General features: G+C 72.6%; 214 protein-coding genes, 1 tRNA gene, 12 pseudogenes and 2 riboswitches (2 of these 229 only partly in view). Of the genes and pseudogenes, 81 read left to right on the top strand and 146 right to left on the bottom strand.

Translation table 11 applies throughout. The annotated features are described in order from the left end of the window. Positions 1 to 801, top strand: partial view of a YlbE family protein gene (locus KRR39_RS11235; RefSeq protein ID WP_216942086.1) — the 3' portion only. It extends 588 nt beyond the left edge of the window; the window shows 801 of its 1389 coding nt (coding positions 589-1389); its start codon lies beyond the left edge, outside the window; it ends in the stop codon at positions 799 to 801. A gap of 51 nt (positions 802 to 852) precedes the next feature. Here KRR39_RS11235 and KRR39_RS11240 read toward each other — a convergent pair whose 3' ends face one another. The 15 genes from KRR39_RS11240 to KRR39_RS11310 form a co-directional block, all read right to left on the bottom strand. Continuing rightward, positions 853 to 1335 carry a DUF4188 domain-containing protein gene (locus tag KRR39_RS11240; RefSeq protein ID WP_216942087.1) on the bottom strand — a complete coding sequence of 161 codons (483 nt, stop codon included), beginning with the start codon at positions 1333 to 1335 and terminating at the stop codon, positions 853 to 855. 150 nt (positions 1336 to 1485) lie between these two features. Then, a complete protein-coding gene (locus KRR39_RS11245; RefSeq protein ID WP_216942088.1) occupies positions 1486 to 1935 on the bottom strand; it encodes a PH domain-containing protein in 450 nt (149 codons plus the stop codon). Further along, positions 1919 to 2776: an ATP phosphoribosyltransferase gene (gene hisG / locus KRR39_RS11250; RefSeq protein WP_216942089.1), complete on the bottom strand. Its 858-nt coding sequence runs from the start codon at positions 2774 to 2776 to the stop codon at positions 1919 to 1921. The genes KRR39_RS11245 and hisG overlap by 17 nt, the downstream gene beginning before the upstream one ends. 58 nt (positions 2777 to 2834) lie before the next feature. Next, on the bottom strand, positions 2835 to 3098 hold the full coding sequence (locus KRR39_RS11255) for a phosphoribosyl-ATP diphosphatase (RefSeq protein ID WP_436972047.1): 264 nt from the start codon (positions 3096 to 3098) through the stop codon (positions 2835 to 2837). Positions 3099 to 3183: 85 nt separating this feature from the next. Continuing rightward, positions 3184 to 3681 (bottom strand): 6,7-dimethyl-8-ribityllumazine synthase, encoded by a 498-nt coding sequence (gene ribH, locus KRR39_RS11260; protein WP_216942091.1) that lies wholly within the window; start codon positions 3679 to 3681, stop codon positions 3184 to 3186. Then, complete coding sequence (locus KRR39_RS11265; protein ID WP_216942092.1) at positions 3678 to 4928, bottom strand: bifunctional 3,4-dihydroxy-2-butanone-4-phosphate synthase/GTP cyclohydrolase II; 1251 nt, start codon at positions 4926 to 4928, stop codon at positions 3678 to 3680. Before KRR39_RS11265 ends, ribH begins: the two co-directional genes overlap by 4 nt. Then, positions 4925 to 5626: a nicotinamide mononucleotide transporter family protein gene (locus tag KRR39_RS11270; protein ID WP_216942093.1), complete on the bottom strand. Its 702-nt coding sequence runs from the start codon at positions 5624 to 5626 to the stop codon at positions 4925 to 4927. Before KRR39_RS11270 ends, KRR39_RS11265 begins: the two co-directional genes overlap by 4 nt. Beyond that, positions 5623 to 6225, bottom strand: coding sequence for a riboflavin synthase (locus KRR39_RS11275; protein WP_216942094.1), 603 nt, complete (start codon positions 6223 to 6225; stop codon positions 5623 to 5625). The genes KRR39_RS11270 and KRR39_RS11275 overlap by 4 nt, the downstream gene beginning before the upstream one ends. Then, entirely contained in the window at positions 6225 to 7241 is a 1017-nt protein-coding gene (gene ribD, locus KRR39_RS11280; RefSeq protein ID WP_216942095.1) for a bifunctional diaminohydroxyphosphoribosylaminopyrimidine deaminase/5-amino-6-(5-phosphoribosylamino)uracil reductase RibD, read from the bottom strand. Before ribD ends, KRR39_RS11275 begins: the two co-directional genes overlap by 1 nt. A gap of 107 nt (positions 7242 to 7348) precedes the next feature. Beyond that, positions 7349 to 7478: riboswitch (FMN riboswitch) on the bottom strand. An 80-nt stretch (positions 7479 to 7558) separates the two neighbouring features. After that, positions 7559 to 8218 (bottom strand): ribulose-phosphate 3-epimerase, encoded by a 660-nt coding sequence (rpe, locus tag KRR39_RS11285; protein ID WP_216942096.1) that lies wholly within the window; start codon positions 8216 to 8218, stop codon positions 7559 to 7561. Between the two features lie 13 nt (positions 8219 to 8231). After that, the gene (locus KRR39_RS11290; protein WP_216942097.1) at positions 8232 to 8396 is read right to left on the bottom strand and encodes an SUI1 family translation initiation factor; all 165 of its coding nucleotides are present in this window, start codon (positions 8394 to 8396) and stop codon (positions 8232 to 8234) included. 67 nt (positions 8397 to 8463) lie between these two features. Further along, complete coding sequence (locus KRR39_RS11295; RefSeq protein ID WP_216942098.1) at positions 8464 to 9864, bottom strand: RsmB/NOP family class I SAM-dependent RNA methyltransferase; 1401 nt, start codon at positions 9862 to 9864, stop codon at positions 8464 to 8466. Beyond that, positions 9861 to 10784 (bottom strand): methionyl-tRNA formyltransferase, encoded by a 924-nt coding sequence (gene fmt, locus KRR39_RS11300; protein ID WP_216942099.1) that lies wholly within the window; start codon positions 10782 to 10784, stop codon positions 9861 to 9863. Before fmt ends, KRR39_RS11295 begins: the two co-directional genes overlap by 4 nt. Then, positions 10784 to 11326 carry a peptide deformylase gene (def, locus tag KRR39_RS11305; RefSeq protein ID WP_216942100.1) on the bottom strand — a complete coding sequence of 181 codons (543 nt, stop codon included), beginning with the start codon at positions 11324 to 11326 and terminating at the stop codon, positions 10784 to 10786. Before def ends, fmt begins: the two co-directional genes overlap by 1 nt. Positions 11327 to 11387: 61 nt before the next feature. Continuing rightward, entirely contained in the window at positions 11388 to 13481 is a 2094-nt protein-coding gene (locus tag KRR39_RS11310; RefSeq protein WP_367303724.1) for a primosomal protein N', read from the bottom strand. Positions 13482 to 13558: 77 nt separating this feature from the next. Between KRR39_RS11310 and KRR39_RS11315 the strand changes: the two genes are divergently transcribed. Then, on the top strand, positions 13559 to 14269 hold the full coding sequence (locus KRR39_RS11315; RefSeq protein ID WP_216942101.1) for a tyrosine-protein phosphatase: 711 nt from the start codon (positions 13559 to 13561) through the stop codon (positions 14267 to 14269). 53 nt (positions 14270 to 14322) lie between these two features. Here the strand turns inward: KRR39_RS11315 and metK are convergent, their stop codons facing one another. The 7 genes from metK to KRR39_RS11350 form a co-directional block, all read right to left on the bottom strand. Beyond that, positions 14323 to 15516, bottom strand: a complete 1194-nt coding sequence (gene metK / locus KRR39_RS11320; RefSeq protein WP_216942102.1) for a methionine adenosyltransferase — start codon at positions 15514 to 15516, stop codon at positions 14323 to 14325. Between the two features lie 67 nt (positions 15517 to 15583). After that, complete coding sequence (gene coaBC, locus KRR39_RS11325) at positions 15584 to 16855, bottom strand: bifunctional phosphopantothenoylcysteine decarboxylase/phosphopantothenate--cysteine ligase CoaBC (protein WP_216942103.1); 1272 nt, start codon at positions 16853 to 16855, stop codon at positions 15584 to 15586. An 11-nt stretch (positions 16856 to 16866) separates the two neighbouring features. Continuing rightward, the gene (rpoZ, locus tag KRR39_RS11330) at positions 16867 to 17160 is read right to left on the bottom strand and encodes a DNA-directed RNA polymerase subunit omega (protein WP_216942550.1); all 294 of its coding nucleotides are present in this window, start codon (positions 17158 to 17160) and stop codon (positions 16867 to 16869) included. Between the two features lie 73 nt (positions 17161 to 17233). Further along, positions 17234 to 17797, bottom strand: a complete 564-nt coding sequence (gene gmk / locus KRR39_RS11335) for a guanylate kinase (protein ID WP_216942104.1) — start codon at positions 17795 to 17797, stop codon at positions 17234 to 17236. Positions 17798 to 17800: 3 nt separating this feature from the next. Beyond that, positions 17801 to 18121, bottom strand: coding sequence for an integration host factor, actinobacterial type (gene mihF / locus KRR39_RS11340; RefSeq protein WP_216942105.1), 321 nt, complete (start codon positions 18119 to 18121; stop codon positions 17801 to 17803). 112 nt (positions 18122 to 18233) lie between these two features. Then, positions 18234 to 20939, bottom strand: coding sequence for a DNA polymerase I (polA, locus tag KRR39_RS11345; protein ID WP_216942106.1), 2706 nt, complete (start codon positions 20937 to 20939; stop codon positions 18234 to 18236). 50 nt (positions 20940 to 20989) lie between these two features. After that, positions 20990 to 21583 (bottom strand): GNAT family N-acetyltransferase, encoded by a 594-nt coding sequence (locus KRR39_RS11350; protein WP_216942107.1) that lies wholly within the window; start codon positions 21581 to 21583, stop codon positions 20990 to 20992. A gap of 176 nt (positions 21584 to 21759) precedes the next feature. Here KRR39_RS11350 and KRR39_RS11355 point away from each other — a divergent pair, with 176 nt between their 5' ends. The 6 genes and pseudogenes from KRR39_RS11355 (at position 21760) to KRR39_RS11375 (ending at position 26896) form a co-directional block, all read left to right on the top strand. Beyond that, positions 21760 to 22512 (top strand): DUF554 domain-containing protein, encoded by a 753-nt coding sequence (locus KRR39_RS11355; protein WP_216942108.1) that lies wholly within the window; start codon positions 21760 to 21762, stop codon positions 22510 to 22512. 201 nt (positions 22513 to 22713) lie between these two features. Further along, the gene (locus tag KRR39_RS11360) at positions 22714 to 24096 is read left to right on the top strand and encodes a branched-chain amino acid ABC transporter permease (protein ID WP_216942109.1); all 1383 of its coding nucleotides are present in this window, start codon (positions 22714 to 22716) and stop codon (positions 24094 to 24096) included. Between the two features lie 40 nt (positions 24097 to 24136). Next, a complete protein-coding gene (locus KRR39_RS11365) occupies positions 24137 to 25105 on the top strand; it encodes a branched-chain amino acid ABC transporter permease (protein ID WP_254185673.1) in 969 nt (322 codons plus the stop codon). Continuing rightward, positions 25095 to 25715, top strand: a pseudogene (locus KRR39_RS24725) (ABC transporter ATP-binding protein); the annotation flags it as partial. The gene KRR39_RS11365 and the pseudogene KRR39_RS24725, both read left to right, overlap by 11 nt. A gap of 235 nt (positions 25716 to 25950) precedes the next feature. Continuing rightward, a complete protein-coding gene (locus tag KRR39_RS24730) occupies positions 25951 to 26124 on the top strand; it encodes a hypothetical protein (RefSeq protein WP_367303738.1) in 174 nt (57 codons plus the stop codon). Then, a complete protein-coding gene (locus KRR39_RS11375) occupies positions 26117 to 26896 on the top strand; it encodes an ABC transporter ATP-binding protein (RefSeq protein WP_216942111.1) in 780 nt (259 codons plus the stop codon). Before KRR39_RS24730 ends, KRR39_RS11375 begins: the two co-directional genes overlap by 8 nt. A gap of 84 nt (positions 26897 to 26980) precedes the next feature. Here the strand turns inward: KRR39_RS11375 and KRR39_RS11380 are convergent, their stop codons facing one another. The 3 genes from KRR39_RS11380 to KRR39_RS11390 all read right to left on the bottom strand — a co-directional run bounded on the left by KRR39_RS11380 (position 26981) and on the right by KRR39_RS11390 (position 29341). Next, positions 26981 to 28276 carry an ABC transporter substrate-binding protein gene (locus KRR39_RS11380; protein ID WP_216942112.1) on the bottom strand — a complete coding sequence of 432 codons (1296 nt, stop codon included), beginning with the start codon at positions 28274 to 28276 and terminating at the stop codon, positions 26981 to 26983. Between the two features lie 224 nt (positions 28277 to 28500). Beyond that, positions 28501 to 29118, bottom strand: a complete 618-nt coding sequence (locus KRR39_RS11385; RefSeq protein WP_216942113.1) for an ANTAR domain-containing response regulator — start codon at positions 29116 to 29118, stop codon at positions 28501 to 28503. Positions 29119 to 29176: 58 nt separating this feature from the next. Next, complete coding sequence (locus KRR39_RS11390) at positions 29177 to 29341, bottom strand: hypothetical protein (RefSeq protein ID WP_216942114.1); 165 nt, start codon at positions 29339 to 29341, stop codon at positions 29177 to 29179. 108 nt (positions 29342 to 29449) lie between these two features. Here KRR39_RS11390 and KRR39_RS11395 point away from each other — a divergent pair. Together KRR39_RS11395 and KRR39_RS11400 are read left to right on the top strand one after the other, a co-directional pair. Beyond that, positions 29450 to 29522, top strand: a tRNA-Leu gene (locus KRR39_RS11395). A 39-nt stretch (positions 29523 to 29561) separates the two neighbouring features. After that, positions 29562 to 30359, top strand: a complete 798-nt coding sequence (locus KRR39_RS11400; RefSeq protein ID WP_254185674.1) for a helix-turn-helix domain-containing protein — start codon at positions 29562 to 29564, stop codon at positions 30357 to 30359. On the opposite strand, the gene pyk is transcribed toward KRR39_RS11400, so the two are convergent. The 10 genes and pseudogenes from pyk to trpC all read right to left on the bottom strand — a co-directional run bounded on the left by pyk (position 30322) and on the right by trpC (position 43419). Next, on the bottom strand, positions 30322 to 31770 hold the full coding sequence (gene pyk / locus KRR39_RS11405; protein WP_216942115.1) for a pyruvate kinase: 1449 nt from the start codon (positions 31768 to 31770) through the stop codon (positions 30322 to 30324). The genes KRR39_RS11400 and pyk overlap by 38 nt on opposite strands. 80 nt (positions 31771 to 31850) lie before the next feature. After that, positions 31851 to 33329 carry a glutamate synthase subunit beta gene (locus KRR39_RS11410; RefSeq protein ID WP_216942116.1) on the bottom strand — a complete coding sequence of 493 codons (1479 nt, stop codon included), beginning with the start codon at positions 33327 to 33329 and terminating at the stop codon, positions 31851 to 31853. Further along, on the bottom strand, positions 33322 to 37845 hold the full coding sequence (gene gltB, locus KRR39_RS11415; protein WP_216942117.1) for a glutamate synthase large subunit: 4524 nt from the start codon (positions 37843 to 37845) through the stop codon (positions 33322 to 33324). The genes KRR39_RS11410 and gltB overlap by 8 nt, the downstream gene beginning before the upstream one ends. 190 nt (positions 37846 to 38035) lie before the next feature. Next, complete coding sequence (locus tag KRR39_RS11420; protein WP_216942118.1) at positions 38036 to 38770, bottom strand: VIT1/CCC1 transporter family protein; 735 nt, start codon at positions 38768 to 38770, stop codon at positions 38036 to 38038. Positions 38771 to 38818: 48 nt separating this feature from the next. Then, entirely contained in the window at positions 38819 to 39517 is a 699-nt protein-coding gene (locus KRR39_RS24735; RefSeq protein ID WP_367303739.1) for a prolipoprotein diacylglyceryl transferase family protein, read from the bottom strand. Positions 39518 to 39578: 61 nt separating this feature from the next. Beyond that, a pseudogene (locus tag KRR39_RS24740) lies at positions 39579 to 39827 on the bottom strand (prolipoprotein diacylglyceryl transferase family protein); the annotation flags it as partial. After that, on the bottom strand, positions 39824 to 40477 hold the full coding sequence (locus KRR39_RS11430) for an SCO family protein (protein ID WP_216942119.1): 654 nt from the start codon (positions 40475 to 40477) through the stop codon (positions 39824 to 39826). The pseudogene KRR39_RS24740 and the gene KRR39_RS11430, both read right to left, overlap by 4 nt. Beyond that, positions 40470 to 41267 (bottom strand): tryptophan synthase subunit alpha, encoded by a 798-nt coding sequence (gene trpA, locus KRR39_RS11435; RefSeq protein WP_216942120.1) that lies wholly within the window; start codon positions 41265 to 41267, stop codon positions 40470 to 40472. Before trpA ends, KRR39_RS11430 begins: the two co-directional genes overlap by 8 nt. Next, a complete protein-coding gene (trpB, locus tag KRR39_RS11440) occupies positions 41264 to 42577 on the bottom strand; it encodes a tryptophan synthase subunit beta (RefSeq protein WP_216942121.1) in 1314 nt (437 codons plus the stop codon). The genes trpA and trpB overlap by 4 nt, the downstream gene beginning before the upstream one ends. A 35-nt stretch (positions 42578 to 42612) precedes the next feature. Further along, the gene (gene trpC, locus KRR39_RS11445) at positions 42613 to 43419 is read right to left on the bottom strand and encodes an indole-3-glycerol phosphate synthase TrpC (protein ID WP_216942122.1); all 807 of its coding nucleotides are present in this window, start codon (positions 43417 to 43419) and stop codon (positions 42613 to 42615) included. Between the two features lie 141 nt (positions 43420 to 43560). Here trpC and KRR39_RS11450 point away from each other — a divergent pair, with 141 nt between their 5' ends. Further along, entirely contained in the window at positions 43561 to 44088 is a 528-nt protein-coding gene (locus KRR39_RS11450; RefSeq protein ID WP_216942123.1) for a DUF4190 domain-containing protein, read from the top strand. A gap of 90 nt (positions 44089 to 44178) precedes the next feature. Further along, positions 44179 to 44523, top strand: coding sequence for a DUF4190 domain-containing protein (locus KRR39_RS11455; RefSeq protein WP_216942124.1), 345 nt, complete (start codon positions 44179 to 44181; stop codon positions 44521 to 44523). Positions 44524 to 44527: 4 nt separating this feature from the next. On the opposite strand, the gene KRR39_RS11460 is transcribed toward KRR39_RS11455, so the two are convergent. Genes KRR39_RS11460 through KRR39_RS11485 form a run of 6 tightly spaced genes read right to left on the bottom strand, consistent with a single transcriptional unit; the run spans position 44528 to position 49797 of the window. Further along, complete coding sequence (locus tag KRR39_RS11460) at positions 44528 to 44962, bottom strand: DUF2752 domain-containing protein (RefSeq protein WP_216942125.1); 435 nt, start codon at positions 44960 to 44962, stop codon at positions 44528 to 44530. A gap of 1 nt (position 44963) precedes the next feature. Continuing rightward, entirely contained in the window at positions 44964 to 45170 is a 207-nt protein-coding gene (locus KRR39_RS11465; protein ID WP_216942126.1) for an HGxxPAAW family protein, read from the bottom strand. A gap of 55 nt (positions 45171 to 45225) precedes the next feature. Continuing rightward, positions 45226 to 45810, bottom strand: coding sequence for a Trp biosynthesis-associated membrane protein (locus KRR39_RS11470; RefSeq protein ID WP_216942127.1), 585 nt, complete (start codon positions 45808 to 45810; stop codon positions 45226 to 45228). Continuing rightward, on the bottom strand, positions 45803 to 46153 hold the full coding sequence (gene hisI / locus KRR39_RS11475) for a phosphoribosyl-AMP cyclohydrolase (protein WP_216942128.1): 351 nt from the start codon (positions 46151 to 46153) through the stop codon (positions 45803 to 45805). The genes KRR39_RS11470 and hisI overlap by 8 nt, the downstream gene beginning before the upstream one ends. A 33-nt stretch (positions 46154 to 46186) precedes the next feature. After that, positions 46187 to 48010, bottom strand: a complete 1824-nt coding sequence (locus KRR39_RS11480) for an ABC transporter ATP-binding protein (protein ID WP_367303725.1) — start codon at positions 48008 to 48010, stop codon at positions 46187 to 46189. Continuing rightward, entirely contained in the window at positions 48007 to 49797 is a 1791-nt protein-coding gene (locus KRR39_RS11485) for an ABC transporter ATP-binding protein (RefSeq protein WP_254185675.1), read from the bottom strand. Before KRR39_RS11485 ends, KRR39_RS11480 begins: the two co-directional genes overlap by 4 nt. Before the next feature lie 24 nt (positions 49798 to 49821). Between KRR39_RS11485 and KRR39_RS24745 the strand changes: the two genes are divergently transcribed. From KRR39_RS24745 to hisF, 4 genes and pseudogenes are all read left to right on the top strand, one after another. After that, positions 49822 to 50124 (top strand): maleylpyruvate isomerase mycothiol-dependent enzyme family protein, encoded by a 303-nt coding sequence (locus tag KRR39_RS24745; RefSeq protein WP_254185823.1) that lies wholly within the window; start codon positions 49822 to 49824, stop codon positions 50122 to 50124. Next, positions 50016 to 50462 carry a maleylpyruvate isomerase family mycothiol-dependent enzyme gene (locus KRR39_RS11490; protein WP_254185676.1) on the top strand — a complete coding sequence of 149 codons (447 nt, stop codon included), beginning with the start codon at positions 50016 to 50018 and terminating at the stop codon, positions 50460 to 50462. Before KRR39_RS24745 ends, KRR39_RS11490 begins: the two co-directional genes overlap by 109 nt. Positions 50463 to 50490: 28 nt before the next feature. Beyond that, complete coding sequence (gene priA / locus KRR39_RS11495; protein WP_216942130.1) at positions 50491 to 51237, top strand: bifunctional 1-(5-phosphoribosyl)-5-((5-phosphoribosylamino)methylideneamino)imidazole-4-carboxamide isomerase/phosphoribosylanthranilate isomerase PriA; 747 nt, start codon at positions 50491 to 50493, stop codon at positions 51235 to 51237. Next, positions 51234 to 51996, top strand: a pseudogene (gene hisF / locus KRR39_RS11500) (imidazole glycerol phosphate synthase subunit HisF). The gene priA and the pseudogene hisF overlap by 4 nt, the downstream one beginning before the upstream one ends. Here hisF and KRR39_RS11505 read toward each other — a convergent pair. From KRR39_RS11505 to hisD, 6 genes are all read right to left on the bottom strand, one after another. Continuing rightward, positions 51993 to 54275: a diguanylate cyclase domain-containing protein gene (locus KRR39_RS11505; RefSeq protein ID WP_216942131.1), complete on the bottom strand. Its 2283-nt coding sequence runs from the start codon at positions 54273 to 54275 to the stop codon at positions 51993 to 51995. The pseudogene hisF and the gene KRR39_RS11505 overlap by 4 nt on opposite strands. 115 nt (positions 54276 to 54390) lie before the next feature. Then, the gene (locus tag KRR39_RS11510) at positions 54391 to 54741 is read right to left on the bottom strand and encodes a hypothetical protein (protein ID WP_216942132.1); all 351 of its coding nucleotides are present in this window, start codon (positions 54739 to 54741) and stop codon (positions 54391 to 54393) included. 29 nt (positions 54742 to 54770) lie between these two features. Then, entirely contained in the window at positions 54771 to 55406 is a 636-nt protein-coding gene (hisH, locus tag KRR39_RS11515) for an imidazole glycerol phosphate synthase subunit HisH (RefSeq protein ID WP_216942133.1), read from the bottom strand. A 7-nt stretch (positions 55407 to 55413) separates the two neighbouring features. Next, the gene (hisB, locus tag KRR39_RS11520) at positions 55414 to 56013 is read right to left on the bottom strand and encodes an imidazoleglycerol-phosphate dehydratase HisB (RefSeq protein ID WP_216942134.1); all 600 of its coding nucleotides are present in this window, start codon (positions 56011 to 56013) and stop codon (positions 55414 to 55416) included. Continuing rightward, on the bottom strand, positions 56010 to 57101 hold the full coding sequence (locus KRR39_RS11525; RefSeq protein WP_216942135.1) for a histidinol-phosphate transaminase: 1092 nt from the start codon (positions 57099 to 57101) through the stop codon (positions 56010 to 56012). Before KRR39_RS11525 ends, hisB begins: the two co-directional genes overlap by 4 nt. Before the next feature lie 7 nt (positions 57102 to 57108). Beyond that, positions 57109 to 58407 carry a histidinol dehydrogenase gene (gene hisD, locus KRR39_RS11530; protein ID WP_216942136.1) on the bottom strand — a complete coding sequence of 433 codons (1299 nt, stop codon included), beginning with the start codon at positions 58405 to 58407 and terminating at the stop codon, positions 57109 to 57111. 85 nt (positions 58408 to 58492) lie between these two features. On the opposite strand from hisD, the gene KRR39_RS11535 reads away from it, so the two are divergent. Next, positions 58493 to 59167, top strand: coding sequence for an LON peptidase substrate-binding domain-containing protein (locus KRR39_RS11535; protein ID WP_216942137.1), 675 nt, complete (start codon positions 58493 to 58495; stop codon positions 59165 to 59167). 64 nt (positions 59168 to 59231) lie between these two features. Continuing rightward, positions 59232 to 59732 carry a Cys-tRNA(Pro) deacylase gene (gene ybaK / locus KRR39_RS11540; RefSeq protein WP_216942138.1) on the top strand — a complete coding sequence of 167 codons (501 nt, stop codon included), beginning with the start codon at positions 59232 to 59234 and terminating at the stop codon, positions 59730 to 59732. Positions 59733 to 59783: 51 nt separating this feature from the next. Here the strand turns inward: ybaK and KRR39_RS11545 are convergent, their stop codons facing one another. Further along, a complete protein-coding gene (locus KRR39_RS11545) occupies positions 59784 to 60836 on the bottom strand; it encodes an aldo/keto reductase (RefSeq protein ID WP_216942139.1) in 1053 nt (350 codons plus the stop codon). Positions 60837 to 60947: 111 nt separating this feature from the next. On the opposite strand from KRR39_RS11545, the gene KRR39_RS11550 reads away from it, so the two are divergent. After that, a complete protein-coding gene (locus KRR39_RS11550; protein ID WP_216942140.1) occupies positions 60948 to 61853 on the top strand; it encodes an HAD family hydrolase in 906 nt (301 codons plus the stop codon). Positions 61854 to 61869: 16 nt separating this feature from the next. On the opposite strand, the gene gad is transcribed toward KRR39_RS11550, so the two are convergent. Continuing rightward, on the bottom strand, positions 61870 to 64479 hold the full coding sequence (gad, locus tag KRR39_RS24750) for a glutamate decarboxylase (protein ID WP_254185677.1): 2610 nt from the start codon (positions 64477 to 64479) through the stop codon (positions 61870 to 61872). Between the two features lie 246 nt (positions 64480 to 64725). On the opposite strand from gad, the gene KRR39_RS11565 reads away from it, so the two are divergent. Continuing rightward, positions 64726 to 65568, top strand: coding sequence for a hypothetical protein (locus KRR39_RS11565; protein ID WP_216942142.1), 843 nt, complete (start codon positions 64726 to 64728; stop codon positions 65566 to 65568). Between the two features lie 28 nt (positions 65569 to 65596). Here the strand turns inward: KRR39_RS11565 and KRR39_RS11570 are convergent, their stop codons facing one another. From KRR39_RS11570 to KRR39_RS25625, 3 genes are all read right to left on the bottom strand, one after another. Beyond that, positions 65597 to 66259 carry a ribonuclease FAU-1 family protein gene (locus KRR39_RS11570; RefSeq protein WP_216942143.1) on the bottom strand — a complete coding sequence of 221 codons (663 nt, stop codon included), beginning with the start codon at positions 66257 to 66259 and terminating at the stop codon, positions 65597 to 65599. A gap of 96 nt (positions 66260 to 66355) precedes the next feature. After that, positions 66356 to 66535 (bottom strand): hypothetical protein, encoded by a 180-nt coding sequence (locus KRR39_RS11575; protein WP_216942144.1) that lies wholly within the window; start codon positions 66533 to 66535, stop codon positions 66356 to 66358. Between the two features lie 228 nt (positions 66536 to 66763). After that, positions 66764 to 68308: an HNH endonuclease gene (locus KRR39_RS25625; protein ID WP_216942145.1), complete on the bottom strand. Its 1545-nt coding sequence runs from the start codon at positions 68306 to 68308 to the stop codon at positions 66764 to 66766. Between the two features lie 366 nt (positions 68309 to 68674). Here KRR39_RS25625 and KRR39_RS11585 point away from each other — a divergent pair, with 366 nt between their 5' ends. Both KRR39_RS11585 and KRR39_RS11590 read left to right on the top strand, forming a co-directional pair. Continuing rightward, on the top strand, positions 68675 to 69055 hold the full coding sequence (locus tag KRR39_RS11585) for a VOC family protein (RefSeq protein WP_216942146.1): 381 nt from the start codon (positions 68675 to 68677) through the stop codon (positions 69053 to 69055). A 138-nt stretch (positions 69056 to 69193) separates the two neighbouring features. After that, on the top strand, positions 69194 to 69349 hold the full coding sequence (locus KRR39_RS11590; protein ID WP_216942147.1) for a hypothetical protein: 156 nt from the start codon (positions 69194 to 69196) through the stop codon (positions 69347 to 69349). Between the two features lie 33 nt (positions 69350 to 69382). Here KRR39_RS11590 and KRR39_RS11595 read toward each other — a convergent pair whose 3' ends face one another. The 11 genes and pseudogenes from KRR39_RS11595 to KRR39_RS11640 form a co-directional block, all read right to left on the bottom strand. Continuing rightward, complete coding sequence (locus tag KRR39_RS11595) at positions 69383 to 69715, bottom strand: hypothetical protein (RefSeq protein WP_216942148.1); 333 nt, start codon at positions 69713 to 69715, stop codon at positions 69383 to 69385. Positions 69716 to 69789: 74 nt separating this feature from the next. Then, positions 69790 to 70767, bottom strand: coding sequence for an electron transfer flavoprotein subunit alpha/FixB family protein (locus KRR39_RS11600; protein WP_216942150.1), 978 nt, complete (start codon positions 70765 to 70767; stop codon positions 69790 to 69792). Beyond that, positions 70764 to 71537: an electron transfer flavoprotein subunit beta/FixA family protein gene (locus KRR39_RS11605; protein WP_216942152.1), complete on the bottom strand. Its 774-nt coding sequence runs from the start codon at positions 71535 to 71537 to the stop codon at positions 70764 to 70766. The genes KRR39_RS11600 and KRR39_RS11605 overlap by 4 nt, the downstream gene beginning before the upstream one ends. Then, a complete protein-coding gene (locus tag KRR39_RS11610) occupies positions 71534 to 74047 on the bottom strand; it encodes a GcvT family protein (RefSeq protein WP_216942154.1) in 2514 nt (837 codons plus the stop codon). Before KRR39_RS11610 ends, KRR39_RS11605 begins: the two co-directional genes overlap by 4 nt. Positions 74048 to 74192: 145 nt before the next feature. Continuing rightward, positions 74193 to 75122: an ABC transporter substrate-binding protein gene (locus tag KRR39_RS11615; protein ID WP_254185678.1), complete on the bottom strand. Its 930-nt coding sequence runs from the start codon at positions 75120 to 75122 to the stop codon at positions 74193 to 74195. Positions 75123 to 75208: 86 nt separating this feature from the next. Next, a complete protein-coding gene (locus KRR39_RS11620) occupies positions 75209 to 77206 on the bottom strand; it encodes an ABC transporter permease (RefSeq protein ID WP_216942157.1) in 1998 nt (665 codons plus the stop codon). Then, positions 77203 to 78276 (bottom strand): quaternary amine ABC transporter ATP-binding protein, encoded by a 1074-nt coding sequence (locus tag KRR39_RS11625; RefSeq protein ID WP_216942159.1) that lies wholly within the window; start codon positions 78274 to 78276, stop codon positions 77203 to 77205. The genes KRR39_RS11620 and KRR39_RS11625 overlap by 4 nt, the downstream gene beginning before the upstream one ends. Then, positions 78273 to 79514, bottom strand: coding sequence for a GMC oxidoreductase (locus KRR39_RS11630; RefSeq protein WP_367303740.1), 1242 nt, complete (start codon positions 79512 to 79514; stop codon positions 78273 to 78275). Before KRR39_RS11630 ends, KRR39_RS11625 begins: the two co-directional genes overlap by 4 nt. Positions 79515 to 79611: 97 nt before the next feature. Further along, positions 79612 to 79950, bottom strand: a pseudogene (locus tag KRR39_RS26095) (GMC family oxidoreductase N-terminal domain-containing protein); the annotation flags it as partial. Positions 79951 to 79963: 13 nt separating this feature from the next. After that, positions 79964 to 81451: an aldehyde dehydrogenase family protein gene (locus KRR39_RS11635; protein WP_216942161.1), complete on the bottom strand. Its 1488-nt coding sequence runs from the start codon at positions 81449 to 81451 to the stop codon at positions 79964 to 79966. Between the two features lie 98 nt (positions 81452 to 81549). After that, positions 81550 to 82320, bottom strand: a complete 771-nt coding sequence (locus tag KRR39_RS11640) for an IclR family transcriptional regulator (RefSeq protein ID WP_216942163.1) — start codon at positions 82318 to 82320, stop codon at positions 81550 to 81552. Positions 82321 to 82416: 96 nt separating this feature from the next. Here KRR39_RS11640 and purU point away from each other — a divergent pair, with 96 nt between their 5' ends. Continuing rightward, positions 82417 to 83271: a formyltetrahydrofolate deformylase gene (purU, locus tag KRR39_RS11645; protein WP_216942165.1), complete on the top strand. Its 855-nt coding sequence runs from the start codon at positions 82417 to 82419 to the stop codon at positions 83269 to 83271. Between the two features lie 57 nt (positions 83272 to 83328). Here purU and KRR39_RS11650 read toward each other — a convergent pair whose 3' ends face one another. Then, on the bottom strand, positions 83329 to 84837 hold the full coding sequence (locus KRR39_RS11650; protein WP_367303726.1) for a trimethylamine methyltransferase family protein: 1509 nt from the start codon (positions 84835 to 84837) through the stop codon (positions 83329 to 83331). A 49-nt stretch (positions 84838 to 84886) separates the two neighbouring features. Here KRR39_RS11650 and KRR39_RS11655 point away from each other — a divergent pair, with 49 nt between their 5' ends. From KRR39_RS11655 to KRR39_RS11680, 6 genes are read left to right on the top strand one after another with little or no spacing between them, the layout of a single operon-like run. Further along, on the top strand, positions 84887 to 85675 hold the full coding sequence (locus KRR39_RS11655) for an IclR family transcriptional regulator (protein WP_216942169.1): 789 nt from the start codon (positions 84887 to 84889) through the stop codon (positions 85673 to 85675). Further along, positions 85672 to 86340: a corrinoid protein gene (locus KRR39_RS11660; protein WP_216942171.1), complete on the top strand. Its 669-nt coding sequence runs from the start codon at positions 85672 to 85674 to the stop codon at positions 86338 to 86340. The genes KRR39_RS11655 and KRR39_RS11660 overlap by 4 nt, the downstream gene beginning before the upstream one ends. Beyond that, positions 86337 to 87212 (top strand): dihydropteroate synthase, encoded by an 876-nt coding sequence (locus tag KRR39_RS11665; protein ID WP_216942173.1) that lies wholly within the window; start codon positions 86337 to 86339, stop codon positions 87210 to 87212. The genes KRR39_RS11660 and KRR39_RS11665 overlap by 4 nt, the downstream gene beginning before the upstream one ends. Next, entirely contained in the window at positions 87209 to 89149 is a 1941-nt protein-coding gene (locus KRR39_RS11670; RefSeq protein ID WP_216942175.1) for an ASKHA domain-containing protein, read from the top strand. The genes KRR39_RS11665 and KRR39_RS11670 overlap by 4 nt, the downstream gene beginning before the upstream one ends. Positions 89150 to 89159: 10 nt before the next feature. Beyond that, entirely contained in the window at positions 89160 to 89738 is a 579-nt protein-coding gene (locus KRR39_RS11675; RefSeq protein ID WP_216942177.1) for a DUF1638 domain-containing protein, read from the top strand. A 9-nt stretch (positions 89739 to 89747) separates the two neighbouring features. Further along, a complete protein-coding gene (locus KRR39_RS11680) occupies positions 89748 to 90476 on the top strand; it encodes an MBL fold metallo-hydrolase (RefSeq protein ID WP_216942178.1) in 729 nt (242 codons plus the stop codon). Positions 90477 to 90486: 10 nt separating this feature from the next. On the opposite strand, the gene KRR39_RS11685 is transcribed toward KRR39_RS11680, so the two are convergent. The 10 genes and pseudogenes from KRR39_RS11685 to KRR39_RS11730 all read right to left on the bottom strand — a co-directional run bounded on the left by KRR39_RS11685 (position 90487) and on the right by KRR39_RS11730 (position 101384). After that, the gene (locus KRR39_RS11685) at positions 90487 to 91344 is read right to left on the bottom strand and encodes a methylenetetrahydrofolate reductase (protein WP_216942180.1); all 858 of its coding nucleotides are present in this window, start codon (positions 91342 to 91344) and stop codon (positions 90487 to 90489) included. Between the two features lie 105 nt (positions 91345 to 91449). Continuing rightward, entirely contained in the window at positions 91450 to 93063 is a 1614-nt protein-coding gene (locus tag KRR39_RS11690) for a DUF3352 domain-containing protein (RefSeq protein ID WP_216942182.1), read from the bottom strand. Between the two features lie 60 nt (positions 93064 to 93123). Further along, positions 93124 to 93726: a hypothetical protein gene (locus KRR39_RS11695; RefSeq protein ID WP_216942183.1), complete on the bottom strand. Its 603-nt coding sequence runs from the start codon at positions 93724 to 93726 to the stop codon at positions 93124 to 93126. Beyond that, positions 93726 to 97281 (bottom strand): annotated as a pseudogene (gene dnaE, locus KRR39_RS11700) (DNA polymerase III subunit alpha). Before dnaE ends, KRR39_RS11695 begins: the two are co-directional and overlap by 1 nt. Before the next feature lie 170 nt (positions 97282 to 97451). After that, positions 97452 to 97862: a TIGR03618 family F420-dependent PPOX class oxidoreductase gene (locus KRR39_RS11705; RefSeq protein ID WP_216942185.1), complete on the bottom strand. Its 411-nt coding sequence runs from the start codon at positions 97860 to 97862 to the stop codon at positions 97452 to 97454. Positions 97863 to 98052: 190 nt separating this feature from the next. Further along, positions 98053 to 98619: pseudogene (locus KRR39_RS11710) on the bottom strand (DsbA family oxidoreductase); the annotation flags it as partial. A 30-nt stretch (positions 98620 to 98649) separates the two neighbouring features. Then, entirely contained in the window at positions 98650 to 99402 is a 753-nt protein-coding gene (locus tag KRR39_RS11715) for a GNAT family N-acetyltransferase (protein WP_216942187.1), read from the bottom strand. Beyond that, entirely contained in the window at positions 99392 to 100303 is a 912-nt protein-coding gene (locus KRR39_RS11720; protein WP_216942189.1) for an RluA family pseudouridine synthase, read from the bottom strand. Before KRR39_RS11720 ends, KRR39_RS11715 begins: the two co-directional genes overlap by 11 nt. Positions 100304 to 100338: 35 nt before the next feature. Next, positions 100339 to 100926 carry a signal peptidase II gene (gene lspA / locus KRR39_RS11725; RefSeq protein ID WP_216942191.1) on the bottom strand — a complete coding sequence of 196 codons (588 nt, stop codon included), beginning with the start codon at positions 100924 to 100926 and terminating at the stop codon, positions 100339 to 100341. Next, positions 100899 to 101384: a TraR/DksA family transcriptional regulator gene (locus KRR39_RS11730; RefSeq protein WP_216942193.1), complete on the bottom strand. Its 486-nt coding sequence runs from the start codon at positions 101382 to 101384 to the stop codon at positions 100899 to 100901. The genes lspA and KRR39_RS11730 overlap by 28 nt, the downstream gene beginning before the upstream one ends. On the opposite strand from KRR39_RS11730, the gene KRR39_RS11735 reads away from it, so the two are divergent. Both KRR39_RS11735 and ileS read left to right on the top strand, forming a co-directional pair. Further along, entirely contained in the window at positions 101353 to 101889 is a 537-nt protein-coding gene (locus KRR39_RS11735) for a hypothetical protein (protein WP_216942195.1), read from the top strand. The genes KRR39_RS11730 and KRR39_RS11735 overlap by 32 nt on opposite strands. Positions 101890 to 102372: 483 nt before the next feature. Then, a complete protein-coding gene (ileS, locus tag KRR39_RS11740) occupies positions 102373 to 105561 on the top strand; it encodes an isoleucine--tRNA ligase (RefSeq protein WP_216942196.1) in 3189 nt (1062 codons plus the stop codon). A 93-nt stretch (positions 105562 to 105654) separates the two neighbouring features. Here ileS and KRR39_RS11745 read toward each other — a convergent pair whose 3' ends face one another. The 19 genes from KRR39_RS11745 to mraZ form a co-directional block, all read right to left on the bottom strand. After that, complete coding sequence (locus tag KRR39_RS11745) at positions 105655 to 106404, bottom strand: DivIVA domain-containing protein (RefSeq protein ID WP_216942197.1); 750 nt, start codon at positions 106402 to 106404, stop codon at positions 105655 to 105657. A 191-nt stretch (positions 106405 to 106595) separates the two neighbouring features. After that, complete coding sequence (locus KRR39_RS11750; protein ID WP_216942198.1) at positions 106596 to 106886, bottom strand: YggT family protein; 291 nt, start codon at positions 106884 to 106886, stop codon at positions 106596 to 106598. Positions 106887 to 106945: 59 nt separating this feature from the next. Continuing rightward, complete coding sequence (locus KRR39_RS11755) at positions 106946 to 107440, bottom strand: cell division protein SepF (RefSeq protein WP_216942199.1); 495 nt, start codon at positions 107438 to 107440, stop codon at positions 106946 to 106948. Between the two features lie 61 nt (positions 107441 to 107501). Next, on the bottom strand, positions 107502 to 108206 hold the full coding sequence (locus KRR39_RS11760; RefSeq protein ID WP_216942200.1) for a YggS family pyridoxal phosphate-dependent enzyme: 705 nt from the start codon (positions 108204 to 108206) through the stop codon (positions 107502 to 107504). After that, on the bottom strand, positions 108203 to 109024 hold the full coding sequence (locus tag KRR39_RS11765; protein ID WP_216942201.1) for a purine nucleoside phosphorylase YfiH/LACC1 family protein: 822 nt from the start codon (positions 109022 to 109024) through the stop codon (positions 108203 to 108205). The genes KRR39_RS11760 and KRR39_RS11765 overlap by 4 nt, the downstream gene beginning before the upstream one ends. 21 nt (positions 109025 to 109045) lie before the next feature. Next, complete coding sequence (gene ftsZ, locus KRR39_RS11770) at positions 109046 to 110350, bottom strand: cell division protein FtsZ (protein WP_216942202.1); 1305 nt, start codon at positions 110348 to 110350, stop codon at positions 109046 to 109048. A gap of 278 nt (positions 110351 to 110628) precedes the next feature. Beyond that, positions 110629 to 111405, bottom strand: a complete 777-nt coding sequence (locus KRR39_RS11775; RefSeq protein WP_216942203.1) for a cell division protein FtsQ/DivIB — start codon at positions 111403 to 111405, stop codon at positions 110629 to 110631. Then, a complete protein-coding gene (gene murC, locus KRR39_RS11780; protein ID WP_216942204.1) occupies positions 111402 to 112820 on the bottom strand; it encodes a UDP-N-acetylmuramate--L-alanine ligase in 1419 nt (472 codons plus the stop codon). The genes KRR39_RS11775 and murC overlap by 4 nt, the downstream gene beginning before the upstream one ends. Then, on the bottom strand, positions 112817 to 113908 hold the full coding sequence (gene murG, locus KRR39_RS11785) for an undecaprenyldiphospho-muramoylpentapeptide beta-N-acetylglucosaminyltransferase (RefSeq protein ID WP_216942205.1): 1092 nt from the start codon (positions 113906 to 113908) through the stop codon (positions 112817 to 112819). Before murG ends, murC begins: the two co-directional genes overlap by 4 nt. Beyond that, entirely contained in the window at positions 113905 to 115173 is a 1269-nt protein-coding gene (gene ftsW / locus KRR39_RS11790; protein ID WP_254185680.1) for a putative lipid II flippase FtsW, read from the bottom strand. The genes murG and ftsW overlap by 4 nt, the downstream gene beginning before the upstream one ends. 49 nt (positions 115174 to 115222) lie before the next feature. After that, entirely contained in the window at positions 115223 to 116671 is a 1449-nt protein-coding gene (gene murD, locus KRR39_RS11795; RefSeq protein ID WP_216942209.1) for a UDP-N-acetylmuramoyl-L-alanine--D-glutamate ligase, read from the bottom strand. Beyond that, complete coding sequence (mraY, locus tag KRR39_RS11800) at positions 116668 to 117732, bottom strand: phospho-N-acetylmuramoyl-pentapeptide-transferase (RefSeq protein WP_216942211.1); 1065 nt, start codon at positions 117730 to 117732, stop codon at positions 116668 to 116670. The genes murD and mraY overlap by 4 nt, the downstream gene beginning before the upstream one ends. Beyond that, positions 117729 to 119171: a UDP-N-acetylmuramoyl-tripeptide--D-alanyl-D-alanine ligase gene (locus tag KRR39_RS11805; protein WP_216942213.1), complete on the bottom strand. Its 1443-nt coding sequence runs from the start codon at positions 119169 to 119171 to the stop codon at positions 117729 to 117731. Before KRR39_RS11805 ends, mraY begins: the two co-directional genes overlap by 4 nt. Before the next feature lie 7 nt (positions 119172 to 119178). Continuing rightward, positions 119179 to 120714 carry a UDP-N-acetylmuramoyl-L-alanyl-D-glutamate--2,6-diaminopimelate ligase gene (locus KRR39_RS11810; RefSeq protein ID WP_254185681.1) on the bottom strand — a complete coding sequence of 512 codons (1536 nt, stop codon included), beginning with the start codon at positions 120712 to 120714 and terminating at the stop codon, positions 119179 to 119181. A 23-nt stretch (positions 120715 to 120737) separates the two neighbouring features. Continuing rightward, on the bottom strand, positions 120738 to 122576 hold the full coding sequence (locus KRR39_RS11815; RefSeq protein ID WP_254185682.1) for a peptidoglycan D,D-transpeptidase FtsI family protein: 1839 nt from the start codon (positions 122574 to 122576) through the stop codon (positions 120738 to 120740). Further along, on the bottom strand, positions 122573 to 123172 hold the full coding sequence (gene ftsL, locus KRR39_RS11820; RefSeq protein ID WP_216942215.1) for a cell division protein FtsL: 600 nt from the start codon (positions 123170 to 123172) through the stop codon (positions 122573 to 122575). The genes KRR39_RS11815 and ftsL overlap by 4 nt, the downstream gene beginning before the upstream one ends. A 37-nt stretch (positions 123173 to 123209) precedes the next feature. Further along, positions 123210 to 124184, bottom strand: a complete 975-nt coding sequence (gene rsmH, locus KRR39_RS11825) for a 16S rRNA (cytosine(1402)-N(4))-methyltransferase RsmH (RefSeq protein WP_216942217.1) — start codon at positions 124182 to 124184, stop codon at positions 123210 to 123212. Between the two features lie 11 nt (positions 124185 to 124195). Then, positions 124196 to 124336: a hypothetical protein gene (locus KRR39_RS11830; protein ID WP_216942219.1), complete on the bottom strand. Its 141-nt coding sequence runs from the start codon at positions 124334 to 124336 to the stop codon at positions 124196 to 124198. A gap of 178 nt (positions 124337 to 124514) precedes the next feature. After that, positions 124515 to 124973: a division/cell wall cluster transcriptional repressor MraZ gene (mraZ, locus tag KRR39_RS11835; RefSeq protein ID WP_216942220.1), complete on the bottom strand. Its 459-nt coding sequence runs from the start codon at positions 124971 to 124973 to the stop codon at positions 124515 to 124517. A gap of 449 nt (positions 124974 to 125422) precedes the next feature. Between mraZ and KRR39_RS11840 the strand changes: the two genes are divergently transcribed. From KRR39_RS11840 to KRR39_RS11850, 3 genes are read left to right on the top strand one after another with little or no spacing between them, the layout of a single operon-like run. Then, on the top strand, positions 125423 to 126415 hold the full coding sequence (locus tag KRR39_RS11840; protein WP_216942558.1) for an AAA family ATPase: 993 nt from the start codon (positions 125423 to 125425) through the stop codon (positions 126413 to 126415). Positions 126416 to 126444: 29 nt separating this feature from the next. Continuing rightward, complete coding sequence (locus tag KRR39_RS11845) at positions 126445 to 127752, top strand: DUF58 domain-containing protein (RefSeq protein ID WP_216942222.1); 1308 nt, start codon at positions 126445 to 126447, stop codon at positions 127750 to 127752. A gap of 33 nt (positions 127753 to 127785) precedes the next feature. Continuing rightward, complete coding sequence (locus KRR39_RS11850; RefSeq protein ID WP_216942224.1) at positions 127786 to 130161, top strand: transglutaminase TgpA family protein; 2376 nt, start codon at positions 127786 to 127788, stop codon at positions 130159 to 130161. Positions 130162 to 130593: 432 nt separating this feature from the next. Here KRR39_RS11850 and KRR39_RS11855 read toward each other — a convergent pair whose 3' ends face one another. The 9 genes and pseudogenes from KRR39_RS11855 to KRR39_RS11890 form a co-directional block, all read right to left on the bottom strand. Beyond that, positions 130594 to 131040 (bottom strand): SCO2097 family morphological protein, encoded by a 447-nt coding sequence (locus KRR39_RS11855; protein ID WP_216942226.1) that lies wholly within the window; start codon positions 131038 to 131040, stop codon positions 130594 to 130596. Positions 131041 to 131140: 100 nt separating this feature from the next. Continuing rightward, the gene (locus KRR39_RS11860) at positions 131141 to 131866 is read right to left on the bottom strand and encodes a FliA/WhiG family RNA polymerase sigma factor (protein ID WP_216942228.1); all 726 of its coding nucleotides are present in this window, start codon (positions 131864 to 131866) and stop codon (positions 131141 to 131143) included. Next, on the bottom strand, positions 131863 to 132411 hold the full coding sequence (locus KRR39_RS11865) for an RsiG family protein (RefSeq protein WP_254185683.1): 549 nt from the start codon (positions 132409 to 132411) through the stop codon (positions 131863 to 131865). Before KRR39_RS11865 ends, KRR39_RS11860 begins: the two co-directional genes overlap by 4 nt. 426 nt (positions 132412 to 132837) lie before the next feature. After that, on the bottom strand, positions 132838 to 134040 hold the full coding sequence (dinB, locus tag KRR39_RS11870; RefSeq protein ID WP_254185078.1) for a DNA polymerase IV: 1203 nt from the start codon (positions 134038 to 134040) through the stop codon (positions 132838 to 132840). 25 nt (positions 134041 to 134065) lie between these two features. Beyond that, positions 134066 to 134518, bottom strand: a complete 453-nt coding sequence (locus KRR39_RS24760) for a class I SAM-dependent methyltransferase (RefSeq protein ID WP_254185079.1) — start codon at positions 134516 to 134518, stop codon at positions 134066 to 134068. Between the two features lie 118 nt (positions 134519 to 134636). Further along, positions 134637 to 134846, bottom strand: a pseudogene (locus KRR39_RS24765) (hypothetical protein); the annotation flags it as partial. Between the two features lie 10 nt (positions 134847 to 134856). Beyond that, positions 134857 to 138936: a DNA polymerase III subunit alpha gene (locus tag KRR39_RS11880; protein ID WP_216937161.1), complete on the bottom strand. Its 4080-nt coding sequence runs from the start codon at positions 138934 to 138936 to the stop codon at positions 134857 to 134859. Next, positions 138929 to 139459 carry an SAV_6107 family HEPN domain-containing protein gene (locus tag KRR39_RS11885; protein WP_216937163.1) on the bottom strand — a complete coding sequence of 177 codons (531 nt, stop codon included), beginning with the start codon at positions 139457 to 139459 and terminating at the stop codon, positions 138929 to 138931. The genes KRR39_RS11880 and KRR39_RS11885 overlap by 8 nt, the downstream gene beginning before the upstream one ends. Before the next feature lie 11 nt (positions 139460 to 139470). Next, positions 139471 to 139839, bottom strand: a complete 369-nt coding sequence (locus tag KRR39_RS11890; protein ID WP_216937166.1) for a DUF6504 family protein — start codon at positions 139837 to 139839, stop codon at positions 139471 to 139473. Positions 139840 to 140106: 267 nt separating this feature from the next. Between KRR39_RS11890 and KRR39_RS11895 the strand changes: the two genes are divergently transcribed. Beyond that, positions 140107 to 140580 (top strand): YbaK/EbsC family protein, encoded by a 474-nt coding sequence (locus KRR39_RS11895; RefSeq protein ID WP_216937167.1) that lies wholly within the window; start codon positions 140107 to 140109, stop codon positions 140578 to 140580. 160 nt (positions 140581 to 140740) lie between these two features. Here the strand turns inward: KRR39_RS11895 and KRR39_RS11900 are convergent, their stop codons facing one another. Next, entirely contained in the window at positions 140741 to 142600 is a 1860-nt protein-coding gene (locus KRR39_RS11900) for an N-acetylmuramoyl-L-alanine amidase (RefSeq protein WP_216937169.1), read from the bottom strand. 420 nt (positions 142601 to 143020) lie between these two features. Here KRR39_RS11900 and KRR39_RS11905 point away from each other — a divergent pair, with 420 nt between their 5' ends. Next, positions 143021 to 144421, top strand: coding sequence for an ATP-grasp domain-containing protein (locus tag KRR39_RS11905; protein ID WP_216937171.1), 1401 nt, complete (start codon positions 143021 to 143023; stop codon positions 144419 to 144421). Positions 144422 to 144477: 56 nt separating this feature from the next. Beyond that, entirely contained in the window at positions 144478 to 144813 is a 336-nt protein-coding gene (locus KRR39_RS11910) for a DUF1905 domain-containing protein (RefSeq protein ID WP_254185080.1), read from the top strand. Here the strand turns inward: KRR39_RS11910 and KRR39_RS11915 are convergent. After that, positions 144762 to 145383, bottom strand: a pseudogene (locus tag KRR39_RS11915) (L-threonylcarbamoyladenylate synthase). The gene KRR39_RS11910 and the pseudogene KRR39_RS11915 overlap by 52 nt on opposite strands. A gap of 37 nt (positions 145384 to 145420) precedes the next feature. Between KRR39_RS11915 and KRR39_RS11920 the strand changes: the two are divergent. Beyond that, positions 145421 to 146722, top strand: a complete 1302-nt coding sequence (locus KRR39_RS11920) for a phytoene desaturase family protein (protein ID WP_216937175.1) — start codon at positions 145421 to 145423, stop codon at positions 146720 to 146722. Here the strand turns inward: KRR39_RS11920 and metF are convergent. Next, on the bottom strand, positions 146719 to 147639 hold the full coding sequence (gene metF, locus KRR39_RS11925) for a methylenetetrahydrofolate reductase [NAD(P)H] (protein ID WP_216937177.1): 921 nt from the start codon (positions 147637 to 147639) through the stop codon (positions 146719 to 146721). The genes KRR39_RS11920 and metF overlap by 4 nt on opposite strands. 77 nt (positions 147640 to 147716) lie before the next feature. On the opposite strand from metF, the gene KRR39_RS11930 reads away from it, so the two are divergent. After that, complete coding sequence (locus tag KRR39_RS11930) at positions 147717 to 148793, top strand: polyprenyl synthetase family protein (protein WP_216937179.1); 1077 nt, start codon at positions 147717 to 147719, stop codon at positions 148791 to 148793. A gap of 70 nt (positions 148794 to 148863) precedes the next feature. Here the strand turns inward: KRR39_RS11930 and KRR39_RS11935 are convergent, their stop codons facing one another. Then, positions 148864 to 149304 carry a barstar family protein gene (locus KRR39_RS11935; RefSeq protein WP_216937181.1) on the bottom strand — a complete coding sequence of 147 codons (441 nt, stop codon included), beginning with the start codon at positions 149302 to 149304 and terminating at the stop codon, positions 148864 to 148866. A 121-nt stretch (positions 149305 to 149425) separates the two neighbouring features. Here KRR39_RS11935 and KRR39_RS11940 point away from each other — a divergent pair, with 121 nt between their 5' ends. After that, positions 149426 to 149587, top strand: coding sequence for a hypothetical protein (locus KRR39_RS11940; RefSeq protein ID WP_216937183.1), 162 nt, complete (start codon positions 149426 to 149428; stop codon positions 149585 to 149587). Positions 149588 to 149602: 15 nt separating this feature from the next. Here KRR39_RS11940 and KRR39_RS11945 read toward each other — a convergent pair whose 3' ends face one another. Next, the gene (locus tag KRR39_RS11945) at positions 149603 to 149980 is read right to left on the bottom strand and encodes an Rv2175c family DNA-binding protein (protein WP_254185081.1); all 378 of its coding nucleotides are present in this window, start codon (positions 149978 to 149980) and stop codon (positions 149603 to 149605) included. A 73-nt stretch (positions 149981 to 150053) separates the two neighbouring features. Between KRR39_RS11945 and KRR39_RS11950 the strand changes: the two genes are divergently transcribed. The 8 genes from KRR39_RS11950 (at position 150054) to aroF (ending at position 159151) form a co-directional block, all read left to right on the top strand. After that, a complete protein-coding gene (locus tag KRR39_RS11950) occupies positions 150054 to 151976 on the top strand; it encodes a sulfatase family protein (protein WP_216937186.1) in 1923 nt (640 codons plus the stop codon). Beyond that, the gene (locus KRR39_RS11955) at positions 151973 to 152620 is read left to right on the top strand and encodes a LysM peptidoglycan-binding domain-containing protein (RefSeq protein ID WP_216937188.1); all 648 of its coding nucleotides are present in this window, start codon (positions 151973 to 151975) and stop codon (positions 152618 to 152620) included. Before KRR39_RS11950 ends, KRR39_RS11955 begins: the two co-directional genes overlap by 4 nt. Then, a complete protein-coding gene (locus KRR39_RS11960) occupies positions 152506 to 152886 on the top strand; it encodes a lytic transglycosylase domain-containing protein (protein ID WP_216937190.1) in 381 nt (126 codons plus the stop codon). The genes KRR39_RS11955 and KRR39_RS11960 overlap by 115 nt, the downstream gene beginning before the upstream one ends. 134 nt (positions 152887 to 153020) lie before the next feature. Next, positions 153021 to 155036 carry a Stk1 family PASTA domain-containing Ser/Thr kinase gene (gene pknB, locus KRR39_RS11965; protein ID WP_254185082.1) on the top strand — a complete coding sequence of 672 codons (2016 nt, stop codon included), beginning with the start codon at positions 153021 to 153023 and terminating at the stop codon, positions 155034 to 155036. 43 nt (positions 155037 to 155079) lie between these two features. Next, positions 155080 to 155958 (top strand): deoxyribonuclease IV, encoded by an 879-nt coding sequence (locus KRR39_RS11970; RefSeq protein WP_254185083.1) that lies wholly within the window; start codon positions 155080 to 155082, stop codon positions 155956 to 155958. Then, a complete protein-coding gene (locus tag KRR39_RS11975) occupies positions 155955 to 156854 on the top strand; it encodes a DMT family transporter (RefSeq protein ID WP_254185084.1) in 900 nt (299 codons plus the stop codon). The genes KRR39_RS11970 and KRR39_RS11975 overlap by 4 nt, the downstream gene beginning before the upstream one ends. A gap of 44 nt (positions 156855 to 156898) precedes the next feature. Further along, complete coding sequence (locus KRR39_RS11980; protein ID WP_216937192.1) at positions 156899 to 157867, top strand: GNAT family N-acetyltransferase; 969 nt, start codon at positions 156899 to 156901, stop codon at positions 157865 to 157867. Positions 157868 to 158101: 234 nt separating this feature from the next. Further along, the gene (gene aroF / locus KRR39_RS11985) at positions 158102 to 159151 is read left to right on the top strand and encodes a 3-deoxy-7-phosphoheptulonate synthase (RefSeq protein ID WP_216937194.1); all 1050 of its coding nucleotides are present in this window, start codon (positions 158102 to 158104) and stop codon (positions 159149 to 159151) included. Between the two features lie 4 nt (positions 159152 to 159155). Here aroF and KRR39_RS11990 read toward each other — a convergent pair whose 3' ends face one another. From KRR39_RS11990 to KRR39_RS12000, 3 genes and pseudogenes are all read right to left on the bottom strand, one after another. Beyond that, positions 159156 to 159608, bottom strand: coding sequence for a hypothetical protein (locus KRR39_RS11990; RefSeq protein WP_216937196.1), 453 nt, complete (start codon positions 159606 to 159608; stop codon positions 159156 to 159158). After that, positions 159605 to 160609, bottom strand: a complete 1005-nt coding sequence (locus tag KRR39_RS11995) for a threonine aldolase family protein (RefSeq protein WP_367303663.1) — start codon at positions 160607 to 160609, stop codon at positions 159605 to 159607. Before KRR39_RS11995 ends, KRR39_RS11990 begins: the two co-directional genes overlap by 4 nt. After that, positions 160606 to 161974, bottom strand: a pseudogene (locus KRR39_RS12000) (class II 3-deoxy-7-phosphoheptulonate synthase). The gene KRR39_RS11995 and the pseudogene KRR39_RS12000 overlap by 4 nt, the downstream one beginning before the upstream one ends. A 35-nt stretch (positions 161975 to 162009) precedes the next feature. Here KRR39_RS12000 and KRR39_RS12005 point away from each other — a divergent pair. Beyond that, positions 162010 to 162918: a GNAT family N-acetyltransferase gene (locus KRR39_RS12005; protein WP_216937198.1), complete on the top strand. Its 909-nt coding sequence runs from the start codon at positions 162010 to 162012 to the stop codon at positions 162916 to 162918. A 54-nt stretch (positions 162919 to 162972) separates the two neighbouring features. Here KRR39_RS12005 and KRR39_RS12010 read toward each other — a convergent pair whose 3' ends face one another. The 3 genes from KRR39_RS12010 to KRR39_RS12020 all read right to left on the bottom strand — a co-directional run bounded on the left by KRR39_RS12010 (position 162973) and on the right by KRR39_RS12020 (position 166757). Further along, complete coding sequence (locus tag KRR39_RS12010) at positions 162973 to 165084, bottom strand: RecQ family ATP-dependent DNA helicase (RefSeq protein ID WP_216937200.1); 2112 nt, start codon at positions 165082 to 165084, stop codon at positions 162973 to 162975. A 172-nt stretch (positions 165085 to 165256) separates the two neighbouring features. After that, positions 165257 to 165661, bottom strand: coding sequence for a nuclear transport factor 2 family protein (locus KRR39_RS12015; RefSeq protein ID WP_216937202.1), 405 nt, complete (start codon positions 165659 to 165661; stop codon positions 165257 to 165259). A gap of 67 nt (positions 165662 to 165728) precedes the next feature. Then, the gene (locus KRR39_RS12020) at positions 165729 to 166757 is read right to left on the bottom strand and encodes a 6-phosphofructokinase (RefSeq protein WP_216937204.1); all 1029 of its coding nucleotides are present in this window, start codon (positions 166755 to 166757) and stop codon (positions 165729 to 165731) included. A gap of 178 nt (positions 166758 to 166935) precedes the next feature. Here KRR39_RS12020 and glpK point away from each other — a divergent pair, with 178 nt between their 5' ends. After that, a complete protein-coding gene (glpK, locus tag KRR39_RS12025; RefSeq protein WP_216937207.1) occupies positions 166936 to 168411 on the top strand; it encodes a glycerol kinase GlpK in 1476 nt (491 codons plus the stop codon). 10 nt (positions 168412 to 168421) lie between these two features. Here the strand turns inward: glpK and KRR39_RS12030 are convergent, their stop codons facing one another. The 3 genes from KRR39_RS12030 to KRR39_RS12040 all read right to left on the bottom strand — a co-directional run bounded on the left by KRR39_RS12030 (position 168422) and on the right by KRR39_RS12040 (position 170594). Next, the gene (locus KRR39_RS12030; protein WP_254185085.1) at positions 168422 to 169339 is read right to left on the bottom strand and encodes a coiled-coil domain-containing protein; all 918 of its coding nucleotides are present in this window, start codon (positions 169337 to 169339) and stop codon (positions 168422 to 168424) included. A 15-nt stretch (positions 169340 to 169354) separates the two neighbouring features. Then, a complete protein-coding gene (locus KRR39_RS12035; RefSeq protein WP_216942574.1) occupies positions 169355 to 169996 on the bottom strand; it encodes a response regulator in 642 nt (213 codons plus the stop codon). Positions 169997 to 170078: 82 nt separating this feature from the next. Continuing rightward, positions 170079 to 170594: a flavin reductase family protein gene (locus KRR39_RS12040; protein ID WP_254185086.1), complete on the bottom strand. Its 516-nt coding sequence runs from the start codon at positions 170592 to 170594 to the stop codon at positions 170079 to 170081. Between the two features lie 213 nt (positions 170595 to 170807). Here KRR39_RS12040 and KRR39_RS12045 point away from each other — a divergent pair, with 213 nt between their 5' ends. After that, entirely contained in the window at positions 170808 to 171332 is a 525-nt protein-coding gene (locus tag KRR39_RS12045; RefSeq protein ID WP_216937211.1) for a GNAT family N-acetyltransferase, read from the top strand. Here the strand turns inward: KRR39_RS12045 and KRR39_RS24770 are convergent, their stop codons facing one another. Genes KRR39_RS24770 through KRR39_RS12055 form a run of 3 tightly spaced genes read right to left on the bottom strand, consistent with a single transcriptional unit; the run spans position 171333 to position 173235 of the window. Beyond that, on the bottom strand, positions 171333 to 171755 hold the full coding sequence (locus KRR39_RS24770; RefSeq protein WP_254185087.1) for an ATP-binding protein: 423 nt from the start codon (positions 171753 to 171755) through the stop codon (positions 171333 to 171335). Beyond that, positions 171692 to 172480: a DUF5931 domain-containing protein gene (locus KRR39_RS12050; RefSeq protein WP_254185088.1), complete on the bottom strand. Its 789-nt coding sequence runs from the start codon at positions 172478 to 172480 to the stop codon at positions 171692 to 171694. Before KRR39_RS12050 ends, KRR39_RS24770 begins: the two co-directional genes overlap by 64 nt. A gap of 2 nt (positions 172481 to 172482) precedes the next feature. Continuing rightward, positions 172483 to 173235 (bottom strand): lysophospholipid acyltransferase family protein, encoded by a 753-nt coding sequence (locus KRR39_RS12055; RefSeq protein WP_216937212.1) that lies wholly within the window; start codon positions 173233 to 173235, stop codon positions 172483 to 172485. 190 nt (positions 173236 to 173425) lie between these two features. On the opposite strand from KRR39_RS12055, the gene KRR39_RS12060 reads away from it, so the two are divergent. From KRR39_RS12060 to KRR39_RS24785, 4 genes and pseudogenes are all read left to right on the top strand, one after another. Then, positions 173426 to 174196, top strand: coding sequence for an alpha/beta hydrolase (locus tag KRR39_RS12060; protein ID WP_254185089.1), 771 nt, complete (start codon positions 173426 to 173428; stop codon positions 174194 to 174196). Between the two features lie 291 nt (positions 174197 to 174487). Beyond that, on the top strand, positions 174488 to 174703 hold the full coding sequence (locus KRR39_RS12065) for a hypothetical protein (RefSeq protein WP_216937214.1): 216 nt from the start codon (positions 174488 to 174490) through the stop codon (positions 174701 to 174703). Positions 174704 to 174880: 177 nt separating this feature from the next. After that, positions 174881 to 175321, top strand: a pseudogene (locus tag KRR39_RS26105) (TIGR00300 family protein); the annotation flags it as partial. Between the two features lie 160 nt (positions 175322 to 175481). Then, entirely contained in the window at positions 175482 to 176063 is a 582-nt protein-coding gene (locus tag KRR39_RS24785; RefSeq protein ID WP_254185091.1) for an ornithine cyclodeaminase family domain, read from the top strand. Between the two features lie 7 nt (positions 176064 to 176070). Here KRR39_RS24785 and KRR39_RS12075 read toward each other — a convergent pair whose 3' ends face one another. The 8 genes from KRR39_RS12075 to KRR39_RS12110 form a co-directional block, all read right to left on the bottom strand. Next, complete coding sequence (locus KRR39_RS12075; protein ID WP_216937216.1) at positions 176071 to 177753, bottom strand: pilus assembly protein TadG-related protein; 1683 nt, start codon at positions 177751 to 177753, stop codon at positions 176071 to 176073. Continuing rightward, the gene (locus KRR39_RS12080) at positions 177750 to 178427 is read right to left on the bottom strand and encodes a TadE family protein (RefSeq protein ID WP_216937218.1); all 678 of its coding nucleotides are present in this window, start codon (positions 178425 to 178427) and stop codon (positions 177750 to 177752) included. Before KRR39_RS12080 ends, KRR39_RS12075 begins: the two co-directional genes overlap by 4 nt. 118 nt (positions 178428 to 178545) lie before the next feature. Further along, positions 178546 to 179208, bottom strand: coding sequence for an endonuclease/exonuclease/phosphatase family protein (locus KRR39_RS12085; protein ID WP_216937220.1), 663 nt, complete (start codon positions 179206 to 179208; stop codon positions 178546 to 178548). Between the two features lie 17 nt (positions 179209 to 179225). Next, a complete protein-coding gene (locus KRR39_RS12090) occupies positions 179226 to 180692 on the bottom strand; it encodes a hypothetical protein (protein WP_216937222.1) in 1467 nt (488 codons plus the stop codon). Between the two features lie 179 nt (positions 180693 to 180871). Further along, positions 180872 to 181816, bottom strand: coding sequence for an ROK family glucokinase (locus KRR39_RS12095; RefSeq protein WP_216937224.1), 945 nt, complete (start codon positions 181814 to 181816; stop codon positions 180872 to 180874). Further along, entirely contained in the window at positions 181816 to 182208 is a 393-nt protein-coding gene (locus tag KRR39_RS12100) for a hypothetical protein (protein WP_216937226.1), read from the bottom strand. Before KRR39_RS12100 ends, KRR39_RS12095 begins: the two co-directional genes overlap by 1 nt. After that, positions 182205 to 183383 carry an ArsA family ATPase gene (locus KRR39_RS12105; RefSeq protein ID WP_216937228.1) on the bottom strand — a complete coding sequence of 393 codons (1179 nt, stop codon included), beginning with the start codon at positions 183381 to 183383 and terminating at the stop codon, positions 182205 to 182207. The genes KRR39_RS12100 and KRR39_RS12105 overlap by 4 nt, the downstream gene beginning before the upstream one ends. A gap of 11 nt (positions 183384 to 183394) precedes the next feature. After that, the gene (locus KRR39_RS12110) at positions 183395 to 183832 is read right to left on the bottom strand and encodes an SRPBCC family protein (protein WP_216937230.1); all 438 of its coding nucleotides are present in this window, start codon (positions 183830 to 183832) and stop codon (positions 183395 to 183397) included. Between the two features lie 127 nt (positions 183833 to 183959). On the opposite strand from KRR39_RS12110, the gene KRR39_RS12115 reads away from it, so the two are divergent. The 11 genes and pseudogenes from KRR39_RS12115 (at position 183960) to KRR39_RS12160 (ending at position 195325) form a co-directional block, all read left to right on the top strand. Continuing rightward, on the top strand, positions 183960 to 185735 hold the full coding sequence (locus KRR39_RS12115; protein ID WP_216937232.1) for an AMP-dependent synthetase/ligase: 1776 nt from the start codon (positions 183960 to 183962) through the stop codon (positions 185733 to 185735). A 211-nt stretch (positions 185736 to 185946) separates the two neighbouring features. Then, the gene (cpaB, locus tag KRR39_RS12120; protein WP_216937234.1) at positions 185947 to 186684 is read left to right on the top strand and encodes a Flp pilus assembly protein CpaB; all 738 of its coding nucleotides are present in this window, start codon (positions 185947 to 185949) and stop codon (positions 186682 to 186684) included. 6 nt (positions 186685 to 186690) lie between these two features. Further along, positions 186691 to 189279: an ATPase, T2SS/T4P/T4SS family gene (locus KRR39_RS12125; RefSeq protein ID WP_216937235.1), complete on the top strand. Its 2589-nt coding sequence runs from the start codon at positions 186691 to 186693 to the stop codon at positions 189277 to 189279. A gap of 4 nt (positions 189280 to 189283) precedes the next feature. After that, a complete protein-coding gene (locus tag KRR39_RS12130) occupies positions 189284 to 190882 on the top strand; it encodes a vWA domain-containing protein (RefSeq protein WP_216937236.1) in 1599 nt (532 codons plus the stop codon). Beyond that, entirely contained in the window at positions 190779 to 191225 is a 447-nt protein-coding gene (locus tag KRR39_RS12135) for a type II secretion system F family protein (protein WP_254185092.1), read from the top strand. Before KRR39_RS12130 ends, KRR39_RS12135 begins: the two co-directional genes overlap by 104 nt. Before the next feature lie 17 nt (positions 191226 to 191242). Further along, on the top strand, positions 191243 to 192172 hold the full coding sequence (locus KRR39_RS12140; protein ID WP_254185728.1) for a type II secretion system F family protein: 930 nt from the start codon (positions 191243 to 191245) through the stop codon (positions 192170 to 192172). A 14-nt stretch (positions 192173 to 192186) separates the two neighbouring features. Continuing rightward, complete coding sequence (locus KRR39_RS12145) at positions 192187 to 193767, top strand: sensor histidine kinase (RefSeq protein WP_216937238.1); 1581 nt, start codon at positions 192187 to 192189, stop codon at positions 193765 to 193767. Further along, positions 193760 to 194026, top strand: a pseudogene (locus KRR39_RS24790) (response regulator); the annotation flags it as partial. The gene KRR39_RS12145 and the pseudogene KRR39_RS24790, both read left to right, overlap by 8 nt. A gap of 154 nt (positions 194027 to 194180) precedes the next feature. Next, on the top strand, positions 194181 to 194405 hold the full coding sequence (locus KRR39_RS24795) for a response regulator transcription factor (protein WP_254185093.1): 225 nt from the start codon (positions 194181 to 194183) through the stop codon (positions 194403 to 194405). A 318-nt stretch (positions 194406 to 194723) separates the two neighbouring features. Further along, complete coding sequence (locus tag KRR39_RS12155; RefSeq protein ID WP_216937239.1) at positions 194724 to 194900, top strand: Flp family type IVb pilin; 177 nt, start codon at positions 194724 to 194726, stop codon at positions 194898 to 194900. A 233-nt stretch (positions 194901 to 195133) separates the two neighbouring features. Then, positions 195134 to 195325, top strand: a complete 192-nt coding sequence (locus KRR39_RS12160; RefSeq protein WP_216937240.1) for a Flp family type IVb pilin — start codon at positions 195134 to 195136, stop codon at positions 195323 to 195325. On the opposite strand, the gene KRR39_RS12165 is transcribed toward KRR39_RS12160, so the two are convergent. The 7 genes from KRR39_RS12165 to KRR39_RS12195 all read right to left on the bottom strand — a co-directional run bounded on the left by KRR39_RS12165 (position 195312) and on the right by KRR39_RS12195 (position 202298). Beyond that, positions 195312 to 196472 (bottom strand): glycosyltransferase family 4 protein, encoded by a 1161-nt coding sequence (locus KRR39_RS12165; protein WP_254185094.1) that lies wholly within the window; start codon positions 196470 to 196472, stop codon positions 195312 to 195314. The genes KRR39_RS12160 and KRR39_RS12165 overlap by 14 nt on opposite strands. Further along, on the bottom strand, positions 196469 to 197740 hold the full coding sequence (locus KRR39_RS12170; RefSeq protein WP_216937242.1) for a M48 family metalloprotease: 1272 nt from the start codon (positions 197738 to 197740) through the stop codon (positions 196469 to 196471). Before KRR39_RS12170 ends, KRR39_RS12165 begins: the two co-directional genes overlap by 4 nt. A gap of 19 nt (positions 197741 to 197759) precedes the next feature. Next, a complete protein-coding gene (locus tag KRR39_RS12175) occupies positions 197760 to 199013 on the bottom strand; it encodes a gluzincin family metallopeptidase (RefSeq protein ID WP_216937244.1) in 1254 nt (417 codons plus the stop codon). A 46-nt stretch (positions 199014 to 199059) separates the two neighbouring features. After that, complete coding sequence (locus KRR39_RS12180) at positions 199060 to 200061, bottom strand: C40 family peptidase (RefSeq protein WP_254185095.1); 1002 nt, start codon at positions 200059 to 200061, stop codon at positions 199060 to 199062. Between the two features lie 11 nt (positions 200062 to 200072). Beyond that, positions 200073 to 200221, bottom strand: a riboswitch (cyclic di-AMP (ydaO/yuaA leader). A gap of 205 nt (positions 200222 to 200426) precedes the next feature. Continuing rightward, positions 200427 to 200633 carry a hypothetical protein gene (locus KRR39_RS12185; RefSeq protein WP_216937246.1) on the bottom strand — a complete coding sequence of 69 codons (207 nt, stop codon included), beginning with the start codon at positions 200631 to 200633 and terminating at the stop codon, positions 200427 to 200429. Positions 200634 to 200706: 73 nt separating this feature from the next. Next, positions 200707 to 202053 (bottom strand): NYN domain-containing protein, encoded by a 1347-nt coding sequence (locus tag KRR39_RS12190; RefSeq protein WP_254185096.1) that lies wholly within the window; start codon positions 202051 to 202053, stop codon positions 200707 to 200709. Beyond that, entirely contained in the window at positions 202050 to 202298 is a 249-nt protein-coding gene (locus KRR39_RS12195; RefSeq protein WP_216937248.1) for a hypothetical protein, read from the bottom strand. Before KRR39_RS12195 ends, KRR39_RS12190 begins: the two co-directional genes overlap by 4 nt. A gap of 104 nt (positions 202299 to 202402) precedes the next feature. On the opposite strand from KRR39_RS12195, the gene KRR39_RS12200 reads away from it, so the two are divergent. From KRR39_RS12200 to KRR39_RS12215, 4 genes and pseudogenes are all read left to right on the top strand, one after another. Beyond that, positions 202403 to 204190 carry a DEDD exonuclease domain-containing protein gene (locus KRR39_RS12200; protein WP_216937250.1) on the top strand — a complete coding sequence of 596 codons (1788 nt, stop codon included), beginning with the start codon at positions 202403 to 202405 and terminating at the stop codon, positions 204188 to 204190. Between the two features lie 9 nt (positions 204191 to 204199). Beyond that, on the top strand, positions 204200 to 204478 hold the full coding sequence (locus KRR39_RS12205; RefSeq protein ID WP_216937252.1) for an Lrp/AsnC family transcriptional regulator: 279 nt from the start codon (positions 204200 to 204202) through the stop codon (positions 204476 to 204478). Positions 204479 to 204565: 87 nt separating this feature from the next. Next, positions 204566 to 205375 (top strand): annotated as a pseudogene (locus KRR39_RS26110) (DUF2142 domain-containing protein); the annotation flags it as partial. 31 nt (positions 205376 to 205406) lie between these two features. Then, positions 205407 to 206042, top strand: a complete 636-nt coding sequence (locus KRR39_RS12215) for a hypothetical protein (protein WP_216937254.1) — start codon at positions 205407 to 205409, stop codon at positions 206040 to 206042. Here KRR39_RS12215 and trpD read toward each other — a convergent pair. From trpD to KRR39_RS12230, 3 genes are read right to left on the bottom strand one after another with little or no spacing between them, the layout of a single operon-like run. Beyond that, the gene (gene trpD / locus KRR39_RS12220) at positions 206026 to 207063 is read right to left on the bottom strand and encodes an anthranilate phosphoribosyltransferase (protein WP_216937255.1); all 1038 of its coding nucleotides are present in this window, start codon (positions 207061 to 207063) and stop codon (positions 206026 to 206028) included. The genes KRR39_RS12215 and trpD overlap by 17 nt on opposite strands. A gap of 60 nt (positions 207064 to 207123) precedes the next feature. Continuing rightward, complete coding sequence (locus KRR39_RS12225) at positions 207124 to 207540, bottom strand: Rv3143 family two-component system response regulator (RefSeq protein ID WP_216937257.1); 417 nt, start codon at positions 207538 to 207540, stop codon at positions 207124 to 207126. 10 nt (positions 207541 to 207550) lie between these two features. Further along, positions 207551 to 208468: a cytochrome c oxidase assembly protein gene (locus KRR39_RS12230; RefSeq protein ID WP_254185097.1), complete on the bottom strand. Its 918-nt coding sequence runs from the start codon at positions 208466 to 208468 to the stop codon at positions 207551 to 207553. An 88-nt stretch (positions 208469 to 208556) separates the two neighbouring features. Here KRR39_RS12230 and ctaE point away from each other — a divergent pair, with 88 nt between their 5' ends. The 4 genes from ctaE to qcrB are packed head-to-tail and all read left to right on the top strand — an operon-like array spanning position 208557 to position 212960. After that, positions 208557 to 209198 carry an aa3-type cytochrome oxidase subunit III gene (gene ctaE, locus KRR39_RS12235; RefSeq protein WP_216937259.1) on the top strand — a complete coding sequence of 214 codons (642 nt, stop codon included), beginning with the start codon at positions 208557 to 208559 and terminating at the stop codon, positions 209196 to 209198. 47 nt (positions 209199 to 209245) lie between these two features. Beyond that, positions 209246 to 210091 carry a cytochrome bc1 complex diheme cytochrome c subunit gene (gene qcrC, locus KRR39_RS12240; protein WP_254185098.1) on the top strand — a complete coding sequence of 282 codons (846 nt, stop codon included), beginning with the start codon at positions 209246 to 209248 and terminating at the stop codon, positions 210089 to 210091. Continuing rightward, positions 210088 to 211176, top strand: coding sequence for a cytochrome bc1 complex Rieske iron-sulfur subunit (qcrA, locus tag KRR39_RS12245; RefSeq protein ID WP_367303664.1), 1089 nt, complete (start codon positions 210088 to 210090; stop codon positions 211174 to 211176). The genes qcrC and qcrA overlap by 4 nt, the downstream gene beginning before the upstream one ends. Before the next feature lie 5 nt (positions 211177 to 211181). Beyond that, positions 211182 to 212960, top strand: coding sequence for a cytochrome bc1 complex cytochrome b subunit (gene qcrB, locus KRR39_RS12250; protein ID WP_216937261.1), 1779 nt, complete (start codon positions 211182 to 211184; stop codon positions 212958 to 212960). Here the strand turns inward: qcrB and KRR39_RS12255 are convergent. The 5 genes from KRR39_RS12255 to ctaC form a co-directional block, all read right to left on the bottom strand. Continuing rightward, the gene (locus tag KRR39_RS12255; protein WP_216937263.1) at positions 212906 to 214255 is read right to left on the bottom strand and encodes a glycosyltransferase 87 family protein; all 1350 of its coding nucleotides are present in this window, start codon (positions 214253 to 214255) and stop codon (positions 212906 to 212908) included. The genes qcrB and KRR39_RS12255 overlap by 55 nt on opposite strands. Before the next feature lie 127 nt (positions 214256 to 214382). Next, positions 214383 to 215630 (bottom strand): L,D-transpeptidase, encoded by a 1248-nt coding sequence (locus KRR39_RS12260; RefSeq protein WP_216937264.1) that lies wholly within the window; start codon positions 215628 to 215630, stop codon positions 214383 to 214385. A gap of 171 nt (positions 215631 to 215801) precedes the next feature. Continuing rightward, positions 215802 to 216200, bottom strand: a complete 399-nt coding sequence (locus tag KRR39_RS12265; protein WP_216937266.1) for a cytochrome c oxidase subunit 4 — start codon at positions 216198 to 216200, stop codon at positions 215802 to 215804. After that, positions 216197 to 217972, bottom strand: coding sequence for an aa3-type cytochrome oxidase subunit I (ctaD, locus tag KRR39_RS12270; protein WP_216937268.1), 1776 nt, complete (start codon positions 217970 to 217972; stop codon positions 216197 to 216199). The genes KRR39_RS12265 and ctaD overlap by 4 nt, the downstream gene beginning before the upstream one ends. Next, complete coding sequence (gene ctaC, locus KRR39_RS12275) at positions 217969 to 218859, bottom strand: aa3-type cytochrome oxidase subunit II (RefSeq protein WP_216937269.1); 891 nt, start codon at positions 218857 to 218859, stop codon at positions 217969 to 217971. Before ctaC ends, ctaD begins: the two co-directional genes overlap by 4 nt. A gap of 173 nt (positions 218860 to 219032) precedes the next feature. Here ctaC and KRR39_RS12280 point away from each other — a divergent pair, with 173 nt between their 5' ends. The 3 genes from KRR39_RS12280 to KRR39_RS12290 are packed head-to-tail and all read left to right on the top strand — an operon-like array spanning position 219033 to position 221482. Then, complete coding sequence (locus tag KRR39_RS12280) at positions 219033 to 220130, top strand: cysteine desulfurase family protein (protein ID WP_254185099.1); 1098 nt, start codon at positions 219033 to 219035, stop codon at positions 220128 to 220130. Between the two features lie 12 nt (positions 220131 to 220142). Then, on the top strand, positions 220143 to 220376 hold the full coding sequence (locus KRR39_RS12285) for a sulfurtransferase TusA family protein (protein ID WP_216937273.1): 234 nt from the start codon (positions 220143 to 220145) through the stop codon (positions 220374 to 220376). After that, a complete protein-coding gene (locus KRR39_RS12290; RefSeq protein WP_216937275.1) occupies positions 220373 to 221482 on the top strand; it encodes a CDP-glycerol glycerophosphotransferase family protein in 1110 nt (369 codons plus the stop codon). The genes KRR39_RS12285 and KRR39_RS12290 overlap by 4 nt, the downstream gene beginning before the upstream one ends. On the opposite strand, the gene KRR39_RS12295 is transcribed toward KRR39_RS12290, so the two are convergent. Then, a complete protein-coding gene (locus KRR39_RS12295) occupies positions 221463 to 222449 on the bottom strand; it encodes a carbohydrate kinase family protein (RefSeq protein WP_216937277.1) in 987 nt (328 codons plus the stop codon). The two genes, KRR39_RS12290 and KRR39_RS12295, sit on opposite strands and share 20 nt — an antisense overlap. A gap of 100 nt (positions 222450 to 222549) precedes the next feature. Between KRR39_RS12295 and KRR39_RS12300 the strand changes: the two genes are divergently transcribed. Both KRR39_RS12300 and KRR39_RS12305 read left to right on the top strand, forming a co-directional pair. Continuing rightward, a complete protein-coding gene (locus tag KRR39_RS12300; RefSeq protein WP_216937279.1) occupies positions 222550 to 222762 on the top strand; it encodes a hypothetical protein in 213 nt (70 codons plus the stop codon). A gap of 63 nt (positions 222763 to 222825) precedes the next feature. After that, the gene (locus KRR39_RS12305; RefSeq protein WP_216937281.1) at positions 222826 to 223332 is read left to right on the top strand and encodes a hypothetical protein; all 507 of its coding nucleotides are present in this window, start codon (positions 222826 to 222828) and stop codon (positions 223330 to 223332) included. Positions 223333 to 223406: 74 nt separating this feature from the next. On the opposite strand, the gene KRR39_RS12310 is transcribed toward KRR39_RS12305, so the two are convergent. Both KRR39_RS12310 and KRR39_RS12315 read right to left on the bottom strand, forming a co-directional pair. Next, positions 223407 to 223775 (bottom strand): HesB/IscA family protein, encoded by a 369-nt coding sequence (locus KRR39_RS12310; protein WP_216937283.1) that lies wholly within the window; start codon positions 223773 to 223775, stop codon positions 223407 to 223409. Between the two features lie 92 nt (positions 223776 to 223867). After that, on the bottom strand, positions 223868 to 224965 hold the full coding sequence (locus tag KRR39_RS12315) for a glycerate kinase family protein (RefSeq protein ID WP_216937285.1): 1098 nt from the start codon (positions 224963 to 224965) through the stop codon (positions 223868 to 223870). Between KRR39_RS12315 and KRR39_RS25630 the strand changes: the two genes are divergently transcribed. Further along, positions 224964 to 225887 carry a GNAT family N-acetyltransferase gene (locus tag KRR39_RS25630; protein ID WP_302053499.1) on the top strand — a complete coding sequence of 308 codons (924 nt, stop codon included), beginning with the start codon at positions 224964 to 224966 and terminating at the stop codon, positions 225885 to 225887. The two genes, KRR39_RS12315 and KRR39_RS25630, sit on opposite strands and share 2 nt — an antisense overlap. A 33-nt stretch (positions 225888 to 225920) precedes the next feature. Further along, positions 225921 to 227096, top strand: coding sequence for a quinolinate synthase NadA (gene nadA / locus KRR39_RS12325; RefSeq protein ID WP_216937287.1), 1176 nt, complete (start codon positions 225921 to 225923; stop codon positions 227094 to 227096). Positions 227097 to 227108: 12 nt separating this feature from the next. On the opposite strand, the gene pspAB is transcribed toward nadA, so the two are convergent. After that, positions 227109 to 227245, bottom strand: partial view of a PspA-associated protein PspAB gene (pspAB, locus tag KRR39_RS12330; RefSeq protein ID WP_216937290.1) — the 3' portion only. Its footprint extends 433 nt past the window's final position; 137 of the gene's 570 nt are visible here — the last part of the coding sequence; its start codon lies off the right edge, out of view — the gene reads right to left on this strand; it ends in the stop codon at positions 227109 to 227111.

The raw sequence follows: 227245 nt of genomic DNA on the forward strand, positions 1-227245 counted from the left end.
ATGACCGCCGTGCTCGGGCCGATGCTGCAGCACGCCGTGCGTGCCGGGGACCCGGTCGACGTGAAGGCGATCGTCGCCCAGATGATCCAGATGGGCGACGAGGGGCACAACCGCAACCGGGCCGGGACGCTGATGTTCCTGCGCGAGGTGCTGCCGGCGATGATCGACTCGGACTTCGCCCAGGCCGACGTCGCCGCCGCGGTGCGGTTCGTCTCCGGCAACGACCACTTCTTCCTGAACCTCGTGATGCCCGCCTGCAAGCTCCAGGCCCGGGCCGCCGCGGAGATCCCCGGCTCCACGGTGGTGACCGTGATGGCGCGCAACGGCACCGACTTCGGCATCCAGACCGCCGGCACCGGCGACACCTGGTTCACCGCTCCCGCGAACACCCCGGAGGGGCTGTTCCTGGGGTCCTACGGCCCCGACGACGCCAACCCCGACATCGGCGACTCCGCGATCACCGAGACGGCCGGCATCGGCGGTCTGGCGATGGCGACGGCCCCCGCGATCGTCCGGTTCGTGGGCGGCTCGGTGCCCGACGCCCTGGCCACCACCCAGCGGATGTACGACATCACCGTCGGCGAGAACCCCGCCTACGGCATCCCGATCCTGGAGTTCCGGGGAACGCCCACCGGCATCGACGTGACCGCCGTCGTGCGCAGCGGCGTGCTCCCGCAGATCAACACCGGGATGGCCGGCCGGGTCGCCGGCACCGGCCAGGTCGGCGCCGGCCTCGTCACACCCCCGATGCCCTGCTTCACCCAGGCCCTGGAGGCCCTGGCGGCCCGGTCCGCCCGGTGACCCGGCCTCGGTCGAGGCCGATCCGGGCCTCGGTCGAGGCCGACCCGGGCCTCAGCCCGTCGTACGACGCTTGAGCCGGCCACGCGCCGAGAGACCCTCGGCCATCGTCACCAGGGAGGACGCCTTGCCGAGCCCGAAGGGCGGCATGTTGCCGTAGATCGCCTCGTACTCCCCCGCCCGGACGAGGTAGGTCTCGTGCCAGATGCCCGTGCGGGTGTCGCTGCCGACCCGCCGCCAGTAGTTGCGCCAGGCCGCGACGTGCGGGTCGGCGACGTCGTTGGCGAACCGCTCGAGGTGCTCGAACGAGCGCCAGTACTGCACGATGATGCCGCCGAACATGGACATCTCGTAGCCCAGCAGGCCCTTCTCCGGGTGCGCCGACAGGTGCTGCAGCATGTGCAGCATCCCGCGGCGACCACCCAGGTCGCGCAACGACCGGATCAGCCTGCGCTTGTCGGGCCGTGCACCGATCAGGAACACCACGAAGTCGCCGTCGATGTCGGCCATCCACCGGCCGGCCTTCACCTCGGACATGCAGCCACCCTTCTCCTCGTCCCCAAAGTCGTACGACCGGCCCCGGCCCGCAATAGCCCGAAGGCGCCAGACCCGGCTCGACATGATCCATGCCCCGGGTCGACATGAACTTGGGCCCGGGTCGGGCTTGCGCCAGGCCCGGGTCGGCGGTCAGACGGAGTGCTGGGCGATCAGGGCGCGGAGGCGGCGGACCTGCGCGGTGGCACGGGGACCGTCGGAGCCCTGGATACCCATCGCCGCGACGGTCGTGCCGTCGGCGACGTCGAGCACGGCCCACGGGCTGCCGGGGCGCAGCGTCACCTCGACCACCTCGGCCCAGGCGAAGCGCCGGCTCCGGTAGCCGTTGACGACCGTCAGCCCGTCCTCGCGCGCGACCAGCCGGCTGCGGGCCAGCGCGAACCCGCCGGCGTAGAACATCAGCCCGAGCCCGATCACGGTGCCCCGCTGGAAGTAGGTGAACTGGTCGCGGATCTCCTGCGGGAACGCGAACCAGGTGACCCCGACGACCAGCACCAGCAACCCGCCGGCGACGTAGATCGCCATCCGCACCCCGAGCGGCCGGAACGTCTGCGGCAGCGTCAGGTCAGAGTCGGCAGGCATGGATGTCCGTCGACAGGATGCCGCGCGCGCCGAGGTCCCACAGCTCGTCCATCACTCGCTGGGCGGTGTCGCGCGGCACCATCGAGCGCACGGCGACCCACCCCTCGCGATGCAGCGGGGAGACGGTCGGGCTCTCGATCCCGGGGGTGAGGGCGACTGCCTCCTCGACCCGCTCGGTGCGGATGTCGTAGTCCATCATCACGTAGGACCGGGCGACCAGGACGCCCTCGACCCGGCGCCGGAACACCTCGAACCCGGCCGGCGGCTGAGCGCCGGCGCGGGTGATCAGCACCGCCTCGGACTCCAGGATCGGGTCGCCGAAGACCTCGAGCCCCGCGTTGCGCAGGGTGCTGCCGGTCTCCACCACGTCGGCGATCACGTCCGCGACGCCGAGCTGCACGCTGCTCTCCACGGCACCGTCGAGCCGGGTGACCGTGGCCTCGACGCCGTGGTCCTCGAGGTGCCGCTGGACCACGCCGGCGTACGACGTGGCGATCCGCTTGCCGGCCAGGTCGCCGACCGAGGACGCCGTGCCGGGCGGGGCCGCGAAGTGGAACCGGGACCGGCCGAAGCCGAGCGTCAGCACCTCCTCGGCCTTCGCGCCGGAGTCGAGCAGCAGGTCGCGCCCGGTGATCCCGACGTCCAGGGTGCCCTCGCCGACGTACAGCGCGATGTCGCGCGGGCGCAGGTAGAAGAACTCCACGCCGTTCTCGCCGTCGGTGAGCGTGAGCCGCTTGGCGTCGGTGCGCTGCTTGTAGCCGGCCTCGCGCAGGATGTCGGTCGCGGACTGGGACAGCGAGCCCTTGTTGGGGACCGCCAGCCGCAGGAGCTTGTCGGGCACGGGCTGCCTCTCGGATGTGTCTGAAGGGTGTGTCAGGAGGGGGTGGCTGCGGGAAGGGTCAGAGGTGCGCGTAGACGTCGTCGAGGGTCAGCCCGCTCGCGATCATCAGCACCTGCGCGTGGTACAGCAGCTGGCTGAGCTCCTCGGCGGTCCGCTCCGGCCCCTCGTGCTCGGCCGCCATCCAGGACTCGGCGGCCTCCTCGACCAGCTTCTTGCCGATCGTGTGCACGCCCGCGTCGAGCTCACGGACCGTGCCGGAGCCCTCCGGTCGGGTCTGTGCCTTCTCGTTGAGCTCGGTCCAGAGCTCCTCGAACGTCTTCATCACGTGCTTCCTGGTCAGGGGCGGGGCGGTCCCAGGGTACGGCGTACGACGGGCCCGCCGGCCCGCGGTGCGGGCGCCGGACGGCTCAGGAGCCGTCCGTCTCGTACCCACGGCGGATCCGGCGCAGCGTGCGGGCCGTGACCAGGGCCGCCGCCGTCGCTTCGTACCCCTTGTCCTCGCTGGACCCCTCGAGCCCCGCGCGGTCCAGGGCCTGCTCCTCGGTGTCGCAGGTGAGCAGCCCGAAGCCGACCGCCGCGCCGGTGCTCACCGCGATCTGGGAGAGGCCGTTGGTGGCCGCCGAGCAGACGTACTCGAAGTGCGGGGTGCCGCCACGGATCACCACGCCGAGGGCGACGACCGCCTCGTAGCCGTGCTCGGCCAGCGCCCCGGCGACCACCGGCAGCTCGAAGGAGCCGGGCACCCGCACGATGCTCGGCGCCTCGACCCGGTAGTCGACGAGCGCACGCCGGGCGCCGGCGAGCAGGCCGTCCATGACCTGCTCGTGCCAGCTGGCGGCGACCACCGCGACCCGCAGGTCGTGGCAGTCGACGGGCTTCTCGTCGGGCGATCCTGCTCCACTCATGAGGAGGCTCCTTCCGGGACGGTGCCGGACAGGCCGGGCAGCTGGTGCCCCATCCGGTCACGCTTGGTCATCAGGTACTGCAGGTTGTGGTCGTTGGGGCGGGTGGTCAGCGGCACCCGCTCGGCGACCGGGACGCCGTAGTCCGCGAGGCTGCTGACCTTGTCGGGGTTGTTGGTCAGCAGCCGGACGGAGCCGACCTCGAGGTCGCGCAGGATCTGGGTCGCGGTGCCGTAGTGCCGGGCGTCGGCCGGCAGGCCCAGGTCGATGTTCGCGTCGACGGTGTCCCGCCCGCCGTCCTGGAGCTGGTAGGCCTGCAGCTTGGCGACCAGCCCGATCCCCCGGCCCTCGTGGCCGCGCAGGTAGACGACCACGCCACGGCCCTCGGCGGCGATCTGCTGCAGCGCCTCCTCGAGCTGCGGCCCGCAGTCGCAGCGCTTGGAGCCGAACACGTCACCGGTCAGGCACTCGGAGTGCACCCGGGTGAGCACCGGCTCGTCGCCGGAGAGGTCACCGCGGACCAGGGCCACGTGCTCGGACCCGTCGATGGTGATCCGGTAGCCGTAGGCGGTGAAGTCGCCGTGCGCGGTGGGCAGCCGGGTCTCGGCGACCCGCACGACGTGCGTCTCGTGGCGCCGGCGGTGGTGGATCAGCTGCTCGATCGAGATCATCGACAGGCCGTGCTCGTCGGCGAAGTCACGCAGCTGCTGGCCGCGCTTCATCGTGCCGTCGTCGTTGACGATCTCGGAGATCACCCCGGCCGGCTCGAGACCGGCGAGCCGGGCCAGGTCGACCGCGGCCTCGGTGTGCCCGGGACGCACCAGCACGCCACCCTCGTTGTAGCGCAGCGGGAACACGTGCCCGGGCTGGACGAGCTCGAAGGCCTCGGTGGCCGAGTCGATCAGGGTGCGCACGGTGTGCGAGCGGTCGGCGGCGGAGATGCCGGTGCTGATCCCGTCGCGGGCGTCCACCGAGACGGTGTACGCCGTGCGCATCCGCTCCCGGTTGTGCGGCGTCATGAGCGGGATCCCGAGCCGGTCCAGCGTCGGCGCCGTCACCGGCACGCAGATCACCCCGGAGGAGTACCGGATCGTGAACGCCATCAGCTCCGGCGTCGACTTGGCGGCCGCGAAGATCAGGTCGCCCTCGTTCTCGCGGTCCTCGTCGTCGACGACCACCACCGCCTTGCCGGCGGCGATGTCGCCCACGGCCCGCTCGATGCTGTCCAGCCGGACCTGCGGGGCGCTCACACGCCCACCTGCTCGCGCTCGGGCTCGGGCTCGACCTTCGACGCCTTCAGCCACACGAAGAAGCCCCAGACCACCAGGGCGCCGTACACCACGAAGAGGATCGCGGTCGGGTAGTACTGCGAGTGCCACAGCAGCGGGACGCCGACCAGGTCGACGGCGATCCAGGCCAGCCAGAAGTCGTTCCACCCCCGGGCCATGGCGTACGTCGCCACCATCGAGCCCACGAAGATCCACGCGTCGCACCAGTAGTACCAGCGCGGCGCGGGCCAGCCGGCGCCGATCTCGCTGAACACCCACTGGAGCACCAGCACCCCGGCCGCCGCGGCGACCAGGTAGGCCACACGTTCCCGCCCGGTGGCCCAGCGCGGCGTGATCGCCGGCTGGTCGCCCGACCCGCCGCGCGCCTTGCGCACCTCGTGCCAGCGGTACCACCCGTAGATGCTGGTGAGGATGAAGAACACCTGCCGGCCGGCCTGGCCGAACAGCGGCACCTGCGCGTCGGCCTCGAAGGTCGCGGCGATGAAGACGGTGAACAGCAGCACGTTGCCGACGATGCCGACCGGCCAGGCCCAGACCCGGCGACGCAGGCCGCCGACGGCCGAGGCGAAGCCGAACCCGTTGCCGAGGATCTCCCGCCAGGTGATCGGGTGGCCGGCGATGGTCAGGTGGGCGTCGTAGAGCTGGGTGGCGAGGCTCATGCGGGGTCCTTGTCGTGAGTGAGCAGGCGTTCGACGTACTTCGCGATGACGTCGACCTCGAGGTTGACGGGGTCGCCGGGCTGCTTGAAGCCGAGCGTGGTGCGGGCCAGGGTCTCCGGGATCAGCGAGACCGTGAAGCTCTCCCGGCCGACGCTCACCACCGTCAGCGAGATGCCGTCGACGGTGATCGAGCCCTTGTCCACGAGGTAGCGCGAGAGCCCGTCCGGCAGGGAGACCTCGACGAGCTCCCAGTGCTCCGAGGGCTCGCGCCGTACGACGGTCCCGGTGCCGTCGACGTGCCCCTGGACGATGTGCCCGCCCAGCCGGCTGGACGCCGTGACGGCGCGCTCGAGGTTCACCCGGGTGCCCGGCTCGAGCGCGCCGAGGGAGGTCTTGTCGAGGGTCTCGCGCATCACGTCGGCGGTGAACGTCTCGCCGTCGCGCTCGGCGACCGTGAGGCAGCACCCGTTGACGGAGATCGAGTCCCCGAGCCGGGCGTCGGCGATGACGTGCGGGGCACGCAGGGTGAGCCGCACGGCGTCGCCCTGGTCCTCGAGCGTCTCGACGGTGCCGAGCTCCTCGACGATGCCGGTGAACATCAGACGGTCTCCTTCAACGGGGTCAGGGTGAGCCGGACGTTGGTGTCCGCGCCGGCGCCGAGGGTGGTCACCTCGACCACGTCGAGGTGCAGCGCGTCGGTGAGGGTGGCCGCGCCCAGGTCGCCCACGGCGCTCAGCCCGGCCCCGAGCAGCATCGGCGCGACGTAGCAGACGACCTCGTCGACGAGGCCGGCCGCCAGGAAGGCCGCCGCGAGGGTCGGTCCGCCCTCCAGGAACACGTGCTGCCGGTCGCGGGCGCGCAGCGCGGCGAGCGCCTCGTGCGGGTCGCGGGTGCGCAGCAGCACGGTCTCGGCGGCGTCGTCGAGCACCCGCCGGGTGGGCGGCACGTCGCGCACTCCCATCACCGCGCGCAGCGGCTGACGGTCCCGCGGCAGCGGCCGGTCGTCCTCGTCGCGGACCGTGAGCTGCGGGTCGTCGACCAGCACGGTGCCGGTGCCGACCAGGATGGTGTCGCACAGTCCCCGGAGCCGGTGGGTGTCGCGGCGGGCGGGCGGTGAGCTGACCCAGCGGGAGGTGCCGTCGGCGGCGGCGCTGCGGCCGTCGAGGGTGGTGGCGAGCTTCCAGGTCACGAACGGCCGGCCGTGCTCGACCGCGAAGGTCCACACCCGGTTGACGGCGCGGGCCGCGTCGGCCAGCAGCCCGGCCTCGACGTCGACGCCCGCGGCGCGCAGCGTCCCGGCGCCCCCGGTCGCGACCGGGTTGCTGTCGGACTGGGCGAACACCACCCGGGCCACCCCGGCGGCGACCAGCGCCTGCGCGCACGGCCCGGTGCGGCCGGTGTGGTTGCAGGGCTCGAGGGTGACCACGGCGGTGGCCCCGCGGGCCCGGTCCCCGGCGCGGGCCAGGGCGTCGGCCTCCGCGTGCGGCGAGCCGGCGCCGCGGTGGAACCCCTCGGCGACCGTCGTACCGTCCGGGGCGAGCAGCACGCAGCCCACCCGTGGGTTCGGGCCCAGCGGGACGCCCGGCGACGCGGCGAGCTCGAGGGCGCGCGTCATCGCCGTACGCTCGGCGGGGTGGCCGGTCATCGCGGGGAGCCCTCTCGTCCGTGCTCACGGACTCCGGGCGTCGAGAATGCCAGGTGCGCCGGCACGTGCCGGTCCACCTGCGTGCGCTTCCCATCCGGACTTTCACCGTCGGTCCAGGAGTTTCACCTGGTCAACCGGCTGCTGGCTGCAGCCGGGTCGCGGACTTTCACCGCCGGCTCGGAATTACACCGACCCCAGAGCACGCGAGCTGTTCACTCGTTGCCCCAAGCCTGCCACACCGGGGGCAACCCGAACGTGTGAGCCCGGCCACCGGACGCCGGGTGGGGTCAGCGCGCCGCCTCGGCGGCCTTGCGCAGCGACTCGATCATCCTGTTCGGGTCGTCGGCCCCGAACACCGCGGAGCCGGCGACGAAGACGTCCGCGCCGGCCTCCGCGCAGCGCTCGACCGTCTCCAGGGACACGCCCCCGTCGACCTGCAGCCACACGTCCAGGCCGTGCTTGGCGACCAGCGCCCGGGTGCGCCGGATCTTCGGCAGGCACAGGTCGAGGAACGCCTGGCCGCCGAACCCGGGCTCGACGGTCATCACCAGCACCATGTCCAGCTCGGGCAGCAGGTCCTCGTAGGGCTCGATCGGGGTGCCCGGCTTGAGGCCCATCCCGGCCCGGGCACCCGCGGCCCGCAGCTCGCGGGCCAGCCGCACCGGGGCCGCCGCGGCCTCCACGTGGAACGTCACCGACCCGGCGCCGGCCTCGACGTACGCCGGCGCCCAGCGGTCCGGGTCCTCGATCATCAGGTGGCAGTCCATCGGCGTGGCCGACGCCTTGCCGAGCGCCTCCACCACCGGCAGCCCGAGCGTCAGGTTCGGCACGAAGTGGTTGTCCATCACGTCGACGTGCAGCCAGTCGGCGTCGGAGATCCGGGCGGCCTCGGAGGCCAGGTTGGCGAAGTCGGACGCGAGCATGCTCGGCGAGATCTGGATACCCATGGTGGCGCCGATCCTAGGTCAACCGGCGGACCGCGACGCGCACCCCTGGGACCGGCGGCGGCTCGCAGGCACAGCTGTCCGAGCAGGCCAGGAAGGTGTGCACCGGGTGCCGGCAGCGCGGGCAGGACCGGTCGTGCGGCAGGTGCGCGCCGTGCCGGGTCTCCGCGGTGTCCCACATGGTCCGCTCCCCTCTCCGAGCCTGGAGGGAGGAGCCGCCGGGAGCAGCCGGTGATACCGGGCGGGGCTCAGGAACGCCGCAGCAGCGCCAGGAACATCGCGTCGGTGCCGTGCCGGTGCGGCCACAGCTGCACGGTGCCGGGCAGCGGACCGGCGCAGTCCGGGACGCCGGGGAGCAGCCCGGCCGCCTCCTCGAGATGTACGTCGTCCCGGCCGGCGAGCACCGCCTCCACGACGCCGGAGGTCTCGGCGAGCACCGGGGAGCAGGTCACATAGGCCACCACGCCGCCGGGGCGCACCGCGTCGAGCGCGGAGGAGAGCAGCGCGCGCTGCAGCGGCACCAGGTCGTCGACGTCGGCCTGGGTGCGCCGCCAGCGGGACTCGGGCCGGCGGCGCAGCGCGCCCAGGCCGGAGCACGGCGCGTCGACGAGAACCCGGTCGAACGACCCGTCCCGCCAGGCCGGGCGGGTGCCGTCGGCGGCCACCACGCCCAGCAGCCCGGTGCCGGCCGTCGCGGTGGCGCCGGCGACCAACCCGGCCCGGTGCACCTGCCGCTCCGAGGCGAGCAGCCGGGCGCCCGCGGAGCCGGCCAGCGCGGCGAGCAGCGCGGACTTGCCGCCGGGCCCGGCGCAGACGTCCAGCCAGCGCTCGTCGCGGCCCTCGACCGCGGCCCGGGACAGCGCCACGGCGACCAGCTGGGAGCCCTCGTCCTGGACCCCGGCGCGGCCCTCCGCGACGGCGGCCACCCCGCCCGGGTCGCCGGAGTCCAGCGTCACGGCGTAGGGCGAGAGGCTCGACGCGGCGCCACCGGCGGCGACCAGCTCCTCGACGGTGGACAGCCCCGGGCGCGCGACCAGGGTGACCTTGGGGGGCGCGTTGTCGGCGCCGAGCAGGTCGTCGAGCTCGTCGGCGCGGTCGCCGAGCGCGGTGGTGAAGGCGGAGACGACCCACCGCGGGTGCGAGTGCGCGACGGACGCGAAGCCGACCGGGTCGGAGGCGGGGTCCGGAGCCACCCGGCGCACCCAGCCGGACAGGTCGTGGGCGGAGATCTTGCGCAGCACGGCGTTCACGAAGCCGGACGGCCCCGGGCCGACCTTGGCGCGCACCAGGTCCACGCTGGTGCCGACCGCGGCGTGCGAGGGCACCCGCATCGCGAGGAGCTGGTGGGTGCCCAGCCGCAGCGCGTCCAGGACGGCGGCGTCGACCTTGGCCAAGGGCCGGTCCAGGTTGGCGGCGATCACCGCGTCGTAGGTGCCCTGTCGGCGCACCGTCCCCGAGACCAGCTCGGTGGCGAACGCGGCGTCCCGGCCGGTCAGGCCGCGCGAGCGCAGCAGCGGCGGCAGCACGAGGTTGGTGTAGGCGTCCTTCTCCCGGATCGCGGCGAGCACGTCGAACGCCGCGGCCCGGGCCTGGTCGGCCGGGGTGCTGCGCGGACGCCTCCGCTGCGGCTTGGCGCGCGGGTCGCTCATCCGAGCCGCCCGCCGGAGACGAGCCGGGCGCCGCGGGCCCAGTCGGCGGCCGGCATCTGCTTCTTCCCGAACGGCTGTACGGCGCCGAGGAGCACCGCGCAGGTGCCGGTCCCGACGTGCACGGCGTTCTTGGACACCTCGAGCACCCCGGGCTCCAGGCTCCGCTCGGGGTCCGGGCGCACGGGGCCGAGCTTGAGCCGCTCCCCGTCGTACGTCGACCAGGCACCCGGCGCGGGCGTGCAGGCCCGGACCTGCCGGTCGAGGGCGACCGCCGGCCGGGACCAGTCGACCTCGGCGTCGGCCACCTCGACCTTGGGGGCCAGGCTGACCCCCTCGGAGGGCTGCTCGCGCGCCTCGATGTCGCCGTCCTCGATGCCGTCGAGCGTGCGCACCAGCAGCTCGGCACCGCCCTCGGCCAGCCGCTCGAGCAGGTCCCCGGAGGTGTCGGTGGGGCGGATCCGCTCGGTCATCACCCCGAACGTCGGTCCGGCGTCGAGGGCCCGCACGATCCGGAAGGTCGTGGCCCCGGTGACCTCGTCCCCGGCCCACAGCGCGTGCTGCACCGGCGCCGCGCCCCGCCACGCCGGCAGCAGCGAGAAGTGCAGGTTGACCCAGCCGTGCGGCGGGATGTCCAGCGCGCTCTGCGGGAGCATCGCGCCGTAGGCCACCACCGGGCAGCAGTCCGGGGCGAGCGCGCGCAGCTCGGCCTGGAAGTCCGGGTCGCGGGGGTGCTCCGGCTTGAGCACCGGCACCCCGAGCTCCGCGGCCCGCCGGGCCACGGGTGAGGCGACCAGCCGGCGGCCCCGGCCGGCGGGGGCGTCGGGGCGGGTGACCACGCCGACGAGCTCGTGCCGGCTGGCGGCCACCGCCTCCAGGGCGGGCAGGGCCGGCTCGGGGGTGCCGGCGAAGACCAGCCGCATCAGAGCCCGAAGCCGTTGGTCGGGTGCGGGGACACCTTGACGGTGGTGCCGGCGCCGAACCAGTCCGCCTCGCGGATCGCCTTCATCGCGGTCCGGCGGGTCTCCCGGTCGAGCCGGTCGATGAACAGCACCCCGTCGAGGTGGTCGGTCTCGTGCTGGATGGCGCGGGCCAGCAGCTCGTGGCCCTCGATGCTGACCGGCTCGCCGTGCATGTCGAAGCCCGTGGCCACGACCCGCATCGCCCGGACGCAGTCGAACGTCAGGTCCGGCAGGGACAGGCAGCCCTCGGCGCCGTCCTGCTTCTCCTCCGACAGGTCCAGGGTCGGGTTCACCAGGTGACCGAGCTCCCCGTCGACGTACCAGGTGAAGACCCGCAGGCCGACGCCGATCTGCGGGGCGGCCAGCCCGGCACCGGGAGCCTCCAGCATGGTGTCGGTCAGGTCGGAGACCAGCCGGCGCAGCTCCTTGTCGAAGGTCGTCACCGGGACGGCCGGGGTGCGCAGCACGGGGTCCCCGAAGAGACGGATCGGCTGGACGGGCACGGGGCAGCTCCTGGGACGGACCGGGGGAAGGACGACGACCCAGTCTACGGAGTCGCCGGGCTCACTCGAGGCCGACGGGGTCGACCTGCACCCGGACCGGGGGCAGCTTGCGGGCCGAGCGCACGCCCTGCATCTCCACCAGCGTCCGCGACAGGGCCGCGCCGGCGGCCCGGGGCACCCGGATCACCACCCGCAGCTGGGCCGGCGCCTCGGCGTCCGCGACCGGCCCGGTCACCACGACCGGCACCGGCCCGAGCACCTCGGCCCCCGGCGGCAGCGCCAGCACCTCGACCGCCGAGGCGAGGTCGGCCTCGGGGCCGGTCAGGGTGGCCAGCCGGGAGGCGGGCGGCAGGTGCGCGGACTGCCGGTCCTCGAGCTCGCGGCCGGCGAACCCGGTCGGGTCCCAGCGCACCAGCGCCTGCAGACCGGGCTCGGACGGCTCGCCGACCGCGACCACCCGGCCGCCCTCCCCCGCCGGTCGGGCCAGTGCGGCGGCCGCGAACCAGCGGCGCAGCGCCTCCTCGACGGTGCGCAGGTCGGTGCGGCCCAGCATCAGCCAGGTGTCCAGCAGCACGACGCAGGCGTAGCCGGCCTCGGCGACCGGCTCGGCGCCCGGGGTCGCCACCACCAGCGACGGCCGGTCCTCGACGGTGGCCAGCACCCGGTCGCCGGCCGAGGTGCGCACCGGCACCGACGGGAACGCCCGGCCGATCTCCTCGGCGGTCCGCTGGTCGCCCAGCACCGGCGCCCGCAGGCCGCGCCCACCGCAGACCGCGCACGCCCAGGCGTGGTCCTCCGCCCCGCACCAGCGGCACGACGGCGGCTGGTGCGCGGCGGTCTGCCGCAGCGGGCCGGTGCAGACCGCGCAGCGGGCCGGGGTCCGGCAGGTGTCGCAGGCCAGGGAGGTGGCATAGCCCTGCCGCGGGGTCTGCAGCAGCACCGGTCCCCGGGTCAGCCCGTCGCGGATCGCGTCGTAAGCGGTGCGGGGCAGCCGGGCGGTGCGGGCGTGCGGGTCGCGCTCGAGCTCCTTGTCGGTCGCGCCGGTGATCGACACCTGCGGGGCCGCGGCCCGCAGCGCCGATCGCTCGGGCTGCAGCGTCTCGGCCCAGCCGGTGCGGACGAGGTACTCCGCCTCGACCGTGCGGGCGAACCCGCCCAGCAGGACCCCGGTCGACTCCTCGTGGGCGCGGGTCAGCAGCACCTCGCGGGTGTGCGGGTAGGGGGCGCGGGGCTCGGCGTAGAGGTCGTCACCGTCGTCCCACAGCGCCACCAGGCCGAGGTCGTGGACCGGGGCGAACGCCGCCGCGCGGGTGCCGACCACGATGCGCACGGCCCCCCGGGACACCGCCAGGAACGAGCGGTAGCGCTGCGCCGGCCCGCTGTCGGCGGTCAGCACCACGTGCCGCCCGGCGCCGAGCACCTCGGTGAGCGCGGCGTCCAGGCGCGCGACGTCCTTGTGGTCGGGGACGCAGATCAGGCTGCCCCGCCCCGAGGCGTACGTCGCGGCCGCCGCGTGCGCGATGAGGGCGGGCCAGGAGTGCCCCGGCGTCGCGGACCAGACCGCCCGCGGGGAGCCCCCGTCGGCGAGCCGGCGCGCGAAGGCTGCTCCCCCGTCGTACCCGGACCAGGCGGCCTCCGCGGCGCCGGTGTCCGGGTCCGCCGCGGGGGCGGGCACCGAGGCCTGCTTCTCGGTGGTCGCGTGCCGGCTGGGGACCGCCAGCCGGAGCACGTCGGACCGGGTGCCGGCGTAGCGCGCCGCGACCAGCTCGGAGAGCCGGGCCACCGCCGGAGAGAGCACCGGCTCGGCGCTGACCGCGCGGCGCAACGGCATCAGCCGGCCCTCGTGCGCGCTGCTCGCCACCCGCTCGACCACGAAGCCGTCGACGTCCTGCCCGGCGAACCGGACCTTCACCCGGGTGCCGGCCGCGACGCTCGCGTGCAGCTTGGCCGGGACGAGGTAGTCGAAGGGCCGGTCCAGGTGTGCGAGCGGCACGTCGACCAGCACCCGTGCGACCGGCAGCTCGGGGGCCGGGTCGACCGGGAGCGGTGCCGTGGCCTTGCGCGCCGCCTGCTGCTTCGCGGCGCGGGCCCGGGCGCGGGCGAGCTCGGGCATCAGCGCCAGCTGGCCCGACTCCTCCTGCTCCTCGTCGCTCACCGGACCAGTCTCCCAGCCGCCACCCTCCGGCCCGCAGCCCCTCTCGCCGGCCTGTGGACGGTGCTTGGATGGGTGCCATGACGGTGCTGACCTGGAGCGGCTGCCGCAACGTGCGCGACCTCGGCGGCCTGCCCACGACCGACGGCGCCCGCACCCGTGACCGGGCCCTCGTGCGGGCGGACTCGCTGACCCGGCTGGACCGGGCCGGCCAGGAGGCCCTCGCGGCGTACGGCGTGAGCCGGATCGTCGACCTGCGGGCCGAGCACGAGACGGCCGATCCCCCGCACCCGTTCGCCGGGCAGGAGCTCTACCGGTCGGTCCCCTGGGTCGACGTGGACCGCGAGCCGGCGCGCGACCCGTCGGCGGAGCGCGGGCTGGCCGACATCTACCGCGACAGCCTGGACCGCAACGTGCGCCAGGTCGCCGCCGGCGTGCGCGCCTTCGTCGAGGCACCCCCCGGTCCGGTGGTCGTGCACTGCGCGGGCGGCAAGGACCGGACCGGGATGCTCGTCGGGGTGCTGCTCGAGGCCGTGGGCGTGCCCCGGGCGGTGGTCGTCGAGGACTACGCGTCCAGCGCCGGGCACCTGGGCATCGCCGAGATCGTGGCGACGCTGGGGGACGCGGAGCGGGCCCGGGTGGAGACCTACGCCTGGTCGCACCCGGAGACGCTGACCTCCGCGCTCGAGCACCTGGACGCGACGTACGGCGGGGCGGGGTCCTACCTGCGCGAGGCCTGCGGGCTGGCCGGCGCCGAGGTCGAGGCGGTGCGCCGCCGGCTGGTGGGCTGACCGGGAACGACGGAGCGCCCCGCACGAGGCGGGGCGCTCCGGTGGGGCTGGGGTCAGACGCCCGCGGCGGCCTTCAGCGCGTCGACGCGGTCGGTGCGCTCCCACGTGAAGTCCGGCAGCTCGCGGCCGAAGTGGCCGTAGGCGGCGGTCTGCGCGTAGATCGGCCGCAGCAGGTCGAGGTCGGCGATGATCGCGGCGGGGCGCAGGTCGAAGACCTCCTGGACCGCCTTCTGGATCGTCGCGACCGGGACCGACTCGGTGCCGAAGCAGTCGACGTAGAAGCCGACCGGCTGCGCCTTGCCGATCGCGTAGGCGATCTGCACCTCGCAGCGGCGGGCCAGGCCCGCGGCGACGATGTTCTTGGCCACCCAGCGCATGGCGTACGCCGCGGAGCGGTCGACCTTGGACGGGTCCTTGCCGGAGAACGCGCCGCCGCCGTGCCGGGCCATGCCGCCGTAGGTGTCGACGATGATCTTGCGGCCGGTCAGGCCCGCGTCGCCCATCGGGCCGCCGACCTCGAAGCGACCGGTCGGGTTGACCAGCAGCCGGTAGCCGTCCGAGGGGATGTCGAACTGGGCCAGGACGTGGTCCACGACGTGCTTCTTCACGTCGGGGGTCAGCATCGTGTCGAGGCTGATGTCCTTGGCGTGCTGGGAGGAGACCACGACGGTGTCGATGCGGACGGGGCGGTCCTCGTCGTCGTACTCGATGGTGACCTGGGTCTTGCCGTCGGGGCGCAGGTAGGACATCGTCCCGTCCTTGCGGACCTCGGAGAGCCGCTCGGCGAGCCGGTGCGCGATGGTGATCGGCAGCGGCATCAGCTCGGGGGTGTCGTCGCAGGCGTAGCCGAACATCAGGCCCTGGTCGCCGGCGCCCTGCTTGTCCATCGGGTCGACCGAGCTCTCCCGGGACTCCAGGCCGGTGTCGACGCCCTGGGCGATGTCGCCGGACTGGCCGCCGATCGCCACCATCACGCCGCACGAGTGCCCGTCGAAGCCCTTGGCCGACGAGTCGTAGCCGATCGACAGGATGCGCTCGCGGACCAGCTCCTTGACGTCGACGTAGCCGGTGGTGGTGACCTCGCCGGCGACGACCACGAGCCCCGTGGTGAGCAGGGTCTCGACGGCCACCCGGCTGTGCGCGTCCTGCTTGAGCATCGCGTCCAGGACCGTGTCACTGATCTGGTCGGCGATCTTGTCCGGGTGACCCTCGGTCACGGACTCGGAGGTGAAAAGGCGTCCAGCCACGTCGTCGTACCCCTTGGTGAGTGATGTGCTGCGGTCTGAAAAGTTTAGCCGCCGGGGAGACTATGCCTCAGGCGGTCTCGAACCGGGCCACGACCCGGTCCCACACCGCGTGCGCCAGCGCCGACTTGGAGCCGCGCGGGACGTGCTGCGGCTCCCCCGTCGCGTCGAGCAGCACCGCCTCGTTCTCGGTGCTGCCGAACACCTGCCCGCCGCTGACGTCGTTGACCACGAGCAGGTCGCAGCCCTTGCGGGCGAGCTTGGCGGTGGCCATCTCCAGCACGGAGGTCTCCGCGTCGCCGGTCTCCGCGGCGAAGCCGACCACGACCGAGCCGGGACGGGCCCGGTGCCGGGAGATCTCGGCCAGGATGTCCGGGTTCTGCTCCAGCGCGAGCGACGGCGCGGAGCCGTCGTCGGCCTTCTTGATCTTGGTGTCGCTGACCGCGCTCGGCCGGTAGTCGGCGGGAGCGGCGGCCATCACCACCGCGTCGGCGGTCGTGGTGCCGGCCAGCACGGCGTCGCGCAGCTGGGCGGTGGTCTCGACGTGCACGACCTTGACCCCGGCCGGGTCCGGCAGCGTCACGTTCGCGGCGACCAGCGTGACCTCGGCACCGCGGGCCGCGGCGGCCCGGGCGAGCGCGTAGCCCTGCAGCCCCGAGGAGCGGTTGCCCAGGAACCGGACCGGGTCGAGGTACTCCCGGGTCCCGCCGGCGCTGACCAGCACGTGCCGGCCGGCCAGGTCGAGCAGGTTGGCGGCCCCGGCCCGGCCCATCACCTCGCGGGCGACCTCGAAGACCTCCGCGGGGTCCGGGAACCGGCCCTTGCCGGTGTCCGCGCCGGTCAGCCGGCCCTCGGCGGGCTCGATCACCAGCGCGCCCCGGCGGCGCAGCGTGGCGACGTTCTCGGCGGTGGCCGGGTGCTCCCACATCTCGGTGTGCATCGCCGGGGCGAACACCACCGGGCACCGGGCGGTGAGCAGGGTGTTGGTGAGCAGGTCGTCGGCGAGCCCGTGCGCGGCCCGGGCCAGCAGGTCCGCGGTGGCCGGGGCCACCACGACGAGGTCGGCGGTCTGCCCGATCCGGACGTGCGGCACCTCGTGCACGTCGGTCCAGACCTCGGCGGAGACCGGCTTGCCCGAGAGCGCCGCCCAGGTCGGGGCGCCGACGAACTCCAGCGCCGCCGCGGTCGGTACGACGGTCACGTCGTGGCCGGACTCGGTGAACCGGCGGAGCAGCTCGCACGCCTTGTACGCAGCGATGCCGCCGCTCACACCGAGGACCACGCGGGGCTTGCGTCCCGGGGGGTCGGCGTGAGGGCGGCTGTCGGCTGCGTCGCTCGCCATGGTGAGGCGGCTCAGCCCTCGGTCGGGGTGTCGCCCTCGGCGTCGGGGTCGATGTCCTTGCAGGTGAGCAGGTCGGAGTTGATCTCGCGCAGCGCGATCGACAGCGGCTTCTCCTGCACGTGGGTGTCCACGAGCGGGCCGACGTACTCCAGCAGGCCCTCGCCGAGCTGGGAGTAGTAGGCGTTGATCTGGCGGGCGCGCTTGGCGCTGTAGAGGACCAGCTTGTACTTCGAGTCCGTCTTGGTCAGCAGCTCGTCGATGGGCGGGTTGGTGATGCCCTCGGCGACAGGCAGGGTTCGAGACACAGACGACACAGGTGCAGCCTCACAGATTCAGGGGTAGACAGCCCACGAGCAGGGCCACGGCTATCAGAGGCTCTCAGGAGCCCTTCATCAAGGTTACCAACTCTTCCGCAGCGAGGTGAACTTCGGTGTTCACGACCGTCACGTCGAACTCCGACTCGGCGGCCAGCTCGCCCCGGGCGGTCTCCAGGCGGCGCTCCCGCTCCTCCTCGGTCTCGGTGCCGCGACCGACCAGGCGCCGGACCAGCTCCTCCCAGGACGGTGGCTTGAGGAACACGAACAGCGCCTCCGGCATGGTCGCCCGGACCTGCCGGGCGCCCTGGAGGTCGATCTCCAGGAGCGCGGGCCGACCGGCGGCGAGCGCCTCCTCGACCGGCTTGCGCGGGGTGCCGTAGCGGGCGCGCTTGTGCACGACGGCCCACTCGAGCAGGTCGCCGTGCGCGACCAGCCGGTCGAACTCCTCGTCGGAGACGAACCAGTAGTGCCGCCCGTGCACCTCGCCGGGACGGGGAGGACGGGTGGTGGCGGACACGGAGATCCACACCTCGGGGTGGTGGCTGCGGACGTACGCCGCCACGGTGCCCTTGCCGACCGCGGTCGGCCCCGCCAGGACCGCCAGCCGGCCCTGTCGATCGGTCACAGGTCAGCCACGCGAACCGAACTCGCGCTCGAGGGCCGCGATCTGGTTGGCGCCCAGGCCGCGCACCCGGCGGCTCTCGGAGATGCTCAGCCGCTCCATCATCTGCCGGGCCCGGACCTTGCCGAGACCGGGCATCGACTGCAGCAGGTCGACGACCCGCATCTTGCCGATGACCTCGTTCTCCTGACCCTGCTGGAGCACGTCCACGATCGAGGCGCCCGAGTGCTTGAGCCGGTTCTTGATCGCGGCCCGCTCGCGTCGGGAGGCCGCCGCCTTCTCGAGGTTCGCCTGACGCTGTTCCGGCGTGAGTCGCGGCAGAGCCACTGTGGGACCTCGTCCTGTGCGTGGGGGCGGATGGTGATGCGAAATCTAGTCATGGTGGCCGGGTGGTCGCAATGTCCGGGTGTGTCGTGGCGGTGTCGGCCTCGTCACCCGGTCAGTGCGCCGCCTCGTGCCAGCTCGCCCCGGTGCCGACCGACACGTCGAGCGGGACCGTCAGCTCGGCCGCGGCCCCCATCTGCTCGCGCACCAGCGCCTCGAGCGCGGCCGCCTCGCCGGGGGCCACCTCGAACACCAGCTCGTCGTGCACCTGGAGCAGCATCCGCGACTGCAGCGACGACGCGGTCAGCGCCCGGTCCACGTTGAGCATCGCGACCTTGATGATGTCGGCCGCCGACCCCTGGATCGGGGCGTTCAGGGCCATCCGCTCGGCCATCTCGCGCCGCTGCCGGTTGTCGCTGGTGAGGTCGGGCAGGTAGCGCCGCCGGCCCATGATCGTCTCGGTGAAGCCGGTCCGGCGGGCCTCGTCGACGATCCCCGCGAGGTAGTCGCGCACCCCGCCGAACGTCTCGAAGTACTCCTCCATCAGCCCGCGCGCCTCGGCCGGGTCGATGCCCAGCTGGTTGCCGAGGCCGTAGGCGGACAGGCCGTAGGCCAGCCCGTAGTTCATCGCCTTGATCTTGGCGCGCATCGCGGACGTCACGTCGCCGGCGTCCACCCCGAAGACCCGGGCCGCGGTCACCGAGTGGAAGTCCCGACCGGAGCGGAACGCCTCGATCAGGAGCTTGTCCTCGGAGAGGTGCGCCATGATCCGCATCTCGATCTGGCTGTAGTCGGCGGTCATCAGCGACTCGTAGCCGGGCCCCACGACGAACGCCTCGCGGATCCGGCGGCCCTCCTCGGTGCGGACCGGGATGTTCTGCAGGTTGGGGTCGGTCGAGGACAGCCGTCCGGTCGCCGCGATCAGCTGGTTGAACGTGGTGTGGATCCGGCCGTCGGACGCGACCGTCTTGAGCAGCCCCTCGACGGTCTGCCGCAGCCGGGCCACGTCGCGGTGCCGCAGCAGCGCGTCGAGGAACGGGTGCGGGGACTTCACCGACAGCGCCGTCAGGGCGTCGGCGTCGGTGGTGTAGCCCGTCTTGGTGCGCTTGGTCTTCGGCATCTTCAGGTCCTCGAACAGCACCACCTGGAGCTGCTTGGGCGAGCCGAGGTTGATCTCCTTGCCGATCGCGGCGTACGCCGCGTCCGCGGCCAGCTTCACCTCGCCGGCGAAGTGCGACTCGAGCGCCTCGAGGTTCTCGACATCGACGGCGACGCCGGTCCGCTCCATCGCCGCGAGCAGGTGCACCAGCGGCAGCTCCACCCCGGTCAGCAGCGCGGTGCCGCCGCGCTCCTCCAGCTCGACGTCGAGCGCCTCGGCGAGGTCCAGGACCGCCCGGGCCTGGAGCATCGCGGCGTCGCCGGCGGAGTCCTCCCCCACCGTGTCGAGGGTGAGCTGGCCGTCGTCGGCGGGCGCGCCCGCCTTGAGCTCGCGCTTGAGGTAGCGCAGGGTCAGGTCGGCCAGGTCGTAGGAGCGCTGGTCGGGGCGGGCGAGGTAGGCCGACAGGGCGGTGTCCCGCTCCAGGCCGGCCAGCTCCCAGCCGCGTCCGGACAGCGCCAGCATCGGGCCCTTGGCGTCGTGCAGCACCTTGGCGACCGACGGGTCCGCCAGCCACTTGGCGAGCACCTCGTCGTCCTCGGGGGAGATCTGCTCGACGTCGAGCCAGGCCGCGGCCCCGTCACCGCTGGCCAGGGCGATCGCGAACACGTCGCCGGTCCCGGCCCGCCAGGTGCCCTGCACCTGGACCCCGACCCGGTCCTGCCCGGACGCGTGCGCCGCCAGCCAGCCGGCGAGCGCACCGGCCTCCAGGCGGGTGCCGTCGAGCTCGAAGCCGCTGTCGTCGATCTCCTCCTCGGACTCCAGGGTCGCGAACAGCCGGTCGCGCAGCACCCGGAACTCCAGGCTGTCGAAGAGCGTGTGCACCTCCTGGCGGTCCCACGGCTGGACGGCCAGGTCGTCGGGCGTCGCGCTCAGGTCGAGGTCGCAGACCAGGGCGTTGAGCCGGCGGTTGCGGATCACGTCGCCGAGGTGCTCCCGGAACGAGTCGCCGGCCTTGCCCTTGATCTCGTCCGCGTGGGCGATCACGTTGTCGAGGCCGTCGTAGGTGGTGATCCACTTCGCGGCGGTCTTGGGGCCGACCCCCGGGACGCCGGGCAGGTTGTCCGAGGTCTCCCCGACCAGCGCCGCGAGCTCGGGGTAGCGGTGCGGCGGGAGGCCGTACTTCTCCTCGACGGCGGCGGGGGTCATCCGGGCCATCTCGGAGACGCCCCGGCTCGGGTAGAGCACCGTGGAGGTCTCGCCGACGAGCTGGAAGGCGTCCCGGTCGCCGGTGCAGATCAGCACCTCGAAGCCCTGCGCGACGGCCTGGGTGGTGAGCGTGCCGATCACGTCGTCGGCCTCGAAGCCGTCCTTCTCGATCGTCACGATGCGCAGCGCCGCGAGCACCTCCTTGACCAGGGAGACCTGGCCGGAGAACTCGTCGGGCGACTTGGAGCGGTTGGCCTTGTACTCGACGTACTCCTCGGTCCGGAAGGTCTGCCGGGAGACGTCGAACGCGACGCCGACGTGGGTGGGCTTCTCGTCGCGCAGCACGTTGATGAGCATCGAGGTGAAGCCGTAGACCGCGTTGGTGTGCTGGCCCGTGGTGGTCGAGAAGTTCTCCACCGGCAGCGCGAAGAACGCACGGTAGGCCAGCGAGTGGCCGTCGAGGAGGAGCAGGCGCGGACGGGCGGACGAGGCGTCGGAGGCAGGCTGGTCGGGCACCCGCCCACCCTAGTAGGCGGCGCCCCCAGCGGGACCCCGGACCGGACGGGCTAGGAGGGCCGGGCCTGGGAGCGGCGCAGCGAGCGGCGCTGGGCGAGCACGGCGCCGACGTTGCGGTGGCTGCGGGTGCCCACCCGGGCGGCGGCCGGCGGCTCCACCGGCAGCTTGGCGCGCAGCGCCGGGACGGTCGCGCCGCGGACGACCGCGATCTGGGAGAGGCCGAGCCGGGCCATGTAGCGGTTGGCGTCGCGGGACGCCACCGAGGCCGCCGCGATGACGTGCTCGGTGTCCTTCTCCTCGGCCCAGGTGACGGTGGCCTCCAGGAGCGCGCGGCCCACGCCGTGCCGGCGGAAGGACTCGATGACATGGAGGTGCATGACGTAGATCGCGGTGTCGCTGTGCACCGGCGAGAGCGGTGCGCGCATCAGGTGCACGGCGCCCGCGACGGCGTCGTCGATGCGGGCCACGACCAGCCGCTGGTCCGGGTCGGCGGCGATCCGGGCGATCGCGGCGGCCGCCTCCTGGGTGGCGTGCGCGGTGGCCTGGTCCTGGTGGGGGCGCTCGGCGAGGGCGCCCCAGACCTCCACGAGGGCGGCGGCATCGCCGGGGGCAGCGTCGCTGAGGGAGACCGCGCAGCGGAACATGGGGACACCTTTCCCAGCCGGCGACCGGCGACGAGGAGTGCGACAGGATGCGTTGGACGGCCGGCTCGTCGGTGCCCCGCAACCTCGTGAACCTGACCGAGGTGAGAGATTACGCCTAGTACGACCCCGTTGGGTAGCCGGGATCTCCGGCCCCGTGCACACCGCGAGGAGACGTGATGTTCCCGGGCATCGGCACCGTCGTGAACATGGCCACGGTCCTGCTGGGCACCGCCATCGGCGTGCTCGTCGGGCACCGGCTCCGCCAGCGCACCCGCGACGTGGTCACCGACGGCCTCGGCCTGGTCACGCTGCTGATCGCCGGGTCCGCGGCGACGAGCATCGCCGACCCGGCCTGGTCCCGCGCGGTCGGGGACAGCGCGCCGATGCTGATCGTGCTCGGCTCGCTGGTCCTGGGCGGCATCACCGGCTCGGTGCTCGGCATCGAGGAGCGCCTGGAGGGGTTCGGCGGGCGGCTCCAGCAGCTGCTGCAGCGGCGCTCCGGAGCAGGCGGTCCGGACCGGCAGCGGTTCATCGAGGGCTTCGTGACCAGCTCGCTGGTGTTCTGCGTCGGGCCGCTCACGGTGCTCGGCTCGCTCAACGACGGGCTGGGCAACGGTGCGGACCAGCTGTTCCTGAAGTCCGCTCTGGACGGGTTCGCGGCGATCGCGTTCGCGGCGTCGCTGGGCTGGGGCGTCGGCGCCAGCGTGCTCGCGCTGCTGGTCGTGCAGGGGTCGCTCACGGTGCTGGGCGCCGTCCTGGGCGACGTCATGCCCGCCGCCCAGGTCGCCGCGCTGACCGCGACCGGTGGCCTGATGCTGGTCGGGGTGGCCCTGCGGCTGCTGCGGATCAGACAGGTTCCGGTCGGCGACCTGCTGCCGGGACTGCTGTTCGCGCCGCTGCTGACCACGCTCGTGGCCGCGCTGCGCTGAGCGTCGTACGACGGGCGGCGCGCCCGACTCGTTGGCGAATTGTTGCCTCAAACGTCGCCACCACCCCGACGTTGGTCCTAATGTGACGGCCAGGGGGACGAGCGGGAGCGGTCGGTGGTGAAACACCGCGGACTCACGCTGTCGCTATAGTCCCGCGTCACACCTGAGACAGACCGGCGAAGTACCCGCGACAGGAGTCCCATGCACGCCCGCCCCAGAAGCATCGCCGCCTTGCTGACCGCGCTCGCGGTCGCGGCGCTCGTGATGATCGGCAGCGGACCGGTGTCAGCGGCCCCGGTGCCGCACGTCGGCGAGTCCGCCTGCACCAAGCCCGCGCCGCGCAACGACGACACCATCCACATCCAGGGGTGCCTGACCGACACCCGGGAGAAGCCGCCGAAGGCGGTCCCGGGCGTGAAGTTCACCGTCGTCGACGACCAGGGCAAGAACGTCGGCGAGGGCACCAGCAACGACAGCGGCGTCTTCGACATCGCGCTGCCCGGCAAGTCGATCGACGTCCTCGGCAACACCTACACGGTCAAGCTGGACAAGTCGTCCCTTCCGGAGGGTGCCGCGCTGCGCAACCCCAAGCAGCTCTCGTTGAAGGTCACCCCCAAGCTGAGTTCGGACGTCTACGTCACCTTCCCGATCGGCGACGCGACGGCCGCCAACGCCGGCAAGGCCACCCAGGCCCTGCAGCTCGCGGTCGGCGGCCTGGTGTTCTCGCTGCTGCTCGCGATGGCCGCCCTCGGCCTGTCGATGATCTTCGGTACGACGGGCCTGACGAACTTCGCACACGGCGAGCTGATCACGTTCGGGGCGCTGGTCGCCTACGGCGTGGACGCACTGCCGGGCACGATCACCATCGCCGGCACGAACGTGACGATCGCCGTCTCGATCATCGTCGCGGCCATCGCGTCCGCCGGGTTCGGCTGGCTCAACGACCGCGCCCTGTGGCGGCCGCTGCGGCACCGCGGCACAGGCCTGGTCGCGATGATGGTCGTGAGCATCGGCCTGTCGATCTTCCTGCGCAACGTCTACCAGTACCTCGCGGGCGCCAGCACCCACCAGTACTCCCAGTTCTCCAGCCCGCGGCCGTACCACATCGGCCCGATCCTGGTCACCCCCAAGGACGTCTTCATCGTCGTCTTCTCCACGATCGTGCTGGTCGTGGTCGTCATCGCCCTGCAGCGCACCCGGCTCGGCAAGGCCACCCGCGCGGTCGCCGACAACACGGCGCTCGCCGCCGCCACCGGCATCAACGTCGACCGGGTCATCTCGGTCGTCTGGATCGTCGGCGCGATGCTGGCCGGCATGTCGGGCGTGCTGCTCGGGATGACCCAGGGCTTCGACTACCAGCTCGGCTTCAAGATCCTGCTGCTGGTCTTCGCCGCGACCGTCCTCGGCGGCCTGGGCACGGCGTGGGGCGCGATCGTCGGCGCCCTGGTGATCGGGCTCTTCGTCGAGGTCTCCACGCTGTTCATCCCGGCTGAGCTGAAGTTCGTCGGCGCACTCGTCGTACTCATCGTCGTTCTGCTGGTCAGGCCCCAGGGCCTGCTCGGCAAGGCCCAGCGGGTCGGTTAGGAGCTAGCACATGGACTGGCACGCCATTCTCAGTCAGAGCATGCAACAGGGTCTGGGCCCGGTCGCCGCGGTGTACTGCCTCGCCGCCATCGGCCTGAACGTGCACTTCGGCTACACCGGCCTGCTCAACTTCGGCCAGGCGGGCTTCATGGCCGTCGGCGGCTACGCCGTCTCGTCGTTCGTCACGACCTGGGGGCTGTCGTTCTGGCTCGGCTGCGTGGTCGCGCTGCTCGCCTCGGCCGTCCTCGCGCTGCTCCTGGGCGTCCCGACGCTGCGGCTGCGCGCCGACTACCTCGCGATCGTGACGATCGCGGCCGCCGAGATCATCCGGCAGACGATCGGCTCGGTCACGCTGCTGAAGTACTTCGGCGGCCAGGACGGCCTCCAGGGGTTCAACAGCAGCTTCGCCGCCCTGAACCCGTTCAGCGGCCGGATCGGCATCCCCGGGGTGGTCACCTGGCGTCCCTACGACTTCTGGACGCTGCTGGTCTCTTGGGCGCTCGTCGCGCTGTTCTGCGTCATGGTCTGGGCGCTGATGCGCAGCCCGTGGGGCCGGGTGCTCAAGAGCATCCGCGAGGACGAGGACGCGGTCCGCAGCCTCGGAAAGAACGTCTACGCCTACAAGATGCAGTCGCTGGTCATCGGTGGCGTCATCGGTGGCGTCGCCGGCATCATGTCGGCGCTGCAGCACTCGGCGATCAACCCGTCGTTCTTCGCGACCGACACCACCTTCTTCGCCTACACCGTGCTGCTCGTCGGTGGCGCCGCCCGGGTGCTCGGCCCGGTCGCCGGAACCGTGATCTTCTGGTTCCTGATCAGCTTCCTCGACCTGTTCTTCGGGCAGGCCACCTCCGGCACCGACCCGTCGATCCCCGCCGCCATCATGAACAGCAACCAGGCCAGCCTCATGCGCTTCATCTTCATGGGCCTCGCCCTGATGCTGCTGATGATCTACCGCCCGCAAGGAATCTTCGGGGACCGAAGGGAGCTGGCCCTCGATGCCCGCTGACACCGTGACCAACCACGCCGAGACCGGCCCGGAGAAGGACGGTCCCGCGAAGGGCGGTCCCGCCAAGGTCGACGTCAACGCCGCCCGCGCGGCGCTGCGCGACGTCGCCCACGAGCCCGGCGCGAAGAAGCCCGACCCGATCGTGGTGGCCGACGGCATCCGCCGTACCTTCGGTGGCCTGACCGCCGTCGACGTCGACCACGTCGAGATCCAGCGCGGCGTGATCACCGGGCTGATCGGCCCGAACGGCGCCGGCAAGACGACGTTCTTCAACCTGCTCACCGGCTTCGACCGGCCCGACGCGGGCGACTGGTCCTTCAACGGCAAGAGCCTCCGCGGCGTCCCCGCCTTCCGGGTCGCCCGGCTCGGCATGGTGCGCACCTTCCAGCTCACCAAGGTGCTCTCCAGGCTGACCGTGCTGGAGAACATGCGGGTCGGCGCCACCGGCCAGCACGGCGAGAGCCTGCTCAAGGCGATGTTCGCGCCGTTCTGGCGTGGCCAGGAGACCGCGAACACCGAGCGTGCCGACGGCCTGCTCGAGCGCTTCCTGCTGATCAAGAAGCGCGAGGACTTCGCGGGCTCGCTGTCCGGCGGCCAGCGCAAGCTGCTCGAGATGGCCCGGGCGCTGATGGCCGACCCCGAGCTGGTGATGCTCGACGAGCCGATGGCCGGGGTGAACCCCGCGCTCAAGCAGTCGCTGCTGGGGCACGTGGAAGTCGCTGCGCGACGACGGCCGGACCGTGCTCTTCGTCGAGCACGACATGGACATGGTCCGCGACATCTCCGACTGGGTCATCGTGATGGCCCAGGGCAAGGTGATCGCGGAGGGTCCCCCGGACTCGGTGATGGGCGACCAGCGGGTCATCGACGCCTACCTCGGCTCGCACCACGACCAGGACCTGAGCGAGGACATGGAGGAGCAGATCCTCTCCGAGGCCCAGGCCGAGATCCACGACGAGCAGCACCACGAGACGCCGGTCCCGACCGCCGGAGAAGCAGAAGGAGACCAGCGTGTCTGAGGCCTCGACCGACCAGACCTCGCGCAGCGAGCACGTGAAGGCGGCCGAGGGCGCGGTGCTCCGTGCCGACGACCTGATCGCCGGCTACCTGCCCGGGGTGAACATCCTCAACGGTGCGGACCTGTACTGCAAGGAGAACGAACTGGTCGGCATCATCGGCCCGAACGGCGCCGGCAAGTCGACGCTGCTCAAGGCGCTGTTCGGCCTGGTGAAGATCAAGACCGGGACGGTCACGCTCAAGGGCGAGGACATCACCAACCAGCGGGCCGACCACCTGGTCACCAAGGGCATCGGCTTCGTGCCGCAGACCAACAACGTGTTCCCGTCGCTCACCATCCAGGAGAACCTGGAGATGGGCGTCTACCAGCGGCCGAAGTCGTTCAAGAAGCGCTTCGAGTTCGTGGGCGACCTGTTCCCCGCGCTGATCGACCGCAAGGCGCAGCGCACCGGATCGCTGTCGGGCGGCGAGCGGCAGATGGTCGCGATGGGCCGCGCGCTGATGATGGAACCGTCCGTGCTGCTGCTCGACGAGCCCTCCGCGGGTCTCTCGCCGGTCATGCAGGACGAGGTCTTCGTGCAGACCCGCCGGATCAACCGGGCCGGCGTCTCGGTGATCATGGTCGAGCAGAACGCCAAGCGCTGCCTGCAGATCTGCGACCGCGGCTACGTGCTCGACCAGGGCCGCAACGCCTACACCGCGAGCGGCCAGGACCTGATCAACGACCCGAAGGTGATCGAGCTGTACCTCGGGACGCTGGCGAAGAAGGACTGAGCCTCCCCACTCGCTTCCGCACTCCCCCGCACAGCACGAAGGGGCCCGACCTGGTGGTCGGGCCCCTTCGCTGTGCTGGGTGGATCAGATCACGCCGGTGACGTACTTGAGGTTCTTGTACGTGTTGGTGGCGTCGTAACTGAAGATGCCGATCGTGGCCTTGGTCGGGCTACCCGTGTCGCCCAGGTCGCACGGACCCGAGACACCCTGGTAGTCGATGTCCTCGCCCTTGTTCAGCAGGTCCGAGCACTCCTTGAAGGTCGAGCACTCGGTGCCGTCCTTCGAGACCTTGATGATGTCCGGGGCGAAGGTCGACGGGTCGTCCGACTTGGCCTCGATCGCCGCGAGGGCGATCAGGGTCGTGGCGTCGTACGACTCGGGACCGTAGGTGAAGTCCTTGAGCTTCGGGTCCGTCTTCCGCATCCGGTCCTTGAAGTCCGAGGTCAGCTCGGCGCCCGGGTAGGTCGCCTTGACGCCCTTCAGGGTGCCCTTCGGGAAGTCCGCGGAGTAGTCGGCGGTGTTGCCGTCCACGAAGTACGTCGGGACGTCCTGCGGCCCGACGCCCTTGGCGATGAGCTGCGGGATGATCTTCTTGGTCTCGTCGAACGCGACCAGGACGATGGCGTCGGGCTTCGTCGCCGCGACGGCGTTCACCTCGGCGGTGAAGTTGGTCGCGTCGGCCGAGTAGAGCTTCTTGACCGCGACGTTGCCGCCACCGGCCTTGATGCCCTTGTCGATCTGGCCGGCGAGCAGCTCGCCGTAGGAGTCCTGGCGGGCCAGGATGGCCACGTTGTTGCGGCCGTCCTCGATCAGCGTGTTCGCCATCACGGCGCCCTGGAGGACGTCGGACGGGGCGGTGCGGAAGTACAGGTTCTTCGGGTCGGTCTTCGCGTCGTCCAGCGCCGGCGAGGTGTTCGCGGGCGAGAACTGCACGACACCGGCACCGGTGATCTTGTCGATGACGCTCAGTGACACCGAGGAGGACGCGGCACCGACGATGGCGTCGGCGTTCGCGTCGAGCAGCTTGTCGGTCTGGGCACCCGCGATGTCCGGCGTGCCGTCACCCGAGTCGGCCTTGACCTGGACGACGTCCTTGCCGAGGACCCCACCGGCGCTGTTGATGTCGTCGATGGCGGTCTGGACGCCGGCGAACTCCGGCGGGCCGAGGAACGCGAGGTCGCCGGTCTGCGGGAGCAGGGTGCCGACCGTCAGCGTTCCGTCGCCCTTGGCGGGAGCGGCCGAGCTGCTCTCGCTCGGCGAGGACGACGACGAGGAGCCGGCACTGTTGCTGTCACTGTTGCTGCCACCACAGGCCGTCAGTGCGAGCGACGCCGTCGCGAGCACCACAGCCGTGCGCAGGGCGCGGTTTGGGCGAATCATTGAGCCTCCGTCATGAGGAGTGTGCGCGGAGTCCCCCCACCGGGTACCGATCGCGCATTCTGATGGTGCGAACCTAGCGCCAAACCCTTTGTCCCATGGCGGTCTGAGGACAATTGGTGGTGCTGTCGTTGCCATTTCGTGACCTGCGGGAGCTGCACCCCGACCGGCTGCCCGTTTTGCGGGCCGCCCGGGGCTGCTCCGGGCTGCTCCGGGACTGTCCCGGGCTACTCCGGGCTGTCGGTCCCGGTGACGGACGGCCCGTGGGTGAGCACGCCGTCGGCGACCTGGCGCATCGAGAGGCGCAGGTCCATGGCGGTCTTCTGGATCCACCGGAACGCGTCCGGCTCGCTCAGGTCGAGCTGGCGCTGCAGCACGCCCTTGGCGCGGTCGACCGACTTGCGGGTCTCCAGGCGCTCGGTCAGGTCGGCCACCTCGGCCTCGAGCAGCTGCACCTCGGCGAAGCGGCTCACCGCCATCTCGATGGCGGGCACCAGGTCGGCCTTGTTGAACGGCTTGACGAGGTAGGCCATCGCGCCGGCGTCGCGGGCCCGGTCGACCAGGTCGCGCTGGCTGAACGCGGTGAGGATCACCACCGGAGCGATCCGCTGCTCGGCGATCCGCTGAGCCGCCGTGATCCCGTCCAGTTTGGGCATCTTGACGTCGAGGACCACCAGGTCGGGCCGGTGCAGCTCCGCGAGCTCGACGGCGGTCTGCCCGTCGCCGGCCTGCCCCACGACGTCGTACCCCTCCTCGGCGAGCATCTCGGCGAGGTCGAGGCGGATCAGCGCCTCGTCCTCGGCGATGACGACGCGGCGTGCGGGGGCAGAGGGGTCCGGACTCACGAGTGAAGGCTAGTACGACGAGCCGCCGGCCACCCCGTCGTCCCGCAGAGTCGACCCGTCAGGCGGACCGGTCGGTGGCGCCGCGGACCCGGGCGGCGTGCGCCTGCAGGAACAGCTCGACGTCCTCACGCTCCACCCGGCGCCGCGACAGGTGGCTGCAGGCGGTGCGGGCGTTCGCGATCGCGCGTTCCTGACCCACCAGTGCCTGCAGCAGTCGTCTCATGTCGTCCCACCGTCGGTTCCTCCGTGCCGGACTCAAAGACTATTTCTTTGATAGACAATGGCAAGCGGCGGTCCAGACCCTGGATCGGCTACCCTTCTCAGCGGTCGGGCCCCGGTAGTCCAACGGCAGAGACAATGGTCTCAAACACCATCCAGTGTGGGTTCGAATCCCACCCGGGGCACTCCTCCAACCTGTCGGTGGTCTGCGGCAGGGTCGTGCCGTGCACCCCGTTATGCAGCGTCTCCGCGCCCTGCAGCTGCTCGCAGACGGAGGCTCGCTGAGCGACGTCAGCCGGGCCACCGGCGTCAGCCGCGCCAGCCTGCGCGAGTGGCGCGACCGAGGTCCGGGCGCACTTCCGGCCACCGGTGCCTGCTGGGTGTGCGAGGAGACCGTACCGGCGGCGTCGTCCGGGTACGCCCGGCTGCTGGGCTACTACCTCGGCGACGGTTGCCTGTCCCGCGTCCGGTCCGTGCACGCGCTGCGAGTGTCCTGTGACCGCGCCTACCCCGGCATCGTCGAGGACGTCACCGCTGCCATCGGCGAGGTGCGGCCGGGTGCCCGGGTGCAGCACGTCCGGGCACCGGGAGTGGTAGTCGTGCAGAGCTACTGGAAGCACTGGCCGTGCCTGTTCCCGCAGCACGGCCCCGGCCGCAAGCACGAGCGCACCCTGGTGCTCGCCGGCTGGCAGCGCGAGGTGGTCGAGCGGCACCCGGCCGACCTGCTGCGCGGGCTGTTCCACTCCGACGGCTGCCGGGCGAACAACTGGACGCGACGCCTGGTGGCCGGCGAGATGAAGCGCTACGACTACCCGCGGTGGCAGTTCACCAACAACTCCCCCGGACATCCGGCGCTGGTGCTGCGAGGCGCTCGACTTGGTCGACGTACCGTGGCGGCAGTCGAGCTGGAAGACGATCTCGGTCTCCACCCGCGCCGGGGTGGCCCGGCTCGACGAGCTGCTCGGGCTCAAGCGCTGAGCGCGCTCACTCCGGGCGTCGGTAGGCCGGGGCGACCCCGTTGATCGCGTCGCCCATCCGGTGGATGCGCAGCGCGTTCGTCGAGCCCGGGATCCCCGGGGGCGCACCGGCGATGATCACCACCAGGTCGCCCTCCTGCACCTTGCCGACCCGCAGGAGGTGCTCGTCGACCTGGCGGACCATCTCGTCGGTGTGCTCGACCGGCGCCGCGAGGAACGTCTCGACGCCCCACGAGAGCGCGAGCTGGGAACGCACGACGGGCACCGGGGTGAACGCCAGCATCGGGATCGCGCCGCGGTAGCGCGACAGCCGCCGTGCCGAGTCGCCGCTCTGGGTGAACGCGACGAGGTACTTCGCCCGGACCCGGTCGGCGACCTCGGCGGCGGCCTTGGCGATCACGCCGCCGCGGGTGCGGGGCTGCCAGTCGATGGCCGCCATCCGGGCCAGGCCGTGGTCCTCGGTCGACGAGATGATCCGGGCCATCGTCTCGACGGTCTCGATGGGGAACTCCCCCACGCTGGTCTCGCCGGACAGCATCACCGCGTCGGCGCCGTCGAGCACCGCGTTGGCGACGTCCGAGGCCTCGGCCCGCGTCGGGCGCGGGGAGGAGATCATCGACTCGAGCATCTGGGTGGCCACGATGACCGGCTTTGCGTGCCGGCGGGCGACCTCGATGACCTGCTTCTGCAGGAACGGGACGTCCTCGAGCGGGCACTCCACGCCGAGGTCGCCGCGGGCCACCATGAAGCCGTCGAACGCGTCGACGATCTCCTCGATGTTGTCGATCGCCTGCGGCTTCTCGATCTTGGCGATGACGGGCAGGAAGATGCCCTCCTCGCGCATGATCTTGCGGACGTCCTCCGCGTCGGCGGCGCTGCGCACGAACGACAGCGCGATGAAGTCGACGGTCAGGTGCAGCGCCCAGCGCAGGTCGTCGATGTCCTTCTCGGACATCGCCGGCACGGAGACCGCGACCCCGGGCAGGTTGATGCCCTTGTGGTTGCTGATCGGTCCGGCGACGCGCACGCGGGTGACGACGTCGGTCTCCCCCACCTCGACGACCTCGAGGCGCACCTTGCCGTCGTCGATCAGGATCGGGTCGCCGACGCGGACGTCGCCCGGGAGCCCCTTGTACGTCGTCGAGCAGATCGTGGCGTCGCCCGGCACCTCGCGGGTGGTGATCGTGAACGTCGCCCCCGCCACGAGCTGCACGGGGCCGCCGGCGACCTTGCCCAGCCGGATCTTGGGGCCCTGCAGGTCCGCGAAGATGCCGACGCCGTGACCGCTCGCGTCGGAGGCCTCACGGACCATCCGGTAGACCTGCTCGTGGTCGGCGTACGACCCGTGGCTGAGGTTCATCCGGGCGACGTCCATGCCGGCATCGACGAGGGCGCGGATCTTCTCGGGAGTGTTCACCGCGGGACCCAGGGTGCAGACGATCTTTGCTCTACGCACGTCCCGACCCTAGCGGGCTACCGGCGGGTCACCCGAGCCGCCACCTCGATCGTTCCAGGATGCGGTCGCCCGCGCCCCGCTCACACGACGAGCGGTCGCTCCGTCGGCTTGATCGGGGACGGCAGCGTCGTCGAGCCGGTGAGGTAGGTGTCCACCGCGGCAGCGGCCGCACGCCCCTCCGCGATGGCCCAGACGATCAGCGACTGACCGCGTCCGGCGTCCCCGGCGACGAACACGCCCGGCTGGCTGGACATGTAGGCCAGGTCGCGCACGATGTTGCCGCGGTCGTCGAGGTCGACACCCAGCTGGGCCACCACCCCGTCCTGCTCCGGGCCGGTGAAGCCCATCGCGAAGAGCACCAGCTCGGCCGGGATCTCCCGCTCGGAGCCCTCGACCTCGGCGAACCGGCCGTCCTTCATCTCCACGTCGACCAGGCGCAGCGCCCGCACGTGGCCGGACTCGTCGCCGAGGAACTCCTGGGTCGACACGGAGTACATCCGCTCGCCGCCCTCCTCGTGGGCCGAGGACACCCGGAACAGCATCGGGTACGTCGGCCAGGGCTGTCCCGCGGGACGGTCCTCGCCGGGCTGCGGCATGATCTCCAGCTGCGTGACGGACGCGGCCTGCTGGCGGTGCGACGTACCCAGGCAGTCCGCCCCGGTGTCGCCGCCGCCGATGATCACCACGTGCTTGCCGGTCGCGGTGATCTGGTCCGAGCCGTCGGGTGTCGGGGCCTGGCCGAGCGAGGCCCGGTTGGACTGCGGGAGGAACTCCATCGCCTGGTGGATGCCGCCGAGCTCGCGACCGGTGATCGGCAGGTCACGTGCCACCGTCGCGCCCATCGCCAGCACGACCGCGTCGAAGCGGTCGATCAGCTGGGGGCCCGTGACGTCGCCGCCGACGTCGACGCCCGAGCGGAACACCGTGCCCTCGCGGCGCATCTGGTCGATGCGCCGGTCGAGGTGCTTCTTCTCCATCTTGAACTCGGGGATGCCGTAGCGCAGCAGGCCGCCGGGCTTGTCCGCGCGCTCGTAGACCGCGACAGTGTGCCCGGCCCGGGTGAGCTGCTGGGCGGCCGCGAGGCCGGCCGGGCCGGAGCCGATGACCGCGACGGTCTTGCCCGAGAGCCATTCGGGGGGCTGGGGCCGGACCAGGCCGGTGTCCCAGGCGCGGTCGGCGATCGAGACCTCGACGTTCTTGATCGTCACCGGGTCCTGGTTGATGCCCAGCACACAGGCGGTCTCGCACGGCGCCGGGCACAGCCGACCGGTGAACTCCGGGAAGTTGTTCGTCGCGTGCAGCCGCTCGATCGCGCCCTCCCAGTCGTCGCGCCAGACCAGGTCGTTCCACTCCGGGATGATGTTGCCCAGCGGGCAGCCCTGGTGGCAGAACGGGATGCCGCAGTCCATGCAGCGCCCGGCCTGCTCGGTGATGATCGGCAGCAGGGCGCGGCCCGCCCCCTCGGGGTAGACCTCGTTCCAGTCGTGCAGCCGCTCGTCGACGGGCCGGCGGGACGCGACCTCGCGCCCGGTCTTGAGGAAACCGCGGGGGTCAGCCATGGAGCGCCTCCATCATCCGTGCCGCTGTCTCGTCGTCGGTGAGGCCCTCTGACTCGGCCTTCTCCTTGGCGGCGAGCACCAGCTTGTAGTCACGCGGCATCACCTCGGTGAACCGCTGTACGGCGTTCGTCCAGTCGTCGAGCAGCGCCTCGGCCACCGGGGACCCGGTCTCCTCGAGGTGCTGGCGCACGATGGCCTGCAGCTCGTCGGCGGCCTCCCCGGTGACGGGGGCCAGCTCGACGAGCTCGTGGTTGACGCGACGGTCGTCGAGGTCGAGCAGGAACGCGACGCCGCCGGACATGCCGGCCGCGAAGTTGCGTCCCGTCGGGCCGAGGACCACGACGCGGCCCCCGGTCATGTACTCGCAGCCGTGGTCGCCGACCCCCTCGACGACCGCGGTCGCCCCGGAGTTGCGGACGCAGAAGCGCTCGCCGACCTGGCCGCGCAGGAACATCTCGCCCGACGTCGCGCCGTAGGCGATGACGTTGCCGGCGATGATCTGCTCGGCCGCGTCGAAGGTGGCGGCGCGGTCCGGGCGGACCACGATCCGGCCGCCGGACAGGCCCTTGCCGACGTAGTCGTTGGCGTCGCCTTCCAGGCGCAGCGTCACGCCGTGCGGCAGGAACGCGCCGAACGACTGGCCCGCCGAGCCGGTGAAGGTGATGTCGATCGTGCCGTCGGGGAGACCCGCGGCGCGGTAGCGCTTGGTGACCTCGTGTCCCAGGATCGTGCCGACGGTGCGGTTGACGTTGCGGATCCGCACCTGGGCGCGGACCGGCTCGCCCCGCTCCAGGGCGTCCGCCGCGAGCGCGACCAGCTCGTTGTCGAGGGCCTTGTCGAGGCCGTGGTCCTGCTTGGTGGTGTTGTGCAGCGCGGCCCCCTCGGGCAGCTCGGGCACGTGCAGGATCGGGCGCAGGTCGAGGCCGGCGGCCTTCCAGTGGTGCACCGCGCTGGTCACGTCGAGCAGCTCGGCGTGCCCCACCGCCTCCTCCAGGGTGCGGAACCCGAGCTCGGCGAGCAGCTCGCGGACCTCCTCGGCGATGAACTCGAAGAAGTTCACGACGAACTCCGGCTGGCCGGCGAACCGCTCGCGCAGCAACGGGTTCTGCGTCGCCACGCCCACCGGGCAGGTGTCGAGGTGGCAGACCCGCATCATGATGCAGCCCGACACGACGAGCGGTGCGGTGGCGAAGCCGAACTCCTCGGCGCCGAGCAGCGCCGCGACCAGCACGTCGCGGCCGGTCTTCATCTGGCCGTCCGCCTGCACGACGATCCGGTCGCGCAGCCCGTTGAGCAGCAGGGTCTGCTGGGTCTCGGCGAGACCGAGCTCCCAGGGGCCGCCAGCGTGCTTGAGCGAGGTGAGCGGGGCCGCGCCGGTGCCGCCGTCGTGCCCGGAGATCAGCACGACGTCGGCGTGCGCCTTCGACACGCCCGCCGCGACCGTGCCCACCCCGACCTCGGCGACCAGCTTCACGTGCACCCGGGCGGACGGGTTCGCGTTCTTCAGGTCGTGGATCAGCTGGGCGAGGTCCTCGATGGAGTAGATGTCGTGGTGCGGCGGCGGCGAGATCAGCCCGACGCCGGGCGTGGAGTAACGGGTCTTGGCGACCCACGGGTAGACCTTGTGGCCGGGCAGCTGGCCGCCCTCGCCGGGCTTCGCGCCCTGCGCCATCTTGATCTGGATGTCGTCGGCGTTGGTGAGGTACTCCGAGGTCACCCCGAAGCGGCCGGACGCGACCTGCTTGATCGAGCTGCGGCGCTCGGGGTCGTAGAGCCGGTCGGCGTCCTCGCCGCCCTCGCCGGTGTTGGACTTGCCGCCGAGCCGGTTCATCGCGATCGCCAGGGTCTCGTGGGCCTCGCCGCTGATCGAGCCGTAGGACATCGCGCCGGTGGAGAACCGCTTGACGATCGCGGAGACCGGCTCGACCTCGTCGATCGGGACCGGCTCGCGCTCGCCGTCGCGGAACCTGAACAGGCCGCGCAGCGTCATCAGCCGCTCGGACTGCGCGTTCACGCGCTCGGTGTACTGCTTGAACACGTCGTAGCGGCCGGTCCGCGTCGAGTGCTGCAGCCGGAACACCGTCTCGGGGTCGAACAGGTGCGGCTCGCCCTCGCGGCGCCACTGGTACTCGCCGCCGATCTCCAGGCTGCGGTGCGCGGACGGCAGGCCGTCGACCGGGTAGGCCTTGCGGTGCCGGCGGGCGACCTCCTCGGCGATGGTGTCGATGCCGACCCCGCCGAGCTTGCTGGTGGTGCCGGTGAAGTAGCGGTCGACGAGCGGCTGGGCCAGGCCGACGGCCTCGAAGATCTGGGCCCCGGTGTACGACGCGACGGTCGAGACACCCATCTTGCTCATCACCTTGAGCACGCCCTTGCCGAGCGACTTCACCAGGTTCTTCACGGCCTGCTCGGGCTCGACGTCGACGTAGTAGCCGTCGCGGGCCAGGTCCTCGACGGTCTCCAGGGCGAGGTAGGGGTTCACCGCCGCGGCGCCGTACCCCATGAGCAGGGCGACGTGGTGCACCTCGCGGACGTCGCCGGCCTCGATGACCATGCCGATCTGGGTGCGGGTCTTCTCGCGCACCAGGTGGTGGTGCACGGCCCCGGTCAGCAGCAGCGACGGGATCGGCGCCAGCTCGGCGGTGGAGTGCCGGTCGGAGAGCACGATGATCCGCGCGCCGTCGGCGATCGCGGCCGACACCTCGGCGCAGATCTGGTCGAGCCGGTCGGCCAGCGCCTGGCCGCCGCCCTCGACGTCGTACAGGCCGCGGGACACGTGCGTGGCGTAGCCGGGCAGGTCGCCGTCGCGGTTGATGTGCCGGATCTTGGCGAGCTCGTCGTTGGTGACCACCGGGAACGGCAGCACCAGCTGCCGGCAGGACGCCGGTGTCGGCTCGAGGAGGTTCGCCTCGGGCCCGATGGTGCCGGACAGCGACGTCACGAGCTCCTCGCGGATCGCGTCCAGCGGCGGGTTCGTGACCTGCGCGAACAGCTGCGCGAAGTAGTCGAACAGCAGCCGCGGCCGGTCCGAGAGCGCGGCGATGGGGGTGTCGGTGCCCATCGAGCCGATCGGCTCCGCACCGGCCTTGGCCATCGGGGTCAGCAGGACCCGCTTCTCCTCCTCGGAGTAGCCGAAGATCTGCTGGCGGCGGGTGACCGAGGCGTGCGTGTGCACGATGTGCTCGCGGTCGGGGAGGTCCTCGAAGCGGACGATGCCGGCGTGCAGCCACTCGTCGTAGGGGTGCTCCGCGGCGAGCCCGCCCTTGATCTCCTCGTCCTCGATGATCCGGTGCTCGGCGGTGTCCACCAGGAACATCCGGCCCGGCTGGAGGCGGCCCTTGCGGACCACGGTCGCCGGGTCGATGTCGAGCACGCCGACCTCGGAGGCCAGGACGACCAGGCCGTCGTCGGTGACCCAGTAGCGCGAGGGGCGCAGGCCGTTGCGGTCCAGGACCGCGCCGATCTGGGTGCCGTCGGTGAACACCACGCAGGCGGGGCCGTCCCACGGCTCCATCATCGTGGAGTGGAACTCGTAGAACGCGCGGCGGGCGGCGTCCATCTCGGCGTGGTTCTCCCACGCCTCGGGGATCATCATCAGCACCGAGTGCGGCAGCGAGCGGCCGCCGAGGTGCAGCAGCTCGAGGACCTCGTCGAAGGACGCGGAGTCCGAGGCGCCGGGGGTGCAGATCGGGTAGAGCCGGTCCAGGTCGCCCGGGATCAGGTCGCTGGACAGCAGCGCCTCGCGGGCCCGCATCCAGTTGCGGTTGCCCATCACGGTGTTGATCTCGCCGTTGTGGGCGATGAACCGGAACGGGTGCGACAGCGGCCAGCTCGGGAACGTGTTGGTGGAGAACCGCGAGTGCACGACGGCGACCGCGGACGCGATGCGCTCGTCGACCAGGTCCGGGTAGAAGTGGTCGAGCTGGTCGGTGGTGAGCATGCCCTTGTAGGCGATGGTGCGCGAGGACAGCGACGGGAAGTACACGTCGGTCTCGTGCTCGGCGCGCTTGCGCAGGCAGAACGCCAGGCGCTCCAGGGCCATCCCGACGAGGCGGCCGCCGGCGGCGGCGACGAACAGCTGGCTGAAGGTCGGCATCACCGAGAGCGCGGTGGCCCCCAGCATCGAGGGGTCGACCGGGACGTCGCGCCAGCCGAGGACGGTGAGGCCCTCCTCGGCGGCGATCTCCTCGAGGCGGCGGCGGGTCTTGACGACCTCCTCCTCACCGCCCGGCAGGAACGCGGTGCCGACGGCGTACGCGTGCGGCTGCGGGAGCTCGAAGTCGACGACCGCACGGAAGAAGGCGTCCGGGAGGCCGAGCAGGATGCCCGCGCCGTCACCGGAGTCGGGCTCGGCGCCGGTCGCGCCGCGGTGCTCGAGGTTGCGGAGCGCGGTGATCGCCTTGGCGACGATGTCGTGGCTCGCCTCGCCGGTGAGGGTGGCGACGAACGCGACCCCGCAGGCGTCGTGCTCGTGGAGTCCGTCGTACAGCCCCTGGGGCGCCGGGAACGCGTGCATGGGCCATCCCTCCCGTCGTCGTGGCACCCGAAATGGTCCGCGGGGGAGGCGGTCCGGGCGCTTTCTCATGCAAGTGACGCAGGGGACGACATTGGCCCAAGCATCGAGAAGACTACAGCACGGTAACGTTCGGCAGCCCGGCCAGCGGGACGGGTGGCTCACACTCTGGACGGCGCCCCGGAGGGCCGGATCAGCCGATCCCGGCGCTCCCCACGAGGCTGCCGAACACGTACGTCAGGCCGGCCGCGGCGGCGCCCAGGACCATCTGCCGCGACCCGCCGTACCACCAGGACCTGCTGGTCACCTGGGTCACCACGGCGCCGCAGACGAACAGCGCGAGCAGCGTCACCAGCATCCCGGGGACCAGGGTGTCCGCGCCGAGCAGATAGGGCAGCACCGGGATCAGCGCGCCCACGGCGAACGAGAGGAACGACGACACCGCCGCGACCATCGGCGAGGCCAGGTCGTCGGGGTCGACGCCGAGCTCCTCGCGCGCGTGCACCGCCACCGCGTTGTCCACGTTCGCGTGGATCTGCCGGGAGACCTCCGCGGCGAGCACCGGGTCGATCCCCTTCGCGACGTACATCTCGGCCAGCTCGCCGGCCTCGCCCTCCGGGTTGGCGATGATCTCGCGGCGCTCCTTGTCGATCTCGCGCTGGGCGGCCTCGGACTGGCTGGCGACCGAGGTGTACTCCCCCGCCGCCATCGAGAACGCCCCCGCAGCCAGGCCGGCGAGCCCGGCGAGCACGACGGCGGCGGACCCGGTGTGGTCCCGGGTCCCGCCCGCGACCCCGGCGATCAGCGCCAGGTTGGAGACCAGGCCGTCCATCGCGCCGAACACCGCGGGACGCAGCCAGCCACCGGTGACGTCGGGGTGGTCGTGGGAGATCTCCGGAAGATCGGGAACGCGCGCGTCGGTGGTCATGGGCGCCAACCTAACCAAGCGGCGCCGGCATTTCACCGAAGGAAAGCCTCACCTGTCCTGGGGATCGTCCTCCGGCACCGGATGCTGGTCGGTGCCCCCTGGGTCACGTCTCGTCACCGTTGTCGGAGCACCCTCCACGGCGGCGGAGCTGGGTACGGCGGTCGCGTCGGCGTCGGACCCGGCGGCGGTGCCGTCGGTCCCGGCGGACGGGACGTAGCTGTCGCGGAACACCGACTCCTCGCGGCCGGGGTGCCGCCGGCCGACCACCACGAAGTACGTCGCGGCGAGCAGGAACACCACGATCGAGGTCCACACGTTCAGCCGCAGGCCGAACACGTCGTTGGCCTCGACGGCGTCGATCCGGAGGTACTCGATCCAGCCCCGGCCGGCGGTGTAGCCCATGACGTAGAGCGCGAACGCCCGGCCGTGGCCGAGCCGGAACCGGCGGTCGGCCCAGACGACCAGCGCCGCGACGCCGAGGTTCCAACCGAACTCGTAGAGGTAGGTGGGGTGGAACGTCTCGTACTTCTGGTACTGCGGCGCGAGCGACGCCCGGTGCGCCGGGTCGATCTCCAGCCCCCAGGGCAGCGTCGTGGGCTTGCCGAACAGCTCCTGGTTGAACCAGTTGCCCCAGCGGCCGATCGCCTGGGCGACCACGATCCCGGGGGCCAGCGCGTCGGCCATCGGCGGCAGCTTGATGCCGTAGCGCCGGCAGCCGATCCAGGCGCCGACGCCGCCGAGCGCGATCGCCCCCCCAGATGCCCAGGCCGCCCTGCCAGACGTAGAGCGCCTTGATCGGCTCCCCGCCCTCGCCGAAGTAGTTCCGCGGGTCGGTGATCACGTGGTAGAGCCGGCCGCCGACGAGGCCGAACGGCACCGCCCAGATGGCGATGTCGGAGACCTGGCCGCGCACGCCGCCGCGGGCCGCCCAGCGACGCTCGCCCATCCAGATCGCCACGACGACGCCGAGGATGATGCACAGCGCGTAGGCGCGGATCGGGATCGGGCCGAGGTGCCAGACGCCCTGGCCGGGACTGGGGATGAAGAGCGGGATCACAGGCCGGGCACCTTGTCGTCGAGGATCGTGGTGATGTCGTCGGCCAGCGTGGACGGGTCGGTGCCCTGGGTCCAGACGAAGGGGGCCCGGTGGTCCGGGAGCAGGCCGATGATCTGGGTGCCGTGCGCGACGTCGTAGCCGCCGGACGCGAGCTTCTTGCCCTTCGCGATCTCCACGTCGAACGCCGTGCCGAGCTCGACGATCTTCGCGAGGTCGCCGGTCAGCCCGTCGAAGGACGGGTCGAAGCGGTCCAGGTAGCTGCGCAGGGTGGCGACGTCGTCGCGGGCCGGGTCGGTGGTGACGAAGACCATCTGCACCTTGGCTCTCTGCGCGTCGTCGAGCCGGGTCAGCGAGGAGGCGATGTTGGCCATCACGACCTGGCAGATGTCCGGGCAGTGCGTGTAGCCGAAGAAGACCAGGGTCAGCGGCTTCGTGGCATCCGTCGCCAGGTCGTACGTCGCCCCGTCGGCGTCCTCGAGCGGCACCGAGGGCACCCGGTAGGGGGTGGGCAGCACGATGCCGTTGAGGCCGTCGTCGTCGTGGATGCTGACGTCCGCGACCGGTCCCTCGGCGCCCGGCGACTGCCCGCCGCAGCCGGCCAGCAGCAGCGCGAGCACGGCGGTCATCGAGGCGAGGGTGCGACTACGCACGCCGGACGCCCTCGGCGAGGTCGCGGGTGAGCTCGGCCAGCGAGGCGAGCCCGGCCGCCCGGTCCGGACCGGCGTCGAGCAGCCGGCGCACGAACGCCGACCCGACGATCACGCCGTCGGCGTAGCGGGCCACCTCGGCGGCCTGGTCGCCGCCGGAGACGCCGAGCCCGACGCACACCGGCAGGTCGGTGACCGCGCGGGTCCGCTCGACCAGCGGGGCCGCGAGGTCGCTGCTGGCGTCCCGGGCACCGGTCACCCCCATCACCGCGGTCGCGTAGACGAAGCCCCGGCACGCCTGCGCGGTCTGCCGCAGCCGCACGTCGGTGGAGGACGGCGCGACCAGGAAGATCTTGTCGAGCCCGGTGGCGTCCGCGGCGACGACCCACTCGTCGGCCTCGTCGGGCACCAGGTCGGGGGTGATCAGTCCGGCGCCGCCGGCGCTGGCCAGGTCGCGCGCGAACCGGTCGACGCCGTAGCGCACGACGGGGTTCCAGTAGGTCATCACCACGGTGGGCACGCCCGTCTGCGCGACGGCCTCGACGGCGCGGAGCACGTCGCTGGTGCGGGTGCCGGCCTCGAGCGCCTGCTGGGCGGCCGCCTGGATGGTCGGGCCGTCCATCACCGGGTCGCTGTAGGGCAGCCCCACCTCGATCACGTCGCAGCCGGCCTCGACCATCACCCGCATGGCCTGCACGGAGCCGTCGAGGTCGGGGAAGCCGGCGGGCAGGTAGCCGACCAGCGCGCTGCGGCCCTCCGCCTTCGCCGCGGCGAAGGCCTTCTGGGTGCTCATGCCTGCGGCTCCTGCGGCGCGTTGTTGCCCGACCCCTCGCCGGGGACGCCCGCGGGCAGCCCGGCCTTGTCGTCGGGGCGGGTCTCCCCCAGGCCGAACCACTCGATCGCGGTGCCCATGTCCTTGTCGCCGCGGCCCGACAGGTTCACCAGGATCGTCGACCCCGGCTGCTCCTGGGCGAGCTGCATCGCCCCGGCGATCGCGTGTGCCGACTCGATCGCGGGGATGATGCCCTCGGTGCGCGAGAGCAGCGCGAAGGCGTCCATCGCCTGGGTGTCGGTCACCGGCCGGTACGTCGCCCGCCCGGTCTCCGCGAGGTAGGCGTGCTGCGGGCCGACCCCGGGGTAGTCCAGGCCTGCGGAGATCGAGTGCGACTCCTTGGTCTGGCCGTCCTCGTCCTGCAGGACGAAGGTGCGCGCACCGTGCAGCACCCCGAACTCGCCCGCGTAGATCGTCGCGGCGTGCCGCATCGTGTCGACGCCGTCGCCGGCGGCCTCGCAGCCGACCAGCTGGACCCCGGGGTCGTCGACGAACCCGGCGAACAGCCCGATGGCGTTGGAGCCGCCTCCGACGCACGCGACGGCGGAGTCGGGCAGCGCGCCGGTGAGCTCGAGGCACTGGGCGCGCGCCTCGTCGCCGATGCCGCGGCAGAAGTCGCGCACCATCGACGGGAACGGGTGCGGCCCGGCCGCCGTACCGAAGAGGTAGGCGGTGTGGTCGACGGTGGCGACCCAGTCGCGGATCGCCTCGTTGATGGCGTCCTTGAGCGTGCGCGAGCCGGACTTCACCGAGACCACCTCGGCGCCGAGCAGGTGCATCCGGGCGACGTTGAGGGCCTGCCGCTCGGTGTCGACCTCGCCCATGTAGACCACGCAGTCCAGCCCGAGGTACGCCGCGGCGGTGGCCGAGGCGACGCCGTGCTGGCCGGCCCCGGTCTCGGCGATCACCCGGGTCTTGCCCATCCGCTTGGTGAGCAGGGCCTGACCGAGCACGTTGCGGATCTTGTGCGCGCCGGTGTGGTTGAGGTCCTCGCGCTTGAGCAGGATCCGGGCGCCCGCGAGCTCGGAGAGCTTGGTGGCGTCGTACAGCAGGCTCGGCACCCCGGCGTACTCGCGCAGCAGCCGCTCGAACTCACCGGTGAACACCGGGTCCGCCATCGCCTCGTGCCAGGCGACGGTCAGCTCGTCGAGGGCGGCCATCAACGCCTCGGGCATCATCCGGCCGCCGAAGCGACCGAAGCGTCCCTCGGACTCCCCCTCGGGTCCGCCGGTCGATCCGTCGGCGGGGCCGGTGGCTACTGGTGCAGACATGCGGTGCGTGCTCCTGTGGGTGCTCGTCGCGCGAGCTAGTCGCGCTGCTTCAGGGCGGGGTGCGCGCCGGCGGCCACCAGGTCGGCGACCGCGGAGCGGGGGTCGTCCCCCTTGACCAGGGTCTCGCCGACCAGGACGACGTTCGCGCCCTGCTTGGCGTACTCGAAGACGTCGTGCGCGCCACGGACGCCGGACTCGGCCACCCGCACCACGTCGTCGGGGATCCGGGGGGCCAGCCGGGCGAAGGTGTCCCGGTCGACCTCGAGGGTCTTCAGGTTGCGGGCGTTCACGCCGATCAGGGTCGCGCCGGCGGCCAGCGCCCGCTCGACCTCCTCCTCGTCGTGCACCTCGACCAGCGGGGTCAGGCCGATGGAGACCGCCCGGTCGAGCAGCGCCTCGAGCTCGTTCTGGGTGAGCGCCGCGACGATCAGCAGGGCCAGGTCGGCGCCCGCGGCGCGGGCCTCCCACAGCTGGTAGGAGGTGACCATGAAGTCCTTGCGGAGCACCGGGATGCCGACCGCGGCCCGGACCGCCTCGAGGTCGGCCAGGCTGCCGCCGAAGCGGCGACGCTCGGTCAGCACGCTGATCGTGGCCGCGCCGCCGGACTCGTAGTTCGCCGCCAGCCGCGCGGGGTCCGTGATCGTGGCGAGCGCGCCCTTGCTCGGGCTGGACCGCTTGACCTCCGCGATCACGCTGACGCCGGGGGCCCGGAAGGCCGGCATCGGGTCGAGGGCGTCCGGGGCGTGGCGCGCCGCCTCCTTGAGGTCCGCGAGCGGGACCGCCGCCTCCCGCTCGGAGAGGTCGGAGCGGACACCCTCGATGATCTCGTCGAGGACGCTCATGGACACCCCTCCCTGCTGATGACGCTGCTGACGAACCTGTCGTTGACGTTGCCGATGGCCCGGCGCTCTGACCAGGTCCCTAGACTCTCACGAGACCCGGACCCACCCCGAACCGCGCCCACCGCGCACGGAGACACCCCGATGAGCTACCCGCCCGGAACGCCCGATCCCACCGATCCCGACGGCAGTCGCGGCGCCGGTGACCCGTGGGCCACCCCGTCCGGCGACCAGCCCACGCAGCCGACCCCGCAGCCGCCGTACGGCGCCCCGCAGCAGCCCTACGGCTACGGCCAGCCGGACTACGGCCAGCAGCCCTACGGCTACCCCCCGCAGCCGGGCTACGGGCAGCAGCCGCCCTACGGCTACCCCGCCCCGCAGCGCACGAACGGCAAGGCCACCGCGGCGCTGTGGACCGGGATCGCCTCGCTGGTGCTGGCGTTCTGCTGCGGCCTCGGCATCACCGGCATCCTGCCCATCGTGCTCGGCGTGAAGGCCCGCGGCGAGATCCGCGCGACCGGCGGGCAGCAGGAGGGCGACGGCATGGCGCTGGCCGGGATCATCACCGGAGCCGTCGCGGTGGTGCTCAGCCTGGTCGTCATCGCGGTCATCGTGCTCGCCTTGGTCAGCGGCGACGCCAACTTCGACGGGACCACCCAGACCCGCGTCTGAGCGTCTTCCTTCCCGCGGGCACCGGAACCGATAGCGTCTGCCGCCACGACCGGTCGCCCGACCGGTCGCGTTCTCACGTGGGGAGACACCATGAGCTACTCGGCACCTCCGCCGCCCGGTCAGAGCGGCCCGCCCGGCTACGGCGACCAGTACGGCGGCGGCTACGTGCAGCCGGGCAACAACCCGAAGGCCGTCTGGGCGCTGGTCACCGGCCTCCTCGGCCTGCTGTGCTGCGGCCCGGTCGGGATCGCCGGGATCGTGCTGGGCAACTCCGCCAAGCGCGAGATCGACGCGGCCGGCGGCGCGCAGACCGGCCGCGGCATGGCGCAGGCCGGCGTCGTCCTGGGGATCATCGCCGTGGTGTGGACGGTGATCGCGCTGGTGCTGTTCGTCACCGGGGTGCTCAGCCTGCCCTCGAGCAGCACCTCCCCGTAGCCCGTCAGGGCGCGAGCCACGCCCCGGCGGGTGTGTTGCGGACCACCGCGAACGCGAGCGCCACGACGAGTAGCGACACCGCGAGGACCACGTGCCGGCGTGCGGCACCCTGCCGCACCCGGCCGTGCCAGCGGTCCAGCGTCGTCCGCGCCCAGGCGAGCACCAGGAACGGGATCGCCGCCACGAGGAGCAGGTTGCTCGAGGCCGCGGCCGCGACGTCGCCGCGCGTGAGGTCGTTGACCGCGCGCAGGCCGCCGCACCCGGGGCAGTAGGTGCCTGTGAGCAGCAGCCAGGGGCAGTAGCCCCACGCCCCGCTCCGGTGCGGGTCGCGCAGGTGCAGCAGCACGCTCGCGCCGAGCACGCCCCCGGCCAGCAGCAGCGGCCCGCTGACCCGCTGCCGGCGGCTGCGCGGGACCTGCGGCGGGAGCGTGGTGGTCACGTCAGTGACGCGAGGCGGGCACCTGCTCGGCGCCCAGACCCATCCGCTGCATGACCTTGCCGACGACCGGGCCGAGCACGCCGATCACGACGCCGACCCAGAACATCGGCCAGTTGCCGATGACGAGGCCGAGACCCCCGACGACGAAGCCGACCAGGATGACCAGCACCCCGGTCCAGGCGGCGGGGGTGTTGCCGTGGTGAGCCATCGCGGGGAGCTCCTTGCAGATCGGGAAGCGGACACGCACATCCTAGGACCTGGGCTCAGGCGGTCGGGTCGCGCCCGTCGTCCAACGCGCGCCACATGTCCTGCTCGCCGACCGGAGCGGTCGCGCGGGCGTCGGCCTGGGCAGCCGGCGCGTCGTACCTGCTGCCCATCGCCGGCCACCGAGGCGCCCACAGCAGGGCGAGCACGAAGGCCACGGTGCTGAGCAGCCCTCCGACGGCGGCCGCGTAGTACCAGCCGGTGACCGCGGTGCTGAAGGCGTCGGCGCCGGACGCCCCCTTCGCCATCACGGCGGTCAGCGAGTCGGCCTGCGCGCGGCCGTGCGAGGCGAGGGTGGCGGCGAGCGCGCCGGCCGAGGCGAGCACGCCGAGCACGGAGACCACGCGCCGGGTCCGCAGGCGGACCACCAGGACCACGCCCCAGGCGGCCAGGGCCACCAGCGCGAGCGCGACGACCAGCGGCGCGGACTCCGAGCCCTTCGCGACGGCGGTCACCGGGGTGCCGGCCGCGCTGCCGGTGGTGCGGGCCCAGTCGTGCGCGCCCGCGACGGCCGCCAGCGCGGCTCCGCCGAGCCCGAGCAGGACGACCGGCCCGAACGAGCGGCTGCGCGGCCGCTCAGCCATCGGACAGCGGGAGCGTGGAGGCGTCGAAGCAGGTGCGGTCGCCGGTGTGGCAGGCCGGGCCCTCCTGGTCGACCTTGACCAGCAGCGTGTCGCCGTCGCAGTCGAGGCGGACCTCCTTGACGTGCTGGCGGTGGCCGGACGTCTCGCCCTTGACCCACAGCTCCTGGCGCGACCGGCTCCAGAACGTCGTACGCCCGGTGGTGAGGGTGCGGTGCAGCGCCTCGTCGTCCATCCAGCCGACCATCAGCACCTCGCCGGTGTCGTGCTGCTGCACGACCGCCGCCACGAGTCCCTGCGCGTCCCGCTTGAGACGGTCCGCGATGTCCGGAGCGAGCGATGTCATGGGTCCAGTATCCCGGCCGACGGAAGCCGGGAGTCAGTGGGAGGACTGCTGGGCGGCCCAGGAGGCGTGCAGGCGGCCGTAGACGCCCCCCTCGGCGACCAGGTCGGCGTGCGGGCCGCGTTGCACGACCCGGCCCTTGTCGACCACCACCACCTCGTCGGCGTTCTCGGCGGTGGTCATCCGGTGCGCGATCGTCACCGAGGTGCGGCCCTTGGTGAGCCGCTCCAGGGCCCGGGCGATCCGCATCTCCAGGGCGGGGTCGACCGCGCTGGTCGCCTCGTCGAGGACCAGCAGCTCGGGGTCGGCGAGGTGCGCCCGGAGCAGGGCGACGAGCTGCCGCTCCCCCGCCGACAGCGACTCGCCGCGCTGGCCGACGCGGGTGTCCAGGCCGCGCGGCAGGGTCTCCAGCCAGTCGGTCAGCCCGAGCTGCTCGACGCCGGTGAGGATCTCCTCGTCGCTGGCGTCGAGCTTGCCGTAGAGCGCGTTGGCCCGCAGCGTCGAGTCGAACAGGAAGCCCTCCTGCGGCACCAGCACGACCCGCTCGCGCAGCGACGAGAACGGCACGTCGCGCAGGTCCGACCCGTGCAGGCGTACGACGCCGGAGCTCGGGTCCATCAGCCGGGTCAGCAGCTTGGCCAGCGTGGTCTTGCCCGAGCCGGTCTCGCCGACCACCGCGAGCCGGGTGTTGGGGGCGATCTCCAGGTCGATCCCGTGCAGCACCGGGGCGCCGCCGGGGTAGGCGAACCCGACGTCCTCGAAGGAGATCGTCACCGGCTCGTCCGGCAGCCGGGTGCCCGCGTCACCGGGGTCGACGACGTCGGCCGGGGTGTCCAGGATGCCGATCACCCGGCGCCACCCGGCGATGGCGTTCTGGGCGTCGGTGAGCACCTGCGTGCCGATCTGCACGGGGCCGACGAACAGCGTGACCAGGAACGCGAAGGCCAGCACCTTGCCCGCGGTGATGTCGCCGTCGACGCCGAGCAGCACGCCGACGATCAGCACGCCGGCGTTCGCGAGGCCGGCCGACACCCCGCCGAGCGAGAAGGAGAACGCGGTCAGGCCCTGCGCCTTGGTGCTGGCGGCCTTGTAGCGGTCGATGGCGGTGTCGATGCGCTCCTGGGTGCGCCCCTCGATCGCGTAGGACCGGACGGTGGCCGCCCCCACGACCGGCTCCGAGACGGCGCTCAGCATCACGCCGACCTGCTGGCGGACGGTGCCGTAGGCCGCGGAGAGCCGGCGCTGGAAGTAGCGCAGGGACAAGAACAGCGGCAGGAAGCAGACCCAGACCACGATCGTCAGCTGCCAGCTGTAGTAGGCCATCACCAGGGTGGCGACCAGGATCTGGCCGAACGAGACGATCGAGATGATGCCGCCGAAGATCAGGAACTGCGAGACCTGGTCGACGTCGCTGGTGACCCGGGACACCAGGGCGCCGCGCCGCTCGGTGTTCTGGGTGAGCAGCGGCAGGTCGTGGACGTGCCGGAACGCCTTGATCCGCAGGGTGGCCAGGCCGCGCTCGGCGCTGGTGAACAGCCGGTAGGTCATCTGGTACGACGCCAGGCCGGTCACCACCACGGCGACCGCGGCGACCATCATCACCGTCGCGGTGAAGGCGACGTCGGGACCGCCGGGTGCGTTCACGCCCTTGTCGAGGGTCTGCTGCACGGCGACCGGCACGACGATCCGGCCGAGCGTCGAGAGCACCGCGAACGCGAGCGTCCCGCGGATGCCGTCCTTGAGCTCCGGCGACAGCTCGATGCCGCGGGCGATCGTGCGCATCGCCCGCATCGACTCGCCGGAGTCCATGCTGGTGCCGGTCGGGGGGCCCGTCTGGGGGCCCGTCGTGGTGCTGGTCACGGGACGCTCACCTCCCCGCTCTCGCTGTCGGCCTCCTGCTCGTAGGCGTTCACCAGGTCGGCGTAGCCGGGGTTGCGGGCCAGCAGGTCCGCGTGGGTGCCCTGGTCGTCGATCCGGCCGTCGGCGAGGTAGACCACCTCGTCGGCCAGGGCGATCGTGGCCTTGCGGTAGGCCACCACGACCACGCTGGAGTCCGCGGAACCGGTGCGCAGGGCCGCGAGGATCCGCGCCTCCACCTCGGGGTCGACCGCGGAGGTCGCGTCGTCCATCACCAGCAGCCGCGGGTGCCGGACCAGGGCGCGGGCCAGCGAGAGCCGCTGCCGCTGGCCGCCGGAGAGCGTGGTGCCCCGCTCCCCCAGCCGGGTGTCGAGGCCCTGGGGCAGCGCGGCGACGAAGCCGTCGGCCTGCGCGGTCCGCAGCGACGCCCACACCCCGTCGTCGGAGACGTCGGCGCCGAGCGTGACGTTGCCGCGCACGGTGTCGTCGAACAGGAACGCCTGCTGCGCCACCAGCGCGACGTGCTGGGCCAGCGCACCGGGCGCGAGCTCGCGCAGGTCCACGCCGTCGACCAGCACCTGCCCCTCGTCCGGGTCGACGAGCCGCACGAGCAGGGAGGTCATCGTGGACTTGCCGCTGGCGGTGGCGCCGACCACCGCGACGGTCCGTCCGGGCTCGACGCTGAAGGTGAGGCCCTGCAGGAGCGGCGGCCCGTCGACGTAGTGGTAGGCCAGGCCGCGCACGTCGAGCCGGGCACCCGCGGCGGTGCGGGCGATCTCGCGGGCGCCGTACGCCATCTCGCCGGTCGCGTCGAGCACCGCCTGCACGCGCCGGAAGCCGACGACGCTGCGCGGGAACTCCCCGACCAGCCAGCCGAGCGAGCGGATCGGGAACGACACGATGGTGAGCAGGTAGGCCACCGTGACGACGTTGCCGGGGTCCGTGGCGCCCATCTCGACCCGCAGCACGCCGACCGCCAGCACGGCGAGGACGCCGAGGCTCGGCAGCGCCTCGAGCACCGGGTCGAACACGGCGCGGATCCGGCCGGCCCGGACGTTCACGTCGCGCAGGGCGTGCGCCTTGGCCGCGAACCGGGCGGTCTCCTCGGTCTCGCGGCCCAGGCTCTTGACCACCAGCGCCCCGTCGAACGACTCGTGGGCGACCTCGCTGAGCTCGGCGCGCAGCGCCTGCGCCCGGGTCATCAGCGGCGACTGCCAGCGCTGGTAGACGATGTTCGTGACGATCACGATCGGGAACACCAGCAGGCCGACGACGGCGAGCACCAGGTCGGTGAAGAGCATCTGGGCGACCGCGATCACCATCATCGCGACCGTGCCGACCGCCATCGGCAGCGGCGCGATCGGCGCCCAGGCGGCCTCGACGTCGGAGTTCGCGTTGGAGAGCAGCTGGCCGGTGGGGTGCTGCTGGTGCCACGACATCGGCAGCCGGAGGTACTGGCGGGTGACGTCACGCCGGTAGTGCGCCTGCATGCGGTACTGCATGACGCCGGCACCGAGCCGGCGCGCGACGATGCCGACGGCCCGCAGGATCGCCACCGCCACGAACAGCGCCAGGATGGTCAGCAGCCCGCCGGGACGGATGTCCCCGTCGTCGAAGGCCGGCAGCACGACGTGGTCGGTCGACCAGCCGAGCACCCAGGCGTCCGCGACGGTCAGCGCGCCGAACAGCACGCTGCCCAGGGTGGAGAGGGTGAAGATCCAGGGCTCGCGCCGGATGGCGACGCCCAGGACGGCGAAACCGTCGCGCAGCGTCCCCTCCCTGTTCGTCACGGTCCCCAGCCTAGGGTGGGTGCCATGACGCGAAGCCCCCGGCCGGCACAGCTCGAGCGCACCGCCCTGTGCGACACCGCCCTGCAGGTCGGCGAGGACGGGCCGACGCTCTGCGACGGCTGGGACGTCAAGGACCTGGTCGTGCACCTGCTGGTCCGCGAGGGCAGCCCCGCGGCCGCCGGCATCGTGCTCCCCCGCTGGCGCGGGTCACCGACGCGGTGTCCCGGCGGGTCGGCCGGCGCGACTTCCCGGTGCTGGTGGAGAAGCTCCGCGGCGGGCCGCCGCGGCTGTCGCCGTACGCCGTCCCGCAGCTCGACTCGGTCCTGAACACCCTGGAGTTCTTCGTGCACCACGAGGACATCCGGCGGGCCCAGCCCGGCTGGTCCGCCCGCGACCTGGGCGACCCGAGGGAGAAGGTGCTGTGGTCGATGCTCGGCACCGCCGGCAAGGGGCTGCTGCGCGGCTCGCCCGTCGGGGTCACGGCCGAGAACGCCATCACCGGCTCCCGCAAGGCGCTCAAGACCGGGGCCCCGACCGTGACGGTCCGCGGGCTGCCGAGCGAGATCACCCTGTTCGTGTTCGGTCGCCGGGACCAGGCCCGCGTCGAGCTGCTCGGCGACGACGCCGACGTCGCAGGTCTCAACGGGACCTCCCTCGGGATCTGAGCCGGGGCCCGGCTCCTAGGCTGGTGCCATGAGCGACTACCTCGAGCTGCTGCCCGCCGTCGACATCGCGGACGGCCAGGCCGTCCAGCTGGTGCAGGGAGTGGCCGGCTCGGAGAAGCGCTTCGGCGACCCCGTCGAGGCGGCCCTGAACTGGCAGCGCCGGGGCGCCGAGTGGATCCACCTCGTCGACCTCGACGCGGCGTTCGGGCGTGGCCACAACCGCGACCTGCTCGCCCGGATCGTCGGCACCCTGGACATCAAGGTCGAGATGAGCGGCGGCATCCGCGACGACGCCTCCCTCGAGGCCGCGATGGCGACCGGCTGCCGCCGGGTGAACATCGGCACCGCGGCCCTCGAGCAGCCGGAGTGGTGCGCGGCGGCCATCGCGACGTACGGCGACCGGGTGGCCGTCGGGCTCGACGTGCGCGGCCGGACGCTGGCGGCCCGCGGCTGGACCGAGGAGGGCGGCGACCTGTACGACGTCCTGGCCCGTCTCGACGCCGAGGGCTGTGCGCGCTACGTGGTCACCGACGTCCACAAGGACGGCATGCTCCAGGGGCCGAACCTCGACCTGCTGCGCTCGGTGTGCGCCGCGACCGACCGGCCGGTCGTCGCCTCGGGCGGCATCACCGAGCTCACCGACCTGTCCGCGCTGATGACGCTGGTGCCCGAGGGCGTCGAGGGCGCGATCGTCGGCACCGCGCTCTACGAGGGCCGGTTCACCCTCGAGGACGGCCTGGCGCTGACCCGGCCCGCCCGGGACGGCGCCCGATGACGCTCGCGGTCCGGGTGATCCCCTGCCTCGACGTGGACGCCGGGCGGGTGGTCAAGGGCATCAACTTCCAGGACCTGCGCGACGCGGGTGACCCGGTGGAGCTGGCCAAGGTCTACGACGCCGAGGGCGCCGACGAGCTCACCTTCCTCGACATCTCGGCCTCCCACGAGGGGCGGGCCACCACGATGGAGATCGTCTCGCGCACGGCCGAGCAGGTGTTCATCCCGCTGACCGTGGGTGGCGGGGTCAGCGACGTCGCGCACGTGGACGCCCTGCTGCGGGCCGGAGCCGACAAGGTCGCGGTGAACACCGCCGCGATCCGCAGGCCCGAGCTGGTGGCCGAGATCGCCGACCGCTTCGGCAACCAGGTGCTGGTGCTGTCGGTCGACGCGCGGCGCGCACCGGGCACCGACTCCGGCTTCGAGGTCACCACGCACGGCGGCCGACGCAGCGCCGGGCTCGACGCGGTCGCGTGGGCCAGCCGGGCGGCCGAGCTCGGGGCCGGCGAGATCCTGCTCAACGCGATGGACGCCGACGGCACCCAGGACGGCTTCGACCTCGACCTGATCCGGCTGGTCCGCGCCGCGGTCACGGTCCCGGTGATCGCGTCCGGCGGCGCCGGACGGGTCGAGCACTTCGCGCCGGCCGTGGACGCCGGCGCGGACGCCGTGCTGGCCGCGACGGTGTTCCACTTCGGCACCCTGCGCATCGGCGACGTGGAAGCGCTCGCTCGCCGAGGCGGGGCAGCCGGTCCGCTAGCGCGGCTGCTTGAGGGCGTACATCCGCGCGTCCGCCGCGTGCACCAGTCGTCCGAACTCCCGGGCGTCCTCGGGGAACACGCTGATCCCGATGCTGGTGGACACGGTGACCTGCTGGCCGCGGACCTCCGCCGGCTGCCGGACCGCGTCCGCGAGCTGGTCGGCGATGTCCTCGGCGGTCGCCCGCGCGGTGGCGACGTCCAGCCCGGTGACGGCGACCAGGAACTCGTCGCCGCCGAGCCGGGCCAGCAGGTCGCTGCGCCGCAGGTGCGACCGCAGCCGCTGCGCGGTGACCTGCAGGAGCTCGTCGCCCCCGGCGTGCCCGAGCGAGTCGTTGACCGCCTTGAACCCGTCGAGGTCCAGGAACAGCAGCGCCAGCGCGCTGTCACCCACCTGCGCCTCCCACAGCTCGGCCTCGACGCGCTCCTCGAAGCGGCGGCGGTTCATCAGGCCGGTCAGCGGGTCGGTGTAGGCCAGCTGCTCGATCCGGGCGAGGTAGGCGTGGGCCCGGTCGGTCTCCTGACGCAGCGCCCGCTCGGCCTCGACGCGGTCGGTCACGTCGTTCTGCACGCCGATGTACTGCACGACGCGGCCGTCGGCGTCGGTCACCGGCGAGAGGTGCACCTCGTTCCACCACGGCCGGCGGTCGGGACCGCGGTAGTTCAGCAGCAGCTCGCGGCACTCGTCGCCCGCGACGATCGCGTCCCGGATCCGGGAGATGGCGGCCCGGTCGGTGTCCGGTCCCTGGAGGAACCGGCAGTTGCGGCCGAGCAGCTCGTCGGTCCGGAAGCCGGCCAGCCCCTCGAACGCGGCGTTCGCGAACACCAGCGGGTAGTCGGGCCGGGTCATGTCCGCGATCGTCACGCCGCTGTTGGTCGCGCCGAGCGCCCGCTCGAGCAGCGCGTCCCCGGTGGTCGCGGCGCGGCCCGGACGGCCCGGCAGGCCGGCCGCGGCGACCCGCGGGGAGAGCCCGTCGACCGGCCCCGCCTCCGCCGCGCCGGCCGGCCGGGCGGCCGGTCGGGCGCCGACCGGCCGCGGGGCGACCCGGGACAGCAGCGCTTGGCCGGCCCGCACGACGGTGTCGCCCTGGTAGGTCAGGGCGTACTCGAACATCCGGTCCAGGTCCGGCCCGGTGTCCCCGAGGTCGCGGGCCAGCAGGGCCGCGTTGAAGTGCGGGCTGACCACGACGACGTCCCACTCGCCGCGCACCGGGTCGTGCTCGGCGAGGTCGGCGCCGCGCAGGCCGGGGACCGGCTCCTGGGACAGGTCCTCGCCGAGGGTGCAGACGAACCCGGTCCGCTCGACCAGGTCGCGGTAGCGCGCGATGGTGGCCGGAGTGAAGTGGTGCGCGTGCTGGAAGGTGGAGGCGACCACGCAGGACTCGCCGATCCGGATCGCCTCGCGCTCGAGCTGCTTGCTGAGCTCGACGAGCAGCCGCTTCGGGGAGCGACGCAGCGGCGTCCCGGGCGGCAGGCAGCCGAACGGCGAGTCCGTCGCCGTCCCGTCCCGGTCCGCGCAGCCCGAGGGCAGCACCAGGGCCTGGATCGGCAGCCGCGGGTCGGGCTCGGCGGTGGGCCGGCCGAACAGCCAGCCCTGGCCGAGCGTCGCGCCCAGGGCGCGGGCCGTCCGCAGGTGCCGCTCGGTCTCGATGCCCTCGGCGAGCACCACGGCACCGGTGCGCTCGGCGTAGGAGTTGACCGCGTTCATGATCTCGGCGATCGCCGGTGTCGGCTGCCGCTGCACCAGGCTGAGGTCGAGCTTGACCACGTCGGGGCGCAGCAGGGGCATGAAGGCCAGCGACGCGGGTTCGGCGCCGACGTCGTCGAGCGCGACGCCCCAGCCGAGGCTGCGGACCCGCTCGACGGTGCGCAGCAGCTCCGCCGGGCGCGCGGCGAGCGCACGCTCGGTGATCTCCAGGACGATCCGCAGCTCGCCCGGCGCGGCGTCGGCGATCGCGACCAGGTCCTCGACGGGTGCGGCGTCCAGCACCTCGGGCTCGACGTTGACGAAGACGGTCAGCGGGGCGAGCAGGCCCTTCTCGACGGCACCGCGGAACGCCGCCGCCCGGCACGCCTCGTCGAGCTGGGCGAGCAGGCCGGCCTCCCGGGCCGCCGCGAACAGCGCGTCCGGCGAGGCGAGGTCACCCTCGGGGCCGCGGGCCAGGGCCTCGTATGCCACGACGGCGCCGGTCTGCAGGTCGACGATCGACTGGTAGACGCTGACGACGGCACCGTCGGCGATGACCTCGGCGATCGACGTGCCGGTGGAGAGCTGTGTCACAGGGGCCCCAGAGATGAGTGCGTGCCCGAGCGGCGGCTTCACCCGGCTGCACGATCCTACGTAAGAACGGACCGCCGCGTGTGCATTTTGTCCCTGTTCGTAAGCCCCGCCACGCTCAGCGGCGTCGCGGCACCAGCAGGGTGACCAGCACCGGGGCGGCCAGCAGGCTGACGACCAGGGCCGCGAGCCGGGCGGCCCAGTCGGGCCGCAGCACCCAGACCACGACGTTCAGCGCGACCACCAGCGCCAGCACCAGGGACCGCTGCACGCGCCGGCGCCGGGCCAGCGTGCCGGTCGGCCGGTGGGTCCGGGTGACCCGCGGGAGCCGGTCGGTGGTCGCCCTCCGCACGGCGGTCGCGCGCGCCGTACGCCGCTCCCGGCGTTCCTGCTCCGCGGCCCGGGCGGCGGTCCGCAGCGCCGTCTCGTGCTCGCGCGCGGCCCGCCGGCGGGCGCGCTCCTTGCTCATCGGGGGCTCATCGGGGGCTCACCGGGGGCTCATCCCTTCAACGAGTCGACCCAGTTGCGCAGCAGCGCCGCGCCCGCGTCCCCGGACTTCTCCGGGTGGAACTGGGTGGCCGTCAGCGGGCCGTTCTCCACCGCGGCCACGAACCGGTCGCCGCCGTGCGTCGCCCACGTCACCAGCGGTGCACGGGTCCGGTCGTTGGTGCGCAGCACCCACTCGCGCACGCCGTAGGAGTGCACGAAGTAGAACCGCTCCCCCGCCACCCCGTCGAAGAGCCGGGTGCCCTCGGGGACCTCGACGGTGTTCCACCCCATGTGGGGTACGACGGGCGCCTGCAGGCGTTCCACCACGCCGGGCCACTCGTCGAGCCCGGGGGTGTCCACGCCGTGCTCGACACCGTGCTCGAACAGCACCTGCATGCCCACGCAGATGCCCAGGACCGGCCGGCCGCCGGCGAGGCGGCGGCCGACGATCTCGTGCCCCTTGGCCGCGCGCAGCCCCTCGACGCAGGCCCGGAAGGCGCCGACGCCCGGCACCACGAGCCCGTCGCAGTCCATCGCGGCGGCCCGGTCGGAGGTCAGCGTGACGTCCGCGCCGGCCCGTTCGAGCGCACGCACGGCGGAGCGGGTGTTCCCCGACCCGTAGTCGAAGACGACGACGTCGGTCACAGGGCGCTCACAGGCTGCCCTTGGTGCTGGGGACCCCGGTCTCCCGCGGGTCGAAGGCGACCGCGTCGCGCAGGGCGCGGGCCACGGCCTTGAACTGCGCCTCGACGAGGTGGTGCGGGTCGCGGCTGGAGAGCACGCGGACGTGCAGGGCGATCTGGGCGTGGAAGGCCAGCGTCTCGAAGACGTGCCGGGTCAGCGAGCCGAGGTAGGAGTCGCCGATGGTGACGTAGGCCTGCGCGTCCGGCTCGCCGGTGTGCACGCAGTAGGGCCGCCCGGAGACGTCGACGGCGCACTGCACGAGCGCCTCGTCGAGCGGGACCAGGGAGTCGCCGAAGCGCCGGATCCCGGCCTTGTCGCCGAGCGCCACGCGCAGCGCGTCGCCCAGCGCGATCGCGGTGTCCTCGACGGTGTGGTGCGCGTCGATGTGCGTGTCGCCCTCGGTCTGCACGGTCAGGTCGACCAGCGAGTGCCGGGAGAACGACGACAGCATGTGGTCGTAGAACCCGACGCCCGTCGAGACGTCGTGGCGGCCGGTGCCGTCGAGGTCGAGCTCGACGAGCACCTTGGACTCCTTGGTCGCACGCTCGATGCGGGCCGTCCTGCTCATCCGAGACCTCTTCCTAGGGTGGCCGTCAGCGCTGTGTGGAACGCGGTCATCTCCGCGGGAGTGCCGACGGAGACCCGGAGCCAGCCGTCCGGGCCGGTCTCGCGGATCAGCACGCCCTGGTCCAGTAGACCCTGCCAGACCGCGTGGCGGTCCGCGAACCGGCCGAACAGCACGTAGTTGGCGTCGCTCTCCGCGACCGTGAGCCCCTGGCCGCGCAGCCAGCTCACCGTGCGGTCCCGCTCGGCGCGCAGGTCGTCGACCCGGGCGAGCAGCTCGTCGGCGTGCCGCAGCGCCACCCGCGCGACCGCCTGGGTGACCGCGGACAGGTGGTAGGGCAGCCGGACCACGCGCAGCGCGTCGGTGATCTCCGTCGAGGCGGCCAGGTAGCCGAGCCGGGCTCCGGCCAGCGCGAACGCCTTGCTCATCGTGCGGCTGACGACCAGGTTCGGGGTCTCCGCGAGCACCTCGAGCGCGCTCGGCGTGCCCGCCCTGCGGAACTCGCCGTAGGCCTCGTCGATCACCACGATCCCGTCGACCTCCGCGGCGGCGGCGCACACGGCGGTCACCGTCGCGGGCGGCAGGGCGGTGCCGGTGGGGTTGTTCGGCGAGGGCAGCAGCACCACGCTCGGCCGGTGCTTCGCGATCACCTCGACGGCGTGCGCGACGTCGAGGGAGAAGTCCTCCTCGCGGTGGCCGACGACCCAGTCGGTCATCGCGTCGCGGGCGTACTCCGGGTACATCGAGTACGTCGGCGCGAACGACACCGCCGTGCGGCCCGGGCCGCCGAAGGCCTGCAGGATCTGCAGCATCACCTCGTTGGAGCCGTTGGCGGCCCAGACCTGGGCGGGCGTGACGCCGTGCCCGAGGTAGGCCGCGAGGTCCTCCCGCAGCGCGGTGAACTCCCGGTCCGGGTAGCGGTTCAGCGTGCGGGTCGCGTCCGCGACCGCGGCCGCGACGTCGGCGACGACCGCCTCGCTCGGGCCGTAGGGGTTCTCGTTGACGTTGAGCTGGACGGGTACGTCGATCTGCGGGGCGCCGTACGGCTCGACACCGCGCAGCTCCTCGCGCAGAGGCGCTGTGAAGGTCACCGGCCGGTCAGCGCTCCTCGACCCGGACGCGGACGGCCGCGCCGTGACCGGGCAGGTCCTCGGCCTCGGCCAGCGTGACCACGTGGGAGGCGACGTCGCGCAGCGCCTGCTCGTCGTACTCGATGACGTGCAGGGCCTTGCGGAACGACCGCACCGACAGCCCGGAGCTGTGGCAGGCGCAGCCGCCGGTGGGCAGGACGTGGTTGGAGCCGGCGCAGTAGTCGCCGAGCGAGACGGGCGCGAAGGGGCCGACGAAGATCGCGCCGGCGTTGCGCACCCGGCGGGCCAGGGCGGCGGCGTCGCGGGTCTGGATCTCGAGGTGCTCGGCGGCGTAGGCGTCGACGACCTGCAGGCCCTGCTCGAGGTCGTCGACCAGCACGATCCCGGACTGCTCGCCCGACAGCGAGGTGCGGATCCGCTCGACGTGCCGGGTGGCCGAGACCTGCTTGTCGAGCTCGGCCTCGACCTCGTCGGCGAGCGTCGTCGACGGGGTGACCAGCACGGCCGCGGCCATCGGGTCGTGCTCGGCCTGGCTGAGCAGGTCGGCCGCGACGTACGCCGGGTCGGCGGTGTCGTCGGCGAGGATCGCGATCTCGGTCGGTCCGGCCTCCGAGTCGATGCCGACGGTGCCCTTGAGCAGCCGCTTGGCGGAGACGGTGTAGATGTTGCCGGGCCCGGTGACCAGGTCGACCTTGCGGCACGGGCCGGCGCCGTAGGCGAACATCGCGACGGCCTGGGCGCCGCCGACGGCGTACACCTCCTCGATGCCGAGCAGGGCGCACGCCGCCAGGATCGTCGGGTGCGGCAGTCCGCCGAACGCCTTCTGCGGGGAGGACGTCAGCGCGATCGACTCGACGCCGGCCACCTGCGCGGGGACCACGTTCATCACCACGCTGGACACCAGCGGCGCGATGCCGCCGGGGACGTAGAGCCCGACCCGCTGGATCGGCACCATCATCTGGCTGACCGTCCCGCCGGGGACGACCTGCGTGGTGACGTCCTGCTCGAGCTCGGCCTCGCAGGTGGCGCGCAGCCGCCTCACCGACTCCTCGAGGCCGGCCCGGATCGCCGGGTCGAGCTGCTCGAGGGCCGCGTGGATCGCCGCGACCGGCACCGCGATGTCGGTCTGCTCGACGCCGTCGAACCGCGCGGAGTACTCCGTGATGGCCTCCACTCCCCGATGACGCACGGCGTCGCAGATCGGGCGCACGACGTCGAGGGCGGCCTCGACGTCGAAGTCGGCGCGGGGCACGACGGTGCGGTAGTCGGGGGCGGTGGCTCCCCGGAGGTCGATGCGGCGGATCATGCCCGCCAGTCTAGGTGCGACTCGCCTGCGTCCCAGGCGGTGGTTCGTGGGGGGAGACCGCCGCCACATCGGTAGGTTGGGTCCCGTGCGCGAGCAGCTGCCGATCTTCCCCCTCAACACCGTGATGTTCCCCGGTGTCACGGTGCCCCTGCACGTCTTCGAGGACCGCTACCGCGCGCTGGTCCACCACCTGCTCGCCATCCCCGACAAGTCCCTGCGGCTGTTCGGGGTGGTCGCGATCCGGGAGGGCTACGAGGTCGGGGCGCACGGCGTGCACTCGGTGCACCGGGTGGGCTGCGTGGTCCAGATGGTCTCGGTCGAGCCCTACGAGGACGGCCGCTTCGACATCGAGGTGGTCGGCCGGCACCGGCTGCGGCTCGACGGCCTCGACACCTCCGGGGAGTTCCTGGTCGGCGACGTCGAGGTGCTGACCGAACGCACCCCCAAGGGCACCGACGCGACCCACGAGGCCGAGCGCACGTTCGCGACGTTCGAGGAGTACCGCCGCCGGCTCTCGCAGCTGCGCGGCGGGGACGTGCTCGACGGCGACCTGCCGCGCGACCCCGAGTTCCTCTCCTACAGCCTGTCCGCGACCTGCCTGCTCACCCTCACCGAGCGCCAGGAGCTGCTGGAGGCGGACACCCCGCTCGAGCGGCTGGTGATGTTGCGGCACGCGCTGCGCGAGGAGATGCGCGCGATGCGGGCGATCCCGTCACTCCCGGCCACCGAGGTCGCGCGCACCCGCTGGTCCCCCAACTAGGGCGCTCCGGTGATCGACGACTTCTTCGGGTCCCCGGCCGGGGACCCGGGCGCGGGCGGCTGAGGTGGCGTCCCGGCGCGGCGCGGGCGGCACCCCGGCGACGGTCGCCCTGACGAAGGCGGGCATCGCCTTCACCGAGCACGCGTACGCCCACGACCCGGCGGCCGCGTCGTACGGCCTGGAGGCGGCCGACGTCCTCGGGCTGGACCCGGCGCGGGTGCTCAAGACGCTGCTCGTCTCGGTCGACGGCCGGCTCGTCGTCGGCGTGGTGCCGGTGTCCGGACAGCTCGACCTCAAGGCGGTCGCCGCCGCGGTCGGGGGCAAGAAGGCGACGATGGCCGACCCGGCCGCGGCCGAGCGGGCGACCGGGTACGTCGTCGGCGGGATCTCCCCGGTCGGCCAGAAGCGGGCCCACCCCACGGTGCTCGACGAGTCCGCGCTGGCGTGCGACGTCGTCTACGTCTCCGGCGGGCGGCGGGGTCTGGACCTCGGCCTCTCCCCCGCCGACCTGGTCCGCGTCACGGGGGCGACGGTGGCCCCGATCGGCCGTCCGCCCGCCCGTTGACCCGGGCCTAGCGCCGGCTCGACCCGGGCCTGACGCCGGCTCGACCCGGGCCTAGCGCCGGCGGAGCCGCTTGTCCGCGACGGCCGGGGCGACGTACCCCTCGTCGGACGCGGCCAGCGTCCGGCCCGGCGGGACGATCTCGTCGATCCGGTCCAGCACGTCGCTGCTCAGCGTCACGTCGGCGGCGCCGACCTGCGACTCGAGGTGCTCCAGGGTGCGCGGGCCGATGATCGGCGAGGTGACGGCCGGGTGCTGCATCACGAACGCGAGTGCCAGGTGGACCAGCGACAGGCCGGACTCCTCCGCGAGCACCGCAAGGGCCTCCACGGCGTCGAGCTTGGCCTGGTTGACCGGGTCGCTCAGGTCGAAGCGGGCCGGCATCCGGGCGGCGCGCCGGGACTCCGGCGCGTCCCGGCCCTTGCGGTAGCGGCCGCTCAGCCAGCCGCCGGCGAGTGGGCTCCAGGGCAGCACGCCCATGCCGTAGCGCTGCGCGACCGGCAGCAGGTCCCTCTCGATCCCGCGCACCAGCAGGGAGTACGGCGGCTGCTCGGTGACGAAGCGCCCGAGGCCACGCCGCTCGGAGGTCCAGTGCGCCTCGACGACCTGGTGGGCGGGGTACGTCGAGCAGCCGAACGCCCGGATCTTGCCCTGCCGCTGCAGGTCCGTCAGCGCACCCAGGGTCTCCTCGAGGTCGGTCTCCGGGTCGGGCCGGTGCACCTGGTAGAGGTCGATCCAGTCGGTCTGCAGCCGGCGCAGGCTGTTCTCCACCTCCGCGAGGATCCAGCGGCGCGAGTTGCCCCGCTTGTTGGGGTCGCCCGGGGTGCCCATCGGCGCGCCGACGTCCACGCCCATCTGGCCGTGGAACTTGGTCGCCAGGATCACGTCGTCCCGACGGCCCTTGAGCGCCTTGCCGACGATCTCCTCGGACTCGCCCTGCGAGTACACGTCGGCGGTGTCCACGAAGTTGATGCCTGCGTCGAGCGCCCGGTGGATGATCCCGACCGACGTGTCGTGGTCGGGCTCCCCCCAGGCCCCGAACATCATCGCTCCGAGACAGAGCGGGCTGACCTGCATTCCGGTGCGTCCGAGGCTGCGGTACTCCATGCCGCCCAACGTACGACGGCCGCGGTCATCCACCGTGAGGGAGGCGCGCGGCAGCCGGGAGGGTGAGGGTCGTGGGGCACCTGGGGGCCGGTCGACGACGGGGTGTCGCAGATGCTGGCAAGCTGGCGGGAGGGCCCCACGAGGCGCGCGATCGTGGCCTTCGTCGAGCGGACGGTGGCCGAGCACGTGCCGGTCGCGGAGCGCGTCGCGGTGTTCGACAACGACGGCACGCTGTGGTGCGAGCAGCCCCTCCCCAGCCCGGCCGACTTCATCGCGCGCCGGTTGTCGGAGATGGCCGACGTCGACCCGGACCTGCGCGACCGCCAGCCCTGGAAGGCGGCCTACGAGAACGACCCCACCTGGCTGCGGACCGTCCTCGCCGAGCACTACGCGGGCGACGACCGGGCGCTGCCCACCCTCCTCGACGGGATCCTCGCCGCCTACGACGGGATCGACGTCGACGACTTCGAGGCGCGGTCGGGGGCGTTCCTGCGCACCGCCCGGCACCCCACCCTCGGGCGCAGGTACGTCGACTGCGCCTACGCACCGATGGTCGAGCTGCTCGGCTACCTCGAGGAGAACGGGTTCACCAGCTACATCGCCTCGGGCGGCGGGCGCGACTTCATGCGGTCGGTCAGCCAGGAGGTCTACGGCATCCCCCGCGACCGGGTGATCGGCAGCGCCAGCACGCTCACCTACACGAGTGGTCCCGGGGGCGGGACGATCACGCACAACGCCGAGGCCGACTACCTCGACGACGGTCCCCAGAAACCGGTCCGGATCGGGAGCCGGACCGGCCGTCGACCCCTGCTGGCGGCCGGCAACTCCAACGGCGACGTACCGATGCTGGAGTTCGCCCACCGCGACGACGGGGCGACCCTGCGCCTGCTCGTGGCGCACGACGACGCCGCGCGCGAGTTCGCCTACACCACCGGGGCGGAGCGGGCGCTGGCGCGGGCCGCCGAGCAAGGGTGGACGGTGGTCAGCATGAAGGACGACTGGACCCGGGTCTTCTGACCCCTCACCACGCCCCTCACCGGGCCTTCGCCGGCGCCGGCTCCTCCGGTCCGGTGGGGCCGGGGGCGGGCAGCACGTTGGTCAGGACGAAGGCGACCACCACCGCGACCACGACCTGCGGGGTCACCGAGATGCCGTCGGTGCCGAGCAGCAGGGTGGCCAGCAGCGTCGAGGTCAACGGCAGCCGCAGCATCGACGTACACATGGCTCCGATGCCCATCGCGATCGCCGGCGCGAGGCTCATGCCCGGCAGCCCGGACAGCGCGATGCCGAGCGCGGCGCCGATGAACATCGACGGGAAGACCGGGCCGCCGCGAAAGGCGCTCAGCGAGACAGCGTAGGCGAGCGTCTTGCACACCAGGAGCAGGAGCAGGACACCCACCGAGTAGTCGGCCGCGTGCTCGACGAGCACCGGCAGGGAGTCCTGCCCGGAGAACAGGACCTGGCTGAAGCTGTTGCCGGAGATCAGCTGGTAGGCCATCGCCGTCAGCCCGACGAGCAGCCCGAGGCCGGCGGTGACCAGCACCCGGTTCAGGTGCACGACCGGGCGCAGCGACAGCCCGATGCGGCGGATCACCCAGCCCAGCAGCGCGCCGATCGCGCCGACGGCCAGTGCGTAGGCCATGGTGGCCAGGGTCGGGTCGACCGCCGGCGGCACCGTGGTGAGCGACAGCGAGAAGCTCCCCAGGCCGGTCCAGCTGTCCAGGCCCACGAAGACCAGCGCCCCGATGCCGGAGGCGAGCAGGCCCGGGAGTGCCACCAGGCTCAACGTCGCGCCGCCGATGCCGGCGACCTCCATGATCAGGAAGGCGGCGAGCACCGGGGAACCGAACAGCGTGCTGATCGCCGCGAAGCTCCCCGCCGAGGCCATGATCGTCGCGGCCATCGGCGGGGCGTCCTTGCGCAACTGGTGCACCGTTAGCGCACCCAGGCCGGCGCCGATGGCGATCAGGGGCGCCTCGGGCCCGAGGACCGCGCCCAGGCTGAGCGTGGTCAGGGCCGCGAGGGCCACGCCCGGCAGGTCCCGGTCGACGGGTGCGCCGCCGCCGGCCTGGAACCCGAACGCCGGCGAGTGCCCGCAGTTCCCGGGCAGGTGGCGGATGGTCAGCCCGGTCAGCAGGCCCGAGAGCATCAACCACGGCACCGGCCACCAGGCCGGCGTCCCGCCGGCGAGGAGGTCGTGCGGAAGGTCGGTGAACACCAGCTCCTGGATCTTCGCGACGAGGGCCAGGAAGCCGTAGGCGATCGCGGAGATCGGGGCGCCGAGGATCGCGGCGAGCACCAGCGCCGAGAGGTACTGCTTGGACCGGATGGTCGTGACCGGGTCCAGCGGCGCCGACGCGCTCATCAGTGGTGGAAGCTGTTGGGCTGCTCCTCGTGCGGCATCGGGCCGGAGAGGTCGTCCAACCAGTCGATGGCCGTGCGCAGGTCGCGGAGGAAGAGCTCGGCCATGTCGTGGCTGAAGCCGTTGCGGACCACGACCCGGAGCACCGCGAGGTCCTCCCGCTTGGGGGGGCATGGTGTACGCCGGGACGAGCCAGCCGCGTTCGCGGAGCTTGCGCGAGACGTCGTACACATCGTACTTCGTGACCTGCCCGGACATCGAGAAGGTCACCACCGGCAGCTCGGTGCCGTCGGAGATGACGTGGAACTCCGGCATCGCGTGCAGCGTCCGGGCGATGTGCACCGCGACGTCCTGGCAGGTCTGCTGGACCAGCCGGAAGCCGTCCCGGCCGAGTCGGAGGAACTGGTAGTACTGCAGGACGACCTGCGCGCCCGGGCGCGAGAAGTTCAGCGCGAAGGTGGGCATGTCGCCGCCCAGGTAGTTGACGTGGAACACCAGGTCGGCCGGCAGGTGCTCCTTGTCCCGCCACAGCACCCAGCCCACCCCCGGGTAGACCAGCCCGAACTTGTGCCCGGACGACTGGATCGAGACGACCCGCGGGAGTCGGAAGTCCCAGACCAGGTCGGGCTGGATGAACGGGGCGACGAACCCTCCCGACGCGGCGTCCACGTGCAGCGGCACCGAGACGCCACTGGTCTGCTCGTAGTCGTCGAGCCGGGCGCAGATCTCGGCCACCGGTTCGTAGGTGCCGTCCATCGTGGAGCCGAGCACGGCCACCACCCCGATGGTGTTCTCGTCGACGTGCTCCAGCAGCCGGTCGGGCGTGAGGTGGAAGACGTCTCCTTCCAGCGGGATGTAGCGCGGCTCCACCTCCCAGTAGTTCGCGAACTTCTCCCAGACCACCTGGACGTTGCCGCCCATGACGATGTTCGGCCGGTCCGTCGGCAGCCCGGCGGCACGCCTGGCGGTCTGCCACCGGCGCTTGAGCGCGAGGCCGGCGAGCATGCAGCCCTCGGAGCTCCCGGTGGTCGACGTACCGATGCTGTCGACGGCGTCCGGGGCGTGCCAGAGGTCGGCGAGCATGGCCACGCAGCGGGCCTCGATCTCGGCGGTCTGCGGGTACTCGTCCTTGTCGACCATGTTCTTGTCGAAGGTCGCGGCGTACAGCCGGTCGGCCTCCTCGTCCATCCACGTCGTGACGAAGGTGGCGAGGTTGAAGCGGGCGTTGCCGTCGAGCATCGCCTCGTCCAGGACGATCTGGTACGCCGTCTGGGGCAGCATCTCCCCCCGCGGGGATCCGGCTCTTGGGCACCTCGAGCATGCCGGACCGGGTGAACCGTGGGACCTCGCTCCGGTCCTGCGCGTCGGAGCTGGTGCTCGTGTGGATGGCCATGCCGGTCCTCCGTCGGTCGCTCGGCGATCCCCCCAACCAACCGTGGAACCCGGTGCCGCGTCGTCATCTGCTCGGGATGATCCGGCGTCCGCGCCGACGCGCTCGAATGTCCCCGGTCAGGAGGTGGGCCCGCGATGGCGGAGTATCCCCGCGCCCCGGAGGGCTGGACGGTCGCGAGCCGCCGGTCGTCGGGGCCGTTCGCGACCGAGGTGGTGTTCGCGCACCCGGACGGCCGCACGCTGCGCTGGTCCTCGCGGCGGCACCGCAAGCACACCTCGCGGCTGTCGCGCACCCGGCCGGGCCGCGAGCGGCTGCTCTGGTCCCCGCACCGCGCGTCCTGGTGGATCGCGGTGCTGTTCATCGTCGGCTCCGCGTGCTTCCTGCTCGGTCCGCTGCCGTTCTTCCTCGAGGCCGTCGGGGCGCAGGCCGACGCCCGGGTGTTCTTCGTCGGGTCGGTGTTCTTCACCTCCGCGGCGACGCTGCAGTGGCTGGAGACGATCAACGCCGACCCCGGGCCCGCCGCGACCGCCCGCGGACCGCTCCGGCTGGTCGCCTGGGAGCCGCGCCGGATCGACTGGTGGAGCAGCGGCGTCCAGCTGGCCGGGACGGTGTTCTTCAACGCGACGACCTGGCGGGCGCTGAGCACGGCGGTCGACGCCCCGTCGTACGACCAGGTCGTGTGGCGGCCGGACGCCTACGGCTCGATCTGCTTCCTGGTGTCCGGGTACCTCGCACACGTCGAGGTGTCCGGCGGCTGGCTGCGCCGCGCGCCCCGGTCGCTGGAGGGTGCGTTGGTCGCGGTGAACCTGTTCGGGTGCGTCGCGTTCGCGGTCTCGGCCGTTGCGGCGTACGTCCTGCCGTCCACGGGCGACGTCCTCGCCGTCAACGTCGCCAACATCTCCACGTCGGTCGGCGCACTCGCGTTCCTGGTCGGCGCCGTGCTGCTGCTCCCCGAGGGGTCCTCCTCGCAGCCCTGATCCTCGGCCGCCGGGTCAGCCCTCCCGGCTACGCCCCGGTGCGTCCGGCCAGCTCGTCGAAGTCCCACGTCGCCTGCGCGGGCAGCGCGGGGCGCTGCCACGCGGGGTCGGGTCGCCAGTCCGTCCACGGCTCGTCGAACGGGAACCCGCACGCCTCGAAGACGGCCACCGCGGCCTCGGCGTGACCCCGGAAGGCCTCCGCCTCGTCCGCGGTGAAGGCTCCTTCCTCGACCGCCGCCTGCAGCTCGTCCTCGTCCTTCAGGGCGGCGGCACCCTCCCGGGGCAGCCACACGTCGAGCACCCGGTCGGAGGTGAACAGGTGCCGACCCTCGCGGTGGCTCACCGCTTCGAGGTTGACGTACCAGCCGTCGAACTCCCACGGCTCGTCCCAGAACAGCCAGACGCTCCAGGGCACCGCGGGCGGCGCGATCCGCAGGATGCCCGGCCCGTGCCACTGCCCTCGCGCCGTCGCCCGCGGTCCGACGAAGCGGTCGCCGGGCTCGGCCGCCCTCAGGGGCTTGCCGTTCCGCAGCACCGCCTTGAGCCGCTCCGTCCCGGGGGCGAGCCACGCCACGAGCCCGCGTTCGTCGTCTCGTACGACGGTCATCGGGTCGACGAACTCCGCGTCCCCCGGCCGCCACGTGGGACGGCGGTAGTGCCACAGGATGTGCTCGCCTCGCTGCCAGGACATCGACGGACCGTAACCCATCCTGTCCGCCGGGAGCCGCCCAGCGGGACGTCCTCAGGTCCGGAACGCCTCGTCGGGTCCGTGGGTTCTCAGGGTCCCTCAGAGCCGGATGCTGAACAGGACGTGCCCGCTCCTGATGCACTCGTGATGCTGGACGCTTCCGCCGTCCCGTGAACAGCTCGCGCGGTCCTCCTTGGCCGCCGCGACCGTGCCGTAGCCGGTGGCGATCAGGTTCAGGGCGAGTGCAACCAGGACGGCGATGGCCAGTCTCTTGCTCATGTGGATCTCCTTTTCCGAGATCCTTTGTACGCCCCAAACTCGCGACGTTCACACAGCACGCGGCTCGGACACCGTGCCGGCACCAGTGGTCTGGACAAGCTCGCTCAGGCGTCCCACCCGACCCTCCGGGCGATCCTCGGCCGGGAGCGGGCTGCCACGCGAGGAACCGGCTCGACAGCCGCACTCCTTCTGCCACGGTTGTGCACGGGACGCTCAGCGGGCGGCCCGTCAGCGGGCGAGGACGACGTGGAGGTCGTGGCGGAAGGAGAGCTCGGCGTGGCTGGGTTGTCGGGGTCGGGTGGTGCGGGGTGGTCGGGTGGGTCCGGGGGGCAGGGGTGGTCGGGTGCGGTGTCGGTGTCCGGTGGGGGTGGTGGTCTCCACTGCCGGACCGGTCCCGGTGCCGGTGTGGGGGTTGGTGGTGTGGGTGGTCCAGCCGGGGGCTTCCTTGGCGTAGTTGCAGGCCGCGCAGAGCCCCTGGGCGTTGCCGGCGGTGGTGGGGCCGCCGGTGCGGGCCGGGTGGGGGTGGTCGAGGTGTCGGATCGGGGCGTTGCACCAGGGGGTGCGGCAGTGCTGGTCGCGCAGCACCAGGAACCGGCGCAGGAGTCCGGTGAACCGGCGGCGCCGGGAGTCCATCGCGACCAGCTGCCCGGTCTCCGGGCTGGTGTAGAGGCGGCGTACCCAGACCTCCGCCTCGGTGCCGGTGCCGGTGGTGCGCAGCCAGTCCCGGACCCAGGGGGCGGGCAGCGGTCCGTAGCCCGCGAGCTGCACCGGCACGTCCACCGCCTCCACCGCCTCCACCGGATCGTGCGGGTCGTCCGCAGGGGTCCGGTGGGTGCCGAGCAGGGTGGTGTCGGTCATCACCAGGGCGATCTCGACCGGGACCGCGGTGGCGGTGGTCTGGCCGGTGACCCGTTCGACCAGGGTGTCGGCCATGATCTGCCCGCGGCTGCGGGCGTCCCCGCCCGAGCGCAGGGTGTCGGCGTGCCGGGTCAGCGCGGCGTAGAGCGCGACGCCCTGGACCGCGGGCAGCAGCCCGGACAGGCAGGCCATCGTGTCCGGCGCCGGGCGTAGGGTGACCCGGCGCTCGTGGTGCGCGCGGGCGGCCCGGTCGGTGAGCGCGTGCGGGTCGAGCCGGTAGCCGATCCGGCGGGCCTCCGCGGCCGCCTCGCGGTCTCCCAGCGCCCCGATCCCGCCGGGTCGGGCGGCCAGCTCGGCGTCCACCCGGACCCGGTCCGCACCGGACAGGCAGGCGGTCTCCCGGGCGATCAGGGTGGCCCGCCACTCCGAGGTCTGCCCCGCGGCCAGCGCGGCCAGGGTGTGCGGCAGCTCGCTCACCAGGGCCCGGGCCAGCCCCAGGTGCCGGGCGCCCTTGACCGGGCTGTCGCGGCGGGCCAGCCCGACCTGCGCCGCGACCCCCGCGCCGACCCGCCGCTCCGGCACCCCGGCGGCCCGCTGGGCGGCCCGCTGGGAGGCCTCGAACCCGACCGTGACCCGCGCCTGCGCCGCCGCCGCAGCCGCCTTCAACCGCTCCAGCACCACCAGCTGCTCGACCCGCTCCGCATCCGAGACAACACCCCCGGCGCCCATGCCACCGCCGCCATCGTGGGTGTCGTCGTCGGCGTCGTCGGTGCCGTCCAGCTGGTTGTCGGCACCCAGCGAGCCCAGCGCCTGCACCCAGCCGGACAGCACCCGGGAGTCGGGCACAGCAGCCTCCAGCAGCCCGGGAACCGGGCTTCCCTGCTCGGGCTTCAATGTCGAACGGTCTTCGATCATGTGTTCGATTCTAGACGGGCCCGCCGACAGGATCGATGGCCGAACGAGATCTGTGGACGACGCCCCACGACAGGGATCCAGCCACCCTCAGCAGAGCAGGAAGCCGGCACAGGGCTGGCGCGAGTCCCGGGTCGGTGTGACGTGAGGGCCGGGTCGGCGTGACACACGGGCCGGGTCGACCTTGCGTAGGGCCCGGGTCGGCATCGCCGGAGGCCCGGGTGAGCATGTCCAGGGCCCGGGTCGACATGGCCGGAGGGCCGGGTCGACGTCGCCCAAGGCCCGGGTCGGCAGGACAGGTGGCCGCGCTCGGCGCGCTCCTCCGGTGCCGTGCGGCGGGAGTGCACACCGGCCTGGCACGGTGGGGGGATGACGGCACCCCACCTCTCCCTGTCCGGCGTCGTGCTCGGCGCGCCCGACCCGCAGGCCCTCGCGACCTTCTACGAGGCCCTCCTCGGCTACGAGCGCGTGGAGGACAGCGAGGAGTGGGTGGTGACCCGGCCGGCCGGCGGCGTACTCCCCGGACTGTCCTTCCAGCGGGAGAAGTACCACGTCGCACCGACCTGGCCGGGCGGCCCGACCGACCAGCAGATGCAGGTCCACCTCGACGTCGCGGTCAGCGACCTCGACGCGGCCGGGGCCCTGGCCGAGCGCGCCGGAGCGGTGCTGGCGGAGTACCAGCCGCAGGAGGACGTGCGCGTGTGGATCGACCCCGCGGGGCACCCGTTCTGCCTGTTCCTGCAGGGCTGACCGGACGGACACCGACGGCGTCGGCCGAACGGACCGGTCGAACCCGAAAACCGGCGAACCAGACACGTGCCGCGTACGGTGGCACGACCGGCCGAGGTACGGCCGTGGGGGGAACCGAGTCATCGAAAGAGTGCTGTCATGCCTGTCGTCCTGCTCGTCTGCGCCGCCCTCCTGCTCGTCGCGGCCGCCTGGACCGCCTACCGCCACCGTGCGGCGCGCACCTGGGACCGCGAGCTCGACGCCGCCTTCGACGGCGGCGACCGCCGCCCGCTCGCCGAGCACCGCTCCCTCTGACGCAGGGGACGTCCCTCGGTCGTCCGCCCGTGCTCAGACGGAGTCGCGCCAGTCCAGGTCCGGCCGGTGCCGCACGGCCGCGACCACGCAGAGCGTGCCGCACAGCAACAGCGGCAGGCCGATGGAGAACAACGCGATGTACCCGAGCCCGAACAGCCCGATCGCGCTGACCACCAACGCGACCCGCCGGCGCGGAGCCTTCGGGCGTACGGCGTAGCCCGACGCCGCGACGCACACGACCAAGATGGTCAGCGCCCACCAGGACGGGCGGCTGCCCTGCGCCAGGACGAGGTACACGTACAGCGCGGTGATCGCCGCGGTGAGCACCGAGGCGCACAGCGGCAACAGGTCGAGTCGTCGGGGCACGGGGACAGTCTGCCGGAGTCGTCTCGACGAGCTCGACCAGCCGTGCCGAGCTCGACCGCCCGTGCGGGGCGTGGTCACGACCTGCGGCGGCGGAGCTCCTCGTTGATCGCGGGCACGATCTCGTGCAGGTCGCCGATCACCGCGTAGTGCGCCTTGGTCACCATCGGCGCGTCAGGGTCGGTGTTGATCGCCAGGATCGTCTTCGAGCTCGACATGCCGGCCCAGTGCTGGATCGCCCCGCTGATGCCGCACGCGACGTACAGGTCGGGCGAGACCCGGCTGCCGGTCTGGCCGACCTGCTCGTGGTGCGGGCGCCAGCCCAGGCTGGTGACGACCCGCGAGACACCGAGCGAGGCGTCGAGCAGCTCGGTCAGCTCGAGGAGGTCGGCGAAGCCGTCGGCCCCGCCGGCACCCCGCCCGGCGCCGACGACGACCCGCGCGGCCTTCAGGCCGCCGGACTCGTCGGGCTCCCCCGGCTCGGTGCGGACGACCCGGGCGCGGAGGTCCGCGTCGCTCACGGCCACGTCGATCGGGTGTACGACGGGCGTGGTCGACGTCTCGGCCTCGGCGGGGTCGCACGCGTGACCGGCCACGGAGAACACCGCGACCCCGTCGGTCAGCGCGATCTCCTCGAGCGCCGAGCCACCGAGCACCTGGCGGGAGACGACCAGCGGGCTGGTCGAGTCGACCTCGACGACGTTCGCGGCCATCGTCACGCCGAGCCGGCAGGCGACGTGCGCGAGCACCTCGTTGCCCCGCGGTGTGCCGGCGGCCGTGACCACCGTCGCGTCGCCGACCGCCGCGACCACGGCCGCCGCCCAGGCGGCCGCCGCGTAGGACGTGAACGCGTCACCGTCGGCGTGGTGCACCACCGAGACGCCGTAGGCGCCGAGCTGGTCGACGAGGCCGGAGGGGCCGTCGCCGACGACCAGCGCGTGCACGTCGGCGTCGAGACCGCGGACGAACGTCAGCGTCTCCCGGGACACCTCGGTGGCGCCGCCGCCGTCGGTCTCGACCAGCACCAGCACGGCCGCATGCGTCGCAGGGCTCATCGCACGACCCCCAGCTTCTCCAGCAGGTCGACGACCGCTCCGGCCGCCGCAGGACCCTCGCCGAGCACCTCGACCTGGCTCGGTTGCAGGGGCGGCAGCTTGAGCCGTCGCCGCCCGGGGCCGGCCGGCTCGTGGGTCGGGACGACCTCCTCGACGGCGATCTTCTTGGCCTTCATGCGGCCGGGGATCGAGGGGTAGCGCGGCTCGACACCGCCCTCGGACACGGTCAGCACGGCGGGCAGCGCGACGTCGAAGATCTCGGTGCCGCCGTCCGGGCTGCTGCCGCGGACGTCCACCCGGTCACCCGACACGGACAGCGTCGAGACGCCGGTGACGACCGGCCGGTCGAGCAGGTAGGACAGCCGCACGCCGACCTGGAAGTCGCCGGTGTCGGAGGCGTCGTTGCCCAGCAGCACCAGGTCGTACGACGTCCCGGCGGCCTCGTGGGCCCGGACCACGTCGGCGATCGCGGCGGCGACGTCGGCCGGCCCGAAGGCACCCGCGTCGGCCTCGACAAGCACCGCGGCCGTGCAGCCGAGGGCCAGGGCGTTGCGCAGCTGCTCGACGGCGTCCGAGGAGCCGAGCGTCAGCACGGTCGCCGTGCCGCCGGTGTCCTTGGCGACCTGGATCGCCAGCTCGACGGCGCAGTCCTCGTGGGGGCTGACGGTGTGCCCGAGCGAGGAGTCGTCGACGGCCATCGCGTCCGCGGTCAGGCTGATCTCGCCGCCGAGGTCGGGGACCCGCTTGATGCAGACCAGGACGTTGCTCATCCGCGGATCCGTTCGTTGGCGGGGTCGAGCAGCGGCGTGCTGTCGACGGAGCCGACGGTCACCGGGTAGAGCTCCTCCATGTAGGACACGGCGAGCTCGTTGCCGACCCGCGCCTCGGACGGCGGCAGGTAGGCGAGCAGCACGTGCTTGCCCAGCGAGGGCCCCGACCCGGCGCTCGTGACGTAGGGGTGGTGGCCGTGCCCGTCGGTGAGCGTCCCGCCCTCGCGGGTCAGGATCGGCTCACCCCCGAGCATGTAGCGCTTCTCCCCCGACGCCGAGGTGTGGTCGTCGACGGTCAGGGTGCAGAGCACCGCCTGCGGCGCGGCCTCGCGCTGGGCGAGGTACGCCTGCCTGCCCACGAAGTCCGCGGCCTTCACCTTGGGCCGCTGCATGCCGGCCTCGACGATGCTGCGCTCGGCGTCGAGCTCGGCGCCGTACGCGCGGTAGCCCTTCTCGATCCGGCCGGTGGTGCCGTAGACGCCGATCCCGACCGGGCGCGCGCCGTGCGGCGCGCCGGCCTCGAGCAGCCGGTCCCACAGCGCCGCGGCGTGGCCCATCGGCACGTAGAGCTCCCAGCCGAGCTCGCCGACGTAGGAGATCCGGGACGCCAGCACCGGGGTGCCGGCCACCGTGATCTCCCGGCAGGTCAGGAAGCCGAAGCCCTCCTCGGACACGTCGTCCGAGGTCAGCGAGGCGAGGATGTCGCGGGCCCGCGGACCCCAGACGCCGATCGTGGAGACCTCGTCGGTCAGGTCGGTCAGCGTCGTCGCCCCGTCGTCGGGCAGCTGGTCGGAGAACCACTTGCGGTCCGCCATGCCGTGCGCGCCGCCGGTGACCACGCGGAAGTGGTCCTCGCCGAGCCGCATCACCGTGAGGTCGGACAGGAAGCCGCCCTTCGCGTCGAGCACCGGGGTGTAGATCACCTTGCCGACCGCGACGTCGCACTGGGAGACGCAGGTGTGCTGCACGACGTCCAGGGCGGCCGGACCGGTGATGTCGAAGACCGCGAACGCGGTCAGGTCGATGATGCCGGCGGCCTCGCGCATGCGCAGGTGCTCGGCGTTGACGATCGGGCTCCACCAGCGCGCGTCCCACTCGTTCGTGCGCGGCATCACGGCGTCGCCGTACGTCTCGAGGAGGTCGGCGTTCGACTCGTACCACTGCGGGCGCTCCCAGCCGACGGCCTCGAAGAACCGCGCACCGAGCTTGGTCTCGGAGTCGTGCATCGGGGAGAGGCGCTGGTCGCGGTCGGACTCGTACTGCTCGGCGGGGTGCACGATGCCGTAGGTCTTGATGAACGACTCGGTGGTGCGCAGCCGGGTGTGCTCGCGGCGCATCTGGTGCGGGTAGAAGCGGGCGATGTCGCTGTGGTGGACGTCGATCTCGGGGTGCCCGTCGGTCATCCACTCGGCCACCGCGCGCCCGACGCCGGGGCCCTCCTTGATCCACACCGCGGCGGCGGTCCAGAGGCCCTTCACCAGGCTCTCGCCGAGGATCGGGTTGCCGTCGCAGGTCAACGACAGCAGGCCGTTGATCGCGTAGCGGATCTCCGCGCCCTCGGCGCCGAGCAGCTCCGGCATCAGCTCGTAGGCCTGCTCGAGCTGCGGGTCGAAGTCGTCGGAGGTGAAGGGCATCTCCGTCGGGGACAGCTTGGCCTGCTCGATCGAGGGGATCTCCTCGGGCTCGTGCAGGATCGCGCGGTGCGCGTAGGAGCCGACCTCCATGTCGGCGCCGTGCTGCCGCTCGTAGCAGAACGTGTCCATGTCCCGGACGATCGGGAAGGAGATCTCCCCCTCGGTGCCGGCCAGCTGCGGGCAGGGGCCGACGCTGATCATCTGGTGCACCGCCGGGGTCAGCGGGATGCTGATGCCGGCCATGTCGCCGATCTTCGGGCTCCACACGCCGCACGCGATCACCACGTGCTCGGCCTCGATGTCGCCGCCGCTGGTGCGGACCCGGCGGATCCGGCCGTCCTCGACGTCCAGGCCGGTCACCTCCACCGTGGGTACGACGGTCAGGGCACCGGTCGCCAGGGCCGTCTCGCGCATGATGGTGCCGGCCCGCAGCGAGTCGACGACCCCGACCGACGGGGTCCAGAACGCGCCGATGATCTGGTCGGGGTCGAGGAACGGGACCTTCTCGGCCACGAACGCCGGGTCGACCAGCTCGGACTCGATGCCCCAGGCCCGGGCCGACGACATCCGCCGGCGCAGCTCCTGCATGCGCTCCTCGGTGCGCGCCACCTCGAAGCCGCCGGACTCGGTGAAGACGCCCATCTCCTTGTACTGCCGCATCGAGTCGAGCGTCAGGTCCGTGATCTCCCGGCTGTGGTCCACCGGGAAGATGAAGTTCGAGGCGTGACCGGTCGAGCCACCGGGGTTCGGCAGCGCGCCCTTGTCGATCTGGACGATGTCCGTCCAGCCCAGCCGGGCCAGGTGGTGGACGAGGCTGTTGCCGACGATGCCGGCGCCGATCACGACGACGCGGGCAGTGGACGGGACCGAGGCCATGAGAGGCTCCTCCGAGTCGAGGTTTCTGTTGCGTATCATGCAACGCAATGCGTCATATGAAACAGCCTCCAGCATGCGGCTCCCCCGCCGCGCCTGTCAACCAGGCACGACGGGGGGAAACGGCCGGATCCCCGGGGTCAGTTGGTCAGGTGCCCTGCAGCCACTGCTTGACCATGTCCGGGTTGTCGTCGATCCACTTCTTCGCGGCCGCGTCGGGGTCCATCTTGTCCTTGGCGATGTACTCCGCGACCTTGTTCTGGTCGTCGTTGGTCCACTGGAAGTTCTTCACCAGCGTGTAGGCCGGCGAGCCCGAGTCGGCGAACTTCTTCGAGACCAGCTTGTTCAGCTTGTACGGCGGGTAGTCGCAGGCGACCTTGGCCGGGTCGGAGTCGCAGCCCGGGGTGTACTTCGGCAGGTTCACCTTGACCAGCGGGATCTCCGAGAAGAACCAGTCGGGCTGGTAGAAGTACGCCAGCAGCGGGGTCTTGTTCTTCTCCGCCGAGCGGAAGCTCTGGATCAGCGCGGCCTCGCTGCCGCCGACCACGACCTTGTAGTTGAGGTGCAGGTTCTTGACCAGCGCCTCGTCGTTCGTCACGTAGGACGGGTCGCCGTCGAGCAGCTGGCCCTTGCCACCCGACTCCGAGGTCTTGAACAGGTCGGCGTACTTGTTCAGGTTCTTCCAGTCGGTGATGTCGGGGTACTTCTGGGCCATCCACGGCGGGACGTACCAGCCGATGATGCCTTCGTTCTTGGTCAGCCCGGCGTCCTGGACGGTCTTCTGCTGGTCGACGTACTTCTTGACCAGGTCGGGGTGGCCCCAGTTCTCCACGATCGTGTCGGTGGTGCCGGCCGACATGCCCTGCCAGCCGACCTCCTCCTTGACGTCCTGGTAGTTCACCGTGCAGCCGAGCTTGGTCTTCGCGAGGTGCCCGATGACGTAGGCGTTGGCTTCGTACCCGGTCCACGGGTTCACCGCGATGTTGACGGTGCCGCAGGACTTGCCGCTCGCGGACTTGGTCTCCTTGATGTTGCCCCCGCCGCAGGCACTCACCGTTACCGCGAGCGCCGCTGCCACGCATGCCAGCCGGAGCCGGTTCGATGTACGTGCCATGTGCTTGTCGTTCCCTTCGTGACGATCGCCCGGGCGGGCGAAGCTGGTGGTCAGCGGCCGTAGCGCGCTGCGGTGTACTTGGCGATCCGGTCGACCATGACGCCGAGGGCGGTGATCGCGATGCCCGCGGCGAGGCCCTTGCCGAACAGCTGGCCCTGCGAGAAGCCGGACACCACGATGTAGCCGAGGCTGCCGGCGCCGACCATGCCGCCGATCACGACCATCGAGAGCACGTAGAGCAGTCCCTGGTTGGTCGCCAGCACGATCGCCGGACGGGCCATCGGCAGCTGCACCTTGGTGATCATCTGCCAGCGGGTGCTCCCCGAGGCCTCGGCGGCCTCGACGGTGGTGGGCGCGACCCCGCGGATGCCGTCGGCGACGAGCTTGGTGGCCAGCGGCAGCGCGTAGGCGACGGCCGCCACGATCGCGGTGAACCGGCTGGTGGAGAACAGCGCGAGAGCCGGCACGAGGTAGACGAACGGCGGCAGGGTCTGCAGCGCGTCCAGGAACGGCCGGATGACCGTGTCGACCCGTCGGCTGCGTCCCATCCAGACACCGAGCAGCACCGCCAGGATCATCACCAGCACGGTGGCCACGATCGTGGTGGTCAAGGTGATCATCGCGTCGTGCCACAGGCCCATCGCCAGGATCACCCCCTCGCACACGGCGGTGACGACGGTCGGCCGCCAGCCGCCGAGGAAGTAGGAGAAGCCCAGCAGCACCGCGGCCATCAGCCACCAGGGCGTGTCGGCCATCAACGTCTGGAGCGGGTTCAGGAAGCCGTAGCTGACGGCGTTCTTGAAGCCGGAGGTGAACGTGTCGACGTTGTTGACGACACTGTCGGTCGCCGAGTTGATCGCGTCGGCGATCGTGGGGCCGACGTCCAGCTTCTGCGGGAACTGCGCGAGCTGGAGGTAGAGGCGGGACAGGTAGATGCAGACCGCGACCACGACCGCGCCGACGCCCAGGACGATCCGCCGGGTGCGGGTCGACATCCGGCCCCGCGTCTGCCGCTCGGCGCGCTCGCTGGCCGCCGTGGTGGTCCGGTCGAGCATGATCGCCATCACGACGATCGCCAGGCTGGGCACGGCTGCCGCGCCGACGTCGAGGTTCTGCAGCGCCTGCACGACCGGCTGGCCCAGCCCGGGCCCGTTGACGAAGGCGGCGATGGTGGCCATCGACAGCGCGGCCAGCGTGCACTGGTTGATGCCCAGCACGATCGTCCGGCGGGCCATCGGCAGCTGGACCCGGCGCAGCAGCTGCCGGCGGGTGACCCCGAGCGAGTCGGCAGCCTCGACGGTCGTCGGCGACACCGACCGGATGCCGTGCTCGGCGATCCGCACCAGCGGCGGCAGGGCGTAGACGAGGGTCACCAGGATCGCGCAGGTCGCGCCGATCCCGAAGACCAGCGCGAACGGCGTCAGGTAGGCGAACGACGGCATCGTCTGCATCACGTCGAGCACCGGCGTCACCAGGTCGGAGAGCCACTTGCGCCGCGACATCCCGACGCCGAGCGGCAGGCCGATCACCACGCAGAGCAGCACCGCGATCACGGTGACGATCAGCGTGTCCATGCTGTCCTGCCAGTAGCCCAGGATCCCGAAGGCCAGCGTCGAGGCGACGACCAGCACCATCGAGCGCAGGCCCGCGGCGGCGTACGCGACCCAGCCGAAGATCGCGACCACGCCGAGCCAGCCGATCTGCGGGACCGGGCGGCCCGGGGCCGGGGCGGAGATGAGGTACTGGATCTGCTCGAAGACCCAGTTGGTGAACGTGACGATGTTGCCGATCACGCCGTGGAAGAACCAGTTGGTCGGCGTCGCCGCCTGGATCGCGTCCCGGACGCCGTTCAACCAGCGCTGCAGGCCGTTCAGGTCCTGGAAGCCGGTGGCCAGGGTGTCCTGGTGCTTGAGCAGCGCCCAGCCGACCACCCAGACCGTGACCACGATCGCCAGCCACATGCCGGTGCGGCGCGGCTTGGTCGTCGCGACGTAGGGCTGCTCCTCGCGGGAGGTGGGCCGCGGCCGGGGCGGGGACGCGATGCTCACGGCTGCGTCCCCTCCTCGGCGACCACGACCCGCAGGATGTCCTCGTCGTCGACCACGCCGAGGAACTCCTCACCGTCGTACACGCGCACGGCGCCGCGCACCTCGAGGACCTTGCGCGCGGCGTCCCGGACGATCTCGTCGGCCTGCATCACCGGGCCGTCCGAGGACTCGCCCTCGTGCGGCTGGCGGCAGACGTAGCGCAGGGTGAGCACGTGCGACCGGGGTACGTCGCTGACGAAGTCCTTGACGTAGTCGTCGGCCGGCTCGGCCACCACCTGGGCGGGCGTCCCGATCTGGACGATCTCGCCGTCGCGCATGATCAGGATCCGGTCCCCCAGCTTGAGCGCCTCCTGGAGGTCGTGGGTGATGAAGATCATCGTCTTCCCGACCTCCTCGTGCAGCCGGATCACCTCGTTCTGCATGTCCCGCCGGATCAGCGGGTCGAGGGCCGAGAAGGGCTCGTCGAACATCATCAGGGTCGGGTCGCCGGCCAGCGCCCGGGCCAGCCCGACCCGCTGCTGCATGCCGCCGGAGAGCTGGTCGGGGTAGGAGTCCTCGTTGCCGCTCAGGCCGACCAGGTCGACCATCTCCTGGGCCCGGGCGCGGCGCTCGGCCTTGGACACGCCGCGCACCTCGAGCCCGAAGGCCACGTTGTCGCGCACCGTGCGGTGCGGCAGCAGCCCGAAGTGCTGGAACACCATCGCCACGTGGTTGCGGCGCAGCTCGCGCAGCCGGGCGTCGTCGGCGCCGGTGATGTCCTGCCCGCCGATCGTCACGCTGCCCTGGGTCGGCTCGATCAGCCGGGTGAGCAGCCGGACCAGCGTCGACTTGCCGGAGCCGGACAGGCCCATCACCACGAACACCTCGCCCGGCCGCACCTCGAACGACACGTCCTTGACCGCCATGACGCAACCGGTCTTGGCCTGCAGCTCCTTGCGCGACAGGTCGGCGTCCGGCGTGCCGATGATCTTGTCGGCCTTGGCGCCGAAGATCTTCCAGAGTCCCTTGACCGACAGCGCCGACTCCTCGTCGGACGTCGAGCTGGCGGGAGCTGCCTCGGTCTGCGTCATCGGTGGTCTCCTGGGGGGTACAGCGGACTGTTCTCGCGGTAGCGGTAGAACGGGGCGTCCGAAGCGGGCAGGGGCGTGTTCCCGAGGATCAGGTCGGCGCTCTTCTCGGCGAGCATCATCACCGGGGCGTAGATGTTGCCGTTGGTGATGTAGGGCATCGAGGAGGCGTCCACGACGCGCAGCCCCTCGACGCCGTGCACGCGCATCGTCTCGGGGTCGAGCACCGACTGGTCGTCGACGCCCATCCGGGCGGTGCACGAGGGGTGCAGCGCGGTCTCGGCGTCCTTGGCGACCCAGTCCAGGATCTCCTGGTCGGTCTCCACCGACGGACCGGGTGAGATCTCCCCGTCGTTGAAGGCCGCGAACGCCGGCTGGTTGAGGATCTCCCGGGCGGCCCGGACCATCTCGATCCACTCGCGCCGGTCGTTCTCGGTCGAGAGGTAGTTGAACCGCAGCGCCGGGTGCTCCCGCGGGTCGGTCGACTTGAGCGTGACGGTGCCGCGCACGTCGGAGTACATCGGCCCGATGTGCACCTGGTAGCCGTGCTCCGCGGCGGGCTGCGACCCGTCGTACCGGATCGCGATGGGCAGGAAGTGGAACATCAGGTTCGGGTAGTCGACCCGGTCGTTGCTGCGGATGAACCCGCCGGCCTCGAAGTGGTTGGTGGCCCCGACGCCGCTGCGCAGGAAGAGCCACTCGGCGCCGATGCGTGGCTTGTGCCGGTGCTTGAGCCAGGGCCCGATGGAGACCGGCTGCTTGGAGGCGTACTGGATGTAGACCTCTAGGTGGTCCTGGAGGTTGCTGCCCACTCCGGGCAGGTCGGCGACCACCGGGATGCCGAGCTTCTCGAGGTCGGCCTTCGGCCCGATCCCCGACAAGAGCAGCAGCTGCGGCGAGTTGATCGCGCCACCGCAGAGGATGACCTCCTTGGCGTGCACCCGCGTGCTGCCGCGGCCCGGGCGCCGGTAGTCGACGCCGGTGACCCGGTTGCCCTGCACCACCAGCCCGGTGACCATCGCGAGCGTGTGCACGTCGAGGTTCTTGCGGCCCATCACGGGGTGCAGGTAGGCACGGGCGGCGCTGAGCCGGCGGCCCCGGTGCACGTTGCGGTCGAAGGCCGCGAAGCCCTCCTGCCGGTAGCCGTTGACGTCGTCGGTGAGCGGGTGCCCGGCCTGCTGGACCGCCTCGAAGAAGGCACCGAACAGCGGGCCGGTGGCCGGGCCGCGCTCCAGGACCAGGGGGGCCGCTGCCGCCGCGCCAGGCGTCGGCGCCGGCCAGGCAGGTCTCCATCCGCTTGAAGTACGGCAGGCAGTGCGCGTAGTCCCACGCCTTCATGCCGTCGTCGGCCGCCCAGCGCTCGAAGTCCAGCGGGTTGCCGCGCTGGAAGATCATCCCGTTGATGCTGCTCGAGCCGCCGAGCACCTTGCCGCGGGCGTGGTAGACCTTGCGGCCGCCCATGTGCGGCTCGGGCTCGGACTCGTACTTCCAGTCGTAGAGCCGGTTGCCGATCGGGTACGGCAGCGCCGCCGGCATGTGGATGAACGGGTCGATCTTGATGTCGCTGCGGCCCGCCTCGAGCACCAGGACCGTCGTACCCGGGTCGGCGCTGATCCGGTTCGCGAGGGCACAGCCGGCGGATCCTCCTCCGACGATGACGTAGTCGTACGTGCTCATGCCCTCGCCACTCCTAGTGGTCGGTTCCGGTGGCCCCGTCGAACCAGCGTTGGGGCGCCGGGTTCACGTTGTGCCAGACGTGTTTGGTCTCGCGGTACTCGTCGAGGCCGGCGGCGCCCAGCTCGCGGCCGACGCCGGACTGCTTGTAGCCGCCCCACTCCGCCTGCGGGACGTAGGGGTGGTAGTCGTTGATCCACACCGTGCCCATGCGCAGCCGGGCCGCGACCCGCTCGGCCTTGCCGCCGTTGCTGGTCCACACCCCGCCGGCGAGGCCGTAGATGCTGTCGTTGGCGATCCGCACCGCGTCGGCCTCGTCGCGGAACGTCTCGACGGTCAGCACCGGCCCGAACGACTCCTCCTGCACGACGGACATGGAGCTCTCGCAGCCGTCCAGCAGCGTGGGCAGGTAGTAGAAGCCGCCGGCCAGCTCCGGGTCGTCGGGACGGGCTCCCCCGCAGCGCAGCTGCGCGCCCTCGGCCAGTCCGCGGGCGACGTACGCCTCGACCTTGGCGCGGTGCGCGGCGGAGATCAGCGGGCCGGTCTCGGCCTTGTCGTCGAACGGGCCGCCGAGGCGGATCAGCTCCGCGCGGCGGACCAGCTCGTCGACGAACTCGTCGTGCACGGACTCCTCGACCAGCAGCCGGGCGCCGGCCGAGCAGACCTGTCCGGAGTGCAGGAACACGGCGGTGAGGGCGAAGTCGAGGGCCGCCTCGCGGTCGGCGTCGGCGAACACGATGTTGGGGTTCTTGCCGCCGAGCTCCAGCGCGACCTTCTTCACGGTCGCGGCGGCCGAGGCCATGATCCCCCGGCCGGTCGCCAGCCCACCGGTGAACGAGACCAGGTCGACGCGGGGGTCCTCGCTGAGCAGCGCGCCGGCCCGCGGGCCGGCGCCGAGCACGAGGTTCGCCACTCCGGCCGGGACGCCGGCCTCCTCGAGCAGCACCATCAGGTGGATCGCGGTGTGCGGGGTGAGCTCGCTGGGCTTGAGCACGAAGGTGTTGCCGGCGGCCAGGCAGGGCGCGACCTTCCAGGCGGTCTGCAGCAGCGGGTAGTTCCACGGCGTGATCAGGCCGCAGACCCCGACGGGCTCGTGCACGATCCGGCTGACCACGTCGGCACGGCCGGTGTCCACCACCCGGCCGGCGTCCTGGGCCGCCACGTTGCCGTAGTGCCGGAACACCCCGACGACGTCGTCGACGTCGTACTCGCTCTCGACCAGGCGCTTGCCGGTGTCCAGCGACTCGGCGCGGGCGACCAGCGCCTTGTCGCGCTCCAGCAGGTCGGCGACCCGGTGCAGCAGCGCGCCCCGCTCGATCGCGGAGCCGCCCGGCCAGCTGCCCTCGTCGAAGGCGGCCCGGGCCGCGGCGATCGCGGCGGCGGTGTCCTGCGGCCCGGCCTCGTCGATCTCGGCCACGAGCGACCCGTCCGCCGGGCAGCGGATCTCACGGCGCTCGCCCTCGCGAGCACCCTCCCATCGCCCCCCGACGTAGAGCTGCGGCACGTTGCTGGTGTCCGATCAGTCCGGGATGAGTTGCGTATGTCGCAACTTGGTGTGCTGTACGCAACAGGATTGCGGCTCGGCGCGGAACCGTCAAGAACCTAGGAGGTTCCGAAACCCAAACGTCGCGAGACCTCGTCGGCGGCGTCCTGCACCACCGGCACGAGCTCCTTGACCCGGGCCTCACCCAGCCGGAAAGTCGGTCCGGACACGCTCAGCGAGGCGATCACGTCCCCGTGGGCGTTGCGGATCGGCGCCGCGATGGCGGTCAGCCCGACCTCGAGCTCGTCGACCGCGACGGCGTACCCCTGCTCGCGCACCTCGGCCAGCTCGCGGCGCAGCTTGGCCTTGGTGGTGACCGTCTCCGCGGTGTAGGACGGCAGCCGCGGCAGCCGGTTGTCGATCTCGTCGCTGGACAGGCCGCAGAGCAGCACCTTGCCGTTGGAGGTGGCGTGCAGCGGGATGTGCTGGCCGACCCAGTTGTGCGACTGGAGCGCGGACTGGCCGGCGACCTGGTCGAGGTAGAGCGCGGACCGGTCCGAGAGCACCGCGATGTTCACCGTCTCCCCCGAGTCGGCCGCCAGCTTGCGGCAGATCGGCCGGGCCTCCTGGACCACGTCGAGGCGGGCGGTGGTGGCGCCGGCGAGGCGCAGCACGCCGACACCGAGGCGGTACTTGCCGCGCTCCTCGTTCTGCTCCACCATGCCGTGGGACTCCAGCGTGGCGACCAGCCGGAACGCGGTGCTCTTGTGCACCCCGAGCTCGACGGCGATCTCGGTGACGCCGGCCTCACCGAGCCGGGCGAGGATGCCCAGGATGGTGAGCGCCCGGTCGACAGACTGGACCGATGCCGGAGCCTCGCCGTTCCCCATAGACTGACCGTAGCGCAACCGTGTTGCGTATCACAGAATGTGTCTCTCTTGACGCAACGTGAATCTCCCCCCGCAGGCCCGACCGCAAGGGACGCCATGACCGACCAGACCTACGTCTTGACCCTCACCTGCCCCGACCGGGCCGGCATCGTGCACGCGGTGACGGGTCTGCTGGTCGAGCAGCACGGCAACATCGTGGAGAGCCAGCAGTTCGGCGACCTCGCCGAGGACCGGTTCTTCATGCGGGTGAAGTTCGCGGTCGAGGGGGACGTGACGGTCGCGTCGCTGCGGGCGGCGTTCACGCCGGTGGCCGAGCGGTGGGGCATGGCCTGGGAGCTCTGGGCCGCCACGGCGCCGTACCGGACGCTGATCCTGGTCTCGAAGTTCAGCCACTGCCTCAACGACCTGCTGTTCCGGTGGAGCAGCGGCTCGCTGCAGATCGACGTCGCCGGCGTGGTGTCCAATCACCCCGACTGCGAGACGCTGGTCCGGTCCTACGGCGTGCCCTACCACCACGTCCCGGTGACGCCGGAGACCAAGGCCGACGCCGAGGCGAAGATGCTGTCGCTGGTGGACACCCTCGACGTCGACCTCGTCGTGCTGGCGCGCTACATGCAGGTGCTCACCGACGAGACCTGCCGCGCGCTGTCCGGCAAGGCGATCAACATCCACCACTCGTTCCTGCCCAGCTTCAAGGGCGCCCGGCCCTACCACCAGGCCTTCGACCGTGGCGTGAAGCTGGTCGGGGCCACCGCGCACTACGTGACCGGCGACCTCGACGAGGGCCCGATCATCGAGCAGGACGTGATGCGCGTCGACCACGGGTACGACGCGGCCGCCCTCGCCGCCGCCGGGCGCGACGTGGAGAGCCAGGTGCTGTCCCGGGCGGTCCGCTGGCACGCCGAGTCCCGGGTCCTGCTCAACGGCCACAAGACCGTCGTCTTCCGCTGACCCGTCACTCGTGCAGCCAAGACACGCGTGTCTGGCTGCACGAGTGACGGGTCGCGGTCAGTCGCCGAGCTCCGCGCGACGCCGGACGACGTACTCCTCGAGCTCCAGCCGGACCGCGTCGTCGAGCGGCGGCGCGACGTACTCCTCGAGCTTGGCCTGGTAGGTCTTCGAGGCGCGCGCGTTGGTGTCCAGCGAGCCGTTGCGCATCCACCGCTCGTAGTTCTCCGAGGAGGACAGCAGCGGCCGGTAGAAGCAGGTCCGGAACCGCTCCATGGTGTGCATCGCACCCAGGAAGTGCCCGCCGTGCCCGACCTCCAGGTGCGCGCCGAAGGCGAGCGAGTCCTCGTCGATCTCCAGCGGGGTGAACTCGGCCTGCATCATCTGCAGGATCTCGACGTCCACGATGAACTTCTCGAAGCCGGCGACCAGGCCGCCCTCCAGCCAGCCGGCCGAGTGCATCACCCAGTTGGCGCCGGCGAGGAACGTCGGCAGCATCGTCATCAGCGCCTCGTAGCCGGCCTGCGCGTCGGCGACCTGCGAGGAGGTCAGCCCGCCGCCGGAGCGGAACGGCAGCCCGAAGTGCCGGGCGATCTGGCCGGTGCAGAGCAGGCCGATGCCCGACTCCGGGGTGCCGAAGGTCGGCGAGCCGGACTGCATGTCGATGTTGGACAGGAACGACCCGAAGATCACCGGGGCGCCGGGGCGGATCAGCTGGGTGAGCGCGATGCCGGTCAGCGCCTCGGCGATCTGCTGGACCAGCGCGGCCGGGATCGTCACCGGGGACATCGCGCCCATCAGGATGAACGGCGTCACCACGCAGGGCTGGCCGGCCAGGGTGTACTCGAACAGCGACTCCAGCATCCGGTCGTCCCAGTGCAGCGGGGAGTTGCAGTTGATCAGCGAGATCGACACCGGGGTCTGCTCGATCGCCTCCCGCCCGCCGAACAGGATCTCGCCCATCCGGATGGTGTCGCGGGCGTTCACGCCGGAGACCACGTTGCCCATGTAGACCTTGTCGGTCAGGGTCTGCAGCGCGTAGGTCATGTCGAGGTGCCGCGAGTCGAGCGGGGTGTCGTTGGGCTCGCAGATCACGCCACCGGCCGAGTCGAGCACCGGGAACACCTGCGCCAGCTTGGCGAACCGCTCGAAGTCGTTCATCGTCGCGTCGCGGCGCACGTCGCCCTCGCGCACGAACGGCGGGCCGTAGACCGCGCCGAAGGCCATCGCGTCACCGCCGATGTGGATGCTGTGCTCCGGGTTGCGGGCCTGCACGTCGAACTCGCGCGGCGCCAGGGCGACCTGCTCGAGGATCCACTCGGGGTCGAAGAAGACGTTCTGCCCCTCGACCTTCTGGCCGGCCTCGCGGAACAGCGTGAGCGCCCGCTCGCTGTCGAACTCGACACCGATCTCCGTGACGATCCGGCGCCAGCCCGCATCGAGCTTGGACATCGCGTCCTCGGAGAGGATCTCGTACCTCGGCATCTTGTTGCGGAACATTCCGACCTCCTGGACGGGATCTTGGCGGTTCTGCTTGACCGGCGCTGATCGGCATCCTAGCCTCATCATGTGGAAGTCGGTTCCACATCATGAAACAATCCCGTAACCCGAGGTCCCGATGGCGAGCACCGCCCCGGCAGGCACGCAGGCGGTCGACCGCGCCGCTGCGCTGGTCGACCTCGTCGTGCGCGCCGACGAGCCGCTGAGCTTCACCGAGCTCAGCGACGAGACCGGGCTGGCCCGGTCCACGACCTCGCGCCTGCTCGCCGCCCTCGAGCGCACCGAGCTCATCGAGCGCGACGCCGCCGGTGGGTACGTCGCCGGCCCGCTGTTCGCGCTGCACGCCGCGCTGCACGACCCCTGGCCGCAGATCGCCCGGCTGGCCCGACCGGTCCTGGAGACCGTCGGCGAGCAGACCGGCGAGACCGTCCACCTCGGGGTACGTCGCGGCGAGGACGTCGTGCACATCGCCCAGGTCGAGTCGACGTTCCTGCTGTCGGCGCGCGACTGGAACCAGGTCGACGTACCCCCGCACTGCTCGTCGCTGGGCAAGGTGCTCTACGCCTTCGACGTGCTGCCGGTCCCGAGCGGCCGGCTCGAGCGACGTACCCCCCGCACGATCACCACCCGCGAGGCGCTCACCACCGAGCTCGCCACGATCCGCCGGCAGCGCTACGCGACCACGGTGGACGAGCTCGAGACCGGGCTCACCGGTATCGCGGCACCCGTCGAGGGACGCGACGGCGTGTTCGCCGCCCTCGGCATCTCCGGGCCGACCGCCCGGCTCCAGGACCGGGCCGACCGCATCGGTCGGCTCCTCATCGAGCAGGCCGACGCCCTGTCGGCGCTGCTCCGGCGCAGGACCCTGCACGGCACCGACGGCACGAAGAAGGAGGGCGCGGCATGACCACACCTGAGGAGATCCTCCAGCGGCTCTACGACGAGACGCTGCTCGGCAACGCTCCCGAGGTCCTCGACCTCACCCACCAGGCCCTCGCCCTGGAGATGGAGCCCCAGACCCTGCTGTTCGACGCCCTCATCCCCTCCCTGGAGGAGGTCGGCGCGCGGTTCGAGCGCGGCGACTTCTTCGTCCCGGAGATGCTGATCGCCGGGCGGGCGATGGCCGGCGCCATGGAGGTGCTGCGGCCGCTGCTGGCCGACACCGGCGTGCAGACCATCGGCAAGTTCCTGATGGGCACCGTCAAGGGCGACGTCCACGACATCGGCAAGAACCTCGTGAACATCATGCTCGAGGGCGCCGGCTTCGAGGTCATCGACCTCGGCGTGCAGGTGGCCCCGGAGAAGTTCGTGGAGAAGATCATCGAGCACCAGCCCGACATCGTCGGCTTCTCCGCGTTCCTGACCACCACGATGCCGATGTTCAAGGCCAACCTCAACGCGCTGCAGAAGGCCGGCCTGCGCGACCAGGTCATCGTGATGGTCGGCGGCGCCCCCGTCACCCAGGAGTACGCCGACGCGGTCGGCGCCGACGGCTACGCGCCCGACGCCTCCGCGACCGTCAAGCGCGCCAAGGACCTGCTCCAGAAGAAGCGCGCCCTGGTGACCGCATGAGCGAGCTGCTCGAGACCACCCTGCGCGGCACCGGCGCCGAGGTCGTGCTGGGCCACACCCGCCGGTTCTGCCTGATCGGCGAGCGCATCAACCCCACCGGCCGGCGGATCTTCCAGGAGCAGCTGCGCGCCGGGGACCTGTCCGCGATCGAGCGCGACGTCCTCGCGCAGGTCGAGGGCGGCGCGGACGTGCTCGACGTCAACATGGGCGTGCCGATGACCGACGAGCCCGAGCTGCTGGCCAAGGCGATCACCCTGGTCCAGCAGCTCACCGACAAGCCGATCTGCATCGACTCCTCCGTCGTGGAGGCGCTCGAGGCCGGGCTGTCGGTCTACCAGGGCCGGGCGCTGGTCAACTCGATCACCGCCGAGGACGACCGGATGGCGCTGATCCTCCCCCTCGTCAAGAAGTACGACGCCGCGATCATCGCGCTGCCGAACGACGCCGAGGAGATCCCGATGGAGGCGGACCGCCGCCTCGAGCTCGTGCAGCACATCGTCGACGTCGCCACCACGGAGTACGGCATCGCCAAGCAGGACATCGTGATCGACCCGCTGGCCATGCCCATCGGCGCGGACACCCAGGTCGTGAACACCACCCTGGAGACGATGCGCCGGATCCGCGAGGTGCACGGGCTGAACATGACCTGCGGCGCCTCCAACGTGTCCTTCGGGATGCCCGACCGGCACACCCTGGGCGCGGCGTTCCTGCCGATGGCGATGACCGCCGGCCTGACCAGCGCGATCATGGACACCCGGACCCCGCAGATCGTCACCGCGGTCAAGGCGGCCGACCTGCTGCTCGGCCACGACGACTGGGGTGGCGCCTGGATCGCCGCACACCGCAAGAAGCAGGCCTCCGCCGCCGGATGAACGACACCCCGAGCAGCCAGCCGCCCGACGTGGAGATGGACGACCTCCGCCGGGAAGGCCTCATCGACCGTCCCGACGGCCCCGGCTCCCAGCCGCACGACGGCGTGGGCCGGGTGCACCTGTCGTTCACGCCGTCCGGGCGGGACGTCCGCGTCCCCCCGGGCGTGAGCGTGTTCGACGCGGCCAGCTGGAACGGTCTCGCGATCGACTCGACGTGCGGCGGGCACGGCACCTGCAAGAAGTGCCGGGTCCAGGTCGTCGGCGGCACCGTGCCGGTGCACCGGCTCGACGTCCGCACCTTCACCGCCGCCCAGCTCGCCGACGGCTGGCGGCTGGCCTGCCTCGCGCAGGCGACCACCGACCTGAAGATCGACGTGCCGCCGCTGACCACCCGCCCCAAGGCGGCCACCCTCGGCGTCGGGCGTCAGGTGATCCTCCGCCCGGCGGTGCAGAAGAGGTACGTCGAGCTCAGCGAGCCGACCCTGCAGGACCAGCGCACCGACCTGCAGCGGGTGCTCGACGAGATCGACGACCTCGAGCTCACCCCGGACCTGCACGTCCTGCGCCGGCTGCCCGCCGTGCTCCGGGCCGCGGACTTCAAGGTGACCGCGGTGATCGTCGATGAGGCCCTCGTGGACGTCGAGCCCGGTGACACGACGGCGCGGCGGTTCGCGGTCGCCTTCGACCTCGGCACCACCACGGTCGTCGCGACCCTGCTCGACACCGCCACCGGCACCCCGGCCGCGGTGGCCTCGATGCTCAACAAGCAGCAGCCCTTCGGCGCCGACGTGATCACCCGGATCAGCGCCACGATGATGGACCCGCAGGCCGCCGAACGGCTCCGGGACCTGGCCCAGGCGACGCTGGCCGAGCTCACCGCCGAGGTGCTCGCCGAGGCGGAGGTCGAGCCCGGCGAGGTCTACGAGGTCGCGCTGGCCGGCAACGCCACGATGACCGCCCTGGTGCTCGGCATCGACCCCGAGCCGCTCGGCGTCGCGCCGTTCGTGATGTCCAGCAGCACGCTGCCCGCGCTGCTCGCCTCCGACCTCGGCCTCGAGCTGCACCCGCGGGCCCGGGCCGTGGTCTTCCCGGCCCTCGGCGCGTACGTCGGCGGCGACATCGTCGCGGGCATGCTGGCCACCGGCATGGACCGCGACAAGCGGACCCGGCTGTTCATCGACGTGGGCACCAACTGCGAGATCGTGCTCAGCGACGGCGACACCATCGTCTCCACGGCCGCACCCGCCGGCCCGGCCTTCGAGGGCGGCGCCATCCGCTGCGGCATGCGGGCGGCCGACGGTGCCGTCGAGGTGGTCCGGATCGACGCCGACGGCGTGCACCTGCAGACCATCGGCGACGTCGAGCCGCAGGGCCTGTGCGGCTCCGGCCTGGTCGACGTGGTCTCCGAGCTGGTCCGGGCGGACCTGCTGGACTCCTCGGGACGGTTCGTCAGCGACGAGCGGGCCGCGGAGATCGCCCCGCAGGTCGCGGACCGGCTGACCAGCATCGGCCAGGAGCGGGTGTTCGTGCTGCACCGGCCCGAGGCGGACTCGCCGCCGGAGGAGTCGGTCTACCTCTCCCAGCGCGACGTCCGCGAGCTGCAGTTCGCCAAGGGCGCCATCGCCACCGGCTGGACGCTGCTGCTCGAGCAGCTCGGCCTGGAGCAGGCGGACGTCCAGCAGGTGCTGCTGGCCGGCTCGTTCGGGAGCTACCTCTCCCCCGCCGCGGCCGTCCGGATCGGCCTGGTGCCCAAGATCCCGGTGCTCCGGATCGTCTCCGCCGGCAACGTCGCGGGCGAGGGCGCGAAGATGAGCCTGCTGAGCGTGCGCGAGCGCGCCGGCGCCCTGGCCCTGCTCGAGGAGGTGACCTATGTCGAGCTCTCCGACCGCACCGACTTCAACGACCGGTTCATCGACCTCCTCGCGTTCCCCGGCTGACGCGGGCCGGGTGGCGCTGATCGCCTGCGGGGCGATCGCCGCCCCGTGCGCGCAGGTGGTCGCCGCGCACGGGTGGCCGGTCGACGTACACCCGCTGCCGCCGCTGCTGCACAACCACCCGGAGCGGATCGCCCGGCAGGTGGAGGCCCTGGCCGACGAGCTGGCGGGTCGCTACGACCGCCTGGCGATCGGCTACGCCGACTGCGGGACCTACGGCGCCCTCGACCAGGTGTGCGAGCGCCGCGGACTCGCCCGGCTCGCGGGACTGCACTGCTACGACGTCTTCGGGGGCGCCGACCGGCTGACGGCGATGTTCGAGGCCGAGCCGGGGACCTACGTGCTCACCGACTTCCTGGTGCGCTCGTTCGGCCGGACGGTGGTCGCCGAGCTCGGGCTGGACCGCTACCCGGAGCTGCGCGACGACTACTTCGCGCACTACACCCGGATGGTCTGGCTGGCCCAGCAGCCCGACGACGAGCTGCGCCGGCTGGCCCAGGAGGCCGCGGACCGGGTCGGACTGCCGCTGGTGGTCGTGGAGACCGGGCACACGGGCCTCGAACGCGCCCTCGCCGAGCTCCTCGTCTCGTAGGCTCCGGCCATGGCCTCGACCCCCTCGATCGAGCTGGCGCCCGGCGTGTTCCGGATCCCGACCGCCGGCCGCAACCTGGTCAACTCCTTCGCCCTCCTGCAGGACGACGGCAGCGTCACGCTCGTCGACACCGGGCTCAAGCGGGCCCCGGCCCGGATCGTGGCCGGCCTCGCCGCCCTCGGCAAGCACCCCCGCGACGTCACCCGCATCGTGCTCACCCACGTGCACCCCGACCACGCCGGCGGGGCCGCCGAGATGGCCCGGCAGACCGGTGCACCGGTCCTCGCGCACGGCGACGACCACGGCTGGGCCCGGGCCGGGCGCATCCACGGGGCGACCGACCGGTCGACGCTGCTCGGCCGGCTCTTCGCGCGGACCGGGGACGCCCGGATCGAGGCCTTCGAGCCCGGGCCGGCCCTCGTCGACGGCGAGGTGCTGCCGGTCAGCGGCGGCCTGCGCGTCGTGCACACCCCCGGCCACTCCCCCGGCCACGTCTCGCTGCTGGTCGAGCCGACCGGCACGCTGATCACCGGCGACGCACTGTTCAACTTCCCGTGGATGCGCCGGGCGAGGCTCTCCCCTGCCTACCTGTGCTCGGACTTCGCGATGACCCGGCGCACGGCGCACCGGCTCGGCGAGCTGGAGTACGACGTCGCGGCGTTCACCCACGGCCCGGAGATCACCGAGCGGGCCCGGGAGACGGTGCGCGGGATCCTCGCGGACCTCCCGGCCAGCTAGCGCACGGCCCTCAGCCGGTCGAGGCCATCAGCCGGTCGAGGTACTCCCGCCGCCACGCCTCGGTCTCGGCCACCTGGTTGAACGTGTAGACGTGCAGGCCGGTGACCAGCGAGCCCGGTCGGGCCAGGGCCGGCGCGCACCGCTCGAGGAACCGCTCGCCGGTGAAGCCGCCGGGCGCCGCGAGCCGGGTGAGCGTGCCCTTGTGCTTGACCAGGAACCGGGTCGAGTCGCCGACCCCGATCTTGGTCGCCATGCTGAGCAGCTTGGCGCGGTCGATCGGCCCCGGGATGCCCAGCAGCACCGGCATCGTGATGCCGCGCAGCCGCATCCGGTCGATCCAGGTCCTGATGCTGTCGGGGTCGAAGTTCAGGTTGCTGACCACGTGCGTGGCGTGCCGGCGCTTGTCCCACATCGACTGCACGGTGAGGTCGTCGCTGATCGTGGGGTGCGACTCCGGGTAGCCGGTGATGCCGACCTCCGGGAACGGCCGTCCGAGCGCGGTCAGGTCCTCCAGGAGGTCCAGGGCGCAGATGTAGTCGCCGGCCGGCGGGTCCTGGTCGCCGCCCGGCACGAACACCGTGCGCACGCCGGCGGCCTGCATCCGCGCCACGATCTCCGCGAGCTCGGTGCGTCCGGAGACCATCCGGGCGGCCAGGTGCGGGACCGTCGCGTAGCCGTGCCGGGCCAGCCGCTCGGTCAGCGCGAGGGTGGCCTCGATGCCCTTGGCCGGGGACGCCGTGACGGTGACCGTCCGGTCGAGGGGCAGGTGCTCGAGCACCTTCTCCTCGACGGACGACGTGGGCAGCACCTCGTAGCGCGCCGACGTGAGCATGTCGGCGAGGAAGGCTCCGTGCGTTTTGTTGCGCATGATGCAACTCATTTCGCGATACGCAATTCGGCGGCCAGCGTATCGCCGCACGCGGGCCCCCCCACAAGCATCACGGGGATGTCGCGGGGGGCCTGCCGCGAACGGTCAGTCCGTGCTCAACCGGACCAGACCGTGCTGCACGTCGTCGCCGTCCGTCCAGCCGCTGATCCCGAGCGCGTCGAGCGGGGCGACGTTCTGCTTCACCTCGGGGTCCCCGTCGGAGACCAGGTCGGCCAGCTGCTCGGCCCAGCCGCGCCCGGCGTCGAAGTTCACGAAGACCACCGCGTTGGCGCGGTCCGGCTCCGGCACCACGTCCTCGAACGCGGCCACCCCGCCGAGCGTGCCCTGCGTGAGCAGCTGCGACACGTACGCCTGGTCGAGCCCGACCGCCACCACGCCGTCCCCGGAGGCGACCTTCACCAGGTCGCCGCTCGGACCTGCGGCCGCCTTGAGCTTGTCGATGATCGGCGTGATCTTCGCCGGGTCGCCCTGGATCCGCAGGCCGGCCGGGACCTTGCTCGGGTCCGGTGACTCGGTGAGCGCCTTCAGGTCCGTGCCGGCGTCGACGGACAGGCTGACCCCGTCGCCGAGCAGCGTCTCGATGTCCTCGGGCAGCTGCAGACCGGTGGCCCGCTCCCCCTGGGCGAGCATCTGGTCGTAGTCGCCGCCCAGGCTGCTGCGCAGGCCCTCGGTGAAGGAGTCCAGCCAGCCGTCCCGGAGCGCGACCGACAGCACCGCCGCCGTCGTACCGGGCAGCGTGGAGACGTCCGGGCCGCCCTGGGCCGCCGAGCCGCCCGCACCCTCGGGCAGGCCCTTGGCGCTGAACTCCGCCTCGACCGCACCGTCGGAGAACCGCAGCACCCCGGCGGCGCCCTGGAAGCTCGCGAAGGACTTGCCGAGCTGGTCGATCCGGCCCTGGTCGACCGAGCCGCCGGCGTCGTGGCGCATCGCGGTCATCACCGCGTCGGGTGCGTCCTGGGACGCGTACATCGTGACGATGCCCGGGTCGCCGGTCCGCCCGGTCGCGGTCGTGAAGTCCTCGGAGTCGGCCAGAGTGGCGGCGTCGACGTCGGTGGCGATCCCGTCGGCCTCCTGCTGGGTCTCCGCGACCAGCATGTAGTCGCCGCGGAACGCCAGACCGGTGCGCGAGGGCTCCTGGTCGGTCGGACCGTCGCAGCTCTCGATCTTGCGGAAGCCGGCCTTCGCCTTGTCCTGGTCGGTGACCTGCAGCACGACCAACGGCAGCGCGCCCTGCTCGGAGTCCGGTACGGCGGCCATCGCGACGCGGTCACCGATCCACGGCTCGACGTCGCGGGCGTAGTCGAGGTCGGAGCAGTCGCCGCTCTTGACGATCTCCTCGAAGACCGTCCTGCGCAGGTCGTCGCCGTCGCCGAGCCCGAGCTCCTTCTTCAGCGCCGGGAACTTGCGCAGGATCTTGAAGGCCTCGATCTTCTGGGACGCGGACGGGTCGAGGTCGAGGCTGACGTAGCCGACCGCGTCCGCGGGCACCGCGGTCGCCGGCGAGCTGCCGCCGGCCATCAGCTGCACGACGCCGTAGGCGCCGGCGCCGACCGCCGCGACGACCGCCACGGCCGCGGCGGCGACCAGACCGGTGCGGCGGCCGCGACCCCGGAGGGGCGTGCCGCCCGGCGTCGTGGCACCGGTGGAGGTGTCGGCGCCGAGGTACTCGGGCTCGGGTCCTGGGTCGTTCGTGGTCATCGTTCGTTCCCCCTGCGAGAGCGGCACCGGACCCGGACGGGTCGGTGCTGGGGAGCCAGCCTAACGGGCCTCGGGAGTCCGCGCAGACGACTCGGGAGCGCCGTCCGGACGGCCCTCGTGGTGCCGCGCGCCGGCGTCCGTCGGGCTCTCGTCGGCCGGGCCCACCGCGCGCACCGGAGCGGTCCCGAGGAGCACCACGAGGGCACCGGCGAGCACCGCGACCGGCCAGGCGAGGTAGACGGTGAAGGCGTCCACGCCGAGCCGCTCCGGGACGCGCGCGCCGACCTTCGCGGCCGCCAGCGCCGCACCGGGGTCGCCGGGGCCGAGCAGGTGACCGGTCAGCGCCATCACCACGGCGGCGAGCACCGACCCCACCAGCAGGGCGGCGCTGGTGAGCAGCGGGTCACGGGTGCGCCACCAGGTCAGGCCGAGCCCGCTGAGCAGGCCCGCGACGCCGGCGATCACGGCGTACAGGCCGTCCGCCGCGAACCGACGGCTCAGGTCGGTCTCCCCCATCACGCCGCCGTCCGCGGTCTTCGTGTAGGCCGCGGGGTCCCACAGCAGCCACCACAGCACGCCGCACAGGACGCCGAGGGCGACCAGCACGCCGAGCACGACGGCGACGTCCCGGCCGGAGGCCGGGCTCCGGGGAGATCCCGCCATCAGCCGGCCAGGCAGTGCGGCCCGAGCAGCGCCTTGAGGTCGGCGAACAGCGCCGGGCTCGCCGCCACCCTCAGGCGGTCGTCCAGCTTCATCACGGTGGTGGAGGTCTTGGTCATCAACCGCAACCGTACTTCCGTGACACCAGGGTGGGTGCCCAGGACGTCCTTGAGCTGCTCGACGACCGGCATCGTGCACCGGGTCGACGGCATCGAGATCACCACCGGGCCGGACGGGCCGTCCGCGAGGTCGGGCACGCTGATCTCCTGGCCGTGCAGCTCCGGCTGGTCCTTGGACCGGGAGAGCCGGCCCTTGACGGTGACGATCGCGTCCTCGTTGAGCAGCGTGCTGGCCAGCTGGTAGGCGCTGGGGAACAGCAGCACGTCGATGCCGCCCTCGAGGTCCTCGAGGGTGAACATCGCCCACGCGTCGCCGCGCTTGGTGATCTTGCGCTGGACCGAGGTGATCAGGCCGGACACGGTGACCGTCGACCCGTCGGCCCGGTCCTCGTCGAGCAGCAGCTGGCCGATGGTGCAGTCGGCCGAGGCGGACAGGATGTGCTCGAGTCCGAGGAGCGGGTGGTCGGAGACGTAGAGCCCGAGCATCTCCCGCTCGTGGCCGAGCAGGGTCATCTTGTCCCAGTCGTCGATGTCGGGCACCGTCACCGAGACCCCGAACCCGGCGTCCTCGTCGAGACCGCCGAACAGGGAGTCCTGCCCGATCGCCTCGTTGCGCTTGATGTCGACGTACTGGTCGACGGCCGCCTCGTGGATCGCGACCAGCGCACGACGGCGGTGCTTCATGTCGTCGAAGGCCCCGGCCTTGACCAACGACTCGATCACGCGCTTGTTGCACACCTGCACGGGCACCTTGGACAGGAAGTCGTTGAAGTCGGTGAACCGGCCCTGCGACTCGCGGGCGGCGACGATGCCGTCGACGACGTTGTGCCCGACGTTGCGGATGGCGGTCAGGCCGAAGCGGATGTCGCGGCCCACCGGCGTGAAGTTGGACGACGACTCGTTGACGTCGGGCGGCAGCACCTGGATCTTCATCTTGCGGCACTCGTTGAGGTAGATCGCCATCTTGTCCTTGTCGTCCTTGACGGACGTCAGGAGGGCGGCCATGTACTCGGCGGGGTAGTTGGCCTTGAGGTAGGCGGTCCAGTAGGTGATGACGCCGTAGGCCGCGGAGTGCGACTTGTTGAACGCGTAGTCGGAGAACGGCAGCAGGATCGCCCAGAGCGTGTCGATGGCGTCCTGCGGGAAGCCCCGCTCCAGCATGCCGGCCTGGAAGCCGGCGTACTGCTTGTCCAGCTCCGACTTCTTCTTCTTGCCCATCGCGCGGCGGAGGTTGTCCGCGGCGCCCAGGGTGAAGCCGGCGAGCGCCTGGGCGATCGCCATGACCTGCTCCTGGTAGACGATCAGGCCGTAGGTCTCCCCCAGCACCGGCTCGAGGGCCTCTGCCAGCGCCGGGTGGATCGGGTCGATCGGCTCGCGACCGTTCTTGCGGCGGGCGTACTTGTTGTGGGAGTCCGCGCCCATCGGGCCCGGCCGGTAGAGCGCGCTGACCGCCGTGATGTCGGCGAACTGGTCGGGCCGCATCGAGCGCAGCAGCGCGCGCATGCCGCCACCGTCGAGCTGGAAGACGCCGAGGGTGTCGCCCCGGCCCATGAGCTCGTAGGTCGCCACGTCGTCGAACGGCAGCTCCTCGAGCACGACGGTCTCGTCACGGTTGGCCGCGATGTTCGCCAGGGCGTCCTCGAGCGTGTGCAGGTTGCTCAGGCCCAGGAAGTCCATCTTGACCAGCCCGAGCGCCTCGCACATCGGGTAGTCGAACTGGGTGATGACCGCACCGTCCTGCGGGCGGGACATGATCGGCACGATGTCGATCAGCGGCTCGCTGGACATGATCACGCCGGCCGCGTGCACGCCCCAGTTGCGGATCTGCCCCTCGAGCCCGAGGGCGGTCTGGAAGATCGTCCGGACGTCGACCTCCGCGTCGTGCAGCGCCCGGAACTCGCCGCCCTCGGCGTAGCGCTTGTGGTCGCGGTCGAAGATGGCGCCGAGGGGCACGCCCTTGCCCATCACGTCGGGCGGGAGCGCCTTGGTGATCCGGTCGGAGATGGCGAACCCGTGGTCGAGCACCCGGGCGGCGTCCTTGATCGCGGCCTTGGACTTGAGCCGGCCGAAGGTGGCGATCTGGGCGACCCGGTCGGCGCCGTACTTCGCGGTGACGTAGGCGATCACCTCACCGCGGCGGTGGTCGTCGAAGTCGATGTCGAAGTCCGGCATCGAGGGACGCTCGGGGTTGAGGAACCGCTCGAAGAACAGTCCGTGCTCGAGCGGGCACAGGTCGGTGATGCGCAACGCGTAGGCCGCGATGGACCCGGCGCCGGACCCCCGGCCGGGACCGACACGGATGCCGTTGTCCTTGGACCACTGGATGAAGTCGGCGACGACGAGGTAGTAGCCGCAGTAGCCCTTCGTCGAGATGATCGCGAGCTCCATCTCGACGCGGTCCTTGACCTGCTGCGTCAGGCGCTCGCCGGGGTAGCGGGCCTCGATGCCGCGCCACACCTCCTTGCGGAACCAGCTCTCCTCGGTCTCGCCGGCCGGGATGTCGGCGCGGGCCATGTAGCCGCCGGTGGACTCGACGAACTCCACCTCGCAGCGCTCGGCGATGGCGAGGGTGTTGTCGCAGGCCTCGGGGAAGTCCGCCCACAGCTCGCGCATCTCGGCCGCGGACTTGATGTAGTACCCGCCGCCGTCGAACTTGAGCCGGTTGGTGTCGGAGAGCCGCTTGCCGGAGGCGACGCAGATGAGCGCGTCCTGGGCGGCGGCGTCCTCCGGGCGGTTGTAGTGCGTGTCGTTGGTGACGACGGTCGGCAGGTCGAGGGTCTTGGCGATGCGGAGCAGGTCAGCGCGGGTGGCCCGCTCGGCGGCGATGCCGTGGTCCATCAGTTCGAGGAAGAAGTTGTCCTTGCCGAAGATGTCCTGGAACTCGCCGGCCGCCCGCAGCGCCTCGTCGTACTGACCGAGGGTGAGGCGGGTCTGGATCTCGCCGGACAGGCAGCCGGTGCTCGCGATGATCCCCCCCCGAGTAGCGCTGGAGGAGCTCGCGGTCCATGCGGGGCTTGTAGTAGTAGCCCTCCAGGCTGGACAGGCTGGCGAGGCGGAAGAGGTTGTGCATGCCCTCCGTGGACTCGGCCCACATCGTCATGTGGGTGTAGGCACCGCCGCCCGCGACGTCCTTGCCGCCTTCCTCGGCGGCGTCCCCCTTGCCCCACCGCACCCGGCGCTTCTCGAAGCGGGACGTGTCGGGGGTGAGGTAGGCCTCGATCCCGATGATCGGCTTCACGCCGTGCCGCTTCGCCTTCGCGTAGAAGTCGAAGGCACCGTGGAGGTTGCCGTGGTCGGTCATCGCGACCGCCGGCATCTCGAGCTCGGCCACGCGGGAGAAGAGTCCGTCGAGCAGCGAGGCCCCGTCGAGCATGGAGTACTCGGTGTGCACGTGCAGGTGGACGAAGTCGTCCGAGCTGCTGCCTGAACCGCCTGGCATGGGCAGATCTGCCCCTTTCCGAACTCATGAGCGCACCACAAAACGGACCTACGGGGAACCGCGGCCTGGCATCGTGGGGAAGAGCGGCCAGCCTACGGGACCCGAGGAGTCGATGGTGGCAGGACCCTCCGACATCCCAGCATCGGGACCGCCGCCGGCCGGGGGCCGGGTCAGGACCGGGCGGCCGCGCCCCAGCCGTGCCAGGAGTCGACCTCGATCCAGGCGCTCACCCGGCGCCGGTCACGGTTGCGGTAGGCCTCCCCGCCGTAGTGCCGTGAGAGCCGGTCGATGTCGGCCAGGTCGGGGTCGTCGCGGAGCTCCACGACCCTCCCCTGGACGCTCACGTGGGTGTACCAGGACGCCTCGTCGAGGGCGGTCAACGAGACCCGCGGGTCCCGGCGGAGGTAGTCCAGCCGCTTGCGTCCCTCGTCCATGTTGACCAGCAGCCGGCCGTCCTCCTCGAGGAGGTACCAGGTGGCCACGGACACCGGCTGGCCGTCCGGTCGCAGCGACACGATCACCGCGGGGTTCGGCTTGGCGAGCATCGCCAGCACGTCGTCGGGCAGGGGTGCTGCGGGCATGGTGGTCCTCCGGTCGGTGGGCGGTCAGATCGGGCAGCCGTCGGGGCCGCAGGCCTGGTCGGTCCCCCTCCGGCGTACCCACCGCCGCGGATCCCACCAGGGTCAGCGGGGCGCGCTCGGACCAGGCCCGGTCCAGCACCGCGAGCAGCTGGTCGGCGGGCTGCGCCCCGGACACGCCGAACTTCCGGTCCACCACGAAGAACGGCACCCCGCTGATCCCCAGCGCCCGGGCCTCGGCCTCGTCGGCGCGCACGGCGTCCGCGTAGCCGTCCCCGGCCAGCACCTGCTCGGCCTCCGCACGGTCGAGACCGGCCTCGACGGCCAGCCGGACCAGCGTGGCGGCGTCCCCGACGGGCTGGCTCTCGCTGAAGTAGGCCCGCATGAACCGCTCCTTGGCCGCGTCCTGGAGCCCGCGGTCGGCGGCGAGGTGGACCAGCCGGTGCGCGTCGAAGGTGTTGGAGCGCAGCGAGCTGTCCAGGTGGAACTCCAAGCCCTCGCCGGCGGCGGCCTCGGTCACCGACGCGACGGCCGCCTCGGCACGGTCGAGCGGCATGCCGTACTTCGCGGCGATCAGCTCCGCGTGCGCGGGGCCCTCCCCGGCGGCGTGCGCGGACTCGGTGGTGGGGTCGAGCTCGAAGCTGCGCCACTCCACCTCGACCTCGTCGCGGTGCGCGAACTGCGCCAGCGCCGCCTCGAAGCGGCGCTTCCCGATGTAGCACCAGGGGCACACGACGTCGGACCAGATCTCGACCTTCACGGTTTCTCCTTCAACGGTTGGCTCACCGGCTCAACTCCCTGAAGGTCCGTTCTGTTCCGTCCCGGGTCGGGCGGCCGCGTCGAGGCTCTCGGCGATCACCTGCGCCATGATCCGGCGCAGCCGCTCCTCCCCCAGCGACGGCGCGACCCGGGCCATCCGCGCGACGATCTCGTCCTCGCGGCGCCGGTCGCGGCCGGCCTCGCCGGGGACGTCCTTGAGCTCCTGCACCCGAGCGGTCAGGCCGGCCCGCTCGGCCAGCAGGGCCGCGAGCCGGTCGTCGACGGCGTCGATCCGCCGGCGCAGCCCGGGCAGCGAGGACGGGTCCGGCCAGGCCATCTCCAGGTCCGGCTCGCCCTCCTCGTTGTCCGAGCCGTCGGTCCGTCGTACGACGCCGAGGCCGTGCCGCGCGTAGAACCGCTGCGCCCCGGCGTTCGCCTCGAACACCCACAGCCCGAACCCGCCGGGGCGCAGGCCCTTCGCCAGCTCCAGCAGCGTGGACCCGATGCCCTGCCCGGTGAGTCGCGGGTCGACGTACAGGGAGTGCAGCCAGTCGTCCTCGAGCACCAGCAGCCCCACGGGTACGTCGCCCCGCTCGGCCAGCCACACCTCGACGCCGTCGACGTCGAACAGCGAGCGCATCCACCGGCGCACGGCGGGCTCGGGGTGCACCGTTGGCGGCACCGCGGGGAACGCCGCGGCCCGGGCGGAGAGGTAGAGCGTGGCGAGCGCGTCGGCGTCCTCAGGGGTCGCCGGCCGCACCGTCAGGTCCGGCTCAGACGGCATCGCGCAGGGTGTCCAGGGCGTGCTGGAGGTCGTCGGGGTACTCCGACTCGTACTCGACCTGCTCACCGGACTCGGGGTGCTCGAAGCCCAGCCGGACCGCGTGCAGCCACTGCCGGGTGAGCCCGACCCGCTCGGACAGCGTCGGGTCGGCGCCGTAGGTGATGTCGCCGACGCAGGGGTGCTTGAGCGCCGCCATGTGCACCCGGATCTGGTGCGTGCGGCCGGTCTCGAGGTGCACCTCGAGCAGGGTGGCGAACCGGTGCGCCTCGAGGGTCTCGTAGTGGGTGATGCTCGCCTTGCCGTCGGCGCGGACGGTGAACTTGTAGTCGTGCTTGGGGTGCCGGGCGATCGGCGCGTCCACGGTGCCCGACAGCGGGTCCGGGTGCCCCTGGACCAGGGCGTGGTAGGTCTTGTCGACGGTCCGCTGCCGGAAGGCGTTCTTGAGCACGGAGTAGGCCCGCTCGGACTTGGCGATCACCATCACGCCGGAAGTGCCGACGTCGAGCCGCTGCACGATGCCCTGGCGCTCGGCGGCGCCGCTGGTCGAGATCCGGAAGCCGGCCGCGACGAGGTGCCCGACGACCGTGGGACCGGTCCAGCCCGGGCTGGGGTGCACGGCGACGCCGACGGGCTTGTCGATCACCACGATGGCGTCGTCGTCGTGGATGATCTTGATGCCCTCGACGGTCTCCGGGACGACGGCGAACGGGTCGACGGCGGCGGGGATCGCGACGTCCAGCATGGAGCCGGGCTCGACCCGGTCGGACTTCGCGGGCGGTTCCCCGTCGACGCTGACGTGCCCGCTGAGGATCAGCTCGGCGGCGCGGGTGCGCGAGAGCCCGAACATCCGGGCGATCGCGGCGTCCACGCGCTCGCCGGCGAGGCCGTCGGGAACCGTCACCGTGCGCCGCTCGTGACCGGAGAAGTCGGGGCCCGTCACGAGGCGCCGGCGGGGTCGGCGCCGCGCGAGCGGGTGCCGTTGACGGACATCCCTCGCACGGCCTGGAGGATGAGGACGCCGGCTGCGATGTTGATGCAGACGTCGGCGACGTTGAAGATCGGCCAGTTCGGCAGCTGCACGAAGTCCACGACGTGACCGCGCAGGAAGCCCGGCGAGCGGAACACCCGGTCGGTGAGGTTGCCGAGGATGCCGGCCATCAGGAACCCCAGGCCGATCGCCCAGCCGGTGCTGCGCAGCCGGCGGACCGTCCACAGCACCGCGACCGCGGCGGCGATCGCGACGCAGGTGAGCACGAGGGTGTACGACGTGCCGGTGCTGAACGCGGCTCCGGGGTTGCGGGCGAGGTAGAGGGTCACCAGGTCACCGACGACCTGCACCGGCGGGCGGCCGGTGAGGTGCTGGACGGCCAGCACCTTGGTGACCACGTCGACGGTGTAGCCGACCGCGGCGATCACGGCGAACACCACCAGGGCACCCGGACGCGCCCGCGGACGCTCGACGGGGTCGGTGGGGGAAGTGGTCGAGTCGCTGGAGTTCAGCGACGCTCCTCGCGCTGCTTGCATGACAGGCACAGTGTCGCACGCGGAAAAGCCATCAACCGCATCTTGCCGATCGGCTCCCCGCCGATCTCGCAGACGCCGTAGGTGCCGTCCTCGATGCGGGCCAGGGCCCGCTCGGTCTGGGCGAGCATCTCCCGCGCGTTGTTGGCCAGGCTCATCTCGTGGTCGCGCTCGAACGTCGTCGAGCCGACGTCGGCCTGGTCGTTGCCGGCGCCGTCGCCCGCGTCCCGCATCAGGTCGTGCAGCTCGTGCTCGGCCAGGTTGAGCTCGGAGCGGAGCCGTTCGCGGTCGGCGTTGAGGTCGCCGCGCACCTCGGCCAGCTCGGCCTTGGTCCACGGGCTCTCGTCGGCCTTCACCGCGAGCTTCGCCGGGGCCGTGGACTTCCTGGCCGCTGTCTTCTTGGTGGCTGGTGTCGTGGCGGGAGCCTTCTTGGCCGCCGCCTTCTGGGTCGGAGTGGTCACCGGGGCCTTCTTCGCTGCAGTCTTCGGGCTGTCCGCGGTCTTCTTCACGGCAGGCAACTTCTGGGGGGCGGCGCTCGACGTCCGCTTCGACGTCTTCCTCGCCGTCGTCGGGGCCGGCGCCCGGGTCGCCGACTTCGTGGTCGCCCGCTTCGTGGGCGACGTGCTGACCTTCTTGGTGGCGGCCGTCTTGGTGGCGGGCGTCTTCTTCGCCGCCGGCGCCTTCCTGGCGGGCGCCTTCTTCGCCGGCGCGGTCTTCTTCGCGGCCGGCGCCTTCTTCGCGACCGGCGCCTTCTTCGCGACCGGCGCCTTCTTCGCGACCGGCGCCTTCTTCGCCGGCGCAGCCGCGGTCTTCTCCGCGGTCTTCTTCGCGGTCTTCTTGGTGGACGCAGAGGCCCGGCCGGTGACCGCCGAACGCGTCACCCGCTTCGCCGCGGCGACCGTCGAGCCGGCCAGCTTGCGTGCAGTGCTGCGTGCCATGTGCTCGCGGCCCCCTCAAAAACCGTGAATACATCAAGGAACGTGTGGCCACTGTGAGCTGCCACACGCGTGCGGTGAGGATATGCCGCACCCGCACACCAGACAACCAATCGCGCCCACGATCCGGTAAATTTCCGGCGACCGTCCGCGAGTCTGGTTGCAAGCCGGGCCAAACCCGCGTGAACCAGCGGCACCCGGTCTGGCAGACTTGTCCCGACCGCACGGCGTGGACGGGACGAGTAGCCCCGAGGACAGCCGCCAGCGACCCGGGGACGGTGAGAGCCCGGGGGTGTTGTCCGGAGCGAAGATCACCCCGAGCCGCCGGAAGAGCGCCCGCCCCGCCCGGGGCAGGCAGGTAGACCCGGCAGCGGTGGAGAAGAGTGGGCGGCCCAGCAGCATCCGGGCCGCCAAGAAGGGTGGTACCGCGGGAGCGGCCGGTGCAGCACACCGACCTCCTCGTCCCTTCAGCCCCGCAGCACCCAGGCCGAAGCGACGTACCGAAGGACCAGCCGTGAGCGAGTACCGACCCGTCCCACCCCAGGTGGACCTCCCCGCCCTCGAGCACGAGGTGCTCGACTTCTGGCGGGACCACCAGACCTTCGACAAGTCGCTGGACCGCGCCGGCGACCGACCCCGCTGGACGTTCTTCGAGGGTCCCCCGACCGCCAACGGCCGCCCGGGCACGCACCACGTCGAGGCGCGGGTCTTCAAGGACGTCTTCCCGCGGTTCAAGACGATGCAGGGCTACCTCGTCGAGCGGAAGGCCGGCTGGGACTGCCACGGGCTGCCCGTCGAGCTCGCGGTGGAGAAGGAGCTCGGCTTCACCGGCAAGGCCGACATCGAGAGGTACGGCGTCGCGGAGTTCAACGCCAGGTGCCGGGAGTCCGTGCTGCGGCACGTCGACGCCTTCGAGGAGATGACCGAGCGGATGGGCTACTGGGTCGACACCTCCGACCCCTACCGCACCATGGACCCGGCCTACGTCGAGTCGGTGTGGTGGGCCCTCAAGCAGATCCACTCCCGCGGCCTGCTGGTCCAGGACTACCGCGTGGCGCCGTACTGCCCGCGGGACGGGACGGGCCTGTCCGACCACGAGGTCGCCCAGGGCTACGAGACCGTCACCGACCCGAGCGTCTACGTCCGGTTCCCGCTGACCTCCGGCCCGCTCGCGGGCACCGCTGATCGCCCGGGAGCGTCGCTGCTGGTGTGGACCACCACGCCGTGGACGCTGGTGTCCAACACCGCGGTGGCGGTCCGCCCGGACGTCACCTACGTCGCGGCCACCGACGGCACCGAGACCCTCGTGGTCGCCGAGCCGCTGCTGGGGGCCGTGCTGGGCGAGGGCTGGACGGTGCAGGAGACCGTGCTCGGCGCCGACATGGAGCGCTGGACCTACCAGCGGCCCTTCGAGCTCGTGGAGTTCCCGCCGGTCGAGGCCGGCGGCACCGCCCCGCACCTCGTGGTGCTCGCCGACTACGTCACCACCGAGGACGGCACCGGCCTGGTGCACCAGTCCCCCGCCTTCGGCGAGGACGACATGGCGGTCTGCCGGTCCTACGGCCTGCCGGTCGTCGTACCGGTGCAGCCGGACGGGCACTTCGGCGCCGACGTGCCGCTGGTGGGCGGGCAGTTCTTCAAGCACGCCGACGCGGACCTGGTCAAGGACCTCGAGACCCGCGGGCTGCTGTTCCGGCACGTCGCCTACGAGCACAGCTACCCGCACTGCTGGCGCTGCCACACGCCGCTCATGTACTACGCCCAGCCCTCGTGGTACGTCCGGACCACCCAGGTCAAGGACGCCCTGCTGCGCGAGAACGAGAAGACCCACTGGTTCCCCGAGACGATCCAGTGGGGCCGGTACGGCGACTGGCTGACCAACAACGTCGACTGGGCGCTGTCGCGCAGCCGCTACTGGGGCACGCCGCTGCCGATCTGGCGCTGCGCCGAGGGGCACCAGACCTGCGTCGGGTCGCTCGCCGAGCTGTCCGAGCTGTCCGGGACCGACCAGTCCGAGCTCGACCCGCACCGGCCGTTCGTCGACGACGTGACGCTCGCCTGCCCGGAGTGCGGCGAGGAGGCCCGCCGGGTGCCCGAGGTCATCGACGCCTGGTTCGACAGCGGCTCGATGCCGTTCGCGCAGTGGGGCTACCCGCACGCGCCCGGCTCCGAGCAGGCCTTCGAGGCGGCCTACCCCGCGGACTTCATCTGCGAGGCGATCGACCAGACCCGCGGCTGGTTCTACACGCTGATGGCGATCGGCACGCTGGTCTTCGACGAGTCGTCGTACAAGAACGTGCTCTGCCTGGGCCACATCCTGGCCGAGGACGGCCGGAAGATGTCCAAGCACCTCGGCAACATCCTCGAGCCGATGCCGCTGATGGACCAGCACGGCGCCGACGCCGTGCGCTGGTTCATGGCCGCGTCCGGCTCGCCGTGGGCGGCCCGCCGGGTGGGCCACGCCAGCATCCAGGAGACCGTCCGGAAGGTGCTGCTGACCTACTGGAACACGGTCGCGTTCCAGGTGCTCTACGCCCGCACGTCCGGCTGGTCACCCGGCGACCCGGCCCCGGAGCTGGCCGACCGGCCGGTCCTGGACCGGTGGGCGCTCTCGGAGGCGCACCGGCTCGCGGCCGGCGTCACCGAGGCGCTGGAGGTGTTCGACACCCAGCGCGCGGGCAGCCTGCTGGCGGCGTACGTCGACGACCTGTCCAACTGGTACGTCCGTCGTTCGCGGCGGCGCTTCTGGGCCGGCGACCCCGCCGCGCTCGCCACCCTGCACGAGTGCGTCTACGTCGTCACGCTGCTGATGGCGCCGCTCACGCCGTTCATCACCGAGCGGGTGTGGCAGGACATGTTCGCCGCCACCTCCGACGAGCTGCCCGAGTCGGTGCACCTGGCGGCGTGGCCGCGCGTCGACGGCAGCCTCGTCGACGACGAGCTCGGCGCGCAGATGTCGCTGACCCGTCGGCTCGTCGAGCTCGGCCGGGCGGCCCGCGCGGACGCGAAGGTGCGGACCCGGCAGCCGCTGCGCCGGGCCCTGGTCGCCTCCTCGGCGTGGTCCCGGCTCACCGACGAGCTCCGCCGGGAGGTCGCCGACGAGCTGAACGTGCTCGCGGTCGAGCCGCTGTCCTCCGCCGGCGCCGACCTCGTGGACTTCTCCGCGAAGGGCAACTTCCGGGCACTGGGCAAGCGCTTCGGCAAGCAGACCCCGGTCGTCGCGGCCGCGATCGCCGCCGCCGACGCCACCCGGTTGGCCGCCGACCTGGCCGAGGGCGGCCGGACCACGGTCACCGTCGAGGGCGAGCGGCTCGAGGTGCTCGCCGACGAGGTGATCGTCTCCGAGCGCCCGCGCGAGGGCTGGTCGGTGGTCAACGAGCAGGGCGAGACCGTCGCCCTCGACCTCGAGATCACCGACGAGCTGCGGCTGCTCGGCCTCGCGCGCGGCGTCGTACGACGGGTCCAGGAGGCCCGCAAGACCAGCGGCTTCGACGTCAGCGACCGGATCCGGCTGCGGTGGTTCGCCGAGGGCGAGACCGCCGAGGCGATCGAGCTGCACGGCGGGACGGTGGCCGAGGAGGTGCTCGCCCCGGCCGGTCCCGAGCGTGCGGGCTCGGTCGCGGACCTCGACGGCGGCGCACCGGAGACCGACGACGAGCTCGGGCTGACGTTCACCGTCGAGGTGGTCGCCGCCCCGGCGTGACCGGGAGCGGACGCAGCACGAGGCCGGTGCCCCTGGTGGGGGCACCGGCCTCGTCGCGTCGTGCGTCACCGGCCGGGGCCGGTGGTGGGTGGGTCAGCCGTTCTGGTGGTCGTTCTCGTCGCCCAGGAGGGACTTCAGCCGCTTGGGAGCGTGGTCGCTGCCCTCGAGGACCGCGCCCTCGCCGCTGCCGTCGAGCGCAGACAGCTGCTGCTGGAAGTAGCTCTTCAGCCGGGAGCGGTACTCACGCTCGAACGAGCGCAGGTTCTCCACCTCCGCGTTGAGCTTGTCCTTCTCCTTCTCGAGGTCGCCGAAGAGCTGCTCGCGACGCTCCGCGGTCTCGGAGTCGAGCATCTGCGACCGGGTCCGGGCGTCGGACTCGACGCGGTCGGCCTTGATCTTGCTCTCGGACTCCAGGCGCTCGGCCTTGGTGCGGGCCTCGCCGACGATCTTGTCGGCCTCGTCCTTCGCCTCGCCGACGAGCTCGTGGGCGTTGCGGGTGGCGATCTCCAGCAGCCGGGCCGCGGCGCTGGAGGCGTCGGCGACCGTCGTGACCTTGATGGTCTCGACCGGAGCGGCCGCCGCGGGAGCGGGGGCTGCCACCTTCTCGGGAGCCTTGACGGGCTCGGGAGCCTTCTCCTGGACGGGAGCGGTGGCCGGAGCCGAGCCGCCACCCTGCTGGGCGGCGGAGAGCTTGCTGCGCAGGTCCTCGTTCTCACGAGTCAGTCGGGCCAGCTCGGCCTCGACCTCGTCGAGGAACTGGTCGACCTCGCCCATGTCGTAGCCCTCACGGAGCCGGACAGGAGTAAAGCGCTTGTTGCTCACGTCCTCAGGCGTCAGCGGCATGACCTCACCCTTTGTTCGTAGTCGTCGTCTGGTGGTGCAGTGGCGTCGTGCGTCCTGCTGCCACGGCGTGCCCACCGTACTCCGGAACGGGGTCCCGGCTTTCCAGGGGGGCGACCTGCGTGGCTCCGGGGAAGGATACCCAGATCGGGACGTTCCCCACCACGCGAGCGGGCGTTCGTCCGGAGGTGTCCCTAGAAGAAGAGGTTGCCGACCAGGATCTGCAGCAGGTACACGACCACCAGGACGATCAGGAAGCTCGTGTCGAGCATCACGGCGCCGAGCCGCAGCGGCGGCACGAAGCGCCGTACGAACAGGATCGGCGGGTCGGTGATCGTGTAGACGATCTCCAGCACGAACAGCACCGGGCCCTTGGGGCTCCAGGAGCGGGCGAAGACCTGCACCCAGTCCACGACAAGGCGGATGAGCATCAGGCCCAGGAAGACGTTGAGGACCAGCAGGAGGATCGCGCCGACGGTTTGCACAAGGCCGAAGTCTAGCCAGGAACCGCCAACTCGGCCGGGCGCGACACCCGCCGCCGGGGTCAGCTCTGGTTGAAGAAGCCGCCGGCGTCCGCGATGCGCTGCTTGTCCTCGGCGGCGACCGAGACGTTCGGCGGCGAGAGCAGGAACACCTTGTTGGTGACCCGCTCGATGGTGCCCCGGACGGCGAACACGAGCCCGGCGGCGAAGTCGACGAGACGCTTGGCGTCCATGTCGTCCATCTCGGAGAGGTTCATGATCACCGGGACGCCCTCGCGGAAGTTCTCCCCGATGCTGCGCGCCTCGTTGTAGGTGCGCGGGTGCAGCGTGGTGATCCGGGACAGCTCGGCCACGGTCGCCTGCGGGGCGACGTGCGGCTGGGCGGCCTGCGGGCGGCGACGCTCGGAGATGTTCGCGACGGGGGCCGGGCGGGCCGGCTCCTCGGTGGCACCACGCTGGGGACGCTCGTCGTACTCGTCGTAGTACTCGTCGTCGTAGCGCTCGGTGTCCTCGAGCAGGCCAAGGTAGACACCCATCTTGCGCATCGCGCTGCCCATGACTTCTGCCTCCGGTACATCTGCGGGCCCCCGGATGGGGCACGCTGCTGCGATCTCGACCCTACCGTCTGGCGGGCCGGCTACCGAGCACCGCGCTGCCTATCCGCACGTGTGTCGCGCCGGATTCGACGGCAGCCTCGAGGTCGCCGCTCATCCCGGCCGAGATCCAGGTCGCGGACGGCTCGATGCTGCGCACCGAGGCCGCGATCTCGGCGAGTTTCGCGAACGCAGGCAGGGGATCCTCCCCCAGCGGCGCCACCGCCATCACTCCGCGGAGCCGGAGGCCCTCGGTGGCGGCCACCTGCTCGGCGAGCCGCTCGACGTCGACGGGAGGTACTCCGGCGCGGCCGCCGTCCCCGGGGTCTGTGTCCAGGCTCACCTGGACCAGGACGTCCACGACGTGGTCACGCTGGTGGGCGCCCGAGGACAGCCCGCGGAGCAGCTTGGCGCGGTCGACGGACTCGACCACGTCGGCGTAGGCCGCGACGGCCGCCGCCTTGTTGCTCTGCAGGCCGCCGATGAAGTGCCAGGTCAGGCCCAGGTCGGCGCACTCGGCCGCCTTCGCCTCGGCCTCCTGGTGCCGGTTCTCCCCCACGTGGCGCACCCCGAGGTCGGCGAGCAGGCGGACGTCGGAGGCCGGGAAGAACTTGGTGACCACCGTCAGCGTCACCTCCTCGGGCGAGCGGCCGGCCCGCCCGGCCGCGTCGGCGATCCGGGCGCGGACCTGCGCGAGGTTCCCGGCGAGCTCGTCGCGTCGCCCGCTCACCCGGCGTCCCCGCAGCTGCGTGCCGGGAGCCAGCGCTTCCACGGCCGCACCCGGACCAGGCCGGCGAGCCGGCCGGAGCGCCGGCCCTGGCGGCGGTAGGAGAACAGGTCCTCGTCCTCGAGGGTGCAGCGCGACGCGTCGAGGACCTCGCACCCGGCGGCGAGCAGCTGGGCCCGCACCCCGGCGCCGATGTCCAGCGCGGGGGTGCCCCACGAGGTCTCCGCGTAGGACTCGGGCACCAGCGCGCTGACCTCGGCCCGCAGCCGGTCCGGCACCTCGTAGCAGGCACCGCACACGTGCGGGCCGACCCAGGCCGTGACCGGCCCGGCGCCCAGCGACGCCATCGCGGCCACGGCGGCCGGCACCACCCCGGCGGCCAGGCCCGGCCGGCCGGCGTGCACCGCCGCCACGATCCCGCGCACCGGGTCGGCCAGCAGCACCGGGACGCAGTCGGCGACCCGGACCATCAGCACCGTGCCCCGCTCGGCGGTGACCAGCCCGTCCCCGGTCGGCGGCTCGTCGCCGGCGCCGACGACGTGCACGTCGGCCCCGTGCACCTGCCGCATGCGTACGACGGGCGGGGTCGGCGCCCCCGGCTGCACGCCGGTGAACGCCCGGACCGCGAGGTCGACGTTGCGACGTACGGACGCGCGCTCGGCCGCCGCGTCGGCGGCTTCGGCGTCATCGGCGTCGTCGGCGTCGTGCGCGGGGTTGGGCTCGGCGAGGTTCAGGGACGCGAACGGACCGCCACTGGTTCCTCCGTGGCGGTCCGTGAACGCGATCTCGACCGGGCCGAGCGTGTCCTGGAAGGCGAACACTCGAGCTCCTGTCCGTGGTGCTTACTTGAGGAAGTCGGGCACGTCCAGCTCGTCGTCGTCGAACTGGACCTGCCGCGGCTGGCGCGGCGCGGCGGGAGCCGGCTGCGCCGGGGCCGCGGACTGCTGGCCCGACTGGTTGTACTGCGAGTATCCCGACTGTCCGGCGCGGGTGCTCGCCGGCTCGTGGTCCTGCTGGCGCGCCGCGGCCGGCGAACCGGCCGTGGGACGACCGGCCGGGGCCGTGGAGCCGACCGGCGAGGCGGTGCGCTCGCGCGAGCCGGACGACGGCGCCGGCAGGGCGGCGGCGCGGGTGTCGGCCTGCGACTGCTGGGCAGCCGGCTCGCGACGGAGCACCGTGCCGTTGTCCCGCTTCTTCGGCATGCCGCCGTCGAAGCCGGCCGCGATCACGGTGACCCGGACCTCGTCGCCGAGCGCGTCGTCGATGACCGCGCCGAAGATGATGTTCGCCTCGGCGTGCGCCGCCTGCGACACCAGGGCCGCGGCCTCGTTGATCTCGAACAGACCGAGGTCGGAGCCGCCGGCGATCGAGAGCAGCACGCCGTGCGCCCCGTCGATGGAGGCCTCGAGCAGCGGGCTGGACACGGCCATCTCGGCAGCGGCGACCGCGCGGTCCTCGCCGCGCGCCGAGCCGATGCCCATCAGGGCCGAGCCGGCGTTGGACATCACGGACTTGACGTCGGCGAAGTCGAGGTTGATCAGGCCGGGGGTGGTGATCAGGTCGGTGATGCCCGAGACGCCCTGCAGCAGCACCTGGTCGGCCTGCTTGAAGGCGTCGAGGATCGACACGTTGCGGTCGCTGATCGACAGCAGCCGGTCGTTCGGGATGACGATGAGGGTGTCGACCTCCTCGCGGAGCTGCGCGATCCCCTCCTCGGCCTGGTTGGCGCGGCGCCGGCCCTCGAACGAGAACGGCCGGGTCACGACGCCGATGGTCAGGGCGCCCAGGGACCGGGCGATGCGCGCGACGACCGGCGCGCCACCGGTGCCGGTGCCACCGCCCTCGCCCGCGGTCACGAAGACCATGTCGGCGCCCTTGAGCACCTCCTCGATCTCCTCGGCGTGGTCGTCGGCGGCCTTGCCACCGACCTCGGGGTTCGCGCCCGCTCCGAGTCCGCGGGTGAGCTCGCGGCCGATGTCGAGCTTGACGTCGGCGTCGCTCATCAGCAGGGCTTGGGCATCGGTGTTGATGGCGATGAACTCGACGCCCTTGAGGCCGACCTCGATCATCCGGTTGACGGCGTTTACTCCACCTCCACCAATACCCACGACCTTGATGACGGCCAGGTAGTTCTGCGGTGCTGCCACGGCAGGTGCCTCTCGCTGCTTGGCTGCCCTGCGGGCCGGACCTCGGTGGAGGTGGTGCAGGGCAGACGGGGTGTATGTCGGTGGGGAAGACACGAGCCTGGCCTAACCGGAACCCTCACCCTAAAGTAGAGGGTTATAGTTATGTCAACCTCGTGCTAGTAGAAGAAGTTAGGCGATCGGCCGGACGCCGTGCCGCAGACACGCGGCGCGCCCCGTGTTTCTCGAACTTTCTCGCACCGCGCGGGCGCGGCGGCACTCCGGTGCCGGAGGAGGCCGGGCTACTTGGTGAGGGTGGGCTGGCCGGGGACGCTGACGTCGTACGTCGTGGCCTTCTGCTCCAGCAGCACGGCCAGCACCCGGGCCTTGGCGGCGGACTCGTCCGCGCTCCCCCACCGGACCGTGCGGCCGTTGCGCAGCCGCAGCGAGATGGTGTCCACGGTCTTCACCTCGACGTAGTCCACCTTGCCGTCGATCGAGCTGGGTAGCGACCCGGCGACGCGGGCGGCCTCGGCGAGCGCGTCGGCGCGCGCCTTGCCGTCGACCCGGATCACCGGGAGGCTGCGTGGCCGGGAGGGGTAGCGGCGGAACATCACGCCGCGGTCGTCGAGGCCGCGCAGCACGTTGCCGCGCTCGACGACGGCCACCGCCTCGCGCTCGGTGACGTCGATGCGCACCGAGCTCGGCCAGGACCGGGACACGTCGACGCTCTTCACCGCGGGCAGCCGCTCGACGCGCGCGCCGATGGCGGCGAGGTCCACGGTGGCCAGCGGCGCCCCGGTGGGTACGGCGGCCGCGCGACGGACCTCGCGCGGGTCGAGCACGCCCGTGCCGGCGACCCGGACCCCCGAGACGGCCAGCACGGAGGAGCCGAACACCAGCCAGAGCGAGAAGGCCACCAGCGTGACCAGCCCGAGGGCCACCACGACGCGGCGCCAGGCCAGCCACCGGCGGGCCCACTGGCGGCGCACGAAGCGCTTGCGGGCGATCCGGACGGTGCGCTCGACGTCCGACCCGTCCGGGTCGACGTCGTGGTGGTCACGGGTGAACAGGCTCATGCCTCACGCTCCGCGAGGAGCTCGAGCACCTCGGGGCCGACCAGCGTCACGTCGCCGGCGCCGAGCGTGAGCACCAGGTCACCGGGCCCGGCCCGCTCGACGAGCGCCGCCGGGGTCGCGGACCAGGACGGCTCGAAGTGCACGTGCTCGGGGTCCAGCGGGACGTGGGAGGCGACGAGCTCGCCGTTGACGCCGGGCTCGGGGTCCTCGCGGGCGACGTACACGTCCATCACCACGACCTCGTCGGCCGCGCCGAGGGCCCGGCCCATCGCGGGGCCGAAGATCTTGGTGCGCGAGACCAGGTGCGGCTGGAAGGCGACCACGACCCGGCCCTCACCGGCCAGCGAGCGGGCGGCCTGCAGGTCGCCGGCGATCTCGTTGGGGTGGTGGGCGTAGCTGTCGTAGACCCGCACGCCGGCGGCCTCGCCCTTGAACTCCATCCGCCGGCGGGTGCCGGTGAACGCCTCCAGGCCGCGGCGCAGCTCGCCGAACCCGAACCCGAGCTGGAGTCCGGCGGCCAGCGCGGCCAGCGCGTCCAGGACGTAGTGCCGGCCGGGGATCTGCAGGGACACCACGCCCAGGCGGCGGCCGTGGTCGACCACGGTGAACCGGGACGTCGCGCCGGCGAACTCCAGCGACTCCGCGCGCAGGTCGGCGCGTTCGGACTCCCCCACGCCGACCACCTTCAGGCCCTTGGCGCGGGCCTGATCGGCGAGGTCGGCGGCCCCGTCGTCGTCGATGCAGACCACCAGGAAGCCGGCGGGGTCGATCCGGTCGAGGAACGTCGTGAAGGCCGCGTGGTAGGCCTCCTCGGTGCCGTAGTTGTCGAGGTGGTCGGCCTCCACGTTGGTCACCAGCGCGCCGTACGGGGAGTAGACGAGGAACGCGCCGTCGCTCTCGTCGGCCTCGGCGACGAAGATCTCGCCGCTGCCGTCGTGGGCGTTCGAGCCGGACTCGTTGAGCTCGCCGCCGATCGCGAACGACGGGTCCGCGGCGCAGTGCTGCAGCGCGACGGTCAGCAGCGAGGTCGTGGTGGTCTTGCCGTGGGTGCCGGCGACCGCGACCACGCGGCGGCCGCGCATCACCGACTCCAGGGCGGCCGACCGCGGCAGCAGCCGCAGGCCGAGCCGCCGGGCCTCGACCACCTCGGGGTTGTCCTCGCGCACGGCGGTGGAGACCACCAACGTGTCGGCGTCCTGCACCTGGGCGGCGTCGTGGCCGACGTAGCAGCGCGCGCCGAGCGCCCGCAGGGCCTCGATCGCCCGGGACTCCTTGGCGTCGCTGCCGCTGACGGTCATGCCGCGGGCCAGCATGATCCGGGCGATGCCGGACAGCCCGGCGCCGCCGATGCCGACGAAGTGCACCCGGCCGAGGCTCTCGGCGGGCAGCAGCTCCTCGGGGACGGGGACCCTCATCCGCGGGCCCCCTGAAGACCGGCGGCGAGCACCATCCGGGCGAGCCGCTCGTCGGCGTCGCGCGGGACCAGCCCGGCGGCCGCGGTGGACATCCTCGCCAGCCGGGCCGGGTCGGTGGCCAGGGCCGGCACGGTGGCGGCCACCCACTCCGGGGTCAGCGCGGCGTCCTGGACGAGCAGCGCACCGCCGGCGTCGACGACCGGGCGGGCGTTCAGGTCCTGCTCGCCGTTGCCGATCGGCAGCGGCACGAACACCGCGGGCAGGCCGACGGCGGCGACCTCGGTGACGGCGTTGGCCCCGCAGCGGCAGAGCACGAGGTCCGCGGCGGCGTAGGCGAGGTCCATGCGGTCGACGTACGGCAGCACGACGTACGGCGGCTCGCCGGCCGCGCGCGACACCAGCGCCTCGCCCTGGGCGCCGACGACGTGCAGCACCTGCACGCCGGCGTCGGCCAGGCTGCGCTCGGCGGCGGACACGGACTGGTTCAGCCGGCGGGCGCCCTGGGAGCCGCCGTAGACCAGCAGCGTCGGCCGGTCGGCATCGAGCCCGAAGGTGCTCAGCGCCTCGTCGCGCAGCGCGGCCCGGTCGAGCGTGGAGATCATCCGGCGGATCGGCAGCCCGACGTACGACGCGTGGCGCAGCGGCGTGTCCGGGAAGCTCGTCGCGACGTGGTCGGTGAACCGGGCGCCGAGCCGGTTGGCGATGCCGGGCAGCGCGTTGCCCTCGTGCACCACGATCGGGACGTGCCGCCGGCGGGCCGCGAGGTAGGCCGGCACCGAGACGTAGCCGCCGAACCCGACGACCACGTCGGGGCGGATCCGGTCGACCACCTCCAGGGCTGCCTTGACCGCGCCGCGCAGCCGGGCAGGGACCCGGGCGAGGTCGGCGCTGGGCCGGCGGGGCAGCGGCACCGGCGGGATCATCTCCAGCCGGTAGCCCGCCTCGGGGACGACCCGGCCCTCGAGACCGCGCGGGGTGCCCAGAGCGGTCACCTCGACGCTGTCGTCGAGGCGGCGCAGGGCATCAGCGGTGGCGAGCAGCGGGGAGGTGTGCCCCGCCGATCCGCCCCCGGCCAGCAGCACCTTCATCGCATGCGCCTCGTGGTGCTGCTGGAGGTGACCCCGGCTGACGACCGGCGGCGGCGCCGGTCGCGCAGGGCGGCCCTGGCCCCCGGCTCGGACCGGGCGAACGAGACGAGCAGGCCGAGCGCCACCAGCGAGGGCAGCAGCGCGGAGCCGCCGTAGGAGACCAGCGGCAGCGGCAGGCCGATGACCGGCAGCAGCGCCAGCACCATGCCGACGTTCATCATCATCTGCCCGGTCAGCCAGACCGTGATGCCGGCCGACATGTAGCGCACGAACGGGTCCCGGGTGCGGGTGGCGACCCGGATGCCGGCGTAGGCGATGGTGAGGAAGAGCGCGAGCACCAGGATCGTGCCGACCAGGCCGAGCTCCTCGCCGAGCACCGCGAAGATGAAGTCGGTGTGCGCCTCGGGCAGCGAGCCCCACTTCTGCTGGCTGGCGCCGATGCCCTTGCCGAACAGCCCGCCGCTGGACATCGCGAACAGGCCGTGGGCGGACTGCCACCCGGCGCCCTGGTAGTCCTTGAACGGGTCGGCGAAGTTGGTCAGCCGGTCCAGCCGCTCCTTGTTGGTGCTGGCGAGGTAGAGCGCGAACACCCCGACCGTGACCATCGAGCCGACGAACAGCCGGGCCGGGGCGCCGACCACCCAGAGCATGCCGAGGATGATCGCCATCAGCACCAGCGCGGTGCCGAGGTCCCCGCCGAGGAGGACCAGGCCGACGACCATCGCCATCACCGGGGCGACCGGGATCAGCGTGTGCCGCCAGTCGTCGAGCAGCCGCTCCTTGCGGGCGTAGACGTCCGCGCACCACAGGATCACCGCGAGCTTGGCGACCTCGGCGGGCTGGACCACCACCGGCCCGAGGGCCAGCCAGTTGCGGTTGCCGTTGACCTCGACGCCGAGCCCGGTCTGGGTGAGCGCGAGCAGCACCACGGCGAGCAGCAGCGCCGGCCAGGCGAGGGCCCGGAGCAGCTTGTGCGGCAGCCGGGTGGCGACGAACGCCACCGGCAGCGCCAGGAACACCCAGGTGAGCTGGCGGAAGAACCAGTAGTAGCTGTTGCCGTGCTTGACGAAGCCGTCGACGCTCGAGGCGCTGAGCACCTCCATCAGGCCGATCGCCAGGAGCAGCGTCGAGGCGGTCAGGAGGAGGTAGTAGGACGTCAGCGGACGGTCCAGGGTGTGCCGGAACGTCGCGAACCAGCTGCCCGAGTGGACCGGTCGTGCGGCCGGAGCGAGCGGCCTGCGCTGCTCCCCTGCCGTGGTGGTCACGCAGAGCCCTCCTGCCCGTGCGGGGTGTCCGCCGGGAAGCCTGGGTGGCTCACCGGCCGCCGAACCGGCGGACCGACTCGGCGAAGGCATCCCCGCGAGCGCCGTAGTTCGCGAACATGTCCATGGAAGCGCATCCGGGTGCGAGCAGCACGGTGTCTCCTGGCTGAGCGAGCTCCGCAGCCGCCCCGACCACGCGGTCCATGACAGAAGTGTCCCCGCCGTCGACTTCGATCACCGGGACATCGGGGGCGTGTCGCGCAAGCGCCTCGGCGATCACCGCCCGGTCACGGCCCAGCAGCACCACGCCGCGCAGCCGGTCGCGGACCCGGGCGACCAGGTCGTCGAACGTGGCGCCCTTGGCCAGCCCGCCGGCGACCCACACGACCCGGTCGTAGGCCTGCAGGGACGAGGCGGCGGCGTGCGGGTTGGTCGCCTTGGAGTCGTCGACGTAGCGCACCCCGGCGACCTCGGCGACCTCGGCGATCCGGTGGCCGTCGGGCGTGAAGGAGCGCAGCCCGTCGCGCACCGCCTCGGGCGGCACGCCCACCGAGCGGGCCAGGGCAGCGGCGGCCAGGGCGTTGGCGACGAAGTGCGGGGCCGGCGAGGCTAGGTCGGCCAGCGTGCAGAGCTCCGCGGCGGCGTGCTCGCGCTCCTCCACGAAGGCCCGGTCGGCCAGCACGTCCTCGACCAGGCCGACCATGCCCGGGGCCGGTGTGCCCAGGGTGAAGCCGACCGCCTGGGCCCCCTCGACGACGTCGGCGTCGCGGACCAGCTGCTCGGTGACCGGGTCCGCCACGTTGTAGACGCAGGCGAGCTGCACCCGTTCGAAGATCCGGCCCTTGTCGGCGGCGTAGTCGGCCATCCCGTCGGGTCCGACGTACCAGTCGAGGTGGTCCTCGGCGACGTTGAGCACGGCGGCGGCGTGCGCGGACATCGTCGAGGTGTAGTGCAGCTGGAAGCTGGACAGCTCGACGGCGTAGACCGCGTAGGGCGCGGGATCCATCACCGCCTCGACGATCGGCAGCCCGACGTTGCCGCACGCCACCGAGGAGAGCCCGGCGGCCTTGAGGATCGCGTCGAGCATCTGGACCGTCGTGGTCTTGCCGTTGGTGCCGGTCACGCACAGCCAGGCACCGGGGTGCTCCGGGTCGCGCAGCCGCCAGGCCAGCTCGACCTCGCCCCACACGGGTACGCCGCGGCGGGCCGCCTCGACGAGCAGCGGGGCCGTCGGCGGCACCCCCGGGGAGGTGACCAGCACGTCGACGCCCTCGGGCAGCCGGGAGGTCTCCCCCGGCCCGATCCGGACCGTCGCGCCGAGGATCTCCAGCAGGTGGGCCTTCTCGCGCTGCGCGTCGGTCGCCGTCTCGGCCAGCACGGTGACCCGGGCGCCGAGGTGGGTGAGGGTGTCGGCGGCCGCGAAGCCGGAGACGCCGATGCCGATCACGACCGCCCGGACACCGTCCCAGGAGGTGTGCCGGCCGAGCTCGTCGAGGGTCATACGCCGGCGACCCACTCCGCGTAGAAGATGCCCAGGCCGGCGGCGACGCAGATGCCGGTGATGATCCAGAACCGGATCACGATGGTGATCTCGGCCCAGCCCTTGAGCTCGAAGTGGTGCTGCAGCGGGGCCATCCGGAAGATCCGCTTGCCGCCGGAGAGCTTGAAGTAGCCGACCTGCAGGATCACCGACATCGTGATGATCACGAACAGGCCGCCGAGGATGGCGAGCAGGAACTCGGTGCGGGTCAGGATCGCGAGCCCCGCGAGGGCACCGCCGAGCGCCAGCGACCCGGTGTCGCCCATGAAGATCTTCGCCGGCGAGGCGTTCCACCACAGGAACCCGAAGCACGCGCCGGTCAGTGCCGCGGCGATCGCCGCGAGGTCGAGGGGGTCGCGCACGTCGTAGCACTTGTTGCCCTGGTTGAGCGCGCACCACTGGTTGTTCTGCCAGATGTTCACCAGCGTGTAGGCGGCGAACACCATGGTGGAGGTGCCGGTGGCGAGCCCGTCGAGGCCGTCGGTGAGGTTCACCGCGTTGCTGGCCCCGGAGATCATCACGAGGATCAGCAGCACGACCACGACGGCGGGCAGCGTGAAGGCGTCGAAGTCCCGGATGAAGGACAGGTGCAGCGAGGCAGGCGTCTGGCCGCGCCCGTCGGGGCGGGTCAGCGCCAGTGCCCCGAAGATCACCGCGACGGTGACCTGGCCGGCCATCTTGGCCTTGCTGCGCAGGCCGAGGCTGCGCTGCATGGCGATCTTGATGTAGTCGTCGAGGAAGCCGACCGTGCCCAGCCCGACGAGCAGGAACAGCAGCAGCAGCGCCGACCAGGACGGCGTGTCCCGGGTGATCAGCTTGGCGCTGAAGTAGGCCAGCACCACCGACAGGATGATCACGAGGCCGCCCATGGTCGGGGTGCCGCGCTTGGTGTGGTGCGTGGTCGGTCCGTCGTCGCGGATCAGCTGGCCGTAGCCCTTGGTGGTCAGCACCCGGATCGCGACCCGGGTCCCGAGCAGGGTGAAGATCAGGGACAGGCCGCCCGCGAGCAGGATTGCCCTCATCGTCTGGTCTCCTCAGTAGGGGCGGGTCGTCCCGCCTCGTCGCCGGTCACGTCCGCCAGCACCGCGTCGGCCACCCGCCGCACCTGCGCCGCCTTGGAGGACTTGAACAGCACCACGTCGCCGCTGGTCAGGTTCTCCCGCAGCCAGCCGAGCGCGGCGTCGGGGTCCGGCACGAACACCGACTCCCCGCCCCACGAGCCCTCGAGGTAGGCCCCCAGGTGGATCGGCTTGGCGCCCTGCCCGACGACCAGCAGCTGGTGGATGTCCAGCCGCACGGCCAGTCTGCCGATCGCGTCGTGCTCCTCGCGGCTGGACGCGCCCAGCTCGAGCATCTCGCCGAGGACGGCCATCGTCCGGGAGCCCGGACGGCCGCGACCGATCGCGGCCAGCGACTTGAGCGCCGCCCGCATCGAGTCGGGGTTGGCGTTGTAGGCGTCGTTGAGCACGGTGACCCCGTCGGCGCGCTCGGTGAGCTCCATCCGGGCGGGCGAGGTGGCGGTGGCGGTGCCGAGCGAGGCCACGATCGAGTCGAGGGGTACGCCGAGGGCCAGCGCCGCCGCGGCGACGGCGGCGGCGTTGGACGCGTGGTGCTCGCCGATCAGGCCGAGCGTCACGCTGCGCCGCTCGTCCCCCACGACCAGGTCGAAGGTGGGTCGGCCGAGCTCGTCGACCGCCAGGTCCTCGAAGCGCACGTCGGCGTCCCGTCCGGAGCCGAAGGAGCTCACCCGGGCCGTCGTGCGGGAGGCCATCGCGGCGACCAGCGGGTCGTCGGCGTTGAGCACCGCGACCCCGCCCCGGTCGGCCGGCGGCAGCGCCTCGACGATCTCGCCCTTGGCGGTCGCGATCGCCTCCTGGGAGCCGAACTCCCCCATGTGCGCCTTGCCGACGTTGAGCACCAGCGAGACCTGCGGCGGCGCGACGGCGCAGGACGCGGTCAGGTCGCCGACGTGCCGGGCCCCCATCTCCAGCACCAGGAACTCGGTGGAGGCGTCGGCGCGCAGCACGGTCAGCGGCAGCCCGAGCTCGTTGTTGAACGAGCCGAACGTCGCGACGGTGGTGCCGGCGTCGGCGAGGACCTGGGCCAGCACGTCCTTGGTGCTGGTCTTGCCCTGCGAGCCGGTGAGCGCGACGACCCTGGCACCGGGCAGCCCGGCCAGCGAGTGCCGTGCCAGCAGCGCCAGCGCGGCCACCGGGTCGTCGACCACGACGCCGGGGAGGCCGGTGTCACGTGAGGACAGCACGGCGGCCGCCCCGCCGTCCAGCGCGGTGCCGGCGTAGTCGTGGCCGTCGACGTGCTCGCCGGCGATCGCGACGAACAGGCCGCCCCGCTCGGCGACCCGGCTGTCCAGGAAGGCGGGACCGTCGACCGTGCGCCCGTCGTCGTGCACGGGCTTGCCGCCGACCACGTCGGCGATCGCGGCCAGCGTCATGGCGATCATCGGGCGATCATCGGGCGACCCGTCCTGTCATCTCCTCGCGCAGCACGACCCGGTCGTCGAACGGGTGCACCGTGCCGGCTACCTCCTGGCCGGTCTCGTGGCCCTTGCCGGCCACCACGACGGTGTCGCCGTCGGCGGCCAGGGACACCGCGAGCGCGATCGCCGCGCGCCGGTCGCCGACCTCGCGCAGCTCGGCGCGCTCCGCGGCGGGGACCGCCTCCGCGCCGGCCAGCACTTCGCCGCGGATCGCGGCCGGGTCCTCGCTGCGCGGGTTGTCGTCGGTCACCACCAGCACGTCGCCGAGCCGGGCCGCGATCTCGCCCATGATCGGCCGCTTGCCGGGGTCCCGGTCGCCGCCGGCGCCGAGCACGACCAGCAGCCGGCCGGTGGTCAGCGCGCGCAGCGCGCGCAGGGCGGCGGTCACCGCGTCGGGCTTGTGGGCGTAGTCCACGACGGCCAGGAACCCCTGGCCGGCGTCCACCTGCTCCAGCCGCCCGGGCACCCCGCCCGAGGCGCCCATCGCGGCGGCGACCGCGGCGGCGTCGAAGCCGGCCTCGCCCAGCGCCGCGATCGCGCACAGCGCGTTGGCCACGTTGAAGTCACCGGTCAGCGGCACCCGTGCGGGGAACGACTCGCCGCTGGGCGCGTGCACGGTGAAGGTCGACCCGGTGGGCTCCAGCACCACGTCGCCGGCCCGCCAGTCGGCCTCCGCGCCGGCCGCGGAGAACGTCCGCACCGGGACCGTGGCCTCGCGGACGAGCCGGCGGCCGTGCTCGTCGTCGACGTTGACCAGGCCCAGCCGGGCGCGCCCGGGCGTGAACAGCGACGCCTTGGCCGCGAAGTACTCCTCGACGTCGGCGTGGAAGTCGAGGTGGTCGCGGCCCAGGTTGGTGAAGCACGCCACGTCGAACACGACGCCGTCCACCCGGCCCATCACCAGCGCGTGGCTGGAGACCTCCATCGCGCAGGCCGCGACGCCGCGCTCGGCCATCACCGCGAACAGCGCGTGCAGGTCGGGCGCCTCCGGCGTGGTCAGGGACGTCTTCACGTCGACGCCCGCGACCCGGGTGCCGACGGTGCCGACGACCGCGGCGGGCACGCCGGCCGCGGACAGCGCCGCCTCGGCGAGCCGGGTGGTGGTGGTCTTGCCCTGGGTGCCGGTCACCGCGACCATGCGCAGCCGCTGGGCGGGCCTGCCGTAGATCCGGGCGGCCAGGTCGCCGACCACCTCGCGGGGCCGCTCCACGACGAGCACCGGCACCGCGGCGTCGGGGCACTGCAGCGCGCCGGCCGGGTCGGTGAGCACGGCGACCGCCCCGTCGCGGACCGCCTGGTCGACGTACGACGCACCGTGCGCGCGGGCACCGGCGGGCGCGACGTACAGGTCGCCGGGGTGCACGCGCAGCGAGCTGATGGTCGCGCCGGTCAGCACCACGCCGAGGTCACCGCGACGGTCCACGAGCAGGTCCCCGAGCCACTCGACGACGTCCTGGAGAGGGGTCTCCACCGGCACGGCGGGACGCAGTGGAACGAGGTCGGGCACGCACGAGAGGGTACCGGTCGCGGTCACCACTCGATGCGGGGCGTGGGGGCGACGCTGCCGGTCGGCGGTACGGCGTACTTCTGCAGGGCGTAGCTCATGATCTTCTTGAACGCCGGTCCGCCGACCGATCCGCCCCCGCCGCCGTTCTTCGGGTCCTGGACCACGACGTAGACCATGAAGCGCGGCTTGTCGGCGGGTGCGAAGCCGGCGAACGACACCGTGAACGTGCCGTCGTAGCACCCGCAGTGCTCGCCCACGCGCTGGGCGGTGCCGGTCTTGCCTGCCACCCGGTAGCCCTCGATGCCGGCGCTGGCGGCCGTGCCCGTCTCCGGGTTGGTGACCGACTCCATCATGCGGGCGGTCAGCCGGGCGGCGCGGGCGCTGATCACCCGGTGCGTGGTGGTGGTGTCCGAGCCGACGACGTCCCCGCCGGAGGTGGTCGCCCGGCCCTTGACCAGGCTGGGCTTCACGTAGACGCCGCCGTTGGCGACGGTGTTCACCGCGGCGGCCATCTGGACGGCGTTCACGGCCAGGCCCTGCCCGAAGGCGATGGTGTCCTGGTTGATCTGCGACCAGTCCTTCCAGCTGTTCAGGACGCCGGCGGTCTCGCCCTGCACGCCGATCCCGGTGCGCGCACCGAGGCCGAACTTGCGCAGGTAGTCGTAGAGCTCCTTGTGCTTGAACTGGCTGGCCGCGAGCACCGTGCCGATGTTGGAGGACTTCGCGATCACGCCGGTCAGCGTCAGGTGCAGCTTGGGGTGCACGAAGTAGTCGTGGATCACCCGGTCGCCACGCGGCAGCATCGACGGGACGGTGATCTTGGTGTTCGGGGTGACCTTGCCGGCGTCGATCAGCGACGAGGCGGTCAGCACCTTCTCGACCGAGCCCGGCTCGTAGACGTCGCGCAGCGCGCGGGAGCCGAGGTTGCCCTTGGAGGACAGGCTCGGCTGGTTGGCGTCGAAGGTCGGGTAGTCGGCGAGCGCGAGCAGCTGCCCGGTGTGGGTGTCCATCACCACCGCCGAGCCCGACGAGCCGCCGGAGCCCTGGACGGCGGAGCGGACGACCCGCTGGGTGTACCACTGCACGTCGCGGTCGATGGTGAGCTGCAGGTCGTGGCCGCTGCGCGGCGGGACCGTGCTGTTGTCGCCGAGCGGGATCCGGTTGCCGCCGCCGGTCTCGTACGACGCGGAGCCGTCCTTGCCCGACAGCATCGTGTCGAACATCAGCTCGGCGCCCTCGCCGGCGTCCCCCTGGTCGTTGGTGAAGCCGACCAGGTTGGCGGCGACGTCGTCGGCCGGGTAGGTCCGGACCGGGTCGCGCCGGGTGTCGATGCCCTTGTAGCCGCGGCGGTCGATCTCGCCGACGACCGACGTGGCCAGCGTGGAGGGCACCCGCCGGGCGACGTACTGGAACTGGGTGTCCGGCTTGCGGAGCCGGCTGAGCATGTCGAAGTAGTCCACGTCGAGGCGCCGGGCCAGGATCGTGGCGATCGCGCTGGCGTTCTTCACGGTCAGCTGCGGGTCGGCGATGATCATCAGCCCGTCGACGGACTCCGCGAGGGCGACGCCGTTGCGGTCGGTGATCGTGCCGCGGGTCGCCGGCAGGGTCACCGTCACGGCGCCCTCGGAGCGGGCCTTCGCGACGTACGCCTGCGCGTCGACGCCCTGGAGCTGGAACAGCCGGGCCGCGAAGACCGAGACGACCATCGCGATCAGCAGGAACCCGATCCTCAGCCGGACCAGCGAGGGACCGCGCAGCGACCTGAGCCGCGGCCGGCTCGTGCGGCGCTGCTGGTTCGTGCCTCGCGGCTGGGGACGTCCCGGACGTGGTCCTCCGGGACGGGGGCGGCTGCCCTGGGTCAACGCTGGCTCCCCTGCTTGCGGGTCCGGTCGTGGGCCTTCTTTGTACCCGTCGCGGCGGTGCCGTCCGCGGAGGCCGCGCCGTCACCGGCGGACGTCTTCGCGGTCGTGTCCGGCTTGACCTCGATGACGATCGGGGTGGGCCGCAGGTTGGCCGGCTTGCGGGTCGGCAGCGGGGTGACCCGCAGCGCGTTCTCGGGGGTCGCCGCGGTGGGCTTGCCGAGCACCTTGCCGTCGGAGAGCCGGATGAAGGCCGGGCTGGTGGCCGGGACCATGCCCATCTTCTGGGCCTTGACCGCGACCCGCTGCGGGTCGCGCAGCGCGTCGAGCTCCATGACCAGCGACTGCTCGCGGGCGTCGAGGGCGGCGGACCGCTCCTCCATGGCCGTCGAGGTGAACGACGCCTGCTGCATGGAGGTGTTGAAGCACAGCAGGCCGGCGACGCCGCCGACCAGCAGCAGGGAGACCAGGACCACGAACGGCACCCGGGCGGCGCTCCGGCCCGGGGCGCGGGGCACGACCGACAGCCGGGCCCGCTCCACGGCCGCCTCGGCGATCCGGGGCACCCGGTTCCGTGCCTGGTTCATCAACGCGCTCATCTCGGCTCCCCATCCCTCGTGCTGCTCTCGACCCGTGTCATGCCACTGCTCCTGCGTGCACCCGCTCGACGGCCCGCAGCCGGACCGACGCGGCGCGCGGGTTGGCCTCGATCTCCGCCGGCGAGGCCTTCTCCGACCCGGACCCCCGCGTCACCAGCCGCAGCGCCGGCTCGTGCCCCTCGGGCACGAACGGCAGGTCCGGCGGCAGGTCGTTGCGCGTCGCCCGCGCGAACACGTGCTTGGTGATCCGGTCCTCGAGCGAGTGGTAGCTCATGACCACCACGCGCCCGCCGACCCCGATGGCGTCCACCGCGGCCGGGATCGCCCGGCGCAGCACGCCGAGCTCGTCGTTGACCTCGATCCGCAGCGCCTGGAAGGTGCGCTTCGCGGGGTGTCCCCCGGTGCGCCGCGCGGGGGCCGGGATCGAGGCGTAGAGCAGCTCGACGAGCCGCCCCGAGGTGGTGAAGGGCTCCTTGGCGCGCTCGCGGACCACGGCCTCGGCGATCCGGCGGGCGAACCGCTCCTCGCCGTAGTGCTTGAGGATCCGGGTGAGTTCCTCGACCGGGTACTCGTTGAGCACGTCCGCGGCGGTGGGTCCCCCGGTGTCGTCCATCCGCATGTCGAGCGGGGCGTCCTGGGAGTAGGCGAAGCCCCGCTCGCGCAGGTCGAGCTGCATGGAGGAGACGCCGAGGTCGAACAGCACGGCGTCGACGGACGGGTGGCCGAGCTCGTCGAGCACGTCGGCGATCTCGTCGTACACCGCGTGCACGAAGGTGACCCGGTCGCCGTACGGCGCCAGGCGCTCGCGGCTGCGGTCCAGGGCGTGCACGTCGCGGTCGATGCCGATCACGTGGGCCTGGGGGCAGCGCTCGAGGACGGCCTCGGTGTGACCGCCGAGGCCGAGCGTGGCGTCGATCATCAGGGTCCGCTCCCGGTCGGGGCGGTCCAGGGAGGGCGCGACCAGAGCGACGACCCGGTCGAGCAGCACCGGGACGTGGCTGGCGTTCGTCATCTCGGAATCGCCTAGCCCGCCACGCGCACGAGGAGCAGCAGCGCCAGGGCGACGGCGGTGGACGCCGCCGCGGAGAAGGCGATCACCACGACGCCGTCGCGGACGTCGTGGCGGACCCTGCGGTCCGCCGCGGTGACCTGCGTGCTCGTCATGGTGTCGACCCAACTGCTCGGATGTGGAGGTGCTGCCTGCCTGTGCCTGCCGGGTTCGCCGGGCCAGGTCCCAGTCCGCCCACTCCTGAGGGAAGTCCCGTTCTGGCACCGGGGAAGGTGCGCCAGACCGGGGGCAGTGGTGAGCGGACGTGAGACCTCGTCCTACGACTCCGGCTGTTCAGTTGTGCTGCTGGGTGGTGCTGGGGGTCAGACCCCCCGGGAAGACCTCTTCGGAGAGGTCCGCGAAGGCCTGCTCCTGCTGGTCGGAGTAGCTCTGCCACGCCTCGGCGTCCCAGATCTCGATCCGGTTCATCGCGCCGATCACGATGCACTCCTTGGTCAGGGACGCGTACTCCCGCAGCATCGGCGGGAGCGTGATGCGGCCCTGCTTGTCCGGCGTCTCGTCCGAGGCGCCGGCGAAGAACATCCGCACGTAGTCCCGAGCCGCCTTGTTGGTCACCGGCGCCTCGCGCAACCGAGCCGTGAGCGTGCCGAACTCCTCCATGGACCACACGTAGAGGCAGCGCTCCTGCCCCCGGGTGACCACGAGTCCTTCCGCCAGCTCGTCCCGGAACTTCGCCGGGAGGAACAGTCGGCCCTTGTCATCGAGGCGGGGTGTGTAGGTGCCGAAGAACATCGGCTCCCCTCCCCATCTCGATGCGAAAGAGCTCCCTCTCCTCCACTGCGCTCCACTCTACTCCACTACACACCACCGTCAACCATTTCCGCCGTGTCCAGGGGCCCTTTCGCACCCTCCGCAGGCGTGCCGCCCGCGCCGCCCGGTCGCTGCGAGGACGCGGCGAACACGGTGCGAACGCGGGCGGGGCGCCGGCGACGTACGCCTGACGGGCGCCGGGGTGGGGCGGAGTGGAGGACCGGGACGCCCCGCGGTGGGGGGAAGTGGAGGGATCCGGGGGGGAGGGGCCACGATTTGGTGGCGAATGCCCGCTTGCCTCGGGCGATGCGGTGACAGCGCTTGAGGGATGAGGTTGACTACACAACACCGAGCAGGAGGACGGCCGGGGGTGGCACCAGACCCGTCCGGCCGTGGACCAGGAAGAGGACACAGTGACCTCAGCCCACGACATGGGGACCCAGCACCGCGAGGACGTCGGCGGCGCCGACCTCGACACGCTGGCCCGCGTCTCCGGCCGCATCCGGGCCAGCATCGAGAAGGTGATCGAGGGCAAGCCCGAGGTCGCCCGGCTGGCCCTCGTGGTGATGCTGTCCGAGGGCCACCTGCTCATCGAGGACGTGCCCGGCGTCGGCAAGACGATGCTCGCCAAGGCGCTGGCCCGCTCCATCGACTGCTCGGTGCGCCGGGTGCAGTTCACCCCCGACCTGCTGCCCTCCGACGTCACCGGCGTCTCGGTGTTCAACCAGGACACCCGCGAGTTCGAGTTCCGGCCCGGCGGCGTGTTCGCCAACATCGTGGTGGGCGACGAGATCAACCGGGCCTCCCCCAAGACCCAGTCCGCGCTGCTCGAGTGCATGGAGGAGCGACAGGTCACGGTGGACGGGACGACGTACTTCCTCGACGCGCCGTTCATGGTGATCGCCACCCAGAACCCCATCGAGATGGAGGGCACCTACACGCTGCCCGAGGCGCAGCGGGACCGGTTCATGGCCCGGGTGTCGATGGGCTACCCCGTCGAGGCCGCCGAGATCGCGATGCTCGACTCGCACACGCGCAGCAACCCGCTCGACGACCTCGAGCCGGTCGCCGACGCCTCGGAGATCCGCAAGCTCATCGACATCGTCGGCCAGGTCTACGTCTCCGAGGCGGTCCAGCGCTACGCCGTGGCGATCGCCACCGCCACCCGCCGGTCGCCCGAGCTGATGCTCGGCGCCTCCCCCCGGGCCACCCTGCACCTGGTCCGCGCCGCCAAGGCCACCGCGGCGATGTCCGGGCGGGACTACGTCATCCCCGACGACGTGAAGGACCTCGCGGTGCAGGTGCTCTCGCACCGGCTGCTGACCACCGTCGAGGCCTCCATGAGCGGCCGCACCCCCGAGGCCGCGCTGCGCCAGATCGTGGCCGGCGTGCCGATGCCCGAGAGCCGCCGCAGCGCCACCTAGGGCGCCGCTCCGAGCAGACGAGACCAGCCATGCGTGAAGCACTGTCGGCCCTCACCACCCGCGGACGGGCGTTCCTCGCCGCCGGCGGCACCGCGTTCCTGTGCGCGCTGTTCCTCGGGCACGACGAGCTGGTCCGGGTCGGCGCGCTGCTGATCGTGCTGCCGCTGGCCACCGCGTGGTTCCTGGGGCGCAGCCGCTACCGGCTCGGCCTGGTCCGCTCCATCGCCCCGGCCCAGGTCGCCGCCGGCCAGCAGGCCCGGGTGCAGCTCGACCTGACCAACGACGGCCGGATGCCGACCGGCCTGCTGCTGCTCGAGGACCAGATCCCCTACGTGCTCGGCACCCGGCCCCGGTTCGTGGTCGACAAGATGGGCCCGAAGTGGAAGCGCAGCGTGGGCTACCTCGTGCGCTCCGACGTCCGCGGCAAGTTCGACGTCGGCCCGATGAAGGTGCGGCTGTCCGACCCGTTCGGCCTCGTCGAGCTCGAGCGCACGTTCCGCACCCGCTCGACGCTGGTGGTCACCCCGCGGGTCGTGCCGCTGCCCGTCGTACCGCTGTCGGGGGTGTGGACCGGGTCCGGGGACAACCGGCCGCGCGCGTTCGCGAGCGGCAGCGCCGAGGACGTGACGGTGCGGGAGTACCACCGTGGCGACGACCTGCGGCGGGTGCACTGGCGCAGCAGCGCGCACGCCGGCGAGCTGATGGTGCGCCGCGAGGAGCAGCCCTGGCAGTCCCGGGCGACGCTCTTCGTCGACAACCGCAAGATCGCGCACCGCGGCACGGGCGCGGCCTCCTCGCTGGAGCAGGCAGTCTCCCTGGCCGCGTCGATCGCCGTGCACCTGGTGCAGCGCGGCTTCAGCGTCCGGCTGGTCACCGCGTCCGGGCCGGACCAGAGCAGCACCTGGCACGAGCACGGCGCCCGGGCGGCCGAGGCCGCTCCCCTGCTCGAGCAGCTGGCGGTGCTCACCGACACCACGCACCCGCACCTCGACCTGCGCTGGCTTCAGGAGGCCGGCCACTCCGGTCTGCTGATCGCGGTGCTCGGGGACGTGGCGGAGCACGACAAGCCGGTGCTGACCCGGATGCGGCACTCCGCCTCCGGGGCGCTGGCGGTCGCGCTCGACGTACCTGCCTGGGAGCGGGGCTCGAGCACCGGGGCGCTCGGCACCGCGCAGGGCACGGCCTGGCTCGGCGCGCACGGCTGGCGGGCCGTCTCGGCCGGGCCCACCGACCCGTTCCCGGCGGTGTGGCAGGAGCTCGGCACGTCCGGGCGCAGCGCCAACGGACGCAACCGGGAGCCGGCGCCCACCGCACCGCTGACCGGGAACGCGTCATGACCCCCCGTCCGGGAGCTGCGTCCGAGCAGCTGGGTGCCGTCGCTGCTGGCCGCGCTGACCACCTTCGTGACGCTGCTCGCGTGGACGAAGTTCGCGGAGAACCCGGCCGGCTTCATGGTGCCGATCCTGGGCGCCTGCCTGATGGTCGCGGTGCTGGGCATGCTGCTGCGGATGCTGCGGCTGCCGGCGTTCGTGGTCGCGCTCGCCCAGCTGGTGCTGGTGCTGCTCTGGCTGAACCACCGGGAGGCCGCGGCGCTGTCGTTCGGCGGCTGGGTGCCCACGCCGTCCTCGGTGCAGGAGCTGTTCGCCGCCTTCGGCGACTCGGTGGTCGCCTCCCAGGCCTACGCCGCCCCGGTCCCCAAGTCGGTGCCGGAGTTCTACCCGCTGATGATCCTGGCCGGCGCGCTGACCGCGGTGCTGGTCGACTTCCTCGCCGTCGGCCTGCGCCGCGCCCCGCTGGCCGGTCTCCCGCTGCTGGCGCTCTACACCGCGCCCGTCAGCGTCCTCGACGGTGGCGTGTCCTGGCTGAAGTTCGCCGCGGCGGCGCTGTGCTTCCTGTTCCTGATCGCCTCGGAGGAGGCCCAGCGGCTCTCCCACTGGGGGCACCAGCTCTCCCCCGGCGGCCGGATCTTCGACACCCAGACCACCACCGTGAGCAGCCAGGCGGTCTGGGCCTCGGCGCGCAAGATCGGGCTGACCGCGACCGGGGTGGCCGTGGTCGTCCCGCTGCTGGTGCCGTCGTTCAGCGCCTCGTTCTTCGGCGGCGGCAACGGGCCGGGCAACGGCGACGGCGACGCGGTGTCGATCTCCAACCCGATGATCGACCTCAAGCGCGACCTCACCCAGGGCCAGGACGTCGAGCTCATCCGGATGACCACGACGGAGAACGACCCGTCCTACCTCCGGATCACCGTGCTGGACTCCTTCGACGGCACCGCCTGGCGCCCCTCGAGCCGCGACATCCCCGTCAAGCAGCGCGCCGACGGCGAGGTGACCCGGCCGCCGGGGCTGGACCTCACGATCCCGTCCCGGAAGGTGAGCGCCACCCTCGAGGCGAGCGCCAACTTCAGGTCACGCTGGCTGCCGACGCCGTACCCGGTCTCCTCGGTGCAGGCGCCGGGCGACTGGCGCTACGACCGCTCGACGCTGGACTTCATCAGCGCCGCCGACAACCAGACGACGGCCAACATCTCCTACCGGCTGACGGCGCTCGACCTGTCGCCGTCCGCGGCGGACCTCGCCGAGTCGACCCCCGCCCCGGCCTCGGTCTACACCCCGAACACCGAGCTGCCCCGCGACCTGCCCGCCTCGGTCAGGAAGCTGGCCCGCACCGTCACGGACGGGGAGGCCACGAAGTTCGAGCAGGCCGTCGCCCTCCAGCAGTTCTTCCGGGTCGACGGCGGCTTCCGCTACTCCCTCAAGCGCGACCGCGGGAACGGCACCGACGACCTGGTGCGGTTCCTCTCGACCGACGGCCGGGTCGGCTACTGCGAGCAGTTCGCCGCGTCGATGGCGCTGATGGGCCGGGCCATCGGGATCCCCTCGCGGGTCGCCGTCGGGTTCCTGCGCCCGGACCGGGTGGCGCCGAACACCTACGTCTACAGCTCGCACGACCTGCACGCGTGGCCGGAGATGTACTTCGGCGGGATCGGCTGGGTGCGCTTCGAGCCCACCCCGCAGGACCGGGCCGCCGGCGTCCCGGCGTACACCACCCAGGAGGTGCCGCGCCCGGCGCCCAGCGAGAGCAGCTCGGCGCCGGCGGTCGCCCCCACCCTGAACCGCATCGACCGGTCCACCGACCCGAACGCCGCCGTGAACGGCAAGAAGTCCTCCTCGCCGCTGACCGACCCGGCCGTGGTGGGCTCCGCCGTGGCCCTGCTCGTGCTGCTGCTGCTGGCGCTGGCCCCGCGCACCACGCGCACGCTGGTACGTCGCCGCCGCTGGACCGCCGCGGGCACCGGTGCCGCGCTCGTCGAGGCCGGGTGGGACGAGGTCCGCGACACGGCCGTGGACCTGGGCGTCGCGTTCGACGACGGGGTCACGCTGCGCACCGCGGCCCGGGACCTGGTGGCCGCGTTCGGACGTCCCGGTGACGAGGACGACGCCCTCGGCCGGTCCACCCACCGCGGCCCGGACGCCGACCCGGAGGCCACCCGCGCCCTGGACCGGCTCGTCGGCCTGCTCGAACGGGCCCGGTACGCCCGCGCCCTGCCGGACGGCGCGGCGACCGAGGAGCAGGTGCGCTCCGACGTGGCGGCCTGCGTCGCCGCCCTGCGCGCGGGTGCCGGCAAGCGGCGGCGGACCCGCGCGACCTGGCTGCCGGGCTCGCTCACCAACCGCCGGGTGTCCCCGCGCGGCAGCACCCGCCGCGGCCCCGTCCTCGAGCCCGGCGTGGACCGCGCCGTCTGACCCGCCGGGCCTCCGTTCACGTCGACCCGGGCCTTAGCTCACGTCGAGCCGGGCAGTAGTCGACCTGGACCCGGGCCTTGGTTCACGTCGACCCGGGCCTTAACTCACGTCGAGCCGGGCAGTTGTCGACCTACCCGGGGCTGACTCACGGGGGACCCGGACTCTTCGCGACGGAACAGTGCGTGTCTACGACACTGAATCTCGGGTCGGCCTTGGCTCAGGCCCGGGTCAACCTCGACTCAGGCCCGGGTCGGCCCTGGTTGAGGCCCGGGTCGGCCTTGGCTCAGGCCCGGGTCGGCCTCGGCTTAGGCCCGGGTCGGCCTTGGTTGAGGCACGGGTGGGCGTCAGGTGGACAGGCGAGGGGTGGCGTGTGACGAGGGAGGCGTGTCCGGCAGGGCATGGTGCGGGTGTGCCCCGGGGAGGGAGAGTGGGTCAGTAGCCGTTCTGGTCGCGGCGGCGGCGCCAGCGCTCCTCGAAGCGCTCCATCATCGAGTGCGACTGCTGCGGGGAGCGGCCCCGTGAGCCGCGGGACTTCTTGCTGCGGCCGCCGTCGATGACGCTGAACGAGGGGTGCGAACCCGGCTCGCCGCGCGGCTGCTCGGCGGCCTGGCCGTGGCCCTTCCAGGAGCTGAGGGCGACGTACGCCGAGCCGAGCATGACCACGAAGCCGATGATCCCGACGATGGTGTTCTGGGTGACCGCACCGGTCATCAGGACGACGAGTCCGACGACGAAGACCAGCCCAGCGAGAAGGGCTCGTCGGCGCGCCGAGGCCCGCAACGTGGTCCCCCGCATGGTCGACGCCAGCTTGGGGTCGTCGGCAACGAGGGCGCGCTCCATCTGCTCGAGCAGACGCAGCTCCTCTTCAGAGAGCGGCACGGTGACCTCCCGCCAGGTGATTGCTGTTTCTCAGTCTAGGCAGGCGTTCCGGCAACCGGTACCCGAGCCCCGAAATCTGCATGGAAAAATCGTCGAAAGACTAGGCAGAGTCGAGGGCGACGAGCTTCTCCCGCAACGTCGTGGTTGCCCGGCGGTGCACCTGGCTGACCCGCGACTCGGTCACCCCGAGGACCTGACCGATCTCGGCCAGCGTGAGGCCCTCGAAGTAGTAGAGCGCGATGATCACCTGGTCGCGCTCGGCGAGCTGGTCGACGACCCGCATCAGCGAGGCGTTCACGTCGCCCTGCTCGACCTGGTGGTCGGCGGCCGAGGAGAGCTCGTCGGCGAGGTCGAAGTCGTCGAGGTTGGCGTGGTTGGAGTTGGCCTGCCGGCTGAGGTCGCGCAGCTGCTGGACCGGGATGCCGACCTCGCGGGCGACCTCGACGTCCTCGGGCACCCGGCCGAGCCGCTCCTCGAGGGAGACCTGGGCGCGCTGGACGGTGCGGAGCTTGTCGCGGACCGAGCGCGGCACGAAGTCCATCGAGCGCATCCCGTCGATGATCGCGCCCCGGATCCGGGGCACCGCGAAGGTCTGGAACGACAGCCCGCGGGCCGGCTCGAACCGCTCGATGGCGTCCATCAGGCCGAGCACGCCGTCCGACACCAGGTCGTCGGGGTCGACCGAGTCGGGCATCCGGGTGCGCAGCCGGCCGGCGACGTACTTCACCAGCGGGGCGTACTGCAGGACCAGCCGGTTGCGCAGGCTGGCTTCGCCGGTGGCCCGGAACTCGTTCCAGATCTGCTCGAGGTCGTCGCTGGGGCTCATGCCATCGCTCCTGAACGTCCGCCGCCGGTGTGCGGGGCGGTGAAGGCCACCAGGGCGCTGACCGGGTTGTCGCGGTAGCGCGCGATCAGCTCGGAGGTGGCCTCGTCGAGCCGCTCGTGCAGGGCACGCCGGTAGTCGGTGAGCTGCTCCTCGGCCTGCCGCAACCGGGCGATCGCCGCGGAGACCGCGGCAGTGTCGTTGGGGTCGAGCTCGGTGACCCACATGTCGGCGAGGATCGGCAGCTCGGGCAGGTCGTCGGCGGCCCGCACGCTGACCAGCGCGGTGCGGGTGCGCCCGGTGCCGGTGTCCCCCAGGACCCGGATCAGCTCGTCGAGCCGCAGCGGCCGCTCGTGGTGGGCCTCGGCCTCGAGCACGTCGATGCGGGCGTGCACCAGACGACGCCAGTAGGAGACCTTCTCCTCCTCCTCCGCCACCCGGCGTCGGTAGAGGCGCAGGTCCTCGAGCGTCAGCTCCGCCCAGGCGTCGGGACCAGGAGTGGCGTCGGCCAGTGCCAGACCACCCTCGTCTTCTCCTAGCGGGCTCATGCTCTCCGAGTCTTTCGTCGCACCTCGTCGCGTCGGCGGTCGCCGATCTCCTCCAAGAGATTCTCACAATCCGCGGCTCCGGCGTCCGCCGTTGGGGCGATTGACCCCCTCCCCGGGCCCACGCCAGCCGGAATCAACCGAAACGGGCCCTTCAAATAGTCCGTTCGGACTATCAAGTCTGGTCCTCTCGGGCGCCGAGACTCTCTCTGAATGCACCGCCCGAACTGCCGCTCCCTGGGAGACCGGCAAGCGAGCGGAGCAGGACAACACATCCGTGGGATCCGGGAAAGCCCCCCTTCCCCCCGCGGCGCCGGATCATCAGCCCCCCGATGCATCTGGCCACAGGCGGCCCCCGGTCCTTCGGACCCGGGGCCGCTGTCACGTCCGGCCCCGGTCCGGCTCCGGGCCGGCCGCTGTCGGGACGACCTAGGCCCGGTCGCTGCCGAGCAGGGTGGCCGGCCGCAACGCCGCCGCCCCGAACCTCCTGGTGGCGCGGTCCACGGCGCCGTCGGCCTCGGGCCAGCCGCGCTCCCGCTCCCCGAGCACCAGCTGGCGCTGCACCGTGGACCGGGGCACCAAGCCCTCGACCCGCACCCCCACCAGCCGGATCCGGGCGCGCTGCAGCCCGAGGCCGGTGAACAGGTCGGTCGCGGTGCGGTAGATCTCCCGCGTCACGTCCGTCGCCTCCCCCAGCGTCTTGGACCGGGTGAGGGTGGTGAAGTCGGCGAACCGCACCTTCACGGTGACCGTGCGGCCGGCCACCTGGGCCGCCCGCATCCGGGTGGCGACCTTCGCGGAGAGCCGGAGCAGCTCGCGCAGCACCACCTCCCGGTCGTCGGTGTCCCGCCCGAAGGTCTCGTCGGCGCCCATGCTCTTGTCCGGCTCGTCGCCGCCCCGCCGCGCGGTGACCACCCGCCGGTCCTCGCCCCAGGCCAGCTGGTGCAGGGAGGTGGCCAGGTGCACCCCGACCGCCCGCTGCAACGTGGTCAGCGGGGTGTGCGCGATGTCGCCGACCGTGCGCAGGCCGAGCCGGTGCAGCAGGTCACTGGTCTTCTCCCCCACGCCCCACAGCTCACCGACGTCGAGCGGGTGCAGGAAGGTGGTCACCGCCGCGGGCGGCACGACCACGATCCCGTCGGGCTTGGCGCGCCGGGAGGCGAGCTTGGCGACCGCGACGGTGGCCGCCATCCCGACCGAGCAGGTGATGCCCTGCTCGTCGTAGATCCGGGCCCGCAGCAGCGAGGCGATGGCGTACGGTGACCCGAGCCGGCGCACGGAGCCGGACACGTCGAGGAACGCCTCGTCCAGCGAGACCACCTCGACCAGCGGGGTGACCTGCCGGAAGGTCTCCATCACCGAGCGGGACACCACGTCGAAGGTCTCGAAGCTCGGCGAGAGGACCACGGCGTTCGGGCAGAGCCGCCGGGCCCGGGTCATCGGCATCGCGGACCGGACGCCGTAGGTGCGGGCCCGGTAGTTGGCCGAGAGCACCACCCCGCGGTGCCCGCCGCCCACCACGACCGGGACGTCCTGGAGGTCGGGGCGGTCCCGGACGGCGACGGAGGCGTAGAACGCGTCCATGTCGACGTGCAGGACCGGGCACTCCCAGGACGCCTCCTCCGGGGTCACCGGAGCCGCCCGAGGACGGGGGGCTTCAGCCGGAGGTGCCGCGCCGGGTCGCCAGGGTGTGGATCTGGGTGGCCAGGGCGAGGTACTCGGGCCGGGTCGCCACCGCCCGCTCGAGCTCGACGAGAGCCTGCGCGGCTCCCGGCTCGAGGTCGACCAGCGAGCTGGGCACCAGGTCGACGAAGACCCGGACCGCGTGCATGGCCTCGGTGTCGAAGCCGGCGTCGTCGAGCACCGCGGTGATCTCGTCGGCGGTGAACCGGCGGTTGGTGGCGCCGCCGGTGGCCGCCCCGGCGGGCCCGGACTCCAGCAGCGACCGGGCCGCGGTGAAGTGGCCGGCCATCGCCCGGGTGACCACGGCGGCGTGCCGCTGGTTGACGAGCAGGCTGAGCGTCCCGCCGGGACGCAGGGACGCGGCGAGCGCGGCCAGCGCGGCTGCCGGGTCCTCGACGATCTCCAGGACGCCGTGGCAGAGCACCACGTCGGTCCCGCCGTCCGGGACCAGGCCGGGCAGCGTGCCCAGGTCCCCCCTGGCGTCCGCTGACCCGGTCGGCCACGCCGCTCTCGTCGGCGCGACGCGCGAGGATGGCCAGCGCGTCGGGGCTGGGGTCGACGACCACCACCTGGTGGCCGAGCTCGGCGACCCGGACCGCGAGGCCACCGGTGCCTCCCCCGATGTCGAGGACGGCGGCCGGCCGGTCGGCGTAGCGGGTCTCGAGCACGTCGCGCAGGGCGTGCCACACGACCGCCGTACGGGCGGCGCTGCGTCGCTGGAGGCTGCTCTGGCCCGGTCGCGGGTCGGCTGACATGGCGCCCACCCTAGTGCCCGCCGGGCGGCGCTCGTCTCAGGCACCGGAGCTGCCCGGGGACGAGTGCCACAGCTTGCGGGGAGCCGACTTGGTGTCCTCGCCCGGCGGCTTGATGTCCGCGTAGGGCGACATCGTGGAAGCCGCTGGAGTGCACCAGCACCCGGCGCCGTCCCATCCCGCCCGCGGCGGGACCGCCCTCCCCGGCTCCGGGGACCTCCCCGGTGGTGTCGGGAGCGTTGCCCGGGGTCGGCCGGGCGACCACCGGGCGGGTCGACCGGCTCTCGGCCGCGCCCTGCACGGCCCCTTCGCCCGCGGAGCCGAACCCCTCGGGCACCGCCGCCATCAGGGCCCGGACGGCGTCGGGTCCGCCGTGCTGCCAGGCCTCGTGCAGGACCGGCAGCTCCCAGCAGCCGGTGGCCCGCAGCGAGACGCCCCGCCGGCCGGTCCGCCGCAGCACGCCGCGCACGACCAGCAGCCAGGAGTGGAACACCGTGGCGGCGTAGGGCCCCTGGACGTCCTCGAAGAACGTCGCGTCCACCGGGCCGGTCGAGTCGTCGAGGGTCAGGAAGACCACCCGGCGCCCGGACCGGATCGGCGGGGTCTGGGTGGCCACCTTGACCCCGGCGACCAGCAGCTCGGACCGGCTGCGGCGGGTGAGCAGGTCCGCCGAGCGGGTCACCCCGAGCGCGTCGAGGAACGGGTCGTAGGCCTGCACGACGTGCCGGCTCACGTCGAGACCCAGGATCTCCAGCTCGGCGCGCACCCGCTCGGAGGCGTTCATCTCCGGCAGGCCGCTGACCTCGCCGTCGACCGGGGTGTCCCCCAGGTCGAGGGCCAGCTGGACCGAGCTCACCGGCGTGGCCTTCCGGGTGGCGCGGGACTGGCGCTGCGACTGCTCCCAGACCCCGGCCTGCTGCCGGCTGGGGTGCAGGCCGGAGGGCGGGTCCCAGGGCTGGTCGCCCGGACGGCCCCGGGCGCCGGCGGGGCGGGCCGGCTGGGCGTCCCGCTGCCGGTCCCGGACCAGCCCGTCGGAGCTGTTGCCCGCCGCCGCGTCCTCGGCCCGGGCGACCGCCGCCACCCGTCCGCCCGGCGCCACGCCGCGGCTCGCGAGCCCGCGTCCCCGTCCCGCGGCGGCCCGGTCGACGGCGCGGCCGTGCCGGTCGAGGTCGGCCACCTGGAGCAGCAGGTCGCGGCGGGTGACGCTGCCCCGGCGGCGTACGCCTCCGTCCGCGGCTGCGTCCCCGATCCGGTAGACGCTGTCGAACCCGCCGGCGAGCACCAGCCTCTCCACCACCGGGCGGGAGACCCGGGCGCGCTGCCAGAAGTCCGTGAGCGACTGGTAGGGCCGGGCCGCGACGACCCGGTCCACCTCGGACTCGGAGATCCCCTTGACCTCCGACAGCGCGAGCCGGATGCCGTAGCCGTGCCCGCTCGTGCCGAACTCCGTGGGCTGCCCGGTGGGCTGCCCGTCGTCCTCGACCCGCTCGACCACGAACGTCTTCTCCGAGGCGTTCACGTCGAGGCCGAGCACCGCGATCCCGAACTGCCGGGCGTCGTCGAGGATCAACCGCTTGGGGTACATCCCCGGGTCGTGGGTGAGCACCCCGGACAGGAAGTGCGCCGGGTAGTGCGCCTTGAGCCAGGCGGACTGGTAGGTCGGCAGCGCGAAGGCCGCCGCGTGCGCCTTGCAGAACCCGAAGGACGCGAACGCCGCGAGGATCTTCCAGATCTCCTCGACGACCCGCCGGGAGTAGCCGTGCGCCATCGCCCGCGGGAAGAACCACACCTTGGTCTCCGCCATGCCCTCGACGTCACCGAGCGCGCGCCGGGCCTCGTCGGCCTGCTCGTAGCTGCACCGGGCGAACCGGGCGATCATCTCGATGACCTGCTCGTGGAAGACCACCACGCCATGGGTCGGGCCGAGGATCGGGCGCAGGTCGTCGTGGAGGTAGCTCGGCATCCCCCAGCCCTGCTTGGCGTGCAGGTAGGGGGTGATCATGTCGCTCTTCACCGGCCCGGGCCGGAACAGCGAGATGTCGGTGATGATGTCCTCGAAGGAGTCGATGCCGGACTTGCCGACGAGCTCGCGCTGGCCCGGCGACTCGATCTGGAAGCAGCCGAGGGTCTTGGACTGGGAGATCATCCGGAACGTCCGGTCGTCGTCGAACGGCACCTGCTGCTCGTCGTCGAGGTCGAGCCGGACCCCCTCGACCCGCTCGATCTCGTCGACGGCGTGCGCCATCGAGGACTGCATCCGGATGCCGAGCACGTCGAGCTTGAGCAGGCCGAGGTCCTCCACGTCGTCCTTGTCGAACTGGCTCATCGGGAAGCCGGCGTACGACGCCTCGACCGGCGTGCGGTCGAGCAGCGTCGCGTCGGAGAGCAGCACCCCGCACGGGTGCACGGCGATGTGCCGGGGCAGCCCGTCGAGCCGCTCGACGAGCCGGAACAGCAGGTCGAGCCGCTGCTCGCCGAGCCCGGAGGCCCGCAGCTCGGGCAGGTCGCGCAGCGCGACCCGGGCGTCGCGGGCCCGGATGTGCGGGAACGCCTTGGCGATCGCGTCGATCTCCCCGACCGGCATGCCGAGCGCGGCGCCGACGTCGCGGACCGCGTGCCGGACCCGGTAGGTGTCCATCATCGACACGCACACGCAGCGCTCCCCGCCGTAGCGGTCGAGCACGGCCTCGTAGACCTCGAGCCGGCGGGCGGACTCCACGTCGACGTCGATGTCGGGGAGCGCCTGCCGCAGCGGGGACAGGAACCGCTCCATCAGCAGGTCGTGCCGCAGCGGGTCGACGCCGGAGACCCCGAGCAGGTAGTTGACCAGGCTGCCCGCGCCGGACCCGCGCGCCGCGCAGCGCACGCCCATGTCCTTGATCAGGTCGGTGACGTCGGCGACGGTGAGGAAGTAGGGCGCGTAGCCGAGCGTGCCGATGGTCCGCAGCTCGTCGTCGAGCCGCTTCCAGATCCGCTGCCGGGGGGCGCCGCCGTAGCGCCGCCCGACGGCGGACTCGCAGCGGGCCCGCAGCACCCCGTCGGCGGTGCGGTGCCGCACGGCGTCCTCGCCGGTGACCACCTGGAACTCCGGGAAGTGCACCTCCCCCAGGCCGAGGTCGTGGCGCGGGTCGAGGGCGCAGCGGTCGCCGACGACCCGGCTGCGGGCCAGCAGCCGCCGGGCCTCGCGGGCGCTGTCGGAGCCGAGCCCGGCGAACCGGCAGACCTCCTCGGCCACCTCGGCCATCTGCTTGCCGGACTTCAGGAAGCCCTCGGCGTTGGCCCGGAAGCCGGTCGCGTCGAGGTTCCTGAGGTCGGCGGAGCCGAGCGGCACCAGCCGGCGGGCCGCGTCGAGCACGTCGACGGTCGGGGCGTCGAGCCGGTCGGCGTAGCGCACCGCGTTGGTCAGCACCATCCCCAGCCCGGCCGACCGGGCGGCACCGGCCATCCGGGCGGCGTGCGGCGAGGACCCGGGCCCCGAGCCGGACAGCCGGTGGGAGACCAGCTCGACGACCAGGTCGGCCCGGTCGACGACCTCGAGCCAGGGCGCGAGGGCGGCCTGCGCGAGGTCGTCGCGGCGCAGCGTCACCGCCCGGCCCAGCTCGGAGCCGGGGCCGAGCAGCACCACCACGTCGCGGCCGGCGACGTGCTCGGCCACCAGGTCCAGGGTGCTGACCGGGTCGCCCCGCTCCCCCGCCAGGTGGGTCGCCGAGACCAGCCGGCACAGCGCCGCCCAGCCCCGCTTGCTGCCGGCCAGGAACGTCGCCCGCGGCAGCCGCCGGTCGCGGAACGCTCCCCCGCGGGCGGGCGACCGGCCCTGGCGGACGTCCACCGGCCGGCCGCGCGGGTCCGCGGGTGCCCCCGACCAGGGGTGCAGCGGCGCGACCGCGAGGTCCACGCCGAGCACCGGGCGCACCCCGCCCTGCAGGCAGGCCTTGGCGAACCGGACCGCGCCGTAGGTGCCGTCGCGGTCGGTGAGGGCGAGGGTGTCCATCTCCTGCTCGACGGCACGCTCGACCAGGACGTGCGGGTGGGAGGCGCCGTACTGCAGGGAGTAGCCGGACGCCACGTGCAGGTGCACGAACGGGTCAGGCAACGTGATCGCGCCGCCTCGTGGTCACCCAAGCGGCGTTCCGGCCGGTCCCGGGGGTGGCGTGCGCCGGCGGCCCGGCCAGGTGCTCCGCGAGCGGGACGTGCCGGGTCATCCCGAGGGACTCCTCGACCAGGCCGAGGAACCGGTCGGCGTCCCGGACCAGGTCGTCGGCCTCGCGCTCGGTCACCGCGCGCACCGAGCCGGACTCCGCCGCCGCCCGCTTGGCCGCGCCGGCGGAGAAGAACGCCGCCCACTCACTGAGCTCGGGGGCCACCTCGGCGAGCAGCACCCAGGCGTTCTTCTGCCGGCCCCGGCGCGGGCCGGCCGCCGGGGTGGCCCGGGCGGCGAGCAGCGCCGCGGTCGCCCGCAGCGCCGAGACGTGGGCACCGGCGTAGCGCATCGGCACCTCGGGGGTGGCCATCGCCTCGCGGAGCGAGGCCGCGGCCCGCTCGAGGTAGGAGTGCGTGGCAGCGGGCAGCGCGAACGGGTGCGGCTGCTCCCAGGGCTGCTGGGGCGAGGAGGTCATCGGCCCGCCCCTCAGTCCAGGCACCGGGTGAGCCGCCAACTGCCGTCGGCCCAGTCGAAGACCAGGTCGAAGACGCCGCGGGCGGCCTCGCGCGGGGAGGAGGACATCCCCCGGCCGGCCTCGACCCGCCAGACCTCCCGCTCCGCGGACAGGTCGACGCGGTGGTCGGCCTCCCGGTCCTCGCCGAGCACGGCGTGCACCCCGCTGGACTGCCACCACGCCCCGGTCTCCACCCAGTGCGCGACCACCGCGGAGACCTTCCAGAGCCGGCCCCGCCACAGGAACTGCTCGGGCCCCTCGACGAGCTCGACCGTCCCCCGGCCTCCGGCTCCTGCCACCTGCCCCCGGCGCACGTCCACGGGGTCGTCGTACCGTCGCATCGCTGCCACCTCATCCGAGCTCTCGCTCTGGTCCGTCACGGCTCGACCCCGGACCGACCCCTCGGCGAAACTGTCCCCGGCACCCGGCACCCTGGGGTGCGAGTCCGGAGCCCCGGCGGAGGTGGGGGTCGAGGTCACCCCCGCCGAGGCGGTGGTTCGAACACCTGTTCGAACAACTCTCACGCTACACCCGGCCCCCGACAGTCCGTCAACCACGAACCGTCGATCCGTGGAAAGCGCACCCGCCCGGCCCGTAGGGTCGGCGAGGTGAGCACCGAGCACCCCTCCGTCACCCGGTTCCGGTCCGCGCTCGCCGCCCGCGGCGGCACCGGGGAGATCGTCGTCCTGCCCGACTCCGTGCACACCGCGGCGCTCGCCGCGCAGGCGCTCGGCTGCGAGGTCGGTGCGATCGCGAACAGCCTGCTCTTCGACGCCGGCGGCGCGCCGGTGCTGATCCTCACCTCCGGGTCGCACCGCGTCGACACCGCCAAGGTGGCCGCGACGATCGGGGTCCCGGCGCTGAAGCGGGCCACCCCGGAGTTCGTGCGGGAGCACACCGGCCAGGTGATCGGCGGGGTCTCCCCGATCGGGCACCCGGCGCCGGTACCGACCTACCTCGACCCGTGGCTGCGCCGGTACGACGTGGTGTGGGCCGCCGCGGGCCACCCGGCGGCGGTGTTCTCCACCACCCACGACGAGCTGCTCCGGATGACCGGCGCCGTCGAGACCGACGTCGAGTAGCGGTGGCCTCCGACCCCGCCCACAGGCAGACGGTGCGGGCCCCTGACCTCGCGGCGGCGCAACGGGCCTGGCACCTCGACCCGGCCACGCTGCGCACGATCGCGACCGCCCCGGCGCTGGTGTCACCGGCGGCCCCGGACCCGGAAGCGCACGGCTGCGACTACGTGCTGGGCAACGAGGACGGGGCGTCCTCCTGCCCCTCGTCGGCGCCGGCCGGCTCCTGAGACGCGCACGTCCCCGCCCGGGGTGCCCGGGCGGGGACGTGGGGTGCGCTCGAGCGGTCGAGGGTGGGCCCGACCGGTCGAGGGGCTAGCGGGTGATCCTCACGTCCGCGGCCCGCACGAACGCGATCCGGTGGCCGAACCAGATCTGGTAGTAGCGGTCCTTGCCCACCACCACGGTGTGGTCCCCCCGGCAGCGAGCTGTCGTAGGTCTTCGCGTAGTAGTAGTCGGTCTTCACCGTGTCGTCGGCCAGCACGTAGGACTGGCCGGGCTTGACGGTGTAACCCAGCGGCGCGACGCCCTGGTCGGGCACCGGCGTGCCGGCGTACGCCGCCGACTCGGGGTAGCCCCGGCCGTAGACCGGCACCGCCGTGGTGCCGGTGGCCCGCACGAGCCTGCCCTGCGACGGGACGGTGACCGGGTCGCCGGCGGCGTTGGCGTCCTTGAACCACGCGAGCTCACCGAGCCACCAGACCGCGGTCCAGCCGTCCTGCCGGGCGACGACGGCGAACTTCTGGCCGGCCGTGGCCCGCGGGCCGATGTCGGAGACCTCGGTGCTGGAGGCCTGGCCGGTCTGGTGCAGGCCCGGGTCGGCGACCAGCGGGGCGGTGTCCGACGGAGCGGTGCGCAGGTAGACGAAGTTGGTGCCCTGCGGGGTGCAGGCCGAGCCCGCGCCGTCGCAGTTCGTCACCGGCTGCGGGTTGTCCGCGAAGCCCGGGACGATCGTCACGACGTCGCTCCCGCCGTGCTGCTTCGGCCCGTGACCGTGACCCTTGCCCGTGCCCTTGCGCGCCGCGACGGCCTTGCCGTGCTGTCCGCGGTCGAGCGGCTTCCCGAGGAGCGCCATGTAGTGCTCCCAGTCCCAGAAGGGGCCCGGGTCCCAGTGCATCCCCGGAATGGTGGCCTTGGTGGTGCCGGGGACCTGGTCGTGCCCGATGACGTGCGCGCGGTCGAGCGGGACGCCGTACTCGCGGGAGAGGTACTGCACCAGCGTCGCCGACGAGCGGTACATCGACTCGGTGTACCAGCTCGCGCCGGTGGCCGCGAAGCCCTCGTGCTCGATGCCGATCGAGTGCATGTTGATGTACCAGTTGCCGGCCTGGAAGCCGACGTTCTTCGGGTTGACGTGCTGGGCGACCTGCCCGTCCGAGGAGCGGATCGTGTAGTGCCAGGCGAGGTACGTCGGGTCGTTCACCAGGTCCAGCGAGGTCTGCCAGGAGGCCTCGGTGTCGTGGATCACGATGTAGTCGATGCTCAGCCCGTCGTTCGGACGGTCGGCGAGGTCGTGGTTGCCGTACTGGTCGGGCGTCGAGCCGTACTGCTCGTACGGCGCCGGGCGCGACTCGCACCGCAGCACGGCCGGGCAGTCGACGACCTCGTTGCCGGACGGGATCGTCGCGGCCACCGCGGCCGCGTCGACGGCGGCGCCCTGGGTCGGCGCGAGGGTCACCCGCTGGCCGTCGTTGGTGGTGCGGGACTCCCCGGAGCGGATCACGGAGTACACCTGCCGGGCGAAGTCCAGCCGGTCCTGGTCGGTGGCGGTGCCGGCGTAGGAGCCGACCGCCTTGCTCCACGCGGCCGGACGGTCCGAGGTGGTGCGGGGCTGGTAGGACGCCAGCACCGCGGCGCCACCGCAGACGTTCGCGACGTCGTCGGAGCGCAGCCGGTCCCTGGTCACCCCGACGAGCTTCGCGGCCTGGGTGAGCGTGCCGGTCTGGAGGGCGGCCGGCGACCCGTCGCCCTTGGCCTTCGCGAGCTCGCGGGCGTGCGCCGCGGCCGCGTCCTGGGTGAGGTGCATCGGGCCGTAGCCGCCGGAGGCGCTGACCTGACGGCCGTGGTCGTCCCAGCGCGACTCCAGGTAGGAGACGCCGAGCAGGACCTCGACCGGGACGCCGCTGACCTGGCTGGCCCGCTCGAAGACCGCCTGGCGGTCGGTGCTGCCGGTCAGGCACCTACCCCAGTCCGCGGCCTGGGCCTGCGGTGCCGCGGTGAGGGTGAGCCCCCCCGACGACGAGGGCGGCGACGGACGTCGCGGCTCCCCACGTGAATCTGCGCGCCATGTAGACGCCCCCTGTTCCCGAGAACGGCCCGGGGGGTTCCGGGCCGGGCACCAGCCAACCCCGTGGGACAGACCCGTGTAAAGACCATCGGTCTACAAAATTGGGATACATGTGGTCCAACCGGCGCCGGGGCGGGTGCTGCCGCCTAGCCTCGGCCCATGGACCTGTCGGACGTCGGCGAGCGCACCCTGTGGCGCGCCCACCTCGGCGGACTGCTCCGCGGCCGGGCGGTCGTCTGCGGCCTCGCCCCGCTCGCGGGCTACGGCGACCTGGTCGCGCTGCTCGAGCAGGTCGGCGCCCGGCGGCCGCTGCTGGTCGCCACCGGGCTCGGCGCGGGAGCCACCCCGTCGGCGGAGCAGGCCGACGTGGTCCTCCTGGAGGTCGAGGACCGGCCGACGATGACCGAGGACCTGCGCCGCCAGGACGCGGTGGCGCACGCGCTGCCCGACGCCGTACGACGCGCGGTGGACGCCTACGACCCGGACCGCGAGGCGGTCTGGCTGGTCGGACCGTTCATCGCCAGCACCCCGATCGACGGGCGCCCCGTGCTCGGCGGCCGGCCCCGCGCGTGGACCGCGCTGGAGGACAAGCTGGTCGCCGACGAGATCTGGGACGCGGTCGGCGCGACGCGCGCGCCGTCGCGGATCGTGGCGCTCGCCGACGAGGCCGGCCTGCGCGAGGCCGGCCGGGACCTCGACGACGGGCAGGGCGTGGTGTGGTCCGGGGACGCCCGCGACGGCTTCAACGGCGGCGGCGACTTCGTGCGCCGGGTGCTGACCGACGGCGACGCCCGTGCGGCGCTCGCGTTCTTCGGGCCGCGCTGCGACCGGGTCCGGGTGATGCCGTTCCTGGACGGCGTCCCCTGCAGCATCCACGGCCTCGTGCTGCCCGACGGCACCGCCGTGCTCCGTCCGGTCGAGCTCGCGATCCTGCGCGGCGCCGACCGGCGCTTCGTGTACGGCGGCCTGGGCACGACCTGGGACCCGCCGGACGCGGACCGTGCCGAGATGCGCGAGCTGGCCCGTCGTACCGGCGACCACCTGCGCGCGACAGCCGGCTACCGGGGCGCCTTCGGCGTCGACGGCGTGCTCACCGCCGACGGGTTCCGGCCCACCGAGCTCAACGCGCGGCTGTCCGGCGGGGTGGCGTCGATGGCCCGGGCCGTGGACGGCCCGCTGGTCAACCTGCTCCAGCTCAACCTCGTCTCCGGCCGCGACCCCGGCGTCGCGGCCGCCGACCTGGAGGCCTGGCTGCTGCCCCGCGTGGACGCCGACCGCTTCGCCAAGGCGATCGCGATGAGCGCCCGGCACCTGGCGGCCGACCCCTTCGACATGCACGTGGCCTGGGACGGCACCGCCCTGTCCCGGTCCTGGCGGCCGACCGGCTGGACCGTGGCGGTGGGACCGAGCGCGGCGGGCACCTACTGCCGGCTCAGCACCCCGCCGCAGCCGGCCGGCACCCGCGTCGCGGACCTCAACGTGGCGCTGATGCGGTTCCTGGACGCCGAGCTCGGCACCGGGTTCGGGCCGGTGAGCGCCGCCCCCGAGACCCGGCGATGAGTTCCGGGGGACGGCCGGGTCGACCCCTGCAGGAACCGACGTCGAAGGAGACCGTGATGGACGAGGAGTTCACCGCCACCCTGCAGCGCAGCCCGGGCACGGGTGGCTGGACCTACGTCGTGTGGCCCGGGTCGGCGGAGTTCTTCGGGACCCGCGGCCTGGTGAAGGTGCGGGGCTCCGTCGACGGGGTGCCGTTCACCGGCTCGTTCATGGCGCTCGGCGACGGCACCCACAAGCTGCCGGTGCGGTCGTCGCTGCGCCGGGCCATCGGCAAGGACGAGGGCGACGAGGTCACCGTGCGCCTGCTCGAGCGGCTCGGCGGCCCGGACAGGTCAGCCGGTCACTCGAACCGGGACGGGTCGCCGGCCCCCACACGCACGACCTCCGGGTAGCCCTCGGACCAGTCGACCACCGTGGTCGGCTCGCGGCCGCAGTCGCCGGCGTCGACCACCGCGTCGACCACGTGGTCGAGCTCCTCCTTGATCGCCCAGCCGTCGGTCATCGGCTCCTCGGCGTCCGGCAGCAGCAGCGTGCTCGACAGGAGCGGCTCCCCCAGCTCGCGGAGCAGCGCCTGCACCACCCGGTTGTCGGGGATCCGCACGCCGACGGTGCGCTTCTTGGGGTGCGCCAGCCGCTTGGGCACCTCCCGGGTCGCCGGGAGGATGAACGTGTACGCCCCGGGGGTGGCCGCCTTCACCGCGCGGAACGCGGCGTTGTCGAGCTGCACCAGCTGGCCGAGCTGGGCGAAGTCCGCGCACACCAGCGTGGAAGTGGTGCTTGTCGTCGAGCCGGCGGATCCGGCGGATCCGCTCGGCGCCGTCGGGGTTGTCCAGCCGGCTGCCGAGTGCGTAGCAGGAGTCCGTCGGGTAGGCGACCAGCGCGTCCTCCCGGAGCATCGCGACGACCTGGGCGATGCTGCGCGGCTGCGGGTCGTGGGGGTGGACGTCGAAGTAGCGGGCCATGGCGTGAGCCTAGTGAGTCGTCTCGTAGGGTCGCGGCATGTCGCGGGTGGTGGTCGTCGGTGGAGGCTTCGGGGGTACGGCGGCCGCGGCCCGGCTCGCCAAGCAGGGCCACCAGGTCACGCTCGTGGAGCGGCTCGACCGGCTCGGCGGCGCTGTCGGGTTCGTGGAGCGGGAGGGGTACCGCTGGGACGCCGGCCCGACGTCGACCGCCCTGCCGGCCGTCGTGCGCGACCTGTTCCGCAAGTCCGGCCGGCCGCTGGAGCGCGAGCTCGAGCTGGTGCCGGTCGAGCCGATGCGCGAGCACCGCTTCGAGGACGGCACGGTGCTGGCGATGCCGTCGGGCAGCCGGTCCGCGCAGCTCGAGGCCGTCGACGCCACGCTCGGCGCGGGTCTCGGGCAGCAGTGGGTCGACCACGTGCACGCGTTCGCCGACACGTGGGACGTGCTGCGCCGGGTCTACCTGGAGCGCCCCTGGTCCCCCGACCACGTCGACAAGGCGAGCGCCGCACTGCTGCACACCCGCACGACGCTGCAGAAGGTGGTCACCCGGACCTTGAAGGACGAGCGGCTGCGCGAGGTCGCGCTGCTGCCGACGCGGCTCGACGGGCACGACCCGCGCAACGTGCCGGCCTGGATGGGGATGTGGGCCTACGTCGAGCAGAACTTCGGCGTCTGGACCGTCCCGGGCGGGATGGGCCGGCTGGCCGCGGCGATGACCAAGCGGCTCGGCGAGCGCAAGGTCGAGGTGCTGCTCGGGACGTCCGCGGTCGACCTGCGCGTGCACGCGGGGCGGGTCGTCGGCGTGGACACCGACCGCGGCTCGCTGGACGCCGACGTGGTGGTCGTGGCGATCGACCCGCGGGGCCTGCCGGTGCTCGCGCCGCACGTGTCCCGCACGATGCCCGCGATCCCGCCGGTGCTGTGCCACCTCGGGCTGTCCGGCGACCTGCCCGACCTGCCGCACGAGGTGGTGCTGCACGGCGACCCCACGCTGGTCGTGCGCACCAACGGCACCGCCCCCGCCGGCGGCGCGGCCTGGACCGTGCTGGGCCGGGGACGGCTGTCGGAGGACGTCACCGTCGCGCTGGCCCGGCGCGGGATCGACGTGCGCCGGCAGATCGAGGTGCGCGTCGACCGGTCCCCGCGCGACCAGGTCGAGGAGCTCGCCGGGTCGGCCTACGGCATGCTCTGGCAGGGCCGGACGACGATCGACCGCAAGCTCGCCGCGACGCCGTACGCCGGGGTGTACGGCGTCGGGGCGCACGCCGCGGCCGGCGCGGGACTGCCGTTCGTCGGGCTGTCCGCGGCCGTCGCCGCCGAGCGGATCGGCCCGGCCTAGCCCACCGTCGAGCGCAGGCCCGCGTAGATCTCCCGCGTGGCCCGGGAACGGTTCAGCGTGTAGAAGTGCAGCCCGGGCGAGCCGCCCGCGAGCAGCTCGTCGCACATCTCGGTGGCGATCGCGATGCCCTCGGCGCGTACGGCGGCCGGGTCGCCGTCGAAGCGCGCGACGCGGTCCACGACCTCGCGCGGCACCTCGCGACCGGACAGCTCGGTCATCCGCAGGACCTGCTTGAGGCTGGTGATCGGCATGATGCCGGGCAGGATCGGGATGGTCACGCCGACGGCGTCGCAGCGCTCGCGCAGCGCGAAGTAGTCCTCGACGCGGAAGAACAGCTCGGTGATCGCGAACCGTGCGCCGGCGTCCTGCTTGGCCCGCATCACCAGCGCGTCGGCCTCGACGCTCTCGGCCTCCCGGTGGCCCTCGGGGAACGCCGCGGCGCCGACGCAGAAGTCGCCGAGCGAGGTGACCAGCTCGACGAGCTCGCTGGCGTAGGTCAGGCCGCCGGGCGTCGGCTCCCACGGGGTGCCCGGGCCACCGGGCGGGTCGCCGCGCAGCGCGAGCACGTTGCGCACCCCGGCGGCCGCGTAGGACCCGATCACCGACCGCAGCTCGTCGCGGGAGTGCCCGACGCAGGTCAGGTGCGCCATCGGGGTCAGCGTGGTGTTCGCCGCGATGCCCTCGGTGATGTGCACCGTGCGGTCCCGGGTCGAGCCCCCGGCGCCGTACGTCACGGACACGAAGGTCGGCTGGAGCGGCTCGAGCTCGCGCAGCGCCGTCCAGAGCTGGCGCTCCCCGGCCTCGTCCTTGGGCGGGAAGAACTCGAAGGAGATGGACCGCTCGCCGGCCGCGATGAGGTCGCTGACGCTGGCCGCGCTCTCGCCGGGGCTGCTGGGCGGGGTCGTCTGGGGCGCCATACGCAACAGCATAGGTCGGACCCGGCGCACGCCCGGGCGCTGTCCACGGGGGGCGGCGGCGACCGTAGGCTCGCCTCGTGACCTCGCAGCAGCCCTCGTGGGACGCCCCCGCCTTCCGCGCCGACGTGCAGTCCGCCCTCGACGCGTTCGTCGACGAGCAGGCGCTGCGGCTCGCACCGCTGGGCGACGACGCCGCCCGGCTGGTCGACGCGGCGCGCGCGGCGGTGTCGGGCGGCAAGCGCTTCCGGGCGGCGTTCTGCGCCTGGGGGTTCCGCGCCGTGCGCGACGAGGGGGCGGACGCCGGCGCCCTGGTGCGGGCCGCCGCCGCGCTCGAGGTGCTGCACGCCAGCGCGCTGGTGCACGACGACTACATGGACGCCTCGGACACCCGGCGCGGCCGGCCGGCGACCCACAAGGCGTTCGAGGCGGTGCACCGCGAGAGCGGCTGGACCGGCGACCCGCAGCAGTACGGCGCCGCCGCGGCCATCCTGCTCGGCGACCTGCTGCTGTCCTGGTCCGACGAGCTGCTGCGGCGCTGCGGGATGCCGCACGACGTGGTCCGCGACGCGCTGGCGTTCTTCGACACCACCCGCAGCGAGGTGATCGCCGGGCAGTTCCTCGACGTCTCGGTGCAGGCCCGCGGCGCCTCCGACGTAGAGCAGGCGATGCGGGTGCTGCGCTACAAGTCCGCGAAGTACTCCATCGAGCGGCCCTTGCACGTCGGGGCCGCGCTGGCCGGCGCGGATCGCGGGACGCTCGCGGCGCTGACCGGCTTCGGGCTGCCGCTCGGCGAGGCGTTCCAGCTCCGCGACGACCTGCTCGGGGTGTACGGCGACCCGGACTCGACCGGGAAGCCGGCCGGCGACGACCTCACCGAGGGCAAGCGCACCGTGCTGGTCGCGCTGGCACTCGAGCACGCGCCGGACGGGGACGCGAAGCGGCTCGACGAGGCGCTGGGCACCGCCCTGTCGGTCGACGAGGTCGCCGACCTGCGCCGGATCATCGACGAGTCCGGCGCGCACGCCGCCGTCGAGCGGCGCATCGAGGAGCTCACCACCGCGTCGCTCGCCGCGCTCGAGGCGGCCGCGGTGACCCCGGCGTCGCGCGGGGTGCTCCGCGAGCTGGCGGCCGCGGCGACCCAACGCACCCTGTGACCGCGCCCCGGACCCGAGCCGTCAGGCGGAGGCGCCGCCGGGGCGACGGAGGCGCCTGACAGGTCGGCGGCTAGTGCTTGACCGGGAGCTCGGGCACGTCGATGTCCGGGCCCTCGCCCCGCAGCAGCACCGCGAACGGGCAGCCGCGGTCGGCGTGCACCCGGCCGCCGAGCACGCTGAGCGCGACGCGGAACGCCTGCTCGTCGTGCCGGGCCAGCGGGCTCCAGCCGTCCCAGAGAAGCACCACGCCCGCGGTGTCCGGCGGGTCGAACTCGGCGAGCCGGTCCGAGAGCGTGTCGAAGCTCGCCCCCTGGTCGTCCTGCAGGCCGAACGCCTGCACGGCGGCCTTCAGGAACGACTCCTTGTCCTCCACGGTCCAGCCGTCGAGGTGCACGAACGACCAGCCCGCGTGCTCGACGGCGTGCTGCACGTCGGGGACGGGGGCCGCGCTGTGCCACTGGTACAGGTCGGGCGGGTTGTGCCCCGCCAGGAGTGCTGCGAGTCCGCTCATGCCCTGAGGCTAGACCCGGTCACGGGCGAGCAACACCCTTCGACCGGCGTCCGGTCCGGCCACCGGGGCGGGCCCGTGTGGGCTATGGACCGGGCTCGGTCGTGGGCGGACAGTTCGGGGTATGGCCGCCAAGCCGCTGCGGTGCCGCATCGGGGTCCACAGCTGGGAGAACCGTCTCAACGACGACGGTGAGTCCTACCTCGAGTGCCGCAGGTGCGGCACGGAGAGCGAGAAGATCCACCTCAGCGACTACGGCGACCAAGGCGGCGGGTCGATGGGCTGAGCCGTCCCGGCTCGCTCAGAAGGCCATCGCCTGGGCGCGCCGCTTGACCTCCGAGCCGCGGTTCTCGCGCAGCGCGTCGATGGGCCGGCCGGGGATGGTGTCGTCGGCGGTGAACAACCAGATGAGCGCCTCGCGGTCGTCGTACCCGCCGTCGTGCAGCACGGTCAGCACGCCGGGCACGCCCTTGACGACCAGGCCGTCCTGGATCATCGCGGCCGGCACCTTCTGGCCCTGCCCGGGGACGGGTACGGCGGCACCGAGCTGGTGCTCCCGGATCAGCTGACGGACCTTGCTGACGCTGATGCCCAACAGCTCCGAGGCCTGGGACCAGTCGATCCACTCCCCCACGAGCTCGCCGAGGTCCGGGCCGTCCTGCGTATGTGTCTCCTCCACACCCCCACTGTCCCACGGACGGCCGCCGTACGATGACCGCACCACCCCCACCGAGCAGACCAGGAGCCCCCGCATGCCACGCAGGCTGGCCGCTCTGGCCGCGGGCGTGCTTCTGCTGCTCTGCTCGGTGAGCGTCTCGACGGCGGCCGGCGAGCGGTCCGTGACCGCCGCCGGCGCGGACGCGGGCCCCGGGCCCGCCCCGGACGTCGCCACCCCGGCGGCCGGCGGGCGCGACCGCCGACCCGGGGCCGAGCGCCGGCGCACGGTGTCGGTCGCGCCGCTGGTGGGCCGGCCCGACCGGCCGAACGTGCTGGTGATCATGACCGACGACGCCCGCAACGACGACCTCCGGTTCATGCCGCACGTGCAGCACCTGATCGGCGACCAGGGCGTCACGTTCACCAACACCTTCTCGCCGCAGCCGCTCTGCTGCCCGGCGCGGGCGTCGTTCCTGACCGGTGAGTACTCCCACAACCACCACGTCTGGTCGCACGCACCGCCGTACGGGTTCCAGGCGCTGCACGACGGCGCGACGCTTCCGGTCTGGCTGAACCGCGCCGGCTACGACACGTCGTTTCTCGGGAAGTACCTCAACGGGTACGGCATCCAGCCGCTCCGCACCGGCGAACCGTCCCTGCGCTACGTCCCCCCGGGCTGGACCGACTGGCGCGGCTCGGTGGACGGCGGCATCGGGGCCGGGTCGGCGCTCGACGGCGGCACCTACCGCTACTTCGACACGACGCTGAACGACAACGGCCGGCTGACGCCGCACCAGGGCGTCTACCAGACCACGCTGCTCGGCCGGCTGAGCCGCGACGAGCTGCGCACCCAGGTGAGCTCACCCCGGCCGTTCTTCACGTGGGTCTCCTACGTCGCACCGCACCACGGCGGCCCGGCCGAGGCCGACGACCCGGCACCGGTGCTGCGCAGCGACGGCACCACCCAGGTGTTCCAGAACCCGGCCCGCCCGGAGCGGGTCTGGGGACGCTTCGACCAGCAGATCCCGGAGGCTCCCGGCTACGCGGGCGAGACCGACGTCGCGGACAAGCCGTTCTTCATCCGCGACCTGCCGCCGCTGACCCCGGCCGAGCGGGACGGCGTGCGCGAGGACGCCCGGCAGCGCGCCGAGGCGCTGTCCCTCGTCGATGCCCAGGTGGCCCGCACGATCCGGACGCTGCGGGAGACCGGGCAGCTCGACGACACCTACGTGGTGTTCACCTCCGACAACGGCTACTTCCTCGGCGAGCACCGGATGCGGCAGGGCAAGATCCTGCCCTACGAGCCGTCCCTGCGGGTGCCGATGATGATCCGCGGCCCGGGCATCCCCCGGGGCCAGGTCCGGTCCGATCCGTTCACGATGATCGACTTCGCGCCGACGATCCTGGACGCGGCCGGGATCCGGGCTCCGGCCACCGTCGACGGCAAGAGCCTGCTCGGCGTGGCCCGCTCCGGCGACCGCGGCTGGAACCGCGGCATCCTGACCGAGACCGGTCCCCGCGCGGTCTCCCAGGACGCCGAGGAGAGCGACAACTTCCTGGTCGGCGAGTCCGGGCCCTCCCCGCTGCGGTTCTCCCAGGGGGGTCCGCACCGGGGACTACCTGTACGTCGAGCACGCCAGCCGCGAGCGCGAGCTCTACGACCTGCGCAGCGACCCGCGCGAGGTCACCAACCTGGTGGACCGGCCCGGGTCGCAGCGCGTCGTCCGGGCGATGGCGCACGAGCTCGACGTGCTGCGCAACTGCGTGGGCGTCGACTGCCGGCGACCGCTGCCCCCGCTGCTGCGGACCACCGCGCCGGCCGCGCCGCTGGCCTTCGGGACCCCCGACTGACCCGGGCCGGTCTTGACCTCGTTCCACCCCATGAGCAACAGTCGACCCCGCCAGTCTCTGCTTCACCACTGGTTGCGGAGGGCCGCACCACCGCAGCGGGACCACTCGGGGTCCCGACCCCTGCCGCCCCGATCGCCCTCCGTCGACGAAAGGGACCCCGCAGGTGACTTCCCCCACCGGCCGTCGCTCGACCCGGCCCCGCACCGTCCGCTGGGCGCGCCGGCTGACGGCGACGCTGAGCGCCACGACCGTGGGAGGACTGCTGCTGCTCGGCGCGCCCGTGGACGGCTCCCGGACCGCCCTGGGTGCCCCGGTGGTCGAGGCCGCGGACGCCGGGCTCACGCTCACGGCGGCCGACCCGCACCGCTGGCCCGGTCATCCCGGCCGTCGGCTGGTCGGCTACACCGTCCGGCGCGGCGACACCGCCACCGGGCTGGCCGTGCGCTTCCACGCCTGGACCCGTGAGCTGCGCTCGCTCAACCACCTCGGGCGGCACGGCCGGCTGTACGCCGGGGAGCGGATCCGGATCCCGGTCGTGGTCGCCGCGGCCCGCAGGGCCCACACGCACCGGCACCTGGCCACGAAGCACGCCACGCGGCCCGTGGAAGCGGCACCCGACGAGGCACGTGGAAGCGGCACCGGGTCACGCACCCGTGGGCACTGGCCGACGTCAGCCAGGCCAAGGTGCGCCGGGTCGTGGTCCGGGCCGCCCGCCTGCACCACCTCGACCCGCACCTGGCGCTCGCCGTCGCCTGGCAGGAGTCCGGGTGGCAGCAGCGGCGGATCTCCTCGGCCGGGGCCGTCGGCGTGATGCAGGTGCTGCCCGGCACGGCGGCGTGGATGTCGTCGTACATCGGGCGGCCGCTGAACCCGTACGGCCTCTACGACAACGTCACCGCCGGCGTGGTGCTGATCAAGGTGCTGAACCGCCAGACCGGCCCGCGCAAGGCGATCGCGTCGTACTTCCAGGGGCTCGGGTCGGTGCAGCAGCACGGGCTCTACACCTCCACGAAGGCCTACGTGCACAGCGTCTCCGCGCTGCACCACCGCATGAAGCGGGGCTGGAACCCGGTCTGACCTGCGCCGGGCGGCGGGTGAGGCTCGCCACGCCGACCGCCGCCCACGGCCTGCCCCCGATCGCCGGCCCGCCTAGAATCAGGGCTCGAGCCAGGTCCTTCCCCTCACCTGGCCGCTGATGGAGGACGACCGGCGTGGACAGGACTGTCGCGGACCCGATGATCGGGCGCGTGCTCGATGGTCGCTACCGCGTCGGCCCGCGCATCGCCCGGGGCGGCATGGCGACCGTCTACGAGGCCACCGACCTGCGGCTGGACCGGGTCTGCGCGCTCAAGGTGATGCACGCCGGGCTCGGCGACGACGACGAGTTCGCCGCCCGCTTCGTCCGGGAGGCGCACTCCGCCGCCCGGCTCTCCCACCCCCACGTGGTGGCCGTCTTCGACCAGGGCGACGACAACGGCACCCTGTTCCTGGCGATGGAGTACATCCCCGGCCACACCCTGCGCGACCTGATCCGCAAGGAAGCCCCGATGGCGCCCGCCAAGGCGCTCGCGGTGCTCGACCCGGTGCTGTCCGCGCTGGCCGCCGCGCACCAGGCCGGGATGATCCACCGCGACGTGAAGCCCGAGAACGTCCTGCTCGCCGACGACGGCCGGGTCAAGGTCGCCGACTTCGGGCTGGCCCGGGCGATCAGCGCCGAGACCCAGCACACCGCGACCGGGGGCGTGCTGATCGGCACGGTCTCCTACCTCTCCCCCGAGCTCGTCGTGGACGGCCGCGCCGACGCCCGGTCGGACGTGTACGCCGCCGGCGTCGTGCTCTACGAGATGCTCACCGGCCGCAAGCCGCACGAGGGCGAGTCGCCGATCCAGGTGGCCTACAAGCACGTGCACGAGGACGTCCCGCCGCCGTCGCAGGTGGTCCGCGGGCTCCCCGCGTACGTCGACGCGCTCGTCGCCCGCGCCACCGCCCGGGACCGGGAGCTGCGGCCCGCCGACGCGCGGGTGCTGCTGCACCAGGTGCGCCGGGTGCGCGCCGCGCTCGACGAGCACCTCGCCGACGACCCGGAGCTCACCGCCGACCTCACCCCGGCCGGCCCGGTGTCGCGCTCGCTCGACGACATCGACTACGTCACCGATGAGGACCCTTCGACCGGCTCGGGACCGCGCGTCCCGACGATCCTCACCCCGGCACAGGCCAGCCACGGCGGCCGCACCGACGACACGAGCGTGTTCGGCGCCCGCCCGGTGCCGGCGCCCCGGCAACCCGGTGCTGCCCGGCCGGCTTCCCGTCCCGCTGCCCGTCCGGTGCCGGCTCCTCGCCGGTCCCGGCGCGGCCCGCTGCTGCTGACGCTCGTGCTGCTGCTGGCGCTCGGCGCGGGCGTCGGCGGCTGGTGGTTCGGCGCCGGCCGCTACGTCAACACCCCCGGCGTGATCAACCTGTCCGCGGCCGAGGCCCGGACCAAGGTGCAGGCCGCCGGGCTGACGTTCCGGGTGGGTGACCGGGCCTACTCCGAGACGGTCCCCGCCGGCTCGGTGATCAGCACCGACCCGGGCGGTGGCGACAACGTGCTGCGCGACGGGACGGTGACCGCGGTGGTCTCCCAGGGCCCGGAGCGCCACGAGGTGCCGGCGCTGCGCGGCACCGACCTCGACTCGGCCCAGGCCGCCCTCCAGGACGCCGGGCTGGGCTTCGGCGACGCGACGTACCGGTTCTCCGAGAAGGTCGCCAAGGGCGTCGTGCTGGCAGCGGACCCGAAGCCCGGCACCGAGCTCAAGCGCGACGCCGCGGTCGACCTGGTGGTCAGCAAGGGCCCGCAGCCGGTCAAGGTGCGCGACTACACCGGCGAGGACGCCGACGCCGCCACCAAGGCCCTGGAGAAGCGCGGCTTCGAGGTGGACCGGGGCACCGAGGAGAACAGCGACAGCGTGGCCAAGGGCGACGTGATCACCCAGAACCCGAGCAGCGGCACGCTCTTCAAGGGCGACAAGGTCGAGCTCGTGGTCTCCAAGGGCCCGGTGCTCGTCGAGGTGCCGAAGGTCGAGGGCATGGGCACCGCCGCCGCGACCCAGACGCTGCTGGGCCTGGGCTTCGAGGTGAAGACCGAGAAGACGCAGTACTACGTCGGCCTGGAGTACGTCGTGAACCAGGGCCCGACCGCCGGCGACAAGGCCCCCAAGGGCAGCACGGTCACCATCTACATCGTCTGACCTCGGTGCGGCCGGTCCGGTCGTCCGACCGTAGGCTTGACCCGTGCCCTCCCCCTCGTCGTACGCCGGCCTGCGCAACCCCGTGGGGACGCACGTCCAGGTCGGCAAGGGACTGGTCAAGGGCGCGCTGGTGCACGCCGCCGAGGTGGGCGCGGAGACCGTCCAGGTGTTCGTCGGCAACCCCCGCGGCTGGGCGCACTCCGCCGGCGACCCGTCGGTCGACCGCGGGTTCCGGGCCGCCTGCGAGACATCGGGGAGGCGGGTCTTCGTCCACACCCCCTACCTGGTGAACCTGGGCTCGCCGACCCCGTCGACGTACGAGAAGTCGGTGGCCTCGGTGGCGCACAACCTCAGGCGGGCCGCGGAGATCGGCGCCGAGGGCGTCGTGGTGCACACCGGCTCCTGCGTCGACGAGGGCACCCTGGACGCCGCGATGCGGCAGGTGAGTGAGGGCCTGCTGCCGGTGCTCGAGGCGGCCGGCGAGGACGCGCCGTGGCTGCTGCTCGAGCCGACCGCCGGCCAGGGCCGCTCGCTGTGCGCCGGGGTCGACGACCTCGAGCCCTACCTCGACGCCCTCGACCGGCACCCGGGTGTCGGGATCTGCCTGGACACCTGCCACGTCTTCGCCGCCGGCGCCCCGCTCGACGAGCCCGGCGGCACCACCGCGACCCTCGACCGGCTGGTCGGGATCGCCGGCGCGGACCGGCTCCGACTGGTGCACGCGAACGACTCGATGGACGTGCGCGGTGCCTTCAAGGACCGGCACCAGAGCATCGGTGACGGCTACATCGGGCTCGGCGCCTTCGAGGAGCTGTTCGCGCACCCCGCCACCGAGGGCGTGCCGTTCGTGCTCGAGACACCCGGCTCCCGCGACGTCGGCGACCCGCAGATCGCGTTGCTGCAGAAGCTCCGCGAGAGGTGAGCACCGGCCCCGACCGTCGTACCACCCTGCTGGCCACGCTCGCGATCCTCGCGATGACCGCCTGCTGGGGCTCGACGTTCTTCCTGATCAAGGACCTCCTGGACCGGGTGCCGGTGCTGGACTTCCTGGCCGTCCGGTTCGCGATCGCGAGCGGGGCGCTGCTGCTGCTCGCGCCCCGCGCGGTGGGCCGGCTGTCGCGGGAGTCGCTGCGGCACGCGGTGGTCCTCGGCCTGCTGTACGGCGTCGCGCAGATCCTGCAGACCGCCGGCCTGGCGCACACCCCGGCGAGCGTGTCCGGCTTCATCACCGGCATGTACGTCGTGTGCACGCCGCTGTTCGCGGCGGTGCTGCTGCGCTCCCGGATCAGCGCCGTCACCTGGGCCGCCGTCGCCCTCGCGCTGGGCGGTCTCGCGGTGCTGTCGCTGAGCGGGCTCTCGGTCGGCTACGGCGAGGCCATCACGTTCTGCTCGGCGCTGCTCTACGCGCTGCACATCGTCGGGCTCGGGGCCTGGAGCGACGCCCGGCAGGCGATGGGCATGACGATCGTGCAGCTGCTGGTGATCACCCTGGTGGCGTTCGTGGCGACCGTCCCGGACGGCATCGTGCTGCCCTCGACCACCGGCGACTGGGTCTCGGTCGTCTACATGGCGGTCTTCGCGGGCGCGCTGGCGCTGGCCGGGCAGACCTGGGCGCAGGCCCACCTGCCCCCGACCCGCACCGCGATCATCATGACCATGGAGCCGGTGTTCGCGGCGCTGTTCGCGGTCCTGCTCGGCGGCGAGGCGGCCACCCTGCGGATGCTGGTCGGTGGCCTGATGGTGCTGACCGCGATGTTCGCGGTCGAGCTCGTCCCGCGCCGGCACATCGAGTCCGAGGTGCCGCACATCGCGGTCTGAGGCGCCGCGCTGCGGATCCGCGGCGGGCTGGCTAGCCTGACGCCATGTCCCGCCTCGAGGTGCTGCCGTTCGACGAGAGCCACCTGCCCGACGCCGGCCGGCTGCTCGCCGCGCGGCACCGCCGGCACCGGGCCGCCGAGCCGCACCTCCCGGCCCGCTTCGAGGACCCCGTGACCTGCTCGACCGAGGTCGCGGCCGTGCTCGGCGGCACCGACGTCTCCGGCGCGGTCGCGCTGCGCGACGGACGGGTGGTCGGCTACCTGCTCGGCGCCCCCAAGCCGGGCCCCGACTGGGGCCGCAACGTCTGGGTCGAGTCCGCTGGGCTGGCCGTGGAGGAGGCGGAGGACGCCCGGGACCTGTACGCCGCGGCCGCCGCCCGCTGGGCCGAGGAGGGCCGCACGGCGCACTACGTGCTGGTGCCCGCGCACGACGAGGCGCTCGTGAGCGCGTGGTTCCGGCTGGCCTTCGGGCACCAGCACACGCACGCCGTCCGCGAGGTGCCGGCGGGTCCTGCTGGCACCCCGCCGCACGTCCGGGTTCGCCGGGCCGCGCGCGGCGACGTCGCGGCGCTGGCCCGGCTGGACCTCGAGCTGCCCGCCCACCAGGCCCTCGCCCCGACGTTCTCCGCGGCCCCGACCGGCACCTACGAGGAGGCGCTGGCCGAGTGGGAGGACGACGTCGACGACCCGGACTTCGCGACGTTCGTCGCCGAGCACGAGGGCCGGGTAGTCGGCTCCGCGGTGGGCTGCCGGCTGGAGCGGTCCGGGAGCCACGCGGGCCCCGCCCGGCCGGACGGGGCCGGGTTCCTGGGGTTCGCCGCCGTGCTGCCCGGGGCCCGCGGGCTCGGCGCCGGACGGGCACTGGGCGAGGCGGTCCTGGACTGGTCGCGGAGCGAGGGGCACGCGTGCGTGGTCACCGACTGGCGGGCCACGAACCTGCTCTCCTCCCGGGCCTGGCCGGCGCTCGGGTTCCGGCCGTCGTACCTGCGGCTGCACCGGCTGCTCGGCCACTGACGTCCCGGATCGTGGAACGGGTGTCCACCGCGGCGTCCGGCGGGCCTACGCTCGTCCCGTGCAGACCACGTGGACCTATTTCTTCGGCTACTCGCCCGGGGCATCCGAGCGGGACCGCCACTAGGTCGTCCCCGCACACCGACACCAACGCCCCTGGCCATCCGGCAGGGGCGTTTCGCGTGGAGCGCCCGGTCCAGCCGGTGGCGCCAGGGACACCCACCCGAGAGGAACACCATGGTCATCGTCATGACGCCCGAGGCCACCGCCGAGGACGTCGCCCGCATCGTGGAGAAGGTCGAGAGCGTCGGCGGTGAGGCGTTCGTCAGCAAGGGCGTCGTCCGCACGATCATCGGCCTGGTCGGCGACATCGACTCCTTCCACCACCTCAACCTGCGCGGCATGGCCGGCGTCGGGGACGTGCACCGGATCTCCGACCCCTACAAGCTGGTCAGCCGCCAGCACCACGCCGGGCGCAGCACGGTGTGGGTGCGTGGCGTGCCGATCGGGCCGGACACCTTCACGTTCATCGCCGGACCGTGCGCGGTCGAGTCCCGGGCGCAGACGCTCGAGGCCGCCGAGATGGCCAAGGCCGCCGGCGCGACGCTGATGCGCGGCGGTGCGTTCAAGCCCCGCACCTCGCCGTACGCCTTCCAGGGGCTCGGCGTCGAGGGCCTGGAGATCCTGTCCTCGGTCCGGGAGGCCACCGGCCTGCCGGTGGTCACCGAGGTGGTGGACGCGCGCGACGTCGCGGTGGTGGCCGAGCACGCGGACATGCTCCAGGTGGGCACCCGCAACATGGCGAACTTCGGGCTGCTCCAGGCGGTCGGCGAGTCCGGCCGGCCGGTGCTGCTCAAGCGCGGGATGACCGCGACCATCGAGGAGTGGCTGATGGCCGCGGAGTACATCGCGCAGCGCGGCAACCTCGACGTGGTGCTGTGCGAGCGCGGCATCCGCACCTTCGAGCCGGCCACCCGCAACACCCTGGACATCTCCGCGGTGCCGGTCGTGCAAGCGACCAGCCACCTGCCGATCATCGTGGACCCCTCGCACGCGGCCGGCCGCAAGGACCTGATCGTGCCGCTGTCCCGGGCCGCGATCGCGGTCGGCGCCGACGGCGTAATCGTCGACGTGCACCCGGACCCGGAGTCGGCGCTGTGCGACGGGCCGCAGGCGCTGCTCGGCGCGGACCTGCGGGCCCTCGCCCAGGCCGTGCGCCAGCTGCCGCCGATGGTCGGCCGGGTGGACGCGAGCACGCTGTCCCGGACGCCGGTGGTGCCGCGCTGACGCCTCAGGCCCAGAGGCGGGGCTGGCCCTCGGCGGCCGTCAGGTCGCCGAACCGGTGCTTCTGGGCGGGCTTCTTGCCGTTCACCTTGCCCTGGGTGACGTAGGGCAGGAAGACCTCGATGGCCACGCCGTCGCGGTGCTCGAGGGCGACCGCGACCGCGTCGCCGCCGGCCCCGCCGACGTTGGTCACCACGGCGGCCGCCCGGAGCGACCCCGCCTCGGCGGCGAGCGCCTGCCAGCAGAGCTCGTGGACCTCGGCGACGTCCGCGACGCCCTTGCGGGCCGGCAGCTCGGGCTGGACCAGCCGGCTCTCGCCGGCCTCGTCGAGGGCCACCGCGAAGGGGTAGAACTCTCCGGCGACCTCCAGCTGCTCCCGCCCGGTGCGCAGCCCGAGGTCGAGCAGCCCGTCCAGGTCGGCCTGGGTCCGGTCGCTGGTCTCGTCACGCCACGAGGTCATCGGAGCACCTTCCTCAGCACGGCGGCTGCCGTCTCGGCCTGGTCCCGGCTGACGTCGAGGTGCGTCACCATCCGCAGCGCCCGCGGTCCGACCGCGGACACCAGCACGTCGTGCTCGCGCACGGCGGCCACCACCGCCGGAGCGTCGGGTACGTCGACCACGACGATGTTCGTGTGCACCGAGACGGGGTCCACGCCGCACGCCTCCGCGAGGAGCCGGGCGTTCGCGTGGTCCTCGGCGAGCCGCTCGACGTGGTGGTCGAGCGCGTGCAGGCCGGCCGCCGCGAGGATGCCGACCTGCCGCATCCCGCCGCCCATCCGCTTGCGCCAGACCCGGGACTCCTCGATCGCCGCGGCGGTGCCCACCACGAGGGACCCGACCGGTGCACCGAGACCCTTGCTCAGGCAGACCGCGAGCACGTCGGCGCAGGCGCCGTACGCGTCCAGCGGCGTGCCGGTCGCGACGTGCGCGTTCCAGATCCGGGCGCCGTCGACGTGCACGCCGACCCCGCGGTCGTCGGCGAACCGGCGGACCGCCTGCAGGTCCTCGATCGGGGTGACGGTGCCGCCGCCGAAGTTGTGGGTGTTCTCCACCGAGATCGCGCGGGTGGCCACGAAGAACGGCCCCATGTCCGGGGCGAACATCGTCTCGATCTGCGCGAGGTCGACGGGGCGGCCCACCCAGGTGCGCATGGTGAGGCCGGTGTAGGCGGCGTGCGCGCCGAGCTCGGCGCGGGCGATGTGCGCGGAGGACTCGCAGAGCACCTCCTCGCCGACCCCGACCAGCGTCCGGACGGCCAGCACGTTGGCCATCGAGCCGGTCGGCGTGAACAGCGCCGCCTCCTTGCCGAACAGCCCGGCGACCCGCTCCTCGAGGGCACGGACGGTGGGGTCCTCGCCGTACACGTCGTCCCCGACCTCGGCGGACGCCATCGCGGCCCGCATCGCCTCGGTGGGGCGGGTGACGGTGTCGCTGCGCAGGTCGACCATCGGCGTGCTCATGCGGCGGGGGTGGTGGTCGGCTGGACGCCGCGGAGCATCTCGGCGACCAGGAAGGCCAGCTCCAGCGACTGCACGCGGTTCAGCCGCGGGTCGCACACCGACTCGTAGCGGTTGCCGAGGTCGCCCTCGAGCAGCGCCTCCCCGCCGCCCACGCACTCGGTGACGTCGTCGCCGGTCAGCTCGACGTGCACGCCGCCGGGCCAGGTGCCCAGCGAGCGGTGCACGTCGAAGAAGCCCTGCACCTCGCTGATCACGTCGTCGAAGCGGCGGGTCTTGTAGCCCGAGGACGCCTCGAACGTGTTGCCGTGCATCGGGTCGCACACCCACGCGACGCTGACGCCGGCGGCGGTGACCTTCTCCACCAGGTTCGGCAGGTGGTCGCGGATCTTGCCCGCGCCCATCCGGGTGATGAAGGTCAGCCGGCCCGGCTCGTTGTGCGGGTTGAGCTTCTGGGCCAGCGCGATCGCGTCGTCGGGGCTGGTGGTCGGCCCGAGCTTCCACGCCGATCGGGTTGCGGATGTGGGACAGCAGCTCGACGTGCGCCCCGTCGAGCTGGCGGGTCCGCTCGCCGATCCAGACGAAGTGGCTCGAGACGTCGTACGGCGACTGGGTGCGCGAGTCGATCCGGGTGAGGGCGTGCTCGTACTCCAGGATCAGGGCCTCGTGGCTTGAGTGGAAGTCGACCCGGTGGAACTCGTCGGGGTCGGCGCCGATCGCACCCATGAAGTTCAACGCCCGGTCGATCTCCTGGGCCAGCTGCTCGTAGCGGCGGCCGACCGGCGAGGAGCGCACGAAGTCGGTGTTCCAGGTGTGCACCTGGCGCAGGTCGGCGTAGCCGCCGGTGACGAACGCGCGCACTAGGTTCAGCGTCGACGCCGAGGAGTGGTAGACGTCGACGAGCCGCTGCGGGTCCGGGACCCGGGACTCGGGGGTGAAGTCGAAGCCGTTGACGGCGTCCCCGCGGTAGGCCGGCAGCGTCACCCCGTCGCGGGTCTCGAGGTCGGAGGACCGCGGCTTGGCGTACTGCCCGGCGATCCGGCCGAGCTTCACCACCGGGACGGAGGCGGCGTAGGTCAGCACGACGGCCATCTGCAGCAGCACCCGCAGCTTGTTGCGCACGTTGTCGGCGGTCACCCCGTCGAACGTCTCGGCGCAGTCGCCGCCCTGGAGCAGGAAGGCCTCCCCGCGGGCGACCGCTGCCAGCTTGGTCTTGAGCTCGTCGCACTCCCCCGCGAAGACGAGCGGCGGGACGCCCCGGAGCTTGGCGACCGCGGCGTCGAGCGCCGCCGGGTCGGGGTAGCTCGGCTGCTGGGCGGCCCCGAGGGCGCGCAGCGTGGCGAGGTCAGGGACGGGCGAAGAAGTCACGGCCCCCAGCCTACGGCCCCAGGTAGGCTGCCCCGATGCCCGAGGTGACCGTGCGAGACGCCCGACCCGACGACGCTGCGGCGATCGCCCGGGTGTGGGCGGCCACCCTGCCGTTGCTGGTCCGCTCGGCGGCCCGGGTCCCGGCGGACATGGCCGAGGACGCCACGCTCGGCCGGCGTCGCTGGGTGGGCCTGCTGGACGACGCCGTGGTGGCCACCGCGAGCGCCCGGCGGACCGGCGAGCGCGAGGTCTACCTGACCGTGGAGGTGCACCCCGACAGCGGCAGCCGCGGGGTGGGCACCGCGTTGCTGCGCCGGGCCGTCGGCGCGTTCTCCGACGCGACCGACCTGGTCGCGGTCTGCACCGACGACCCGATCTCGCTGGCCTTCGCGGTGCGCAACGGCTTCCTGCCCGACGGGGAGCACCGGGTCTCCACCGTGGTCCCGGCCACCGTGCCGGCCGCCGGTCCGGCGCCCTCCGGGTACACCGCGGTCACCCTGGACCGGCTGCCCGACCTCGACGGCCTGCTGGCCACCCACAACGCCGCGGCCGTCGACGACCCGAGCGGGCTCAGCCGGGTCTACACGCGCGACACCTTCCTGGCCGACTGGTGGAACAGCCCCGACAACGCCCCGGAGCTGTCCTACGCCCTGCTGGACATCTCGGGGGTCACGCCCGTGGTGGCGTCGTTCACCAGCACCCAGGTCGACCGGCCGCGCAGGCGTGCCTGGAGCGCGATGACCGCCACCCACCCGGACCACCGCGGGCGCGGTCTGGCCCGGTGGGTCAAGCAACGGTCCCTGAACGCCGTCGCAGCGGCCGGCGTCGCGCTGGCCTCCACCGCCAACGACGACACCAACGCCCCGATGGTCGCGGTCAACACCGCCCTGGGCTACCAGCCGGCCGCGCGCAGCATCCGGGTGCAGCGCCGCCTGCTGCACTGAGCCGCTTCCCCGGACCCGCGATCCCGGCTCGTCGGCGGTCAGCCGACCGCAGCGTCAGGGGCGCCGGTGCAGCAGCAGCGGCAGGACGGCGGACGCCCCGGCCCGGCGCAGGACCGCGGACGCCAGGGTGACCGGCCACAGCGAGGACGACGCGTCGACGACGAGCAGCACCACGCGTCCGGACACCGTGCCGGCGACCGGGCCGGCGTCGAGGTGGTCGCGCCAGTAGGCGGCCTCGTCGGCCGAGCTCATCTCGCGCAGGTCGGGCGCGCTCGTGGGTCCGGCCAGCGTGGCCCGGTCGAGCCGGCCGACGGAGGCGAGGTGGTCGGCCACCGATCCGGTCATCTGCGGCAGGCCGCTGGTGCTCAGGTCGACCACCACCTCCGGGCGGGACCGCCACACGGTGGCCCACTGGGACAGCAGCCGGACGCAGGCGTCGGTGACGTCGGCGGGCGCCGGGGCGTCCCGGGCGAACAGCGCCGCGACACTCTCGCGCCACTCCGGGGCGTCGGCGAACACCAGCGAGCGGCCGACGTCGTGGGACTCCTCGGCCGGGATCCGTCCCCGGGCCCCGAACGCTCCCCCGGGCCACATCTTGCGGGGCTCGAGGAGGTGCACCTGGCCGCGCAGCAACGCGGTGACCTTGCGGACCGTCTCCGCGGAGGCCTCGCCCAGGAGCGCGTCCGGCAGCCCGCCCCGGCACACCGAGCACCGGCCGCACGGCTCGGCGGCCGGGTCGTCGAGGGACTCCTGGAGCAGCTCCATCAGGCAGCGCTCGCCGCGCACGTAGGCGCGCATGATGTCGGCCTCCCGGCGGCGGACCGCGACCACGCCGTCGTAGTGCTCGGCGTCGTAGGTCCACGGGGTGCCGGTGCCGACCCAGCCGCCCTCGACCCGGTCCACCACCCCGTCGACCGCGAGCTGCTTGAGCATCAGCTCGACCCGGCCGCGACGTACGCCGGTCTGGGCCTCCACGGCCGGCACGCTCATCGGCTCGCCCGCCGAACGGTCGAGCACGTCGAGCACCGCGCGGACCTGCTCGGGCACCGGGATGGTGGCGGTGGCGAAGTAGTCCCAGATGCCGGCGTCGGCGTCCGAGGGCAGCAGCACCGCGTGGGCGTGCTCGATCGCGCGCCCGGCGCGGCCGACCTGCTGGTAGTAGGACACCGGCGACGGCGGTGCACCGACGTGCACGACGAAGCCGAGGTCGGGCTTGTCGTAGCCCATGCCCAGCGCCGAGGTGGCGACCAGGGCCTTGAGCCGGTTGGCGCGCAGGGCGTCCTCGAGCTCGTGGCGGCGGGCGGCGTCGAGCTGGCCGGTGTAGGCGGCGACCGGAAGGGTGTCGCCGTGCACCTCGCGGATCGCCGCGGCCAGCCGCTCGGCGTCCGCGACGGTCAGCGCGTAGACGATGCCGGAGCCCTCGAGGTGCGGCAGCTGGTCGACCACCCAGGCGTACCGCTCCAGGGGCGAGAGCCGGTCGACCACGGACAGCTCGAGGCTGGCCCGCGCCAGCTGCCCGCGCAGCACCAGGGTCGCCTCGCCGAGCTGGTGGGCGACGTCCTCGGTGACCCGCTCGTTGGCGGTCGCCGTGGTGGCCAGCACCGGGGTGGCGGGGTTGAGCTTCTGGAGCACGTCGGAGACCCGGCGGTAGTCCGGCCGGAAGTCGTGGCCCCAGTCGGAGACGGCGTGCGCCTCGTCGATCACCAGCAGGCCGAGCCGCCCGGAGAGCCCGTCGAGGACCCGCCGGCCGAAGCCCGGGTTGGCCAGCCGCTCCGGGGACACCAGCAGCACGTCGATCTCGCCCGCCCGCAGCGCCGCCTCGATCGCCGACCACTCCTCGATGTTGGAGGAGTTCAGGGTCGCGGCGGTCAGCCCGGCCCGGGAGGCGGCGGCGACCTGGTCCCGCATGAGGGACAGCAGCGGGGACACCACGAGCGTCGGTCCGGCGTCCTCGGAGCGGCGGACGGCCGTGGCGGCCCAGTAGACCGCGGACTTGCCCCAGCCGGTCGCCTGCACGACCAGCACCCGGGCGCCCTCCTCGCACAGCGCGCCGACCGCGGTCGCCTGGTCCTCGCGCAGCCGCGCGTCCGGGCCCGCCATCGCCGCGATCACCCGGTCGGCGGTCTCGGCGCGGGATCCGGTCAGCGGGGCCGTGGTGGACGTCATCCCCCCACCGTAGGGACCGCGTCCGACACCCGCGCCCCCGCGTCCACCCCCTCGCCCACCCGGCGCCTCTGGCGGACGGGAGCCCGCTGACCCGGCGCCTCTGGCGGACGGGAGCCCGCTGACCCGGCGCCTCTAGCGGAGCGGGCGCCGCCAGACGCGCCGGGTCGGCGGATCAGGACGGCGGCCGGTAGAGCTCCTGGACGGCCGCGTCGATGTCGGCGCCGCCGCTCTCCACCGGCTCCATGTAGAGCCGGGCCTCCGCTATCAGACCGTCGCGAACCCTCAGCACCGTCACGCCCCGCATCGCGAACGAGGCGCCGTCCGGGTGCCGCCCGCGCCAGCTCCACTCGCCCCACTCGGTGTCCCCGTCGACGGTGGCGGCGACGAGCTCGGCGACGAAGTCGGGGACGCCCTCGAAGACCGAGGTCCAGTTGGCGAGCACCTGCTCCCGCCCGGTGAACGCGCGACCCGGGTGGAGCGGCTGGTCGCTGCGGTAGTCCTCGGCGAACAGCGCCGCCATCGCCGCGGCGTCGTGGGAGTTCGCCGCGTCCCGGAGCCGCTCGACCAGGCTGCTCATGGCAGAGGAGTCTAGTCGCCGCCAGAGGCGCCGGGTCGGCGGGTTTTTCGCCGCCGGAGGCGCCGGGTCAGCCGAAGAAGACCTCGGCCTCGGCGTACTGCTCGGGCTTGACCAGCTTGAGCTCCCCGGTGCCCTCGGCGAGCGGCACGCGCACGATGTCGGTGCCGCGCAGCGCCACCATCTTCCCGTAGTCCTGCTCCGCGACGGCGGTGACCGCGTGCAGGCCGAACCGGGTCGCCAGCCAGCGGTCGAACGCGGTCGGCGTGCCGCCGCGCTGCACGTGCCCGAGCACCACGGCGCGGGCCTCCTTGCCGGTGCGGTCCTCGATCTCCTTGGCGAGCCGGTCGCCGATCCCGCCGAGGCGGACGTGCCCGAAGGCGTCCTTCTCGCCGCTCACCAGCGTCATGTCGCCGCCCTCGACGGGCATCGCGCCCTCGGAGACCACGATGATCGGCGAGTAGTGCGACTCGAACCGCTTCTCGACGAACCCGCAGACCTTCTCGATGTCGAAGGGCTGCTCGGGGATCAGCACCACGTTGGCGCCGCCGGCAAGGCCGGCGTGCAGCGCGATCCAGCCGGCGTGCCGGCCCATCACCTCGACGACCAGCACCCGGTGGTGCGACTCGGCGGTGGTGTGCAGCCGGTCGATCGCCTCCATGGCGATGTTCACCGCTGTGTCGAAGCCGAACGTGAAGTCGGTCCCGGACAGGTCGTTGTCGATCGTCTTCGGGACGCCGACGACGTTGACGCCGAGGTCGGCGAGCTTGGTGGCCACGCCGAGGGTGTCCTCGCCGCCGATCGCGATCAGCGCGTCGACGCCGTTGGCCGCGAGGTTCTGCTTGATCCTCTCGACGCCGTCCTCGATCTTGAACGGGTTCGTGCGCGAGGACTTCAGGATCGTGCCGCCGCGTGGCAGGATCCCGCGGACCTGGTCGACCCCGAGCGGGGTGGTCTTGTTCTCCAGCGGCCCGCGCCAGCCGTCCAGGAACCCGACGAACTCGAAGCCGTACTCGCCGACGCCCTTGCGGACCACCGCCCGGATCACGGCGTTCAGTCCGGGGCAGTCGCCTCCGCCGGTCAGCACTCCCACGCGCATGTGTGGCCTCTCAGGTCCTCGACCGCGCACCTCGTGTGCCGGTCGGCATCGACCCTAGCGACCCCTCGCGGATCGCAGGAGGCGCGCGTTCGATCGTTCCACATGACGGGCGACCTAGGGTGTCGCCCATGACGTCTTCCCCCGTTGCGCAGGGCCCCGTCCGCGGCGGGTGGTCCGCATGAGCGTGCTCGCGATCGACGCCGGGACCACCGGGGTCACCGCGGTCGTCGTCACCCCCGAGGGGACGATCGCCGCCAAGGGCTACCAGGAGTTCGCCCAGCACTTCGCGCGACCGGGCTGGGTGGAGCACTCCCCCGAGGAGATCTGGCAGGCGACCCTGGAGGCGACCCGCGACGCGATCAAGGGGTACGACGGGCAGGTGAGCGCCGTGGGCATCACCAACCAGCGCGAGACGGTGCTGCTCTGGGACCGCGAGACGCTGGGCTCCCCGCGCCGCGCGATCGTCTGGCAGGACCGTCGTACGGCGGCCATCTGCACGCGGCTGCGCGAGGAGGGCCACGAGCCGCGGGTGGCACAGCTGACCGGCCTGCGGCTGGACCCGTACTTCTCCGGCACCAAGCTGGTGTGGCTGCAGGAGAACGAGCCGAACACCTGGGCGCTCGTCGAGGACGGCCGCTACGCCGTCGGCACGGTCGACTCCTACCTGATCACCCGGATGACCCGCGGCACCTGGCACGTCACCGACGTCTCCAACGCCTCGCGCACGCTGCTCTACGACCTGGAGAGGGGCGACTGGAGCGACGAGCTGTGCGCGTTGTTCGGGGTGCCGCGGGACGCCCTGCCGGACGTGGTGCCGTCCTGGGGCGAGATCGCCACCACCGACCCGCGCTCGTTCCTCGGGCTCGAGGTGCCGATCGCCGGGATCGCCGGCGACCAGCAGTCGGCGCTGTTCGGGCAGACCTGCTTCGACGTCGGCGACTCCAAGTGCACCTACGGCACCGGCTCGTTCATCCTCACCAACACCGGCACCGAGGTGGTCCGCTCGGAGGCCGGGCTGCTGTCCACGGCCGCCTGGAAGTCCCCGTCGGGCGACCTGACCTACGCCCTCGAGGGCGCGATCTTCGTGACCGGCGCGGCCGTCCAGTGGCTGCGCGACGGGATCCAGATCGTCGGGTCCGCGGCGGAGACCGCGGCGATCGCCTCGACCGTCGACGACTCCGCGGGCGTGGTGTTCGTGCCGGCGCTGACCGGGCTCGGCGCCCCCGACTGGGACCCGCACGCCCGCGGGCTGATCATCGGCATCACCCGCGGCACGACGCGCGCGCACGTGGTCCGGGCGACCCTGGAGGCGATCACCTTCGAGGTCCGCGACGTCGTCGACACGCTGCCGGCCACGACGGCCCTGACCTCGCTGACCGTCGACGGCGGCGCGAGCGCCAACGACCTGCTCTGCCAGCTCCAGGCCGACCTGCTCGGCGTCCCCGTCGAGCGGCCGCGGATCGTGGAGACCACCGCCCTTGGCGCGGCCTTCCTGGCCGGGCTCGGCACCGGGGTGTGGGGGTCGATGGACGACCTGCGCGAGACCTGGCAGCTGGACCGTCGCTTCGAGCCGGGCGGCGACCGGGCCAGGACGGACGCGGCGCACGCCCGCTGGCGCAGGGCGGTCGAGCGCGCCAAGGGCTGGGCCGAGTAGAGGGGGCGGACTAGAGCCGTCCGAGCTCCTTCTGCGCGGCCTCGAGGGCCTGCTGGGCCTCGGCGTACCTCTCCTCGGAGCGGTCCTTCTTCTCGTCCGCGGCGACCGCCTCCCCGTCCAGCGCCTCCAGCTCGTGCTCGAGCTCGGCGACCCGGCCGCGGGCCTCCTCCAGCTCCTCGGCCGCCTGCAGGGTGCGGGCCTCGACCTTGCTCACCCGCTTGCGGGCCTTGCGGACCCGGCGCTGCGCCTCGTCCGCCTCGGCCCGGGCCCGGTCGACGACCTCCTGGGCCGCGGCCCGGTCGGCCTCGCGCTGCCGGGCCTTCTCGTCCGGCCCCTCCTCCAGGTCCGGTACGACGGACAGCTCGGGCCGCCGCGGCGCCGGGCGGCTGCGAGGTCGTGCGGTGAGCCCGATCGCCGCGGGCACCGCCACCGCGTCGGCCACGTCGAGGTCGCCCACCCCGGTCGCGGCCAGGACCGTCACCAGCAGCCCGCTGCGCACGGCCGCCGCGGCGTCCTCGTCGACCATCGCGGCGTGCACCGTGCCCTGCACCTGGTCGGCGACGGACTCGGTCAGCCGCTGGCCGAGCTCGCGGGCCAGCTCGCGCCCCTGCTGGGTCACCGCGGTGGTCAGCTGGCGGCGCTGCCGGGTCAGCTCGCGCAGCGCGTCCCCGTCGAGGTCGGCCTGCGCCTTGCGCAGCGAGGCACCGAGGTCCAGCACCTGCGCCATCTGCTCGCCCTGGTGCCGCATCATCATGTTCACCACCCACGCGGCCAGCGACGGCTTGCGCAGCTCGCCGACCCGCTTGGCGAGCGCGGCGTCGCCGTCCGCCTTGGCCTGCTTGGCCCACTGGTTGCGCGTGCCGGTGAAGTCAGCCGGCGGGAGCGCGTAGAGCTCCTCGGCGATGCTCAGCAACGGGTCCGTGGCCACCCGACGAGGATAGGGCTACTCCGCGTCGTCGAGGCCCTGCTCGATGGCGTAGCGCACCAGCTGCACCCGGTTGTGCAGCTGCAGCTTGCGCAGGGTGTTCTGCACGTGGTTCTGCACCGTCCGGTGGGACAGGAACAGCCGCTCCGCGATCTGCTTGTAGCCCAGGCCCTTGGCGACCAGCCGCAGCACCTCGGTCTCGCGCTCGGTGAGCCGCGGCGTGTCCGGGTCGGCGGAGGTCGCGGGGGCGTCGGACAGCCGGCGGTACTCCCCCAGCACCAGGCCGGCCAGCCCGGGGGTGAACACCGCGTCGCCCTCGGCGACCCGGCCGACCGCGGCCACCAGCTCGGCCCGCGAGGCGGACTTCACGAGGTACCCGGTCGCGCCGGCCTTCACCGCCTCGAGCACGTCCTCCTGCTCGCCGGACGCCGACAGGATCAGCACCCGGACGGTGGGGTCGTCCTTGACCAGCAGGGCGGTCACCTCGGCGCCGGTCGGGGCCGGGATCTGCAGGTCGAGCACCACCACCCGGGGGCGTACGGCGGCCGCGCGGGCCAGTGCCTCGGTGCCGGTGGACGCCGTCGCGACCACGTCGAACCCGGCCTCGGTGAGGTCGCGGGCCACGCCCTCGCGCCACATCGGGTGGTCGTCGACGACCATCACGGTGATCTGGTCGTTTGCGCTCACGGCACCCCCGGTCCTGACGCCCCCTGCGGGCGGATCGCGTCGAAGGCTACCCAGGTCACGCCGGCCGGACGTACCGTCCGCGCCGGTGCACCAGCGGCTCGGTGTCCGGCCCGATCTCGACGTGCTCGACGACCCCCTGCAGCAGCAGGGACCAGCCGACCTCCGCGGGATCGGCCTCGAGCCGGATCCCGGCCCAGCCGGCGACCCCGTCGAGCACCGGGCCCCACGCGGTGTCGTGCCAGGTCCCCAGCCGGAACGCACCGCCCGGCGCCGGTGCGACGCCGGCGAACACGTCGGCGAGGTCGCGGTGCTCCCACCCGAGCAGCTGCACGACCGCCGTACCGGTGGCCTCCACGGCGGTGGCGAGCTCCGAGACCGGGTCGACCAGGCCGAGCACGTGGGCCGGGTCGCCGTGCGCCACCAGCACCGAGGACATCGTCAGCCCGGCCCGGTCGGCACCGGCGCCGGTGGTCCACAGGGTGACCGCCCCGCCGAGCCGGCCGCGCAGCCGCCGGACGGGGTCGCGCTCGGGCTCGGGGTCGGCGAAGGGGTGCTCGGAGTGGATGGTCACGAGGGGGGAGGCTAGACCGGGACCGGGCGGGGCCACGACCTCGGCGGTCACCGCCGGTCGGGGCATTCCTAAATTTCCTGTCCGTACGAAGCGAAAGATTCAACTTCCTCCCGTTCGTGACCGATACTTCTTGCACGACGGGAGGTGGGGATCATGGGATCGCTGGAGAGCATCGCGTATCTGCGAGCGTGCACCGAGGCTGACGAGGCTTTCGTGTACGACGTCTTCTGCACGACCTGGGAGAGCGAGGTCGCCGCGCTCCCCAACCAGAACCTCGCCCAGCACGTCCTGCGCATCCAGCACATCGCGCAGGAGCGCCGCTTCGCCGGCCGCTTCCCCGACCACCAGCGCTACGTCGTGATGGAGGGTGACCAGCCCGCCGGCCGTCTGTACGTCGACGAGACCGGCCCGGTGCTGCAGGTCATCGACCTCACGTTGATGCCGAAGTTCCGCGACCGCGGCATCGGGACCCGGATCTTCGGGGACCTGTTCGCGCACGCCGAGCACCACGGCCTGAACGTCCGGCTCCGGGTGGAGCGGCGCAACGAGCGCGCCACGATGCTCTACACCGCCCTCGGCTTCGAGCTCGTCTCGATGGACGACCTCGACAACTTCTTCGAGTGGGTGCCCTCGACGGCGCTCACCAAGGAGGACCAGGCGGGTCTCGTCAAGGAGGACCCCAGCCTGCTCACCAAGGAGGACGCGGCCGCTCGCGTCCACGACGGCTCCCGCGCCTGACTAGACCGGGAGCTCCAGCTCCCACTCGGTGCCCTGCCCCGGCGCGGTCGTGACCCGGGCGGTCCCGCCCAGCTCCTCCACCCGGCCGTGGATCGACCCGGCCACCCCCAGCCGGCCCTCCGCGCGCGCCTCCTCGAGCCGGCCCTCGGCGATGCCCGGGCCCTCGTCGCGGACCGTCACCACCACCCGGTCGCCGAGCTCCTCGACCAGCACCCAGGCCGGCGCGTCCGTCGCGACGTGGGTGCGGACGTTGTCCAGGCAGGCGCGTACGACGGCCGCCAGCTCGTCGACCGCGCCGGCGGAGAGGAGCACCGCGTGCGCCGGAGCGGAGACCGTCACGGTGCGCGACTGCAGCCGGTTCAGCGCCTCCACGAGGTCGGCCCGCCCGGAGGCGGTGGCCGCCGTCGTGGCGTTGCCCTGCACGAGGGCGCGCAGCGCGGACTCCTGCTCCCCGGCCAGCCGCCCGAGCTCGGCGGCCTCCCCCCGAGCTCGGTGCCGCGCCGCTGGACCAGGGTGAGCACCTGCAGCACGCCGTCGTGCACGGCGCGCGCCAGCCGGGCGCGCTCGGCCATCGCGGCCGCGATCCGCTCGGCCTCCGCGCGCGCCTCGGTGGCCTCCCCGATCAGCGAGGTGCTGTAGCCCACGACCCCGGCGGCGAGCAGGAGCAGGAAGATGTTGCCCCAGGTGGTGCCGGTGGGGTCGGTGCGCACCGACAGGTCGATCACCGACATCAGCACCGCGGCCGCGAGCCCGCCGGACCAGCCGCGGGCCACGGCCCAGGCGAGCACGGCGGCCATCACCCAGAAGGACGGCATCGTCGAGGCGTGCCGCTCGAGCATCGCCTCGGACTGTACGTAGGGCGTGGAGAGCAGGGTGGCCGCGGCGACGGCGAAGTCCGCGACGAGCAGCGGCAGCCCGCGGCGACGCGGGGCGTCGTACGCCCAGGAGGCGAAGCCGGTCCAGCCGACGATGACGCCGACCACGACCCAGCCGGCGACCGGGTGCTCGAACTCCCGCCAGCGCGCGGCGTTGAGGGCCACCGCGTAGACCGCGACCAGCACCCGGAGCACCGCGAGCGCCCGGAACAGGGTGGTGTGCACCTGCTCGGCGACCGGGTCCAGCAGCCCGGTCCGCGCCCGTCGCGCCATCCTCAGGAGGCTTTGAGCCCGGTCGTCCCGGAGTCGGCCCCGGGCACGTCGGTGCCGTCGCCGGCCGGCTTCCTCGACTCCTTGTCGAGGGCCTTGGCGCGGGTGGCGTACATGTCGACGTACTCCTGGCCGGAGAGCCGCATGATCTCGTACATGATCTCGTCGGTGATCGACCGCAGGATGAACCGGTCGTTCTCCAGACCCTCGTAGCGCGAGAAGTCCAGCGGCTTGCCGAAGCGCACGATCGGCCGCGTCACGGCGCCGAACTTCTTGCCGGGCGGGGCCACCACGTCGGTGCCCACGACGGCGATCGGGATGACCGGGACCTTGGTCTCCAGCGCCAGCCGGGCCACGCCGGTCTTGCCGCGGTAGAGCCGGCCGTCGTGGGACCGGGTGCCCTCCGGGTAGATGCCGAACAGGCCGCCCTCGCCGAGGATCCGGGTGGCCGCCGACAGCGCGCCCTCCGCGGCGGTGGCGCCGGACCGGTCGATGGGCACCTGGCCGGCGCCGGAGAAGAACTTCTTCTGGAACCAGCCCTTGATGCCCGGGGAGGTGAAGTACTCCGCCTTGGCGACGAACGTGACCCGCCGCGGCAGGGTCAGCGGCATGAACATCCAGTCGACGTAGGACAGGTGGTTGCTCGCCAGGATCGCCGGGCCCTCGGTCGGGACGTTCTCGGCACCCTCGGTCTGCGGGCGGAAGACCAGCTTCAGCAGAGGGCCGAGGAGCACCCACTTGAGCAACCAGTAGAACAACGCCGGACCTCCTCCGTGCTCGTCCTGGGACCCGTCACCCGTCGTGCCGGTCCAACCGTGCGAAACCCTAGCCCCGCTACCGCCCGCGTGACACGATGCGTACGTCGGTCGGACCGGTCGAGACACGTCTCGGTCCCGCGCTCATTCAACACCACGCAGGCGCCCGCCGCGCACCTCCGAGGAGCTGTTCGTGTCCATTGCCACCACCGCGGAGCCGTACTCCGCCGACGCCACCCCGAACGCGTACGACGGCCAGCGGGTCGGCGTGCTGCTGATCCAGGGGTTCACCGGCTCACCGGCCTCGATGGTGCCCTGGGGCCGGGCCCTCGCGGCCACCGGCCTCGGGGTCTCCGTGCCCCGGCTCCCCGGGCACGGCACCACCTGGCAGGAGCTCAACCGGACGCGCTGGGCCGACTGGTACGGCGAGGTCGACCGGTCCTTCGAGAAGCTCCGCGCCAACTGCGACCAGGTCGTCGTGGGCGGGCTGTCGATGGGCGGCGCCCTGGCCCTGCGGCTGGCCGCCGACCGCGGCCGCGAGGTCGCCGGGGTCGTGCTGGTGAACCCGGCGGTGAGCACCGAGCGCAAGGACGTGCTGGCGCTGCCGGTGCTCAAGCACGTGGTCCCCGCGTTCCCCGGCATCACCAACGACATCAAGAAGCCCGGCGTCGAGGAGTTCGGCTACACCAGGACCCCGCTGCGGGCTGCGCACTCGATGATGACCGGCTGGAAGGCGCTGCGCGACGACCTCCCGAAGGTCACCCAGCCGCTGCTGATGTTCCTGTCGACCGAGGACCACGTGGCCGACGCCTCCTCCGCGCGGGTGATCCGGGCGGCCGTCTCGTCTCGCGATCTGGTCGAGCACATGCTGGAGAACAGCTACCACGTGGCTACGCTCGACAACGACGCCCCGATCATCTTCGAGGAGTCAGCCCAGTTCATCCGACGAGTGACCGGACCATGACCTCAGCCGACGACAGCCGTGACGAGCCCACACCGGGCACGCCGGACGGGAAAGACCTCCCGCTCGACGAGGACGCCGCCTGGCGCGCCATCGTCGAGAACTACGGGGCACGTCCCGAGCTCGGCCCGTCGGCGGATCCCGAGCCGCCGGTCGCCCCGCCGCCCGCCGCTCCCCCGGCCCGGTCCTCGCTGTTCGACCGCGCCTACCTGGACGCGCTGGCCGCCGAGCCCGACCGGACCGAGGCCTCCTGGTCCGACGAGGGCCACTTCGTCCCCCCCGGAGCCGCCCCCGGTGCCCGGCACCACGCCGGCCCGCCGGCTCGCCTGGATCGGCCTGTTCGGGGCCCCGGCCCTGATGCTGCTGGCCGTGGTCACCCGGCTGACCTTCCCGAGCTGGCTCTCGATGGGCCTGGTCGTCGCCTTCGTCGGCGGCTTCGTGTTCCTGGTCGCCACCATGGACCGGCCCGGCGACGACGGCTGGGGCGGGGACGACGGCGCCGTCCTCTGACCCTGCCCGTCGACCCACCCGGCTGGTCGGGCTCGTCGAGACCACTCTTAGGCTGGCCGCGCCCACCCACCGGTCGCGCACCGCCGAGACCACCCCGACCCCGTAGGAGTCCCCGTGCACGTGAGCGAGACCGTCGAGATCTCCGGTCACCTGATCGACACCGGCATCCTGTCGCGGGTGCTCGACGACATCCGTGAGTACAACGGCGACTGGGTGATCGACAAGTTCGACGTCGGCCACGAGGCCGCCGACCTCTCGAGCGCGCGCATCACGATCTCCTCCGAGGACGACGAGGACCTGCAGCGCCTGCTGATGCGGCTGCAGACCCGCGGCGTGAACCAGGTGGACCCCGGCCAGGCCGAGACGGCCCCCTGCGAGCAGGACGGCGTCTTCCCGGACCACTTCTACTCCACGACCAACCTCGCCACCCGGGTGCGCCTCGAGGGTCACTGGGTGCCGGTCCAGAACCCCGAGATGGACTGCGGCCTGATCGCCGAGGGCAGCGGCCAGGACCTGCGCGTGTTCACGCTGCCGATGGCCGACGTCAACGCCGGCATGCAGGTCGTCGTGGGTGCCTCCGGCATCCGCGTCGACGTCCCCGCGCTCACCCGCGCCGAGGGCTCGTTCGGGTTCATGGAGTCCGACGTCTCCAGCGAGAAGCCCCAGGCCGTGCTGGTGCGCCAGGTCGCCGACGGCATGCGGGCCGCCAAGGCCGACGGCCAGAAGGTGCTGTGGGTCGGCGGGCCCGGCGTCGTACACACGGGGGGCGGCGCCGGCGATGGTCGCGCTGGTCGACGCGGGCTTCGTCGACGTGCTCTTCGCCGGCAACGCGCTGGCCACCCACGACATCGAGTCCTCGCTGTTCGGCACCTCGCTGGGTGTCGACCTGGCCCAGGGCCGTGGCGTCGAGCACGGGCACGAGCACCACATCCGCGCGCTGAACACCATCCGCAAGGCCGGCTCGATCCGGCAGGCGGTCGACTCCGGCGTGCTGACCGGCGGCATCATGCACGCGCTGGTCACGCACGACAAGGAGTACGTCCTGGTCGGCTCGGTGCGCGACGACGGCCCGCTCCCGGACGTCTACACCGACGTGATCGACGGGCAGCGGGCGATGCGTGCCAAGCTCACCGACGTCGGGTTCTGCCTGATGGTCGCGACCATGCTGCACTCGGTGGCCACCGGCAACATCCTGCCGGCGTCCATCCCGCTGGTGTGCGTCGACATCAACCCGGCCACCGTCACCAAGCTCGCCGACCGGGGCTCCTCGCAGGCGCGCGGCATCGTCACCGACGTCGGGCTGTTCCTCGAGCAGCTCGCCAGCGAGCTCGTCGAGGGCTACCGGACGAACCGGGGCTGACCCGCGGCTACTTGATCAGCCGGACCGGGTCGCCGTCGATGCTGGACTCCCACGAAGTGGTGTCCTGGGCACTCGAGGTGCCGGTCAGGTCGTAGTTGAGCTTGACCCAGCACCCGGTGGGGAGCGAGTCGTAGCAGGTGTACGTGTTCGGGATCTGGATGTAGACGTTCTGCCACTTCCCCCCGAAGGTCCCGTCGACCGGGATCTGACAGTCGGCGTCGGTCGTGTTGACCTTGCCGACCATCAAGCAGTTGGTGAAGGTGATACCGGACTCCGAGGGCGCGATGAACTTCAAGGTGCCGGTCCCGCCGCTGATGTCTCCGATGTCGAAGAGGCTGACGGCGAGGGTCTGCCCCTTCGCGGCGGAGGGCACCCGGGTCAAGAAGAAGCGGCTGGAGCCGCCCTGGACGTTGGCGTAGACCGCCATCTTGTTGAAGGCAGCGATGGAGAGGGAATCCTTGCCGGTGGTCGACGAGGAGGAGTAGCCACGCAGGCCGAAACGGTTGTGGCCGTTGCCGTTGTCGTTTCCGACCCCGTTGGTCTTCACCTGGATGGCCAGCTTGCTGTCCTTCGGCAGGCTTCCCAGGGTGCAGAGCGGCACCCACCTGCGGAAGTTGGCCGCGACGTAGCTGTCGTAGGTGGTGCTGTTCCCCTTGTTGAGCGCCTTCGACAGGTCGCCGTCGTACCCCTTGTAGGGCTTGGCCCCGGGGCACTGCGTGGGGGTCATCTCCGGCCACGTGGTCGGACGCGTGGGGTCGTCGGCGGCCCCCATCAGCCGAACGGTGAAGTCGGTCGACACCTGGTTCGTGTAGCCGGTGCCGGACCCGAAGTCGTTGTCGCCGGTGCAGTAGGGACCGTCGCCTTCCTTGTAGCGAGTGCTGGCGTTGGCCACGTCCGTGCTGGTCAGGGCCTTGGCCAACGCCAGGTTGTTCGACGTGCAGTGGTCGCCCACCGCGATGAGCGCCGGGTCGAAGACCTCGAGGTTGACGTTGTTCAGGGCAGCGGTGGTGTTCACCGTGTAGAGGTACCCGTCCGGGTCGTAGTCGGTGTTGGGCCCGGAGCTGCTCGTGCAACCGTCCACCCCGGAGGCGCACACGTTGTCCTGGAAGGCGTCGCCGCTGACCTTGGTCGCCTTGAGACTGCCGACGTTTGCCCAGAAGTCGCCCGCGTCGGAGCAGTTGCCACTCCTGGCGTTACCGGACGACAAGGCAGTGTCGGGATCGCTGCCGAACTCGTTACAGGGACTGCCCATCGACAGTCCACCTGCGTAGTCCGCGGTCGCACTGCGTCCCACGGTCGTACTCGGCGAGCCGATGGCGCTTCCGAAGTTGTTGGTGACGGTGCTGTTGATGGTGACCTGCAGGTGGCTGGGCTTGTCACCGGGTGCGACGACGACCGTCACGGTGCTGGACGCGTCGTCATAGCCGTTCCTCTTCGCCTCCGCGAGTGCGGCCGTCTTGGCGGTCGCGAAGTCCGCAGGCATCCAGACCACGCCGGCGAGTGCGGCCGCGTCCGCCGCACGCTGCACGCGCTCCGCCTCCACGTACCAGCGGGCGGTGTCCACCGCGAACGCTGCACAGCCGAGGAACACGATGGGCAGCAGGAGCGCCACCATGACCGCCGCGTACCCCGCCTGGCTGGCGCGCGCGCGAAGCCGACGGGCGACCAGTCGGGCCAGCGCGGCCTTCATGCGTGCTTCCCGGGTCCGCACGAGGTCGCGGTCAACGGCTCGAACTTCATGACTGTCCTGTCCCCGATCACCATGGACGAACCGAACAGACCCGTGAGGAAGCCATGCGTGGCGTTGATATAGACCCCGGTCGACTCCGCTCCGGAGACGCAGGCGTTCACGGTCTTGGAGTCCCAGGCCCCGCTGTCGTACTTGAACTTGTCGGAGGCCTTGACCCACTTGAAGACGACGCAGCTCCCGACCGTGACGCACGAGGTCGCGGGTGGAGTGCTTCCCCAGCTTGTCATCGTGCCTGGATATCCGCTCGCGTTGGACTTGTAGATCAACATGTAGTTGATCTGGTCCTTGTTCAAGGCGGATCCCTGGTTCTGGACCGCATTCGCGGCCAGCTTGGCGAACTCGGGGGCGCGGGTGTCCGCGCACGCCGTTCCGGTCTCGCCGGGATCGCAGATTTGGACGCCTGCTCCCGCGTTGGCGGACGCGATCCGCGTGCCGCTGCGCGTGGCCGAGGTCACCGAGACGTAGTCGCGCAGGACGAAGGAGAACTCGATGATGCCGAAGATCAACGGGATCAGGATGAAGGTGGTGACGAGCGCAGCCTCGACAGCCACGGCACCACGCTGACCCCGACGACGGGCGCGGATCCGGGCGCGCAGGCTCAGCACAGACTTCATCACGTTCCTCCCACGACGAGGGTAGGGCGGCGGGAGTCCGGTTCGCGGTGCTTTGGGAAAAGTGACGAGCCGCACCGACGGTCGACCGGCCATGTCCCTCGGCACGGCCGTCGGTGGTTCAGACCAGGGCGATCCGCGCCAGCACCGGCCGGTGGTCGCTGGCGGCCGCCAGCAGCGCAGCGTCCACACCCGGATCGCCGTGCTTCAGGACCTCGACGTCGCCGCGGACCAACAGCGCGTCGATGCGCCGTTCGGGCCGCTCGGCGGGGAACGTCCGCCACTGCGACGAGCCGTGGTCGACGTACCCGGCGCGCTCGAGCAGCCTCCAGCACGGACCGTCGGGCCCCTCGTTCAGGTCGCCGGCGACCACGACCGGTCCGCGCAGCCGCGCGGCCAGCTCGACCACCCGGGCCACCTCGACCAGGCGACGGTCGGCGTCGAGGCTCAGGTGGCACGAGACGACGCCGACCAGCCGGCCCTGCACCCGGAGCTGGGCCGCCACGACGCCGCGGCGGGGCGCGCCGAACGGCTGGCGGAGGCGTTCGGCGTGGACCGACACCACGCCGACCCCGGGCGCGACGGCCACCAGGTTGGACCCGGCGGGGCGGCCGCCCGCGACGTACCGGAGGCCGCAGCCCTCGGCGAGCCGGCGACTCCGGCGGCGCCACAGCAGGGGCGTCTTCGGGCACTCGTTCACCAGCAGCACGTCGGGTACGGCGGCCCGGACCACGTCGAGCACCGGTTGTCCGCGGCGGCCGCCTTGCAGGATGTTGTAGGTCATCACCCGCAGCTCGGTCCTCACCGGGCGTCGGGCGCTTCGAGGTAGACCCAGTCCCGGTCCCGGGCGACCGCCCGCCAGCCGAGACGTTCCTGCAGCGCCGTCGAGGCCGGAGACCCGCTCCCGAGGATGCCCGCGCGGGCCCCGCTGTCCCGGACGAACGCCTGCCAGCCGGGCTCAGCCCGGGTGAACCCGAAGTAGCGACGCAGGTAGTCGACCGGGTAGGCGTCGAGCATGCCGTCGACGACCGGGTGCACGGCGGGCACCGCCCACTCGACCCACGCACCGGTGCCGTTGTCGACGAGCAGGGTGCTGCCCGCGGGCAGGGCTTCGAGCCGGGGCTGGAACCGGGTGGGGACCCCCTCGGCCGTCGCCGCAGCGCCGGGCACCGCCAGCGCGAGCACCAGGAGGTAGCCCAGGGCAGCCGCGCCCACCACCCAGCGCTCGCTGGTCCGGGTCCCGGTCCGCCCCGGCCCGGCGCCCGTGATCGACCTTTCGAGCGCCTGGGCGAGCAGCGGGGCGACCACGATCGCGCCGAGCGACACCGTCCGGGTCACGAGCAGGATCCAGGCCGCGGCCAGGAGCAGCAGCAGCAGGTGCGTCCACGACGTCCCGCCGCGGCGGGCCCACAGCACCGCGAGCCAGGCCACCATCGCGGCGGCGACCAGGGCCGGGACCGTCCGGAAGCTGGTCGGGCCCCACTCGGCGATCAGCGAGGTCCGGGCGGAGACGGCGAGCTGCGCGGCCAGTAGGCGGGGCCCGACCGGGGTCAGTGCCGTGGCCGCCAGGGAGAGCAACGGGACGGCGAACGCGAGCACGGCGCGACGGCCGCCGACCCGCCGGTCCAGGAGCAGGCCGACGCAGCACACCAGGCCGAGCAGCACCCCGGCCGACCACAGCCCGTGGGCGGTGGCCCACACCCAGGTGAGCGGCACCAGCCACCACCGGAGCCGCCCGTCGTCCCAGGTCCGCAGCCAGGCGTGCACCGTCACCGCGACCAGGATCAGGCTCAGGACCTGCGGCCGGGCCGAGAGCGCCGGCGCGGCCGCGAAGACCAGCAACGCGGTCACGACCGTCGCCGGCAGCGCGCCGGACCGCGCGCGGCAGACGCCGTACGCCGTGAGCACGAGGAGCAGGTAGAACGCGCCGAAGAGCCACGCCACCCCGGGCAGCCCGAACCAGTGCTCGACCAGGCTGGCCAGCACCTCCGTGGACCACTGGGTCGGCACCCACTGGCTCGTCGCGAAAGGCGTCAGCGCGCCCGGGTGCGCCAGGGACCAGTCGCCGCGGAAGTGGTCGCCGAGGGTCAGGTGGAACCAGGTGTCCTGGTTGGTCAGAGTCAGCGCGGAGTACTTCAGGACCACCGCCAGCAGCAGCACCAGGAGGACGAACGGTGCCGTCTCGATCACCCGTCCGGGCCGGGCCGGCACCAGGGCGGCGCCCGCGGTCGTGTCGGCGCCCGTCGTCGCGCCCACCTCCGTCGTCACCGGCCAAGTATCGCCGTCCGCACCTTCCGGCACGCCTCAACCGTCGAACTGGCGCGTCTCCGGGACCTTCGGACAGGAGGCTTCGCGGCGGCGGGGCCGATGCCGGCGGCTCCGGGTGTGAGCTGCCTGTCCGACGGCCCGCACCCGGGACCCACCACTCTGGCGGCCCCCGTCCGGGATCAGGGCCGTCGCGCCAGGTCGGCCGCACCGATCATGCCGGCCTTGTTGCCGAGCAACGCCGCCCGCACCTCGAGCTCGGGGCGGTAGTGCCGACCGGTCAGGTTGGCCGCGAAGTGCGCACGGACCGGGTCCAGCAACAGGTCACCGGCCTCGGAGACCCCACCGCCGATGACGACCACGGCCGGGTCGAGGACCGCGGTCAGGCTGGCGATGCCCTCGCCGAGCCACTTGCCGAGCGAGGCGAGCTGCTCGCGGGCGAAGGTGTCGCCCTCGCGGGCCGCCTCGGTGATCAGCGGTCCGCTGATGTCGTCGACGACCCCGCCTGCCCGGTCGAGCAGGCTCCGGGCGATCAACGAGCCCTGCCGCGCCTGCTCCTTGGTGTCGCGGACCAGGGCGGTGCCGCTGGCGTACTGCTCCCAGCAGCCGCGGTTGCCGCAGCCGCAGATCCGGCCGTCCGGTACGACGCGCATGTGCCCGATCTCGGCGGCCACGCCGAACGCGCCGCGGTGCAGGCTGCCGTTGAGCACGATGCCGCCGCCGACCCCGGTCCCGACGGTCACCAGCAGGGTGTCCTGGACGTCCTCGCCGGCGCCGAAGGTGAACTCGCCCCACGCCGCGGCGTTGGCGTCGTTCTCGATCACGACCGGCAGGTCGATGCGCTTCTCCAGGTCCGCGCGCAGCGGCTCGTCGCGCCAGGCGAGGTTCGGCGCGAACAGCACCGTGGAGCGCCTCGAGTCGACGAAGCCGGCCGCGCCGACCCCGACCGCGACGACCTCGTGCTCGGAGCGCAGCTCGGCGACCAGCTCCTCGATGGCGTGCTCGATGGCGTCCGTGTCGGTGGCCGGCGACTCACGCCGGGCCGTGGCGAGGATGTGACCCTGCTCGTCGACGACGCCACCGGCGATCTTGGTGCCGCCCACGTCGATCCCGACCGTCAGTCCCATCAGTCGTCCTCCCACTCGTCGTCGTCGCTGAGGTCGATCTTCTCCACCGGGCCGTCCGGGCGGCGCGCCCCGGGGTCGGGCACCGGCGTGGCCATCATGCCTGCCGCGGCCTGCATCAACGACGTCATCGCCGTGGACAGGTGCGCCTTGACCTCCGGGCTGGTGTCCCGCACGGCGGAGATCACCCGGCACACGGGGCAGTAGGTGCACGCTCCTTCGCCCGTCGCGACGTGCTCGTTGACCCGGTGCGCCGCGGACGCCGCACCCTCCGCGGCCGAGGCCGCGGCCCCGGCGTAGTCGCTGCCGCTGTCCTTGGCCCAGCCCTGCAGCGCGTGCAGCAGCTTGACCGCCTCCTCGGTGACCGACCCGACCGGCTCGTCGGCCCCGGTCACGGCGCCGGCTCCCCGTCGGGACGGAACCGGACCCGCAGGGCACCGTCCTCGATGCATGCGCCCGCGATCGAGTGCCGGGCGAGCGCTGCGGGCAGCGCGATCAGCCGGCGGTAGGAACCCACGGTCACCACGAGCTCGTCTCCATGTCGTGCCAGGTCGATGTCGGACTTGGCGACAAACGGTAGTGCGATCCGCAGCGTCGTACCCGAGCGGGTTCGGGTGATGGTCATCGGCCCGTCGCCCTTCGGCGCCGCGAGCGGGTCGTCCCCGGCGTACGCCGCCTCGGCGAAGCCGGCCAGCGCGTCCACCCCGACCGGCTCGGAGGGCTGGTACGACGACCGCCAGACCGGCAGGCCGGTGAACGACTGCTCCACCTCGGCCAGCACCGCCGCCTGGGCCTCGACCCAGGTGCGCCGCCACTCGTCGGCGCCGCCGTCCGGGAACACCCGGTTGGCGACCACCCCGTCCACCCGGTAGCCGAACAGCGAGAGCGTGGTCAGGGAGCGCCGGGCCTCGGCGACCACGACGGCCTCGGGGGTGAGCACCAGCCGCACGCTGGCGTCCTCGCCGGTGAGCAGCGCCCGCACCTCCTCGAGGTCACGGTGCAGCCGCTCCACCGCCTCGAGGACGGCGTCCTGCGGCATCGGCACGCCGGCCGCCCGCGCCAGCACCGGGCGCAGCGCCTTCACGAGACGCCGGTCGGCGGGGAGGACCCGGTCCAGGTACCACCCCAGCGCCTCGGGCAGCGCCAGCAGCCGCAGCGTCTCGGCGGTCGGCGCGCAGTCGACGACCACCACGTCCCACTCGCCCGAGAGCACCTGGGTGCGCAGCTCGAGCAGGGCCAGCACCTCCTCGGCGCCCGGGACCACGGTCAGCTCCTCGGCGGCGATCGGGTCGACCCCGACCGCGTCGAGGACCGAGAGCAGGTAGCCCTGGATCTCCGCCCAGGACCGCTCGAAGCGCTGCTGGGCGTCGACCTGCTGCACGAACAGGCGGTCGGCGACCCGGGTGGGCTCGGGGCCGATCGGGACCCCGAAGGCGTCGGCCAGCGAGTGCGCCGCGTCGGTGGAGAGCACCAGCGTCCGCAGGCCGGAGCGGGCGGCGACCGTCGCGGTCCCGGCCGCCGCGGTCGTCTTGCCGACCCCGCCCTTGCCGGTGAACAGGATGATCCGCACGGGCGGCGTCGTCAGCCCAGCGACTCGACGCGCTTCTTGAGACCCTTCAGCGCGGTGTCGATGATGACCTTCTCGGCCTTGCGCTTGAGCATCCCGATCATCGGGATCGAGATGTCGACGGCGAGCCGGTAGGTGACCTCGGTGGTGCCGTCGCCGCGGTCGTCGAGCAGGTAGGCCCCGTCCATCGCCTTGAGCATCTTGCCCTCGACCAGCTTCCAGGAGACCTCGTCGTCCGCGTGCCAGTCGTAGGCAAGGGTGTAGGCGTCCTTGATCGGGCTGGCGTCGAGCTCGAAGTACACCTGCCCGGGGCGGTCCCCCGCGGCCCCGACCGGCTCGGCCTTCTTCACGCCCTGGGCCCACACCGGGTAGGCACCGAAGTCGGCGATCACCGCCATGACCGAGGCGGCGTCGGCGGCGATGACGATGCTCGACGTGGTCTGCTCAGCCATCAGGTTCCTCACTCGTCCGGGCGGTCAGCTCGCAGGGCGAGGGTAGCCGATGCCGTGTCCCGCCCGACCACGCGTCACGGTAGCGTCGGGGAGCATCGGCTCGGGACACGAGACAGGAGGCGGTTCGTTGCGTGAGTACGCGTCACCGGCACTGACCGACGTGCCGCCCCGCGGCACCCTCACCGACGACGTCGTCCGCAACGCGGCCGAGCATCCGGACACGGTCGCCTTCTCGCGCCGGGCCGGGGACCGGTGGGTCGACGTCACCGCCGCGGAGTTCCTCGCCCAGGTCACGGCCGTCGCGAAGGGCCTGGTCGCCTCCGGCGTCGACCCCGGCGACCGGGTCGGCCTGCTGTCGCGCACCCGCTACGAGTGGACGCTGCTCGACTACGCGATCTGGTTCGCGGGCGCGGTCTCGGTGCCGGTCTACGAGACCTCCTCCGCGGACCAGGTCGCCCGGATCCTGACCCACTCGGGCGCCCGCGCCGTCGTGGTGGAGAACGCCGCGCACGCCGCCCGGGTCCGGGTGGGTGGCGGCCGCCGGCAGGTCTGGGTCCTCGACGACGGCGCCGTCGAGGCGCTGACCGCTGCCGGGGAGACCGTGGGCGACGACGAGATCGACGTACGGCGCGAGCGGATGTCCGGCGACAGCCTGGCCACGATCATCTACACGTCGGGCACCACCGGGGCGCCCAAGGGCTGCATGCTCACGCACGGCAACTTCCTGCACGAGCTCGGCGCCGCCGTCGAGGAGCTCGACGAGCTGTTCGCCGGCGAGGACGCCAGCACGCTGCTGTTCCTGCCGCTCGCCCACGTGTTCGCCCGGGCCATCCAGGTCGGCGCCGTACGCCGCCGGGTGCGCCTGGGCTACTCCCCCGACATCCGCACGCTCAGCGCCGACCTCGCCTCGTTCCGCCCCACGTTCCTGCTCGCCGTCCCCCGCGTCTTCGAGAAGATCTTCAACGCGGCCAGCCAGAAGGCCGCCGGCGACGGGCACGGCAAGATGTTCGACAAGGCCGCCGACACCGCCATCGCCTGGAGCCGGGCGCTCGAGGACGGCCGCCCGGGACGCTTCCTGCGCGCCCGGCACGGGCTGGCCGACCGGCTGGTCTACGCCCAGCTCCGGGCCGCGCTCGGCGGCCGGTGCCGCTACGCGGTCTCCGGCGGCGCCCCGCTCGGCGAGCGGCTCGGCCACTTCTACCGGGGCATCGGGGTCACCGTCCTGGAGGGCTACGGGCTGACCGAGACGACCGCGGCGGTGACCGTGAACACCCCGGACGCGCTCAAGATCGGCACGGTCGGCCGCCCCCTGGGCGGCACGACGGTCCGGGTCGCCGAGGACGGCGAGCTCCAGGTGCGGGGCGGCCAGGTGATGGCGGGCTACTGGGCCGACGAGGCGGCGACCGCCGAGGCCCTGGACGGCGGAGTGTGGCTGCGCACCGGCGACCTCGGCGAGATCGACGACGAGGGCTTCGTGCGGATCACCGGCCGCAAGAAGGAGATCCTGGTGACCGCCGGCGGCAAGAACGTCGCCCCCGCGGGCCTCGAGGACCACATCCGGGCGCACCCGCTGGTGAGCCAGTGCCTGGTGGTCGGGGACGGGCGGCCCTTCGTCGCGGCCCTGGTCACCCTGGACCCCGACGCGCTCGCGCCCTGGGCCGAGGCGCACCGCAAGCACGGCGGGCCGGCCGACCTGGCCGACGACGCCGACCTGCGGGCCGAGATCCAGTCCGCCGTGGACGACGCCAACCGGTCGGTGTCCCAGGCCGAGTCGATCCGCCGGTTCGTGGTGGTCCCCGGCGACTGGACCGAGGAGGCGGGCCAGCTGACGCCCAGCCTCAAGCTGCGTCGCGCGGTCGTGATGAGCGAGCTGCGCCGCGAGGTCGACGCGCTCTACGAGTGAGCCGTCGGGACCCGGGTGGGCGACGTGTCCGACGATCGGCCGACAGGTGTGGACCATCCGGACTATTTCCCCCATTCCCGAGACGCCGGTGTCTTAGGTGTACAACCCTTTACTCGGGCCGGATTTCAGCCCACCGGGAGAACGACCGATACACCCTGCGGGGTGAGGGCTGCGACTCCCGGAGCCACTGGAGCACTCGAGGAAGATCCGCATGGGACGCAGGACAGTTCTCTTGATCGTGGCGGCGCTCATCGCGGCGCTCGGCACCGGCATGGTGTTCCTCTACGTCAGAGGCGCCGACAACCGCGCCGTGGCGGGTCAGGCTCCGGTCCAGGTGCTCAAGGCGGTGGCCCAGATCGAGCCGGGCGAGACCATGGCCGCCGCGCAGGCCGCCGGAAAGATCCAGCTGGGCAAGGTCCCCCGCTCCCAGGTCCTGGTCGGGGCGGTGAACAGCGTGACCGGCCTGGAGAACAGCGTGGCGCTGTCCACGATCTACCCCAACGAGCAGATCGTCACCGCCAAGTTCGGAGCCGCGGGCGACCAGGACACGCTCACCATCCCGGACGGCAACATCGCGATCTCCGTGAACCTCACCGACACCGGTCGGGTCGCGGGCTTCGTCAACCCGGGTGCCAGCGTCGCCGTCTTCGTCAACACGGCTTCCGACGACTCTTCCGGCGCCGGGGCCACCACCCGCCTGCTGCTCCCCAAGGTCCAGGTCATCGCCGTCGGCGACACCACCGTGGTGAACACCACGACCACCGACCCGGCCGGCGCGCAGACCACCGAGCAGCTGCCCAAGACGCTGTTCACGCTGTCGGTCCCGCAGACCGACGCGGAACGGATCATGTACGCCGTGTCCCACGGCGAGCTCAGCTTCGGTCTGCTGAACGACAAGTCCAAGGTCAAGACCGGTCCGGGCGTCACCGCCAAGAATCTCTTCGGGTGAGGTGCCATGCCGATCATCGTTGAAAGCAGCCGTTCGAACTCCGACCTGTTCACCTCGGTCAGCGGGGCGGACGCCCAGGTCGTGGCCAGTCTCGAGGAGCTCAAGCGGCTCCTCGCGGACTCCCCGAACGAGTACGCCATCGTCCTGGGTCCCGCGGTGGACCTGGAGGCCGCGGCCGCCCTGGCCGACATGCTGCGGGTCACCCGTCCGACGATCAGCGTCATCCTGATCCGCCGGCGCGTGGACACCATCGTCCTCGCGGAGGCCCTGCGCTCGGGCATGCGCGAGGTCGTCGACGAGCGCGACCTCACCGGTCTCGGCGCGGCGATCCACCGCGCCCACCAGGTCTGGACCGCGCTCACCGGTGCACCGGCGGCCGCCGCCGGTGGCGACCGCGGCACCCTGATCACGGTGTTCTCCCCCAAGGGCGGGGTCGGCAAGACCACCCTGGCGGTGAACCTCGCGCTGGCCCTCTCCGCCCGCGGCGCCCACCGGGTCTGCCTGGTCGACCTGGACCTGGCGTTCGGCGACATCGCGATCACCCTCCAGCTGTTCCCGGCCCGCACGATGGCCGACGTGGTGCACCTCGAGAGCGGTCTCGACTTCGGCGTGTTGGAGCCCCTGCTCACGACGTACAACGAGAGCGTCAGCGCACTGGTCGCCCCGGTGCAGCCGGACGCGAAGGACACCATCCCGCCCCCCCTGATCGGCCGGGTGCTGAGCCTGCTCAAGGGGCACTTCGACTTCGTGGTCGTCGACACCTCCCCCCGCGTTCGACGAGTACGCCCTCCAGGCGTTCGACGAGACCGACGAGATGCTGCTGGTCACCACGCTCGACGTGCCGACCCTGAAGAACGTCAAGGTCGCGGTCGAGACGCTCGACCTGCTCAACTTCCCGCGCAGCCACCGCCACCTGATCCTCAACCGCGCCGACGACAAGGTCGGGCTGACCCCGGACAAGGTGGAGAGCACCCTCGGCATGACCATCGCCGCCGCGATCCCCACCTCCTCCCAGGTGGCGCACGCCACCAACTCGGGCGAGCCGATCGTGAGCGCCCAGCCCAAGCACGCGGTGAGCCAGGCGATCGTCGCCCTCGGCCAGCGGCTCGCCAGCAGCTCCGGCGTGCCGAGCGACGCGGTGAGCTCAGCGGTTCCCGCCCCCAAGCGGTCCTTCCTCCGCCGAAACAGCAGGTCGTCCTCGTGAGCACCCTCGCCGACCGGCTCGCCGCCGCGTCACGGGACCGCGCCACGCCGACCGCCCCGGCCCGCGACGCCATGGCCACCATGAACGAGCGCCGCGGCAAGGAGGAGACCAAGGCCGAGACCGACTTCTCCAACCTCAAGTCGCAGGTCCACAACACGCTGCTCCAGCAGCTCGGCCCGAAGCTGTACGACGCCGAGCTCACCCCGACCGAGCTCGAGCACATGGTCAAGGGCGCCCTGCAGGAGGCCATGCAGGCCGAGGACATCCTGCTCACCGCCGCCGAGCGGACCCGGATCTCCCAGGAGATCTCCGACGACATCCTCGGCTACGGCCCGATCGAGCCGTTCCTGCGCGACCCCGATCTGACCGAGGTCATGGTCAACGGTCCGAACAGCATCTACATCGAGCGCGGCGGCCGCCTGATCAAGGTCGACGGTCACTTCAGCGACGAGCAGCACCTGCGCCGCACCATCGACAAGATCGTGTCCCGCATCGGCCGTCGCGTCGACGAGTCCAGCCCGATGGTGGACGCCCGCCTGCCGGACGGCAGCCGGGTGAACGCCGTCATCCCGCCACTGGCCGTGGACGGGTCCCTGCTGACCATCCGCAAGTTCTCCGCCGACCCGTACACCAGCGCCGACCTGGTCGCCTTCGGCACCTACTCGCAGCGGACCGCCGACTTCCTGGCGGCCTGCGTCAAGGGCCGGCTGAACGTCGTGGTCTCCGGGAGCACCGGCTCGGGGAAGACCACCACCTTGAACGTGCTCTCCTCCTTCATCCCGCACGACGAGCGGATCGTCACGATCGAGGACGCCGCGGAGCTGCAGCTGCACCAGGACCACGTGCTGCGGCTCGAGTCCCGCCCGGCCAACATCGAGGGGAAGGGTGCCGTCGAGATCCGGGACCTGGTCAAGAACAGCCTGCGCATGCGTCCCGACCGGATCGTGGTCGGCGAGGTCCGCGACTCCTCCGCGCTCGACATGCTGCAGGCGATGAACACCGGTCACGACGGCTCGCTCTGCACGGTCCACTCGAACGGTCCGCGCGACACGCTGGCGCGCATCGAGACGATGGTGCTGATGGCCGGCATGGACCTGCCGATCCGGGCGATCCGCGAGCAGGTGGCCTCCGCCGTCGACCTGATCGTGCACCAGAGCCGGCTCAAGGACGGCTCGCGCCGGATCACCCACGTCACCGAGGTCGAGCGCATGGAGGGGGACGTGATCACGCTGCAGGACGTCTTCATCTACGACCACTCGGCCGGCTTCGACGAGAACGGCAAGACCCTCGGCCGGCTGCGGGCGACGGGGCTGCGCCCCAAGTTCATCGAGAAGCTGGCGCACGTCAACGTGCACGTCGACCCGATGCTGTTCGCGATGGACGGTGGCTGACCCGGTGACCACCGACCGCGGACGCGGGTTCCGGCGGCCGCTCCTCGCCCTCGCGGCGTGGGTGGTCGTCGGCGTCACGCTGTCCTCCTCCCCCGCCCTGGCCGCCGAGGGGACGATCGACCACGTCGAGACCCGCGGCGGCAAGGTCCAGGTCCTCTACTCGCTCCCCGGCTCCGGCGACTCCGCACCCGACCTCGGGACCGTCGGCCTGAGCCTCGACGACACGCCCCTCGTAGCCAAGGCCGAGCTGGCCACCGGCGCGGCCCAGGCGGTCCGGCGGACCACGGTCCTCGCCATCGACGTCAGCGACAGCATGAAGGGCGCCAAGTTCGCGGCGGCCAAGCAGGCGGCCCAGGTGTTCCTGGACACCGCACCCTCCGACCTGTACGTCGGGATCGTGACCTTCGCGGGCGGCGTGACCGTCGCCCAGGAGCCCACCCTGGACAGGTCCGCGGCCACCGCGGTCGTCGATGGTCTCCAGCTGTCCTACGGCACCCTGCTCTACCCCGGGATCCAGAAGGCCGTCTCCCTGGGAGGGAAGGCAGGCAGCCGCAGCATCATCGTGCTCTCGGACGGCCGGGACACCTCCGACGTGGCGCTGGCCTCGGTGACCGCGGGCATCAAGAAGGCCGGGGTCAAGGTCGACGTCGTGGCCCTCGCCCAGTCCTCGTCCGAGGAGGCGCTGCTCCAGCCGCTGTCCGACGCCGGCGAGGGCTCCGTCATCAGCGAGAGCAACCCGGCCGCTCTCGGCCAGGTGTTCGCCGGCGAGGCGGACCTCCTGGCCAAGCAGATCCTGATCACCGCACCCCTGCCGACGGACGGCACCCCCGAGGGCACCCTGGCGGTCTCGGTCGTCGCCGGCGGCGAGACCTACACCGACGAGGCGTTCGTCACGCTGCCCGCGCCCAAGACCACGGTCGCCTCCCCGACCGACCTGCACCCCGCCGACCCCGGGACCACGGTCTCCAGCACCGTGATGCTGGCCGGCCTCGGCGCGCTCGGCCTCGGCGCCCTCGTCCTGGTCCTCGCGGTCAGCGGCGCCACGACGTCCCGGCGCGAGTCCGTCGAGAGCCGCATCGACGTCTACACCCGCACCGGCAGCACCCGCCGCATCGGCAACCGGCCGGACGCCCCCCGCGCAGGGGATCTCCGCGCAGGCCGTCGGCATCGCGTCCAAGGCGCTGAAGAGCAACCGTGGTTTCGAGGTCAAGCTCGGCGACCGGCTGGACGCGGCGGGGATGTCCCTCAAGCCGGCCGAGTGGCTGCTCCTGCACGCGGGCGTCGCCTTCACGGTGACGGCCCTGACGCTGGCCCTGACCGGCGCGAACCTGGTCCTCAGCCTGGTCGGGCTGATCCTCGGGATCCTGGTGCCGTGGGTGTTCCTCGGCTCGAAGCGCTCCCGGCGGCTCAAGGCGTTCAACGCGCAGCTCGCGAGCTGCCTGCAGCTGATCGCCGGAAGCCTCCAGGCCGGCCTGTCGCTGGCCCAGGCCCTGGACACCGTGGTGCGGGAGGGCACCGAGCCGCTGTCCGGCGAGTTCCGGCGGGCGCTCGTCGAGACACGCCTGGGCGTGCCGATCGAGGACGCCCTGAGCTCCATCGGTGAGCGCATGGAAAGCGCGGACTTCTCCTGGACCGTGATGGCCATCCGCATCCAGCGCGAGGTGGGCGGCAACCTGGCCGAGCTGCTGCTGAACGTCGCGGCCACCCTGCGCGAGCGCGAGTACCTCCGTCGCCAGGTCAAGTCGCTGTCGGCCGAGGGCCGGTTCTCGGCGTACATCCTGCTGGGTCTTCCCGTGGTCGTGCTCATCTTCCTGATGGTCTCCAACCCGGTCTACGTGCAGCCGCTGATCAGCACGCCGATCGGATGGGTCCTGCTCGCGGGTATGACCATCTTGATGACGCTGGGTGCGTTCACTATGAAGAAGCTCGTCAAGGTGGAGGTCTGATGACGACGGTCGTGCTGATGCTCGGGATCACCGGCATCTTCGCCGGTATCTTCCTCTCCTTGACCGCTGTGGGTGTCTTCACGAACGAGGAGCGCGGCATCTCGAAGTCCCTGGTGGTGTTGGACGCCTTTTCCAACGCACCGTCCTCGATGCAGGAGGAGCTCGACCCGTCTTTCAACGACCGGGTGCTCAACCCCATGCTGTCCCGCTTCACCAGTCTCGGTAAGCGCCTCACTCCCCACGACTATGCCGAGCGGATCCAGCACAAGCTGGACGTGGCCGGCAATCCGGTCGGGTGGAACGTCGACCGCATCGTCTCGCTGAAAGTGATCGGGATCGGCGGCGGTGCCTTCGTAGGCATGCTGCTCGCCCTGCTCCTCGGTGCCGGGCCGGTGAAGATCCTCGGTGTGATCGTCGTGGGAGCCGTGCTGGGCTACTTCGGTCCGAACTACTACATCTACCAGAAGGGCTACGACCGCACGCAGCAGATGCAGCGGGACCTGCCCGACGCCCTCGACCTGCTCTCGATCTCGGTGGAGGCCGGCCTGGGGTTCGACGCCGCGCTGGCCCAGGTGGCCCGCAACACCACCGGGCCGCTGGCCCACGAGCTCGCCAGGGTGCTGCAGGAGATGCAAATCGGTCTCGGCCGGGCGAGCGCACTGCGAGCGCTCGGCGAGCGCAGCTCACTCGCGGACCTCCGTTCGTTCACGTCCGCGATGGTGCAGGCCGACGCGTTCGGCATCCCGATGTCCAAGGTCCTGCGGGTCCAGTCCGACGAGATCCGGCTCAAGCGCCGGCAGCGGGCCGAGGAGAAGGCGCAGCAGGTGCCGGTCAAGATGATGATCCCGCTGGTGCTCTTCATCCTTCCCACCCTGTTCATCGCGGTGCTGGGACCGGCCGTCATCGGCATGCTGGGCGCGTTCAGCTCCGGCGGAGCGATGAATTGAGCCAGCGCGAGCAGGTGGCCATCACCAGCCGCGTGTTCTGCCTGGCGGCGGTGCTCGGCCTCACCCTGATCGGTGGAAACTCCTCCCTGATCCAGACCGTCGTCACCGTGATCACGGTCGGCGCCCTGTCCGGCTACGTCTCCTACATGACCGGGCACACCAGCCTGGTGGTGCTGACCGCCGAGACCGTGATCGTGGGCCTGATCATGGGGCTGACGTTCCCGGACTCGGTCGTGCTGATGCCCTACCTGGTCGTCCTGCCCCTGCTCGCGGGACTGTTCAAGGGCTTCACCGGGGTCGCCGTCAACCTGATGGCACAGGCGGTCGCGGTGATCCTGATCCCGATCCTGACCCAGGGGTTCTCGGGCCTCGACACCCGCGCACTCGCGCTCGCGCCGTGGTTGCTCACCAACTTCGGCGGTGGGCTGCTCGGCGTGTGGGCGCGCAGCCTCGGACTCACCGCCGGCACGGACCCCGGCTCCGAGCAGTACGAGTCCGCACGGCAGCTGCTCACCCAGCTCCGTACCGTGGCCCGGCGACTCTCGGCAGGACTGGACAGCGAGGGCATGTCCGCCCAGCTGATGGCCACGATGCACGAGCACCTCGACGACAGCTTCGGTGCGGTGTTCATGAAGATGTCCGGCAACGTGCTGATCCCGCTCGGCTACCGCGGGATGGGGGCCCAGCAGGTGCTCACCCCGAACGACCCGTTGATCGACCAGTGCTGGGCCGAGATGGAGCCCGTCCAGGGAGTCGTGCCGTCCGGCAACCGCAACGCCCGGCACCGCCTCGTGCTGCCGCTCCGAGTGGGCAACCGGATGATCGGAGTCGCCGTCTCCTCGGGGGCCACCTCCCCCGAGCCCAGCGTGGTCACCGGCCTGATGGACGAGCTCGACGGACACAGCCTGCGCCTGGACACCGCCCTGGTCTTCGACGAGATCCGCACGATGGCGACCGCCGACGAGCGGCAGCGGCTGGCCCGGGAGATCCACGACGGCATCGCCCAGGAGGTCGCTTCCCTCGGCTACGTCGTCGACCACATGGCATCCACGACCAGGGACCCCGCCGTGGCGCAGGGTCTGCGGGAGCTCCGCGGCCAGCTGACCAGCGTTGTCGGCGACCTGCGGCTGTCGATCTTCGACCTGCGCAGCGACGTCTCGGCCACCAATGGCCTCGGGTCGGCGCTGTCGGACTACGTCCGGCAGGTCGGTGCGAAGTCCGACCTGACCGTGCACCTGACCCTCAACGAGGCGGCGACCCGGCTCTCCCCCATGGTCGAGGCGGAGCTGCTGCGCATCGCCCAGGAGGCGATCACCAACGCCCGCAAGCACGCGTCCGCGCGGAACCTGTGGGTGGACTGCTGGACCGATCCCCCGTTCGTCAGCCTCTCCGTGCGCGACGACGGCCAGGGGATGACGACCGGTCGCGATGACTCCTACGGCATCTCGATCATGCGCGAGCGCGCCCAGCGGATCGACGCCTCGCTCGAAGTCACCAGCGAGTCCGGCGACGATAGCCCCCGGGGGACGTCGGTTCAGGTTAAGATCCTGGACAAGAGCATCCTTTCTACCGAAGGCCACCAGTCCTATGACTGAAGTCAGCCGTGTGCTGTTGATCGACGACCACGACCTGATCCGCAACGGGCTGGCACGCGCCTTCGAGCGGCACGACGACTTCGAGGTCGCCGGGCAGGCAGGTTCGGTCGCGGAGGGCCTGCGCGAGTTCAAGTCGCTCAAGCCCGACGTGGTGATCACCGACGTGCGGCTGCCCGACGGGACCGGGCTGGACCTGGTGCGGGAGATTCGTGCGGCCGGGCACGAGACGGGGGTCGTGGTGCTGACGATGTACGCCGGTGACCAGCAGCTGTTCGCCGCGCTGGAGGCCGGTGCGTCCGCCTTCGTGGCGAAGGACGCCCCCCTCCGACGAGGTGGTGGCGGCCGCCCGGCACGCGATGGTGTCGCCGCGCTCGTTCACCGCCGCCGACCTCGCGGGCGCCATGCGCCGTCGGATGACGCCGGCCGGGCCGCAGCTGACCCAACGGGAGTCCGAGGTCCTGAGCCTGCTGGCCCGCGGCTTCAGCGTGTCGGCGATCGCCCGGTCGATCTTCGTCAGCGACTCGACCGCGAAGACGCACATCTCGAAGATCTACGAGAAGCTCGGCGCCTCCAACCGGGCCGACGCGATCATGAAGGCGGTCCGGTCCGGTCTCCTGGCCGACGACCTGCAGGCCTGAGCCACCGGTTCGAAGGTCCGTCGCAGTCATGTTCTCCCCCTCGACGCTCGCGGCAAGCCCGGCCGTTCGCCTGATCCCGACCTTCGCGCGGCGTGCCAGGTTCACGGTCCCGGTCGCATGCGGGCGGGCCACCCCCGGTGGCACATGTCGAGTCGCTGATCGCCATCGCGATCAGCGCGGGTGTGGGACGCTCTGCGGCAAGGTGTCGGACGGCTTCAGCGAGATCACGGCCAGCCCGAACCCAGGATCAGCGAAGGTCCGGAGTGGTCCTGCCGACACGACGGACACCACCGGGTTCTTCGCATGAAGGGTCGACCGATGATCGCAGGTCGCCAGCGTTCCACTCGCGGTGCGAGCTCGGTGGAGTACGCCCTGCTGGCCGCCCTGGTAGCAGTCGCCATCGTGGCGGCCGTGAGCCTCCTCGGCGGGAGCACGCGCGACCTGTTCCAGAACAGCTGTGCCAGCCTGGTCGCGCACTCGGGCGACACCTGCTGACCGAGCTCGTCAGGCCGGCTCCAGCGCTCCAGTACGCCGTCCCCGGACGACAGTCCCTTCGGGTGCGACTCGAAGTCTTGACTTGATAGTCCGATCGGGTCATTTCGTGTCATCCGGTTCGTCAGGGACATCGGACCGTTTGCCGGAGCCAAGGACGACGAGTCCTTGCGATCCTTGTTGTGTTGGCCCCACCCGCGGGGTCGTCGCCGACACACCACCTTGGGAGAATCACCATGATCGAAGCAGTCGAGTACCTCCGGATCCGCCTGGCCGGCCTGTGCAAGAGCGAGCGCGGCGCGTCTGCGGTCGAGTACGGCCTGCTCGTGTCCCTGATCGCGATCGCGATCATCGTCGCCGTGACCACCCTCGGCACCAAGCTGTCCACGGTGTTCACCAACACCAGCAACAGCCTCAAGACCTCCTGATCTCGTAGTCCGCAGGCCGCCACCCTCCCCCGAGCGTGGCGGCCTTCGGCATGTCAGAGGGCCAGCAGGTCCCCCAGGACACGTGAGGCACCCGCCCAGTCGGGCAGGCCGTCGGGGCGCACCCGCTCCCGCGGCGCGGACAGCAGCCGGACGAGTGCGGCGGCCACCTCCGCGACGCCGTGCACCACCTCGCCGCGCCCGAGCAGGGTCTCCGGTGCGCCCCCCGGAGTCCCCCACCACCACCGGCAGCCCGCACGCCTGCGCCTCCAGGAACACGATCCCCCCAGGCCTCGGGCTCCAGCCCCAGCAACCGGGTCCGGCACGGCATCGCGAACACGTCCCCCGCGTCCGTGTAGGCAGGTACGTCGCCCCAGGCCACCCCACCGGTGAGCACCACGGCGTCGCGCAGCCCCAGGGAGCCCGTCAGCCGCTCGAGGCGCTCCCGGTCCGGCCCGTCGCCGACGAGCAGCAGCCGGGCCGTCGGGTGCCGGTCGAGCACCGCCGGCCAGGCGCGGAGCAGGGTGTCCTGTCCCTTGCGGCGGACCAGCCGGCCGGTGCACACGACCACCGGCGCGTCGCCGAGGCCCAGCCGCCTCCGGACCTCCGCGCCCCCGCAGCCGGCGTGGAAGCGGTCCGGGTCGACGCCCGGCGAGAGCCGCACCATCCGTGCGGCAGCGCCGGGTGAGAGCGCCGGGGCGATCCGGTCGCGGCACCACTCGCTGACGTAGGTCAGCACGTCGACCGAGTCACCGACCCGTCTGAGCAGGGGCCGGGCGAGCGGCACCGTGGCCCACCACACCTCGTGGCCGTGGGTGAGCGCGACGATCCGCCGGGCCCCGGCGCGCCGCAGTGCCGGCGCGAGCAGCCCGAGCGGGGAGCTGGCCCCGAACACCACCCGGTCGCAGCCGTGCCGCCGCATCACCTCGACGACCCGGCGCGCGACGGGCCGCGTCGGCAGCAGCGTCGACGCGGGGTCCCGGTAGACCGGGAACGCGAGCCCGGCGTCGTACGCCTCGGCGCCCGGCATCGCGGCGGTGTAGACGACGACCTCCTCGGGCGGCATCCCCTGGCACAGCGCCAGCACGAACGACTCGATCCCGCCGCGACGGGTCGGGAAGTCGTTGGTGACGACCAGGACCCGGCTCACCCGCCGGCCTCGCGCAGGGACCGGGGCAGCCCCGCGCGCTGCAGCACGGTGGGGTGGCTCCCCCACCAGAGCTGGCTGAGCGCCGGGGGTGTCGTGTCGGCCAGCGAGGTGAGTGCCAGGCGGCGCTGCATCTGCACGAACGTGCGGTCGGCGTGGGTGACCTCGAGGGAGGTGCGGTCGGCACGCGCCTCGATGGCCCGGCTCACGGTGTTCTGCAGGGGGCTGACCGCGAAGGACCCGAGCCCCGCGAGCAGCAGCACCAGGGCCACCACGGCCGGGTCGCCCGCGCCGGAGACCCGGCCGCGCCGGCGCACCCGGCGGTCGTCGAGCACCAGGGCCAGCAGCGCCACCGCGCCGACGCTGCCCACTGAGGCCAGCAGCGTGCCGAGCAGCACGTCCTGGTGCTGGGCGTGACCGAGCTCGTGGGCGATCACCACGCGTGCCTCGGCCGGTGTCAGCCCGGACAGCAGGTTGTCGTAGACCACCACCCGGCGGGTGCTGCCCAGGCCGCTGACGTAGGCGTTCAGCGTCGTCGTACGACGCGAGGCGTCGGCGACCAGGACGTCGTCGACGTGCACGCCCTCCCGGTCCGCGAGCCGGAGGATCGAGCTCTTGAACGGGCCGGCCTGCATCGGGGTGAACCGGTTGAACACCGGCTCGACGACGACCGGGTAGAGGAACGAGCCGGCGAACCCCAGCACCAGCGCGGCCGCCCCCGCCCAGGCGAACCACCAGCGCGGGGAGCGCCGGGCCACCGCGACGAGCAGCAGCACGACCAGCGCGGTGGTCACCACCGACACCCCGAACGAGCGGAGCTGGTCCAGGGCCCAGCCGCCCCAGCCCTGCCGGCTGAGCCCGTAGCGCAGGTCGACCTCGTGCGAGGCGGCGGCGAACGGGACGGTGACGAGCCGTTGGGCGAGCAGCACCACGAGCACGCCGAGCGGCACGCCCAGCCACCAGCGGCGCGCCGACGTCACCCGCCGGACCAGCCCGGTCCCCCGGGCGGACAGCGCCAGCCAGGCCAGCACGGCCAGCGAGAGGAAGTACGCCGGCCAGCCGAACCCGCGCCGCAGCCAGGAGTACCGCTCCGCGCGGGCGATCTGCTCCGGGGTGAACAGCGTCGAGGCCCGGGCCGGGACCAGGTGGCCGCCGGGCACCCAGTCCCAGGGCACCAGCCACAGCGCGAGGACCGCCACCAGGGCGAACGACACCACCACGGTGAGCACCGCCGGGCGGCGAGCGAGCTCGGCTCGTCCGGGTGCGGTCACGGCACCCAGCCTGCCACGCTCAGCCGGCGAGCCGGCGCAGGTAGTCCCTCCACGCCCGGGTGAACGCCGGCTGGTCGGTGCCGAGCACCCGGCCGAACGCGGCGTCCGTCGAGCCGGCGCGGTCCGCGGCCCGGTAGAACGCGATCAGCCGCGCCTCGCCGTACCTCTCGCCGATCAACCGGCAGGCCAGCCACGCCGACTCGTACGACGCTCCCAGCACCCTGCTGCGGGGGTCGAACTCCTGCGGCCCGGGCAGCCGCGCCGGGGGCCCGTCGGCGCGCACCCGGGCGAGGACCTGGCTCGCCGCGACGGACACCGGCAGGTCGACGTGGTCCAGCGCGACGTAGTCGGCGAACCCCTCGAGCAGCCAGGTGGGCATCGAGGAGACGGCCGCGCCCGTGGCGACGTGGGTGGCCTCGTGGCTCATCACGATCTGCGCGCCGCGCGGGCCGAGCGGGTCGAACACGGCGGGGTTCACGAAGATGTGCACCGGCGCCGTCGGGGACACCGAGCCGTCGACCGTCGTGGTGACGGCCGCGATGCCGCCGTACTCGTCGGGCGCGGCGCCCAGCACCCGGCCGAGCTGCTGGGCGTCGGCGGGCACCTCGACGACCAGCCGTCCGCGCCAGCGCGGCAGGACCTTGCGGACGTCGGTCACGGCCCGGTCGGCGAGCCGGGAGAACCGTGCGGTCGGGGTCGCACCGGTCGTGACCACCAGCGAGCGGGGGGTGCTGCGGGTGTCGACCCGGTCGAGCAGCCACAGCGGCGCCGCGGACCCGCCGTCCTGCCGGGCGGTCACGAACGCGGCGCCCGACCCGGTCTCGGCGAAGGTCAGCGCCACCTCGCGGCTGCCGTGGCCGGCGTCGAAGCCACCGACCCGCCAGTCGAGCCGGACGTCGCCCACCCAGGCCCGGTCCCCCAGGGCCCGCGCGGGTCCCGTCGGGGACGCGTCGTCCTCGTCGACGTAGCGGAGGGAGAGGTCCTCGAGCCCGAGGGCCCGGACGTTCGCGCGCAGCGTGGTGAGCTCACGCGCCGCTCCGGGCACCCCGGGTGCCGCCAGCGCCGCCACGTCCGCCCGGGTGCCGTCGCGCAGGGCGTCGGTGAGCCGGGTCAGCAGGGCCGCGGCGTCGTCCGCCCGGGTGCCGTCAGCGGTGCCGTCACCGGGCAGGGCGCTCGCCCCGGATCCGTTCGCTGGCAGCACCGCGGTCTCGGGACCGTGGCCGGACAGGAGGACCCCGCCGACCACCGCCCCCGCGACGAGCAGGGAGAGCACGAGGCCGGCCGCCCACCATCGGGGGCGACCGGTCAGGAGGTGTCGGTCAGCCCGGTCGGACGGCACCGGAGTACGGCATCGAGTTCACCGGGGCGGTGGTCACGCCACTGCCGGGGTTGGCCGCGTGCACGATCATCCCGTTGCCGATGTACATGCCGACGTGGCTGACCGGGCTGTAGTAGAACACCAGGTCGCCGGGCTGCAGCGCGGACTGCGAGACCGGGGTGCCGGAGCCCATCTGCGCGCTCGAGGAGTGCGGGAGACCGACGCCGGCCTGGCCCCAGGCCATCATCGTCAGACCCGAGCAGTCGAAGGCGCTCGGGCCGGCGGCGCCGTAGACGTAGGCGTCGCCGACCTGGGAGAGGGCGTAGCTGACGGCTGCGCCCGCCCGGCCGGAGGCCGCGACGTGGGTGACCGGGGCGGCCGAGGCCGTCGTGCTGCGCTGGGCAGAGCGGCTCGCGGCGGCGGCGCGGTCCTTGAGGCGCCCGAGGAGACCCTTGGCCTCGGCGGCCTTGGAGTCGATCTCGGCCTTCTCGTGGCCGAGCTCCTTCTTGGTGGCGGCGATCCGGTCGAGCTCGCGCTTGGCGGCGGCCTGGCGCATCTCGAGCTGCTTGGCCTGCACCGCGAAGTCGGCCATCATCTGGCTCTGCTGGTCGTTGTACTCCGAGACCGTGGTGAGCTGGTCCAAGAACGCGTCCGGGTCCTGGGAGAGCAGCACCTGGGTCGTCGAGGAGAGCGCCTGGCCCTGGTACTGCGAGACGACCGCGCTGGCGACCTGCTGGCGCACGTCGTCGACCTTGGTCTGCTGGCGGTCGAGGTCGGCCTGCAGGGCCGAGAGGCGGGTCTGCGCCTGCGTCATCTCGAGCCGGGCGTCGTTGTAGCGCTCCGAGGCCTGCTCGGCCTGCTGGTAGAGCTTGTCGACCCGGGACTGGACGGTGTCGATGTCCGGGTCGGCGTAGGTGGGGGCGGCGACCAGCATCGTGCCGCTCACAGCGGTGATGCACAGGGTCGCGAGAACACGGGCAGTGCGCTTCCGGCCGTCGGTCACGAGCGGACGGTCTCCTCTTTGTCTGACGCCTACCGGGTTAGCTGACGGGTGCGGGCGGCAAAGAAACCCGTCGCGCGCGCGGACCGGACTGCGTCCGTGCGGTGAGCGATTAACCCCAGGAACATGGTTCCCCGGCTCCGGACTACGGCCTCCCCCGGCCTTCGTCTGGACTCAACGCGGCGCCTGAGTCGACCCGGACTGGTCGGCTGTGACAGGCGCCTGAGGAGCAAGGCTAAGCGGGGCGGCACCCCAGGAGCAAACTCTTCGGGACAATCTGGGGTGTGTCTGTGACCGTTTCCGGGCAGTTCATCCCCCTCCTGTCACACATGTCACATCCGTCCCTGCCGTCTCAGGCCTGAAGGGGGTCAGGCCGACGCGACGTCGGGGCCGTCGAGCGCCGACACCATCCGCAGCGGCGGCACCAGGCCGGAGCCGGCGAGCACGTCGAGGGCCCGCTGCTCGTCCTCGTCGAACCCGAGCTCGGGCGGCGGCCCGAGCAGGACGGTGACCACGCAGTCGTGGCAGGCCAGTCCGCGCACCACGCAGGTGTCGCAGTCGATGTGCACGCTCATCGGTCCTCCCGGGGAAGTCGGGCACGTGAGGTCACGTGCAGGGAGAACCTCTCAGCAGCCGCCGACAGTTTCCTCAGGAGCGCGCGAGCAGCCGGGTCAGCGCACCCGCGGCCGCGGCCCGGGCACCGGCCCGCACCACGTCGCGGACCACCGCGTTGTCGCTGGAGACCACGACGACCGGGCGCCCCTTCGGCTCGGCCGCCACCAGCTCGCGGATCACGTCGTCGGCGATCACCCCGGCCCGGCTGTAGAGCACCCGCACCCCGCGGGGTCGGTTCACCACCGGTCGGTCCGTCGAGTCGGCGGCGTCGAACACGACGGTCACCTCGGCGCCGCTGCGCGCGACCAGCGGGGCCACCCCGGCCAGCAGCCGGTCGCGCTGCCGCTCCAGGGACAGCTCGGGCCAGGCAGCCTTGGTGACGTTGTAGCCGTCCACCACCAGGTGCACCCGCGGCAGCGTCAGCAGCTGCTCCAGCAGGACCGGGTCGTCGGAGGCCAGCGAGCCGTGCCCGGAGGTAGTGCGGGTGCCGTGCTCGGCGACGTGCGCCTCGACGGAGTCGGCGGGCGAGCCCTCCACCGGCGGCAGCGCCAGCTCCCGGCGCAGTCCTTGCGCGGTCTCCAGCAGCGTGTCGAGCAGCAGCCGCGCCCGCAGCGCCTCCGACCCGCGCTCGGCGCGCTCGCTGCGACGTACGGCGGCCAGGTCGCGCTCGAGCTCCTCCACCCGGGCCCGCACCCGGCGCAGGTCGGCGTCGTGCCGGGCCGACGCGGCGGCCGCCGCGGCGCGCGCGGCGACGGCCGCCGCCTCCGCGGCGGCGGAGGCCGTCTCGGCGGACCGGGCACGGGCCCGGGCGTCGCCGAGCTTGTGCCGCAGGTCGGCGTTCTCCGACTTGAGCTCGGCGACCTGGTCGCGCTGCCGGGCGCGGGCCTCCTTGAGGCTCTCGGTGAGCGTCTCGACCTGCCGGCGGAGCTGGTCGGCCCGCCGAGCCGCCTGTCGGTCGGCGGCACCGGTGTCCTCGGCCAGGGAGGCCTCCCCGGAGGCGGCGACCAGCCCCGCCCAGCCGTCGGGCCGCAGGAGGTAGGCGACGGCAGCCAGGTCGACCGGGTCCGCGGCCGAGGGCGGCGTCCCCGCGTCCAGCGCGCCCGCCAGGTCGGGCACCTGGGCCCGCACGTCGGCGGCGACGTGCTCGCGGAAGCCCTCGTCGGTGGCGAGCACGCTGGCGATCTGGGTCGCCGCCAGCCGGGCCCGGCGCGCGGGCGCGAAGGCGGCCACCCGGGTCAGCGAGGACGGCACCTGGTCGGCGGGCATCCGGCCCAGCGAGTCCGCGGCCAGCGCCACCACCCGGGCGCGGACCCGGTCGGGAAGGGGCCGGTCGAGCCCGGGGACCGCGGGGTCGGGCTCGAGCGCCTCGGCACCGGTCACGGCGTGGACGCGTCCGCTTCCGCCCGGGAGACGAGCTCGACCGCGTCGGAGCGCCCGCACCAGCGGCAGGTCACCGTGGAAACGTCCTCCTCGTCGGTGGTCGTCTCCTCGACCCGGTGCTCGCCCGCCAGGTCGAAGTGCCAGAACTCCGTCGTACGACGGGTCCGGGTGACGTCGAACCGGGTGAGGTTGCCGCAGCCCCCGCAGCGCCAGCGGGTGTGCGCGTCGGGCAGGGAAGCCGCCATGCCGTGGTTCCCCTTTCGCTCGGGAGGGTCCTGCGGTGGTCGGGCTCCAGGGTATGCCGCGTGGCTCGCGGAAATGGTCGGTGGCCGCATCTAGCGTCACCCCCATGAGCCAGACAGCCACGACGCCGCCCGACGGCCGGGCGCGGTGGGAGTCGCAGCGCAGCTTCGACGAGCTCGGCCGCAACCTCCGCGACGTGACGTTCTGCGTGGTCGACCTGGAGACGACCGGCGGGTCCGCGGCGGCCGGGTCGATGATCACCGAGGTCGGCGCCGTCAAGGTCCGGGGCGGCGAGGTGCTCGGCGAGTTCCAGACCCTGGTCAACCCGCACCTCGCGATCCCGCCGTTCATCGCCGTGCTGACCGGCATCACCGACTCGATGGTGGCCGGCGCGCCGCGGATCGAGCAGGTGCTCCCCCAGTTCCTGGAGTTCGCCCAGGGCTGCGTGCTCGTCGCCCACAACGCGCCGTTCGACGTGGGCTTCCTGCGGCACTTCGCGGAGCAGCAGGGCCGGCCCTGGCCGCGCTTCGAGGTCCTCGACACCGCCAAGCTCGCGCGCCGGGTGGTCACCCGCGACGAGGCCCCCAACTGCAAGCTCAGCTCCCTCGCGGTGCTGTTCGGTGCGGGCACGACCCCGAACCACCGAGCGCTCTCCGACGCGCGCGCCACCGTCGACGTGCTGCACGGGCTGATGGGCCGGCTCGGCAACCTCGGCGTGCACACCCTCGAGGAGCTCCAGACGTTCAGCGCCCGGGTGACCTCCGCCCAGCGTCGCAAGCGGCACCTTGCGGAGCCGCTGCCGCACGCCCCGGGGGTCTACCTCTTCGAGGACGACCGGGGGCGGGTGCTCTACATCGGCACCAGCCGCGACCTGCGGACCCGGGTGCGCACCTACTTCACCGCCTCGGAGACCCGGACCCGGATGGGCGAGATGGTCGGCCTGGCGGCGAGCGTGCGGGGCATCGAGTGCGCGACCCCGCTCGAGGCCGAGGTCCGCGAGCTCCGGCTGATCGCCCAGCACAAGCCCCGTTACAACCGCCGCTCGCGCTTCCCCGAGCGGGTGCACTGGGTCAAGCTGACCCGGGAGCCGTGGCCCCGGCTGTCCCTGGTCCGGCACGTGCTCGACGACGACGCCGACTACGTCGGCCCCTACTCCTCCAAGCGGGCTGCGGAGCGGTCCGTCGCGGCCCTGCACGAGGCGTTCCCGATCCGGCAGTGCGGCGGCCGGATGCCCAAGGTCCCCGCGCTGAGCGCCTGCGCGCTGGCCGAGATGGGCAAGTGCCTGTCGCCGTGCAACGGCAGCGTCGCCCCCACCGAGTACGCCGCCGTCGTGGACCGCCTGCGCGACACCCTGCTGGCCGGCTCGGAGCCGGTCGTCGCCTCGGTCTCGGTCCGGATGACGGCGCTCGCCGAGGACCAGCGGTTCGAGGACGCCGGGTCCTGGCGCGACCGGCTGGTGTCGTTCCTGCGCGGCGCCGCCCGCACCCAGCGGCTGCGGGCGCTGACCGGCTGCGAGGAGCTCGTCGCGGCCCGGCGCGAGAGCACCGGCTGGGCCGTCCACGTGGTCCGGCACGGCCGGCTGGTCGCCGCCGGGGTCATCCCCTCCGGCGTGCAGGCCGGCACCTGGGTGGACCAGCTCCGGGCGTCCGCGGAGACCGTGGTCGCCGGTCCCGGTCCCACCCCGGCCGCCACCGCCGAGGAGACCGAGAAGATCCTGCGCTGGCTGGAGTCCGACGGGGTCCGGCTGGTGCACGTCGTGGGCGAGTGGACCTGCCCGGTCGGCGGCGCGACCAAGCATCTGCGCGTGCACGACGCGGTCGAGTCCTCCCGCGCCTCGGTCGCCCCGTTCGACGACCCTCGCGGACTGCGTCCCGAGCACCGGCCGGTCCGCTAGCGTGGTCGCATGATCACCGCCATCGTCTTCGTCAAGGCCGACGTCGCCCGGATCCCCGAGGTGGCCGAGCAGATCGCGGCCCTGGACGGCGTCAGCGAGGTCTACTCGGTGACCGGTCAGATCGACCTGATCACGCTGGTCCGGGTGCGCAACCACGACGACGTGGCGTCCGTCGTCGCCGACCGGCTCAACAAGGTCCCCGGCGTCACGGCGACCGAGACGCACATCGCGTTCCGGGCCTACTCCCGGCACGACCTCGAGTCCGCGTTCTCCCTCGGCCTGGACTGACCGGCCGTGCGTCCGGCGACGCCGGCGGCCCCGACGACCCGGGCGCGCCCGACGACCCCGCCGTCCGCCCGCCGCCGCACCTGGCAGGTGCCGGCCCTCCTGCTGCTCGGCACGCTCCTGGTCCAGGCGGCCTGGATCCTCGCCCTGCCTCCCTTCCGCGGCACCGACGAGTTCGACCACGCCTACCGCGCCGCCTCCGTCGCCCGGGGTGAGTGGCGGCTGCCGACGCAGGCCGCCGAGCACGGCCGTGGCGGTCTGGTCACCGTTCCCCGAGGGCTGGTCGAGGCGGCCTCCCCGGTGTGCTCGAGCTACCTCTACACCGGCCACGACAACTGTTACCCGGTCGCGGAGGCCGGCCACGGGAACGTCGAGGTGGCGACGTCCGCGGGGTCGTACAACCCGGCGTTCTACTGGGTCATCGGCACGGCCGCCCGCCCCTTCGACGGCGCCCCCGCGCTGTACGCCATGCGGATCGCGAACGCCCTGCTGTGCGCCGCCTTCGTCGCGCTCGCCGGCTGGGCCACCGCTCTCTGGGCGCGGACCGTGTGGCCGTTGCTCTCCGTGGCGGTGGCGATCACGCCCGTGGTGTTCTTCAGCCTCTCCGTGGCCGCACCGAACGGACTCGAGATGGCAGCGGCGCTGAGCCTCTGGACGGCGCTGCTGGGGATCGTCCGGACCGGTGACGACGATCCCGTGCGAGCCCGGCTGCTCCTGGTGGCGCTGGTCGCCGGGGTGGTGCTCGCACCGCTGCGCCTGCTGGGGCCGCTGTGGCTCGCCCTGACCGCGCTCGCCTTCCTCTGCGCCCTCGGGGTCGGACGCTTCGGCTCCCTGCTCCGGAACCACCGACGGCTCGCACCGGCGCTGGTCCTCGCCTGGGGTGCGTCCGTCACGGTGGCGCTCTGGTGGACGAGCTTCGGGGGGGATCAGCGTGGAGAAGGCCCCGGTCTCCGAGACCGGCGCGCCCGTCGGCACCGACGCCTCCACGCTGGGGCAGGTCCCGCTCTGGTTCTTCCAGGGCGTCGCGGCGTTCCCACGACGGATGGACTCCGCCCCGGCGGTCGTCTACGTGACGGTCGGGCTGGTGACCCTCGGGCTGATCGGTGTCGGCCTGGCCACCGCGACCAGGCGGCTCCGGGTCACCACGGTGCTCGTGCTCGCGGTGGCGGTGCTGGTGCCGGTCGCCGTGACGGAGGCGACCGTCGGCACGGGCGGCCCGTTGTGGCAGGGGCGCTACGGCCTGCCGTTCCACATCGGGGTGGTCCTGCTCGCCGGGCTGGCCCTCGAGCGGCGGGCGCACTGGCACCATCTGGCGCCGGTGCTGCTGCTGGTGGCCGGGGTCTGCCTGGCGGTCGGACAGGTGGTCTCCCCGGTCCAGGTGCTCCGGCACGAGCTGGCCACCAGCCCGCTGCGGGACTCCGCCTCCTGGGTGCACCTGTCGGTGTGGTGCGTCGGGCTCCTCGTGCTGGCCGGACTCGCGTGCTACGCCTGTGCGCTGGCCACCTGGCGCCGTACGACGACCGTCGGCGGCGTGGCCGGCTCCGGACCGGTCAGACCGCGGAGCTGACCGCCACCCAGCGCTCGAGCAGGGCCTGCGCCCCGCCGGAGTCCAGGGCGTCCACAGCCCGGGCGATCCCGGCGGCGAGCCGCTCCTCGGGATCACCGGGCTCCGCGGCGTGCACCGCCAGCGCCGCCCCGGTGTTCAGCACCACCGCGTCGCGCACCGGGCCGGGCTCGCCGGCCACCAGCCGTCGCACGACCTCGGCGTTGTGGGCGGCGTCCCCGCCACGCAGTCCCGCCGCCGTGCCGCCGCCCAGGCCGAACCGGTCGGGGTCCACGGTGAACCGCCGGACCTCTCCGCCCTCGACCGCCCAGACCTTCGAGGTCGTGGTGGTGGTCAGCTCGTCGAGCCCGTCGTCGCCCCGGAACACCCACGCGTCGACGCCGCGCCGGGCGAACACCCCGGCCATCAGCGGCGCCTTGCTCTCGTCGGCACAGCCGATCGCCTGCGCCTCGGGCTTGGCGGGGTGCGCCAGCGGGCCGAGCAGGTTGAACGTGGTGGCCACGCCCAGCTCGCGGCGGGCGCTCGCGGCGTGCCGCATGGCCGGGTGGAACGCGGAGGAGAAGCAGAACGTGATGCCGGCCCGCTCCCCCACCCGGGCGACCGCCTCGGCGGGCAGGTCGAGCCGGATGCCGAGCGCCTCCAGCACGTCGGCCGAGCCGGCCTGGGAGGAGGCCGAGCGGTTGCCGTGCTTGACCACCGGCACGCCCGCCCCGGCGGCCACGATCGCCGACATCGTGGAGATGTTCACCGACATCGAGCGGTCCCCGCCGGTGCCGACCACGTCGAGCACCCGGCCGGTCACCACGAACGGCGTGGCGTGCTCGTACATCGCGGCGACCAGGCCCTCGAGCTCGTCGATGGTCTCGCCCTTGGACCGCAGCGCCACCGCGAAGCCGGCGATCTGCACCGGGGTGGCGGCGCCGACGAGGATCTCCCCCATCGCCCACGCGGCCTGGTCCGCGGTCAGGTCGCGGCCGGCGATCAGCGCGGAGAGCACCTCGGGCCACGAGTGGGGTGCGGTCATCGGGTTCTCCTCGCAGGGCGTACGTCGATCAGCGGACCGACCCACCCGGCCGGGTCGAGGTCAGCGGGTCGCCGGGACCCGCGGGGCGAGCAGGTGCGCGACGGCCTCCGCCAGCTGCAGCGGGTCGATCGGTTGCGGCACGGCGCCGTCGGCCCGGGACCAGGTCGCCAGCCACGCGTCCTGCGGGCGGCCGGTCAGCACCAGGATCGGCGGGCACCGGTAGATCTCGTCCTTCAGCTGCTTGGCGATGCCCATCCCGCCGGCGGGCACGGCCTCACCGTCGAGGATCGCCAGGTCGACCGTCCCGGAGTCCATCTGCTGGAGCACGACGGGCAGCGTCGCCACCTCGACGTACTCCGCCTCGGGGAGGTCGGGGTGCGGGCGGCGCCCCAGGGCCAGGATCACCTGGGAGCGGGTGTGGGCGTCGTCGCTGTAGACGAGGATCTTGAGCGGCGCGGCGGCGGAGGCGTTCGTCACGCGGGTGACTCTACCGGGACGGGTCGCGGCGGGTGGCCTGCGCCTCGAGTCGGTCGAGCCGGCGGTCCTCGCGCACCGCCTCCCGCATGGACGAGCGCACCCACTGGGTGAACAGCACGCCGAGGAAGACCAGGCCCACGAGGTCCCCGGAGGCCCACAGGATGCCGCCGGCGACGTGCTGGTCGGCGGCCGGGTCCGGCAGCCAGGCCATCGGCAGGGCGTCGTACCAGGAGCCGCCGATCAGGGTGTCCTGACCCATGATCGTCACGCCCAGGAAGGCGTGGAACGGCAGCGTGAGCACGATCAGCAGCAGCCGGAACGGGTAGCCGACCCGGCCGGGCACCGGGTCCAGGCCGACGAGCGGCCAGAAGAACAGCGACCCGACGAGCACCAGGTGCAGGTGCATCGCCTCGTGCACGAACGTCGAGTGCAGGGACGCGTCGTACCAGCCGGAGAAGTACAGCGCCCACGGGCTGATCACGAAGAGCAGGAAGGTCAGCGGCGCGAAGGACAGCACCAGGGCCACCCGGGAGTGCAGCACCGCCAGCAACCAGCGGCGGGGCCGCGGCGGCAGGGTGCGCAGCATCAGCGTCACCGGCGCCCCGAGCGCGAGGAACAGCGGCACCATCATCGACAGCACCATGTGCTGGACCATGTGCACCGAGAGCAGGGTCGTGTCGTAGGTCCCGAGGCCCGAGGACGTCGCGAAGAACAGCGCCCCGAGCCCGACCACCACGAAGCTCACGGTCCGCATCACGGCCCAGTGCACGCCGCGCTCGTGGAGCACCCACACCCCGACCAGGTAGAGCCCCGCCGCCCACACCGTGAGCACGGTCAGCACGGGGTCCAGGGTCCACGCGGTGAAGACCCGTTCGAAGTTGAAGGGGGGCAGTTCCGCCAGGGAACCGGCCTCGGAGAGCACGACCACGAGGTCCAGCGTAGGAGTGTGAAGAAGCCGACCCGGAAACAGAGGGGGTCGGGGTGGCACGTGAGGGACGAGCAGACATAATGAGCCCGTGGCCTCAACAGCATCCGCGATACCCGCGTCCCGCCTGCACGGACACCACGACCGGCCGAGCATGGTCAGCGTGGGCACGATCGTCTGGCTCTCCAGCGAGCTGATGTTCTTCGCAGCTCTCTTCGCGAGCTACTTCACGATCCGCGCGGTCTCCCCCGATGTCTGGGCACAGCAGACCGAGCGGCTCAACGTGCCGTTCGCGTCCATCAACACCACGGTGCTGGTGCTGTCGTCCCTCACCTGCCAGCTCGGCGTCTTCGCCGCGGAGCGCGGGCAGGTCGGCCGCACCGGCGGGCTGCTGTCGGTCAAGGGCTGGGGCCTGCGCGAGTGGTTCGTGCTGACCTACGTCATGGGCGCCTTCTTCATCGGCGGCCAGGCGCTGGAGTACACCGCGCTGATCCACGAGGGCACCACCATCCCCAACTCGGCGTACGGGTCGGTCTTCTACCTCACCACCGGCTTCCACGGCCTGCACGTCACCGGCGGACTGATCGCCTTCCTGCTGGTCCTGGGCCGCACCTACATGGCCAAGAAGTTCACTCACGAGCAAGCCGTCAGCGCCATCGTCGTGTCGTACTACTGGCACTTCGTCGACGTCGTCTGGATCGGCCTGTTCGCGACGATCTACCTGATCCAGTAGCTGCACCCGCACCAGGCAACGACCAGGGACAGAACAAAGGACACCCAGTGCGATTCCTCTCCGCCCGCCTCTCCAGCAAGCGCCGCAGCCCCTTCGCCGGGCTCGTCGTGCTGGTGATGGGCCTGCTGATCACCGGCGGTCTCTACGCCGTCCTCTCCCCCGCCTCCGCCCAGACCAGCGAGGCCGACCAGTCGACCGTGTCGCAGGGCAAGGCGCTGTTCCTCGTGGGCTGCGCCTCCTGCCACGGCAAGAACGGCGAGGGCATCGTCACCAAGCGCGGCACGCAGTACGGCCCGCCGCTGGCCGGTGTGGGCGCCGCCGCCGTCGACTTCCAGGTCGGCACCGGCCGGATGCCGATGGCGCGTCCCGGCGTCCAGGCGCAGCGCAAGAAGGTCGTCTACACCCCCGAGGAGATCACCGCCCTGGCGGCGTACGTCGCCTCGCTGGGCCCCGGCCCGGCCATCCCGGACAAGTCGGCCTACGACCCGACCGGTGCGAGCAACGCCGACGTCGTGCGCGGCGGACAGTTCTTCAAGACCAACTGCACCGCCTGCCACAACTTCGCTGCCTCCGGCGGCGCCCTGCCGGGCGGCAAGTTCGCGCCGAGCCTCAAGGGCGTCAGCGACAAGCACATCTACGAGGCGATGCTGACCGGCCCGCAGCAGATGCCGGTGTTCTCCAACGGCGTCGTCACCCCCGACGAGAAGCGGCAGATCATCGCCTACCTGAACAGCATCGAGAACGACCCGAAGTACGGCGGCGCCTCGCTCGGCGCCCTCGGCCCCGTGAGCGAGGGCCTCACCGCCTGGCTCGTCGGGATCGGCGCCCTCGTCGGGTTCGCCGTCTGGATCGCGTCGCACTCCGTGCGGTCGAAGAAGGGAGTCAAGGCGTGAGCAGCCACGACCACGAGGGCATCCCGGGCAACGAGCACGCCGTGAGCACCACGGCGTCCTCCACCCCGGCCGTCCGCGAGGAGCACGCCGACCCGATCGCCGACCCGGGCCTGCACGAGCACCAGCCGCGCCCCACCGACGTCGACGAGAAGGCCGAGAAGCGCGCCGAGCGCCAGATCGCGACGCTGTTCGGGCTGTCCGCGCTGTTCGCGGTGCTGTTCGTCGTCTCCTACTTCGTCTTCCACATCGGCGAGGACCCGACGATCATCGCCGGGTACGGCGCCTCGAACGTCGCGCTCGGCGTCTGCCTCGGCATGTCGCTGCTGCTGATCGGCATCGCGGCCATCCAGTGGGCCCGCAAGCTGATGAGCGACGTCGAGATCGTCGAGATGCGGCACCCCGCCGCGTCCAGCGACGAGGACCGCGCCGACGCGATCACTGCCCTCAACCAGGGCATCGACGACTCCGGCATCGCCCGGCGTCCGCTGATCCGCAACTCCATGCTCGGCGCGCTCGGCATGCTCGGCCTGCCGACCATCGTGCTGCTGCGCGACCTGGGTCCGGCTCCGGGCGACAAGCTCGCGCACACGGTGTGGGCCAAGGGCATGCGGGTGGTCAACGACGTCGCCGGCACCCCGATCAAGCCCGAGGAGGTCGAGATCGGCCAGCTGATCAACGGCGAGCCGGCGGTCTTCTACGAGGAGGTCGACGGCGAGCCCAAGTTCGAGGGCGTCACCCTCCAGCAGGCCAAGGCCAAGGCGGCGGTCATCCTCGTGCGCATGAAGCCCAGCGACATCACTCCGGCCCCCGGCCGTGAGAACTGGGGCGTCGAGGGGATCCTGTGCTACTCCAAGATCTGCACCCACGTCGGGTGCCCGATCTCGCTGTGGGAGCAGCAGACACATCACCTGCTCTGTCCCTGTCACCAGTCGACCTTCGACCTGGCTGACAACGCAAAGGTGATCTTCGGCCCGGCTGCCCGGCCCCTGCCTCAGCTTCCGCTGAAGGTGGACTCTGAGGGCTACCTCGTCGCGCAGCACGACTTCGACGAGCCGGTCGGCCCCAGCTACTGGGAACGTGGGTGACAAGGATGAGCACAGCGACCACCAACGGCAAGACGGCGGCCACGCCCTCGAAGCCGAGCAAGGTGGCGGGCGTCGCCACCTGGATGGACGAGCGGGTCGGCCTGGCCGGCCTCGCGAAGAAGCAGGTCCGGAAGGTCTTCCCCGACCACTGGTCCTTCATGCTCGGCGAGATCGCTCTGTGGAGCTTCGTCGTGCTGCTGCTGACCGGCACCTTCCTCACGCTCTGGTTCAAGCCGAGCATGGGCGAGGTCGTCTACAACGGCTCCTACGACCAGCTCCGGGGCGTGTCGATGTCGGAGGCCTACGCCTCCACGATCGACATCTCCTTCGACGTCCGTGGCGGCCTGCTCATGCGGCAGATGCACCACTGGGCCGCGATGCTCTTCGTCGCCTCGATGCTCGTGCACCTCATGCGGGTGTTCTTCACCGGCGCCTTCCGCAAGCCCCGTGAGCTCAACTGGGTGATCGGCTGCCTGCTGCTGATGCTCGGCACGCTCGAGGGCTTCACCGGCTACTCGCTGCCCGACGACCTGCTCTCGGGCACCGGCATCCGGGCCGCAGACGGCTTCGTGAAGTCGATCCCGGTGGTCGGCACCTACGTCTCGTTCTTCCTGTTCGACGGCGAGTTCCCGGGTGACGCGATCATCTCGCGGCTGTACACCGTGCACGTGCTGCTGATCCCCGGGGTGCTGCTGGCGCTGATCGGCGCGCACATGCTGCTGCTGGTGTTCCACAAGCACACCCAGTGGCCCGGGCCCGGTCGCACCAACGACAACGTGGTCGGCTACCCGCTGCTCCCCGTCTACACCGCCAAGGCCGGTGGCTTCTTCTTCATCGTCTTCGGCGTGACGGCGCTGCTGGGTGGTCTGGCGACGCTGAACCCGGTGTGGCGCTTCGGTCCCTACGACCCCTCCCAGGTCACCGCGGGCTCCCAGCCCGACTGGTACATGGGCTGGCCGGACGGCGCGCTGCGGATCTTCCCGGGCATCGAGACGCACCTGTGGGGCTTCACGCTGAGCTGGAACGTCTTCCTGCCGATCATCGTGCTCCCCGGCGTGATGTTCACGATCCTGCTGATGCTGCCGTTCCTGGAGTCCTGGATCACCGGGGACAAGCGCGAGCACCACCTGCTCCAGCGCCCGCGCAACGCTCCGAACCGGACCGCGACCATGGTCGCCCTCATGACGTTCTACGGCATCCTCTGGGGCGCCGGCGGCAACGACATCCTGGCGATCAAGTTCCACCTGAACCTCAACGCGATCACCTACTTCAACCGGGTGGCCGTGTTCGTGGGACCGGTGCTGGCGTTCTGGATCACCCGCCGCTGGTGCATCTCCCTCCAGCGCGCCGACCAGAACCGGTTGCTGCACGGCTACGAGACCGGCGTGCTGATGCGCTCCCCCGAGGGTGCGTACGCCGAGAAGCACCTGCCGATCTCCAGCGACGAGGCCTACACGCTCACCGCCCGGGACCGCGACGTCGTGGTGCCGATGCCGAGCGAGGCCGACGAGAACGGTGTCGCCAACCGCAAGGTCCGGGCCATGCGGCTGCGCTCGCGGCTGTCGAGGTTCTGGGTGGGCAGCAACATCCAGAAGCCGACCCGCGAGGAGCTCGAGGAGGCCCGGCACCACGCCGAGCACGAGCTGGCCGTCCACGAGGACGGGCACCAGCACCTCACCGGCGGCGACTACGAGGGTGACTACGAGCTCGACGGCCAGCCCGCCGACGGTCACCAGTTCGACGGCCGGCACGGCATCGAGGGCGAGGAGCTCCGCAAGCACTGAGCGGATCCTCTCCGGTCCTCGACGAGGCCCCGTCCCCCTCCGGGTGGGCGGGGCCTCGTCGCGTCCGGGTGGTTGCCCCTGCCGACGCCAGAGGGCGCCGGCGCGGTCAGGGGCGTCCCGAGACGCGAAGCGCCGTACGGCAGGCGTACCAGAGCAACGCAACCAGGAGGAGGTTTCGAGCCACCAGCACCACGAGTGCTGCGGCTCCCCCCCTCACGACCCACGTGCACCAGCGCCGCGTAGAGCCACGGGTACAACCCGTGTGACAGCAGGGCGACCATGATCAGGGCTCCTGTCCAGCGGGCCAGAGCACGTCGGGTGGGTCCGACGACGGCGAGACCGGCGATCGCGGTGGGCAGCAGCCACAGCAGGTACTGGGGGCTCAGCACCTTGCTCGTGCAGAGAAAGCCAGCTGTTGCGGCCAGGCTCGCCCAGACCAGCGCGTCGATGGAGCCCGCGCGTCCGGTCCTGGCCAGCCGGGTCCACAGCACCGCGAGGAAGACCAGCAACCCCACGGTCAGGATCGTGGAGAGTCCGAGCAGCGCCGGGACACCCGGACCGGTGATCTCGTAGGACTTGGAGGGGGAGAAACGCACCTGGTACGACGCCGGGTCGAGGTGTCGGGCCAACATCACCGGGGTCGCGGCGACTGACTCGACCTGCAACCCCCGGTCCGCCTGGTACGCCAGAGGCGACCACACGCGGGAGGCGCCGGCCGCCACCAGGGTCACGAGAACTGTCGCGGCTCCTGCGCCGACAAGCACCAGCAGGGACCCCGTGCGTCGACTGGACCGTGCCAGCAGGGGTGGGACGAGTAGGACCGGCCACAGCTTGATACAGGCCGCCAGCGCGAGCAGGAGTGCGGCCAACCGCGACCGACCGGCCGCGACCAGCACGACCATTCCGACGAGCACACCGGGGATCAGGTCGAACCGCACGTAGCTCAGACCGCCCAGGGCCGGGAGCGCCACGAGCCAGGCAGCGACGGCGGTACGCCGCTGTGGCAGCGCCTGGCGTTGCAGCAGCGCCGTGAAGGCCGCGTCGACCGCGAGCAGCACGACGACGAAGAGGAATCCGTAGGACCAAGGCGCGTGCAACACCAGCGAGAGACGCCAGGGCAGGGCAACCACGGCGACGGCCGGGAGCGGGTACTCCGGCATCGTCCGCACCAGTCCGACCTCGCCCAGGTGGCGCAGGCTTGCCGAGAAGTAGCCCACGTCGCCGAGGACGTCCCGCTCGGGGCCGAAGATCAGGGCCAGCGCGGCGACGCGGGTCAGCATCCAGACCAGCGCCAACCTGGCACTCGACGTCCATGGCGCCGCACTCACGTCAGCACCCGACACCTGCACTCCCCCATGATCCGGCGTCCGCCGCTGACTGTCAGCGGAACCGGGCATCGGGACGGGCCTGGACCGGCCCGGGTCAGCTCAGGGCCGAGCCCTGCTTCCAGGCGGAGAACGAGTCGTTCCAGTCTCCGTAGCCGTTGTCGAGCGTCATCGGCCGGTCGGTGCCGGTGTACTCCACGACGTCCCCGCGCTTGCTGATGTCGTAGATCCACTTCGCGTTCGCGGTGCTCATGCCGGTGCAGCCGTGGCTCACGTTGGAGTTGCCCTGCGAGGCCACGGACCACGGGGCGGCGTGCAGGAACTCGCCGCTGTAGGTGACCCGCATGGCGTACTCGACGTCGTCGATGTCGTAGGCGTCCGGGCTGTTGCGGTTGATCCCGACGGTCTCGGAGTTCATCCGCTTGTGCCGGAACTTCTCGATGATCACCTTGACGCCGGAGCGGGTGGTGAACCCGGGCTTGCCGGTGGTGATCGGGATGGTCCTGGCGAGCTTGCCGTTGACGAAGGTCTTCATCTCGTGGGTCTGCGCGTTGACCTTGCTGATCACCGCGTCACCGACGTGGAAGGTCGAGGTGCGGCTGAGCTGGCCGTAGATGCCGTTGCCGGCCGGGATGCTGTTCACGTCGGCGGTGACGGTCACGTCCGTGCCGGGCTTCCAGTACGTCGCCGGGCGCCAGTGCACCTCGGAGTCGCTGATCCAGTGCCAGGCACCCTTCTGGTTCGAGGTGTTGGTCACGCTGAGGTGCTTCTCGATCGCCGACTTGTCGCTCACCGGCACGTCGAAGTGCACGATCACCGGCATGCCCACGCCCACGGTCTCGCCGGCGAGCGGCACGAAGCTCGGGTAGGTCTGCTGGGCGAGCGACAGCGCCTCGGTGCGGAACGAGGAGTCGTCCGTGGCCTTCAGGCCGTCGGCGTCCACCGCGGTCGCGGCCACGCGGTAGCGGGTGCCCGGCTCGAGGCGCTGGGTCGAGGTCCAGGTGGTCTTGTCGCCCGAGAGCTCGCCGGCGAGCTGCTTGCCGCCGGCCCTGACGGCCACCTGGTCGAACGTGCCGTCCCGGGCGGTGAGCGTGACGACCTTGTCCACCTTGACGCCGACCTTGCCGACGTTGCTGGTCACGGTCGCGGCGGACTCGGCCGGCGCCGTCGACGACGGGGCCGCAGCGGAAGGTTCTCCCGAGGGGCCGTCGGCGGACGGCGATGCCTGGTCGGCGGAGGTGGCCGTGCAGCCCGCGGCGAGCACGGACACGGCGAGCAGACCGGCCAGCGCGGCAGCCTGACGGCGTGACCGGGAGCGCAGGACGCCACCGAGACGATCGGACATGGGTTCCCCTCGAGATGCGGATGTTCCCCCCTCAGGGTAACAACCGACCCCCACCAGGACCGACTCCGCACCCGGTGGCCACCGTCACGTTGTGGTCACGTCCTGCACCGTGAACCGCCCTCAACCGGGCAAACCGGAACGCCCGCCGGTGACCCGGCGGGCGTCCTCGGGTCAGTGCGCGTGCTCGCCGACGTAGTACTCGTAGATCCAGCCGCACAGGGCCAGGGACCCGAGGCCGATGCCCATGATGAACAGCCACCAGGCGCCCATGGCGACGGCGAACACGCACAGGGCGAGCGTCGCGCCGGCCCACAACGGCCACCAGCTGTACGGCGGGAAGAACCCCAGCTCGCCGGCGCCGTCGGCGATCTCGGCGTCCTGACGGTCCTCGGGCCGCGGCTCCATCTTGGAGGCGTGCACGCCGAGGTACACCGTCACCAGCAGCGTGAGCAGGAACGTCATGGTCAGCGCCGAGGTGCCCGTCGGGTCACCGGTGATGAACCAGTAGGCCGGCGCGACCAGCACGAAGAACACGGTGCAGATCCCGAAGATCCAGGTCTCGGCCTTCATCGGTCGGTGCCCTCCGTGTCGATGGGGTGTCCCAGCTGTTCCTCGATGTGCGCCTGGCGGCCGCCCACGGACGGCGCGTCGATCAGGTCCTGCTCGTCACCGAGCGCGTCGTTCTCGGCCATCTCCATCGCCGCGACCTCGGGGTGGTGCAGGTCGAAGGCCGGCGACTCGGAGCGGATCCGCGGGATCGAGGTGAAGTTGTGCCGCGGCGGCGGGCTCGAGGTGGCCCACTCCAGCGAGCGGCCCCAGCCCCACGGGTCGTCGATGCCGACCGGCTCGGTCTTCGAGGACTTGTAGACGTTCAGCAGGAACGGCAGCGTCGAGGCGCCGAGCAGGAACGACCCGATCGTGGAGATCTGGTTGAGCGTCGTGAAGCCGTCGGAGGCGAGGTAGTCGGCGTACCGGCGCGGCATGCCCTCCACTCCCAGCCAGTGCTGGACCAGGAACGTGGTGTGGAAGCCCACGAACAGCAGCCAGAAGTGCACCTTGCCGAGACGCTCGTCGAGCATCTTGCCGGTCATCTTCGGCCACCAGAAGTAGAAGCCGGCGAACATCGCGAACACCACGGTGCCGAAGACGACGTAGTGGAAGTGCGCGACCACGAAGTAGGAGTCCGAGACGTGGAAGTCCAGGGGCGGGCTGGCCAGGATGATGCCGGTCAGGCCGCCGAACAGGAACGTCACGAGGAACCCGACCGACCACAGCATCGGGGTGTCGAAGGACAGAGATCCCCCCCACATCGTGCCGATCCAGTTGAAGAACTTCACGCCCGTCGGTACGGCGATCAGGAACGTCATGCCGGAGAAGAACGGCAGGTCGACCGCGCCGGTCACGAACATGTGGTGCGCCCACACGGCGACGGACAGCACGGCGATGCTGACGGTGGCGGCGACCAGCCCGACGTAGCCGAACACCGGCTTGCGGCTGAACACCGGCAGGATCTCGGTGATGATCCCGAAGAACGGCAGCGCGATGATGTACACCTCGGGGTGCCCGAAGAACCAGAACAGGTGCTGCCACAGGATCGGTCCGCCGTTCGCGGCGTCGAAGATGTGCGCCCCGAACTGACGATCGGCCTCCAGGGACAGCAGCGCGCCGGCCAGGATCGGGAACGCGATCAGCACGAGCAGGCTGGTGACCAGCGTGTTCCACACGAAGATCGGCATCCGGAACATCGTCATGCCGGGCGCGCGCATGCAGATGATCGTGGTGATGAAGTTGACCGCTCCGAGGATCGTGCCCAGACCGGCCATCCACAGGCCCATGATCCAGAGGTCACCCCCGACGCCGGGGCTGCGCACCGCGTCGGACAGCGGGGTGTAGCCCGTCCAGCCGAAGTCGGCGGCGCCCTGCGGGGTCAGGAAGCCGGACCCGGCGATGATCCCGCCGAACAGGAACAGCCAGTAGCTGAACATGTTCAGCCGCGGGAACGCGACGTCGGGCGAGCCGATCTGCAGCGGCATGATCACGTTGGCGAAGCCGAAGAACAGCGGCGTCGCGAACAGCAGCAGCATGATCGTGCCGTGCATCGTGAACAGCTGGTTGTAGAGCTCGTCGTTGACGACCTGCTGGCCGGGGAACGCGAGCTCGGAGCGGATCAGCATCGCCATCAGGCCGGCGATGAGGAACCAGGCGAACGACGTACCGAGGTAGAGCTTTCCGATCACCTTGTGGTCGGTGGTGGTGATGACCTTGACGATCTGCTGACCCAGCGTGTTCTGCTTCGTGGCGCTGGTGCTCTGGAACTGAGCACCCTCGGCTGTCGCGGTCACTGGCCCGCTCCTGTCGACTGGTCGTTGTCCTGGACTTCGTTCTGGAGGCCGCTCTGCTGGCCGACCTCGGAGCCACCCAGCGCCGGACCGATGTTGCCCTGCTTCTTGAGGTCCGCGAGGTGGGCGGCGTACGCGTCCTCGCTCACGACCTTGACGTCGAAGAGCATCCGGGAGTGGTAGACGCCGCACAGCTCGGCGCAGCGGCCCACGAACGTGCCCTCCCGCGTCGGCGTGAAGCTGAAGTGGTTCTGCCGACCGGGGATCACGTCCATCTTGAACAGGAACGCCGGGACCCAGAACGAGTGGATGACGTCCGGCGAGCGCAGCTGGATCTCCACGCGCTTGTTCACCGGCAGGTACAGCGTCGGCCGGTCGGCGGTGGTGCCGCCCTCGTAGACCGTCGTGGACCCGTCGAGGGCGGCGTCCTTGTCGTAGTTGAACGTCCAGGACCACTGCTGGCCCACGACCGTGACGGTGTGGTCGGCGTTGCCGGTCTCGCTCGCGTCGGCCAGCACGTCGTTCTGGACGGTCACGGTGAAGAAGAAGAAGACCAGGACCATCACGACCGGCGCGACCGTGTAGAGGATCTCGATCGGCAGGTTGTAGCGGGTCTGGATCGGGATCTCGTCGTCACGGCGGCGGCGGAACTTCACGCACGCGTAGCCGATCAGCCCCCACACCAGGACGCCGACGATCATCGCGGCGAGCCAGGAGCCCATCCAGAGTCCGTGGATCCCGGCGGTGCGGTCGGTGACGCCCTCGGGCTGTGCGAGCCGCTTGATCGAGTCCGTCTCCGCGGCGGAGCACGACCCGAGCAGCAGCATGCCCGCCGAGCCCAGAGCGATCAGGCCGGCGCTGCGCACGCGCGGGGGGAGTTGCAGACTCAAGATCAGAGCCTCTCTGTCCAAGAAGCGGGTCAGGGGGAACGTTACTACTGACGCGACAGCGTTCTGCGGGTAGGTGGGGCGGTAGTTTCACGGTGTGACAAATGCGACGGGCTCCCCCGGCTCGCCCGGCCCCGCGGCAGGGGGGGCCCGCGACCTCCACGTATCTCGACACGGTGTCCACCGAGGCGCTGCACCCGGCTGCCCGGGAGACCCTGCTGAGCGCCCTGGACCGGGGCTGGGCGGACCCGCTGCGGCTGCACGGCGCCGGCCGCGAGGCCCGGCTGCTGCTCGACAACGCCCGCGAGGTCGTGGCCGCCCTGCTGGGTTCCCGGCCGGACGAGGTCAGCTTCACCTCCTCGGGCACGGCGGCCGTGCACCTCGGCGTGCTGGGCCTGCTGCTGGGCCGCCGGCGGGTCTCCCCCCGTCTGGTGCACACCGCTGTGGAGCACTCCGCCGTGCTGTCGGCGGGCGCGTGGTGGGCCCGGCACTTCTCCGGTACGGCGGACGGGGTGCCCGTGGACGCGCAGGGGCACGTGCGGCTCGACGCCCTGGACGACGCCCTCGCGCAGGGGGCCGGCGTGGCCGCCGTACAGGTGGCGAACCCGGAGGTCGGCACGCTGCAGCCCTGGCCGGAGGTCGCCCGGACGGCCGCACGGCACGACGTGCCGGTGTTCGCCGACGCCTGCGCGGCCGCCGGGCGGGTCGACCTGCCCGACGGGTGGGCCGCGGCCGCCGCGTCGGCCCACAAGTGGGGCGGCCCGGCGGGCGTCGGCGTGCTGCTGGTGCGCAAGGGCGCGAGGTGGCGGGCGCCGTTCCCCACCGACGACCGCACCGACGCCCGGGTGGCCGGCTTCGAGAACGTCCCGGCCGCGCTGGCCGCGGCCGCCGCGCTGCAGGCCGTCGTCGCCGAGCGCACCGTGGTGGCCGCCCGCCAGCACGCGCTCGTCGACCGGCTCCGGGCCGCCCTGCACGCGGTGCAGGACGTGGACGTCGTCGGCGACCCGGCGGCCCGGCTGCCGCACGTGCTGACCTTCTCCTGCCTGTACGTCGACGGGGAGTCCCTGGTCACCGAGCTGGACCGGCGCGGGTTCGCGGTCGCGTCGGGGTCGGCGTGCACCGCGAGCAGCCTCGAGCCGTCGCACGTGCTGGCCGCCATGGGCGCACTCACCCACGGCAACGTGCGGGTCTCGCTGACCCGCGACACGACCGAGGCGGACGTCGACCGGCTGGTGGCCACCCTGCCTGATGTCCTCGCGCAGCTGCGGCCCTGAGAGGATCCGCCCATGGACGCCGACGTGGAGCTCGACTGCCGGGGCATGCTGTGCCCGCTGCCGATCATCCGGCTGGCCAACAACCTGGGTGACATCGCCGTCGGCGCGACGATGGCGGTGGTGGCCGAGGACCCGGCCGCCCGCCCGGACGTCGCGGCCTGGTGCCGGATGCGCGGCCAGGAGTACCTCGGCGAGGACCTCGCCGAGGACGGGGTCCCCCGCTTCGTGGTCCGGCGGCTGCGGTGACCCACGTCGTCTACAACTCCTTCAACGGACGGTTCTCCGACAACCCCCGGGCGATCTTCGAGCGGCTCCGCGACCGGCCCGGGTTCGAGCACACCTGGCTGATGGACCCCGCGCACGCCGCCGCGTTCCCCGCGGGCGTGCGGACCGTGCGGATCGACGGACCCGGGGCGCGGCACGCCCTGGAGGACGCCGACCTGGTCGTCGCCGGCACGCACACCGAGGTCGACTGGACCAAGTCACCCGGGACGACGTACCTGCAGACCTGGCACGGCACGCCGCTCAAGCGGATCCACTACGACGTGCTGCTGGTGCCCCCGGGGCGGCTGGACTACCTGGACCTGGACGTCGCCCGCTGGGACGTGCTGCTCTCGCCGAACCCGGCGAGCACCCCGCGGCTGCGCAAGGCGTTCGGCTTCGACGGCCCGGTCTGGGAGACCGGTTACCCCCGCAACGACCTGCTGCTCGCCCCGGAGGCCGCCGTCACCCGGGACGCGGTGCGCCGCGGGCTGGGCCTCGACGACGACGAGACCGCGGTGCTGTACGCCCCGACCTGGCGCGACGACGAGAAGTTCGACGAGAGCGTGCCCGTGGTGCCGATGCACCTCCAGCTGGGGGCGCTGGCCCGGAGGCTCGACGAGGCCGGCGGCCGGCACCGGGTGCTGGCGCGGCTGCACAACCTGATGACCGACCGCTCCCGCGCCGAGGAGGCGCCGGGTGTGGTCGACGTGTCGTTCTACCGGGACGTCAGCGAGCTCTACCTCGCGGCCGACGTGCTGGTCACCGACTACTCCTCGGTGATGTTCGACTTCGCCCTCACCGGCCGGCCGATCGTCTACTACGCCTACGACCTCGACCGGTTCCGCGACGAGATCCGCGGGTTCTACTTCGACCTGCTCCCCCAGGCCCCCGGCCCGGTGGCCCGCACCGAGGACGAGCTGGTCGAGGCGCTCACGCACCTGGACCCCGCCGCGTTCGCCGGGCGCTACGCGACCTTCCGCGCGACGTACGGCGGCCTGGAGGACGGGCACGCCACCGACCGGGTCCTGGAACGGCTCGGCCTGGCCGGGCCGCTCGAGGACGCGGCGGTCAGGGGCGCGGGGTCCTGACGTGCGCGGCGATCTCGGCGGCGGCCTCGTCGCCGTAGGCGTCCGCGAACCGCTGCACGAACTGCTGCTGGTGCAGGGTGTACTCCTGGGTGCCGACCTTCTCGACCACGTAGACGGCCAGCAGGCAGCCGAGCTGGGCGGCCCGCTCGAGCGAGAGGTCCCACTCCAGGGCGGCCAGGAAGCCGGCACGGAACGCGTCGCCGACGCCGGTGGGCTCGACCTTCTCGATCTCCGGCACCGCGGCGACCAGGATCGGCTCCTCGCCCTGGCGCTCGACCCGGACGCCAGCGGCGCCGAGGGTGACCACCTGGGTGCCGACGCGCGAGAGGACCTCCTCGGGGGTCCAGCCGGTCTTCTTCTGGATCAGCGCCGACTCGTACTCGTTGCTGAACAGGATCGCGGCGCCGTCGATGAGCTCCTTGATCATCTCGCCGTCGCCGAACGCGAGCTGCTGGCTCGGGTCGGCGATGAACGGGTAGCCCCGCTTGCGGCACTCGTCGGTGTGCCGCAGCATCCCCTCGGGGTCGTTGGGGCCGATCAGCACGTACGTCGCCCCGCCGACCCGGTCCACGATCGGGGTGAGCTCGATGTCGCGGGCCTCGCTCATCGCGCCGGCGTAGAACGACGCGATCTGCGCCATCGTCGAGTCGTTGGTGCACACGAACCGGGCGGTGTGCCGGGACTGCGAGACGTGCACGGAGTCGCAGTCGACGTTGTGCCGCACCAGCCAGGAGCGGTAGTCCACGAAGTCCTCGCCGACGGCGCCGACCAGGACCGGGCGCAGGCCCAGGTTGCCCAGGCCGAACGCGATGTTCGCGGCGCAGCCCCCGCGGCGCACCTCGAGGTCGTCGACGAGGAACGACAGGGCGATCTTGTCGAGCTGGTCGACGACGAGCGAGTCGGCGAACTTGCCGGGGAACGACATCAGGTGGTCGGTGGCGATGGAGCCGGTCACGAGCAACGACACGGGAGCGTCCTCAAAGGGGTCTGGAGTTAAATCGGCGACAGCCGGACACTACCGGGCGGTACTCGTAGGGATACCCCGTGGTAGCTCCTAGCGTGGGGCCATGACCTACGAGCGGCTGCCCTACGACGAGGCCTCCACGACCGCGCGGATGACCTCCGACGCCCGGGCCGCGGGGGCGGTGCTCCGCGCAGCCGTCCGGCCGGCGCCCAGCATCCGCTACGAGGACTACCCGCACGACCTGCCCAAGCCGACCCTCGACGTCTCCGAGGCGGCGTCCCGGCTCGCGGCGGCGCTGCACCTCCACCTGGACTGACCGGCGCCGGTACAGACCGGCAGTGAGCGACATGGACCGGGCCGCACGGGGCAGGCTGTGGCCATGACCTCCCGCCCCGGTCGCTGGCTCGCGCCGCTCGGCGCGTCCGCGGCGGTGCTCGCGGTCGTCGTGGCCCCCGGCGTGCTCGGCTCGGTCGGCCCGCGGGGCGCCGGCCCCGGACCGGCCCCGGACGCGGACCTCCCGCCGTACGACGCGATCACGCCGAGCCTGCCGCCGGACGGCGCCGAGGAGGACCGCACCGGCCGGCACCAGGTCGACCTGGTCGGCTACCGCGCGGACGGCACCGTGCTGCACGTCTTCTACACCGTGGACCCGCGCCGGGGCTGCTCGGTCGGGATCGACGACCCGGTGGTCCAGGAGCGGGCCGGCTCGGTGCGGATCCGGCTGGTCCGGTCCTGGCCGGGACCGGGATCGGTCGGGGCGGGCTGCGCGGACCGGCTGCCGACCAGCTCGGTGGACGTCCGGCTCAGCCGGCCGCTCGGCGGACGGCTGCTGCAGGACGCCGCCCACGGCGACGCGCTGGTGGCCCCGCTCGCCTCCCAGCCCTAGACAGCCGAAGACCCCCGGTGCCGTGAGGCAACGGGGGGTCTTCGACCCTTGGGAGCGCGCTGGCCCGTGAGAGATCAGTGGAAGCTGTCTCCACAGGCGCAGGAACCGCCGGCGTTCGGGTTGTCGATCGTGAAGCCCTGCTTCTCGATCGTGTCCACGAAGTCGATGACGGCCCCGTTGAGGTAGGGCATGCTCATCCGGTCCACGACGACGGACACGCCGTCGAAGTCGGTGACCTGGTCACCGTCGAGCGTGCGCTCGTCGAAGAACAGCTGGTAGCGGAGGCCGGAGCAGCCGCCGGGCTGCACGGCGATGCGGAGCGCGAGGTCGTCACGACCCTCCTGCTCCAGGAGGCTCTTGACCTTGCTCGCGGCCTCGTCGCTGACGTTGATGCCGTCGGCGCGGACCTGGGTCTCGGTGGTGGTGTCGACCTGCTCGGTCATCGGTGTGCTCCTGAACTCTTCGACAGTTCGAACGACTCGTTGATCTGCTTGTTCAATGGTGCCACACGCCCGGGTATTCCCCGCACCGGCGCTCAGCGCGACCAGCTCTTGGCGGTGCGCTCGGCCAGCGCGGCCAGGCTGCCCGCCGGGTCGGCGAAGCTGGCCTCCTCGCCGACCAGGTCGACCATGGAGTACGCCGACTCCACGCCCAGCGCGCGCATCTCCCGGGAGCCGACCAGCACCTGCCCGGCCAGCGCGATGCACGGCTGGAGCGCCTGCGCGGCGATCGTGGCCACGCCGTAGGGCACCTTGCCCGAGCGGGAGGAGAAGTCGAAGGCACCCTCGCCGGTGATCACCAGGTCGGCGCGGCGGGCCCGTTCGGGCAGGCCGACGGCGTCCGCGACGATGTCGAGGCCGGAGGTCCGGGTCGCGCCGAGCAGCAGCAGCCCGAAGCCCAACCCGCCGGCCGCCCCGGCCCCCTTGCCCAGGGCGGTCTTCTTGTCGGTGGCATCGGCCAGCCGCTCGAGCAGGGCGTCGACAGCCTGCAGCCGGTCGTCGGCCACCCCCTTCTGGGGCCCGAAGACGTTGGTGGCGCCGCGCAGGCCGAGCAGCGGGTTGTCCACGTCGGAGGCGGCCACCAGCTCGACGCCCTCGACCATGGCCCGCGCCGCCTCCAGGTCGACGTCCTGCAGGTCTCCGAGGCCGGTCGCGCCGCGGGTGAGCGCCTCCGCCGGGTCCGAGGTGGCGCCGAGCGCGGCCAGCAGGCCCGCTCCCCCGTCGTTCGTGCCCGAGCCGCCGAGCCCCACGACCACCCGGGTGGCGCCCTCCTCGCAGGCGGCCCGGACCAGCTCGCCGACGCCGTACGTCGAGGCGTCCTCGGCGTGCCGGTCCCCGGCCGGCGTCAGGTGCAGCCCGCAGGCCTGCGCGCTCTCGACGTAGGCGGTGCCCTGGTGGATCAGCACCGTGCCGGGCACCGTGTCGCCGTAGGGCCCGAGCACGTTGACCGCGAGCAGCTCCCCGCCCAGCGAGGCGTGCAGGACGTCGACGAAGCCCGGGCCGCCGTCGGCCATCGGAACGAGCTCGAGCTCGTCGTGGGGAGCCCGCCGGCGCCACCCCGCGGCGATGGCCTCGGCCGCCTCGACGGCGCTCAGGGTTCCGGCGAACTTGTCAGGTGCGATCAACACGCGCATGCCCCCATCCAACATGATGGGATGGTCGGCGATGACCGCCGACTACTTCGTGCGCCCGATGACCCCCACCGACGTCCCCGAGGTCGAGCGGCTCACCGACGCGGCCTTCTTCGACCTCGACGTCCGCACCCACCGCGCCGGCTGGCCCGCGCCGGAGCACCGCTCCGAGGCGCGGGCCGCGGAGTGGCGGGCCCGGGTGCGGCACCTGGTGCAGCACGACCCGCGCGGCTGCTGGGTGGCCGAGGACGACTCCGGGGTGCTCGGGGCGACGGTCAGCATGCGCCGGGACACGACGTGGCTGCTCGCGGCGTACGCCGTGCGGCCGGGGCTGCAGGGACGCGGCGTCGGCCGGCAGCTGCTGGACGCGGCGCTGGCCTACGGCGACGGGTGCCTGCACGGGATGATCGCCGCCTCCGAGGACCCGCCGGCGGTGCGGAGGTACCGCCTGGCGGGGTTCACGCTGCACCCCACGATGCTGCTCCGCGGCCCGGTCGCCCGGGCGGACCTGCCGGTCGTGGAGCGGGTCCGGGAGGGGTCGGCCGGTGACGTGCCGCTGATGGACTCGGTCGACCGGCAGGTCCGCGGGGCCGCGCACGGCGTGGACCACGAGGTGCTGACCCGGGCCTACCGGCTGGTGGTGGTGGACCGGCCGACGGGGTCGGGCTACGCCTACGTCGCGGCCCGGGGCGGGCCCTACCTGCTGGCCGCGACGAACCGGCGCACCGCCACCGACCTGCTCTGGGAGGCGCTGGCGGCCTCCTCCCCCGACGAGCCGGTCGAGGTCCCGCACGTGAGCGCGGCCAACGAGTGGGCGCTCGACGTCGGGCTGGCGTGCCGGATGCAGCTGTGGACCAGCGGCTACCTCGCGCTGCGCGGCCTCAAGCCACCGGCACCGTACCTGCACAGCGGGCACTTCCTCTGAGTCCCGCCAGGTGCGTTGTGAAAAGATGACCGGGTGACGACAACCGAGCTGCCCCTGCTGGTCCTGGGCCGCGGCACCGACAGCCGCTCCGAGCCGGGAGTCGACTGCCCCGGCTCCCTTCCTGCCGCCTCCGACCCCGACCTGGTCGCCCGCGCGCGGGCCGCCAAGGAGGCGCTCGGCGACCGGGTGTTCGTGCTCGGCCACCACTACCAGCGCGACGAGGTCATCGAGTTCGCCGACGTCACCGGCGACTCCTTCAAGCTGGCCCGCGACGCCGCCGGCCGACCGGACGCGGAGTACGTCGTGTTCTGCGGCGTGCACTTCATGGCCGAGTCGGCCGACATCCTCACCGGCCCGGACCAGGCGGTGATCCTGCCGGACCTCGCGGCCGGCTGCTCGATGGCGGACATGGCCGGCCTCGCGCAGGTCGAGGACGCCTGGGACGCCCTGGAGGACGTGGGCATCGCCTCGTCCGTCGTACCCGTGACGTACATGAACTCCTCGGCCGACATCAAGGCGTTCTGCGGCAAGCACGGCGGGGCGGTGTGCACGTCCTCCAACGCGCAGGTGGCGCTGGAGTGGGCGTACGCGCAGAAGAAGGACGCCAAGGTGCTCTTCCTGCCCGACCAGCACCTCGGCCGCAACACCGCGGTGCGCGAGCTCGGGATGAGCCTCGACGACTGCGTCGTGTGGAACCCGCACAAGCCCAACGGCGGGCTCACGCCCGGCCAGCTGCGGGACGCCCGGATGATCCTGTGGAAGGGGCACTGCTCCGTGCACGGCCGGTTCACCGCGCAGTGCGTCGACGACGTGCGCGAGCGGGTCCCCGGCGTCCAGGTGCTGGTGCACCCCGAGTGCACCCACGAGGTGGTCACCAAGGCCGACCTCGTCGGGTCGACGGAGTTCATCATCAAGACCGTCGAGGCCGCTCCCCCGGGCTCGTCGTGGGCGATCGGCACCGAGCTGAACCTCGTGCAGCGGCTCGCGAACGCGCACCCGGAGCAGCACATCACGTTCCTGGACAAGACCGTCTGCTACTGCTCGACGATGAACCGCATCGACCTGCCGCACTTCGTGTGGGCGATGGAGAACCTCGTCGCCGGCCACGTGGTCAACCGGATCGAGGTCGACCCCGAGACCGAGCGCTGGGCCAAGGTCGCCCTGCAGCGGATGCTCGACCTGCCCGCGCGCACGGCGGGCAAGGACTGACCCGGCGGCCGCTCAGAGGCCGGGGGCGCCCCAGACCGGCATCCACCGGGACAGGTCCTTCTCGACCGGGAGGTCGTCGGAGACCAGGTCGCGGATCTGGATCTCCAGCAGGTTGTCGCGCTGCTGGGGGCCGGTCGGCGCGAACGGGT

This window comes from Nocardioides panacis, from assembly GCF_019039255.1.
GTDB lineage: Bacteria > Actinomycetota > Actinomycetes > Propionibacteriales > Nocardioidaceae > Nocardioides_B > Nocardioides_B panacis.

Bases quoted from the DNA above. Each gene is read 5' to 3' on its own strand.
- KRR39_RS11240 (WP_216942087.1), bottom strand. From the start codon at position 1,335: ATGTCCGAGGTGAAGGCCGGCCGGTGGATGGCCGACATCGACGGCGAC.
- KRR39_RS11245 (WP_216942088.1), bottom strand. From the start codon at position 1,935: ATGCCTGCCGACTCTGACCTGACGCTGCCGCAGACGTTCCGGCCGCTC.
- KRR39_RS11255 (WP_436972047.1), bottom strand. From the start codon at position 3,098: ATGAAGACGTTCGAGGAGCTCTGGACCGAGCTCAACGAGAAGGCACAG.
- ribH (WP_216942091.1), bottom strand. From the start codon at position 3,681: ATGAGTGGAGCAGGATCGCCCGACGAGAAGCCCGTCGACTGCCACGAC.
- KRR39_RS11270 (WP_216942093.1), bottom strand. From the start codon at position 5,626: ATGAGCCTCGCCACCCAGCTCTACGACGCCCACCTGACCATCGCCGGC.
- KRR39_RS11275 (WP_216942094.1), bottom strand. From the start codon at position 6,225: ATGTTCACCGGCATCGTCGAGGAGCTCGGCACCGTCGAGACGCTCGAG.
- ribD (WP_216942095.1), bottom strand. From the start codon at position 7,241: ATGACGCGCGCCCTCGAGCTCGCCGCGTCGCCGGGCGTCCCGCTGGGC.
- rpe (WP_216942096.1), bottom strand. From the start codon at position 8,218: ATGGGTATCCAGATCTCGCCGAGCATGCTCGCGTCCGACTTCGCCAAC.
- KRR39_RS11290 (WP_216942097.1), bottom strand. From the start codon at position 8,396: ATGTGGGACACCGCGGAGACCCGGCACGGCGCGCACCTGCCGCACGAC.
- KRR39_RS11295 (WP_216942098.1), bottom strand. From the start codon at position 9,864: ATGAGCGACCCGCGCGCCAAGCCGCAGCGGAGGCGTCCGCGCAGCACC.
- fmt (WP_216942099.1), bottom strand. From the start codon at position 10,784: ATGCGGCTGGTCTTCGCCGGCACCCCCGAGCCGGCCCTGCCCGCCCTG.
- KRR39_RS11315 (WP_216942101.1), top strand. From the start codon at position 13,559: ATGACGGTGCTGACCTGGAGCGGCTGCCGCAACGTGCGCGACCTCGGC.
- coaBC (WP_216942103.1), bottom strand. From the start codon at position 16,855: ATGGCGAGCGACGCAGCCGACAGCCGCCCTCACGCCGACCCCCCGGGA.
- KRR39_RS11350 (WP_216942107.1), bottom strand. From the start codon at position 21,583: ATGTTCCGCTGCGCGGTCTCCCTCAGCGACGCTGCCCCCGGCGATGCC.
- KRR39_RS11355 (WP_216942108.1), top strand. From the start codon at position 21,760: ATGTTCCCGGGCATCGGCACCGTCGTGAACATGGCCACGGTCCTGCTG.
- KRR39_RS11360 (WP_216942109.1), top strand. From the start codon at position 22,714: ATGCACGCCCGCCCCAGAAGCATCGCCGCCTTGCTGACCGCGCTCGCG.
- KRR39_RS11365 (WP_254185673.1), top strand. From the start codon at position 24,137: ATGCAACAGGGTCTGGGCCCGGTCGCCGCGGTGTACTGCCTCGCCGCC.
- KRR39_RS24730 (WP_367303738.1), top strand. From the start codon at position 25,951: ATGGGCGACCAGCGGGTCATCGACGCCTACCTCGGCTCGCACCACGAC.
- KRR39_RS11380 (WP_216942112.1), bottom strand. From the start codon at position 28,276: ATGATTCGCCCAAACCGCGCCCTGCGCACGGCTGTGGTGCTCGCGACG.
- KRR39_RS11390 (WP_216942114.1), bottom strand. From the start codon at position 29,341: ATGAGACGACTGCTGCAGGCACTGGTGGGTCAGGAACGCGCGATCGCG.
- KRR39_RS11410 (WP_216942116.1), bottom strand. From the start codon at position 33,329: ATGGCTGACCCCCGCGGTTTCCTCAAGACCGGGCGCGAGGTCGCGTCC.
- gltB (WP_216942117.1), bottom strand. From the start codon at position 37,845: ATGCACGCGTTCCCGGCGCCCCAGGGGCTGTACGACGGACTCCACGAG.
- KRR39_RS11420 (WP_216942118.1), bottom strand. From the start codon at position 38,770: ATGACCACCGACGCGCGCGTTCCCGATCTTCCGGAGATCTCCCACGAC.
- trpA (WP_216942120.1), bottom strand. From the start codon at position 41,267: ATGAGCACCCAGAAGGCCTTCGCCGCGGCGAAGGCGGAGGGCCGCAGC.
- trpB (WP_216942121.1), bottom strand. From the start codon at position 42,577: ATGTCTGCACCAGTAGCCACCGGCCCCGCCGACGGATCGACCGGCGGA.
- trpC (WP_216942122.1), bottom strand. From the start codon at position 43,419: ATGAGCGTCCTCGACGAGATCATCGAGGGTGTCCGCTCCGACCTCTCC.
- KRR39_RS11450 (WP_216942123.1), top strand. From the start codon at position 43,561: ATGAGCTACCCGCCCGGAACGCCCGATCCCACCGATCCCGACGGCAGT.
- KRR39_RS11455 (WP_216942124.1), top strand. From the start codon at position 44,179: ATGAGCTACTCGGCACCTCCGCCGCCCGGTCAGAGCGGCCCGCCCGGC.
- KRR39_RS11465 (WP_216942126.1), bottom strand. From the start codon at position 45,170: ATGGCTCACCACGGCAACACCCCCGCCGCCTGGACCGGGGTGCTGGTC.
- KRR39_RS11470 (WP_216942127.1), bottom strand. From the start codon at position 45,810: ATGGCTGAGCGGCCGCGCAGCCGCTCGTTCGGGCCGGTCGTCCTGCTC.
- hisI (WP_216942128.1), bottom strand. From the start codon at position 46,153: ATGACATCGCTCGCTCCGGACATCGCGGACCGTCTCAAGCGGGACGCG.
- KRR39_RS24745 (WP_254185823.1), top strand. From the start codon at position 49,822: ATGACGCGAAGCCCCCGGCCGGCACAGCTCGAGCGCACCGCCCTGTGC.
- priA (WP_216942130.1), top strand. From the start codon at position 50,491: ATGAGCGACTACCTCGAGCTGCTGCCCGCCGTCGACATCGCGGACGGC.
- KRR39_RS11510 (WP_216942132.1), bottom strand. From the start codon at position 54,741: ATGAGCAAGGAGCGCGCCCGCCGGCGGGCCGCGCGCGAGCACGAGACG.
- hisB (WP_216942134.1), bottom strand. From the start codon at position 56,013: ATGAGCAGGACGGCCCGCATCGAGCGTGCGACCAAGGAGTCCAAGGTG.
- hisD (WP_216942136.1), bottom strand. From the start codon at position 58,407: ATGATCCGCCGCATCGACCTCCGGGGAGCCACCGCCCCCGACTACCGC.
- KRR39_RS11545 (WP_216942139.1), bottom strand. From the start codon at position 60,836: ATGGAGTACCGCAGCCTCGGACGCACCGGAATGCAGGTCAGCCCGCTC.
- KRR39_RS11550 (WP_216942140.1), top strand. From the start codon at position 60,948: ATGCTGGCAAGCTGGCGGGAGGGCCCCACGAGGCGCGCGATCGTGGCC.
- gad (WP_254185677.1), bottom strand. From the start codon at position 64,479: ATGCTGCCCCAGACGGCGTACCAGATCGTCCTGGACGAGGCGATGCTC.
- KRR39_RS11565 (WP_216942142.1), top strand. From the start codon at position 64,726: ATGGCGGAGTATCCCCGCGCCCCGGAGGGCTGGACGGTCGCGAGCCGC.
- KRR39_RS11570 (WP_216942143.1), bottom strand. From the start codon at position 66,259: ATGTCCTGGCAGCGAGGCGAGCACATCCTGTGGCACTACCGCCGTCCC.
- KRR39_RS11575 (WP_216942144.1), bottom strand. From the start codon at position 66,535: ATGAGCAAGAGACTGGCCATCGCCGTCCTGGTTGCACTCGCCCTGAAC.
- KRR39_RS25625 (WP_216942145.1), bottom strand. From the start codon at position 68,308: ATGATCGAAGACCGTTCGACATTGAAGCCCGAGCAGGGAAGCCCGGTT.
- KRR39_RS11585 (WP_216942146.1), top strand. From the start codon at position 68,675: ATGACGGCACCCCACCTCTCCCTGTCCGGCGTCGTGCTCGGCGCGCCC.
- KRR39_RS11590 (WP_216942147.1), top strand. From the start codon at position 69,194: ATGCCTGTCGTCCTGCTCGTCTGCGCCGCCCTCCTGCTCGTCGCGGCC.
- KRR39_RS11600 (WP_216942150.1), bottom strand. From the start codon at position 70,767: ATGAGCCCTGCGACGCATGCGGCCGTGCTGGTGCTGGTCGAGACCGAC.
- KRR39_RS11605 (WP_216942152.1), bottom strand. From the start codon at position 71,537: ATGAGCAACGTCCTGGTCTGCATCAAGCGGGTCCCCGACCTCGGCGGC.
- KRR39_RS11610 (WP_216942154.1), bottom strand. From the start codon at position 74,047: ATGGCCTCGGTCCCGTCCACTGCCCGCGTCGTCGTGATCGGCGCCGGC.
- KRR39_RS11625 (WP_216942159.1), bottom strand. From the start codon at position 78,276: ATGACGCAGACCGAGGCAGCTCCCGCCAGCTCGACGTCCGACGAGGAG.
- KRR39_RS11640 (WP_216942163.1), bottom strand. From the start codon at position 82,320: ATGGGGAACGGCGAGGCTCCGGCATCGGTCCAGTCTGTCGACCGGGCG.
- purU (WP_216942165.1), top strand. From the start codon at position 82,417: ATGACCGACCAGACCTACGTCTTGACCCTCACCTGCCCCGACCGGGCC.
- KRR39_RS11650 (WP_367303726.1), bottom strand. From the start codon at position 84,837: ATGATGAGGCTAGGATGCCGATCAGCGCCGGTCAAGCAGAACCGCCAA.
- KRR39_RS11655 (WP_216942169.1), top strand. From the start codon at position 84,887: ATGGCGAGCACCGCCCCGGCAGGCACGCAGGCGGTCGACCGCGCCGCT.
- KRR39_RS11660 (WP_216942171.1), top strand. From the start codon at position 85,672: ATGACCACACCTGAGGAGATCCTCCAGCGGCTCTACGACGAGACGCTG.
- KRR39_RS11665 (WP_216942173.1), top strand. From the start codon at position 86,337: ATGAGCGAGCTGCTCGAGACCACCCTGCGCGGCACCGGCGCCGAGGTC.
- KRR39_RS11670 (WP_216942175.1), top strand. From the start codon at position 87,209: ATGAACGACACCCCGAGCAGCCAGCCGCCCGACGTGGAGATGGACGAC.
- KRR39_RS11680 (WP_216942178.1), top strand. From the start codon at position 89,748: ATGGCCTCGACCCCCTCGATCGAGCTGGCGCCCGGCGTGTTCCGGATC.
- KRR39_RS11685 (WP_216942180.1), bottom strand. From the start codon at position 91,344: ATGCGCAACAAAACGCACGGAGCCTTCCTCGCCGACATGCTCACGTCG.
- KRR39_RS11690 (WP_216942182.1), bottom strand. From the start codon at position 93,063: ATGACCACGAACGACCCAGGACCCGAGCCCGAGTACCTCGGCGCCGAC.
- KRR39_RS11695 (WP_216942183.1), bottom strand. From the start codon at position 93,726: ATGGCGGGATCTCCCCGGAGCCCGGCCTCCGGCCGGGACGTCGCCGTC.
- KRR39_RS11705 (WP_216942185.1), bottom strand. From the start codon at position 97,862: ATGCCCGCAGCACCCCTGCCCGACGACGTGCTGGCGATGCTCGCCAAG.
- KRR39_RS11715 (WP_216942187.1), bottom strand. From the start codon at position 99,402: ATGCCGTCTGAGCCGGACCTGACGGTGCGGCCGGCGACCCCTGAGGAC.
- lspA (WP_216942191.1), bottom strand. From the start codon at position 100,926: ATGCAAGCAGCGCGAGGAGCGTCGCTGAACTCCAGCGACTCGACCACT.
- KRR39_RS11745 (WP_216942197.1), bottom strand. From the start codon at position 106,404: ATGCCGCTGACGCCTGAGGACGTGAGCAACAAGCGCTTTACTCCTGTC.
- KRR39_RS11755 (WP_216942199.1), bottom strand. From the start codon at position 107,440: ATGGGCAGCGCGATGCGCAAGATGGGTGTCTACCTTGGCCTGCTCGAG.
- KRR39_RS11775 (WP_216942203.1), bottom strand. From the start codon at position 111,405: ATGAGCCTGTTCACCCGTGACCACCACGACGTCGACCCGGACGGGTCG.
- murC (WP_216942204.1), bottom strand. From the start codon at position 112,820: ATGAGGGTCCCCGTCCCCGAGGAGCTGCTGCCCGCCGAGAGCCTCGGC.
- murG (WP_216942205.1), bottom strand. From the start codon at position 113,908: ATGAAGGTGCTGCTGGCCGGGGGCGGATCGGCGGGGCACACCTCCCCG.
- murD (WP_216942209.1), bottom strand. From the start codon at position 116,671: ATGACCCTCGACGAGCTCGGCCGGCACACCTCCTGGGACGGTGTCCGG.
- mraY (WP_216942211.1), bottom strand. From the start codon at position 117,732: ATGAGGGCAATCCTGCTCGCGGGCGGCCTGTCCCTGATCTTCACCCTG.
- KRR39_RS11805 (WP_216942213.1), bottom strand. From the start codon at position 119,171: ATGATCGCCATGACGCTGGCCGCGATCGCCGACGTGGTCGGCGGCAAG.
- ftsL (WP_216942215.1), bottom strand. From the start codon at position 123,172: ATGAGCGCGTTGATGAACCAGGCACGGAACCGGGTGCCCCGGATCGCC.
- rsmH (WP_216942217.1), bottom strand. From the start codon at position 124,184: ATGACGAACGCCAGCCACGTCCCGGTGCTGCTCGACCGGGTCGTCGCT.
- KRR39_RS11830 (WP_216942219.1), bottom strand. From the start codon at position 124,336: ATGACGAGCACGCAGGTCACCGCGGCGGACCGCAGGGTCCGCCACGAC.
- mraZ (WP_216942220.1), bottom strand. From the start codon at position 124,973: ATGTTCTTCGGCACCTACACACCCCGCCTCGATGACAAGGGCCGACTG.
- KRR39_RS11840 (WP_216942558.1), top strand. From the start codon at position 125,423: ATGGGGACCCAGCACCGCGAGGACGTCGGCGGCGCCGACCTCGACACG.
- KRR39_RS11845 (WP_216942222.1), top strand. From the start codon at position 126,445: ATGCGTGAAGCACTGTCGGCCCTCACCACCCGCGGACGGGCGTTCCTC.
- KRR39_RS11860 (WP_216942228.1), bottom strand. From the start codon at position 131,866: ATGAGCCCCAGCGACGACCTCGAGCAGATCTGGAACGAGTTCCGGGCC.
- KRR39_RS11865 (WP_254185683.1), bottom strand. From the start codon at position 132,411: ATGAGCCCGCTAGGAGAAGACGAGGGTGGTCTGGCACTGGCCGACGCC.
- KRR39_RS11885 (WP_216937163.1), bottom strand. From the start codon at position 139,459: ATGACCTCCTCGCCCCAGCAGCCCTGGGAGCAGCCGCACCCGTTCGCG.
- KRR39_RS11890 (WP_216937166.1), bottom strand. From the start codon at position 139,839: ATGCGACGGTACGACGACCCCGTGGACGTGCGCCGGGGGCAGGTGGCA.
- KRR39_RS11900 (WP_216937169.1), bottom strand. From the start codon at position 142,600: ATGCACCTCACCCAGGACGCGGCCGCGGCGCACGCCCGCGAGCTCGCG.
- KRR39_RS11905 (WP_216937171.1), top strand. From the start codon at position 143,021: ATGGACCTGTCGGACGTCGGCGAGCGCACCCTGTGGCGCGCCCACCTC.
- KRR39_RS11910 (WP_254185080.1), top strand. From the start codon at position 144,478: ATGGACGAGGAGTTCACCGCCACCCTGCAGCGCAGCCCGGGCACGGGT.
- KRR39_RS11920 (WP_216937175.1), top strand. From the start codon at position 145,421: ATGTCGCGGGTGGTGGTCGTCGGTGGAGGCTTCGGGGGTACGGCGGCC.
- metF (WP_216937177.1), bottom strand. From the start codon at position 147,639: ATGGCGCCCCAGACGACCCCGCCCAGCAGCCCCGGCGAGAGCGCGGCC.
- KRR39_RS11935 (WP_216937181.1), bottom strand. From the start codon at position 149,304: ATGAGCGGACTCGCAGCACTCCTGGCGGGGCACAACCCGCCCGACCTG.
- KRR39_RS11940 (WP_216937183.1), top strand. From the start codon at position 149,426: ATGGCCGCCAAGCCGCTGCGGTGCCGCATCGGGGTCCACAGCTGGGAG.
- KRR39_RS11950 (WP_216937186.1), top strand. From the start codon at position 150,054: ATGCCACGCAGGCTGGCCGCTCTGGCCGCGGGCGTGCTTCTGCTGCTC.
- KRR39_RS11980 (WP_216937192.1), top strand. From the start codon at position 156,899: ATGTCCCGCCTCGAGGTGCTGCCGTTCGACGAGAGCCACCTGCCCGAC.
- aroF (WP_216937194.1), top strand. From the start codon at position 158,102: ATGGTCATCGTCATGACGCCCGAGGCCACCGCCGAGGACGTCGCCCGC.
- KRR39_RS11990 (WP_216937196.1), bottom strand. From the start codon at position 159,608: ATGACCTCGTGGCGTGACGAGACCAGCGACCGGACCCAGGCCGACCTG.
- KRR39_RS11995 (WP_367303663.1), bottom strand. From the start codon at position 160,609: ATGAGCACGCCGATGGTCGACCTGCGCAGCGACACCGTCACCCGCCCC.
- KRR39_RS12005 (WP_216937198.1), top strand. From the start codon at position 162,010: ATGCCCGAGGTGACCGTGCGAGACGCCCGACCCGACGACGCTGCGGCG.
- KRR39_RS12010 (WP_216937200.1), bottom strand. From the start codon at position 165,084: ATGACGTCCACCACGGCCCCGCTGACCGGATCCCGCGCCGAGACCGCC.
- KRR39_RS12015 (WP_216937202.1), bottom strand. From the start codon at position 165,661: ATGAGCAGCCTGGTCGAGCGGCTCCGGGACGCGGCGAACTCCCACGAC.
- KRR39_RS12020 (WP_216937204.1), bottom strand. From the start codon at position 166,757: ATGCGCGTGGGAGTGCTGACCGGCGGAGGCGACTGCCCCGGACTGAAC.
- glpK (WP_216937207.1), top strand. From the start codon at position 166,936: ATGAGCGTGCTCGCGATCGACGCCGGGACCACCGGGGTCACCGCGGTC.
- KRR39_RS12035 (WP_216942574.1), bottom strand. From the start codon at position 169,996: ATGGTCGTCGACGACCACCCGATGTGGCGCGAGGGCGTGGCCCGCGAC.
- KRR39_RS12050 (WP_254185088.1), bottom strand. From the start codon at position 172,480: ATGGCGCGACGGGCGCGGACCGGGCTGCTGGACCCGGTCGCCGAGCAG.
- KRR39_RS24785 (WP_254185091.1), top strand. From the start codon at position 175,482: ATGGTCGCGCTGGTCGACGCGGGCTTCGTCGACGTGCTCTTCGCCGGC.
- KRR39_RS12075 (WP_216937216.1), bottom strand. From the start codon at position 177,753: ATGAAGGCCGCGCTGGCCCGACTGGTCGCCCGTCGGCTTCGCGCGCGC.
- KRR39_RS12080 (WP_216937218.1), bottom strand. From the start codon at position 178,427: ATGAAGTCTGTGCTGAGCCTGCGCGCCCGGATCCGCGCCCGTCGTCGG.
- KRR39_RS12085 (WP_216937220.1), bottom strand. From the start codon at position 179,208: ATGACCTACAACATCCTGCAAGGCGGCCGCCGCGGACAACCGGTGCTC.
- KRR39_RS12095 (WP_216937224.1), bottom strand. From the start codon at position 181,816: ATGGGACTGACGGTCGGGATCGACGTGGGCGGCACCAAGATCGCCGGT.
- KRR39_RS12110 (WP_216937230.1), bottom strand. From the start codon at position 183,832: ATGGCTGAGCAGACCACGTCGAGCATCGTCATCGCCGCCGACGCCGCC.
- cpaB (WP_216937234.1), top strand. From the start codon at position 185,947: ATGGGACGCAGGACAGTTCTCTTGATCGTGGCGGCGCTCATCGCGGCG.
- KRR39_RS12125 (WP_216937235.1), top strand. From the start codon at position 186,691: ATGCCGATCATCGTTGAAAGCAGCCGTTCGAACTCCGACCTGTTCACC.
- KRR39_RS12140 (WP_254185728.1), top strand. From the start codon at position 191,243: ATGCTCGGGATCACCGGCATCTTCGCCGGTATCTTCCTCTCCTTGACC.
- KRR39_RS24795 (WP_254185093.1), top strand. From the start codon at position 194,181: ATGACGCCGGCCGGGCCGCAGCTGACCCAACGGGAGTCCGAGGTCCTG.
- KRR39_RS12155 (WP_216937239.1), top strand. From the start codon at position 194,724: ATGATCGCAGGTCGCCAGCGTTCCACTCGCGGTGCGAGCTCGGTGGAG.
- KRR39_RS12160 (WP_216937240.1), top strand. From the start codon at position 195,134: ATGATCGAAGCAGTCGAGTACCTCCGGATCCGCCTGGCCGGCCTGTGC.
- KRR39_RS12185 (WP_216937246.1), bottom strand. From the start codon at position 200,633: ATGAGCGTGCACATCGACTGCGACACCTGCGTGGTGCGCGGACTGGCC.
- KRR39_RS12195 (WP_216937248.1), bottom strand. From the start codon at position 202,298: ATGGCGGCTTCCCTGCCCGACGCGCACACCCGCTGGCGCTGCGGGGGC.
- KRR39_RS12200 (WP_216937250.1), top strand. From the start codon at position 202,403: ATGAGCCAGACAGCCACGACGCCGCCCGACGGCCGGGCGCGGTGGGAG.
- KRR39_RS12205 (WP_216937252.1), top strand. From the start codon at position 204,200: ATGATCACCGCCATCGTCTTCGTCAAGGCCGACGTCGCCCGGATCCCC.
- trpD (WP_216937255.1), bottom strand. From the start codon at position 207,063: ATGACCGCACCCCACTCGTGGCCCGAGGTGCTCTCCGCGCTGATCGCC.
- qcrB (WP_216937261.1), top strand. From the start codon at position 211,182: ATGAGCACAGCGACCACCAACGGCAAGACGGCGGCCACGCCCTCGAAG.
- KRR39_RS12260 (WP_216937264.1), bottom strand. From the start codon at position 215,630: ATGTCCGATCGTCTCGGTGGCGTCCTGCGCTCCCGGTCACGCCGTCAG.
- KRR39_RS12265 (WP_216937266.1), bottom strand. From the start codon at position 216,200: ATGAAGGCCGAGACCTGGATCTTCGGGATCTGCACCGTGTTCTTCGTG.
- KRR39_RS12285 (WP_216937273.1), top strand. From the start codon at position 220,143: ATGGACGCCGACGTGGAGCTCGACTGCCGGGGCATGCTGTGCCCGCTG.
- KRR39_RS12300 (WP_216937279.1), top strand. From the start codon at position 222,550: ATGACCTACGAGCGGCTGCCCTACGACGAGGCCTCCACGACCGCGCGG.
- KRR39_RS12305 (WP_216937281.1), top strand. From the start codon at position 222,826: ATGACCTCCCGCCCCGGTCGCTGGCTCGCGCCGCTCGGCGCGTCCGCG.
- KRR39_RS12310 (WP_216937283.1), bottom strand. From the start codon at position 223,775: ATGACCGAGCAGGTCGACACCACCACCGAGACCCAGGTCCGCGCCGAC.
- KRR39_RS25630 (WP_302053499.1), top strand. From the start codon at position 224,964: ATGCCCCCATCCAACATGATGGGATGGTCGGCGATGACCGCCGACTAC.
- KRR39_RS12315 (WP_216937285.1), bottom strand. From the start codon at position 224,965: ATGCGCGTGTTGATCGCACCTGACAAGTTCGCCGGAACCCTGAGCGCC.